Annotated in this window: 205 protein-coding genes and 5 tRNA genes (1 of these 210 only partly in view); 115 read left to right on the plus strand and 95 right to left on the minus strand. The window is 33.6% G+C overall.

Annotated features, from left to right (window positions below):
- A protein-coding gene (locus JI750_RS02750) for a deoxynucleoside kinase (RefSeq protein ID WP_111367772.1) crosses the window boundary here: on the plus strand, positions 1 to 69 show its end. 546 nt of this gene lie to the left of the window's left edge; 69 of the gene's 615 nt are visible here — the last part of the coding sequence; its start codon lies beyond the left edge, outside the window; its stop codon occupies positions 67 to 69.
- Positions 70 to 149: 80 nt separating this feature from the next.
- Here the strand turns inward: JI750_RS02750 and JI750_RS02755 are convergent, their stop codons facing one another.
- The 5 genes from JI750_RS02755 to JI750_RS02775 form a co-directional block, all read right to left on the minus strand.
- Complete coding sequence (locus JI750_RS02755) at positions 150 to 2,693, minus strand: sodium-translocating pyrophosphatase (RefSeq protein WP_201998820.1); 2,544 nt, start codon at positions 2,691 to 2,693, stop codon at positions 150 to 152.
- Positions 2,694 to 2,806: 113 nt separating this feature from the next.
- Positions 2,807 to 3,337, minus strand: coding sequence for an inorganic diphosphatase (locus tag JI750_RS02760; protein WP_111288276.1), 531 nt, complete (start codon positions 3,335 to 3,337; stop codon positions 2,807 to 2,809).
- Between the two features lie 111 nt (positions 3,338 to 3,448).
- Entirely contained in the window at positions 3,449 to 4,048 is a 600-nt protein-coding gene (locus JI750_RS02765; RefSeq protein ID WP_201998822.1) for a DNA-3-methyladenine glycosylase family protein, read from the minus strand.
- Between the two features lie 216 nt (positions 4,049 to 4,264).
- Positions 4,265 to 6,766 (minus strand): DUF5686 and carboxypeptidase-like regulatory domain-containing protein, encoded by a 2,502-nt coding sequence (locus JI750_RS02770; protein WP_201998823.1) that lies wholly within the window; start codon positions 6,764 to 6,766, stop codon positions 4,265 to 4,267.
- 69 nt (positions 6,767 to 6,835) lie between these two features.
- Positions 6,836 to 7,813 (minus strand): pyruvate dehydrogenase complex E1 component subunit beta, encoded by a 978-nt coding sequence (locus tag JI750_RS02775; RefSeq protein WP_008466560.1) that lies wholly within the window; start codon positions 7,811 to 7,813, stop codon positions 6,836 to 6,838.
- A 500-nt stretch (positions 7,814 to 8,313) separates the two neighbouring features.
- On the opposite strand from JI750_RS02775, the gene JI750_RS02780 reads away from it, so the two are divergent.
- The 4 genes from JI750_RS02780 to JI750_RS02795 all read left to right on the plus strand — a co-directional run bounded on the left by JI750_RS02780 (position 8,314) and on the right by JI750_RS02795 (position 11,860).
- Positions 8,314 to 9,060: an electron transfer flavoprotein subunit beta/FixA family protein gene (locus JI750_RS02780; protein WP_201998824.1), complete on the plus strand. Its 747-nt coding sequence runs from the start codon at positions 8,314 to 8,316 to the stop codon at positions 9,058 to 9,060.
- Between the two features lie 75 nt (positions 9,061 to 9,135).
- A complete protein-coding gene (locus JI750_RS02785; protein WP_201998825.1) occupies positions 9,136 to 10,104 on the plus strand; it encodes an electron transfer flavoprotein subunit alpha/FixB family protein in 969 nt (322 codons plus the stop codon).
- 165 nt (positions 10,105 to 10,269) lie between these two features.
- A complete protein-coding gene (locus JI750_RS02790) occupies positions 10,270 to 10,893 on the plus strand; it encodes a bifunctional nuclease family protein (protein WP_008466556.1) in 624 nt (207 codons plus the stop codon).
- 115 nt (positions 10,894 to 11,008) lie between these two features.
- Positions 11,009 to 11,860, plus strand: a complete 852-nt coding sequence (locus JI750_RS02795) for a thymidylate synthase (protein WP_129746153.1) — start codon at positions 11,009 to 11,011, stop codon at positions 11,858 to 11,860.
- A 32-nt stretch (positions 11,861 to 11,892) separates the two neighbouring features.
- On the opposite strand, the gene JI750_RS02800 is transcribed toward JI750_RS02795, so the two are convergent.
- Positions 11,893 to 12,189, minus strand: coding sequence for an isoamylase early set domain-containing protein (locus JI750_RS02800; protein ID WP_201998826.1), 297 nt, complete (start codon positions 12,187 to 12,189; stop codon positions 11,893 to 11,895).
- A 239-nt stretch (positions 12,190 to 12,428) separates the two neighbouring features.
- Here JI750_RS02800 and JI750_RS02805 point away from each other — a divergent pair, with 239 nt between their 5' ends.
- The 4 genes from JI750_RS02805 (at position 12,429) to porT (ending at position 15,289) form a co-directional block, all read left to right on the plus strand.
- Positions 12,429 to 12,773, plus strand: coding sequence for a 2TM domain-containing protein (locus tag JI750_RS02805; protein WP_111426087.1), 345 nt, complete (start codon positions 12,429 to 12,431; stop codon positions 12,771 to 12,773).
- Positions 12,774 to 12,784: 11 nt separating this feature from the next.
- Positions 12,785 to 13,267: a dihydrofolate reductase gene (locus JI750_RS02810; RefSeq protein ID WP_201998827.1), complete on the plus strand. Its 483-nt coding sequence runs from the start codon at positions 12,785 to 12,787 to the stop codon at positions 13,265 to 13,267.
- Positions 13,268 to 13,845: 578 nt separating this feature from the next.
- Positions 13,846 to 14,577, plus strand: a complete 732-nt coding sequence (gene ubiE / locus JI750_RS02815; protein ID WP_201998828.1) for a bifunctional demethylmenaquinone methyltransferase/2-methoxy-6-polyprenyl-1,4-benzoquinol methylase UbiE — start codon at positions 13,846 to 13,848, stop codon at positions 14,575 to 14,577.
- Between the two features lies 1 nt (position 14,578).
- Positions 14,579 to 15,289 (plus strand): type IX secretion/gliding motility protein PorT/SprT, encoded by a 711-nt coding sequence (gene porT / locus JI750_RS02820; protein ID WP_201998829.1) that lies wholly within the window; start codon positions 14,579 to 14,581, stop codon positions 15,287 to 15,289.
- 9 nt (positions 15,290 to 15,298) lie between these two features.
- On the opposite strand, the gene JI750_RS02825 is transcribed toward porT, so the two are convergent.
- The gene (locus JI750_RS02825) at positions 15,299 to 16,027 is read right to left on the minus strand and encodes an RNA methyltransferase (protein WP_201998830.1); all 729 of its coding nucleotides are present in this window, start codon (positions 16,025 to 16,027) and stop codon (positions 15,299 to 15,301) included.
- Positions 16,028 to 16,064: 37 nt separating this feature from the next.
- Between JI750_RS02825 and tamL the strand changes: the two genes are divergently transcribed.
- From tamL to JI750_RS02845, 4 genes are all read left to right on the plus strand, one after another.
- Complete coding sequence (gene tamL, locus JI750_RS02830; protein WP_201998832.1) at positions 16,065 to 18,620, plus strand: translocation and assembly module lipoprotein TamL; 2,556 nt, start codon at positions 16,065 to 16,067, stop codon at positions 18,618 to 18,620.
- Between the two features lie 60 nt (positions 18,621 to 18,680).
- Positions 18,681 to 19,748, plus strand: a complete 1,068-nt coding sequence (gene fbaA, locus JI750_RS02835) for a class II fructose-bisphosphate aldolase (protein ID WP_012023542.1) — start codon at positions 18,681 to 18,683, stop codon at positions 19,746 to 19,748.
- A 106-nt stretch (positions 19,749 to 19,854) separates the two neighbouring features.
- Complete coding sequence (gene accD, locus JI750_RS02840; RefSeq protein WP_111367748.1) at positions 19,855 to 20,709, plus strand: acetyl-CoA carboxylase, carboxyltransferase subunit beta; 855 nt, start codon at positions 19,855 to 19,857, stop codon at positions 20,707 to 20,709.
- 81 nt (positions 20,710 to 20,790) lie between these two features.
- Complete coding sequence (locus JI750_RS02845) at positions 20,791 to 21,408, plus strand: hypothetical protein (protein ID WP_201998834.1); 618 nt, start codon at positions 20,791 to 20,793, stop codon at positions 21,406 to 21,408.
- Position 21,409: 1 nt separating this feature from the next.
- Here the strand turns inward: JI750_RS02845 and JI750_RS02850 are convergent, their stop codons facing one another.
- Together JI750_RS02850 and JI750_RS02855 are read right to left on the minus strand one after the other, a co-directional pair.
- Positions 21,410 to 22,297 carry a cupin-like domain-containing protein gene (locus tag JI750_RS02850; protein ID WP_201998836.1) on the minus strand — a complete coding sequence of 296 codons (888 nt, stop codon included), beginning with the start codon at positions 22,295 to 22,297 and terminating at the stop codon, positions 21,410 to 21,412.
- Positions 22,298 to 22,386: 89 nt separating this feature from the next.
- On the minus strand, positions 22,387 to 23,634 hold the full coding sequence (locus JI750_RS02855; protein WP_201998838.1) for an ABC transporter permease: 1,248 nt from the start codon (positions 23,632 to 23,634) through the stop codon (positions 22,387 to 22,389).
- Positions 23,635 to 23,799: 165 nt separating this feature from the next.
- Between JI750_RS02855 and purH the strand changes: the two genes are divergently transcribed.
- From purH to rodA, 6 genes are all read left to right on the plus strand, one after another.
- Positions 23,800 to 25,326 (plus strand): bifunctional phosphoribosylaminoimidazolecarboxamide formyltransferase/IMP cyclohydrolase, encoded by a 1,527-nt coding sequence (gene purH / locus JI750_RS02860; protein WP_129746145.1) that lies wholly within the window; start codon positions 23,800 to 23,802, stop codon positions 25,324 to 25,326.
- A gap of 56 nt (positions 25,327 to 25,382) precedes the next feature.
- Complete coding sequence (locus tag JI750_RS02865; protein ID WP_008466528.1) at positions 25,383 to 26,411, plus strand: rod shape-determining protein; 1,029 nt, start codon at positions 25,383 to 25,385, stop codon at positions 26,409 to 26,411.
- A 111-nt stretch (positions 26,412 to 26,522) separates the two neighbouring features.
- On the plus strand, positions 26,523 to 27,353 hold the full coding sequence (mreC, locus tag JI750_RS02870) for a rod shape-determining protein MreC (protein ID WP_201998840.1): 831 nt from the start codon (positions 26,523 to 26,525) through the stop codon (positions 27,351 to 27,353).
- Positions 27,346 to 27,852 (plus strand): rod shape-determining protein MreD, encoded by a 507-nt coding sequence (locus tag JI750_RS21980; RefSeq protein ID WP_236672961.1) that lies wholly within the window; start codon positions 27,346 to 27,348, stop codon positions 27,850 to 27,852. The genes mreC and JI750_RS21980 overlap by 8 nt, the downstream gene beginning before the upstream one ends.
- Positions 27,849 to 29,822 (plus strand): penicillin-binding protein 2, encoded by a 1,974-nt coding sequence (gene mrdA, locus JI750_RS02875; RefSeq protein WP_201998842.1) that lies wholly within the window; start codon positions 27,849 to 27,851, stop codon positions 29,820 to 29,822. Before JI750_RS21980 ends, mrdA begins: the two co-directional genes overlap by 4 nt.
- Positions 29,823 to 29,839: 17 nt before the next feature.
- A complete protein-coding gene (rodA, locus tag JI750_RS02880; protein WP_201998844.1) occupies positions 29,840 to 31,075 on the plus strand; it encodes a rod shape-determining protein RodA in 1,236 nt (411 codons plus the stop codon).
- 261 nt (positions 31,076 to 31,336) lie between these two features.
- Here rodA and JI750_RS02885 read toward each other — a convergent pair whose 3' ends face one another.
- The 6 genes from JI750_RS02885 to xrtF form a co-directional block, all read right to left on the minus strand.
- Positions 31,337 to 32,017, minus strand: coding sequence for a DedA family protein (locus JI750_RS02885; protein WP_201998846.1), 681 nt, complete (start codon positions 32,015 to 32,017; stop codon positions 31,337 to 31,339).
- A 135-nt stretch (positions 32,018 to 32,152) separates the two neighbouring features.
- Positions 32,153 to 32,494 (minus strand): heavy-metal-associated domain-containing protein, encoded by a 342-nt coding sequence (locus tag JI750_RS02890; RefSeq protein WP_201998848.1) that lies wholly within the window; start codon positions 32,492 to 32,494, stop codon positions 32,153 to 32,155.
- Positions 32,495 to 32,523: 29 nt separating this feature from the next.
- Positions 32,524 to 34,530 carry a TonB-dependent receptor plug domain-containing protein gene (locus JI750_RS02895; RefSeq protein WP_201998850.1) on the minus strand — a complete coding sequence of 669 codons (2,007 nt, stop codon included), beginning with the start codon at positions 34,528 to 34,530 and terminating at the stop codon, positions 32,524 to 32,526.
- A gap of 119 nt (positions 34,531 to 34,649) precedes the next feature.
- Positions 34,650 to 35,048, minus strand: coding sequence for an HYC_CC_PP family protein (locus tag JI750_RS02900; protein ID WP_201998852.1), 399 nt, complete (start codon positions 35,046 to 35,048; stop codon positions 34,650 to 34,652).
- Between the two features lie 46 nt (positions 35,049 to 35,094).
- A complete protein-coding gene (locus tag JI750_RS02905) occupies positions 35,095 to 35,541 on the minus strand; it encodes an exosortase F system-associated membrane protein (protein ID WP_201998854.1) in 447 nt (148 codons plus the stop codon).
- The gene (gene xrtF, locus JI750_RS02910; RefSeq protein ID WP_201998856.1) at positions 35,531 to 36,067 is read right to left on the minus strand and encodes an exosortase family protein XrtF; all 537 of its coding nucleotides are present in this window, start codon (positions 36,065 to 36,067) and stop codon (positions 35,531 to 35,533) included. The genes JI750_RS02905 and xrtF overlap by 11 nt, the downstream gene beginning before the upstream one ends.
- A 70-nt stretch (positions 36,068 to 36,137) precedes the next feature.
- Here xrtF and JI750_RS02915 point away from each other — a divergent pair, with 70 nt between their 5' ends.
- The 10 genes from JI750_RS02915 to rpe all read left to right on the plus strand — a co-directional run bounded on the left by JI750_RS02915 (position 36,138) and on the right by rpe (position 49,118).
- Positions 36,138 to 36,593, plus strand: coding sequence for an XrtF-associated fRMsr-like GAF protein (locus JI750_RS02915; RefSeq protein WP_201998858.1), 456 nt, complete (start codon positions 36,138 to 36,140; stop codon positions 36,591 to 36,593).
- Between the two features lie 33 nt (positions 36,594 to 36,626).
- Positions 36,627 to 37,319: a toxin-antitoxin system YwqK family antitoxin gene (locus JI750_RS02920; RefSeq protein ID WP_201998860.1), complete on the plus strand. Its 693-nt coding sequence runs from the start codon at positions 36,627 to 36,629 to the stop codon at positions 37,317 to 37,319.
- A gap of 174 nt (positions 37,320 to 37,493) precedes the next feature.
- Positions 37,494 to 37,760 (plus strand): 30S ribosomal protein S15, encoded by a 267-nt coding sequence (gene rpsO, locus JI750_RS02925; RefSeq protein ID WP_008466503.1) that lies wholly within the window; start codon positions 37,494 to 37,496, stop codon positions 37,758 to 37,760.
- A gap of 179 nt (positions 37,761 to 37,939) precedes the next feature.
- Positions 37,940 to 40,084 (plus strand): polyribonucleotide nucleotidyltransferase, encoded by a 2,145-nt coding sequence (locus JI750_RS02930; RefSeq protein WP_201998862.1) that lies wholly within the window; start codon positions 37,940 to 37,942, stop codon positions 40,082 to 40,084.
- A gap of 313 nt (positions 40,085 to 40,397) precedes the next feature.
- On the plus strand, positions 40,398 to 41,141 hold the full coding sequence (locus tag JI750_RS02935; protein ID WP_201998864.1) for a hypothetical protein: 744 nt from the start codon (positions 40,398 to 40,400) through the stop codon (positions 41,139 to 41,141).
- Positions 41,142 to 43,922, plus strand: a complete 2,781-nt coding sequence (locus JI750_RS02940; protein WP_201998866.1) for a TonB-dependent receptor — start codon at positions 41,142 to 41,144, stop codon at positions 43,920 to 43,922.
- A 4-nt stretch (positions 43,923 to 43,926) separates the two neighbouring features.
- Positions 43,927 to 45,153, plus strand: a complete 1,227-nt coding sequence (locus tag JI750_RS02945) for a DUF4249 domain-containing protein (RefSeq protein ID WP_201998867.1) — start codon at positions 43,927 to 43,929, stop codon at positions 45,151 to 45,153.
- Between the two features lie 14 nt (positions 45,154 to 45,167).
- Positions 45,168 to 46,961, plus strand: coding sequence for a hypothetical protein (locus tag JI750_RS02950; protein WP_201998868.1), 1,794 nt, complete (start codon positions 45,168 to 45,170; stop codon positions 46,959 to 46,961).
- Between the two features lie 171 nt (positions 46,962 to 47,132).
- The gene (locus JI750_RS02955) at positions 47,133 to 47,996 is read left to right on the plus strand and encodes a sigma-70 family RNA polymerase sigma factor (RefSeq protein WP_007804760.1); all 864 of its coding nucleotides are present in this window, start codon (positions 47,133 to 47,135) and stop codon (positions 47,994 to 47,996) included.
- A 459-nt stretch (positions 47,997 to 48,455) separates the two neighbouring features.
- Positions 48,456 to 49,118: a ribulose-phosphate 3-epimerase gene (gene rpe / locus JI750_RS02960; RefSeq protein WP_201998869.1), complete on the plus strand. Its 663-nt coding sequence runs from the start codon at positions 48,456 to 48,458 to the stop codon at positions 49,116 to 49,118.
- Positions 49,119 to 49,180: 62 nt separating this feature from the next.
- Here rpe and glsA read toward each other — a convergent pair whose 3' ends face one another.
- The 3 genes from glsA to JI750_RS02975 all read right to left on the minus strand — a co-directional run bounded on the left by glsA (position 49,181) and on the right by JI750_RS02975 (position 53,311).
- Complete coding sequence (glsA, locus tag JI750_RS02965) at positions 49,181 to 50,206, minus strand: glutaminase A (RefSeq protein WP_201998870.1); 1,026 nt, start codon at positions 50,204 to 50,206, stop codon at positions 49,181 to 49,183.
- 44 nt (positions 50,207 to 50,250) lie between these two features.
- On the minus strand, positions 50,251 to 51,036 hold the full coding sequence (locus JI750_RS02970; RefSeq protein WP_201998871.1) for a DNA/RNA non-specific endonuclease: 786 nt from the start codon (positions 51,034 to 51,036) through the stop codon (positions 50,251 to 50,253).
- Between the two features lie 91 nt (positions 51,037 to 51,127).
- On the minus strand, positions 51,128 to 53,311 hold the full coding sequence (locus tag JI750_RS02975; protein ID WP_201998872.1) for a carboxy terminal-processing peptidase: 2,184 nt from the start codon (positions 53,309 to 53,311) through the stop codon (positions 51,128 to 51,130).
- A gap of 212 nt (positions 53,312 to 53,523) precedes the next feature.
- Between JI750_RS02975 and surE the strand changes: the two genes are divergently transcribed.
- The 5 genes from surE to JI750_RS03000 all read left to right on the plus strand — a co-directional run bounded on the left by surE (position 53,524) and on the right by JI750_RS03000 (position 58,320).
- Complete coding sequence (gene surE, locus JI750_RS02980) at positions 53,524 to 54,300, plus strand: 5'/3'-nucleotidase SurE (protein ID WP_201998874.1); 777 nt, start codon at positions 53,524 to 53,526, stop codon at positions 54,298 to 54,300.
- Positions 54,293 to 54,562 (plus strand): hypothetical protein, encoded by a 270-nt coding sequence (locus JI750_RS02985; protein ID WP_201998876.1) that lies wholly within the window; start codon positions 54,293 to 54,295, stop codon positions 54,560 to 54,562. The genes surE and JI750_RS02985 overlap by 8 nt, the downstream gene beginning before the upstream one ends.
- Before the next feature lie 61 nt (positions 54,563 to 54,623).
- Positions 54,624 to 55,742: a lipid-A-disaccharide synthase gene (lpxB, locus tag JI750_RS02990; protein WP_201998878.1), complete on the plus strand. Its 1,119-nt coding sequence runs from the start codon at positions 54,624 to 54,626 to the stop codon at positions 55,740 to 55,742.
- Positions 55,743 to 55,753: 11 nt separating this feature from the next.
- Entirely contained in the window at positions 55,754 to 56,239 is a 486-nt protein-coding gene (locus tag JI750_RS02995) for a C40 family peptidase (protein ID WP_201998880.1), read from the plus strand.
- Positions 56,240 to 56,289: 50 nt separating this feature from the next.
- Entirely contained in the window at positions 56,290 to 58,320 is a 2,031-nt protein-coding gene (locus JI750_RS03000; protein WP_201998882.1) for a ComEC/Rec2 family competence protein, read from the plus strand.
- Positions 58,321 to 58,323: 3 nt separating this feature from the next.
- Here the strand turns inward: JI750_RS03000 and JI750_RS03005 are convergent, their stop codons facing one another.
- The 6 genes from JI750_RS03005 to JI750_RS03030 form a co-directional block, all read right to left on the minus strand.
- On the minus strand, positions 58,324 to 58,773 hold the full coding sequence (locus tag JI750_RS03005) for a thioredoxin domain-containing protein (RefSeq protein ID WP_201998885.1): 450 nt from the start codon (positions 58,771 to 58,773) through the stop codon (positions 58,324 to 58,326).
- A gap of 259 nt (positions 58,774 to 59,032) precedes the next feature.
- A complete protein-coding gene (locus JI750_RS03010) occupies positions 59,033 to 59,485 on the minus strand; it encodes a thioredoxin domain-containing protein (protein WP_201998887.1) in 453 nt (150 codons plus the stop codon).
- 213 nt (positions 59,486 to 59,698) lie between these two features.
- The gene (locus tag JI750_RS03015) at positions 59,699 to 60,166 is read right to left on the minus strand and encodes a thioredoxin family protein (protein WP_201998889.1); all 468 of its coding nucleotides are present in this window, start codon (positions 60,164 to 60,166) and stop codon (positions 59,699 to 59,701) included.
- A 46-nt stretch (positions 60,167 to 60,212) separates the two neighbouring features.
- Positions 60,213 to 61,697, minus strand: a complete 1,485-nt coding sequence (locus JI750_RS03020; RefSeq protein WP_201998891.1) for a peptide MFS transporter — start codon at positions 61,695 to 61,697, stop codon at positions 60,213 to 60,215.
- Between the two features lies 1 nt (position 61,698).
- A complete protein-coding gene (locus JI750_RS03025; protein WP_201998893.1) occupies positions 61,699 to 63,375 on the minus strand; it encodes a peptide MFS transporter in 1,677 nt (558 codons plus the stop codon).
- A 28-nt stretch (positions 63,376 to 63,403) separates the two neighbouring features.
- On the minus strand, positions 63,404 to 65,575 hold the full coding sequence (locus JI750_RS03030) for a S9 family peptidase (RefSeq protein ID WP_201998895.1): 2,172 nt from the start codon (positions 65,573 to 65,575) through the stop codon (positions 63,404 to 63,406).
- A 180-nt stretch (positions 65,576 to 65,755) separates the two neighbouring features.
- Between JI750_RS03030 and JI750_RS03035 the strand changes: the two genes are divergently transcribed.
- Together JI750_RS03035 and JI750_RS03040 are read left to right on the plus strand one after the other, a co-directional pair.
- Entirely contained in the window at positions 65,756 to 67,069 is a 1,314-nt protein-coding gene (locus tag JI750_RS03035) for a hydroxymethylglutaryl-CoA reductase, degradative (RefSeq protein WP_201998896.1), read from the plus strand.
- Between the two features lie 95 nt (positions 67,070 to 67,164).
- On the plus strand, positions 67,165 to 68,073 hold the full coding sequence (locus JI750_RS03040) for a GYDIA family GHMP kinase (RefSeq protein ID WP_201998898.1): 909 nt from the start codon (positions 67,165 to 67,167) through the stop codon (positions 68,071 to 68,073).
- A 19-nt stretch (positions 68,074 to 68,092) separates the two neighbouring features.
- Here the strand turns inward: JI750_RS03040 and JI750_RS03045 are convergent, their stop codons facing one another.
- The 7 genes from JI750_RS03045 to JI750_RS03075 form a co-directional block, all read right to left on the minus strand.
- Positions 68,093 to 68,533, minus strand: a complete 441-nt coding sequence (locus JI750_RS03045; protein WP_201998900.1) for a hypothetical protein — start codon at positions 68,531 to 68,533, stop codon at positions 68,093 to 68,095.
- Positions 68,534 to 68,803: 270 nt separating this feature from the next.
- Positions 68,804 to 70,903 (minus strand): peptidylprolyl isomerase, encoded by a 2,100-nt coding sequence (locus JI750_RS03050; RefSeq protein ID WP_201998903.1) that lies wholly within the window; start codon positions 70,901 to 70,903, stop codon positions 68,804 to 68,806.
- Positions 70,904 to 71,010: 107 nt separating this feature from the next.
- Positions 71,011 to 72,267, minus strand: a complete 1,257-nt coding sequence (locus JI750_RS03055; RefSeq protein WP_201998906.1) for a hemolysin family protein — start codon at positions 72,265 to 72,267, stop codon at positions 71,011 to 71,013.
- A 2-nt stretch (positions 72,268 to 72,269) separates the two neighbouring features.
- A complete protein-coding gene (locus tag JI750_RS03060) occupies positions 72,270 to 72,464 on the minus strand; it encodes a hypothetical protein (RefSeq protein WP_111368053.1) in 195 nt (64 codons plus the stop codon).
- A gap of 4 nt (positions 72,465 to 72,468) precedes the next feature.
- On the minus strand, positions 72,469 to 73,026 hold the full coding sequence (gene lptC, locus JI750_RS03065; RefSeq protein ID WP_201998908.1) for an LPS export ABC transporter periplasmic protein LptC: 558 nt from the start codon (positions 73,024 to 73,026) through the stop codon (positions 72,469 to 72,471).
- 51 nt (positions 73,027 to 73,077) lie between these two features.
- Positions 73,078 to 74,307: a BamG family beta-barrel-assembly machinery protein gene (gene bamG / locus JI750_RS03070; protein WP_201998910.1), complete on the minus strand. Its 1,230-nt coding sequence runs from the start codon at positions 74,305 to 74,307 to the stop codon at positions 73,078 to 73,080.
- Positions 74,300 to 75,034: a type III pantothenate kinase gene (locus JI750_RS03075; RefSeq protein ID WP_201998912.1), complete on the minus strand. Its 735-nt coding sequence runs from the start codon at positions 75,032 to 75,034 to the stop codon at positions 74,300 to 74,302. Before JI750_RS03075 ends, bamG begins: the two co-directional genes overlap by 8 nt.
- A gap of 99 nt (positions 75,035 to 75,133) precedes the next feature.
- On the opposite strand from JI750_RS03075, the gene JI750_RS03080 reads away from it, so the two are divergent.
- A tRNA-Phe gene (locus JI750_RS03080) sits at positions 75,134 to 75,206 on the plus strand.
- 78 nt (positions 75,207 to 75,284) lie between these two features.
- Here the strand turns inward: JI750_RS03080 and JI750_RS03085 are convergent.
- Complete coding sequence (locus tag JI750_RS03085; RefSeq protein WP_162615506.1) at positions 75,285 to 75,461, minus strand: hypothetical protein; 177 nt, start codon at positions 75,459 to 75,461, stop codon at positions 75,285 to 75,287.
- A 108-nt stretch (positions 75,462 to 75,569) separates the two neighbouring features.
- On the opposite strand from JI750_RS03085, the gene JI750_RS03090 reads away from it, so the two are divergent.
- Positions 75,570 to 77,063, plus strand: coding sequence for an MFS transporter (locus JI750_RS03090; protein ID WP_201998913.1), 1,494 nt, complete (start codon positions 75,570 to 75,572; stop codon positions 77,061 to 77,063).
- Between the two features lie 13 nt (positions 77,064 to 77,076).
- On the plus strand, positions 77,077 to 77,310 hold the full coding sequence (locus tag JI750_RS03095; protein ID WP_201998914.1) for a DUF6814 family protein: 234 nt from the start codon (positions 77,077 to 77,079) through the stop codon (positions 77,308 to 77,310).
- A gap of 84 nt (positions 77,311 to 77,394) precedes the next feature.
- Here JI750_RS03095 and JI750_RS03100 read toward each other — a convergent pair whose 3' ends face one another.
- From JI750_RS03100 to JI750_RS03115, 4 genes are all read right to left on the minus strand, one after another.
- Complete coding sequence (locus JI750_RS03100) at positions 77,395 to 80,271, minus strand: alpha-amylase family glycosyl hydrolase (RefSeq protein WP_201998915.1); 2,877 nt, start codon at positions 80,269 to 80,271, stop codon at positions 77,395 to 77,397.
- A gap of 84 nt (positions 80,272 to 80,355) precedes the next feature.
- The gene (locus JI750_RS03105) at positions 80,356 to 81,171 is read right to left on the minus strand and encodes a SusE domain-containing protein (protein ID WP_201998916.1); all 816 of its coding nucleotides are present in this window, start codon (positions 81,169 to 81,171) and stop codon (positions 80,356 to 80,358) included.
- 25 nt (positions 81,172 to 81,196) lie between these two features.
- Positions 81,197 to 82,804, minus strand: a complete 1,608-nt coding sequence (locus JI750_RS03110) for a RagB/SusD family nutrient uptake outer membrane protein (protein ID WP_201998917.1) — start codon at positions 82,802 to 82,804, stop codon at positions 81,197 to 81,199.
- A gap of 36 nt (positions 82,805 to 82,840) precedes the next feature.
- On the minus strand, positions 82,841 to 85,822 hold the full coding sequence (locus tag JI750_RS03115) for a SusC/RagA family TonB-linked outer membrane protein (RefSeq protein WP_201998918.1): 2,982 nt from the start codon (positions 85,820 to 85,822) through the stop codon (positions 82,841 to 82,843).
- 236 nt (positions 85,823 to 86,058) lie between these two features.
- On the opposite strand from JI750_RS03115, the gene JI750_RS03120 reads away from it, so the two are divergent.
- From JI750_RS03120 to JI750_RS03185, 14 genes are all read left to right on the plus strand, one after another.
- A complete protein-coding gene (locus JI750_RS03120) occupies positions 86,059 to 87,090 on the plus strand; it encodes a LacI family DNA-binding transcriptional regulator (RefSeq protein ID WP_201998919.1) in 1,032 nt (343 codons plus the stop codon).
- Between the two features lie 175 nt (positions 87,091 to 87,265).
- Complete coding sequence (locus JI750_RS03125; protein ID WP_201998920.1) at positions 87,266 to 88,621, plus strand: MFS transporter; 1,356 nt, start codon at positions 87,266 to 87,268, stop codon at positions 88,619 to 88,621.
- 18 nt (positions 88,622 to 88,639) lie between these two features.
- Positions 88,640 to 89,293, plus strand: coding sequence for a beta-phosphoglucomutase (pgmB, locus tag JI750_RS03130; protein WP_201998921.1), 654 nt, complete (start codon positions 88,640 to 88,642; stop codon positions 89,291 to 89,293).
- 76 nt (positions 89,294 to 89,369) lie between these two features.
- On the plus strand, positions 89,370 to 91,673 hold the full coding sequence (locus tag JI750_RS03135) for a glycoside hydrolase family 65 protein (RefSeq protein WP_201998922.1): 2,304 nt from the start codon (positions 89,370 to 89,372) through the stop codon (positions 91,671 to 91,673).
- A gap of 28 nt (positions 91,674 to 91,701) precedes the next feature.
- A complete protein-coding gene (locus tag JI750_RS03140; RefSeq protein WP_201998923.1) occupies positions 91,702 to 93,816 on the plus strand; it encodes a glycoside hydrolase family 97 protein in 2,115 nt (704 codons plus the stop codon).
- A gap of 104 nt (positions 93,817 to 93,920) precedes the next feature.
- Positions 93,921 to 95,786, plus strand: coding sequence for a glycoside hydrolase family 13 protein (locus JI750_RS03145; protein WP_201998924.1), 1,866 nt, complete (start codon positions 93,921 to 93,923; stop codon positions 95,784 to 95,786).
- A gap of 107 nt (positions 95,787 to 95,893) precedes the next feature.
- Positions 95,894 to 97,561, plus strand: a complete 1,668-nt coding sequence (locus JI750_RS03150) for an alpha-amylase family glycosyl hydrolase (protein ID WP_201998925.1) — start codon at positions 95,894 to 95,896, stop codon at positions 97,559 to 97,561.
- 159 nt (positions 97,562 to 97,720) lie between these two features.
- On the plus strand, positions 97,721 to 98,398 hold the full coding sequence (locus JI750_RS03155) for a glycerophosphodiester phosphodiesterase (RefSeq protein ID WP_201998926.1): 678 nt from the start codon (positions 97,721 to 97,723) through the stop codon (positions 98,396 to 98,398).
- Positions 98,399 to 98,482: 84 nt separating this feature from the next.
- The gene (locus JI750_RS03160) at positions 98,483 to 99,691 is read left to right on the plus strand and encodes a BaiN/RdsA family NAD(P)/FAD-dependent oxidoreductase (protein WP_201998927.1); all 1,209 of its coding nucleotides are present in this window, start codon (positions 98,483 to 98,485) and stop codon (positions 99,689 to 99,691) included.
- Positions 99,692 to 99,697: 6 nt separating this feature from the next.
- Positions 99,698 to 100,345 carry an HAD family hydrolase gene (locus tag JI750_RS03165; RefSeq protein ID WP_201998928.1) on the plus strand — a complete coding sequence of 216 codons (648 nt, stop codon included), beginning with the start codon at positions 99,698 to 99,700 and terminating at the stop codon, positions 100,343 to 100,345.
- 4 nt (positions 100,346 to 100,349) lie between these two features.
- Entirely contained in the window at positions 100,350 to 100,922 is a 573-nt protein-coding gene (locus tag JI750_RS03170; protein ID WP_201998929.1) for a Crp/Fnr family transcriptional regulator, read from the plus strand.
- A gap of 61 nt (positions 100,923 to 100,983) precedes the next feature.
- Entirely contained in the window at positions 100,984 to 101,649 is a 666-nt protein-coding gene (locus JI750_RS03175; protein WP_201998930.1) for an MBL fold metallo-hydrolase, read from the plus strand.
- 86 nt (positions 101,650 to 101,735) lie between these two features.
- Positions 101,736 to 102,452, plus strand: coding sequence for a BamP family beta-assembly machinery protein (locus JI750_RS03180; protein WP_201998931.1), 717 nt, complete (start codon positions 101,736 to 101,738; stop codon positions 102,450 to 102,452).
- A gap of 10 nt (positions 102,453 to 102,462) precedes the next feature.
- The gene (locus JI750_RS03185) at positions 102,463 to 103,185 is read left to right on the plus strand and encodes a BamP family beta-assembly machinery protein (protein WP_201998932.1); all 723 of its coding nucleotides are present in this window, start codon (positions 102,463 to 102,465) and stop codon (positions 103,183 to 103,185) included.
- A 19-nt stretch (positions 103,186 to 103,204) separates the two neighbouring features.
- Here the strand turns inward: JI750_RS03185 and JI750_RS03190 are convergent, their stop codons facing one another.
- Positions 103,205 to 103,681 (minus strand): TspO/MBR family protein, encoded by a 477-nt coding sequence (locus tag JI750_RS03190; RefSeq protein WP_201998933.1) that lies wholly within the window; start codon positions 103,679 to 103,681, stop codon positions 103,205 to 103,207.
- Positions 103,682 to 103,791: 110 nt separating this feature from the next.
- On the opposite strand from JI750_RS03190, the gene JI750_RS03195 reads away from it, so the two are divergent.
- From JI750_RS03195 to JI750_RS03220, 6 genes are all read left to right on the plus strand, one after another.
- Positions 103,792 to 104,880, plus strand: a complete 1,089-nt coding sequence (locus JI750_RS03195; RefSeq protein WP_201998934.1) for a diphosphomevalonate decarboxylase — start codon at positions 103,792 to 103,794, stop codon at positions 104,878 to 104,880.
- 29 nt (positions 104,881 to 104,909) lie between these two features.
- Positions 104,910 to 105,260, plus strand: a complete 351-nt coding sequence (locus JI750_RS03200; protein ID WP_201998935.1) for a four helix bundle protein — start codon at positions 104,910 to 104,912, stop codon at positions 105,258 to 105,260.
- 30 nt (positions 105,261 to 105,290) lie between these two features.
- Entirely contained in the window at positions 105,291 to 106,229 is a 939-nt protein-coding gene (locus JI750_RS03205; RefSeq protein ID WP_201998936.1) for a mevalonate kinase family protein, read from the plus strand.
- 74 nt (positions 106,230 to 106,303) lie between these two features.
- Positions 106,304 to 106,894 carry a DUF502 domain-containing protein gene (locus JI750_RS03210; protein WP_201998937.1) on the plus strand — a complete coding sequence of 197 codons (591 nt, stop codon included), beginning with the start codon at positions 106,304 to 106,306 and terminating at the stop codon, positions 106,892 to 106,894.
- Positions 106,895 to 106,953: 59 nt separating this feature from the next.
- The gene (locus tag JI750_RS03215; RefSeq protein ID WP_201998938.1) at positions 106,954 to 107,910 is read left to right on the plus strand and encodes a geranylgeranylglycerol-phosphate geranylgeranyltransferase; all 957 of its coding nucleotides are present in this window, start codon (positions 106,954 to 106,956) and stop codon (positions 107,908 to 107,910) included.
- A gap of 323 nt (positions 107,911 to 108,233) precedes the next feature.
- Positions 108,234 to 109,142 carry a pseudouridine synthase gene (locus JI750_RS03220; RefSeq protein WP_201998939.1) on the plus strand — a complete coding sequence of 303 codons (909 nt, stop codon included), beginning with the start codon at positions 108,234 to 108,236 and terminating at the stop codon, positions 109,140 to 109,142.
- A gap of 64 nt (positions 109,143 to 109,206) precedes the next feature.
- Here the strand turns inward: JI750_RS03220 and JI750_RS03225 are convergent, their stop codons facing one another.
- Entirely contained in the window at positions 109,207 to 109,809 is a 603-nt protein-coding gene (locus JI750_RS03225) for a DUF937 domain-containing protein (RefSeq protein WP_201998940.1), read from the minus strand.
- 284 nt (positions 109,810 to 110,093) lie between these two features.
- Positions 110,094 to 110,594, minus strand: coding sequence for a DUF456 domain-containing protein (locus tag JI750_RS03230; RefSeq protein WP_201998941.1), 501 nt, complete (start codon positions 110,592 to 110,594; stop codon positions 110,094 to 110,096).
- 45 nt (positions 110,595 to 110,639) lie between these two features.
- On the opposite strand from JI750_RS03230, the gene JI750_RS03235 reads away from it, so the two are divergent.
- Positions 110,640 to 111,023: a hypothetical protein gene (locus JI750_RS03235; RefSeq protein ID WP_201998942.1), complete on the plus strand. Its 384-nt coding sequence runs from the start codon at positions 110,640 to 110,642 to the stop codon at positions 111,021 to 111,023.
- A 34-nt stretch (positions 111,024 to 111,057) separates the two neighbouring features.
- Positions 111,058 to 111,543: a hypothetical protein gene (locus tag JI750_RS03240; protein WP_201998943.1), complete on the plus strand. Its 486-nt coding sequence runs from the start codon at positions 111,058 to 111,060 to the stop codon at positions 111,541 to 111,543.
- Between the two features lie 13 nt (positions 111,544 to 111,556).
- Here the strand turns inward: JI750_RS03240 and JI750_RS03245 are convergent, their stop codons facing one another.
- Both JI750_RS03245 and JI750_RS03250 read right to left on the minus strand, forming a co-directional pair.
- Positions 111,557 to 112,660 (minus strand): glycosyltransferase family 2 protein, encoded by a 1,104-nt coding sequence (locus tag JI750_RS03245; RefSeq protein WP_201998944.1) that lies wholly within the window; start codon positions 112,658 to 112,660, stop codon positions 111,557 to 111,559.
- Positions 112,657 to 113,601, minus strand: coding sequence for a lysylphosphatidylglycerol synthase transmembrane domain-containing protein (locus JI750_RS03250; RefSeq protein WP_201998945.1), 945 nt, complete (start codon positions 113,599 to 113,601; stop codon positions 112,657 to 112,659). Before JI750_RS03250 ends, JI750_RS03245 begins: the two co-directional genes overlap by 4 nt.
- A 90-nt stretch (positions 113,602 to 113,691) precedes the next feature.
- On the opposite strand from JI750_RS03250, the gene ruvC reads away from it, so the two are divergent.
- The 7 genes from ruvC (at position 113,692) to JI750_RS03285 (ending at position 118,318) form a co-directional block, all read left to right on the plus strand.
- Positions 113,692 to 114,246, plus strand: coding sequence for a crossover junction endodeoxyribonuclease RuvC (gene ruvC / locus JI750_RS03255; protein ID WP_201998946.1), 555 nt, complete (start codon positions 113,692 to 113,694; stop codon positions 114,244 to 114,246).
- 96 nt (positions 114,247 to 114,342) lie between these two features.
- Entirely contained in the window at positions 114,343 to 115,479 is a 1,137-nt protein-coding gene (gene hemW, locus JI750_RS03260) for a radical SAM family heme chaperone HemW (RefSeq protein ID WP_201998947.1), read from the plus strand.
- Between the two features lie 78 nt (positions 115,480 to 115,557).
- Positions 115,558 to 116,343: a cyclase family protein gene (locus JI750_RS03265; RefSeq protein ID WP_201998948.1), complete on the plus strand. Its 786-nt coding sequence runs from the start codon at positions 115,558 to 115,560 to the stop codon at positions 116,341 to 116,343.
- Between the two features lie 62 nt (positions 116,344 to 116,405).
- Complete coding sequence (locus JI750_RS03270; RefSeq protein ID WP_201998949.1) at positions 116,406 to 116,807, plus strand: GNAT family N-acetyltransferase; 402 nt, start codon at positions 116,406 to 116,408, stop codon at positions 116,805 to 116,807.
- Positions 116,804 to 117,154 (plus strand): DUF4260 domain-containing protein, encoded by a 351-nt coding sequence (locus JI750_RS03275; protein WP_201998950.1) that lies wholly within the window; start codon positions 116,804 to 116,806, stop codon positions 117,152 to 117,154. The genes JI750_RS03270 and JI750_RS03275 overlap by 4 nt, the downstream gene beginning before the upstream one ends.
- Positions 117,155 to 117,160: 6 nt before the next feature.
- On the plus strand, positions 117,161 to 117,532 hold the full coding sequence (locus JI750_RS03280) for an MmcQ/YjbR family DNA-binding protein (protein ID WP_201998951.1): 372 nt from the start codon (positions 117,161 to 117,163) through the stop codon (positions 117,530 to 117,532).
- A 72-nt stretch (positions 117,533 to 117,604) separates the two neighbouring features.
- Positions 117,605 to 118,318, plus strand: coding sequence for a PH domain-containing protein (locus JI750_RS03285; protein ID WP_201998952.1), 714 nt, complete (start codon positions 117,605 to 117,607; stop codon positions 118,316 to 118,318).
- Positions 118,319 to 118,461: 143 nt separating this feature from the next.
- Here JI750_RS03285 and JI750_RS03290 read toward each other — a convergent pair whose 3' ends face one another.
- The gene (locus JI750_RS03290; RefSeq protein ID WP_201998953.1) at positions 118,462 to 119,562 is read right to left on the minus strand and encodes a DUF4407 domain-containing protein; all 1,101 of its coding nucleotides are present in this window, start codon (positions 119,560 to 119,562) and stop codon (positions 118,462 to 118,464) included.
- 235 nt (positions 119,563 to 119,797) lie between these two features.
- Here JI750_RS03290 and JI750_RS03295 point away from each other — a divergent pair, with 235 nt between their 5' ends.
- Positions 119,798 to 122,608, plus strand: coding sequence for a TonB-dependent receptor (locus JI750_RS03295; RefSeq protein ID WP_201998954.1), 2,811 nt, complete (start codon positions 119,798 to 119,800; stop codon positions 122,606 to 122,608).
- A 75-nt stretch (positions 122,609 to 122,683) separates the two neighbouring features.
- Positions 122,684 to 123,742 carry a phytase gene (locus JI750_RS03300; protein WP_201998955.1) on the plus strand — a complete coding sequence of 353 codons (1,059 nt, stop codon included), beginning with the start codon at positions 122,684 to 122,686 and terminating at the stop codon, positions 123,740 to 123,742.
- A gap of 124 nt (positions 123,743 to 123,866) precedes the next feature.
- Here JI750_RS03300 and pckA read toward each other — a convergent pair whose 3' ends face one another.
- A complete protein-coding gene (gene pckA / locus JI750_RS03305; RefSeq protein WP_201998956.1) occupies positions 123,867 to 125,471 on the minus strand; it encodes a phosphoenolpyruvate carboxykinase (ATP) in 1,605 nt (534 codons plus the stop codon).
- Between the two features lie 301 nt (positions 125,472 to 125,772).
- The gene (locus tag JI750_RS03310) at positions 125,773 to 126,159 is read right to left on the minus strand and encodes a DUF423 domain-containing protein (protein ID WP_201998957.1); all 387 of its coding nucleotides are present in this window, start codon (positions 126,157 to 126,159) and stop codon (positions 125,773 to 125,775) included.
- Between the two features lie 187 nt (positions 126,160 to 126,346).
- Between JI750_RS03310 and JI750_RS03315 the strand changes: the two genes are divergently transcribed.
- Entirely contained in the window at positions 126,347 to 127,711 is a 1,365-nt protein-coding gene (locus JI750_RS03315) for a saccharopine dehydrogenase family protein (RefSeq protein WP_201998958.1), read from the plus strand.
- Positions 127,712 to 127,847: 136 nt separating this feature from the next.
- Here the strand turns inward: JI750_RS03315 and JI750_RS03320 are convergent, their stop codons facing one another.
- The 6 genes from JI750_RS03320 to JI750_RS03345 all read right to left on the minus strand — a co-directional run bounded on the left by JI750_RS03320 (position 127,848) and on the right by JI750_RS03345 (position 133,637).
- Positions 127,848 to 129,062 (minus strand): M56 family metallopeptidase, encoded by a 1,215-nt coding sequence (locus tag JI750_RS03320; RefSeq protein ID WP_236672962.1) that lies wholly within the window; start codon positions 129,060 to 129,062, stop codon positions 127,848 to 127,850.
- Positions 129,059 to 129,433, minus strand: a complete 375-nt coding sequence (locus JI750_RS03325) for a BlaI/MecI/CopY family transcriptional regulator (protein ID WP_201998959.1) — start codon at positions 129,431 to 129,433, stop codon at positions 129,059 to 129,061. The genes JI750_RS03320 and JI750_RS03325 overlap by 4 nt, the downstream gene beginning before the upstream one ends.
- Positions 129,430 to 130,392 (minus strand): DUF6624 domain-containing protein, encoded by a 963-nt coding sequence (locus tag JI750_RS03330; protein ID WP_201998960.1) that lies wholly within the window; start codon positions 130,390 to 130,392, stop codon positions 129,430 to 129,432. The genes JI750_RS03325 and JI750_RS03330 overlap by 4 nt, the downstream gene beginning before the upstream one ends.
- Before the next feature lie 85 nt (positions 130,393 to 130,477).
- Positions 130,478 to 131,443, minus strand: a complete 966-nt coding sequence (locus JI750_RS03335) for a DUF6624 domain-containing protein (RefSeq protein WP_201998961.1) — start codon at positions 131,441 to 131,443, stop codon at positions 130,478 to 130,480.
- A 19-nt stretch (positions 131,444 to 131,462) separates the two neighbouring features.
- A complete protein-coding gene (locus tag JI750_RS03340; RefSeq protein WP_201998962.1) occupies positions 131,463 to 131,894 on the minus strand; it encodes a hypothetical protein in 432 nt (143 codons plus the stop codon).
- 354 nt (positions 131,895 to 132,248) lie between these two features.
- Complete coding sequence (locus tag JI750_RS03345; protein ID WP_095929770.1) at positions 132,249 to 133,637, minus strand: dipeptidase; 1,389 nt, start codon at positions 133,635 to 133,637, stop codon at positions 132,249 to 132,251.
- Positions 133,638 to 133,747: 110 nt separating this feature from the next.
- Between JI750_RS03345 and JI750_RS03350 the strand changes: the two genes are divergently transcribed.
- Both JI750_RS03350 and JI750_RS03355 read left to right on the plus strand, forming a co-directional pair.
- Positions 133,748 to 133,829, plus strand: a tRNA-Leu gene (locus tag JI750_RS03350).
- Positions 133,830 to 134,025: 196 nt separating this feature from the next.
- Positions 134,026 to 134,820 carry a hypothetical protein gene (locus tag JI750_RS03355; RefSeq protein ID WP_201998963.1) on the plus strand — a complete coding sequence of 265 codons (795 nt, stop codon included), beginning with the start codon at positions 134,026 to 134,028 and terminating at the stop codon, positions 134,818 to 134,820.
- A 314-nt stretch (positions 134,821 to 135,134) separates the two neighbouring features.
- Here JI750_RS03355 and JI750_RS03360 read toward each other — a convergent pair whose 3' ends face one another.
- Complete coding sequence (locus JI750_RS03360) at positions 135,135 to 135,368, minus strand: hypothetical protein (protein ID WP_201998964.1); 234 nt, start codon at positions 135,366 to 135,368, stop codon at positions 135,135 to 135,137.
- Positions 135,369 to 135,455: 87 nt separating this feature from the next.
- Here JI750_RS03360 and JI750_RS03365 point away from each other — a divergent pair, with 87 nt between their 5' ends.
- Together JI750_RS03365 and JI750_RS03370 are read left to right on the plus strand one after the other, a co-directional pair.
- On the plus strand, positions 135,456 to 135,686 hold the full coding sequence (locus JI750_RS03365; RefSeq protein ID WP_201998965.1) for a helix-turn-helix domain-containing protein: 231 nt from the start codon (positions 135,456 to 135,458) through the stop codon (positions 135,684 to 135,686).
- A gap of 378 nt (positions 135,687 to 136,064) precedes the next feature.
- On the plus strand, positions 136,065 to 136,856 hold the full coding sequence (locus JI750_RS03370) for a hypothetical protein (protein WP_201998966.1): 792 nt from the start codon (positions 136,065 to 136,067) through the stop codon (positions 136,854 to 136,856).
- Between the two features lie 102 nt (positions 136,857 to 136,958).
- Here JI750_RS03370 and JI750_RS03375 read toward each other — a convergent pair whose 3' ends face one another.
- From JI750_RS03375 to JI750_RS03425, 11 genes are all read right to left on the minus strand, one after another.
- Complete coding sequence (locus tag JI750_RS03375; protein ID WP_201998967.1) at positions 136,959 to 137,618, minus strand: HAD family hydrolase; 660 nt, start codon at positions 137,616 to 137,618, stop codon at positions 136,959 to 136,961.
- A gap of 108 nt (positions 137,619 to 137,726) precedes the next feature.
- Positions 137,727 to 138,719 (minus strand): NHL repeat-containing protein, encoded by a 993-nt coding sequence (locus JI750_RS03380; RefSeq protein WP_201998968.1) that lies wholly within the window; start codon positions 138,717 to 138,719, stop codon positions 137,727 to 137,729.
- A 106-nt stretch (positions 138,720 to 138,825) separates the two neighbouring features.
- A complete protein-coding gene (locus JI750_RS03385) occupies positions 138,826 to 140,409 on the minus strand; it encodes an MFS transporter (RefSeq protein WP_201998969.1) in 1,584 nt (527 codons plus the stop codon).
- A 1-nt stretch (position 140,410) separates the two neighbouring features.
- Entirely contained in the window at positions 140,411 to 141,463 is a 1,053-nt protein-coding gene (locus JI750_RS03390; RefSeq protein ID WP_201998970.1) for an HlyD family secretion protein, read from the minus strand.
- A gap of 118 nt (positions 141,464 to 141,581) precedes the next feature.
- Positions 141,582 to 142,874: a TolC family protein gene (locus JI750_RS03395; protein ID WP_236672963.1), complete on the minus strand. Its 1,293-nt coding sequence runs from the start codon at positions 142,872 to 142,874 to the stop codon at positions 141,582 to 141,584.
- A 440-nt stretch (positions 142,875 to 143,314) separates the two neighbouring features.
- Positions 143,315 to 144,136 carry an AraC family transcriptional regulator gene (locus JI750_RS03400; protein WP_201998972.1) on the minus strand — a complete coding sequence of 274 codons (822 nt, stop codon included), beginning with the start codon at positions 144,134 to 144,136 and terminating at the stop codon, positions 143,315 to 143,317.
- Between the two features lie 279 nt (positions 144,137 to 144,415).
- A complete protein-coding gene (locus tag JI750_RS03405) occupies positions 144,416 to 144,661 on the minus strand; it encodes a GIY-YIG nuclease family protein (protein WP_201998973.1) in 246 nt (81 codons plus the stop codon).
- 63 nt (positions 144,662 to 144,724) lie between these two features.
- Positions 144,725 to 144,798 (minus strand) — tRNA-Asp (locus tag JI750_RS03410).
- 569 nt (positions 144,799 to 145,367) lie between these two features.
- A tRNA-Asp gene (locus JI750_RS03415) sits at positions 145,368 to 145,441 on the minus strand.
- Positions 145,442 to 145,527: 86 nt separating this feature from the next.
- On the minus strand, positions 145,528 to 146,454 hold the full coding sequence (locus JI750_RS03420) for a DUF58 domain-containing protein (protein WP_201998974.1): 927 nt from the start codon (positions 146,452 to 146,454) through the stop codon (positions 145,528 to 145,530).
- Positions 146,451 to 149,018, minus strand: a complete 2,568-nt coding sequence (locus JI750_RS03425) for a M1 family aminopeptidase (RefSeq protein WP_201998975.1) — start codon at positions 149,016 to 149,018, stop codon at positions 146,451 to 146,453. The genes JI750_RS03420 and JI750_RS03425 overlap by 4 nt, the downstream gene beginning before the upstream one ends.
- A gap of 157 nt (positions 149,019 to 149,175) precedes the next feature.
- On the opposite strand from JI750_RS03425, the gene JI750_RS03430 reads away from it, so the two are divergent.
- The 5 genes from JI750_RS03430 (at position 149,176) to JI750_RS03450 (ending at position 154,374) form a co-directional block, all read left to right on the plus strand.
- A complete protein-coding gene (locus tag JI750_RS03430; protein ID WP_201998976.1) occupies positions 149,176 to 149,526 on the plus strand; it encodes a hypothetical protein in 351 nt (116 codons plus the stop codon).
- 457 nt (positions 149,527 to 149,983) lie between these two features.
- Positions 149,984 to 150,406 (plus strand): DUF4625 domain-containing protein, encoded by a 423-nt coding sequence (locus tag JI750_RS03435; protein WP_201998977.1) that lies wholly within the window; start codon positions 149,984 to 149,986, stop codon positions 150,404 to 150,406.
- 4 nt (positions 150,407 to 150,410) lie between these two features.
- Positions 150,411 to 150,881, plus strand: coding sequence for a DUF4625 domain-containing protein (locus JI750_RS03440; RefSeq protein ID WP_201998978.1), 471 nt, complete (start codon positions 150,411 to 150,413; stop codon positions 150,879 to 150,881).
- A 10-nt stretch (positions 150,882 to 150,891) separates the two neighbouring features.
- The gene (locus JI750_RS03445) at positions 150,892 to 153,099 is read left to right on the plus strand and encodes a TonB-dependent receptor (protein WP_236672966.1); all 2,208 of its coding nucleotides are present in this window, start codon (positions 150,892 to 150,894) and stop codon (positions 153,097 to 153,099) included.
- 51 nt (positions 153,100 to 153,150) lie between these two features.
- Complete coding sequence (locus JI750_RS03450; protein WP_201998979.1) at positions 153,151 to 154,374, plus strand: hypothetical protein; 1,224 nt, start codon at positions 153,151 to 153,153, stop codon at positions 154,372 to 154,374.
- Positions 154,375 to 154,538: 164 nt separating this feature from the next.
- On the opposite strand, the gene trxA is transcribed toward JI750_RS03450, so the two are convergent.
- Positions 154,539 to 154,856 carry a thioredoxin gene (trxA, locus tag JI750_RS03455; RefSeq protein ID WP_008466289.1) on the minus strand — a complete coding sequence of 106 codons (318 nt, stop codon included), beginning with the start codon at positions 154,854 to 154,856 and terminating at the stop codon, positions 154,539 to 154,541.
- Positions 154,857 to 155,087: 231 nt separating this feature from the next.
- Here trxA and JI750_RS03460 point away from each other — a divergent pair, with 231 nt between their 5' ends.
- The 3 genes from JI750_RS03460 to JI750_RS03470 all read left to right on the plus strand — a co-directional run bounded on the left by JI750_RS03460 (position 155,088) and on the right by JI750_RS03470 (position 159,092).
- Positions 155,088 to 157,559 carry an AsmA family protein gene (locus JI750_RS03460; protein WP_201998980.1) on the plus strand — a complete coding sequence of 824 codons (2,472 nt, stop codon included), beginning with the start codon at positions 155,088 to 155,090 and terminating at the stop codon, positions 157,557 to 157,559.
- Between the two features lie 101 nt (positions 157,560 to 157,660).
- Positions 157,661 to 158,128 (plus strand): hypothetical protein, encoded by a 468-nt coding sequence (locus tag JI750_RS03465; RefSeq protein WP_201998981.1) that lies wholly within the window; start codon positions 157,661 to 157,663, stop codon positions 158,126 to 158,128.
- Between the two features lie 190 nt (positions 158,129 to 158,318).
- On the plus strand, positions 158,319 to 159,092 hold the full coding sequence (locus tag JI750_RS03470) for an HNH endonuclease (RefSeq protein WP_201998982.1): 774 nt from the start codon (positions 158,319 to 158,321) through the stop codon (positions 159,090 to 159,092).
- 43 nt (positions 159,093 to 159,135) lie between these two features.
- On the opposite strand, the gene JI750_RS03475 is transcribed toward JI750_RS03470, so the two are convergent.
- Positions 159,136 to 159,369 carry a hypothetical protein gene (locus JI750_RS03475; RefSeq protein ID WP_066032999.1) on the minus strand — a complete coding sequence of 78 codons (234 nt, stop codon included), beginning with the start codon at positions 159,367 to 159,369 and terminating at the stop codon, positions 159,136 to 159,138.
- Positions 159,370 to 159,712: 343 nt separating this feature from the next.
- Between JI750_RS03475 and JI750_RS03480 the strand changes: the two genes are divergently transcribed.
- A complete protein-coding gene (locus JI750_RS03480; protein WP_111425972.1) occupies positions 159,713 to 160,027 on the plus strand; it encodes an HPF/RaiA family ribosome-associated protein in 315 nt (104 codons plus the stop codon).
- A 144-nt stretch (positions 160,028 to 160,171) separates the two neighbouring features.
- On the opposite strand, the gene JI750_RS03485 is transcribed toward JI750_RS03480, so the two are convergent.
- On the minus strand, positions 160,172 to 160,831 hold the full coding sequence (locus tag JI750_RS03485; protein WP_201998983.1) for a hypothetical protein: 660 nt from the start codon (positions 160,829 to 160,831) through the stop codon (positions 160,172 to 160,174).
- A gap of 235 nt (positions 160,832 to 161,066) precedes the next feature.
- Here JI750_RS03485 and JI750_RS03490 point away from each other — a divergent pair, with 235 nt between their 5' ends.
- From JI750_RS03490 to JI750_RS03510, 5 genes are all read left to right on the plus strand, one after another.
- The gene (locus JI750_RS03490; protein WP_201998984.1) at positions 161,067 to 161,555 is read left to right on the plus strand and encodes a nuclear transport factor 2 family protein; all 489 of its coding nucleotides are present in this window, start codon (positions 161,067 to 161,069) and stop codon (positions 161,553 to 161,555) included.
- Positions 161,556 to 161,818: 263 nt separating this feature from the next.
- On the plus strand, positions 161,819 to 163,201 hold the full coding sequence (locus JI750_RS03495) for an ammonium transporter (protein ID WP_201998985.1): 1,383 nt from the start codon (positions 161,819 to 161,821) through the stop codon (positions 163,199 to 163,201).
- Positions 163,202 to 163,336: 135 nt separating this feature from the next.
- Positions 163,337 to 164,014, plus strand: a complete 678-nt coding sequence (gene trmB / locus JI750_RS03500; protein ID WP_091490651.1) for a tRNA (guanosine(46)-N7)-methyltransferase TrmB — start codon at positions 163,337 to 163,339, stop codon at positions 164,012 to 164,014.
- A gap of 42 nt (positions 164,015 to 164,056) precedes the next feature.
- Entirely contained in the window at positions 164,057 to 164,695 is a 639-nt protein-coding gene (locus tag JI750_RS03505) for a lysine transporter LysE (protein WP_201998986.1), read from the plus strand.
- Positions 164,696 to 164,778: 83 nt separating this feature from the next.
- Entirely contained in the window at positions 164,779 to 165,105 is a 327-nt protein-coding gene (locus tag JI750_RS03510) for an MGMT family protein (protein WP_201998987.1), read from the plus strand.
- Between the two features lie 221 nt (positions 165,106 to 165,326).
- Here JI750_RS03510 and JI750_RS03515 read toward each other — a convergent pair whose 3' ends face one another.
- Together JI750_RS03515 and JI750_RS03520 are read right to left on the minus strand one after the other, a co-directional pair.
- Positions 165,327 to 166,652: a sensor histidine kinase gene (locus JI750_RS03515; protein WP_201998988.1), complete on the minus strand. Its 1,326-nt coding sequence runs from the start codon at positions 166,650 to 166,652 to the stop codon at positions 165,327 to 165,329.
- A gap of 145 nt (positions 166,653 to 166,797) precedes the next feature.
- Positions 166,798 to 168,150: a sigma-54-dependent transcriptional regulator gene (locus tag JI750_RS03520; RefSeq protein WP_201998989.1), complete on the minus strand. Its 1,353-nt coding sequence runs from the start codon at positions 168,148 to 168,150 to the stop codon at positions 166,798 to 166,800.
- Between the two features lie 160 nt (positions 168,151 to 168,310).
- On the opposite strand from JI750_RS03520, the gene JI750_RS03525 reads away from it, so the two are divergent.
- From JI750_RS03525 to JI750_RS03535, 3 genes are all read left to right on the plus strand, one after another.
- A complete protein-coding gene (locus tag JI750_RS03525) occupies positions 168,311 to 169,555 on the plus strand; it encodes an efflux RND transporter periplasmic adaptor subunit (RefSeq protein WP_111376032.1) in 1,245 nt (414 codons plus the stop codon).
- 144 nt (positions 169,556 to 169,699) lie between these two features.
- Positions 169,700 to 170,407 (plus strand): ABC transporter ATP-binding protein, encoded by a 708-nt coding sequence (locus tag JI750_RS03530; protein ID WP_111376033.1) that lies wholly within the window; start codon positions 169,700 to 169,702, stop codon positions 170,405 to 170,407.
- Positions 170,408 to 170,541: 134 nt separating this feature from the next.
- Positions 170,542 to 172,971, plus strand: coding sequence for an ABC transporter permease (locus JI750_RS03535; RefSeq protein WP_201998990.1), 2,430 nt, complete (start codon positions 170,542 to 170,544; stop codon positions 172,969 to 172,971).
- Positions 172,972 to 173,036: 65 nt separating this feature from the next.
- Here the strand turns inward: JI750_RS03535 and JI750_RS03540 are convergent, their stop codons facing one another.
- The gene (locus tag JI750_RS03540; RefSeq protein ID WP_201998991.1) at positions 173,037 to 174,638 is read right to left on the minus strand and encodes a L,D-transpeptidase family protein; all 1,602 of its coding nucleotides are present in this window, start codon (positions 174,636 to 174,638) and stop codon (positions 173,037 to 173,039) included.
- A gap of 385 nt (positions 174,639 to 175,023) precedes the next feature.
- Here JI750_RS03540 and JI750_RS03545 point away from each other — a divergent pair, with 385 nt between their 5' ends.
- The 4 genes from JI750_RS03545 to JI750_RS03560 all read left to right on the plus strand — a co-directional run bounded on the left by JI750_RS03545 (position 175,024) and on the right by JI750_RS03560 (position 177,543).
- Complete coding sequence (locus JI750_RS03545) at positions 175,024 to 176,151, plus strand: Mrp/NBP35 family ATP-binding protein (RefSeq protein ID WP_201998992.1); 1,128 nt, start codon at positions 175,024 to 175,026, stop codon at positions 176,149 to 176,151.
- Positions 176,152 to 176,234: 83 nt separating this feature from the next.
- Positions 176,235 to 176,474 (plus strand): NifU family protein, encoded by a 240-nt coding sequence (locus JI750_RS03550; RefSeq protein ID WP_095929732.1) that lies wholly within the window; start codon positions 176,235 to 176,237, stop codon positions 176,472 to 176,474.
- A 213-nt stretch (positions 176,475 to 176,687) separates the two neighbouring features.
- Positions 176,688 to 177,167 (plus strand): hypothetical protein, encoded by a 480-nt coding sequence (locus JI750_RS03555; protein WP_201998993.1) that lies wholly within the window; start codon positions 176,688 to 176,690, stop codon positions 177,165 to 177,167.
- Between the two features lie 58 nt (positions 177,168 to 177,225).
- The gene (locus tag JI750_RS03560) at positions 177,226 to 177,543 is read left to right on the plus strand and encodes a 2Fe-2S iron-sulfur cluster-binding family protein (protein ID WP_091490641.1); all 318 of its coding nucleotides are present in this window, start codon (positions 177,226 to 177,228) and stop codon (positions 177,541 to 177,543) included.
- Positions 177,544 to 177,589: 46 nt separating this feature from the next.
- On the opposite strand, the gene JI750_RS03565 is transcribed toward JI750_RS03560, so the two are convergent.
- The 5 genes from JI750_RS03565 to JI750_RS03585 form a co-directional block, all read right to left on the minus strand.
- Entirely contained in the window at positions 177,590 to 178,270 is a 681-nt protein-coding gene (locus JI750_RS03565; protein ID WP_201998994.1) for a DUF6058 family natural product biosynthesis protein, read from the minus strand.
- A gap of 1 nt (position 178,271) precedes the next feature.
- Positions 178,272 to 178,781, minus strand: coding sequence for an SMI1/KNR4 family protein (locus tag JI750_RS03570; RefSeq protein ID WP_201998995.1), 510 nt, complete (start codon positions 178,779 to 178,781; stop codon positions 178,272 to 178,274).
- 119 nt (positions 178,782 to 178,900) lie between these two features.
- Positions 178,901 to 179,890, minus strand: coding sequence for an aspartate-semialdehyde dehydrogenase (locus tag JI750_RS03575; protein WP_201998996.1), 990 nt, complete (start codon positions 179,888 to 179,890; stop codon positions 178,901 to 178,903).
- A 176-nt stretch (positions 179,891 to 180,066) separates the two neighbouring features.
- Positions 180,067 to 180,444: a large conductance mechanosensitive channel protein MscL gene (gene mscL, locus JI750_RS03580; RefSeq protein WP_201998997.1), complete on the minus strand. Its 378-nt coding sequence runs from the start codon at positions 180,442 to 180,444 to the stop codon at positions 180,067 to 180,069.
- A 68-nt stretch (positions 180,445 to 180,512) separates the two neighbouring features.
- Entirely contained in the window at positions 180,513 to 182,984 is a 2,472-nt protein-coding gene (locus JI750_RS03585) for a bifunctional UDP-N-acetylmuramoyl-tripeptide:D-alanyl-D-alanine ligase/alanine racemase (RefSeq protein WP_201998998.1), read from the minus strand.
- A 199-nt stretch (positions 182,985 to 183,183) separates the two neighbouring features.
- Between JI750_RS03585 and JI750_RS03590 the strand changes: the two genes are divergently transcribed.
- Positions 183,184 to 183,789 (plus strand): hypothetical protein, encoded by a 606-nt coding sequence (locus JI750_RS03590; protein ID WP_236672968.1) that lies wholly within the window; start codon positions 183,184 to 183,186, stop codon positions 183,787 to 183,789.
- On the opposite strand, the gene JI750_RS03595 is transcribed toward JI750_RS03590, so the two are convergent.
- Complete coding sequence (locus JI750_RS03595) at positions 183,784 to 184,488, minus strand: porin family protein (RefSeq protein ID WP_201999771.1); 705 nt, start codon at positions 184,486 to 184,488, stop codon at positions 183,784 to 183,786. The two genes, JI750_RS03590 and JI750_RS03595, sit on opposite strands and share 6 nt — an antisense overlap.
- A gap of 224 nt (positions 184,489 to 184,712) precedes the next feature.
- Here JI750_RS03595 and JI750_RS03600 point away from each other — a divergent pair, with 224 nt between their 5' ends.
- The 4 genes from JI750_RS03600 (at position 184,713) to JI750_RS03615 (ending at position 190,970) form a co-directional block, all read left to right on the plus strand.
- A complete protein-coding gene (locus JI750_RS03600) occupies positions 184,713 to 185,066 on the plus strand; it encodes a hypothetical protein (RefSeq protein WP_201998999.1) in 354 nt (117 codons plus the stop codon).
- A gap of 164 nt (positions 185,067 to 185,230) precedes the next feature.
- The gene (locus JI750_RS03605) at positions 185,231 to 187,438 is read left to right on the plus strand and encodes a TonB-dependent receptor (protein WP_201999000.1); all 2,208 of its coding nucleotides are present in this window, start codon (positions 185,231 to 185,233) and stop codon (positions 187,436 to 187,438) included.
- Positions 187,439 to 187,562: 124 nt separating this feature from the next.
- Positions 187,563 to 189,671: a prolyl oligopeptidase family serine peptidase gene (locus JI750_RS03610; protein WP_201999001.1), complete on the plus strand. Its 2,109-nt coding sequence runs from the start codon at positions 187,563 to 187,565 to the stop codon at positions 189,669 to 189,671.
- Between the two features lie 303 nt (positions 189,672 to 189,974).
- Positions 189,975 to 190,970, plus strand: a complete 996-nt coding sequence (locus tag JI750_RS03615; protein ID WP_201999002.1) for a Gfo/Idh/MocA family protein — start codon at positions 189,975 to 189,977, stop codon at positions 190,968 to 190,970.
- 187 nt (positions 190,971 to 191,157) lie between these two features.
- On the opposite strand, the gene JI750_RS03620 is transcribed toward JI750_RS03615, so the two are convergent.
- Positions 191,158 to 192,129, minus strand: coding sequence for an outer membrane beta-barrel protein (locus JI750_RS03620; RefSeq protein WP_201999003.1), 972 nt, complete (start codon positions 192,127 to 192,129; stop codon positions 191,158 to 191,160).
- A gap of 177 nt (positions 192,130 to 192,306) precedes the next feature.
- Entirely contained in the window at positions 192,307 to 196,839 is a 4,533-nt protein-coding gene (dnaE, locus tag JI750_RS03625; RefSeq protein ID WP_201999004.1) for a DNA polymerase III subunit alpha, read from the minus strand.
- 334 nt (positions 196,840 to 197,173) lie between these two features.
- Between dnaE and JI750_RS03630 the strand changes: the two genes are divergently transcribed.
- From JI750_RS03630 to leuB, 6 genes are all read left to right on the plus strand, one after another.
- Positions 197,174 to 197,977 (plus strand): SDR family oxidoreductase, encoded by an 804-nt coding sequence (locus JI750_RS03630; RefSeq protein WP_201999005.1) that lies wholly within the window; start codon positions 197,174 to 197,176, stop codon positions 197,975 to 197,977.
- A gap of 77 nt (positions 197,978 to 198,054) precedes the next feature.
- Complete coding sequence (locus tag JI750_RS03635; RefSeq protein WP_201999006.1) at positions 198,055 to 198,975, plus strand: helix-turn-helix domain-containing protein; 921 nt, start codon at positions 198,055 to 198,057, stop codon at positions 198,973 to 198,975.
- 518 nt (positions 198,976 to 199,493) lie between these two features.
- On the plus strand, positions 199,494 to 200,888 hold the full coding sequence (leuC, locus tag JI750_RS03640; RefSeq protein WP_201999007.1) for a 3-isopropylmalate dehydratase large subunit: 1,395 nt from the start codon (positions 199,494 to 199,496) through the stop codon (positions 200,886 to 200,888).
- A 111-nt stretch (positions 200,889 to 200,999) separates the two neighbouring features.
- Complete coding sequence (gene leuD, locus JI750_RS03645; protein ID WP_026727052.1) at positions 201,000 to 201,596, plus strand: 3-isopropylmalate dehydratase small subunit; 597 nt, start codon at positions 201,000 to 201,002, stop codon at positions 201,594 to 201,596.
- A gap of 115 nt (positions 201,597 to 201,711) precedes the next feature.
- Complete coding sequence (locus JI750_RS03650; protein ID WP_201999008.1) at positions 201,712 to 203,235, plus strand: hydroxymethylglutaryl-CoA lyase-like TIM-barrel protein; 1,524 nt, start codon at positions 201,712 to 201,714, stop codon at positions 203,233 to 203,235.
- A gap of 112 nt (positions 203,236 to 203,347) precedes the next feature.
- Positions 203,348 to 204,403 (plus strand): 3-isopropylmalate dehydrogenase, encoded by a 1,056-nt coding sequence (gene leuB / locus JI750_RS03655; RefSeq protein ID WP_135221466.1) that lies wholly within the window; start codon positions 203,348 to 203,350, stop codon positions 204,401 to 204,403.
- Between the two features lie 133 nt (positions 204,404 to 204,536).
- Here the strand turns inward: leuB and rbp are convergent, their stop codons facing one another.
- Positions 204,537 to 204,881 (minus strand): RNA-binding regulator, encoded by a 345-nt coding sequence (rbp, locus tag JI750_RS03660; RefSeq protein ID WP_012023384.1) that lies wholly within the window; start codon positions 204,879 to 204,881, stop codon positions 204,537 to 204,539.
- 109 nt (positions 204,882 to 204,990) lie between these two features.
- The gene (locus JI750_RS03665) at positions 204,991 to 205,485 is read right to left on the minus strand and encodes a DUF6252 domain-containing protein (RefSeq protein ID WP_201999009.1); all 495 of its coding nucleotides are present in this window, start codon (positions 205,483 to 205,485) and stop codon (positions 204,991 to 204,993) included.
- A gap of 192 nt (positions 205,486 to 205,677) precedes the next feature.
- Between JI750_RS03665 and JI750_RS03670 the strand changes: the two genes are divergently transcribed.
- From JI750_RS03670 to JI750_RS03685, 4 genes are all read left to right on the plus strand, one after another.
- Entirely contained in the window at positions 205,678 to 206,238 is a 561-nt protein-coding gene (locus JI750_RS03670; RefSeq protein ID WP_201999010.1) for a 30S ribosomal protein S16, read from the plus strand.
- A 15-nt stretch (positions 206,239 to 206,253) separates the two neighbouring features.
- Positions 206,254 to 206,778, plus strand: a complete 525-nt coding sequence (gene rimM, locus JI750_RS03675; protein WP_008466225.1) for a ribosome maturation factor RimM — start codon at positions 206,254 to 206,256, stop codon at positions 206,776 to 206,778.
- Between the two features lie 195 nt (positions 206,779 to 206,973).
- Positions 206,974 to 207,324 (plus strand): four helix bundle protein, encoded by a 351-nt coding sequence (locus tag JI750_RS03680; protein WP_201999011.1) that lies wholly within the window; start codon positions 206,974 to 206,976, stop codon positions 207,322 to 207,324.
- A gap of 88 nt (positions 207,325 to 207,412) precedes the next feature.
- Complete coding sequence (locus JI750_RS03685) at positions 207,413 to 208,120, plus strand: tRNA1(Val) (adenine(37)-N6)-methyltransferase (RefSeq protein WP_201999012.1); 708 nt, start codon at positions 207,413 to 207,415, stop codon at positions 208,118 to 208,120.
- Positions 208,121 to 208,171: 51 nt separating this feature from the next.
- On the opposite strand, the gene JI750_RS03690 is transcribed toward JI750_RS03685, so the two are convergent.
- From JI750_RS03690 to JI750_RS03710, 6 genes are all read right to left on the minus strand, one after another.
- On the minus strand, positions 208,172 to 209,818 hold the full coding sequence (locus tag JI750_RS03690) for a S41 family peptidase (protein ID WP_201999013.1): 1,647 nt from the start codon (positions 209,816 to 209,818) through the stop codon (positions 208,172 to 208,174).
- Positions 209,819 to 209,856: 38 nt separating this feature from the next.
- Complete coding sequence (locus JI750_RS03695) at positions 209,857 to 211,152, minus strand: HlyD family secretion protein (protein WP_201999014.1); 1,296 nt, start codon at positions 211,150 to 211,152, stop codon at positions 209,857 to 209,859.
- A gap of 2 nt (positions 211,153 to 211,154) precedes the next feature.
- Positions 211,155 to 213,347 carry a peptidase domain-containing ABC transporter gene (locus JI750_RS03700; RefSeq protein WP_201999015.1) on the minus strand — a complete coding sequence of 731 codons (2,193 nt, stop codon included), beginning with the start codon at positions 213,345 to 213,347 and terminating at the stop codon, positions 211,155 to 211,157.
- A 578-nt stretch (positions 213,348 to 213,925) separates the two neighbouring features.
- A complete protein-coding gene (locus JI750_RS22085) occupies positions 213,926 to 214,060 on the minus strand; it encodes a hypothetical protein (RefSeq protein WP_255566536.1) in 135 nt (44 codons plus the stop codon).
- A 68-nt stretch (positions 214,061 to 214,128) separates the two neighbouring features.
- Positions 214,129 to 214,311, minus strand: coding sequence for a hypothetical protein (locus JI750_RS03705; RefSeq protein WP_201999016.1), 183 nt, complete (start codon positions 214,309 to 214,311; stop codon positions 214,129 to 214,131).
- Between the two features lie 70 nt (positions 214,312 to 214,381).
- A complete protein-coding gene (locus JI750_RS03710) occupies positions 214,382 to 215,938 on the minus strand; it encodes a vitamin K epoxide reductase family protein (RefSeq protein WP_201999017.1) in 1,557 nt (518 codons plus the stop codon).
- A gap of 761 nt (positions 215,939 to 216,699) precedes the next feature.
- Here JI750_RS03710 and JI750_RS03715 point away from each other — a divergent pair.
- The gene (locus JI750_RS03715) at positions 216,700 to 216,843 is read left to right on the plus strand and encodes an rSAM-modified peptide (protein ID WP_201999018.1); all 144 of its coding nucleotides are present in this window, start codon (positions 216,700 to 216,702) and stop codon (positions 216,841 to 216,843) included.
- Between the two features lie 27 nt (positions 216,844 to 216,870).
- Here the strand turns inward: JI750_RS03715 and JI750_RS03720 are convergent, their stop codons facing one another.
- Positions 216,871 to 218,646: an AraC family transcriptional regulator gene (locus JI750_RS03720; protein WP_201999019.1), complete on the minus strand. Its 1,776-nt coding sequence runs from the start codon at positions 218,644 to 218,646 to the stop codon at positions 216,871 to 216,873.
- Positions 218,647 to 218,812: 166 nt separating this feature from the next.
- Here JI750_RS03720 and JI750_RS03725 point away from each other — a divergent pair, with 166 nt between their 5' ends.
- The gene (locus tag JI750_RS03725) at positions 218,813 to 219,991 is read left to right on the plus strand and encodes an acyl-CoA dehydrogenase family protein (RefSeq protein WP_201999020.1); all 1,179 of its coding nucleotides are present in this window, start codon (positions 218,813 to 218,815) and stop codon (positions 219,989 to 219,991) included.
- An 89-nt stretch (positions 219,992 to 220,080) separates the two neighbouring features.
- On the plus strand, positions 220,081 to 220,863 hold the full coding sequence (locus JI750_RS03730; RefSeq protein ID WP_201999021.1) for a DUF3050 domain-containing protein: 783 nt from the start codon (positions 220,081 to 220,083) through the stop codon (positions 220,861 to 220,863).
- A gap of 146 nt (positions 220,864 to 221,009) precedes the next feature.
- On the opposite strand, the gene JI750_RS03735 is transcribed toward JI750_RS03730, so the two are convergent.
- The 10 genes from JI750_RS03735 to JI750_RS03780 form a co-directional block, all read right to left on the minus strand.
- Positions 221,010 to 222,029, minus strand: coding sequence for a hypothetical protein (locus tag JI750_RS03735; RefSeq protein WP_201999022.1), 1,020 nt, complete (start codon positions 222,027 to 222,029; stop codon positions 221,010 to 221,012).
- Positions 222,007 to 223,635: a flavin monoamine oxidase family protein gene (locus tag JI750_RS03740; protein WP_201999023.1), complete on the minus strand. Its 1,629-nt coding sequence runs from the start codon at positions 223,633 to 223,635 to the stop codon at positions 222,007 to 222,009. The genes JI750_RS03735 and JI750_RS03740 overlap by 23 nt, the downstream gene beginning before the upstream one ends.
- A complete protein-coding gene (locus JI750_RS03745; RefSeq protein ID WP_201999024.1) occupies positions 223,610 to 225,130 on the minus strand; it encodes a polyamine aminopropyltransferase in 1,521 nt (506 codons plus the stop codon). The genes JI750_RS03740 and JI750_RS03745 overlap by 26 nt, the downstream gene beginning before the upstream one ends.
- On the minus strand, positions 225,123 to 225,338 hold the full coding sequence (locus JI750_RS03750) for a DUF350 domain-containing protein (RefSeq protein WP_201999025.1): 216 nt from the start codon (positions 225,336 to 225,338) through the stop codon (positions 225,123 to 225,125). The genes JI750_RS03745 and JI750_RS03750 overlap by 8 nt, the downstream gene beginning before the upstream one ends.
- Positions 225,339 to 225,350: 12 nt before the next feature.
- Positions 225,351 to 225,536 carry a hypothetical protein gene (locus JI750_RS03755; protein ID WP_201999026.1) on the minus strand — a complete coding sequence of 62 codons (186 nt, stop codon included), beginning with the start codon at positions 225,534 to 225,536 and terminating at the stop codon, positions 225,351 to 225,353.
- 7 nt (positions 225,537 to 225,543) lie between these two features.
- A complete protein-coding gene (locus JI750_RS03760; RefSeq protein ID WP_201999027.1) occupies positions 225,544 to 226,773 on the minus strand; it encodes a DUF4178 domain-containing protein in 1,230 nt (409 codons plus the stop codon).
- Between the two features lie 3 nt (positions 226,774 to 226,776).
- Positions 226,777 to 227,139: an S-adenosylmethionine decarboxylase family protein gene (locus tag JI750_RS03765; RefSeq protein WP_201999028.1), complete on the minus strand. Its 363-nt coding sequence runs from the start codon at positions 227,137 to 227,139 to the stop codon at positions 226,777 to 226,779.
- Between the two features lie 281 nt (positions 227,140 to 227,420).
- Entirely contained in the window at positions 227,421 to 227,987 is a 567-nt protein-coding gene (locus tag JI750_RS03770) for a transposase (RefSeq protein WP_201999029.1), read from the minus strand.
- Positions 227,988 to 228,210: 223 nt separating this feature from the next.
- A tRNA-Ser gene (locus JI750_RS03775) sits at positions 228,211 to 228,297 on the minus strand.
- Between the two features lie 48 nt (positions 228,298 to 228,345).
- Positions 228,346 to 229,227: a LysR substrate-binding domain-containing protein gene (locus JI750_RS03780; RefSeq protein ID WP_201999030.1), complete on the minus strand. Its 882-nt coding sequence runs from the start codon at positions 229,225 to 229,227 to the stop codon at positions 228,346 to 228,348.
- 90 nt (positions 229,228 to 229,317) lie between these two features.
- Here JI750_RS03780 and JI750_RS03785 point away from each other — a divergent pair, with 90 nt between their 5' ends.
- The gene (locus tag JI750_RS03785; protein ID WP_201999031.1) at positions 229,318 to 230,559 is read left to right on the plus strand and encodes an MFS transporter; all 1,242 of its coding nucleotides are present in this window, start codon (positions 229,318 to 229,320) and stop codon (positions 230,557 to 230,559) included.
- The last annotated feature ends 127 nt before the right edge of the window (positions 230,560 to 230,686 follow it).

The raw sequence follows: 230,686 nt of genomic DNA on the forward strand, positions 1-230,686 counted from the left end.
GTTGACAATCCTGAAGATTTAGGAGATATTATTAATAAAATTGATGCTGAACTGAACGGATTATTTTAAAACATAATCTACACAAATATAAAAATGCCTCTAAATAATTTTAGAGGCATTTTCTATTTTAATAAATTCTGTCAAAGTTATTATTTTGCAGCTTCAACTTTTGCTAAAACCTCTTCTTCGGTTCCTTCAAAAACTTCTGTAGTTGTTTTACCATTTTCAGTTTTAGTAACAGTTCCAGTGGTTTTACCGTTGATATTTTTAACCTCAACTCGAACCGATTGTTTCTCATATTTACTAGTATCAAAACAATCTGTTTTTTGGTATTTTCCAGTTTTGTCAAAGTGTGCTAAACATTTTGCCGTTTCTTCTTCAGAACAACCTTTTTCTTTGCACATTTTAATACATTCTTCTTTTGTCATTCCAGACATATCACCACATTTAGACATTCCTACATGCATTTCTGTTTTAGCACAGCAAGAAGCTTTTGCAGCAATATCTGACGGAGCGTGCCCTTCGCCCAAAATTGGCGCAATTACCAATCCGATCAAGCAAGTTAATTTGATTAAGATATTCATTGATGGCCCAGAAGTATCTTTAAATGGATCTCCAACTGTATCTCCTGTTACTGCTGCTTTGTGTGCATCAGAACCTTTATAAGTCATTTCTCCGTTGATCATAACTCCAGCCTCAAAAGATTTTTTAGCATTGTCCCAAGCACCTCCTGCATTGTTTTGAAAAACTGCCCAAAGAACTCCAGAAACCGTAACTCCAGCCATATACCCTCCTAACATTTCAGCGATTAATTGATTGTTATCTGAGTAAACTAATTTTCCTAAAAGCACAATCAAGATTGGAAAACCGATCGTTAAAATCCCTGGAAGCATCATTTCACGCAAAGCAGCTTTTGTAGAAATTTCAACACATTTTCCATATTCTGGTTTTCCTGTCCCTTCCATAATTCCAGCAATTTCTTTGAACTGGCGACGAACTTCATACACCATATCCATTGCCGCTTTTCCAACAGAATTCATCGCTAAAGCTGAGAAAACTACCGGAATCATTCCACCAACAAATAACATCGCTAAAACTGGTGCTTTAAAGATATTAATTCCGTCAATTCCTGTGAAGGTAACATATGCTGCAAACAAGGCCAATGAAGTTAAAGCAGCAGAGGCAATTGCAAACCCTTTTCCTGTTGCTGCGGTTGTATTTCCTACTGAGTCTAAAATATCGGTTCTAGTACGAACCTCTTTTGGCAATTCGCTCATTTCTGCAATACCTCCAGCATTATCAGAAATTGGCCCAAAAGCATCGATTGCCAATTGCATTGCCGTTGTAGCCATCATGGCTGAAGCTGCCAAAGCTACTCCGTAGAATCCTGCTAAAGCATACGAAATCCAAATTGCCACAGCAAACAATAATACAGTTGGGAAAGTCGAAATCATACCTGTTGCTAAACCTGCAATTACGTTTGTTCCTGCTCCTGTAGAAGATTTTTGAACAATGGCTAAAACTGGTTTTGTTCCTAATCCTGTATAATATTCTGTTACTGATGAAATAGCACCACCTACAACTAATCCTACCAATGTAGCGTAGAAAACACGCATTGATGAAATCGCTTTAGAACCTTCTCCAAAAAAAGTCATTTGCATTGTTTCAGGAAGCATGTGCTGTACTAAGAAGAAACAAGCCACAGCTGTTAAAACAATAGAAACCCAGTTCCCTATATTTAATGCTTTCTGTACTTGTGCTTCTTTAGCATTATCATCTGAGATCTTTACTAAAGTTGTTCCGATAATTGAAAATAAAATTCCGAAACCGGCAATAGCCATTGGAAGCAAAATTGGTCCAATTCCGCCAAAAGCATCATTGATACTTCCACCCATATCTTTTATCACATAGTTTCCAAGAACCATTGCAGCTAGAACAGTTGCCACATAAGAACCAAATAAATCGGCACCCATACCTGCAACGTCTCCCACGTTATCTCCCACGTTATCTGCAATTGTTGCTGGGTTACGAGGATCATCTTCTGGAATTCCAGCTTCAACTTTCCCAACTAAATCAGCTCCAACATCTGCTGCTTTTGTATAGATTCCACCGCCAACTCTAGCAAATAAAGCAATAGATTCAGCTCCTAATGAAAATCCTGCAAGAGTTTCTAAGACAACCGTCATTGTATCGGTATCTTTCCAAACTCCTCCAGAAAATAAATGAAAGAAAATGATAAAAAATGATGTCAAACCTAAAACAGCCAAACCTGCTACACCTAATCCCATTACGGTTCCACCACCAAAAGAAACTTTTAAAGCCTGTGGTAAGCTAGTACGTGCTGCCTGAGTGGTTCTAACGTTTGTTTTTGTTGCTATTTTCATTCCCATATTTCCCGCTAAAGCAGAGAAAAATGCACCAAAAATAAATGCAATTACGATTAATAAATGTGTTTTTACTCCTGGAATAAAAGTAATTCCTGCCAAAGCTAAACTGGCAATAATTACAAAGATGGTTAATAGTTTGTATTCAGCTTTTAGAAAGGCTAAGGCTCCTTCGTAGATGTAATCTGAAATCTCTTTCATCTTACCGTCTCCAGCATCTTGTTTTAAAACCCAAGTCCTTTTTATTCCCATGAAAAGTAATCCTAAAACTGCCATAATAATCGGCAGGTAAATCATAAATGCATTCATAATATTTTAATGGTTTTGGTTAATAGTCAACAATCTAACTAAAACGAATTTAAACAAAAAAGCAATACTCCTGACGGCAGTATTGCTTTTTTTATATTAGAATACGGTTAAAATTATTTAATGCTAAATAATCCTGCTGGTTTATTTTCAATATCATCAAAACGCTTTGTACACTCAGCGATAATATCGTAAGCTTCTTTAACATCTCCCCATCCTTCTACATCTACTTTTTTGTTTTCAAGATCTTTGTAAACTTGGAAAAAGTGCTCGATTTCTTTTACTAAGTGCGGATTGATATCAGAAAGGTCATTTAATGAATTCCAGATTGGATCTGAAACTGGTACACAAATAATTTTCTCGTCTGGTCCTTTGTCATCTGCCATGTGGAAAACACCGATTGGCTTAACCTCCATTACACATCCAGGGAAAGTTGGTTCGTTTACCAAAACTAATACGTCAAGAGGATCACCATCTAAAGCTAAAGTTTCTGGAATAAATCCGTAATCAGCTGGGTACATCATTGAAGAGAATAACATTCTGTCGAAACGCATTCTTTTAATTTCAAAATCGTACTCGTATTTATTTCTGCTTCCTCTTGGTATTTCGATCAATACATCGAAAGTCGTTAATTTGTCTGCGGTCATTTTTGTTTTTTATTGTTTCTATAATTTCGGTTGCAAAAATAACTAAAGAATCTAGTTTTACAATAAAAAACAAGGTTAAATTATCCTCATTAGAGTTTAAAAAACAAGCATTTAATAGCTAATTGTTCTATTTCTTTTTTTCAAGTAATAATGCCAGAGTAAATAGGTCGCATAAGAACGATACGGACTCCATTGTTCAGCATGAATTTCCATTTCTTGTTTATCATGAATATTCAACAATTCCTTGATTGTATTTATGACTGCTATATCTCCTAACGGGATTAAATCGGGTTCTTCAAGACAGAACATCAGATAAATATCTATTGTCCAATTGCCTATTCCTTTTAATTTAATTAGCTCTTCGCGAACTTGTTTTGCAGATTTTGAAGCTAAACTTTCGATATCTAATTCTTTGTTTAAAACCGCTTCCGCTAAAACTTTGATATATCTTGTTTTCTGACGGCTTACTCCAAGATTTCGAAATTCTTCATCAGACAAAACCGCCATGTTTTCAGGATTACAAGTTGTAAAAGCTTTAATTTTTAAGAATGTGGTTTTCGCCGAATCTATAGAAACCTGCTGCTCAAGAATTAATAAAACCAAAGTTTCAAAACCTGGAGGACGTCTAGGGATTGGTGGCAATCCATACTTTTCTATGATTTCTAGAAATATTGAATTTTTAGAGGAAAGGAAATCTATGGCTTCTTGCATGATTATAGTTTTCGAAAGTAAATCAAATTTAAGAAAAATGGAGTTAGTTCTCGCAAAGTCGCTAAGTCGCTAAGTTTTTTTTATCTCTCGCAGATTTTGCAGATTAAGCAGATAAAAATCTGATCTCGAATCTCAATGATTATTGAAAGCTAGAAACAAAAAAAAACGCAAAGATTTAAAACCTTTGCGACTTTGTAACTTTGAGCCTTTGCATCTTTAAAAATAAAATCCGAAAGATCCTTTTACTGCAAATTTATGAGCATCAGGCATATCTAAGTAATTTCCTCTCCAAGAAAAATCAATACGGAAGACTTTAAAAATGTTTCCAATACCAGCATGATATTCATAATACACTTTTTCAGGAGCATTATAAGGCAATCCAGAAGCATTTATGGCACGATTGGCATCAGAAATTGTTCCGTGGACAGCTCTAACTCCAATATATTCTCTCCAATTCAGTTTTCTCATGAAAGGAATTCTAGCGAACAATCTTCCTCCAAAATCATGATTCCATTGTAGGGTTGTATATTGATCCGTTACGAATTCGTAGAAATTCAGGTTACTGAATGTATTTTCAATTGTAAAATAAGTCTGGTTACCAGGAATTACACTCATCAAACCTAACGGAATTGTACCGAATGTTTTTCCTGTTTCAACTGTAATATTTGTTCTTCCTAAGGGACCAATAATAATTGGCTGTCTATAGAAAACTTGAATTTTTTCGTAAGCAAAATCGCTGTCAAAAACGCCTTTTAATCCATAACTGAAATTCACAAAGAAATGACTAAAAGGACTATCAACTAAATCTCTTTCTACGCCATAACCAATAGTTTTTCTGTTTGGCATAAACTCAAACTGAATGTTTGCCTCAGATTGTTTTACCATGCTTTCGACAACTCCAGCTGGATTTTCCGCGGTTGGTAAAGTTGTATAATAATCTAAACTAAATGTCTTAGAAGCCGATTCTAATGTTCGATATGAAAGTCCAGCTGAGACAATAAAATTCTTTTTAGGCTCCATTTCAACAGAAACATTACTTAAATTGATATTGGTCAATTTTCCGTTGCTTCCGGTCGTGAACAATGCCGAAGATGCAAAACTTCGCCCTAAAACATCATTTGTAGTGGTTAAACTTGCACCAATCTGCTCAATGTCGCGCCTATTTCCACCAGAAATAATAACTCGGTTTTTCTTGTCAACCATCCATTTTCCAGAAACACCATATTTGAATTTATTATCATCAAATCCATATGCTGTATAAGCCTGAATACGCCATGGATCGTTTGGTCCGAAATAAGTTCTTCCACCTACCCTTAACCTTATACCTTCAACTTCATTGTATCCGAAAGTTGAGAAAATTGGTCCGTAATCGAAGTTTTTAAATTCAATGTAACCGCTTCCTAAAATCGAGACGAGATTATACAGCTGCTTAAATCGCTTGACGGTTTGCAATGTATCGAGCATCTTATAAATTCCCTGCTCGTCTTTATTTAATTTTTCAAAACGATTTTCTTCCCAGAATTCAGGCGGTCGGTCGTAAACGGCATTGTCTATAAAATTGACTTCTTCTTTATAGAATTTCTCAGGTTTCTGAATGTTGAATTTATGATTTCGGTATAAAGTCGTTCTTTTTCCATAAACTCCTTTCGATTTTTCTTTCTTGTTTAAAGCAAAATCAGACATCATATAATCACGGGTCAAAAGGAAAACAGAATCGTTTTCAACCTCAAATTCCTGTTCGATATAAATATCTTTTACCCAGTTAATATTGGCACTTTTTGTAACACCCATATTAATTTTCTTGATGGCAAAAGTGGTGTCATTAACCCAAAAATCTCCTTTAAAAGTCAATTCGTTTTTACGTCTCGGATAGAAAACAATATTATAACACCATTTTTTATCGACAAATGCGCTGTCTTTTAGGACATAATTGTAAACATCGATTCCCGTTCTCGAAAGTGGACTCGTAAAACTTTTATCAAAAAATTTAAGATGATTGTCGTAAATATTATACTCAGAATAAAGATCTTTTACAAAAGATAAAATCTGCTGGTTTCCGTTAAAACCAGACATTTTATTTCCAGTTAGATTTTCTTTTACCTTTTTTAGTTTGTTGTCACCATAAACATCATAAACCGATTCGTTTATAAAAATTGGCAAATAAGTTTTCCCTGTAACATCTGAAGTATCAACGTGATTAAAGATAAACTCCATTCCTTTAAAAAGCTTATTCTTCATGAATGCACTATCAATAGTGTTCATGTCAAATTCTACTTTTTCGTACTTCTGCATTTGATATTGATTAAATAGGTATAATCCGTTTTTACGTTTTCTTTCCCAGATTTTTCTCAAAATATCCAATGCCGGATTATTCTTCTTAGAAGTTTTTCCAGTATAAATTACAACTTCGTTAAGCACTTGCTCTTCGAACAAAACAATTTTAAAATTATAATTAACTGCTTTATCTAAAGGAACTTCTTTATCCGAAAATCCTGCTGAAGTAACCAAAAGCGCAGTATAGGTATTTGGTGATTCTAAATAAAAACGACCATCTTCATTTGAAACAATCCCAATATTTGAACCTTTAAATACCACATTTGCAAAAGGTATCGGCTGATTGGTTTTGTCCAAAACAATTCCACTCACCTTAGTTTGTGCAGTAGCGACATTCGCAAAAGCAAATAAAAAATATAAGAGAAGTAGAGTTAATTTGTTCATTATAAAGTAAAAAAAAACTTCACCAATCCATGTTGTCTGATGAAGTTTTATGAGTATTTTGTATTTGTATTATTTGTATAATACTTTTTTAACTGCTTTTACTACATCACCTGCATTTGGCAACCAGTCTTTAAGCAATACTGGAGAATACGGTGCAGGAGTGTCTGCTGTTGTAATACGTTGAATTGGCGCATCAAGGAAGTCGAATGCTTGTTCTTGAACGATATAAGAGATTTCAGAAGAAAGGCTGGCAACTGGCCAAGCTTCTTCAAGAATTACTAAACGGTTTGTTTTTTTAACCGATTTTAAGATAGCATCTTTGTCCATTGGACGAACTGTTCTTAAATCGATAATCTCACAAGAAATACCTTCTTTTGCTAATTCATCAGCAGCGATAAAAGCTTCTTTGATGATTTTTCCGAATGAAACGATAGTTACATCTGTTCCTTCACGTTTAACATCAGCAACACCTAGAGGAATTGTGTATTCTCCGTCTGGCACTTCACCTTTGTCTCCATACATTTGCTCAGATTCCATGAAAATAACTGGATCGTTATCACGAATAGCTGATTTTAAAAGTCCTTTTGCATCATAAGGAGTTGAAGGAACTACAACTTTTAAACCTGGAGTATTAGCAAACCAGTTTTCTAAAGCTTGTGAGTGAGTAGCTCCTAATTGACCAGCAGAGGCTGTTGGTCCGCGGAAAACGATAGGCACATTAAACTGTCCTCCTGTCATTTGACGCATTTTAGCAGCGTTATTTATAATTTGATCAATACCAACTAAACAGAAGTTGAATGTCATATATTCTACAATAGGGCGGTTTCCGTTCATTGCAGAACCTACTGCAATTCCTGAAAATCCAAGCTCAGCAATTGGAGTATCGATTACTCTTTTTTCACCAAACTCAGCAAGCATTCCTTTAGAAGCTTTGTAAGCTCCATTGTATTCTGCAACCTCTTCTCCCATTAAATATATGGATTCATCGCGACGCATTTCTTCGCTCATCGCTTCACAAATGGCCTCTCTAAATTGTATTGTTCTCATATTTTATATTGTATGTTGAATTTTCTGAAGAGCAAAAATAAATATTTTAAATAACTTAAATGCAAAAATTGAATTTAAAATCGCATGAACTTCTATCTGTTCTCAGGTTTTAACTTTTTAAACTTTATTGTGATATTTACGAAATCGATATAATAACGTATAATTCACACTTAAACTTACTTAAAACATTTTCAGACAAACTTCTATCGATTTGTTTAATTCTTGTTTCTCCAAAATTCATTCATCTAAACGTAAAAAACAAAAAATTAGTATTTATCAGACAAAATTAATTTGCTTTCAGACTGATGGTTATTGCAAAATTCCTAACAATCAGACAAAATCAATGTTTTTTATTTTTTAGATTCCGATGAAATCCATTCAAAACTACAGAATCAGCGAAATCGTAATAGTTTTAAAAAATATTATGCATGCATAGTATAATTATTCCAAATTAAATTCTAAATTTGTAAAAGCATATTATAAATTCAAAATATATACTTATGAAAATACTAGTTTGCATCAGCCATGTGCCTGATACTACTTCAAAAATCAACTTTACCAATGGTGATTCAGAATTTGACACTAATGGTGTACAATATGTAATTAACCCTAACGACGAATTCGGTCTTACACGCGCTATATGGTTTCAAGAACAACAAGGAGCAAATGTAACGGTTGTAAACGTCGGAGGTCCTGATACTGAACCAACTTTACGTAAAGCTTTGGCAATTGGAGCAAACGAAGCAATTCGTGTAAACGCAAACCCAACTGATGGTTTCTTCGTTGCAAAACAATTAGCAGAAGTAATTAAAAACGGTGGTTATGATTTAGTAATTGCTGGTAAAGAATCTTTGGATTACAACGGAGGAATGGTTCCTGGAATGATTGCTGGAATCTTAGGACACAACTTCTTAAACTCTTGTACGGCTTTAACTGTTGACGGAAACAATGTAAAAGCTGTTCGTGAAATTGATGGTGGAAAAGAAACTGTAAGCACTACTCTTCCTTTAATCATTGGAGGTCAAAAAGGTCTTGTTGAGGAAAAAGATTTACGTATCCCGAACATGAGAGGAATTATGACTGCAAGAACAAAAGCGCTTACTATTCTTGAGCCAGTTGATGCAGCTGTAAATACAAAAGCGGTAAAATTTGAAAAACCAGCTCCAAAATCAGCAGTAAAATTAGTTTCTGCAGATAATTTAGATGAGTTAATCAATTTATTACACAACGAAGCGAAAGTAATCTAGTATTCAGTTATCAGTTTTTAGTGTTCAGTTTAAAACCTGAAACCTGAAACTAAATAACCTTTAAACAAAAACATTATGTCAATATTAATATACGCAGAATCTGCAGAAGGAAAATTTAAAAAAGTTGCTTTCGAATTAGCTTCTTACGCTAAAAAAGTAGCTGAATCATTAGGAACAACTGTTACTGCTTTAACAGTAAACATCAGTGATGTAAGCGAATTAGGCAAATACGGAGTTGATAAAGTTTTAAAAGTAAACAATGATAAATTAGCTGGTTTTAATGCAAAAGCTTACGCTGATGTTATTAAACAAGCAGCGGAGAAAGAAGGGACAAAAGTTGTATTGCTTTCTTCTACAACAGATAGTATTTATCTTTCACCGCTAGTTGCTGTGGCTTTAAATGCTGGTTTTGCTTCAAATGTAGTTGGATTGCCAGTTAGCACTTCTCCATTTCAAGTAAAAAGAAATGCTTTTTCAAACAAAGCTTTCAACATTACACAAATCGATACAGATGTAAAAGTTCTTGGTTTAGCTAAAAACTCTTACGGACTTTTTGAAAGCGCAGGAGCTGCGGCTGCAGAAGATTTCAATCCAAATGTTGGAGATAATGACTTTGGTGTAAAAGTAGAATCTGTAGAAAAAGTATCTGGAAAAGTTTCTATCGCCGATGCAGATATCGTAGTTTCTGGCGGACGCGGATTAAAAGGTCCAGAAAACTGGGGATTAGTAGAAGATCTTGCTGCTGTTCTTGGTGCTGCAACTGCTTGTTCTAAACCAGTTTCTGATTTAGGATGGAGACCTCATAGCGAGCACGTTGGACAAACAGGAAAACCAGTTGCAACAAACTTATACATTGCTATTGGTATCTCTGGAGCGATTCAGCACATTGCAGGAATCAACTCTTCTAAAGTAAAAGTAGTAATCAATAACGACCCTGAAGCTCCTTTCTTTAAAGTTGCTGACTATGGTGTAGTTGGAGATGCTTTTGAAATTGTACCTCAATTAACAGAGAAATTAAAAGCTTTTAAAGCTCAGCATTCTTAATACAAAGAATTCTCTTTAAAAATATTGCTGCCTAAAAACAAGATGTTGTATCTTTGTTTATAGGCAGCTTTTTTGTTCCATATTTTTTGATTAAAATTGCAGCTTTATTTTCCAAACCAAAATAGTATTAAAATAAGGCGCTAAGTGCCTTTTTTACAAACATATATGAGTCTAGTAAAATTATCCATAAAAGGAATTTCATACAGTCAAACTCAAAATGGTGCTTATGCCTTAATTTTGAATGAAGTCGACGGCGAGAGAAAATTACCTATTGTTATTGGCGCTTTTGAAGCCCAGTCAATCGCTATTGCTTTAGAAAAAGAAATAAAACCGCCACGCCCGTTAACACACGATTTATTCAAAAATTTCGCTGAAAGATTTGATATAGTGGTAAAACAAGTTATAATTCACAAATTGGTTGACGGTGTTTTTTATTCAAGCTTAATCTGCGAAAGAGACAAAATTGAAGAGATTATCGATGCAAGAACTTCTGACGCTATTGCCTTAGCATTACGCTTCAATGCTCCTATTTTTACTTATAAAAACATTTTAGACAAAGCTGGAATTTATTTAAAATCGAATACTGCTGAAACAGATTCTGGCGCTCAAGAAATTGATGATGTCCTTTCAAACCCTGAAACTTTCGGACACGAAGAAGAAAGCAACCAATCCGGAGACGTTTACGCAAAACATTCTTTGCAGGAATTAAACGAACTTTTAGACCAAGCCGTTTCTCAGGAAGATTACGAAAAAGCCGCAAAAATTAGAGACGAAATCTCTAGAAGATAATTTTAAGGCTGTAAGTCGTAAGCTTTAGGCTATAAGCTTAAAGCACAAATATAAAAAACAAACTTTAAGCATTAGGAAAAAGCCTAAAGCTTAAAGCCTAAAGCTTAAAGCAATCATGAAACAATACTTAGATTTAGTAAAACACGTTTTAGAAAATGGCAATCAAAAAGGAGACCGTACCGGAACAGGAACTAAAAGCGTTTTTGGCTACCAAATGCGCTTTGATTTAAGTGAAGGTTTCCCAATGGTTACAACCAAAAAACTACATTTAAAATCGATTATTTACGAACTGCTTTGGTTCTTAAAAGGAGATACAAATATAAAATACCTTCAGGAAAACGGAGTAAAAATCTGGGATGAATGGGCAGATTCTAATGGCGATTTAGGGCCAGTTTACGGGCATCAATGGCGTAACTGGAACAGCGAAGAAATCGACCAGATTTCGGAATTGATTACGGAGCTAAAAACAAATCCAAATAGCCGAAGAATGTTGGTTTCTGCATGGAACCCTTCTGTTCTGCCAGACACTAAAAAATCTTTTGAGGAAAATGTAGCCAATAACAAAGCAGCTTTACCTCCTTGTCACGCATTTTTTCAGTTTTATGTCGCAAGTCCAGATCCTGAAAAAGGAGAAACAAAAGGAAAACTTTCTTGCCAATTATATCAGCGAAGTGCAGATATTTTCTTGGGAGTTCCTTTTAACATTGCTTCTTATGCATTGCTAACTATGATGATTGCACAAGTATGTGATTTAGAGCCAGGTGAATTTATTCACACTTTTGGCGATGCACATATTTACAATAATCATTTTGAACAATTGGAACTGCAATTAACACGTGAACCAAAACCATTACCAAAAATGATTTTAAATCCAGAGATTAAAAACATTTTTGATTTTGATTATAATGATTTCACACTTGTAGATTACGATCCGCATCCTGCTATAAAAGGAAGTGTTGCAGTATAAAAAACAAAAATCCGCTTTAATAGCGGATTTTTTTATACAACTAAAACACTGTTTTCGCTTCCAGCGTAATCATTCCATTTATAAGAATCGGCTTCTGGGTCATTTACATAATTCCCGTCAATCAGATACTTAAATTCGTAAATAGCATCTTTAACCAAGTCGTAAGTTGCTTTAAAAGTACCATTTTTCAGTTTACTCAAAGCTCCTTCTTCGGCATTCCAATTATTGAAATCTCCAACAACAGCTGCTGAGTTTGCATCTTTCGCATCTATTGAAAACGTAACTTTACATACCGGCTTCGTTTTCACAAATTGTTTTTTCAAAGACATAACTATTTCATTTTTAGATTTATACATCTAAAATTAATTAAATTCGGCGAAACACTTACTACCGTAAGAAACGATTTATGATAATTCTAAAAACAGTATATTATTTTCGCTTTATTGGTAATTTAAAGCGGTTAAAATTTTGTTATTCAAATTATTGGAGCATCAAAAATTAAATATTCCACATTCAAAATATTGACTTTCGAAAATAAATTTTAACTTTATGATCTCATTTTTATCTTATGGAAAAAGAAGTGCACGAACAATACGAATACGCTAGACGCCGATTAAGACAAAAAAAGGTCTTATATTTTCATTTTGTTCTTTTCCTGCTAGGAAGTTTATTTTTATTTATTGCCAATAGATTTTTTGGCTTTGGAGAAGGCACAAGTCAAAATTGGTGTATCTGGGGTATTACAATCTGGCTTTTCCTTTTTATTCTTCATTTTATAAAAGTGTATATAACAGACCGTTTTATGAATAAAAAATGGGAAAGAGAACAAATTGACCGCTTAGTTGCTTTACAGCAAAAAAGAATCAGCCAGCTTGAATCTTCTATTAACGAAGAGAATGAAAATAAAATTTAGTTAAGCATACCATGATTATAATGATAGCGGCTGCAGCCGAAAATAATGCGCTTGGAAAAAACAACGAATTAGTATGGCATTTACCAAATGATTTTAAAAGATTTAAATCGCTTACCACTGGCCATCATATTATTATGGGAAGAAAAACTTTTGAAAGTTTCCCGAAACCCTTACCAGATCGCGTTCATATTGTAATTTCACGTCAAGAAAATTATAAACCAGAAGGATGCATTGTAGTAGATAGTATTGAAAAAGCAATTGCTCTATGTCCTGAAGATGATGACAGTTATATTATTGGCGGTGGCGAAATTTACAATCTCGCTCTTCCTTTTACTGATATTATTGAATTAACAAAAGTTCACCATTCTTTTGAAGCAGATGCTTTTTTTCCTAAAATCAATAAAAGCGAATGGATTTTGGTAGAATCTGAAGAAAACTATAAAGATGAAAAGCATCTTTATGATTATACTTATGAAACTTACATTAGAAAATAAATAAAAAACATCCTCTTTTTACGGAGGATGTTTTTAAATAATTGATTTTTGAAGCTTAACTCGCTCAAGAAGAATTTTGTTTAAAAAAAATCACAAATGTCGAGAAACATTTGTAAAACTGAATAACATTTAATGTTATTTGAGACCTTGGTCTCAAACGCCTTTAATAACAAATACCACTAAGATATTAAAGGCAGAAAATTAAAATTTCCAAAAACAAATTTAATCCTAAGAACGTACTTTGCGCTTAATATAGTATTTCCCCCCAAGAACAATACTTTCAAAACTCTTTCATGAACAAATGAATTACCAGCACAAAAAAAGTAACCATCTGTTTAAGTCATAGCGACATTATCAATCATTAAAACTTTAATCATTTTTACTTGAACAAAGTTGCTCATAATAGCGCTATTAGACAATACCAAGATTTAGGGATTTTGACAAAATACCTAGATTTAGGGATGGCAAAATGCCAGCTTAATCTGTTTTAAAATAAATCCTCTAAAACATTTATTTTACAAATTAAAAAACTCAATTACAGTTAAACTAGATTGTTTATATTTGTCCAAATTAAAAAAATGTCTGAAAAAGTAACTCCGTATAAAGACTCTTCTTTAGGTAAAAAAGAGCAAGTAACCCAAATGTTTGATACCATTTCTGGGAATTACGATAATTTGAATCGTGTAATTTCATTTGGTATCGATGTTAAATGGCGCAAAAAAGTATTAAAAATAGTATCAGACAAAAAACCAAAAGTTATTCTTGATATCGCAACAGGAACTGGCGATTTAGCTATTTTAATGTCGCAAACTAATGCCGAAAAAATTATTGGTCTAGATATTTCTGCAGGAATGCTAGAAGTGGGAAAAAAGAAAGTAGAAGAAAAAAAACTTTCAAATGTTATTGAACTAGTTTTAGGAGATTCTGAAAATATGCCGTTTGAAGACAATTATTTTGACGCTATCACAGTTGGCTTTGGCGTAAGAAATTTTGAAAACCTAGAGAAAGGCTTTTCAGAAATCTTACGAGTTTTAAAACCAAATGGCGTTTTTGTTATATTGGAAACTTCTGTTCCAGATAAATTTCCTTATAAACAAGGTTACAATTTCTACAGCAAAAATATACTTCCGTTAATCGGAAAATTATTTTCTAAAGATAATGACGCTTATGGCTATTTATCTGAATCTGCCGCCGCTTTTCCTTATGGAGAAGCCTTAAACAATATTTTAAGAAAAACTGGGTTTATAGATGTTGTGGCAATGCCTCAAACTTTTGGTGTCGCAACAATTTATTCTGCATCTAAAAAATAGTATGAAAAAAGCTGTAATCTTATTTTTATTAGTCTTAGCGACAAAAGGACATTCGCAATTTGCTAAAAATATGTTTAGCAAAGATCCTATTATTAATCTTGAAAACTGGCAAAAGCAACGTATTTACTTTGGCTACTATTTAGGTTTTAATAGTTTTGACTTCAAATTTGATTACAAAACGCCTGTACAGGAAGATATTCAAGTAAAAAAAACAACTGGTTTTAACGTGGGAGTCGTGGCCGATTTAAGGCTTCAAGAATATATTAACCTACGTTTTGAACCAGGTTTGTATTATACTAAACGTGATCTTTATTTTCCCGGTATCAGCAATAAAGAAAGCGATTATTTAAGAGAGGTAAATAGTACTTACATTCACTTTCCTTTATTACTGAAATTTTCTGCCTTGCGTACAGGAAACATTCGTCCATACTTAGTTGGCGGTATGTCTACCACTTTAAACTTATCGAGTAACTCAAAATCTAAAGACGATAATTTTGAGCAGAAATTTAGAGTAAAACAATGGACTGCTGCTTATGAATTAGGTTTAGGAATTGATATTTTTACAGAATACTTTATCTTTTCTCCTTCTGTTAGAGGAATGTTCGGCATAACAGATGAGCTTATTAGAGATAATACTCCAGACAGCCCATGGACAGGAAACATTGATTCAATGAAATCAAGAGCGCTTTTAATAAATTTCACTTTCCATTAAAACAAAATATCAACTATTTCGTTTAAATTCACTAAGAATAATTGCTGTTGCAGTAGCTACATTTAAACTTTCAGTTTTTTGAAGCTCTCCAAATCTAGGAATTGTGAGACGGCTGGTTACTATTTTTTCAATTTCTTCTGAAATACCGTTGGCTTCATTACCCATAATAATGATGCCACTCTGAGGTAATTGGGATTGATAAATATTTTCTCCATCCATAAAAGTTCCAAAAACTGGCAGTTTAGTTTGAGCAAGAAAAAGTTTTAAATCAATATAGTTTACATTTACTCTGGCAATAGACCCCATTGTAGCTTGTACCACTTTCGGATTATAAATATCTACTGTTTCTTTAGAACAAACAATCTGCTTAATACCAAACCAATCGCAAAGGCGCAAAATAGTTCCTAAATTTCCAGGGTCTCTAATATCGTCTAATGCTAAAATTAAACCCGAATCGATTATCTTCTTTTCGGCTGGAATTTTAAAAACTGCCAAACAAGAATTTGGAGTCGACAAAGCACTTATTTTTTTCAGTTCTTGCTCATTAATAAGAGTGCGTTTTGAAGCATGGACAGTTTCAAAATCATTTAATGTGGTGTATAAATGTTCTAATTCAAAATTGGATTGCAGCAATTCTTGAATTACTTTTACTCCTTCAGCAAAGAATAATTGATTAGCAAAACGTTGCTTTTTTTGATGTAAACTAGAGATAAGCTTTATTTGGTTTTTACTAACCATAAAATAATGTACTTTTGAATTAAATATTAAAAAACACTTGAAAAATAATTCCACAAAAATAATAGCATTTCTTCTAATTGCAATATTAATTTGCGCTTGTAATGCCGTAAAAAGAGTTCCCGATGGAAAAAACCTTCTTGTAAAAAATAATATTTTAGTAAACGGAAAAGCGACAAATGACGAAACAGCTTCCAACCAAATGTACCAAAAACCAAATGGTAAATTATTAGGTTATAAGCTTCGATTAAATTTATACAATTTAGCCAATTTAAACCCAGATTCTACTTATCAGGCAAAATTCAAGAACAATCCTGGAAAGTATGAGCGAATGTCTAAAATATTCTCTGCAAAACAAGTAGATCGTCTTGGACAATCTTTTTATTACAAAGGAATTCATGAGTTTCTAAAAAATACTGGAGAACCACCAGTAATAATAGATACTTCAAAAACTAAAAAATCACTATTACGTTTAAAATACTATTATTTCAACAATGGTTATTTTAACGTTCAAACGGATTATACAATTGATACTACTGGAGTAAAAAGAGCCGAAATTAACTATAACATTACTACAGGACCGGCTTATAAATTGGATACTATCAAAACCAAAATAATGACGCCTGCATTAGATTCATTATATAGAACCAACAACGATCCTTCTTTATTAAAATCTGGAAATCAATACAAAACTACAGATTTTGAGGAAGAAAAAAACCGCATTACAACATATTTTAGAAATCACGGCGCTTATTATTTTCAGCCTACGTATGTGACTTTTGACATTGATACAATTGGCAAAAAAGCTAAAGCAGATGTCACTTTAATTATCAACAACAACAATATTCAAGAAAGAGATTCTAGTCGTACAGAACCTTTTAAACTATACAAGATTAGCGATGTAAATATTTACACCGATTATTCTGCTACAAATGCCAAGAAAAAACCAACCGACAGTGTAACTTACAACAATTTTAACCTATACAGTTACAAAGGTTTAAAATACAGACCACGTGCTATTACCGATGCTATTTTCATTTCAAAAGGAAGCACTTTTGCAGATTTCAGAACCACTCTTTCTTCTCGCTCTTTAAATAATTTAAGAATTTTCAACTATCCATCTATTCAATACGAAGTAGACAAAAGAGATTCTACAGCTCAATCTCTTATTGCTAATGTTTATTTGACTCCGAGAAAAAAATACAGTTTTGGAGCTACTTTGGATGTAACACACTCTAATATTCAAGATTTTGGAATTGGAGCTAGTATTTCTGAAACGATTCGAAACGTATTTAACCGAGCGGAAACTCTCGAAATTTCGGCTCGTTTAAATGTTGGATCTTCTAGAGATATGGCTAACCCAAACAATAATTTCTTTAATGTTTCTGAATATGGTTTGGATATGAAGTTGAATTTCCCAAGAATTTTACTGCCTTTTGGAACCGAGAAAATCATTCCAAAAAGTATGATTCCGTATACCTCTATATCTTCTGGTTTTTCAAAACAGCGAAATATTGGTTTAGATAAAGAAAACTTTACAGGGGGTATTTCATACAACTGGACACCAAAACGTCACAATTCAGCAAAACTTGAATTGTTGAACGCGCAGTTTGTTCGCAACTTAAATCCAGACAATTACTTTAATGTTTACACCTCTTCTTATGATGATTTGAATGGAATTGCACAAAATTACAACCAACAAACTTCTAATGTTGATGAACACGGAAACTTAATTGTACCTACGGGAACAACAGGATTTACTAATGATGTATTAACAGGACAAACTGCTCTAACACCTACTGACTCTCAATATCAAGAAGTTGAAAGCATCGAAGAAAGAAGAGTTCGTTTGACTGAAAATGATTTCATCTTAGCGACAAGCTATTCTTTTACCAAAACAACTAAAAAAGATTTGGCTGATAATAATTTTTATCAATTTAGAACCAAAATCGAATCTGCAGGAACTCTATTATCAGCTGTTTCATCAATTGGGAATTTACCTAAAAATTCTAGAGGCAACTACGAGATTTTTAACTTAGAATATTCAGAATATATTAAAACCGAATTTGACTATATCAAACACTGGGACTTTGGAAAAGAAAAAGTTTTAGCAGTCAGAAGTTTCTTTGGAATTGCAATTCCGTTTGGAAATTCAAACTATATTCCGTTTTCACGAAGTTATTATGGTGGAGGTTCCAATGATAACCGTGCTTGGCAACCTTATGCTTTAGGACCTGGAAGCACCAATGCTGTAAATGACTTTAACGAGGCTAATATGAAAATCGCTGCAAGTGCTGAATTTCGTTTCAAAATTTTCGGTGATGTAAAAGGAGCTCTCTTTGCAGACGCCGGAAATATCTGGAATGTGCTCGATAATGTGATAGATCCGAAAGCAAAATTTGATAACTTAAACGATTTAGAAGAAATTGCATTAGGTACAGGATTTGGTTTAAGATACGATTTGAGTTTTTTTGTGATTCGTTTAGATTTAGGCTTTAAGACTTATAATCCGGCACATGAGAAGGGAGATCGATGGTTTAAAGAATACAATTTTGGACACTCGGTTTTAAATTTTGGTATAAATTATCCGTTCTAATGCTAATTAATTCTTATTTTTGCAACCTAAAAACTAAAAACAACTATAAAAAAAATTACAATGGCACACAACATTAAACCAGGAGTAGCTACAGGAGATCAAGTACAAGAGATCTTTAATTATGCTAAAGAGAAGGGTTTTGCTCTTCCAGCAGTAAACGTTACTGGATCAAGCACAATTAATGGAGTTCTTGAAACTGCAGCAAAACTAAACGCGCCAGTTATCATTCAATTTTCTAACGGAGGAGCACAATTCAACGCTGGAAAAGGATTATCAAATGCAGGTGAAAAAGCAGCAATCGCGGGAGGAATCGCGGGAGCAAAACATATTCATACTTTGGCAGAAGCTTACGGTGCAACTGTAATCTTACACACTGACCACTGTGCAAAAAAACTTTTACCTTGGATTGATGGTTTATTAGATGCTTCTGAAAAACACTTCGCAGAAACAGGAAAACCATTATTCAGTTCTCACATGATCGATTTGTCTGAGGAGCCAATCGAAGAAAACATCGAGATCTGTAAAGAATATTTAGCTAGAATGAGCAAAATGGGTATGACATTAGAAATCGAACTTGGTATTACAGGTGGTGAAGAAGATGGTGTTGATAACTCTGATGTTGACAGCTCAAAATTATATACTCAACCAGAAGAAGTAGCTTACGCTTACGAAGAATTATCTAAAGTAAGCCCTAAATTTACAATTGCTGCTGCTTTCGGAAACGTTCACGGTGTTTACAAACCAGGAAACGTAAAATTAACTCCAAAAATCTTAAAAAATTCTCAAGATTTCGTACAAAACAAATTCAACACAGGGCACAATCCGGTTGATTTCGTTTTCCACGGAGGTTCAGGTTCTACACTTGAAGAAATCAGAGAAGGTATTAGCTACGGAGTTATCAAAATGAATATTGATACCGATTTACAGTTTGCATACACTGAAGGAATCCGTGATTACATGGTTAAAAACCTTGACTATTTGAAATCTCAAATTGGAAATCCAGAAGGTCCAGATGCTCCAAACAAAAAATACTATGACCCAAGAAGATGGGTTCGTGAAAGTGAAGTGACATTCAATGCAAGACTTGAACAAGCTTTTGCTGATTTAAATAACGTAAATACGTTATAAAAAAAGTATTCAGTTTACAGTTTTAAGTATTTAGCAATCTGAATACTTAAAACTGAATACCACTGGACACTGAAATTTTATTACTGAACACTGAATACTAAAAGAAATGGCTTGGTTTAAAAGACAAGAAAAAGGGATTACGACCGCGACAGAAGACAAGATGGACGTTCCGAAAGGATTGTGGTACAAATCTCCTACTGGAAAAATTATTGATGCTGACGAATTGGCGAGAAATTTATTCGTAAGCCCTGAAGATGATTTTCACGTTCGAATTGGAAGCGCAACCTATTTTGAAATTTTATTCGACAACAACGAATTTGTTGAGTTAGATAAAAACATGACTTCTAAAGATCCTCTGCACTTTGTGGACACAAAGAAATATGCAGATAGATTAAAAGATGTAATGGAAAAAACTCATCTTAAAGATGCTGTACGTACGGGGGTAGGAAAATCTAAAGGAAGAGAACTTGTAATTTGCTGTATGGATTTTGCATTCATCGGTGGATCTATGGGAGCTGTAGTCGGTGAGAAAATCGCAAGAGGTATTGATCACGCTATTAAAAACAAACTTCCTTTTGTAATGATTTCTAAATCTGGTGGAGCTCGTATGATGGAAGCTGCTTATTCTTTAATGCAATTAGCAAAAACTTCTGTAAAACTAGCTCAATTAGCTGAAGCTAAATTGCCTTATATCTCTCTTTGTACAGACCCAACAACTGGAGGAACAACTGCATCTTACGCAATGTTAGGAGACATCAACATCTCTGAGCCAGGCGCTTTGATTGGTTTTGCTGGCCCTCGTGTTGTTCGCGATACTACAGGAAAAGATTTACCAGAAGGTTTCCAAACTGCCGAGTTCTTATTAGAGCACGGTTTCTTAGACTTTATCACGCCAAGAAAAGAATTGAAAGATAAGATCAACTTATATATCGATTTGATTCAAAATAATGATATTAGATAGTTTTAAAACTACTTAAAATAGAAATCCCAAGAAATTGCTTCTTGGGATTTTTTTATATCTTTATTTCAAATCTTATTCTTTATGGCTAGAATTTTTATTGGTTTTATGATTTGTTTTTTCTTTTTGAATTGTAGCAAAAAAGAAAATCAAGAAGAAAACATTCCATATATAATTTCTCAGGAAAATAAAGAAAAGATCATCGAAAATGATACGATCCCTCCTCCTCCTCCTATTCCTGGATATCTGTTTTATGGAACAAATACTTTTATAATAGACAAGAACTCAAAAGTATATTATTTTCAAAGAAACGAAATCGGTCATATTTGTGGGAATTGGAAAAAAAGCGATACAATTCCGTATTTTATAAATCTTCAGCCGAAAGATTTGATTGAAATATCATCTAATGCAATTTCTGATTTTATAAAATCAAACTATAAAGATAATTTTAGAAACATCACTTTTATAGCTTCTAAATTAGACACTTTACAATCGAAAAATTACTTCAATCTACTTGACGCTATTAAATCTTCACTAAAAAATTATGATTTATATTTCACAAGGAAAACCACTCAAGAAGAAGATACCGTTTTAAAATACAAGAAAAATAATGAGTATTATGACTCGGAAAACATTAATTGGGACAAAAACAGAATTACATTTCCTTTTATAAAACCAAAGCTAGAAAAGACAAAAAAATAAATTACCCCGCTTTTCTCAAATCCTTTTTCAATTCTTTTTCTGCAATTTTATAAGCAAGTTTTTCACGCCAAACTGCATAACGTTCTCTAAAAATCACTTTTATACCGCTGTCTACGGCTCCATGCATAAATAAGCTCCAAACGCTGGCTATTTTTCTAGACCAGGATGCATCCCATGCGCGAAGTGTGAGCGAAAAAGAACCATCAACGTAACGCATCCAATGCCACATTCCTGTTGGCATAAACAACGTATCGCCGTGTTCTAAGAAAACTTCATAACCCTCTACTCCTTTTAGAGCTGGAAATTTTTCAAAATCAGGATTGGCTACATCGTAATCTTCTAATGCATAAGTAGTATTCGGGATGCAATAGAGTCTTTTTTTCCATTTGTAGTCAAATAAAATAATATGTTTTCGACCTCCGAAATGAGTATGAAAAAGATGTGGCAAATCGATATCATAATGCAGAAAAGTAATCGCCTTAGAACCGCCAAAAAACATGGCAGGCATACTTTCTATAAAACCTCCCATTAATTCTTTTGGAACTTTTACATCGTCAATTAATTCGGGTCTGTGCTTGAAAAGATTAAAGAAGAAAATACGCAATTGTGTTGGTTCGCGTTTTATCAAATCCAGATATTCCCCAAATCTCATACTTGCTATAGAAGCGTTGATCACTTTTGTTGGATCTGCTTTTGAGTTATCTACAAGTTTAACCTCTATATCTCCCGCAATTTCCTTAAAATATTCTGTTGACCATTTTTCTCTTGCAGGCCAATCTTTTGTAAGCCCTTTTATGATTAAAGGCTTTTTTTTATCTAAATAATTTCTTTTGAAATCCTCTCTAGAAATAGACTCAACAACATCGACAGATTTAAGATTAAAGCTCATTGGTTTAATGGTTTAGGTTCTTGGTCTATCAAAAATATCTAATTATTTCGAGCCGTCAAAATTTACAGTAAAATAACACAAAAGTAATATTACATTCCTGTACGAATTGCTTCTACTGGATCTAGATTTGCCGCCGAAACTGCTGGAAGAATCCCAGAAATCAAACCAATAAGAGCTGCTAAACCGGTTCCTAAAAGAATATTTCCTAAACTTAAAACAAATTCAAAATCGAGGACCTTTGTCAAAATCATCGCAATTCCCCAAACCATAAGAAGACCAATGATTCCTCCAATAACTGATAAAATAACTGCTTCAAATAAAAATTGAAATAAGATAAATTTATTTTTTGCTCCTAATGATTTCTGAATTCCGATAAGATTTGTTCTTTCTTTAACCGAAACAAACATAATATTTGCAATTCCGAAACCACCAACCAAAAGAGAAAAACCACTGATAATCCAACCTACAAAATTCATCTGACCTAAAATTCCATCAATAAAATCAGTAAATCCAGAAAGCACATTAACAAAAAAATTATCCATTTCTCCCGCTTTCATTCCGCGAATTGCTCTAAGTTTTTGAGCAATTTCAGCTTTGTACGCATCCATATCAACACCTTTTTCAGGCTTTAAAACTATAACTGGAGTCATAGAATCACTGTCTCCATACATTCTTCTTAAGAAATTTGCCGGAAGATAGACCGAAGTATCATTACTATCTCCAAAGAATCCAGCGCCCTGTTTCGCCATTACACCAATAACAGTGAATCGCTGTCCATACAAACGGATGTTTTTCCCTATCGGATCGCTTGAACCAAAAAGCCCTTCAGCTATATCATATCCCAAAACAATAACAGCAGTTCCTGAGTTAGATTCTGATTCATTATAAAATCTACCTTTATCAAAACTTAATCCATCAATATCGACCATTTCGCTTGATGCCGGAATAATATTTACATCGCTAACTGTTTTAGAATCGTATTTTAAACTTTCTCTGTTTACAAAAAGCTGATATGCTACTTGGTCGGTGTTATTCATTGAATTTTTTAAACCGATATATTCGTCATATTTTACATTTGGAAACTGTTCTCTTTTCCATTGTGGAATTTCAGACGGTCCAAAACAATATTTCATTAAATAAATCGTATTTTTATCTAAGCTACTCAAATCTTTAGTGATTTTTTTATCTAAAGAGTCAACAGCAGCCAAAACAGCGATAATTGAAAAAATACCAATCGTTACGCCTAAAAGCGACAATAAAGTTCGCAATTTATTATTTCGCAAAGCATTGATAGCAAAACTCAAACTTTCTTTTAATAATCTTAGATAAACGATCATATTTTTGTATTTTTCAATAAAGTAAAATTCAATAATTTAAATTCAAAAACCTAATAAAAGTTAACTTACTCATCAGTAGATTTTTTTAGCATTTTGTTACACTAATTTTTTTTAATATAATATATAAAAAAACTACTTTTGCAGTCTCAAAATCATAACTACACAATGAGCACAACTAAAAAAATACAATCGGCATTAATTTCTGTTTTTTCTAAAGATGGATTGGAACCAATTGTTAGAAAATTACACGAACAAAATGTAACACTTTATTCAACTGGAGGAACTGAAGATTTCATCAAAAACCTTGGCATCCCAGTAGTTCCTGTTGAAGATATCACTTCATTCCCTGAAATTCTTGGCGGAAGAGTAAAAACTTTACACCCGAAAATTTTTGGTGGAATTTTAAATCGTCAAGACAACGAAAGTGATGTTCAGCAAATGAAGGAATTTGACATCCCTCAAATCGATTTAGTAATTGTTGATTTATATCCTTTTGAAAAAACAGTTGCTTCTGGAGCAAGCGAACAAGATATTATCGAAAAAATTGATATCGGAGGTATTTCATTAATTCGTGCTGGTGCAAAAAATTTCAAAGACACTGTAATTGTAGCTTCTGTTAACGAGTACAGCTTACTTTTAGATTTGATTACAGAGCAAGACGGAGCAACAACTTTAGAAAACAGAAGATTGTTTGCTACTAAAGCATTCCACGTTTCATCTCACTACGATGGAGCTATTTTTAATTATTTCAATACAGACGAGACTATTTACAAAGAAAGCATTGCAAACGGTCAAGTTTTAAGATATGGTGAAAACCCTCATCAAAAAGGATTCTTCTTTGGAGATTTTGACGCAATGTTCAAAAAACTTCACGGAAAAGAATTGTCATACAATAACTTATTAGATGTTGATGCTGCTGTTAATTTAATTGCTGAATTTAAAACTGACGGACCTACGTTCGCTATTTTAAAACACAACAACGCTTGTGGTTTGGCTTCAAGAAAAACAATCAGCGAAGCTTATTTAGCAGCTTTAGCTTGTGATCCTACTTCAGCTTTTGGAGGAGTGTTAATTTCTAATACAAAAATTGATTTAGAAACTGCACAGGAAATCAACAAGTTATTCTGCGAAGTTGTAATCGCTCCAGCTTATGATGATGAGGCAGTTACAGTTTTACAAGAGAAGAAAAACAGAATTATTTTAGTACAAAACGATGTTGAATTACCAGCTCGTCAAGTAAGAACTTGTCTTAACGGATTGTTAATTCAGGATAGAAATAATATTACGGATAATAAAGAGCATTTAAAAACCGTTACAATTACAGAACCTACTGCTCAAGAGATCGAAGATTTGATCTTTGCTTCTAAAATCTGCAAGAATACAAAATCAAACACTATTGTATTTGCTAAAAACGGAACATTGATTTCATCAGGTACAGGTCAGACTTCAAGAGTTGACGCTTTAATTCAAGCAGTTGACAAAGCAAAAGCTTTTGGATTTGATTTAAATGGAGCTTCGATGGCAAGTGATGCATTTTTCCCATTTCCGGATTGTGTAGAATTAGCTAAAAAAGCAGGAATAACTGCTGTAATTCAGCCAGGAGGTTCGATAAAAGACGAATTAAGTATAAATTATTGCAATGAAAATAATCTTGCAATGGTATTTACAGGAACTCGTCATTTTAAACATTAATTTGTTTAACTTTGTTCGATAAATAATTTATAACATTTTAAACCCCTAAAAAACTTATGGGATTTTTTGATTTCATGACCGAGGATATTGCGATAGACCTTGGAACCGCAAACACTTTAATCATTCATAATGATAAAGTTGTCATTGATAGTCCATCTATCGTTGCACGTGATAGAGTATCAGGCAAAATCATTGCTGTTGGTAAAGAAGCCAACATGATGCAAGGTAAAACACATGAAAACATCAAAACTATAAGGCCTTTGAAAGATGGTGTAATCGCTGATTTTGATGCTTCGGAAAAAATGATCAATATGTTCATTAAAAGTATTCCTGCATTGAAAAAAAGAATGTTTACTCCAGCTTTACGTATGGTTGTATGTATTCCTTCTGGTATTACTGAAGTGGAGATGAGAGCGGTGAAGGAATCTTGTGAGAGAGTAAACGGAAAAGAAGTTTACTTGATTCATGAGCCAATGGCGGCGGCAATTGGTATTGGTATTGATATTATGCAACCAAAAGGAAACATGATTGTCGATATCGGAGGTGGTACAACAGAAATTGCTGTAATCGCATTAGGCGGAATTGTTTGTGACAAGTCTGTTAAAATTGCGGGTGACGTTTTTACAAACGACATTGTGTATTACATGCGTACACAGCACAACCTTTTCGTAGGAGAAAGTACTGCTGAGAAAATTAAAATTCAAATCGGAGCGGCGATCGAAGATTTAGATGGACCGCCAGAAGACATGTCTGTTCAAGGTAGAGATTTACTTACTGGTAAACCAAAACAAGTAGATGTTTCTTACCGTGAAATTGCAAAAGCATTAGACAAATCTATTCAGCGTATTGAAGATGCGGTAATGGAAACATTATCTCAGACTCCTCCTGAATTAGCAGCAGATATCTACAACACTGGTATCTATTTAGCTGGTGGAGGATCTATGTTAAGAGGTCTTGACAAACGTATTTCTCAAAAAACAGATTTACCGGTTTACATTGCCGAAGATCCGTTAAGAGCAGTTGTACGCGGAACAGGAATGGCTCTTAAAAACATCGCTAAATTCAAAAGTATCTTAATCAAATAAGATTCAAAAATAACAATCAATATACTTTTATAAGGGTCAGATTTTAATATTTGACCTTTATAAAAACTGAAACCTTAAAGCATATCCTGAAACAAAATAACCAGACAAGAAATGCAGCAAATATTTAATTTCCTTATAAGAAACAGTAATCGATTGCTGTTTTTGCTGCTTTTAGGTATTTCGTTGACGCTCACAATTCAATCGCATTCCTACCACAGAAGCAGAGTAATCAGTTCGGCTAATTTTTTAAGCGGAGGTGTTTATGAAAGAATTAATCGTGTAAACGAATATTTGAATTTAAGAGCCGAAAACGATGAGCTTGTATTAGAGAATGCAAGGTTAAAAAGTCTTTTGTTTAACAAAGAAGACACTACCAAAGCACCATTGCCAGATAGTATTAAAGGTATAAAACCTGCTGATATCATTGTATCAAAAGTAATTCATAACACATACAATACACACGAAAACTATATCACTTTAAATTCCGGCAGCAAAGAAGGAGTCAAACAAGATATGGGAGTTATCAACAGCTTAGGTATTGTCGGAGTAGTAGACAATACTTCTGCAAATTACTCAACTGTTGTGAGTATCTTGAATATGAAGTCACATATTAATGCTAAAATCAAAAAATCCAATCACTTTGGTTCTTTAACTTGGGATGGAAAAAGCACAGGATTTGTTCAGTTAGAAGATGTACCAAGATTAGCATCAATTAGAAAAGGTGACACCATTGTTACTGGAGGACAATCTGTTATTTTCCCAGAAGGAATCAATATCGGAACAGTAGATGTTATATACAAAAAAGAAGGCACAAGTTTTTATGTTATAAAAGTTAAGTTATTTAACGATATGACAAACTTGGGTCATGTATATATTATCAAGAGCAAAGACAGAGAGGAACTTATTAACTTAGAAAACAAAAACAAGGAAAAAAATGAATAGCGCTCTGTTAGTCAATATTTTTCGATTTATTATGTTACTGGCAATTCAAATTGTTATCTTCAACAATATGAATTTCTTAGGATATATAAGTCCTTTTCCGTATATCTTGTATATTATTCTATACCCCGTAAACAGCAATAAAGCAGGCTTAATTGTTTCTAGTTTTTTACTTGGACTTACAATGGATATGTTCTGCAATTCTGGAGGTGTACATGCAACTGCTTGCGTTATTTTAGCCTATTACAGGCCTTACATTTTTAAATTTTCTTTTGGTTTAAGTTATGAATACCAAACTATTAAACTAAATGAATCTTTAACACCAGAGCGATTTTCATTTATACTAGTTTCGGTTTTAATGCATCATATTGTATTATTTGTTTTAGAAACATTTCAATTTAAATTTATCGGGGACATTTTACTCCGAACCTTATTTAGTTCTATCTTTACTATAATCACCTCAATAATAATAATTTATCTTATTAAGCCCAATAAACGATGAGAAAAGTCTTGCTGCCCACTATAATTATTATTGCAGCGTCTTTGCTAGTGATTAGGATTTTTTACCTGCAGATTATTGATGATTCTTTTAAACTGAAATCAGAAAATAATGCGATAAAAAAAGTATATGACTATCCTGAAAGAGGTTATATTTATGATCGTAACGGGAAACTTCTTGTTGCGAATCAGGCTTCTTATGATATCATGGTTATTCCAAGAGATATAAAAAAAGACCTAAATATTGCCGAGTTTTGTGCTCTTTTGAATATTACTGAAGAAGAATATCATAAGCGCATTGAAAAGGCAAAAGTCTATAGCCCAAGACTTCCTTCTGTATTTTTATCTCAGCTGAATAAAAATGAATTTGCCGCTTTTCAAGAAAAGATCAGAAAATATGATGGTTTCTATTTTCAAAAACGTTCTCTTCGTGATTATGAAGTTGATTACGGTGCCAACATATTTGGTTTTATTACTCAGGTAAATGAAAAACAAATTGAGCAGAATCCATATTACAACAGTGGAGATTTAATTGGAAAGCAAGGTGTAGAACAAAGCTACGAAGAGATTTTACGCGGAATAAAAGGTGTAAAATACATTCAAAAAGACAAATATAACAGAGAAATTGGTCCTTATAAAGAAGGGAAATACGATACTATCGCCGTAGCTGGAGAAGATATCAATTTAACTATTGATGCCGAACTTCAAAAATATGGTGAAGAATTGATGATTAATAAGCGAGGAGGAATTGTTGCCATTGAACCTAAATCTGGAGAAATTCTAGCATTGGTTACTGCTCCTTCTTATGATCCAGGTATTTTAGTAGGACGTCAGAGATCTAAAAATTATACGCTTTTATATCACGATTCTATTGCAAAACCTTTATATGACAGAGGACTTTTAGCAGAGTACCCTCCAGGTTCACCATTCAAAATCCTTACAGGTTTAGTTGCACTTCAAGAAGGTGTAGTAAATGAGCAGACTACTTTTATGTGTCATCACGGATTTAGTTATGGCGGAGGCCGATTCATGAAATGCCACGGTTTTGGTCCGCATCAATTACATAACGGAATTTACAATTCCTGTAACACTTATTTTGGACAAGCATACATGCTTACAATCAATAAGTACAAGGATCCTGGCCATGCTGTTGATGTATGGAGCGGTCATATAAAAAGTTTTGGCTTAGGACAATTTATGGGATACGATTTGCCTATTGGAAAACGAGGAAATATTCCAACTTCTAAAACATATAAAAGAATTTATCCTAATGGAGGATGGAGAAGCTCAACAATTGTATCTAATGCGATTGGACAAGGAGAGGTTTTAATGACCCCTATCCAATTAGCGAATATGATGGCAACTGTCGCAAATCAGGGTTATTATTACACTCCTCACATCATTAAAAAAATTGAAGGAGAAAAGATAGACGAAAAGTTCACCACAAAACACGTGACTACGATCGATCAAAAATATTTCCCGCCAGTTATCAGTGGACTATTTGATGTTTACAATAAAGGTACAGCTTACAGCCTTAGGGTAGAAGGAATCGATATTTGTGGAAAAACAGGTACGGCCGAGAACTTTGCCAAAATAAACGGTAAAAGAACACAGCTTAAAGACCACTCTATATTTGTTGCCTTTGCGCCAAAAGACAATCCGAAAATTGCGATTGCAGTTATGATTGAAAATGGAGGTTTTGGAGCAACAGTAGCAGGTCCGGTTGCGAGTTTAATGATTGAAAAATATCTAAGAAAGAAAATTACAAGAACCGACCTAGAAATAAGAGTATTAAATAAAAGTTTACTTTCAGAATATGCTAAAGTCGGCGGAATAAGCGATGCTCTTAAAATAGAGTCTGTACCAAAAGATTCTGTTTTACAAGCAAAAATTATAAAGCCAAAAGCGCCAGTTACAACGGCACCAAAAACCGAAGTCAAAAAAACAGCAGTAGACACAACTAAGAAAAACTAAGAAGAGGATTATTTCAAATGAAAAATCAAAGTGTAAAAAATAATATTGATTGGATAAGTGTCTTTATCTACATTGCACTGGTAACTTTAGGCTGGCTGAATATCTATTCGTCCTCTTTATTATCAACCGATGGAACGTATCAAAAACAGCTTATTTTCATCTGCTGTACTATTCCGTTGATATTTGTTGTGCTTTTTGTTGATGGTAAATTTTACGAAAAATATGCGAGCATCATCTTCGGAGTTTCCTTATTATCCCTTGCAGGATTATTTCTTTTTGGAAAAACCATAGCAGGACAGCGATGCTGGTACGCCATAGGAAGTTTTACTTTACAGCCTTCTGAGTTTGCAAAAGCTGCAACCTCTCTTGCATTGGCCAAATATTTGAGTGACACACAAATAAACTTAAAAGAAACTAATAGACAAATTCAGGCTTTAGCCATTATGCTATTGCCAGTAATATTGATTTTACCACAGCCAGATCCTGGGAGTGCTTTAATTTATAGTGCGTTCATCCTTGTTTTATATAGAGAAGGTTTGCCTTCTTGGTATGTATGGACAGCATTTATAACCATTGTTCTTTTCGTTCTTACTTTAGTTCTAGAACCATATGCCGTTATCGGAATGGCTTTTATAGTCTTAGCCATTATACATTTTAAAGGCAGAGTAGTTGACAGAAATATCATTTTAAGCGGAATTTTATTAATCCTAATCTCTGGATTTGTTTTTTCTGTTGATTATGTATTTGACAACGTTTTTAAACAGCACCACAGGGATCGTTTCAATATTTTACTAGGTAAAACTGTAGACATGAAAGGTATTGGATATAATACTAACCAGTCTGAAATTGCCATCGGATCTGGAGGATGGATCGGAAAAGGCTTTCTTGAAGGCACACAAACAAAAGGAGGATTTGTTCCTGAGCAACATACCGATTATATTTTTACAACTGTTGGTGAAGAATGGGGTTTTGCAGGTTCTTTTGTTGTTATTCTACTTTTTGTGAGTTTATTGCTTCGAGTAATTTACTTAGCCGAAAGACAGAAGACGAAGTTTAGCCGGGTTTATGGTTATTGTGTTGCCGCGATTCTCTTTATCCATTTCTTTGTAAACATCGCGATGGTAATTGGGATTTTCCCAACAATCGGGGTTCCTCTGCCGTTCTTTTCATACGGAGGTTCTGGACTCTGGGGATTCACTATTTTGCTGTTTATTTTCCTTAAAATGGATGCGAATAAAGTAAATGAATGGTAAAAGTTTTTAAACATTCAATTTTCAAATCCTAAATTCCAATTCAAAATATCTCTTATATTAAACTATAAATAAATTTCATATAAAAGCTGTAATTACGTTTTAAGAACTAATTACAGCTTTTTTAATTTTATATTTTGCTCTATTACTTTCTTTTTTAGATCCGAATAGAATAATCCATACAATAAGAAAACAGACTTTAAACAACAAGCATAAAAAAATCCGAAGTTTTAAGCTTCGGATTTTTTTTTATTTCTTATTAAATTATATCTCTTCGTGTGGTCTCTTTTTCAAAAGTTTCACTAAAACAGGGAATGTCGAAATAATGATGATTATAATAATGATATATTCAATGTGTTTCTTTAAATCTATTCCTTGTTTTAAGAAAACGCCATATAAATAATGTCCTGCGAAAATCAATATAAATGACCAAAGGAAAGAACTCAAAACATTATAAAACATAAATTTCTTTCTGTCCATTGAAACGATTCCAGCAACAATTGGAGCAAACGTTCTGAAAATTGGCAGGAAACGCGCATATATAATTGCTTTTCCTCCATATTTTTCAAAGAAGTCTTTTGATTGCAATAAGTACTTTTTCTTAAACCAGAAGGTATCTTCTTTTTTAAATAAATAATAACCGCTTTTTGCACCAAACCAATAACCAGTCATATTACCTAAAACCCCCATTATAGCAACTGCTGTAGCAAGCAAAAACACATTTAAAAAATCATTTGGAATGTAGGCAACATTTTCAATTAGATCGCGACTGTAAATACCTGCCAAAAAAAGTAAACTATCTCCAGGCAGAAAAAAGCCTGCAAAAAGTCCTGTTTCAGCAAAAACTATAAACAGAACGATAAACAACCCAATCTGAAAACCTCCAACGCTTAAAGTAATATAAAATTCAGGGTTTAGTAACTGGGTCCATTCAAAATTATTCATAAAAGGAAAATTGGTTATCTTATAAGTTCGTGAAAGTAACAATAATTTACCTTAACCACAATAAAATGCGGTATTTTAAACATAAATTAACTATTAAAAAAAGCCCAAACAATTTGTCTGGGCTTCTTTTTCAAATTATTCTCTCACGTACTTGCAGCAGCTATGCAAGTTGTCGTAATCTGCTACAGTCGCTTTAACTTCCTTAGTATCATGACCTGCTTTTGCAATTGCTTTATTCAAGTCAGAAGGAGAACATTTTTCTTCGTTTAAAATAACCGAAAGCTGATGCGAACTCACATCCCAGCTTGCTGTTTTTACTCCCGGAACACCATAAGCCGCTTTTTCAATTCGCTTCTTGCATTGTTCACAGTTTCCATTTACTTCTGTTGTATATTTTAAGTTCTTGTTTTTCTTAGTTTGAGCTTGAGCTGAAAAGCCTAAAAAAATCATCATTGCGATTAAAACTATTTTATTCATTGTATTTAATTTTATTGTTATTGAAATTGTTATTTAATTTTAAATCTAAGTCCTGCATAGTACATCTGTCCAAAAATTGGTGCATATGCAATTGACGCATCAAAATTAGATCCAAAAGGGTCATTTGCCCCTAAAATTGCTTTTTCTTGTCTATAATTCCCTATATTTTCTCCCCCAACATACACTTCAAAAACTGGAGAAAAAACTCGAGTTACTTGTGCATTCATTACAGCATAAGAAGGTGAAAAATCAGGAAACTGATCTTCTGAAGGGTTTGAAGCCGTATACGGCAATTGCTGTTTTCCTGACCAATTATATGTAAAATCAAACCTCCATTGCTTATCATTATTCATCGTTGTTTCATATTCTAAATTTCCCAAGAAACGATGTTTAGCCTGAAGCGGTCGTTGGAATGTTCCTCTCAAATAATCAGTCTGAATGTCATAATATTTATAAGCTGTTCTTAAGTTTAAATTATGAATCAATTCGTAATTGAACTCAACCTGAAGACTATTTGCAAAAGAACTTCCTTTCAAATCATAAAACAAGACCTGTTGCGGACTTTGCATCACGTCGACAACTGCCTGATTTTGAAAATCGGTTCTATAAAGATCAAAACCTGCATCGGCATTTCTGTTGAAAAGACGAAATTTCTGCGAAAAACTCACTCCATAATTCCATGCAATTTCTGGGTTTAAACCATATACTTTTCCACTAGAATCTAAAATTGTGAACGTTCTTGAACTAGCAAAAAGCTGTTGGTTTTCGGCAAAGATATTAGCCGAACGCTTTCCTCTTCCTGCAGAAAAACGAACTACTCCATTTTTCCAAGGATTATATCTCATGTGCAGTCTTGGCGTAACAAAAACTCCCAATCGGTTATGATTATCTACTCTTCCTCCTAGAATCAAACTGAAATTATCTGTATTATCATAAGTATATTCAAAGAAAGCACCAACTGAATTGTCAATTCTGCTTACATCTGTTAGGTTTACAAATTCCTGATATTGGTCATAAGTAAAATTCAAACCAGTTGAAAACTTATGCATCGTATTATTAATGATGGAATTGAAAATCAAGTTAGAATAAAAACTATTCTGTTTGATGTCATATTCATTTAAACCATAATAAGAATCTTGTTTATGGCTATTAAATGCGTTTTGAAATCCGATACTTTGATACGGCATATCCTTGAAAACATATCCAATTTTTGTTGAAACATCAAATCGTTCAGTATTAATTTCAGATCCCCAATAATTGGTTGTTCCGCGATCACGATCTTTATCAAAGTCCAATTCTCCAGTTTGTTTTTTATCATTCATATACCTGAAATTGATAAAACTCACCAAACCGCTTTCTGGATTGTAATATTGGTAACGATTTAAAACATTGATTTGTTTTCCTAACGGATTATCGAGAAAACCATCCTTGTTCATATCATTTTTTGCCACACGTGCATTTCCGTGCACAAATAAACTGGTTGCCCATTTATCTGATAGTTTTTTATTGAAATGAGTATTTAATTCAAAACGAGAATCTGTGGAACCATAAGCATTCAGAAAGAAAGGAATATCATTTAAAGGTTTTAAAAGTTCTGTATTAATCTGACCCGAAATACTTTCGTAACCATTTATAACACTCCCCGCTCCTTTAGTAATTTGAACGCTTTCAATCCAAGTTCCTGGCGTAAATGATAATCCATAAGCTTGAGATGCTCCTCGAACAGAAGGAATATTTTCTTCTGTAATCATTAAATAAGGACTAGTTAAACCAAGCATTTTAATTTGCTTAGTTCCTGTTAAAGCATCGGAAAAATTAACATCGATTGACGGATTAGTCTCAAAACTTTCGGCCAAATTACAACAAGCTGCTTTAAGCAGTTCTTTACTGGTAATTACAGATGTATTGGCTGTTACTGTAAAGGATTTTTTAATTCCTTTTTGCTTTTTAGTAATTTTTACTTCTTGCAGATCTTCCTGTGAAAAGGCACAAACAGAAAGCAAAAACGCCGCAAAAAGCATTATATTTTTTTGCATAAAAATTGATTTTAATGTTTAAATAGAATTACATTTTTGATGTTTTTTTCAAGAACAAAACAATCAAAATGTAAATGCGAAGCCTTAATCAAGACTTGCATTGCATCTTAACATTAAAATCAGGAATAGAAAATATACTGATGATATAATTTAAATAAGGGAGGTGCATTCGCATCAGCATAATACGAAAGAACTTCTTTCTTTTTAAAACTTGGAATTTCTAAAAAGACTAGAGGTTTGTAATCTTGTATAACTGCTGGGAAAGCAAATTGAAAAAAGAAAAATTTGATAGTAGCATTGTCTGATTTCTTTTCGAAATGAACAACTTTGTCTTTACAGCAAGAGTTTTCTTTCTCTTTAGAACCGCAACATTTCTTTTCAACAACAGGTTCTGCTGTAGTTTTTAAAGAAACCGAAGCAATTTCTCCGCCACAATAATGTACGTCAAAAGCAAACCCTATATTGGAAACCAATAAAAGGAACGCCAAAAACAGACCTGTACACTTTTTCAAATTCATACTGCAAAGCTATTTAAAAACTGCCGATAAAAAACCAAAACAAATGTTATTTTTTAATTTTTTGAAGCTGATAATAAAATCCTGGAACAAACAATAGCACCAAAATTGGCTGAATTATAAATCTTCTCACATAAAAAAGAAGCCAAGCGCAATCTGGAAAAAAGTTCAATATAATATAAAACGAACTTAAAAGCATAACCAAAAAGCAGGCATATACAAACAGGCTAAATTTAAAAATATCGCGATCTTGAAATAGGGCATAAATTAACCATAGAGATAGTGCAGAGTTTAGAAAATAACGAAGAAAAAGCGACCAGAAAAGCTTTAAAGTTTCTACTTCAGGATAAGGGCTCGAATGAAAATCAGCCTCAAAGTATTTTAGAAAAGGATCATAAAACAATTTTCTTTCAAATGTCCTAATCAACGCAAAACCAATTACAACAATAATTGCAACAAAGATTTTAGATTTATTTTCTTTTAAATTATTTAGCATATTTTGAAAATCTATTAATCCAGAAAATCCATAAAATAAAGACATACCCATAAATCACCAAAGGAAAAAAAGTACCATGCAGAAATCGAGTGTATTGAGGAAAATTATATACAAGGACTATCAAAAGTGAAATTCTAATGACGTTCAAAATATAAATAGATACAAGCCCTAAGATTATAAAGAGAAGTGTCTTTTTCAAGTTTCCGGAAAAAGCGGCAACAAACGACACAAAAAGTATCATCACGCTTACAGCATTGCACCCTTCTGTTATACGAGCTATAAATTTGCCATTTAAGATAATCTCCTGCCAAGGATTTTGAGAGCTTTTTTGAATTATTATATCGTAATTAAAAAGTTCTAGCAGCTGTTCTGAATTTTGTCCAGCTAGTGTTGTTACAGCATCAAGTTCTTCAGCTTGATAGCTGTTTAAAAACAACTTATAAAGCAGTGTAAGAACAATATATGTCAGAAAAAAGATGCTTACAAAAATCAGGAATGGCTTAAACCGGACTAAATATTTTTTCAAGAGATTTTTTTTTCAAATTTATGTATTTTTTGAGTTCAGCTTTAAATACTTTTGTATAAAATTTTACATTATGACATTTCAAGAATTACAACCAAAAATAAGCACAATTGTAGCTGGTAATGAAACAGATAGAGACGGTAAATTATTGGCAATATGCCAGCTTTTAAACGAAAACGTGGAATATTACAACTGGGTTGGATTTTATTTTGCTAATCACGACGCTAAAACTTTACATTTAGGACCTTATGTTGGTGCAGAAACTGACCATACTGTTATTCCGTTTGGAAAAGGAATTTGCGGACAAGTTGCCGAAAGCAATGCTAATTTTGTTGTACCTGACGTAAAAGCACAAGACAATTATATTGCCTGCAGTTTAACTGTGAAATCAGAAATTGTAGTCCCTCTATTTGTTAATGGGGTAAACATTGGTCAGATTGACATTGACAGCCACGTAATTGATCCGTTTACAGAAGCCGACGAAAGATTTTTAGAATTTGTGAATCAAGAAGTTGCTAAATTATTCTAGAAGAACTATTTTTAAGATAAAAAATAGCACTGAATGAGAAGACCTCTCCTCTTTTTCTTTCTGATAATTTCAGTTCATCTGTCTGCACAAATTAATATGGTTTCTAAAAAAATCTTTTTAGACTCCTTAAATCATGAATGCACTCCAGAAAACTATGCCTATACAAGAGTAATTACCAATTATTCTCAAAAAAGCACACGTTATGTAGTAACCGATTTTTATAAAAACGGCAGAAAGAGAATGACAGGTTCTACTCTAGATCGTGATGTTTTAAAAAAAGACGGAGAATTTATTTACTACTATAAAAATGGGGCAAAAGAAACCGTAGTCAATTATTCTGATGATCATAAAAACGGAAAAGAAATTAATTGGTACGAAAATCAAAGTAAAAAGTGTGAAAAACAGAATCTTTGGGATCCGAAAACGAAAAAAACACAAACTTTGATCCTTAATTGCTGGGACGAAAATAAAAGTCAGACTGTCGTTGATGGAAATGGAGATTATGAGGAAACTGATCAATTTGTAACGCAAAAAGGACCTCTAAAAGGCGGGTTGAAACAAGGTGTCTGGGAAGGAAATGATGCTGTTCGAAAAATTACTTTTGTAGACAATTACGATCGTGGGGTATTAATTTCGGGCGTAAGCACCGATGCAAACAATGTCAAATTCTCATATTCCTCTTTCAATGAAAAACAATCTGGAAAAAAAACTCAGAAATTAAAGTAGAAGGTTACCGAAACAAGTCAAAAAAGAGAATGTAAATCATTAAAAGCAAATTTATTACTCCTTATTTTTAGATTCTTCTATTTTTTTTTGATTTTTCTGTTTTTTTAATCTAATTTTGCACCCGTCTTACAAAAGTTGTATTGACATACATAAAAATCATTAAATAATATTGGAATGTATTTAACTAAAGAAAAGAAAGAAGAAATCTTCGCACAACACGGTGGTGCAACAAACACTGGAAGCGCAGAAGGTCAAATCGCGTTGTTCACTTACAGAATTTCTCACTTAACTGAACACTTGAAAAAAAATCGTCACGATTACAACACTGAGCGTTCTCTTGTACTATTAGTAGGTAAAAGAAGAGCTTTGTTGGACTACTTGAAAAAGAAAGATATCAACAGATATCGTGAGATTATCAAAGTATTGAATATCAGAAAATAATCAATATAGAAAAGAGGTGCGAGAGTGCCTCTTTTTGTTTTTACATTACAGCTATTTATAATAAGCATATTACAAGAAAAAAAGTTTGGTTTTTCATTGGGTTTTAGATAACAACAACTACACACAACAACAACTACAACACAACTAAAACCCATTGTATAATCAAAAAGGAAAAATTTATGATTCCACAAGTTTCACAAGAAATTATCGATTTAGGAGATGGAAGAAGCATCTCAATCGAAACTGGTAAATTAGCAAAACAAGCCGATGGTTCAGTTGTTGTACGTTTAGGAAATTGTATGCTTTTGGCAACTGCAGTTTCTGCAAGAACATCTAACCCAGGTGTTGACTTTTTACCATTAACGGTAGATTACCGCGAAAAATTTGCTGCTGCAGGACGTTTCCCAGGAGGATTTTTCAAAAGAGAAGCTAGACCTAGCGACAGCGAAGTATTAACAATGAGATTAGTTGACCGTGTATTGCGTCCGCTTTTCCCAGACGATTACCACGCTGAAACTCAGGTTATGATTCAATTAATGTCTCACGATGACAATGTTATGCCAGATGCATTAGCTGGTTTAGCAGCATCTGCAGCATTAGCTGTTTCTGACATTCCATTTTACAACTTAATTTCTGAAGTACGTGTTGCACGTATCGACGGAAAATTAGTAATCAACCCAAGTAGAGAAGAGTTAGAAAAGTCTGATATCGACATGATGATTGGAGCTTCTATGGATTCTGTTGCAATGGTTGAAGGTGAAATGAAAGAAATCTCAGAAGCCGAAATGGTTGAAGCAATTAAATTTGCTCACGAAGCTATTAAAGTTCAAATTGTTGCTCAACAAAAATTAAGAGCAAAATTAAGCTCTCAAGAATACAGAACTTACGAAGGAGAAATTGAAGACGAAGCTGTTTACGCAAAAGTAAAAGCTGCTGCTTACGATAAATGCTATGCAATTGCTCAAGAAGCTTCTGGAAAAGCTGAAAGAGGCGAAAAATTCGCAGCTGTAAAAGAAGAAGCAAAAGCTTTATTTACTGAAGAAGAATATGCTGAAAATGCAGATCTTGCAGGTTTAGTTGGAAAATACTTCTACAAAACAAACAAAGAAGCCGTTCGTAACGTAATTCTTGAAAAAGGAATTCGTCTAGACGGTAGAAAAACTACAGAAATCAGACCAATTTGGTGTGAGACTGACTATTTACCATCTGTACATGGATCTTCTTTATTTACACGTGGAGAAACTCAAGCTTTGGCTACAGTAACTTTAGGAACTTCTAAAGAAGCTAACCAAATCGATTCTCCATCTGAGCAAGGTGAAGAGAAATTCTACTTACACTATAACTTCCCTCCTTTCTCTACTGGTGAAGCAAAACCATTAAGAGGAACTTCAAGAAGAGAGGTTGGTCACGGTAACTTAGCTCAAAGAGCTTTAAAAAATATGATTCCTGCAGATTGCCCTTACACAATCCGTGTTGTTTCTGAGGTATTAGAATCTAATGGTTCTTCTTCTATGGCAACTGTTTGTGCTGGAACAATGGCTCTTATGGATGCTGGAGTTCAAATGACAAAACCAGTTTCTGGTATTGCTATGGGATTAATTACTGACGGTGAGAAATTTGCTGTATTGTCTGACATCTTAGGAGACGAAGATCACTTAGGAGATATGGACTTTAAAGTAACTGGAACTGCTGACGGTATTACTGCTTGTCAAATGGATATCAAAATCGAAGGATTGCGTTATGACATTATGGAACAAGCTTTAGCACAAGCTCGTGATGGACGTTTGCATATTTTAGGAAAATTAACTGAAACTATTGCTACACCAAGAGCAGAAGTAAAAGCTCATGCACCAAAAATCATTACTAGAACTATTCCTGGAAACTTTATTGGAGCATTAATCGGTCCTGGAGGAAAAGTAATTCAAGAATTACAAAAAGCTACAGGAACTACTATCGTAATCAACGAAGTAGACGAGCAAGGAGTAGTTGAAATCTTAGGAACTGATCCAGCTGGTATTAAAGCTGTATTAGCTAAAATTGATGCTTTAACTTTCAAACCTCAAGTCGGGGAAGCTTACGAAGTAAAAGTAATCAAAATGCTTGATTTTGGAGCTGTAGTTGAATATACTGCTGCACCAGGAAACGAAGTATTGCTTCACGTATCTGAATTGGCTTGGGAACGTACTGAAAACGTTGCTGACGTAGTTAAAATGGGAGATGTTTTCCAAGTGAAATACTTAGGTGTTGACCCTAAAACTAAAAAAGAAAAAGTGTCTAAAAAAGCACTTGTTCCAAGACCTCCACGTGAGGATAAAAAAGAGTAATCAGATCTTAGTTTACTAAAGGTTTATTTATAGAAAACCCCAATTCTTAATCGAATTGGGGTTTTTCAATTTAAAAAAGCTGCTCCCTATTTCTTTATTTAATGGTTAGAAAACTAAAAATTATCAGAATATACAACTTATCAAGTTACTCTATATTTTCAAGCTTTAAATATACTATAAATATAGTTTTTTCCTCTTTGAGGCGAATTCCATAGAATTTTTATTACATTTTAACACTGTGGCGTGATTTTTATAACATTTTTTTAATACTTTTGAACCCAATCAATCCAAAAACAAAAAAATCACATTTCCTTTGAAAAATTACAAAAAAAAAGCGATTTACCTGTCGTTATTTGCAAGCCTGTTAAACATATCGTATTTACATTCACAATCTGCTGAAAAATCTTCATTATACGATTACTTCGACCAAACAGTCGGAAAAGACAATTTAAATATTAACAACGGAATAGTTCATAGCGAACCTTTTCGCCCAATTGCTGGTAAAAACAGATATTATGCTGAAGAGTTTAATATTGGCGATATTAGTTTTGAAGGCCAAATTTATTCTAATGTTAATCTTAAATATGACATTTTAACTGACCAAGTTGTTTACAAACAAACTGGATCTTCAGAAAACTTACCGATTAATTTAATCAGCGAAAAGGTTGATTATTTTTTCATTAAAAACAAAAAGTTTGTCAACATAAAACCTGATTCAAATAAAGCTATTGCCATTACCAAAGGCTTTTATGAAGAAAGCTATGCGGGCGACAACGTTTCTCTTTATATTAAACATTATAAAGAAAAAGTAAAAGTTTTCCAGTCAGATGGGGTTTACTACAATTTCATCTATAAAATCAATTACTTCCTAAAGTACAACAGCCATTTCTACAAAGTAGAATCAGAAAAAGATTTCAAGAAAATTTTCCCTGACTACAAAAAAGATATCAGTAATTTTTATAATACTGATAAAAAATTAGAACGTTCCGATAAGATGAAATTCATGGAAAATCTAGCAAAACAAATCAATGGTCTTTTAAAAAAAAGTTCTAATTAAATGAAAAAAATTACTCTTATTCTATTTTTAATCGCCTTTCAACAAATAATTTATTCCCAAGTAATTAGCGACAAAATAACAGTTGAATTTAAAAATGCAAATATAAAAACTGCCATTCAAGACATCGAAAAAGTATCTTATTACAAATTCTATTTTGATGAAAAATGGCTAGAAAACGACAGTACTTCAATATCTAAACAATATAAAGAAGTTAGAATTGGTGAAGTTTTGGAAGATGTTTTTCAAAACACAAGTTTCAACTTTTATGTTTCAGAAAACAAAGTTATAGTTACAAACAACAGTATCATCTATAGTCAATTGCCAGATGATTATTTCGGAATTCCTCTTGAAAGAGACGAAAACGGAATGATCAGCCCAATTTTCTATCAGCAGTATGATTCGATCAAAAAAACCAATTCAAGAAACCCAAATAAAAATATTAGAGATATTGTTTTAATTGGTAAAGAAGTAAAAAATCAGAAAAAGAAAACCTACACCTTATCTGGTATTATTAGAGGCGGAAAAAACAATGCTGGAATTGCAAATGTTTTGGTAAAAATACCAAACACAGAATATTCTGCCACTACAGATAAAAAAGGACATTACAGCTTGCAAGTGCCTGGAGGTTTAAACGTTATAGAAACAGAAACTTTCTCTTATAATAAAGTGACTAAAAACATCATGGTTTACAATGATGGCTCATTAAACTTTTCGTTAACCGAAGATATAAATCAGCTCGATGAAGTTTTAATTAAAACAAACAAAAGCAAAACAGCAAAAGCTGCCATTACTGGCGTAACCACTATTGATGCTGAAGGAATTAAAAACGTTCCTCTAGTACTTGGTGAGCGTGACATTCTCAAAGTAGCCCTAACTATGCCTGGAATAAAAACTGCTGGAGAAGGTTCTTCTGGATATAATGTTAGAGGTGGTAAAGAAGATCAAAACTTATTTTTATTAGATCATGCTACTTTATATAACCCGTCGCATTTCTTTGGTTTTTTTACAGCTTTAAATCCTTATACGACTAAAAAAGTTGATATTTATAAAGGTAGCATTCCTGCTGAATTTGGAGGTAGGTTGTCTTCTGTTTTTGACATTACATCTAAAACTGGAAGTTTCGACGAGTTTCAAGGAGAAGGAGGTATCGGGCCAGTAACCAGTAATTTAATGCTTTCTACCCCTATTGTAAAAGGAAAATCTAGTTTAGTTGCAGGAGGAAGAGCAACTTATTCTGATTGGATTTTAAAAACCTTAGACGATGAAAATTTAAAAAATAGCCAAGCTTCATTTTATGATTTCATCCTTAAATACAATCATAAAATAAACGCTAAAAATGATATTGAATCTACACTTTACTATAGCCATGATAAATTTAGTGTATCATCAGATTCACTATATAAATACAGTAATAGATTAGCGACTTTAAAATGGAACCATACCTTCAATGAGAAAAACAAAGGTTCTTTGATTGTTACTAATAGTGAATACAAATTCAACATTGATTACCAATCTGAAGGCGTTAATAATTTTGATTTTGGCTATAAAATCAATGAGACTCAGGCAATGCTGAAAATGAATTATTTATATAACGAAAAACACAAATTCAGCTATGGTATATCGACAAAACTATATTCTGTTGACCCAGGATATTTAAATCCAACAAACCCTCAATCGACATTAGTTCCGATTGATGTTGAAACAGAAAAAGGATTAGAATCTGCAGCATATATTGGAGATAATTTTAAAATAAGTGACAAATTCTTACTTGACTTTGGTTTACGTTATTCAACTTTTGCTGCCTTAGGAAAATCTACTCAGCGAATTTACGAAGACAATGTTCCTATTAGCGATGCAACTGTAATTGACACCAAAACATATGGCAATAACGAAGTAATTAAAAGATACGGAGGTTTAGAACCTAGAATTGCCGCTAGATATTTCCTTGCAGACGATTTCTCTGTAAGAGCAAGTTATGATAAAACTTATCAGTATATTCATTTATTATCAAATAACACAACGCAGTCTCCGACAGATATCTGGAAACTTTCTGATTTAAATGTTAAACCAGAAAGTGCTCAGCAGGTTTCTCTAGGCTTTTACAAAAACCTAAAAGGTGGCGATATTGAATTTAGTTTAGAAGGATATTATAAGAGATCTAAAAATATCCTAGACTACAAAGTTGGTGCAGAATTATTGTTAAATGAAAATATTGAGACCGAACTTTTACAAGGAGAAGGAAAAGCTTATGGAGTCGAAGTATTAGTTAAAAAACAGGTTGGAAAATTAAACGGATGGCTTGGATATACATATTCAAGATCCTTAATAAAACTTGACAGTCAGTTTAATGAAGAAAAAGTAAATAACCGAAAGTACTTTGCTTCAAACTTTGACAAGCCTCATGATTTTAGCGCTGTTTTAAACTATAAAATTACAAAGCGTTATAGTTTTTCAAGTAACTTTACTTATCAAACTGGTAGACCAATTACGTATCCTATCGGACGATACGATTATGGCAACGAGCAATATACCGTTTATAGCGATCGTAACAAATACAGAATTCCTGATTACTTCAGACTTGACCTCGGTTTGAATATCGAAGGAAATCATAAAATCAAAAAGTTGGCTCATAGCTTTTGGAATATTTCAGTTTATAATGTGTTAGGGCGTAACAATCCTTATTCTGTGTTTTTTGTTACAGATAAAGGACAGATTAAAGCTTACAAAACATCTATTTTCTCTGTTCCAATTCCAAGCATTACTTATAATTTCAAGTTTTAAAATCATGAAAAAAATTACATATAAAATCTCTCTTTTCTTAATACTCGCATTTGCAATTAGCAGCTGTACAGAACAATATGTGTTTCAGAATACTGATTTTGAAAGCGCTCTAGTAGTTGAGGGAACCATTACAAACGAACTTAAAAATCAAACCATAAGACTTTCGCAAGTTTACCAACTTGAAGAAAGCGGTCCGAGATTTGAAAAAGGAGCAAGTGTGTTTGTTTTAGACGATAAAGGAAACGAATATCAGTTTACTGAAAAAGATACGGTTTACGAATCAATTACACCTTTTAAAGCTGAACCAGGAAGAAAGTATCAGCTAAAAATCAAAACGAGAGAAGGTAAAAATTACACTTCAGACGAACAGATCTTAACTACAGAAACTAAAATTGACAACCTTACCGCAACTGTTGAAAATGTTGGTGGAGAAAGAGGAGTACAAATAAATGTAAATAGTTTTGATCCTAATAATACTTCAAAATATTACAGATATGAATATACTGAAACTTACAAAATCATTGCCCCAATGTGGGACAGTAGAGAAGCAATTATAGTCGATATTCCCGCAGATCCAGGAAATCCAATTGAAGGAACCCCTCCATCACCTGCTTCAGAAGTTATTGTTGTAAGACCAAGAAATAAAGAAACTAAAACATGCTTTTCTTCTAAAAAATCAAATGAAATAATCTTGAACAACACCAATAGTCTTAGCGAAGACAGAGTACATTTTCCTGTACGTTTTATAAGTAATCAAAATTATATAATCACAAATCGCTATACTATTTTTGTAAAACAATATGTTCAAAGTTTAGCAGCATATACTTATTATAAAACACTAAAGGAATTATCATCTTCAGGCAGCGTCCTTTCTCCTAAACAGCCAGGTTTTTTCTATGGAAACATGAGGTCTGTAGAAAATCCAACTGAAAAAGTCATCGGCTTTTTTGAAGTATCTGCAGTTTCATCTGAAAGAATATTTTTTAATTATGCCGATTTATTCCCGAATGAACCTCTTCCTCCATATTATGAAACCGATTGTAATATACGTGATTTCGTTGACTGTATAGGAGATCCTCCTTGTGCAGGCGTGCAGCTACGTACTGTAATAAGAAGTCGTGAACTAGTACATTTTTCATCTAATTTATCTTCATACGGATTAGTAAAACCTGCTTGTGGAGATTGCACAACATTTTCATCTAATATTGTTCCTCCTTTTTGGATAGATTAATCTTTATAAAATTCATGAAACACTTTTCAATATATAATCAAACCAATATTCTAGGCAGAATAAAGCATTTGTTGATTTTAATGTTTTTATTAATTCAAAGCGGATTTATTTATGCTCAGAATTCACAAAACAGAAATGATATACCAACCATTTCAACGCAAGAAACTATTTTTCTTCATTCAAACACAACTAGCTTTTTGACTGGAGAAACATTGTATTTCAAACTGTATTGTTTAAACCCGTTAAACAATAAAACCAGCCAAATAAGCAAAATTGCTTATGTTGAATTAATTGACAGTGAGAAAAAATCACTTCAAAAAAATAAAATATATCTTGATAACGGAATTGGAACTGGAGAATACTTTATTCCAACGACTTTAAAAACTGGGAATTACAAAGTCATTGCTTATACAAAATGGATGCTGAATAATCCCAATTCGCAAAAATATGAAATAGATATTTTCATTATCAATCCGTTTCAAACTCAAGAGCCAAATGATAACATAACATTTGACCTAGTAAACCCGCAAAATACCGCAACAGCAATTCAAACTGTAAATTCAAATACAGGAAATGATAAAAGAATTGATTTTGAATTTGACAAAGAAGGCTATTACACTAGAGAAAAAATCAATTTAAAATTGAAGTCTTTAACTGGAACCGTTGAAAAAGGAAATTATTCTGTTTCTATTAGAAAAACAGATCAGATTCCAACTTTAAAACAGCTGACACCAGCAGAATTTGCTAAGAAATCTTCAGAAAGCTATGTTAATTTTACAACTGGTTCGTTTACTTATATTCCAGAAGTAAGATCTGAACTTATTACAGGTTATATCACATCTAGCAGTAATCAAAATATTGCTGACAAATCGATTGCTTTATCGTTACCTGGAAAAGAATATGTTTTAAAAATTGTAAAGACAAATGCTCAAGGAAAATTTGCGTTTTTATTAGATCAATTCCCTAATTTCCCTAATGCAATTTTACAGGTAATTGATGAAAAAAGAGCTGATTACACAATCGTTTTAGATGCTTTTCCAAAATTTGACCCTTCATCATTACAATTTACTTCAAAACTTAATTTGTCTCCAGAGCTTAAAAAAGACATTGAAGAAAGATCTACAGCAAGCCAAATTCAAAACGCTTACTATCAAATCAAAAAAGACAGCTTAGTTACGGAAGCTGTTATGTCGCCTTTCTTCAGCACAATCGAAAAAACTTATATTTTAGACGATTATACAAGGTTTCCAACTTTAAAAGAAAATATTGTAGAGGTTCTTGTTGAACTTTATTATAGAAAAAATAATGGAAAATATGAACTTCATATTAGAAACGATCAAAAAGACCTACAAATGTACGGTCCGCCAATGGTTCTAGTTGATGGATTATTAATTCAGGATCCAAGTGACCTTTTTGAATACAATATGGGGAACGTAAACAAAGTAAGCCTAATTTCTGAACCTTATGTTTATGGTCCGAATCTGTATGGAGGTTTAATTAGTTTTGAAACTAAAAACAATGAATTTTCGGAGAATTATGCGAAAAAGTATTTAAAAACTATGGAAATTCAACGTCCAAATCCTCAGAAAGTATACAACAATCCAGATTATGCAGCTGGAAATAAATTACAGAGAATTCCAGATTATAGATATCAATTGTTATGGAAACCAGATATTAAATTGGACTCCAAAGAAGAAAATTTATCATTTTATACTTCTGACATTAAAGGAAATTTTGAGGTTATTGTAGAAGGCTTTACCGAAAATGGACAGCCTGTATACGTTTCAAAAAATATTACTGTAAAATAATTACATAAAAAGCAGAAAACAAAAGCCTTGATTACACTGTAAATCAAGGCTTTTTCAATTTAATACAATTAAAGTTTTCAATTTATTAAAATAAAACATTCTTTTTTGTAACTTTTTCGATACTCCTTACGTATAACCATTTGTACACTTTAAAAATAGGGAGACAACAACATGAGACAACTTAAAATCACCAAGCAGGTAACTAATCGTGAAACTGCATCGTTAGATAAATATCTACAAGAAATTGGAAAAGTTGACCTAATTACCGCTGATGAAGAGGTAGAATTAGCACAAAGAATAAAGGCTGGTGATCAAAGAGCTTTAGAAAAACTAACAAAAGCCAACCTACGTTTCGTAGTATCTGTGGCTAAACAATATCAAAATCAAGGATTAACTCTTCCTGACTTAATTAATGAAGGAAACTTAGGTTTAATTAAAGCGGCTCAACGTTTTGATGAAACTCGTGGTTTTAAATTCATTTCTTACGCTGTATGGTGGATTCGTCAATCGATTCTTCAAGCTCTAGCTGAACAGTCTCGTATTGTACGTTTACCATTAAATAAAATTGGTTCTATCAATAAAATCAACAAAATGTATGCTTTATTAGAGCAATCTAACGAGCGCCCGCCTTCTGCTGAGGAAATTGCAAAAGAACTTGACATGACTGTTAACGACGTAAAAGAGTCTATGAAAAACTCTGGACGTCACCTATCTATGGATGCTCCTCTTGTTGAAGGAGAAGATTCTAACCTTTATGACGTATTACGTTCTGGCGAATCTCCAAATCCAGATAGAGAATTAATTCACGAATCTCTTCGTACTGAAATCGAACGTTCTTTAGAAACATTAACTCCAAGAGAAGCAGATGTTGTTCGTTTGTATTTTGGTCTTGGCGATCAGCACCCAATGACTCTTGAAGAAATTGGTGAAACTTTCGATCTAACTCGTGAGCGTGTTCGTCAGATTAAAGAAAAAGCAATCCGTCGATTGAAACACACTTCTAGAAGTAAAATCCTTAAAACATATTTAGGATAAAACAATATAAATTTCAATGTTTTTAAATCCCAGATTAGATTACAATTGGCTTGGAATTTGGTTATTTTAAAATTGGAATTTTACCGCAAACAACAGTTTGATTGACTGTTCGTTTTTTGATTGATGATTGAAACTCCGGCTGATTACCGGAGTTTTTTATTTTTTACTGAAAAGTTGTTACCGCAAAGACACAAAGGATAATGCAAAGTTCGCAAAGTTTTTATTTTAAAAGAATACAGAGAGCACAAAGCTTTGCGAACTTCCTATTCTTGAATAATCTTAGATAAAAAATTTTGCGAACTTTGCGAAAAATCTTATCGCTCTTTGCGTTTAAATAACTAAGTACAGTAAAAAAAACCTCGCGAACTTTGCGTAAATCTTAGCGTACTTTGCGGTTAAATTACCCCATTCATTATAAAAAAATTATCTTTGCAATAAAACAACACACAAACAAAAACAATGAAAAACACACTTATTGCTCCTTCAGTTCTTGCTGCCGATTTTGGCAATTTACAGCGCGATGCAGAAATGATTAATAACAGTCAGGCTGATTGGTTTCATATCGACATTATGGACGGAGTTTTTGTTCCGAATATTTCTTTCGGAATGCCAGTTTTAGAAGCTATTTCAAAACATGCAAAAAAATATATCGATGTTCATTTAATGATTATTGATCCAGATCGTTACATTAAAACTTTTGCCGATTTAGGTGCAAATGGACTTACTGTACATTACGAAGCCTGCTCACATTTACACAGAACACTTCAAGCAATTAAAGCTGAAGGAATGAAAGCAGGTGTAGCCATGAATCCACATACAAATGTTGATTTATTAGAAGATATCATTAATGATATTGACGTAGTTTGCATTATGAGCGTAAATCCAGGATTTGGCGGACAATCATTTATCGAAAACACTTACGATAAAGTAAAGAAACTAAAAGCGCTGATAACGCGCAAAAATGCTTCAACATTAATCGAAATTGACGGTGGTGTAACCAGCAAAAACGCAAAACAATTAGTCGAAGCTGGAGCAGATGTTTTAGTGGCTGGAAGTTTTGTTTTTAAAGCTGAAAATCCAACAGAAACAATTGCAGATTTAAAAAGCCTTACCACTTTTTAAAGTTCAAAAACAAAAAAGAAAAGTCCAAAAATAATTTTGGACTTTTCTTTTTTAAATAAAACCTACTTAGGTTCAATCCAATAAGGATTCACTTTAAGTTTTTCTACAACATATTGAATGACTTTCTGAGCTTTTAAACTATTTCCAGATTCATCTAATGGCGGCGAAATAACAGCAATTCCAAACTTACCAGGACATATTGCCAACATCCCTCCTCCAACACCACTCTTTGCTGGAAGTCCTGAATTAAACAGCCAAATCCCAGAATTATCATAAAGGCCTGCAGTTGCCATTACAGGCAAAGTGTACATTACTGTTGTCTGACTAACCACCTTATTCTTGGTAACAGGATTAACACCTCCATTTGCCAACGTAGCGGCCATTATAGCAAGATCCTTTACATTTACATTCAATGCACATTGTTTTGTATAAAGATCTGTTGCCTGTACTGGATCAAAATATATTCTGTTATAAGCCAATAACAAATGTGCGATGGCTTGATTTCGCAAATTATCACTAGCTTCACTTATATAAACAGGACGATTTATAGAAAGCTGCCTTCCCGCAAAATCACTCTGAATTTTCTGAATCTCTTTCCATTTTGCTATAGAATCATTACCACGAATAAGACTCGTGGTTGCAATCGCTCCAGGATTTACAAGAGGATTTATTTTATCACCTTTATGCATTTCTACCGCAACAATAGAATTAAATGGCAATCCAGTTGCGTTTACCCCTATTTTGTCTTGTAAAAATTGTGACCCTTCTTGTTCAATTACTTTTGCCATCGTAAATACTTTCGATATACTTTGAATTGAAACCATTGACGTTATATCTCCTTTTGTATATACAGCTCCGTCTGCAGTAACAAGCGCAATACCAAAAATATTGGGATCAACATTGGCTAGCTCTTTAATATAGTCGGCGTTTTTACCTTCTTTTAAATCTTTAAATTTATTAAAAGCGTCGTTAAGTGCATTTTCTATATTTTGTTTATTCAGTATTGTTTGGCTATAGCCGTGGTTTATGATAAAAGCAATCATTAAACCAGCAAAAATCAATTGCTTGTTCATTTTAAAAAAAGGCATTCTTATTTATATTCTAGATTAATTTATAGGTAAACAGTATTTAATTAAAAATCTTTACTACTTTTTAGATTTTTAAGATTGGGGAAGAAATCAATTCCAGTCATTTTTTCTAAAGTTTCGATTGAAACAACAAAATCATAAATAGATTTGTCACTCTTTTCGTTTGGGACTAAAAATGCAATTCCTTTGTGTTCTTTACCATTTTTAGCTAAAACAATTTTATAGAAATACTTAGGAACAGCAACTTTTTCGGTTCCTATTTTTTCGTCTGAATCTTTTGCAATTCCGCCAGTTACTACGTAAATATCATTGTATTTTCCTGCCCAATAACGAGTCTTCTGTTCTAATCTATTCCAAATTCCGGCATTAAATTCTTTTTTCTGCGGAGAAATATTCGAAGTATAAAAAGTATCATTATAAGCATCTTTACTAAACTCCATATCTCCTGCAGGACAAAGATGACCTTTATCATAACCTGATTTTTTATAATTTCTCCAATCGGCTGAGCCCGTTGTTACTTTTGGATCTTCTATAAAGTAAGGCCTTTTATAATCATTATTTTTCAAATATTCCTTCTTCAGTTCGTAAGCTACCCATTCGGCCTGCTCAAACTTTTCATTATAAGAAAGTGTGTAATATTGATGTTTTACAATCTGTTTTGTTGTCGAAGTCGGGAGATAAGCAATTGTATATAAAGAATCTTTGTGAGTAGAATTCCCTTTAAAAGAAACCACTTCATTACTATTTGTCTCTTCATTAATTTTTGCATTTTCTTTTTTACATGATAGTAATGCAAAACTCAGCAAAATGAAACCTAAAAAACCTTTCATATTTCTATTTTTAAAAGCGAACTTACAAAAAAACGCTCCATAAATTCAAAATTTATAGAGCGTTTTTAAACAAATTAAATTCTTTTCGAACTTAAGACTTTACAAGTTTATCCTTTTTCATTTTAGGATTAACTGTATTTTTCACCAAACTTTTTGTTTGTAAATCATCTAATACATTTAAAGCTTCTTCTACATAAACATCTTTTGATAAAGCTTGGTGCCATGCATCTCTTTTTTCTTTTAAAGAAGCGTCAGCTTTCATTTCATCTTCTTCATACGGAAGAGATTTAAAAATCAAGTTGTTTTTATAGTCAGAAATTGGCTTGTATTTTTTTCCTTCATTTTCAACTTGCTCCTGAGTTTCTTTAAAACTCTTAATATTTAAGCTGTATACGTTTTCTTTGTTTTTAACATCGATCCATTTCGCATTATCATCAATTAGTTTAAATTGAGGATTTTGGGCAATTCTATTTCTACTGTTATTAATTGCTTTAGTAAAGTTCTCATTAGAAGTCCATGTGCTGTAATCAGCTGGATCAATTTTATCCCAAGGCATTGCATTGTCAATATCTCTCTCGCCCATTTTTAAGTAAGCATAACGATCCGGCATCACAACATCACTATGAACACCTTCAAGCTGAGTAGAACCTCCATTTATTCTATAAAACTTCTGTCCTGTAATTTTCAATGCTCCAAGATCTCCATAATTTGCATTACGAACAAACTGATTTAAATCTAATACATTCTGAACAGTCCCTTTTCCATAAGTTTGTTTACTTCCGATAATTACACCACGTTTGTAATCCTGAATTGCAGCAGCTAAAATCTCAGATGCCGAAGCAGAAAAACTGTTTACCATGATAACCAATGGACCATCCCACTCGATTTTTTTATCTTTATCATATAAAACTTCTTTCTTTTTACCAGCAGATTTTACCTGAACAATTGGTCCTTCTTCGATAAATAAACCGGCAATATCAACAACTGTCGAAAGAGATCCTCCACCATCGTCACGAACGTCTAAAACAATACCATTAACGTTTTCTTGTTTCAATCTTTCTACTTCACGAGCAATATCTTTTCCTGCATCTCTACCGTCTTTATTTTCAAAGTCAATATAGAATTTAGGAAGATAGATTACTCCATATTTCAGACCATCTTTCTCAACAACACTAGATTTAGCATATGTTTCTTCAATTTCAACAACATCACGAATGATAGAAATTACTTTGATAGAACCATCTACTTTTTTAACTGTCAGTTTAACTTCAGTTCCTTTGTGACCTTTAATTTTTTTCACAACATCATCCAAACGCATTCCAACAACATCTACAGGCTCTTCGTTTCCTTGTGCCACTTTCAAGATTAAATCTCCAGCTTCAAGCTGTTTTCCTTTCCAAGCTGGACCTCCAGAAATTAATTCGTCAATCTGAGTAAAGTCGTTTTTCTTAGTCAAACGAGCTCCGATACCTTCAAGTTTTCCACTGATATTTACATCAAAACGATCTTTTTCTTCTGGTGCAAAATAGCTTGTGTGCGGATCAAAACGAGCCATAATAGAGTTCAAGTAAACTGAGAACCAGTACTCTCTATTCAAATCTTTAATTACACTAAAATTATCATCTAAAGATTTTAAAGAGCTTTCGCGAGTTTCTTTTTCTAAAGTTTCAAAAGATTTCTCTTTATAAGCTGGATCTTTTTTCTTCTTTTCTTCTTCAATTTTTTGTTTGGTAACTAAAGAAGAAAGAGTCGATAATTTGATTTGTTTTCTCCATCTTTCATTAATCTCTGTTAAGTTTTTTGCATACGGCATTTTCTCATAATCCGCATCAAAATTCTCATCTACATTATAGTTAAATGGCTGAGCTAAAATCGTTTTATAACGTTTTTTACTTTCCTCCATACGCTTCATCAACCTTGTATAAGTAAGGTTGAAGAAAGTAATATCTTTATTCAAAAACTGATCATCCAGCATTAATTCATACTGCTTGAACTCATCAATATCTGACTGAAGGAAAAATCTTTTTGAAGGATCTAAAGCATCAATATAATCTTTAAAAATACCTTTTGAAAACTCATCATTTATTTCTGCTGGACTATAATGTCCTTTTTCAATAACAAATGCTAGTAATTCTAAAAGTGTCTTGTCTCTATTCGGATCTGGGTCGATTGTCCTATCGGCATTCATCTTAAATGCGAATAATGTAAGCGATAAGCACAATACGGCTATGAGTATCTTATAATTTCTTTTCATAAACTTTATAATAGCATTCATCAATTTTTTTATCTAAGTTACGTTAAAAACTATGCCATGAGAGCTAACGCTTCGATAATTTTTTGTTAAAGATATAAAAATGTTTAATTCGTAAAAAAGTTCTTTACCTTAGTTGACAAATTTTGCACTATTTGTGACTTCTCGCAAATAATTGTGATTAATTTTGTTCTTAAAATCCTACAATTGTTAAAACTACACATAATTTTTATTAAATGAAAGCTGAGAAACCACTTATATTAGTAACCAACGATGATGGTATTTTGGCTCCCGGAATTAGAGCCCTTATTAGCGTTATGGAAACAATAGGCGATGTCATTGTTGTTGCTCCAGACAAACCCCAAAGCGCAATGGGACACGCGATCACGGTCAACAATACTTTATTTATAGATAAAATCTCTAAAGACGACACAATTGCAGAATATAGCTGTTCTGGAACTCCTGTAGATTGTGTAAAACTGGCAGTAAACGAAATCTTGAAACGTAAACCTGACTTGTGCGTTTCGGGAATCAATCACGGATCAAATTCTTCTATCAATGTTATTTATTCTGGAACCATGAGTGCGGCTGTTGAGGCTGGAATTGAAGGCATTCAGGCAATCGGATTTTCTCTTTTAGATTTTGATTGGAATGCTGATTTTGAGCCGATCAAGTCTTTCGTAAAGAAAATTGCTTTAGAAACCCTAGCTAATAAACTGCCTCCAGGAGTAGTTTTAAATGTAAACTTTCCGAAATTAAAAGAATCTGAAATTAAAGGAATAAAAGTTTGCCGTCAAGCGAAAGCGTATTACGCACAGAAATTTGACAAAAGACAAACTCCATTCGGGAAAGATTATTACTGGCTCGCCGGAAAATTTGTAAACGAAGATAAAGGCGAAGATACCGACGAATGGGCTTTGGCAAACGGATATATTTCGGTAGTTCCAGTACAGTTTGACTTGACTGCCCACCACTCTATTCAGCAACTTAACACTTGGAAATTAAATGACTAAAGAAATAGTAATCGGTTTTTTAATCGGAATTTTTACAGCTCTTTTAGGAAGCTATCTGTTTATCACTTTTTTCACCACATTTGACATTTCGCAAGGATTTCAAATGATTCGAGAATACGGATATCTTGGAAAAATAATTACTATAGGAACACTTTTAGATCTTGGCGTGTTTGCTATTCTTTTAAAAAGAAATAAAGAATATATGGCTCGAGGCGTAATTTTAGCCGTGATTGTACTGGCAATTTCGACATTAGTTATTTAAATCTTATCTTTGCTAAGTTCCCTTTAATGTTACAACTTTAGCACATTTACAAAAAAACAAAATGAAATATTACATAATTGCAGGAGAAGCCTCTGGAGATTTACATGGTTCAAACTTAATGAAGGCGTTATACGTTGAAGATCCAGAAGCAGAAATTAGATTTTGGGGCGGAGACTTAATGCAAAAAGCAGGTGGAACTCTGGTAAAACATTATCGCGACTTGGCTTTTATGGGCTTCATTGAAGTGGTTTTCAATTTAAAAACCATTTTAAACAATATTAAAATCTGTAAAAAAGACATCTCAGAGTTTAAACCAGATGTGATTATTTTTATTGATTATCCAGGTTTTAACATGCGAATTGCAAAATGGGCAAAAGAATTAGGCTATAAAACGCACTATTATATTTCTCCACAAATTTGGGCTTGGAAAGAAAACAGAATTAAAGCCATCAAACAAGATATCGATAAGATGTATGTTATTTTGCCTTTTGAGAAAAGTTTCTACGAAGACAAACATCATTTCCCTGTGGATTTTGTTGGACATCCGCTTATTGATGCGATTCAGAATCAGCCTGCTTTTGATGAGGCCTTGTTTAGAAAAGAAAACAATCTAGGCGAAAAACCAATCGTTGCTGTTCTACCTGGAAGCCGCAAACAGGAAATTACCAAAATGTTGAGCGTGATGCTAAGCGTTGTTGATGATTTTCAGGATTACGAATTTGTAATTGCTGGCGCTCCAAGTCAGGAATACGAATTTTATCAGCAATTCTTAAAAAATAAAAACATTGCATTTGTTTCCAATAAAACATACGATTTACTTCGTTCTTCGACAGCTGCATTAGTAACTTCTGGAACTGCAACTCTTGAAACAGCCCTTTTTAAAGTGCCCGAAGTGGTTTGCTATAAAGGAAGTGAAGTTTCGTACCAAATTGCGAAACGAATTATCACTTTAAAATACATTTCTCTTGTAAATTTAATTATGGATCAAGAAGTTGTGACTGAATTAATTCAGGGAGATTGCAACAAAAAACGAATCAAAGAAGAGCTTCAGAAATTATTAGAGCCTAGTCATCGCAATAAAGTGCTACAAAATTACGATATACTAGAACAAAAATTAGGCGGAGTTGGTGCAAGCAAAAACACCGCAAAACTCATTGTTGCCGATTTAAAACAAAACTAATAAATCTGATTTTGAAAAGAATACTCCTTTTTCTGCTTTTAGCAATCGCTTTTACTTCTTGTAAATCGACTTCTTCTGTTGTAAACAAAAACGAATCTAAAAAAGAAAACAGAGCTTTGGTTAATAATTTAATTGAAAAAGCAACCGATAACATTGGTGTTCGTTATAAAGCTGGAGGAACTACAAAAAGCGGATTTGATTGTTCTGGATTGGTTTACACTACTTTTGAAAGTGAAAGCATCAATCTTCCGAGGAGTTCTTATGAACAAGCAAAAATTGGAAAGGTAATTCCGTTGAATGATGCCAGAAAAGGCGATTTAATTTTCTTTAAAACCAACAAAAGCAAACAAATTAATCACGTTGGATTGATTACAGAAGTCAATTCTGATGAAGTAAAATTTGTTCATTCCTCAACTTCAAAAGGGGTAATAATTTCTTCTACAAAAGAACCTTATTATAAAAATTCTTTTGAGCAAGTAAACAGAGTTCTTCCGTAAAAGAATATTTTTTTATTATTTTTCTTACAAATAATTAATACTTTTATGCCATGAAAGTATTAGATTTTCCGTTAGTAAAAATTACAATTGCCTTTACGCTTGGTATAGTTGCCTCATATTATCTGCGTTTTTCTGTTTCGACAATTACTTTTTCGGTCTTATCATGCTTCATTGCATTTTGTATAGCTTTCTTTTGGCATTTAAAATACAATAAGAAATCTATATTACTTGGAGCCTTAAGTTACTTTTTATCTTTCTGTATCGGCGCTTTTACAATCATTAGCCATACCGAAAAACTTCAAAAAGACAATTACACCCATTTTAAATCTGCATTTGAAAAAAAACAATCTCTTACCTTAATTCTTAGAGAAAAACTAAAAAGCAACGATTATAGCGATCGATATATTGGCCTTATAAAAACAATTTCAGCGAAAGCATATTCAGGTAAAGTAATTGTAAATGTTCAGAAAGACAGCACTCAAAATCGTTTAATAATAGGGAATAGTATTAAACTTGAAACTGTACTTCAACAAAATAAGCCAAATAAAAATCCGAATCAGTTTGATTACAGCAGGTATTTGGCAGACAAACAAATCTATGCGCAGATTTATTGTCAGAAGAAAGAAATTCTGGTTAGCAAAACAATTCAAAAAGACATTTGGTACTATTGTGCAAAATTGCATTCGAGAATAATTTCCAATCTCGAAAAATCAAAATTCAACAAAGCTGAAATGAATGTTGCTTTAGCATTAATTCTAGGCCAGCAGCAAGAGATTTCACAAGACATTATTCAAGATTATCAATACTCTGGAGCTACGCACATTTTATCTGTTTCAGGACTCCATGTGGGTTTTATAATGCTTTTCATCACTTTCATTCTCAAGCCAATTCCAAACACCAGAAAAGGTTCTTTTTTTAAATTGGCGTCAATCTTGATTTCATTGGCTGGTTTTGCTATAATTTCTGGCTTATCTCCTTCAGTTTTAAGATCTGTAGTGATGTTCTCATTTGTTGCAATTGGGAGTCATTTACGACGAAATGGTAATATCTATCACACATTATTAGTTTCAATTTTATTGATATTGCTTTTTGAACCGTATTTTTTATTTGATGTTGGTTTTCAATTAAGTTACATCGCATTGTTTTTTATTCTTTGGCTACATCCTATTCTAAAAAACATATACAAACCAAAGAACAAGTTGATAGTTTATATCTGGGAAGCTTTGACTGTTTCATTTGCAGCACAAATTGGTACTTTGCCTTTATGCCTTTATTATTTCCATCAATTTCCGGGTCTGTTTTTTGTCACAAACATCATTATTCTACCTGTTTTATCTTTTATCATGATTGCAGGAATTGTCGTTATGATTATCGCCATTTTTACAAGCCCGCCTTTATTCATGACAATAATTTTTGAGAAAAGCATTTATCTTCTAAATCTTATGATTCACGCTGTAGCTTCTGCTGATTCATTTGTCATTAGAGACATAAGTTTCAACTTCTATAATTTATGGGCATTCTCACTCTTTATAATTGGCACCATAATCTGGATTAAAAAACCGAGCTTTAACAAACTGATATTGGCGCTTGCTTCAATTATTTTAATCCAAATTTCTTTTATTTTGACTAAAGCAGAAACCGAAAACAAAGAAGAATTGATTATTTACAATGAAAAAAGCAACACAATTATTTCTGAGCGCTTAGGAAGAAACATCACACTTTATACTAGAGATACAATTCAAAAGAACGTTAATAAAAGAAACATAAATTCTTATCTCGTTGGAAATTCAATCAGCTTAAACAAAATCGAAGAAATTAAAAATGTGCTTTATTTTAAAAACACCAAAATTCTAATAATTGACAGCACTAAAACTTTCTCAGAAAAAATTCAGCCAGATATTTTAATCCTTACTCAAACCTCAAAAATAAATCTGGATCGAGTGCTGGAAAATATTCACCCAAAAGTTGTTATTGCAGATGGTTCAAATTCAAATTCAATTCAGAAATACTGGGAAAAAAGCTGTCTTCAAAAAAATATCCCTTTTCATTCAACAAAAGAAAAGGGATATTATCAATTATAATTTTTATTCTGGGTTTAAAATCAAACTCGATTCAGAAATCCATGATTTAACACCAGAAGCTTTATAGCCTATAAGTCCTAATTTATTAAAATTGGTTTTTCCTTTTCTGCTAGTTACTTCAGAAAAACACACTTGCGGAATTTCTTCAATTCCAAAAGCATTTTTTAATCGCAAATTTTGTTCTCTAGTTGCATCAGAAATAGAAGGATCAGAGAGATCAAGCTTAACCAAAATAACATTTTTACGTGACCATTCTTCAAAATCTCGAGTAGAAAAAATTTCATTCTGAAGTTGAGGATTTACACCTTGGCTCGTAAAAAAAATCAGTAATGGCTTTCTCTTTTCTGCACTAGCAGTTACAGCATCATTGATATCTGTTTTCCATATTATATTTTGGGAATTCATATAAAATGGGCTTAAAAACAATAGTAGGATAAGTAGATTTTTTGGCATATAATTTTGGTTTTGGTTATGTTAATAAAACTAAAATAATACAAAAACAGAATCCAATAAAGATTTTAAGCAATTATAAATCAAGTTATAAGAATTAAAATCAAATTGATAATATACGAGCTGTTTTTTAATAAATGTAAAATAAACACTATATAAAATAATCAAATTCTCGATTTCTTTTAAGAACAAAAAAATCCCCTCCTGCAAAACAGAAAGGGGACTAAAAAAAATTAAAATAAAAGTCGAATGAAATCGTTTACTATTCTGATGGATGTAGAATTGCATTTGATTCTGCAATCCAAGCTTTCGCTCCTCCAGGTTTATAGGCAATTTTTCCTAAAGCACTAAATGTAGTTTTGTTTTTCCTTACTGATGCCATTGCAAAGCATACTTCTGGAAGATCTTGAACTCCAAATGCATTTTTCAATTTTACATTTTGCTCACGATCACTATCTGAAGCATTCATGTCAGATAAATCTAATTTTACTAAGACCACGTTGTCTCGTGACCACACGGCAAAATCGGGTGTTTTAAAGATTTCATTTTGAAGATTTTCGGGTACACCTGAGGCAGTGAATAAAATCAACATTGGTTTTTTCTGGTCATTACTTATAGCAATAGCATCTGTCATGTTTGTTCTCCATGCTAAGTTTTGTGCTTGCATCATAAATGAACCTAAAAAAAACAGTAGGATAAGTAATTTTTTAGTCATATAAATTGGTTTTGGTTAGATTAGCAAGACGAAATTAACATTATATTTTAGTTATCCAAATTTTATTAGAACAAAAAATACATTATATGTTTTTTTATATATAATAAAATATAAAATACTCAATTTAAAAGATCTTCCTAAAGAGTTTTTCCTACTAAACAAAAAAAAGCCTCTTACACAGTAAGAGGCTTTTCAATATTTTAAAATCTAAATTTATATTTTTTTAGGATGCACTATTCCTTCCGCAACAGTCAACCAAGCTGATGGCCCACCTGCAACATATCCTGTTTTACCAAGACCTTTAAAGTTTACCCTTCCATCTTTTGTTTCTGCACTAGTAAAGAAAACCGTCGGAAAACCTTGAATTCCGAAAGCCTGTTGCAATTCGTTATTCTGACTTTTAAGTTCTGGTGTCTGAGGAACAGATCTAGGATAATCCAATTCAACTAAAACCACATTATCTGTTGCCCACTTTTTAAATTCAGCAGTCTTTAAAACTTCATTTTGCAAGCGAATACACCAACCACACCAATCACTGCCCGTAAAAAACATCAGCATAGGCTTTTGTTCCTTATTACTTACAGTAATTGCTTCTCTAACATCTGTATACCATTTTAATTCTTGTGCTTGAAGATTAGCAGCACCAATTAAAAACAAAGCAATAAGTACTATTTTTTTCATAATGGAAATTTTATACAAATTTATGCAAAAAGTGATTACAATTTAATTATTTAACTTCTTGCATTAATCTTCTGATTAACGGAGTTAGAACAATAAATGCAATACCTGCAACAAGAGCATATACGGCTAATTGATAATATCCATCCGTGTAAGCAATAAGTTTAGACATTAATGTAGTTCCAGTATTGGCATTAGACATTTCAGCTCCCAACTTACCTGCAGCAAACTGTCCGAATGCACTAGACAAGAACCATAATCCCATCATCATTCCGAACAATCTTTTTGGAGATAATTTAGTTATTACCGACATCCCGATTGGACCAATACATAATTCCCCAAGTGTATACAAAAGATATCCTAAAGCAAAAACATCAAGAGAACTTAATCCGTCTGCATTTACAAAGAATCTTGCACTGTAAAAGATAAAGAAACCTGCCGCCAATAAAATAAACGACAAACCAAATTTAACAACTGTATTAGGCTCTATTTTACGGTTAAACATATAGATCCACAAAATCCCAACAAGCGGGCTAAAAATAATAACATAAAGAGAGTTTATACTATTATTAACCACATTAGGATCAATACTGAAGAACAACAATTTATTCGTTAAATTATCTTTCGCAAATAATGACAAAGAACCTCCAGATTGTTCTGAAATTGCCATAAACATAAAATACGCAAAAATAAAGATAAAGGCAGCCAAAAACTTAAGTTGCTGCTTTCTCTCTTTTATCATTATCAGTTCATATAAAAAATATCCCAATGCCAAAATTCCGATTGTATACATAAAATACTCCGTAAAATCAGAATTAATAACCATTATATAAACCAATGGAATTACAGCAAAAGAACCTAAATAAACTGCTATTTCGTAAAGATTACGTTTTTTAGGTGCCTGATTTTGTAATGGAGAATTTCCAATTGGCGCCAAATGTTTTTTAGTCAAAAGGAAAGTTATAACTCCTATTATCATAACAATCGCTGCAGAAAGAAAACAAAGGCTCCAAGAATAATTCTTTCCTAAATAAATTGGTATTGCACCTCCAAGCATTCCACCAATATTAATTCCAGCATAAAACAATCCGTAACCTGCATCACGACGACCATCATTTTCATGATATAGCTCCCCTACCATCGAAGAAACATTTGGTTTAAAAAAACCAGTTCCGATAATAGAAAGTGTTATTCCATAATAAAAGAAATCATGCGGATTTGCTGCAATAAGCAAATTCCCCAGAATCATCACAATTCCACCAAAAAGAAGCGACTTTTTAAACCCTAAAATTTTATCGGCAAAAATTCCACCAATAAAAGTAAATGCATAAACAAACGCTTGAATTGCACCATATTGAAGACTTGCTTGCCCATCAAGCAGACCTAATTGATCCACCATGAAAACTGCCAAAACCCCTCTCATTCCGTAGAAACAAAAACGCTCCCACATTTCAACCAAAAACAAATACCACAATTGCTTTGGGTACTTGCCTTTAAAATTTTGAATTCCTTCTAAAGTAATATTGTTTTCCATTCTATCTAACACCGTGCATTAATTTTTTTAATAGTGGCGTTAAAGCAAATAATAAAATTGCAGCAATACCTGTCAGTACAACAAATACCATAAAAAATTCATATAAATTATGGATTTCAAATCCTGCAAAAATTGGATTTTGTGCACTAATCTGATGATGATCCAACAAAGCCAACTGGTCTGCTGAAAGCGTTATTTTTTTATCTAAAACTGCTTGAAGATCGATTCCTAATTCTTTTGCTTTTGCAAATTTATCACCAGTTGCTGGTAAGATAGAACCTAAAGTCCCTCCTAATGCATATCCTGAAGCATTTGACAAAAAGAATACTCCGTATAATAATGACGCGAAACGTTTTGGAGATAATTTACCAACCAATGACAAACCAATTGGAGACAAACATAGTTCAGCACATGTATTTAAGAAATATAATAAGATCAACCATTTGACTAATAAAAGCCCTGAAGTTCCGATATAAGAAACCTGAGTCGCAATCATAAAGAAACTCACAGAAATGATTACCAAACCAGCTGCTAATTTTACAGGAGAAATTGGTTCTTTTCCTTTAGCTCTTAAAGTATCCCAAAGAATACTGAAAGGAACTGCTAAAAGCACAACAAACATTCCGTTAAAAATTTGAACCATTGATGGTGGCATTGCCCAACCAAAGAAATGTCTGTCTGTTTGATTATCTGCAATAAAAGTTAAAGATGAACCAGCTTGTTCAAATGCTGCCCAAAAGAAAATAATAAAAAACGATACGATGTAGATTACATAAATTCTATCTCTTTCAACTTTAGTCAAAGACGTGTCTGAAATAATTAATCCTGCTAATGCCAAACCACTTGAATAAATCAAAGTATAAATCAAGTTCTGACCAACCACATAGTGGAAAAAGAATCCTAAAGCAACAAAAGCAATTCCTGCACCAATAAGGGCTTTAGTAGAAAAATTTGCTTGCTGTGCTTCTCCTTCTTCAAAGTCTGAAGCGTCATTTTTAGAAGGAAGTCCTCCTAATGGTTTTCCTTCTGGAGAAACTACATATTTATTTTTCAAGAAGTAGAAAAGAACGGTCCCTAATAACATTGCAGTAGAAGCAGCCAAGAATCCCCATCTGAAAGCGTGAATATCTCTAATTCCGCCTGCATCTTTAACATCTCCCAATAAAGGACAGATAGACTGACCTAAAAATGCTCCGATATTAATACCCATATAGAAAATAGTAAAAGCACTATCTAATTTTGTTTTTTCTTGTTTTGGATACAAACTTCCAACCATACTAGAAATGTTTGGCTTGAAGAATCCGTTACCAAAAACAATTACTCCTAAAGCAGAGTACATGATGATTTTTGCTAAACCTAAGTTAGATCCAAAAACACTTCCGCTCGTAAACAAAAGCAATTGTCCAATCGCCATTAACAACCCTCCTAAAAGAATACAGTTTCTGTTTCCTAAATAACGGTCAGCAACAAAACCACCTAACATTGGTGTTAAATAACAAAGTCCAAGAAAACCTCCATAAATTAATGACGCTTCTTCTTCCTTCATCAACAATGAATTCACAAGAAATAAAGTCAATAAAGCTCGCATTCCATAAAAATTGAACCGCTCCCACATCTCCGTTCCAAATAATACCCAAAGTCCTTTTGGATGCGCTGTTTTTACTTGAGTTTCTCCCATATTATTCGTTTATTTAATTATTTTTAGATTATAAATTTTCTTTGATAAAGTTTGTCATTTTAGTATAAAGCTGAACTCTCGTTTTTCCGCCATAAATACCATGATCTTTATCTGGATAAATTTGAGAATCAAATTGTTTATTTGCCTGAATTAAAGCTTCCATCATCTGCATCGTGTTTTGAACATGAACGTTATCATCTGCAGAACCGTGAATCAATAAAAACTTACCTTTTAATTTATCCACATGGTTTATAGGTGAGTTTTGGTCATATCCGCTTGCATTTTCTTGCGGAGTCTGCATGTATCTTTCTGTGTAAACACTGTCATAAAATCTCCAGTTTGTAACCGGAGCAACTGCGATTGCCATTTTAAACACATCGTTTCCTTGGAAAATACAGTTAGATGCCATAAATCCACCATAGCTCCATCCGAAGATTCCAATTCTTGAGGCATCAACATAAGGATAATTACCAATTACTTTTGCTGCATCAATCTGGTCTTCAACTTCGTATTTTCCTAATTCTTTCTGAGTTACTTTTTTGAAATCAGCCCCTTTATAACCCGTACCTCTTCCATCAACACAAGCCACGATATAACCTTGTTGTGTTAATGAAGCGAACCAGTAATCATTAGAATTATTCCATTGATTTGCTACCTGCTGAGATCCTGGACCTGAATATTGGAACATAAAAACAGGATATTTTTTTGAAGGATCGAAATCTTTTGGTTTCATAATCCACGCATTTAATTCGTTTCCTTTTGCTGTTTTTAAAACAAAGAACTCTTTTGAAGGAAGATCATACGATTTCAATTTATCAGTAAGAGCCTGATTATTCTCTATAACCTGAATTTCTTTTCCTGTTTTAGCCTCGTTTAAAGTATAAATCGTTGGCTGAGTAGTACTAGAGAAAGTATTTATAAAAAATTGAAAATTTGGACTAAAAGTAGCTTTATTAGTCCCTTCTTTTGAAGACAAACGCACTTTATTTTTTCCATCTAAACCAATTCTGTAAAGATCTCTGTTGATAGAACCATTTTCTGTAGATTGATAGAAAATAGTTTTTGTTTTTTCGTCAAAACCGTAGTATGAAACCACTTCCCAGTTTCCTTTTGTAACTTGATTTTTAAGTTTTCCGTTTTTATCATACACATAAATATGATTAAAACCGTCTTTTTCGCTAGTCCAAATAAAACTGTTGTCTTTTAAGAAAGTTAAATTATCAGTAATATCTACATAAGCTTTGTCTTTTTCATTTAAAACCACTTTAGAACTAGCAGTTGTACCATCAATAAACAGTATATCTAAATTATCTTGATGGCGATTTAAAATCTGTGCAGAAAGTACATTTGCATCATTTGTCCATTGCATTCTCGCAATGTAGAAATCATTATATTTTCCTAAATCTACTTTTTTGGTTGTTGCTGCAGCTACATCATAGATATGCAATGAAACTTCTGAGTTCTTTTCTCCTGCTTTAGGATATTTAAAAGTTTCAATTTTAGGATACAAATCTTTATGGAAGATTGACATTGAAAACTCAGGAACCTCGCTTTCGTCAAAACGAATATAAGCTACTTTTTTACTGTCTTTACTCCAGTCAAAAGCACGTACAAATGCAAATTCTTCTTCGTAAACCCAGTCAGTAATACCGTTTATAACCGCATTTTTCTTTCCGTCTGTTGTAATAGCCGTAGATTTTTTTGAAGCTACGTCATATACATATAAGTTATTTTCTTTTGCATAAGCGATTTTTGTTCCGTCAGGTGAGAATGTTGGTTCTTGGATTTGAAAATCAACAAGTTTAGTCAGAGATTTTGTTGCGATATCATAAAGAAAATAATCAGCAGTAAATGAGTGACGGAATATTTTAGAAGAATTACAAGCAATTAAGATCTTTTTTTCAGAAGCATCAAAAGTGTAGCTGTTAATTCCGCTGGCAAGTTCTTTGTAGTTTTTAGTATCAATAAGATTTGATACTTTTTTCAGTGTCGCAAAATCGTATAAATCAATCTGCATACTTCTGCTCGCCTGATCAACATTTAAAACAGTATATTGATTTGTATTTTTTAGCGATTGCAGTTCATCCATTCCTTTAGCCCGGAAAGTACCACTAAAAACATTTTCGACAGTTATCTTCTGCTGTCCAAAAACAACTGCAGTTAAGAATAAAAGTACTGCAGTAAATTTGCTTGTATTCATTAGAATTATTTTAAATATAAAAAGAGCCCAATTTTAGTAAAAAAAATAAACATAATACACATTTTAAGTGTTAAATGTTAAAAAAAATAACGATTGCGTACTTTCATGTCTGAAATAGATTGCAATCAAAACTCTTAAAATAGTATCTTTGCCACAACATTATTATTTAATACATTGAGAATGAACAACGCTGTTGCCGGATTTTCTAAATTATCCAAAAAAGAAAAAATCAACTGGATTGCAAATGAGTATTTTTCAAATCCTGAAGAGGCGCAAAATATTATAAGAAATTACTGGAATTCAGACGAAAAGCTTCAGCAGCTTCATGACGAATTTATAGAAAACACCATTACAAACCTTTATATCCCCCTTGGAGTTGCTCCTAACTTTTTGATCAACGGAAAATACAAAACAATTCCGATGGCCATCGAAGAAAGTTCTGTCGTTGCTGCAGCTTCAAAAGCAGCAAAATACTGGTCGACAAGAGGCGGATTTAAAGCTACAATTATAGATACCGAAAAAATTGGCCAAGTTCATTTCACTTATAGCGGAGATGCCGAAAAGTTAGCTGAGTTTTTTGACCAAATCAAAGCAAAATTCTTTTCAGAAACGCAAAGTATTACCAAAAATATGCAACAGCGTGGAGGCGGTATTCTAGATATTAAATTAAAAGACAAAAGAAGTTTACTAGAAAATTACTATCAGCTTCATGCCACTTTTGAAACCAAAGACAGCATGGGAGCCAATTTTATAAATTCTTGCTTAGAGCAATTTGCCACTACTTTAAAAGAAGAAGCTCAAAATTCTGACTTATGCCAAAATGGTGAAAAGCTAGAAGTTGTAATGAGCATTCTTTCTAACTATGTGCCTCATTGCCTTGTTAGAGCCGAAGTTTCTTGTCCAATAGAAGATTTAGCGGAAAAACACATTACAAATCCTCAAGAATTTGCTGAACGTTTTCTTCAGGCAGTTCAAATTGCAGAAGTTGAACCTTTTAGAGCAGTTACACATAACAAAGGCATCATGAACGGCGTAGATGCTGTAATTCTAGCAACAGGGAACGATTTTAGAGCTGTAGAAGCTGGCGTACATGCTTATGCTTCAAGAAATGGTCAGTACGCAAGTTTATCACACGCCAAAATTGAGAACGGAATTTTTACTTTTTGGCTTGAAATTCCTTTGGCTGTTGGCACTGTTGGCGGCTTAACCTCTTTACATCCTTTAGTAAAATTGTGTCTCGAAATTTTAGAAAAACCTTCAGCTCCAGAATTAATGGAAATTGTAGCTGTTGCTGGTTTGGCACAAAACTTTGCTGCATTGCGTTCCTTAACTACAACAGGAATTCAGGAAGGACACATGAAAATGCACCTTAACAACATCATAAATCAATTTGAAGCTACCGATGAAGAACGTCATTTAATTAAATCCCACTTCAAAAAAACAGCCGTTTCTCATAGTGCTGTGGTAGAATTTATTGAAAACTTAAGAAAATAACCTAGTTAAAAAATCCAATATTTTAAATTCCAAATTCCAATGTTAGTTCTTGGAATTTGGAGTTTCAGATTTGGAATTTATAATATAAAATAAGTATGTCAACAACCTTTTACAGTAACGGAAAACTATTTATCGCTGGTGAATATCTCGTTTTAGACGGAGCAGATGCATTTGCGCTACCAACAAAATTTGGTCAGGATTTAGTAATTGAAGCCTCAGGAGACAAACAAATCGAATGGAAAAGTTACGATTATGATAAACATTTATGGTTTGAAGAAACCATTTCGTTTGACGAAGTTGTAAAAGGTTCGGATTCTCACATTGACACTGTAAAATCAACTTTAGTCAACATTTTACACGAAGCTTATATTTTAAATCCAAAATTTATTGATAATGCTAACGGATATAAAGTTAGTACACATTTGAGTTTTCCAAAAAACTGGGGACTAGGAACTTCTTCTACTCTTATCAATAATATTGCACAATGGACAGAAATTAATGCTTTTACTCTACTAAAAAACAGTTTCGGAGGAAGCGGTTATGATATTGCATGCGCACAAAACAACACTCCAGTTTTATATCGAATAGAAGATAATTTTGTACAGCAAGTTGAATTTAATCCTGACTTCAAAGAACATCTTTATTTTGTTTACCTGAATAAAAAGCAAAATAGTAAATCTGCTATATATTCATACAACAACCACAAAGGCAATCATCTAGCAGCTAGCGTTGCAGAAAACAATAAAATCACTAATGAAATACTTCACGCCAAAACATTAAAAGAATTTGCTTCTGCAATTCAGAAACACGAAATTCATTTGAGTAATGTTTTAGAAATGCAGACTATAAAAGAGGCTATTTTTCCTGATTTTAATGGTGTAATAAAAAGTTTAGGAGCTTGGGGAGGCGACTTTATCCTAGTGGTTTCAAAAGAAAATCCGAAAGAATATTTCTTTAATAAAGGATACGAGACTATTCTGACTTATGAAGAAATGATCTTATAAATCATTTCAAAAAAGTTATTTAGTTTACTTTTTTACTGTTTTTAACCTCTTTTGTCTCTAAACGGCGAACAGATTTGTCTTGCTCATTTGACTCTATAAGTCTATTATGCAAGCGTTCTGCCATTTTTTCGATGCTGTTGGTGATTGAATCGTAAACCACTTCCATTCGACGATGTTTCTCTTCTTTTACTGCTCTTAAAACATCCTCTACAAAGATTTTATCATATTTTTCAGCAACAGAATCGTGCGTATTGGTTAATCTAATCACGTTATCGTTGCTCAAAATAGTAACTTTAAAATGCTGTTCTTCGTTACTCAAATAATACTTCCCACCCAATTCATCAACATTGATGTCGGTGCTGCCTACTTTTAAAAGCTCGATAATAATACCATAAATATGACTTTCTATTTTGGTATATACTCTCTGCTTTCTTCTAAAAAATTTAAAAGTAAAAAACATTAAATGATTGGTTATTAAAGCTTTTGTTTTTTAAAATATTTATCTTCTATATTTTATTGTGTGGCAAAAGCCAAAAATATGTTAAAGTTAAAAATCGAGCAAATTAACTGTAATAATTTGAAAATCACAAGTTTTTTAAATTAAATTTCGATAATCCCTATATACTTTAAGAAAATTAACACAAAGTAAATTTTCTTATTTTACAAAAAAAAAAGAAACCCGAAACATTAATATGTTTCGGGTTTCTTTTTATGATCAGCTACTTTTTAATTAGTAGTTAAATTGCAGTCTGTTATCTTCAATTTTAGCATTGTTTTTCAACGCTGGTAATACTCTGCTTGCATCAGATGCACTTTGAGCTTTTACTTTCTCTACATAAGCAGCGTGATTAGCAATTGCAGGAGCTTTTACCGTTTTGATGTTTTTTACAACATACACTCCAGTATTTCCTTCAATTGGAGCAGAGATTTTGTTTGCAGTTAAAGCAAATGCATTACCTACAACTCTCGGCTCTTGTCCAACTCCACCAGGTAAAACTGGATTATCAAGAGTTACATCAGCTGCTTGCTGAACAGCAACCCCTGCAGCTTTAGCGATAGCTTCAAGGCTTGAACCTTGCATTTTAGCTTTTAGCAATTCTGCTTTTTTCTTGTTTTTTAAGATTGGCTCTACATAAGGTCTTGCCATATCAACAGAAACTAAACCAGATTTGTTTTCACCTTTATATTGTGCAATAACGTGTCCGATGTTTGCAATTTCAAAACGTTTTACATCTCCTTTGCTTGTTTCTTTATCAAAAGCCCATCTTACAATGTTACGTTGGTTTCCTAATGGTCCAAACGCTTCATCCATAGCTTTTGCATTAACTGGCTGAGCAACTTTTAAACCTAATTCTTTAGCTGCAGCGTTGAAATCTTTATCAGCAGCATCCATTTCGAATTTAGTTGCTAATGTAAATACTTTATCAGAAGTAGCTTCAGAAGGCTCAATTTTTTGAGCGATTGTAGCTAAACGAATTCCGTCTTGTTTGTCTGTAATTTTGATAATGTGAAATCCGAAAGGAGTTTCTACTAAACCAACTTTACCAATTCCGTTGCTGAATACAAAATCATTGAAAGGTTTTACCATTTGGTTTGGCCCAAAATATCCTAAATCACCTCCTTGCTGTGCAGATGAATCATCAGAACTTGTAAAAGCCAACATCATAAAACTATCTGGATTAGCTTGAACTTGCGCTAAAATTTCTTCAGCTTTAGCTTTAGCTTCTTCTTTAGTTCTTTTCTCTTTTGGATTTGGAGTTTGAGACCCTTCGTAACCAATTAAAATATGGCTAGCTTTTGCATTAACTCCAGCTTTAAATCCTTGAGATTTAGAAATTGCATAATATCTTCCGTAAACGTATGGTCCGTAGATTGCTCCAGCAGGCAAGCTGAATAATTTATCAGCATCAACAGCTGGCAATGCATTTTTAGGAACATAAGTAGAATCGTAAGGAACATCAGAATTTGCATTTACAAATTCAGCAAGGTTTGTAGCGTTTCTAAATCCTGGCAATGTATCGTTTTTACCAGTTTTTGCATTGTAAACAACACTTCCTGATAATAACGCAGTTAATTTAGTTTTAATTTCAGCCTCATCTTCTTTAGAAGCTTTATCTTCAACTAAAACGTACTGAATTTCTCGAGTTGCATCTGCTTTGAATTTTTTCTCGTTTTTCTTCATGTAAGCTACGATCTCATCATCAGAGATTTTTACTTCACTATCTTTAATAGAAGAATATGGAGCAGCTGCAAAAGCAAAACTTACTTTATTAGTTTCCATTTCATACTTTAATTTTCCTTCACTAGCAGTTGTGTAAAGTCCTGATTTGATTAAAGTATTATAGATTTGAAATTTCGCATTCAATTCAGCATCTTTCTCTTTTTGAGAGATGTATTGCGCTGCTTCTGGGTTTGATTTAAAATAATCTTTAAACTTAACAACATCAAAAATTCCTGCTGCGTTTAAGAACATTGGGTTTTTACCAATATTTGGATCAGATTTTAAAACCTCTAAAATGTGTTTTTCACCAACTCTCAATCCTAATTTATCAAATTGTGATGACAATAAAGCTATTGAAACTTCTTGATCCCAAACTCTGTTTGCAGCTTCAGTGGAAGTTATGCCTTGCCCACTTTTTTCAACATTACTAACTTTAACTCTAAAGTCTTCAAATGAAATATCTTTTCCATCGATGCTTCCTACATCTTTTGAACTTTGACCAAATGTTCCTCTTGTGAATAGATCTTGTATTATAAATGCAAATAATGCAAGTGCAATAACTCCTATCAATAAAGCGGAACGCTGTCTAATTTTTGCTAAAACTGCCATTTTATTATCGTTAATTTTATATTCAGTTTGCGAAAATACAATTATCTAGTTAATAACAATACAACTAGCGTTTTATTTTCAACATTTTTTTTCATTAATTTAAAAAATCAGTCTTTAATTGTCAATTTGACTAGTTCTATTTTCTTATTTGAGGCCTCTTCAATAAAAAAATGAAACTTATCTATTACAATTTTATCTCCTTTTTGTGGGATTTCTTTTGTGTGATACACGATAAAACCTCCTAATGTACCATAAGAATCCTCTTCTGGAATCATTAATTTATACACCTCATTCAAATACTCGACATCTAATCGAGTTGAAAACAAATACTTGCCCTCTCCTATTTCTTCTTCGATCAATTCCTCATCCAAATCATGTTCGTCTTCAATTTCGCCGAAAAGCTCTTCTACAATATCTTCAATTGTAACAATTCCCGAAGTTCCTCCATATTCATCTAAAACAACGGCAACATTTTTTCGTTTTTTGATTAATAAATTCAGTACATCTTTTATTAAAATCGTCTCTGGAACAAATTCAACCGTCATTAAAACTGACTTTATTGTAGATGGTTTTTTAAACAAATCAAAAGAATGAACATAACCAACAATATCATCCAATGAATTCTGGCTTACGATAATTTTAGAATATCCTGTTTCTATAAACAATGCTTTAAGATCATCTACAGTATCAAACAAATCTATATCTACAATTTCTGTTCGAGGCGTCATAATATCACGCGCCTTAACAGCCGAGAATTCTAATGCATTTTGAAAAATCTGAATTTCAGAATCCACTTCTTCATCTTCTTCAACTGTACTCATTTGTTCTGTAATATAATTTCCGAGTTCAATTCGGCTAAACAAATGAATTTGACTTCCTTCTGTTTTGAAAAATTTACTCAGTACAAAATCTGCAATCCAAATAAAAAAAGTCGAAATGTAATAAAATAATCTGTAGAATAAATAAGCCGGAAGCGCCAGAATCTTGATTAAAGAATTGGCATAAATTTGAAAAAAAACTTTCGGAAAAAATTCTGAAGTCAGCAATACGATGAATGCCGCAAGAAGTGTCTGAATTAGAATATTCCACCAATCAGAAAAGACAAAACCAAAATAAGCCATCCAATTTAAAATGAGATCGCCCATAAAAAAACCATAAATCACCAAAGCAACATTATTGCCAATAAGCATGGCAGCAATAAACTTGGAAGGATTTTCGGTTAGTTTTGTTAAGATTCGAGACAGAAAATCGTCTTGTTTCTTTTCTATCTCGAGATAAATTTTGTTAGCGGATGTAAAAGCAATTTCCATCCCAGAGAAAAAGGCTGCTAGTATTAAACATATTATTATAATACTAATTTCCATTTTTATTGATTTTTGTTTCGATCGTTATGCCTATTAAGAAATCTTCTCCTAAAGAAAAACATAAAAATAGCCATTCCCGCAATTACAAAATAAAAAGGATAGCTCTCATCTCCTTCATTTAGTTTTACTATACCATCGTAAGTAAAGAAAACTGCAAAAAGAATGTAAACGTATTGTGTATATTTTAAATAACCCATAATATTATAATTCTTCGTCTGATTCAATTTCGCCACTTATTCGCTGCGAATTAATCACTTTAAAATCTTTGCTAAAATCTATTCCTTGACCATAGGAAACCCCTTTAATATCGGTTAATTTGAACTTTCGTTCTGTATAAAACCACTCGTTTTTCTGATCGAAATACAATTGTTCTGTTTCTAAAACCTGTCCTGCTTCAGAAGTAATTTTCACTTTTCCGATCAAATCAATGATTCCTGTATTTTTATACGAAACCGCATAATTTCCTTTAATAAAGGTACGTTTTTGCTTTTTATCATATAATGTAACATCGATTCCTTTCGGGAATTCTGTAAAAGGAAAATCAAGATTTGAATAATCTAACATTTTTGGACTTATCAAAACTCCTGTAATGCGTCCAGAATCTGTGTATTTAATATTTACAGTATCAGCGTCACTAGCAGGAACAAATTCTGAGAAGTTAATTTTCTGAACTTCTTTAAAATTACTTTCGCATCCAAAAAACATTGTCACAGCAAAAACTGTGACAACTATCAGACTATATCTTTTTGGTAAATTCATTTGCCAAATGTAGTAAATTGTAATGAGCTTCTAAAAGATAAAATATTTTGTTTATTGGAATTTACTCTTCACAAACCATTTGTCATTGAAAGAGAAACTCAAGCTGAAATTAACATAATTCTCTTGCACTAAATCTGCAGAAGTTGTACCACGCTTACCAAATTCAATTCCAAAATTCACATTTGAGAAAGACCCTGGAATCGGAATTCCCGCTCCTAACGTCATTCCGACATCTTTAATTGACTCATTATTCACGATCAGACCAATTTTCTCGTATTTTAAACCAGCTCTATAAGTAATCCTGCTCATGTAACTAGTAAAAGAATTATAATTTGGAAGATAATATCCTCCTAACGCATATTTAGAATAGCTCTCATATCTCACATTACTTGCAGCATTATAATAATTTGCTAATTGTCCGTCTCCTTGAAAGGTCATATTTGCCCCTACAAGCCATTTTCTAGATTCACCAATACCCACACCAATACTTAACTTGTTTGGAAGTTTTAGTTTAGTTGCTTCAGCTGGAACCACAATAGGTTCTGGATCTCCTTGAACAGAAATAACTCTTGTATTATCCGAATTCAGATTACTTGCAAAAGAATAGCTCAAACTAGAAAATATACTCGTTTTATTATAGATTTTTTTCTGGTACATTGTTCCAAAACTGAATGCCATACCTGAAAGCTCTGAGGTATTAACTTCTGCTGTTCCGTTTTGAACTCCAGTAATAGCTTCTACGCTCGTAGTTGTTATTTTTCCAAAATTATATTGTGCATCTACTCCAATATTCCAGTTTTGCATTATTTTATATGATAAACCGAAATACACTTTATTTACACCACCTTTTCCATCAAGCTGAGAACTTACTGCTCCTTCTGTAGCTGAATTATCCTCGCGGATTTTGTATCCTACTGAAGTTACAGGAATCAAACCAAATGAAGCACCGAATTTTCCCATTGGAATTCCTAATGCCAAATAATCAAAAGTAGAACGCTGCGCTTTTTCTGAAGTAGAAGTTGTTTTTAAATTTGAAGTTGCAAATGTTCCCCCAACTGTAAATGTTGTTTGGATTAAGCTGGCATAACTTGCCGGATTTTCTAAATTTAAGTGAATCGTATCTTGTTCTACCGCAACTCCTGCCATAGATCTGTTTTCAAGTGTTCCCTTGAATCTCACATCTCCTATTCCGAAAAAAGAATAAGGCGAAGCAGTACCTTGTTGAGCGAATGAAACGAACGATATAAGCAAACAAGCGCTTAGTATTACTTTTTTAATCATTGTCGATTTTATATTGATATGTTTGGCTCAAACTCTCCAAAAGGAAATTTGAATTGGCAAATATGGTATTTTTTAATCGTTTAGCCAAAAAATCTGCATCACCTCCCGTTAAAATTATGATAAAATTTGAAAACTCTTTTCGATATTCATCGATAAAACCGTCAATCTCATAGACGAAACCATTGACAACACCAGAATGTATCGCTTGTGCCGTAGAGTTTCCTACATAAGAATCGGGCTCTTCTAAGGTTAGTAACGGCAGTCTGGCCGTAAAATTATGCAGTGATTCATATCGCAAACGGAGACCTGGAGAAATAGCTCCTCCTAAATAATTGTCATTTTCGTCGATAAAATCGTAGGTAATGCAAGTTCCAGCATCTATGACCAAACGGTTTTGTTTAGGAAATTGTAGTGTTGCTCCTGCTGCCAAAATCATTCTGTCTATTCCCAAAGTTTTTGGTGTTGCATATTTATTATGGAAAGGAAAAACATCTTCTTGGGTAAAAAAATGAACTTTAAGTCTATTTTCGAAAGTTAAAAAGGATTGTTTTTCGATATTTCCTACCGAAGCAACAACCAAGTCGGAGCATTTTGGATATTTCTCTAAAATTTTTTCAATTTTTTTTTCAAGTTCATTTTTTTCAAAAACAAAACTTTCGAGAGTAGTATTACCCTCAAAGACAGATGCTTTAATTCTGGTATTTCCAACATCGACCGTTAAAATCATATTTCCTTTTTTGCTTTTGCGAAGATACGAATTGATTTTTTCTAAAAAATGTTTTGCACAAACCAAAAATGATTATATATTTGCACCCGCAACAAGCACGGTACCTTAGCTCAGATGGTAGAGCAATGGACTGAAAATCCATGTGTCCCTGGTTCGATCCCTGGAGGTACCACAAAACCCGAATAGAAATATTCGGGTTTTTTGTTTTTTTATACTTTTCGGTTTTTTTAACCGCAAAGAGCGCTAGGATTTACGCAAAGGTTCGCAAAGTTTTAACAATTAAACTTTGCGAACCTTTGCGCTTTTTCTTTGTGCCCTTTGCAGTTAAATCCTTTTCAAATTTTCTTTTGTGAGCCAATTCAAAAAAACCTTGCGAACCTTTGCGCTTTTTCTTTGCGTCTTTGCGGTTAAATTCAAAAGTCAACAAATAAATAGTTTTTGTTAAAAAAGTATTGACTGAATAAAAAAATATCTTCTATATTCGTAAAACTGTATTTTTCTTTTTCATTCATTAACAAGATCTCAAAGCGGTTTTATGAGCAAAACTTCTACTAAAGGCATTTGGAAAGTAATTTCAGCCTCCTCTATGGGCACCATGATTGAATGGTACGATTTTTACATTTTTGGCAGTTTGGCTGTCGTAATTTCAACAAAATTTTTCCCTAGCGACAATCCAACGGCAGCATTTTTATCTACTTTAGCCACATTCGCCGCAGGATTTGTAGTTCGTCCATTTGGAGCTTTGTTCTTTGGAAGGCTTGGCGATATTATTGGGCGCAAATACACTTTTATGGCTACCTTATTATTAATGGGCGGTTCAACCTTTTTAATTGGCTGTATTCCGAGTTATGAAACGATTGGCTTTCTAGCTCCTTTATTAGTTTTGATTTTACGTTTAATGCAAGGCCTTGCTCTTGGAGGAGAATATGGCGGAGCCGCAACTTATGTAGCTGAACACGCTCAAGCTGGAGAAAAAGGTTATTGGACTTCTTGGATTCAGACTACTGCTACTGTTGGTTTATTTATTTCCCTGATGGTTATTCTGGCAACAAAAAGTGTGCTTTCTGCCGAAGCCTTTGATTTATGGGGATGGCGCGTTCCTTTTTGGGTTTCAATTGCCATGGTTGGAGTTTCCTATTTAATTAGAAAAAACATGGATGAATCTCCTGTTTTCGCAAAAGCCAAAAAAGAGGGAACAACAAGTGCGAACCCACTAAAAGAAAGTTTTGGAAATAGATATAATTTAAAATTTGTTCTTTTGGCTTTGTTTGGAGCTACAATGGGGCAAGGTGTTGTCTGGTATACGGGACAATTTTATGCAATGAGTTTCATGAAAACCGTTATGAATGTAGATTCCTCACAAGTTGATGAATTATTAGGAATTGCGCTTTTATTTGGAACTCCATTTTTTATTGTTTTCGGATGGTTGAGCGATAAAATCGGTCGCAAATACATTATGATGTTCGGTATGCTGATTGCCATACTTTCCTATAGACCTATTTACAAGATTATGTACGATACGACTGATGTGAACAAGAAAACAGAGATTCTTGAAAATCCAAAAGTTACAACTGAAAACAAGGCTGACGGGAGTTCGATTACTATTACAGAAAAAAAATATACAGACGGCACATCCGTGGTGGAGAAAAAAACGTATCTGAACAAAAAAGATGCTCAAACTAGTGTATCAATACTAATTAATTCAAGCGATAAACGGACATTAACCTTATTAGTTTTTATTCAAGTATTATTTGTAACAATGGTTTACGGTCCGATTGCAGCATTTTTAGTCGAAATGTTTCCAACTAAAATTAGATACACTTCTATGTCATTGCCTTACCATGTTGGAAATGGAATTTTTGGCGGATTGCTTCCTGCCATTTCAACTTACTTTGTATCACACGCCAAAACAGCAGGCAAAGCTGATTTTTATCTGGATGGATTATGGTATCCTATAATCATTGCCGGAATCTGCTTTGTTATTGGAATGATTTATATTGACAACAAAAACAAAATTACTCACCTTTAAAATTTACAAAAAAATGAATGCGATTAAACAAGTTTTAGGGGCGTTATGGATTGCTTTGGCCGCAGCAGCTGCCTATTTTTGCGTGTTTGAATTTGGTTTACCCAAACTACTTTCAGATCAACAGGACGATTTAGTATTTGGTGTAATTATTCTATTTATACTAACCCCTCTTATTGTTATGGGATTAGGAACATTTGGGTATTATTCTTTAATTGGAGAATATAACGACCCTAAAAGGAAAAAATAAACAATACCTTATATACCACAAAAAACCACTTAAACAAAAAAGGCTGTCCATTTCTAGACAGCCCTTTTTCATTACTAACCAAACCTAATTTTTAATAAACTTCACAACACGAACTTTATTATTCTCGTCAAACGTCTTTACGAGATACAATCCAGAAGTTAAACCACTTACTGAGAATTGATAATCTGCATTTCCATTTGTATTAAATGTCTTTACTAATTGTCCTGTAATAGAATAGATATCTACTTTTGAGGTTTTAAAACCTAAAGTAAAATAATCGGCGACAGGATTTGGATATAAGCTTACCTGATTTCCATTTTCAAAATCTTCTATTGCTAAATTTGCAACTTTGTTTCCGTAAATTCTATATTCTCCTGCTGGAAGATTTACTGGAACATTAACATCTGTTACTGTGATAGTGGTATTATCCATTAAATTATACCAAGTTCCTACATACGGAAAACCAGTTGCAAGGTTTTGAGCCGTAGTATCAAAATTTGCTAAGATCAAAACATCTTTTAGCTGTGCAGAAGTCAAAGTGCTGTTTGTAATTTTGATATTTACTGTCAAAGAAGCCGCATTGTTCATTGTTGCTGTTCCTAAAAATACTGGCTCCATTTTTTTAAGCGTAATCATCTTAGCCCAATCGTTGTAAATTTTATTTCGATTAGAATCACCCAACCAATTTTCTGTCCATTGCGGCTGTGGTTTTGTATCTAATTTACAATCACCTGGAGTTGAAGACGATTCATCATTTACAGTTCCATTATTACAGCTAAAAATAGAATCATCCATTCCTAGTTCTCCAAAATGCCAGATCATTTTTGGTCCTGGAATTAATAAAGAAACCGCACCAATAGCAGACATTCTTGATAGTGCTGTATTTAATGTCTTTACATTATAACTTCCGTTTGAAGCTCCGTATTGTACATTTTTATACATCAGACGTTCTTCGTCATGGCTTTCAGCATAACCCATTAAACGATTGGCAACAAAACCACGATTTGCACTATTCATTCTATAAATATTGCTTTCAGAAGCATATCCCATTGACAATTGATTGTACTCTTTTGTCATTTTACCCCACATCATAACACCTTTACTTGGTGTTTCTGTAACTCTGTAATTTGCCCATTGCTGTTCTTCAGCATCAGACCCTAAGTGCTCAAAAATAGTATAATGTGTTGGATCTATTGCCCAAGAAAAATCAGCGTATTTTTTCAGAATATCTACACGATCTTGTTGGTATGAATCGGTACAAACATTATCGCTTGACGTGCATAATTGTGTAAATCCTTTGGTTAAATCCCAACGGAAACCATCTATTTTATATTCTTCAATCCAATGTTTGATAACTCGATTTACATAATATTGCGTTTTTAATGATTGATGATTAAAGTCTTCACCTACACTATAACTGTGTTTTGCTACAGTATTAAAATAAGGATTCTCTGCAGTTGGCGATCCAAAACCGTCTCCATCAGGATCATTCATCCACATTCTCACCATTGGATTTCTTCCAAAAGCGTGATTTAACGCAACGTCAAGAATTACAGCAATTCCGTTTTGGTGGCATAAATCAATAAACTCTTTTAATTTATCTGAAGTTCCGTAAAACTTATCCAAAGCCATATGAAATGAAGTATTGTAACCCCAGCTTTCATTGCCCTCAAATTCCATTACAGGCATTAATTCGATCGCATTGATTTTAAGATTTTTAAAATAATCTATTCGATCAATTAAACTTTGATAACTTCTTGATGCATCAAAATCACGAACTAAAACTTCATAAACAACTAATTTTTCCTTTTGTGGTTTTTCAAAATTAGTTACCTGCCAATTATATGGGCCCTGTCCTGTTTTTAAAACTGTAACCTCAAAATTTTGTCCTGTTGGATAAACAGGCATATTTGGATATTTTGAAGCAGGAATTGAAGAATCGTCATAAGGAGATAATACTAAAGTTGAATATGGATCTGCAATTTTTACCATTGATGGCGAATTTACAAGTGGCGTTGCATCGACAACCCAATACTGATATGTATTGTTTTCACCTGAAACTAAACCTGTAATTTCTAACCAAAACTTCCCAGAAGACGGGTCTTTTTTCATGGCATAAGCCGATGTTGGCTGCCAATTATTAAAACTTCCCGCTACATATACAAAATCTTTTAGAGGTGCATCTAACACCAAAGTTGCCTTTGTAAAATCGGCAGAATTATAATTAATTCCATCAACCATACCTGCTGGCATAGCTTCAGAAACTGTATTCGGATTTATAACTACTGCAAATTTCTTTGAAACTACGGTTGCTCCTTGAGTAGCAATCAATTCATAATTTTGATTCGCAGTAATATTAGTATGTGTATAAGAATAACTTGAAGTACTGGTATTTGAATTGATTGTCGTTCCGTTAGCTTTTAAAGTATAACTCCCCGCACCTCCAGTATTTGTTGCCATAATATTAAAACTTGAACCAGAATTAATGATTGTGGTACTATTTTCGGCTGGAGAAGTCAAAGTAACTTGAAAAGATCCTACATTAAGAAAAAAATCAGAACATGATGGCGCCAATTTCATCGTCTGACTTCCATTCGCGCTTCTAAATACAATTCCCATTTTTGTCGCAGCAGTTTGCTGAACCGATGTTAATCCAAAATAGACGCTAGGAGTAATTGTAATGCTCCATGTTCCATTTGCGTTTTTAGTCATTAATCCAACACCATCATCTGCTCCCCAATTTCCTTTAGCAGTTTGCCAAGGACTTGCATCTGTGCCTATTCCAGAATGCATATAAACTTTTGTTGGATTTGTTCCCATTGTATTGCAGGTACTAGATGCAAAAGAAGCCGTAATCGTAATAGGCTCATTGACCTGAAACACTGCTGGTGAAACCGATATTTGTTGAGCATGAATAGCAAGTGTCAGTAAAAAGAAAATAAAAAGTATTGTTTTTTTCATAATCTCGTGGTTTGTGTGGTTAGTTAGTTTGATTAAAAAAGGGCTATCTGGAGATAGCCCTTTTTTTTGTAAATTACATTAAAACTAGTCTAACGTGATTTTTTTCGCACCATTGTCAATAGTTAAAACTCTTTCTCCAGTTGGTCCAGTATATTTAAAGTTACTATCACCATCACCAGCGTTTACTAATTCATCATCGATAGTGTAACCTAATCCTGAATAGTAAGTATAATTATGACTTGCATCCCAGTTACCATTACTTGTAAAGTTATTTCCTAAAAATTCTCTAAATGCTTCTCCGCTTTTAAGAACAACTTTTACTTGATAAACATCTGTTTTACCAACTACTAATGGGAATTCTGTTTCAGCATCACCATCCCAAGACCATCCTCCTGGAGTAGCAGCACCAACTAACCAGTGAGAAGTTGCTAGTGGAGTGTGATAAGGAGTTGCTTTAAAAGTATAGAAATTAGAATATTGCGCTTCTGCTCCAGTACCAACTGTCGCTTTGATACGAATATCAACATTGTTTTCTTCTTTCTCAATAAAACCACCGTTAATTAAAGCTGAATTTAATTCTGCAACAGTTAAAGCTCTGTAACGTTCTGTTGTTGTAGTAACTGCAACAGGTGCAGCAAATTTTGTTCCTGCTTTTGCAATTTCAATTGTATAATTAATAACAGTTGCTGTACCATCGTATTTTGCATAATCCCAAATTACTGTAGTCGCAATCTCTTTTTCATTTTCCTTTGTTAGGACAATATTAAAATCGTTTTGTGGGCTAAGCAAAACCGGTGCTGATTCTGGTGTAATTACCGGTCTGTCTTCTACATCATCAGCATTACATGACACTGCTAATACACCAATGAATGCGATTAAAATTTTATATATATTTTTCATTTTATTTACTTTTTATAAGGGTTAGTTAGTATCCTGGATTTTGTTTTAAAGTTGGGTTTGCTTGAATAGTTCGTGACGGAATAGGCATCAAGTCTCTGAATGAGTCTGTACCACTACCATTTTTTACGCCACCTTTCCATTGCCAGATTTTAGACGATCCTGTGAATTTGCCAAAACGAATTAAATCTGTTCTTCTATGACATTCCCAAAACAATTCACGTCCTCTCTCATCTAAAAGAAAATCTAATGTTAATTCAGAATTTGTAATAACACCTGCACCAGCTCTTGCTCTAATTTTATTTACATATTCTAAAGCTAATGCAACATTACCAGACGATGCACCTCTTAGTGTAGCTTCAGCGTACATTAAATACACATCTGACAATCTGTACATTGGAAAGTCTGTGTCTGGCATATCTGGTCTTTGCGCTTTAGAACCATCAGAATTTATATTTGTAAATTTTGTCACCGCATAACCGTTAGTAAATACTCCATAATCAGCTATATCCAAAGTTTGTCCATCAGTAAAAAATGTCCCTCTCTTATCAGAAGCTGCATTTACATCAGGAAATAATTGAACAAATTCTGGTCTTGTTCTGATACCAGACCAACCTCCATCCATTCCTTGATCGGCACTAACCATTTTTCCTCCTATAGATGCGTGCAAAATAAAACTCATACCTCCACCTATTGCTCTAATTGCATTTCCATCTCCAACAATTGGGAAAATAACTTCAGTTTGCGCTCCATTTCTATTATTATCAGCAGAAAATAAGTAACGGTAAGGTACATTTGCAAAAGTATAAGCAGAACCCGTTACAATTTCGTTACATATTGTAGCTGCTTCATTATATCTTTCCGTTCCTGTATATACTTTGGAGTTTAAATAAATTTGTGCTAATAAAAATTTAGCAGCTGTTTTATCAACTCTACCATACTCATTTGATCCAGATGGAGCCAAAGTAGCATCCATATCTTTTAATTCTGACTCTACAAAAGCAAAAACTTCTGCTCTTGTTTTCTGTTCTGGATAGAAAAATCCAACAGGATCATTTTCAGTAGTAATTGGTACATTTCCAAACAAGTCCATTAAGTTAACATAAGAGAATGCTCTTAAAAAACGTGCTTCTGCTCTTAAAGTACTCACTTCTGCTTTTAAATTAGCATCAACACCTCTCGCAGATAACTTCTCATCTGTTGTTTGTCTTAAAAACTCATTAGCCACACTGATTTCATAAAAAGCTCGTGAAAAAATTCCGTACAAGAACTGATTACTTGGGCTCCATTTTTGTCCATTTATAGCTGGCAAACCATCATCACTCCAAGCAACAATAGCTTCATCCGTTGGAAACTCCTGAGTAACAAACATCAATCTAAGGTAACTACTGAAATCTCCTCCAAGTCCAGAAATATCAGCTTGTCCGTCACCATCATTACCCCCTACATACAAACCTGCATATAATTTTGCCATTACTTGCTTGTACGATGCTGGATCTTGAAAAAAGTCATCAGAAAGAAACTCATCATCATCTGTTGGCTTCACATCTAAGTCACTCGTACATGAAGTAAGTGTCATACTTAATCCTAATATAAATAGGAGAAAATAAGATATATATTTAAATGATATTTTCATTTTGTTTATTTTTTAAATTTAATTTTCAATGTACTATTAGAAATTCGCGTTTACTCCAAACAAGAATGTTCTCGCTCTCGGATAAACATTATTATCTATTCCGTTGAATTTTTCAGGATCTAAACCATCGTATTTTGTAAGTACGAAGACGTTTTGAACTCCAGCTGTAAATCTTAATGAAGCCGCTTTTAATAATGTTTTATCAAATGTATATCCTAATACAATGTTGTCTAACTTAATAAAAGAAGCATCTTTTACGTAATAATTAGAATAATTACGTTGTGTTCCGTTAGAGTTACTTTCAGTTGTAAAACCTGTATTGTAATAATCTTTTGTAATATTTGCTAGATCTGAATCTCTTCTTAAACCTGCTTGCAAATATCCTTTATCAGAACTTACGTTATCGAAAATATAGTTTCCTAAACTAGCTCTCCAGTTCATTACAAAATCGAATTTTTTGTAATTCAAAGTAGAATATAACCCGAAAGTATAATCTGCTGTTGGTTTATGATATTTATAACGGTCAGCATCTGTAATTACACCATCACCATTTCTATCAGCATAAGCACCTTGAATAGGTCTTTTGTTTGCATCATATAATTGCTCAAATACAAAGAATGAATTTGGCGCGTACCCTTCTGAGTGAATTAACACCTGATTTCCTGTACCACCAGCAATTACATCACCAGTAATATACCCTTGGAATCCAGGAACCTGAACTCCTAAATCAGAAATTTTCTGATCAATGTACGTTACGTTAGCAGCAAGATTCCATGTTAATTTATCATTTTTGATAATATCAGATTGAAGACTAAACTCAACCCCTTTTGTTCTTACGCTACCAATATTACTATATCCTTGATTTCTAATATTTGCTCCATCTGGAACTGGAATCTCAGCCAAAAGATCATTAGATTTTTTATCAAAATAGTTAACAGAACCCGTCAATCTTTCTTGAAAGAATCCAAAATCAACCCCAAGGTTCATTTCAGCTAAGTCTTCCCATTTGATATCTTTGTTATATCCTTCTGGCCTTGCTGCTCTATAAATAACACCATCAAAAACATATTGTGTATTTAGCGTTCCCAATGTTACACGCTGCAAATAATCGTATGCACGCGGAATATCTTGTTGCCCAGTGGTTCCGTATCCAACTCTTAATTTTAAACTAGATAAAGTTTCATTGTCCTTTAAGAATGCTTCTTCTGCTAAGTTCCATGCAAAAGCACCTCCTGCAAAATTACCCCATCTATTTTCTTTAGAGAAACGTGAAGTTCCGTCTCTTCTATAGTTCACAGTTAATAAATATCTACTGTCATATCCTAAATTCAAACGTCCAAAATACGACTGTAAGTTAACGTCTGCATCTGTTGTAACATCCGCAGGCGGATTAGGCTGTTTAATATCTCCTGAGTTAAATCCTTCTCTCTGGAATAGCTGATAGTTGTAACCAGCTGTAGCATCAATTTTAAACTTACCAATATCTTTAGTATAATTAAAGTATGTATTTAAGTTTTTGTTCTGACGAGTATCTGTATAATGAGTATATCCTCCTAAATTAACCCAGTTACCTTTATCAAATGTGTTAGGCTGGTATCCTAAAATACTTTCAGTACTGATTGCATTGTAACCATCACTATCAAATTTATCGATACCTGCTTCGGCAACGATTCTTAAATCTTCAAAGAAATGAAATTTATAATCTAATCTAATATTACCCCATTTTCTTGTAGATGTTGCTCTTCTGTCTTCTTGATTTAATCTTGCTACAGGGTTTCTCGCTGGCAACAATGGTACATTTCCATTTGCTTCTAACCATTCAAAGTATCCTCCATATCTAGAACCTTCTTGATAAACTGACTGTGTTGGATCAAATATAATAGCACTACTAATTGCTGCTCCTTCATTTTGAAACTGATTTTTTCCAAAAGCTAAATTTCCTGTAATATCGATTTTTAAATGATTATCAAATAAAACTGGATTTAACGATAACGATGTCGTAGTTCTCTCAAAAGAAGTATTCATTAATATTCCAGGATTATCAACATTACCTACAGATAAACGCACAGGAAGTTTATTAAATAATGAACCACTTACCGATATGTTATTATTTGTTGTAAGGGCCGTGTGAAAAATTTCATCCTGCCAATTAGTATTTGCTGTACCAAGTAAAGCTTTTTGAGCTGGAGTACCGTTTGCATTTACAATTGCACGATATTCATCAGCATTCATAACATCAACAGTATTAGCAACTGTATTTATACCAACTTGTGAACTGAAATTTACTTTCACACCACCTTTAGTTCCTTTTTTAGTTGTAATTACAATTACTCCATTTGCAGCACGAGAACCATAAATTGCTGCTGCAGAGGCATCTTTAAGAACAGTGAAAGATTCAATATCATTAGGGTCAATTGTAGATAAAACACTAGTTGCCCCATCAGGAACTGAATTACTCATTGGAAGTCCATCGATAACAATTAACGGCTCATTAGAAGCACTTAAAGAAGACCCTCCACGAATTCTAATATCTGCCTTCGCTCCCGGAGCTCCTCCTCCAACAACATTAACACCAGCAATACGTCCGCTGATTAATGTCTCAGGAGTTACGTTAATCCCTTTATTAAAGTCTTTTGCAGCAATTTGAGAAACAGATCCTGTTGCATCTTTTTTCTTCACAGTTCCGTAACCAACTTGCACCACAACTTCTTTAAGCTGATTGGTGTCTTCTTCTAAAGTAACGTTAAGTGTTTTTTGACCTGTGTACTCAATTGTTTCTGTTTTGTAACCAATAAAAGAAACAACAATTTTGTTACCATTTTTAACATTTGATAGCTGGTAATTTCCATCAAATCCAGTTGATGCACCATTTGGAGCACCTTGTACATTTACATTTACCCCCGGTATTGGCTGACCTGTCGTTTTATCAACAACAGTCCCTTTTAAAGTGTTCTGAGCCAACACTGTAAAAGGCAACAATAGGAATAAAAATAACAACTTTTTGTAAATTGTTTTCATACTTTTTGTTTAAATTAGTTTTGAGTTTTTGAACGTTAGTTAAGTTTTTAATTTTACTTCGAATTTCAAAATTATGAATTTATTAACATGCTCGACAGCAGGCACTTTTTATTGCTTTACGAAAACGTGGTAGTGTTGAAAACTTTCTATTTTTTGTAATCTTTCAGTGTTAAAATTGCAAATACCAAAAATATTATACACCTTTATTATTAATTAGATTTTTTTCGATTAACTCCATGAAACGTAAAATAACACTCAAACAGATTGCAAAGGAACTCGACGTATCCATTTCAACTGTCTCAAAATCACTCAGAAACAGTCTTGAAATTGGAGAAGAAACACGCCTAAAAGTTCAGGCTTTTGCAAAGTTTTACAACTATAAACCGAACAATATTGCCCTTAGTTTAAAAAACCGAAAAACGAAGAGTATCGGTATTATTATTCCCGAAATTGTACACTACTTTTTCTCTACTGTAATCAACGGAATTGAACAGGTTGCGAACGAATATGGCTACAGTGTTGTCATCTGTGTATCTGATGATTCTTTTGATAAAGAGGTTCTAAATATGGAGATGTTAGCCAACGGCAGTATTGATGGTTTTATCATGTCTCTTTCTAAAGAAACGCAGTATAAAGGCGACTTTCATCACATTACAGAAGTGATCAATCAAGGAATGCCCGTAGTCATGTTTGACCGCGTTACCAACGACATTTTATGCGATAAAGTAATTATTGATGATAAATCTGCAGCGTATGAAGCCGTTCAGAGTTTAATCGACAGCGGACGTAAAAAAATCGCACTCGTAACAACAGTTGATTATGTAAGCGTTGGAAAATTAAGAACTGACGGTTACGAAAAAGCTTTATTAGATAACGGATTACCTTTTAATGAAGATTTAATCATAAAAATTGAAGATGTCGATACTTGCGAAATAACCATTTCTGAGCTTCTGCACGCCAGAGCTTTCGATGCTGTTTTTGCTGTAAATGAACTTTTTGCAGTAACAATTATTAAAACCGCAAATAAAATGGGATTGAAAGTTCCCGAAGATATAGCCGTAATTGCTTTTACTGATGGGATTATTTCTAAATATTCGACTCCAACCATTACTACCGTAAGTCAGAGTGGCGAAAAAATGGGGAACAAAGCGGCTAAAATGCTTATAGAAAGAATAGAAGCCGAAGAAGATGACGACGAAGAACACAACGAAAATTATATTACAGAAGTCATAGAAACTCATCTTATAAAACGAGAATCTACTGACTAATTTTCTAAAAATCAATACTTTCTAAAGCCATAAAAAATATTTATGGCTTTTTTATTAGCATATATAAAAAAATAATTTATAATTTTACGCCCGTCAAGGCTTTTAGTTTTACTTCGAAAGAAACAAAGTTTTGATAAGCAAAGCGCTTATCGTATAATTTTCACAAATTACGATAATGGAAAAGCGTAAATTAAGTTTCTGGGAAATCTGGAATATGAGTTTCGGTTTCTTAGGAATCCAAATGGGGTTTGCACTACAAAATGCAAATGCCAGCAGAATTCTTCAAATTTTTGGTGCCGACGTACATGAACTTTCGTGGTTCTGGATTATTGCTCCCCTTATGGGATTAATAGTGCAACCCATTATTGGTCATTACAGCGACAAAACCTGGGGAAAATTCGGCAGACGAAAACCTTTCTTTTTAGTAGGAGCCGTTTTAGCTTCGGTGGGATTAATTTTAATGCCACAGGCTAATATTTTCATTTCTGTTTTACCTGCCTTATGGGTTGGAGCGGGAATGTTAATGATTATGGACGCTTCTTTCAATATTGCAATGGAACCTTTCAGAGCACTTGTTGGAGACAATTTAAGAACAGATCAGCGTACTGCAGGATTTAGCATTCAAACTTCTTTAATAGGTTTTGGAGCCGTAATCGGTTCTGCATTGCCATACATTCTTACGAAATACTTTGGCGTACCAAATAGCACAGTTCCGGGAAGTGTTCCGTTAAACTTGACGTTATCATTCATCATTGGCGCAGCAGTTTTAATCGGTTCAATCTTAGTTACATTATTCACAACTAAAGAATATTCGCCAGAAGAATTGGCAAAATTTGAAGACCCGCAAAATGATGCGATTTCAGATTCTGAGGAAAAATCAAAAATCACAGACATCTTTACCGATTTTGCAAAAATGCCAACTACAATGCGTCAGTTAAGCTGGGTACAGTTTTTCTCTTGGTTCGGATTGTTCGGCATGTGGGTTTTTACCACTCCAGCAATCGCACACCACATTTATGGTTTACCTTTAGAAGATACATCAAGCCAGCAATATCAAGACGCTGGTGACTGGGTCGGAATCCTGTTTGGTGTTTACAACTTAGTTTCTGCCATTGTCGCTTTGTTTTTCTTGCCCTATATCGCTAAAAAAATTGGAAGAAAAGCAACACATTCTCTTTCATTAGTTATTGGAGGAATTGGATTAATCTCCATTTATTTCATGCCAAATGAAGATTGGGTTGTACTTCCAATGATCTTAATCGGAATTGCTTGGGCGAGTATCCTAGCAATGCCTTACGCTATTCTCGCGGGTTCAATTACACCGAAAAAAATGGGAGTTTACATGGGAATCTTCAACTTCTTTGTTGTTATTCCACAAATTGTAAACGCTCTAATTGGTGGTCCAATTGTAAAATACCTTTACAATGGAGACGCAATTTATGCCTTAGTTACTAGCGGTGTTAGTTTCTTAATCGCCGCAGCTTTAGTATCTAAAGTAAAAGACGTAGACGACTTTACTCAAAAATCATAATAAAGAATTTTCCACACAATGAGCAAAAAAGCATTCATATTCGATCTTGATGGAGTGATCGTTGATACCGCTAAATACCACTTTTTGGCTTGGCAAAAAATTGCCAAATCGTTAAATATCAATTTTGCGCACGAAGATAACGAACTTCTAAAAGGTGTTAGCCGTGTTCGTTCGCTAGACATTATACTTGGGTTAGGAAATGTTCAGGCTACTCAAGAACAAAAAGATCAATGGTTAATTCAAAAAAATGAAGATTACCTATCTTATTTAGTTGACATGGATGAAAGTGAGGTTCTTCCAGGAGTTTTAAAAATTCTAAAACTATTAAAAGATAAAAACCAAGGAATTGCATTAGGTTCTGCCAGTAAAAATGCAAGACCAATTTTAGAAAAAACAGGCGTTCTGTCTTACTTTAATGTTATTGTTGACGGAAATGACGTTACCAATGCAAAACCAGACCCTGAAGTATTCTTAAAAGCGGCTCAATTATTAAATATTGATCCAAAAGATTCAATCGTATTTGAAGATTCGGTTGCCGGAATTCAGGCGGCAAACATAGGAGAAATGGTAAGTGTGGGAATTGGTGAGGAAACAATTTTACATGAAGCTGACTATATTTTTAAAGATTTTACCCAAATCACAGCAGACTTTATAGAAAAATTAATCAATTAGAAAATGTGCCAATTAGATAATTTCTGAATCGTACAGTTATCTCATTTTCTAATTAACTCATTATCAAATTAAACAAATGAATCAAGATTATATAAAACCAGACAATTGGTCAATTATCGAAGAAGGATTTGACGCAGAACGCGTAAAATCGTCTGAAAGTCTTTTTAGTATCGGAAACGGTGCTATGGGACAACGTGCCAATTTTGAAGAAACATATTCAGCAGAGACTTTCCAGGGAAGTTACATCGCTGGGATTTACTATCCAGATAAAACAAAAGTGGGCTGGTGGAAAAACGGTTATCCAAAGTATTTCGCTAAAGTTCTTAACGCTCCAAACTGGATTGGAATTGACATTGAAATCAATGAAGAAAATCTTGATTTGAACACGTGTACAGAGGTTAGAAACTTCCGCAGAGAATTGAATATGAAAGAAGGATGGTATAATCGTTCTTTTGAAGCAGTTCTTAAAAACGGAACTGAAATCGCGGTAAATGTTCGTCGTTTTCTTTCGTTAGATTTAGACGAAGCCGGAATCATTAAATACGATATTACACCTTTAAACAAAGATGCAAAAATCGTTTACAAACCGTATATCGATGCTGGTGTAACGAATGAAGATGCTAACTGGGAAGAAAAATTCTGGGAACCGCTTGAAGTTAAAAAAGGTACAAACGAAGCTTTTGTAACGGCTCAAACGTTTAAAACGCATTTTAAGGTTACGACTTTCATGCACAATACAATTTTGGCAAACGGAGAAAACATCAATGTTTCGCCATCAACAATCGATTCAACGGTAGATAAAGTTCAATATACTTACGGAACTATAATTGCAAAAGGACAAACCTCAACAATTCAAAAAATTGGAGGTTATACGGTTTCTTTAAACCATGAAAATACTTTGGCCGGAGCCGAAAAAGTAATCAAATCTGCTGTTGCTTTAGGTTACGAAACCTTACTTCAAAACCAAATCGATGCTTGGGCAAAAGTTTGGGAAATGTCAGATATTACAATTGAAGGTGATGTAAAAGCACAACAAGGAATTCGTTTCAACATCTTCCAATTAAACCAAACCTATTCAGGAAAAGATTCTCGTTTAAATATCGGTCCAAAAGGATTCACGGGAGAAAAATACGGTGGATCTACTTATTGGGATACTGAGGCTTATTGTATTCCATTTTACATGGCGACAAAAGACCAACAGGTTGCAAGAAATCTGTTGACTTATCGTTACAATCAATTGGGCAAAGCGATTGAAAACGCTAAAGATAATTTAGGTTTCAAAAACGGAGCTGCATTGTATCCGATGGTTACCATGAATGGTGAAGAATGTCACAACGAATGGGAAATCACGCACGAAGAAATTCACAGAAATGGGGCGATTGCTTTTGCGATTTACAACTACAACCGTTACACTGGCGATTACTCTTATATTCCAGAAAAAGGATTAGAAGTTTTAATCGGAATTGCGCGTTTCTGGCACCAAAGAGCTTCTTTCTCAAAAGATAAAAATCAGTATGTAATTCTGGGAGTTACAGGACCAAACGAATACGAAAACAACATCAACAATAATTTCTACACCAATTATATTGCAAAATGGTGTATTGATTTTGCTGCTGAACAAATTGAAAAAGTAGCTTCAGAATATCCTGCAGATCACAAACGCATTTTAGACAAAGTTAGCCTTTCGGCGAATGAAATTCAGGAATGGAAGAAAGTAGCAGATGATATGTACTTTCCAATTTCTCAAGAACTTGGAATCTATTTACAGCAAGACGGATTCTTAGACAAAGATTTAGTTCCTGTAAAAGATTTAGATAAATCACAGCGTCCAATTAACCAAAAATGGTCTTGGGATCGCGTTTTACGTTCGCCTTACATCAAACAAGCCGACGTTTTACAAGGTTTTTATTTCTTCGAAGATCATTTTTCTAAAGAAGAATTAAAACGCAATTTTGAGTTTTATGAATCATTTACGGTTCATGAGAGTTCACTTTCTCCTTGCGTTCACTCTATTCAAGCTGCAGTTTTAGATAAAATGGACATGGCATATACATTTTATTTAAGAACTTCTCGTTTAGATTTGGACGACTATAATAAAGAAGTGGAAGAAGGTTGTCATATTACATCAATGGCCGGTACATGGATGAGTATCGTGGAAGGCTTTGGAGGAATGCGTGTTAAAAATGACCAATTGCACTTCTCTCCAAAAATCCCAAAAGAATGGAACGGTTACTCTTTTAAAATTAATTTCAGAAACCAAATTCTTAAAGTAGCTGTAAATCACAACGAAACAACTTTTACTGTAGACGGCGATCAAGATTTAACAATTATCGTTAACGGAAAACCTGAAATTGCAAGTAAATTTGTACAAATAAATTAAATTACAATACACTAAAAATCTAAAAAACATGAAAAACTTATTTTTCGCAAGTTTAATCTTGTTGGCATTCAGCTCTATTGCAGAAGCACAACAATTAAAATCACCCGAAGGAAAGTTCGTAATGGAATTTTCTCTTCAAAACGACGGAACTCCAACGTACAATTTAAAATACAAAAACAAAGAAGTTGTAAAAACCAGTAAATTAGGTCTTGAACTTAAAGATGACAAAAAATCTTTATTGAACGACTTTACAATCGCTGACACTAAAACTTCAACTTTTGATGAAACTTGGAAACCAGTTTGGGGAGAAGTAGATCACATTAGAAATCATTATAATGAATTGGCGGTTACTTTAAACCAAAAAAGTACAGACAGACAAATCGTAATCCGTTTCCGTTTATTCGACGACGGTTTAGGATTCAGATATGAATTTCCGGCACAAAAGAATCTTACTTATTTTGTAATTAAAGAAGAAAGATCTCAATTTGCTATGACTGGAGATCATACAGCTTTCTGGATTCCAGGAGATTATGACACTCAGGAATACGATTATACAAAATCGAAATTATCAGAAATTAGAGGTTTATCTCAAAAAGCATATACTGCAAACGTTTCGCAAAAATCTTTTTCACCAACAGGAGTTCAGACTTCTTTGATGTTAAAAACGGCTGACGGAATCTACATCAACTTACACGAAGCAGCTTTGATTGACTATTCTTGTATGCACTTGAATTTAGACGATAAAAACTTAGTTTTCGAATCTTGGTTAACGCCAGATGCAAAAGGAGATAAAGGTCATATGCAGGCGCCAAATCATTCGCCTTGGAGAACGATTATCGTAAGCGATGATGCTAGAGAAATCTTAGCTTCAAAAATGACTTATAACTTAAACGATCCATCAAAAATTGACAATACTTCTTGGATTAAACCAGTAAAATACGTTGGTGTTTGGTGGGAAATGATTACAGGAAAAAGCTCTTGGTCATACACAAACGATTACCCAACAGTTCAATTGGGTGTTACTGATTTCGCGAAAGCAAAACCGAACGGAACGCACGGAGCAAATAATGCTAACGTAAAAAAATACATTGATTTCGCTGCTGCAAATGGTTTTGACGCTGTTTTAGTTGAAGGATGGAACGAAGGCTGGGAAGACTGGTTTGGACATTCTAAAGATTATGTTTTTGATTTCTTGACTCCTTACCCAGATTTTGATGTAAAAGGTTTGCACGAATATGCTAAATCTAAAGGTGTAAAAATCATCATGCACCACGAAACTTCAGGATCTGTTCGTAACTACGAGCGTCACATGGATGCTGCTTACAAATTCATGAACGATAACGGATACGATGCTGTAAAAAGCGGTTACGTAGGTGACATTTTACCAAGAGGTGAAAACCACTACAGCCAATGGATTGTAAATCACTATCAATACGCTATAGAAAAAGCAGCTGATTATAAAATTATGGTGAACGCTCACGAAGCAGTTCGTCCAACAGGAATCGCGAGAACGTATCCTAACTTAATTGGAAACGAAGCGGCAAGAGGAACAGAGTACCAAGCGTTTGGAGGTTCTAAACCAAATCACGTAACGGTATTGCCATTTACACGTTTAATTGGTGGTCCAATGGATTATACTCCGGGTATCTTTGAAATGGATATCAGCAAAATGAATCCTGATAACAAATCGCATGTAAACAGTACAATCTGTAACCAATTAGCTTTATACGTTACGATGTACAGCCCGTTACAAATGGCTGCTGATACTCCGGAAAACTACAACCGTTTTCCAGATGCATTCCAATTCATCAAAGACGTTGCTGTAGATTGGTCAGAAAGTAAATATATTGAAGCTGAACCTGGAGATTTTATCACGGTTGCGCGTAAAGCAAAAGGAACAAACAACTGGTTCGTAGGAAACGTAAACGGAGAAACTCCTCGTACGTCAAACATCGATTTCAGTTTCCTTGAAAAAGGCAAAAAATACACGGCAACAATTTATGCTGATGCAAAAGATGCGCATTACAAAACGAATCCGCAAGCTTACGTTATCAAGAAAATTGCTGTAACCAATAAATCAAAATTATCTCAGTTTTCTGCTCCGGGAGGAGGTTATGCGATAAGCATTATCGAAAACAAATAATTTAAATTAACCATATAAGAAATGTAAGTCCATTTAAATAGAAATCCCCCAGTTTTGTCTTAAATGTTCTTACATTTCTTATATGGTTTAAATTCATCTTTACTATGAAGAACCTAAAAACAAACCACACATTCTATAAAATAGTTTTAATGGTTTTGCTGTTTTCCGCTTCCACGAAAGCGCAAATCCAAAAAGTAGAACCACCATTTTGGTACGCAGGAATGAAAAATTCGGAACTGCAGATTATGTTCTACGGAAAAAATATTGCACAATATGAAGCTTCGGTTTCAAACAATGTTGCAATCAAAAACGTAGAAAAAACAGAAAATCCAAACTACCTTTTCGTAACCATCGACACAAAAGATGTAAAAGCTTCTGAATTAGTTTTCTCTTTCAAAAACAATAATAAAGTTGCCTTTAAACAAAAATATGTTCTTAAGGAAAGAAGAGCAAATTCGGCAGACAGAAAAAGCTACGATGCCTCTGATTTAATTTACCTAATCATGCCAGATCGTTTTGCTAACGGAAATACTAAAAATGACAGCGACGCTTCTTTAACAGAAAAAGGAAACCGTCAAGATCCAAGCGGACGTCACGGCGGAGATATAGAAGGAATTATCAAAAACCTAGATTATATTTCGTCTCTTGGCGCAACTACAATTTGGAGCACGCCTTTATGCGAAGACAACGATAAACAGCATTCGTATCACACTTACGGTCAATCGGATGTTTACAAAATCGATCCGCGTTACGGAACAAATGACGACTATGCACGCCTTTCTGCAGAAATGCATAAAAAGAACATGAAACTGGTTATGGATTACGTAACGAATCATTGGGGAATTACGCATTGGATGATGAGCGATATTCCAACCAAAACATGGTTCAATCAGTTTGAAACTTTCACTCAAACACACCACAGACGTGAAGTAATTACAGATATTCACGCTTCAAAAATCGATCAGGAAGTTTGTGTTGATGGCTGGTTCGTTCCTTCAATGCCAGATTTGAATCTTAGAAATCCTCTTGTTGCCAAATATTTAACTCAAAATGCCATTTGGTGGATTGAATTCGCCAATCTTGACGGATTTAGAGTAGATACTTATAATTATTCAGATAAAACGGCAATGGCAAATTGGGCAAAATCAATTACAGACGAATATCCGAATTTTAATATTGTGGGTGAAATCTGGATGCACAATCAGGCGAATTTAGCTTTTTGGCAGAAAGACAGTAAAATTGGTGCGATTGAAAACTACAATTCAAACCTTCCATCTGTAATGGATTTTACGCTTCAGAGTCAAATCACTTCTGCTTTCAGTGAAGATGAACCAAACTGGGACAGCGGATTGATTAAATTCTACAACAATTTTGCAATGGATTTTTTATATCCAAATACCAATAACATTTTGGTTTTTTCCGAAAATCACGATACAGATCGTATGAACGAAAAGTTCAAATATGATTTGCCGAAATATAAATTGGCTATGACTTTGTTAGCAACAGTTCGCGGAATTCCACAAATCTATTACGGTTCAGAAATCGGAATGGGCGGTGATAAAGGTAAAGGTGGTGATGCCGATATTCGTCAGGATTTTCCAGGCGGATGGGCTGGCGATAAAAACAATGCTTTCACCAAAGAAGGAAGAACTGCAGAACAAGCAGCTTACTTTGATTTCAGTGCAAAATTATTCAACTGGAGAAAAACAAACGAAGCCGTTCATTTCGGAAAAATGATGCATTATATTCCTGAAAACAATACATATGTATATTTCAGATATACAGATGCTAAAACGGTAATGGTAGTTTTCAATAACAATGCAAAAGAACAGGCTGTAAAAACAAACCGTTTTAAAGAAAGCATCAAAAACTACAAATCAGGAAAAGATGTTATCACAGGAAAAATATTCGATTTAGCTTCTGAAATTACTTTAGAACCAAAATCAGCTCTGGTTTTAGAACTAGAATAAAAACGAAATACGTTTAATTTTTTTCGCCACGAATTCACGAATTTTTTATTCTCAAAGATTGTCAAAAAATAATTCGTGAATTCGTGGCGGAAATTTATAGATATGTTATGAAAAAATACACTTTCCTTTTTTTATCTTTAGTATTCATAATTACGGGTTGTTCTGGCTCAAAATCAGTTACAATGAATAACGAAAATACTTCAAAGACACCTTTCGTCTGGGAAGGAGCAAATGTTTATTTTTTACTTACAGATCGTTTTTACAACGGAGACACTTCAAACGACGTCAATTTTAACCGAACCAAAACTCCGGGAAAATTACGTGGATTTGAAGGCGGTGACATCATCGGAATCACAAAAAAAATCGAATCAGGATATTTTGAAAAATTAGGAATCAATGCCATTTGGCTTACGCCGATTGTCGAGCAAATTCATGATGGCGTTGACGAAGGAACCGGACTGAGTTACGGTTTTCACGGCTATTGGACAAAAGATTGGACAGCTCTAGATCCAAATTTCGGAACAAAAGAGGATTTAGCTAATCTGGTAAAAAAGGCACACGAAAAAGGCATCAGAATCATTCTTGATGGAGTTATCAATCATACCGGACCAGTAACTCCAGAAGATCCCGTTTGGCCTTCTGATTGGGTTAGAACTGGCGTTGTCTGCGATTACAAATCGTTCGAAAATACAACCATGTGTACGTTGGTCGATAATCTTCCAGACATAAGAACAGAAAGCATTCAGGAAGTTGAACTGCCTCCTTTCTTAATTGAAAAATGGAAAAAAGAAGGTCGTTACGAAAAAGAAATTGCTTCTCTTGAAGAATTTTTCAAAAGAACAGGTTATCCAAGAAGTCCAAAGTATTACATTATAAAATGGCTTACCGATTATATCGTAGAATTCGGAATTGATGGCTACAGAGGAGATACTGTAAAACATACAGATGAAAATGTTTGGGCAGACTTTAAAAAAGAATGTGAATACGCCTTTGAAACTTGGAAAAAACATCATCCTTTACAAGTTCTGGATCAAAATCCGTTTTATACCATCGCCGAAATTTACGGTTACGGAATCAGCGGAGGGCAAGATTATGATTTTGGAGATCGAAAAGTAAATTACTTCCAAAATGGTTTCAACAGCATGATCAATTTTGAATTTAAATGGAATGCTGCTCAAAGCGATTATGAAGGTTTATTTTCTAAATATTCAAACGCTTTAAATAATGAATTAAAAGGCTATTCTGTCCTTAATTATATGTCTTCGCACGACGATGGCCAGCCTTTTGATGCCAATAGAACCAAAAGCATCGAAACTGCCAATAAACTATTATTATCTCCAGGAATGTCTCAGGTTTATTATGGAGACGAATCAGCTAGATCTTTAGTTATCGAAGACACTCAGGGCGATGCAACTTTACGCTCTAATATGAATTGGGACGATATTCAGAATAATCCTGAAACTCAAAAAACACTTTTGCATTGGCAGAAATTAGGTCAGTTTAGACGAAATCATCCTGCGGTTGGAGCTGGTGTTCATAAACTGATTAATCCGTATCCTTATACTTTTTCGAGAACGTTTACACAAGGCACTTTTACAGATAAAGTTGTTATGGGAGTAGATTTACCAAAAGGTAGAAAAGAACTTCCTGTTGGCGATATCTTCCCAAACGGAACAAAACTAAAAGACACATATTCAAATCAGGAAGTAGAAGTTATTGATGGAAAAGTGATTATCGACAATGATTTTGACATCGTTTTACTGGAACTGATTTAACCGCAAAGAGCACAAAGTTTTTTAGCCACGAATTCACGAATTATTTTTACAATCTTTGAGAATAAAAATTCGTGAATTCGTGGCTATTTAATTTTCACAAATCATTGTGTGCTTTGCGTAAAACTTTGCGACCTTTGCGGTTAGAAAAAACACTGCAAAATGCTAAAAATTGCACATCGAGGCGCCAAAGCCTACGAACCTGAAAATACTTTACAAGCTTTTCAAAAAGCCCTAAATCTAAATTCAGACGGAATTGAACTTGATGTTCATCTAAGTTCCGACGAACATATAATCGTAATTCACGACGAAACCATCGACAGAACTACAAACGGAAAAGGACTTGTAAATGATTTTACTTTAGTAGAATTAAAATCATTTTTGATTGATGGAAAATATCAAATCCCAACTTTAATCGAAGTTTTTGATTTGGTTGACAAAAAATGCCTAATCAATATCGAATTAAAAGGTTTAGGAACTGCTTCTAAAATTGTTGCGTTAATTGAGAAATATATTTCAGAAAAAAACTGGAAATACGAGGATTTTATCATTTCAAGTTTCGAATGGAATATGTTGGAGGAAACAGCAAACCTAAATTCAAATATTCCGATTGGTGTTTTAACAGAAGAAGATATAAATACTGCTTTAGCTTTCGCCGAAAAAATAAAAGCAAAAGCAATTCATCCTGATTTTAATTTATTGAATATTGAAAATGTTCAACAAATGCAGGAAAAAGGATTTCTGGTTTTACCTTGGACAGTAAACACAGAAGAAGACATTCAAAAAGTAAAAAGTTATAACGTAAACGGAATTATCTCTGATAATCCAGACAAAATATAAAAGTAAAATAGCCACGAATTCACGAATTATTTTTTTACAATCTTTGAGAATAAAAATTCGTGAATTCGTGGCTAACAAAAAAATATGATCAAAAATTTCGACATAATCATCGTTGGCGGAGGCGCTGCAGGTTTTTTTACCGCAATTAATATTGCAGAGAAAAATCCGAAACTGAAAATTGCCATTTTAGAAAGAGGAAAAGAAGTGCTTTCTAAAGTCCGCGTTTCCGGAGGTGGACGATGCAACGTAACACACGCTTGTTTTGAACCCAATGAATTAGTAAAATTTTATCCCCGAGGCGAAAAAGAACTTCGCGGGCCTTTTCATCAATTTTGTTCTGGAGATACTATCGAATGGTTTGAAAAACACGGCGTAGAATTAAAAATTGAAGAAGACGGAAGAATGTTTCCTGTTTCCAATTCATCCCAAACTATTATTGACTGTTTCCTTAAAGCAACAGAAAAACTAGGCATAAAAGTGCTGACAGGTCAAAGTGTTCAATCTATTTTCAAAAAAGAAAATCACTGGAAAATAGATACTCAAACGGATAATTACGCTGCCGAAAAATTAGTAATGGCAACGGGAAGCAACCCAAAAATTTGGGAAATGCTTCAGGAACACGGACACGCTGTTGTAAGCCCTGTTCCTTCCCTATTTACTTTCAATATCAAAGATTCTAGAATTAAAGAATTACCAGGCGTTGCGGCACAAGTTACTGTAAACGTAAAAGATACCAAATTAGAATCGACAGGACCTTTATTAATTACCCATTGGGGAATGAGCGGACCGGCAATATTGAAACTTTCGGCTTGGGGCGCAAGAATTCTGCACGATAAAAATTATCAGTTTACAATTTTGGTAAATTGGTTAAATGATGTTGATTTTGAAGATGCTGAAAAGATCCTAAAAGACTTAAAACAGGAACACGCTAAAAAAGCAGTTTCTAAAAAATCGCCTTTTGATTTCCCAAACCGATTGTGGGAAAGTTTGGTTCTGGCTTCGGGAATTGATTCTGAAACGAAATGGGCAGATTTATCTAAAATTCAATTGCAAAATCTAACTTCACAACTGACAAAAGCTGAATTTAAAGTAAACGGAAAAAGTACTTTTAAAGAAGAATTTGTAACGGCGGGCGGAATCGATTTAAAGGAAATCAACTTCAAAACCATGGAAAGCAAAATTCACGAAAACCTTTATTTTGCTGGCGAAATTGTAAACATCGACGCTATTACAGGCGGATTTAATTTTCAGAATGCCTGGACAAGCGGGTTTATTCTGGCTCAAAATATTTAATACAAAATGAAATTTAAAGGAATTATTTTTGATTTAGACGGCACGCTAGTAGATTCATTACACGATATCTCAGATGCGATGAATAAAGTACTTACCGCTCTAAGTTACCCAACACATAATTACGATACTTACCAGTATTTTATCGGAAGCGGTTTACGAAATTTGGTAAGCAAAGCTTTGCCTGCTTCAAACAGTTCTGATGATGAAATAGAAAGCTGTTTTGAATGCATGGTTGATGAATACTCAAAAATCTGCACATTGAAAACAAAACCTTATGACGGAATTGTTGAATTGCTTGAAAAACTGACTTCGCAAAACATTAAAATGGCAGTTTTCTCCAACAAAGCCGACGAATTAACGAAGAAAATAGCATCAGAAATATTTCCAAATCACTTTGACACAGCGGTTGGTTTGAGCACAGAAGAACTTAAAAAACCAAATCCGTTTGAGGCGATTGAGATTAGTAAAAAATGGAATTTAAAACCAGAAGAAATCCTTTTTGTAGGCGATTCTGATATTGATATGAAAACTGCTTTAAATGCTAATATGTTTCCTGTTGGCGTAACTTGGGGTTACAGAACAGAACAAGAATTGAAAAACAGCGGTGCAAAAACAGTTATTAATAAAGCTTCGGAACTGATTGCTATTTTATAAAATCATGAATCCTTCTTTACAAAAACAAATACTATCAATCGCTTCGTTTTCTGAAAATGAAATTGAGACAATTGATTCTTGTTTTGAATATGAAAAGTGTACGACGAAAGAATTTCTTTCTTCAATGGGAAAAATCAGCAACAAGATTTTCTTTATTGTCGAAGGTCTTGCTCGTGTTTATTATTTAAAAGACGGAAAAGAAATCACCACTTATTTAAGCTGTGATGACGGTTTTATTACTTCGTATTCTAGTTTTATAAATCAATCTGTTTCTTTTGAAAATATTCAGTGTATTGAAGATTGTGAAATGCTTTCGATCACTTTCGAAAAAATGCAGTTTTTATATAATGAAATTCCGAATTGGGAACGTGTCGGGAGAATTCTTGCTGAACAGAATTACCTCTGTATGGCAGATCGTGTTTTAAAACTCCAAATGATTCCGGCAAAAGAAAAATACCAGACTTTCTTGGCTTCAGCTCCAGCCAAAATAATCCAGCGAACACCTTTAATTTACATCGCTTCTTTTCTCGGAATTACGCCAGAATCTTTAAGCAGAATCCGTCAAGATATTTCTTAACATTTATCAAGTGGATTAAAAAACGGAATTCAAATCTTTGTCAAAATAAAATTTGAAAAAGATGAAGAATATTACCAAAGACGTTTACCAAATTCCCTTATTTCCAAGAAATGCTATCAATTGTTATTTGATTGAAGATGTTTTAATTGATGCAGGAATTCGAAGCTCTGCAAATACAATTTTAAAAGCTTTAAAAGACAAAACGGTAACCAAACATATCTTAACGCACGCTCACGCCGATCATCAAGGAAGCAGCAAAATTATCTGCGAAACACTGAATATTCCTCTTTTATGCAGTGAACCCGAAAAAGAATTTGCCGAAAACGGAAATGTAATAACAGAATACCCAAACCCGAATCATATCATTTCGAAATTTCAGAAAAACTTCTGGGCAGGAAAAGGACATGAGGTTTCTCAAACTTTAAAAGAAGGTGACCAAATTGGCGGATTTACCGTAATTGAAACACCTGGACATTCAAGCGGACATATCTCTTTTTTCAGAGAAAAAGACGGCGTTTTAATTGTAGGCGATGTAATGACCAACATGAACCTTTTAACAACAAAAGTTGGTTTACACGAACCTCCTTATTTATTTACAAAAGACAAGGAAACCAATAGAAATTCAATTCTAAAATTGGCTTCGCTAAAACCAAAAATACTATGTTTTGGTCACGGACCTGTTTTGTTTAATAATGGAGAACTGGAAAAATTTGTTCAAAATATATGATAGTTTTTATTAACAAGAATTTACATATTCCGTAAGTTTTCGTTAAGACTATTCTAATAATTTTACTATCAACTAAATACCACTAGATGAAAGTAAAATTACTCACCACAATTTCTTTTTTCACTTATCAGCTCAGCGTTTCTCAGACAGAAAAACTATTAAGCGGAAAAGTACTTTCGCAAAATATTCCACTTAATAAAGTGGAAGTAATTAATAAAACTGCAAAAACGAGTACGACGACAAATGAATTAGGTGAATTTTCGATTCTCGTTCGTTCAAAAGATAGTTTGCTTTTTTTCTCTAAAGATTACTTTTTTAAAAGATTAAAAGTTTCCCAAGAAAATATTGATCAAAATAATATTGTGGTCAGTATGATTTTGAAACCTGAAGAGTTGGATGAGGTTGTAATAACGAACATAAAGTTTCCCAAAGTTGGATCAGCTGACGAAAATTCAACTATTGTACCAATGGGACTAATATCTACAGGTGTTTACAACGGAACGATCCCAAATGGAATGGATTTAGTCGCTATTTTCAATTTGTTTAGAGGAAAAAGAAAAAAAGAGCAATTTAAATTCAAGGAATTGGATTTCAAAAAATTAGCCGAAGCGACTGTCCCATTAGATTTCTTTACAAATAATTTGAAAATAAAACCGGAAGAAAAAGAACTGTTTTTACAATTTTGTGATGCTGATCCACAGGCTAAAGTTCTTGTACAGCAGAAAAATTTACTATATACAATGGATTTTCTGCATACTAAAAACAAAGAGTTTCAAAAATTAAATTCAGTAATTAAAAACTAAAAGTCATTACATGAAGGTAAAATTACTAACCACAATTTCTTTTTTCACTTATCAACTTTCTATTTCTCAAACCGAAAAATTACTTCATGGAAAAGTTCTTTCTCAAAATAACATTCTATCGAATGTTGAAGTTATAAATAAAACTGCCAAAACCAGCACTCGAACAAATGAATTTGGAGAATTTTCAATTTTAGTTAAAGAGCAGGATAGTGTATTATTTTTTTCAAAGGATTACTTATTTACGCGATTGAAAATAACTTTGAAAGATCTAGAAAAAAGATATCTCATTATTGAAATGACTCCAAAAGCTGAAGAATTGGAGAATGTTATAGTTTCAAGATCTATTTTTAATAAAACTGATATTAAAAAAATCGCCAATAACAAGGAAGAAATAAATGAGATTAAAAATCGTAAACAGTTTGATGAGGTAACTTCAAAAGTGACAGTTTATGACGGAAGGATCAAAAATGGATTAAATTTCGGCTACCCTATTTTTGATAAACCAAAGAAAAAAATTGAGCCTCGTGACGATCGTTTTAAGAAACTTGTCATTGCTTCTTGCTCTCCTGATTTCTTCATCAAAAATTTGAAAATAAAACCCGAAGAGAAAGAAATTTTCTTAAAATTTTGTATTGCCGATCCAAAATCTAACACACTTTTAGAAAAATCAAATGATTTGGAATTGATAGACTTTCTATATACAAAAAATGAAGAGTTTAAAAAGTTGAAATAGTTTAACTTGAAACTAAATTTTACTTATTCAACCACCAAATGCTAGCATTCAAAATAGTAGCAAATCCAACCCAAGCTAAATACGGAATCAGTAAATAGCCTGCAGTTTTATTGATTTTGATGAATTTCAAATAGGTTTCATAAATCATCAACCATAAAAGAACAATTTCGATTAAAGCTAACATCGGATTTTTTAGTCCGAAGAATAAATAAGACCATATTGAATTCAAAATTAATTGAATGATAAAGAAAAGCAATGCTTTTTTAACTTCTTCTGTATTTTCTTTTATTCTGTCCCAAACCAACGCAGCTGCAATTGCCATTAAAATATAGATCACAGTCCAAACTGGCATAAAAATCCAGTTCGGCGGATTAAAAACTGGTTTTTCCAGCATTACATACCAAGTTTCAATATTTGGTTTTGTAACCACTCCGGCAGAATAACCTACTGTTAAACAAATTACTAAAGCTATAGCGATTTTTACGAACTTATTCATGAATTCTAATTTTGAATTCAAAAATAGTCAAAAGAAAAGTTTAAACCATTATGGATAAAAAATTATCCCTTTATGGCGAAAAAACTATCTTTGCCAAAATTTTATAATTCATGTTAACAGCAGCTGATTTTATACCAAATCCATATACTTCAACAATCGAAAACGGAAACTTTGAATGGAGCGCTCCAAGCAACATTGCCTTAGTGAAATACTGGGGGAAAAAAGAAAACCAGATTCCAGCAAATCCTTCTGTTAGTTTTACGTTAAACAATTGTAAAACAATTACAAAATTGGCTTTTGAAAGAAGAGCAAACCAAAATGCTTTTTCTTTTGATTTACTTTTTGAAGGAAAACCAAAAGAAGATTTTAAACCAAAAATTCAGAAGTTTTTAGAAAGAGTTGAGATTTATCTGCCGTTTTTAAAGGATTATCATTTTACGATTGATACTCAGAATACATTTCCTCACAGTTCGGGAATTGCATCATCGGCTTCTGGAATGGCAGCATTGGCAATGAATTTTATGAGTTTGGAAAAATTGCTAAATCCTGAAATGACCGATGATTACTTCTATCAAAAAGCCTCATTTTTAGCACGTTTAGGTTCTGGAAGTGCTTGCCGAAGCGTAAAAGGAAATGTAGTAGTTTGGGGAAATCAGGCCAATATTGAAGGAAGCACCGACTTGTTTGGAGTTGAATTTCCATATACTATCCATGAAAATTTCAAGAATTATCAAGATACTATTTTATTGGTTGACAAAGGCGAGAAACAAGTTTCGAGCACAGTTGGGCACGATTTAATGCACAATCACCCGTATGCAGAGAGACGTTTTGCACAAGCGCACGAAAATCTCGATAAATTAATCTCCATTTTCGAAAGCGGAGATTTGGAAGAATTTATTAAAGTGGTAGAAAGTGAAGCACTGACTTTACATGCCATGATGATGACTTCGATGCCATATTACATTTTGATGAAACCAAACACATTGCAAATTATAAATGCAATTTGGAAATTCAGAAATGAAACCCAGATTCCAGTATGTTTTACACTTGATGCTGGTGCAAATGTACATGTCTTATATCCTGAAAACGTTAGCGAAAAAGTACTTCAATTTATTCAAGACGAATTAGTTGTATTTTGTCAGAATAGTCAATACATTTGCGACAAAATTGGAAGCGGTGCATTATTAATTGATAATTGACAATTGTTAATTAATAATTGATTAAATTTATGGAGAGAAAAAACATCATTAAAGAAAAATCATTTGCTTTTGCAATTGAAGTGGTTAATCTTTATAAAGTTTTAGCTGAGAAGAAAGAATTTGTTTTATCTAGACAAATGTTGCGATCGGGAACATCGATTGGCGCCAACATTAGAGAAGCTGAGCATGCTCAAAGCAGAGCCGATTTTATTCATAAATTATCTATTTCATTAAAAGAAGCAAACGAAACTGAATATTGGTTAGATTTGCTACATGAAACGAAATATCTGTCTGAGATAGAATTTCTAAGTATTAAACCTAAAATAACAGAGTTGTTACGTTTGTTGACAAGCATCGTAAAAACCACAAAAAGCATATAATTATCAATTGTTAATTATCCATTTTCAATTATGAAAGGACCACTATTTTACTCAAAAATATTACTCTTTGGAGAATACGGTATTATCCGCGACTCTAAAGGACTTTCTATTCCTTATAATTTTTATAACGGCGCTTTAAAAAAAAGCGAAGAACCTACAGAAGAAGCAATTTCATCAAATAGAAGTTTAAGAAGTTTTGCTTCTTATCTTGAAGTCCTACATACACAGCAACCAGAATTGGTTACTTTCGATTTAGAAACTTTAAAAAATGATGTTGAAACTGGAATGTATTTCGATTCTAGTATTCCACAAGGATATGGCGTCGGAAGTAGCGGTGCGCTTGTTGCAGCTATTTATGACAAATACGCTACAAACAAAATCACTGTTCTAGAGAATCTGACTCGCGAAAAATTATTACACCTAAAAAATATATTTTCTCAAATGGAAAGCTTTTTCCACGGAAAAAGTTCTGGTTTAGATCCTCTAAACAGCTATTTGAGTATTCCAATCCTGATTAATTCAAAAGACAATATTGAGGCAACTGGAATCCCGACTCAAAGCTTTGACGGAAAAGGTGCTGTATTTTTGTTAGACTCAGGAATTGTCGGAGAAACAGCTCCAATGGTGAGCATTTTTATGGAAAACCTAAAGGATAAAGGTTTCCGTGCAATGCTTAAAAATCAGTTTGTGAAATATACAGATGCCTGCGTAGAGAACTTCCTGCATGGCGATATGAAGTCTTTGTTTACCAATACCAAAAAGCTTTCTAAAGTTGTTTTAAATCACTTTAAACCAATGATTCCAGAACAATTTCACGGAATTTGGCAGCACGGAATTGACTCTAACGATTATTATCTAAAACTTTGCGGTTCTGGAGGAGGCGGTTACATTCTTGGTTTTACTGAAGACTTAGAACGTGCAAAAGCAGCTTTAAAAGATTATAAGCTAGAAGTCGTTTATCAATTTTAAATATAATCTCCTAAAAAACAGATAATTATTTGAATACGCTTTCCTAATATTTAATCCTAAAAAAGTTACTGAATATGAAAAGTATTTTAAAAATTATCAAAGCAACTTTTTTAGGAGGACTTGTGTTTTTAGTCCCGTTAGTCGTTTTACTGATTGTTCTAGAAAAAGGATATGGCATTATTCAAAAAACGACACTTCCGCTTGTAAGCAACTTACCAAAAATTAGCGTTTTAGGACTTGCAATTCAAGAGTTTATTGGAATATTAATCATAATTCTAATATGTTTGGTGGCTGGATTATTAGCAAAGACTGCCAATGCAAAAAAACTCGTTGAAAGATTAGAAGATGGCGTTTTGAGCTTTGTCCCAGGGTATTCATTTATGAAAAACATGAATGAAAATATATTGGGTTTAGAATCTAAAGACGATTTAAAAGTAATTTTAGTTCCTACAGATGCAGGTTTACAATTTGCTTTTTTAATAGAGCAAGTCAGTGATGAGAAATTCACGGTTTTTATACCAGATGCCCCAAATCCGTGGAGCGGATCGGTTGTTTTTGTCGATAAAAAAGATATTACAGAAATCGATATTACACAAAAACAAGCTTTGGCTTGTATTAGAAAACTGGGCTATGGTTCTAAAGAATTGTTAAAAAATAAACTCTAAATTTTTGAATTAAAAAATATCTTTTAACTTCCCTCATCTAATCCAACAAACCACACTTTATGTTAAGCAGACAGCAAAAACTTTTAATAATGAAAATTGTTAGTTTGTTCTCTGTGGTTAGAGGTTATAACATTCCAATTATTGTTTTAGCTCAGTACTTATCAGCCATTTTTATATTGGCGCCCGAAATTAGAGCATTAGATATCTTACTTGATTTTCATTTATTTTTAATTGTTTTTGCTTCGGCTATTACAATTGCTTCTGGATATATTATCAATAATTTTTACGACAGTCAGAAGGATTTAATTAATCGTCCGAATAAATCGATGCTCGATCGTTTGGTTAGTCAGAAAACTAAATTGAACGTTTATTTCAGTTTGAATTTTCTTGCCGTGTTAATGGCTTTTATAGTTTCCTGGAGAGCTTTCTTGTTCTTTTCAGGTTATATTTTTATGATTTGGTTTTATTCGCATAAAATTAAAAAGTATCCAATTATTGGGAACTTAATGTCCGCATTACTTGCTGTAACTCCATTTTTTGCTATTTTACTTTATTTCTACAATAAGATTTCGTTTGAAGAAATTGAGAATCACATGAGTCATTTTGTAGTAATTTCTGCCCACGCGGTTTTCTTGTTTCTACTTTTATTGATTCGCGAAATGATAAAAGATTTAGAAAATCTAAAAGGCGATTTAGTAACAGATTATAGAACAATTCCTGTTTTGTATGGTGAAAAAATATCTAAGCAAATTATTACGGTTTTGACTTTGTCTACCATTTTGCCTGTTTACGTTTTGGTTAATATTTATGACGTTGGCTATATGGACATTTATTTTTATGTGTGTTTTGGGGTTCTTCTTTTCTTTTTGATTTATTTATGGAAATCTGACTCCAAAGAACAATATCTAAGACTTCATAATGTTCTTAAGTTCCTGATTGTATCTGGCGTTTGCTGTATTGTTCTTATTAATCCAAGCGTCTTATGGCATGGTCGTGAATTGATCTCTAATTACTAAAGCTTTTTAAGCTCCTACAGATCTGGCAGATTTAGCAGATTTTTTTCTTTATGTGGCTCTGTGCAAACTTTATGAATCTCTGTGAAATAACAATCTTTAAAAGAAGCCAATTGATTGTTTTTTTAGCCCCGATTGAAGTGGAAATCTTTTTATTTTTTTCTTTAAAAAATAAAATATTGAAACGGAAAGCGGGAAACCATGCCTCAAAAAAAGCCAATTGCATTGCTCCTGACCATCTTAAAATAAAGCGCTATTAATCTAAGAACATTGAACTTAAGATTTATTAGCAGGAAAAAACTATCTTTGCACAAATTAATGATTCTATGAACAACAAGGAAGGCAACAATAAAAGAGGCGGATCGAGACCAAACAGCTCACGATCAAACTCTAACAAGCCAAAACCTCCTATGGCTAAGCGCGCGCAAGGGCCTAAAAAAGTAAAACCTGAAGTTAAAGCTGCTCAGGAAGCTGCTGCTGAAAAATTGAGAAAGCAAAATCAGCCAGCAAAGAGACAAAAGGCTTCTGATGAAATTCGTCTGAACAAATACATCTCTAATTCTGGTGTTTGTTCTCGTCGTGACGCCGACATTTATATTCAGTCTGGAAACGTTAAAGTTAACGGTACTGTAGTTACAGAAATGGGTTATTTGGTAAAACTAAATGATGTTGTAAACTTTGACGGTGTTACATTAACTCCTGAAAAGAAAGAATATATTTTATTGAATAAACCTAAAAACTTTACAACTGCCTTTGATGAAGGCCAAGAATATCGTAACGTTCTAGAACTTGTTCGTGGCGCTACAAATGCAAAAATTGCTGCTGTCGGAAGAATGGACAAGAATACGACAGGTTTATTATTGTTTACTAACGACACCGATATGATTCGTAAATTTACATTGCCGAATCAGAAATCGTCTAAAATCTATCAGGTTTCTTTAGACAAAAACTTGAAATTTGAAGATTTAGAAAAAATCAGCAAAGGTCTTGTTCTTGACGGACACCGCGTTTTTGTTGAAGAAGTAAGCTATATTGATAATGAACCAAAAAGCGAAGTTGGTCTTAAATTGCGTACGGCTAACGTAAAAGTGGTGCGTTCTATTTTTGAATCTTTTGAATATAATGTTTTAAGGATTGACCGTGTTTCGTTTGCTGGATTGACCAAAAAGAACCTGCCTCGCGGAAACTGGCGCTTTTTGACCGATCAAGAAATCATCAATTTGAAAAACACATAAGCATTTTTCAAATTTAAGTCATAATCAAATCCTGTTTTCTTCTTGAAAATGGGATTTTTTATTTTTAAAAACTAAAGAAATTATGTCCGAAAAGGGTAAAAATAGATCTTCCGATAGATTGGTTTTTATCTTCTACTGTTTCGTAATTTGAAAAACCTAGGATGATTTTAATTCCGGGAGGAATGCTGTTTAAAATATCTCTTTTTTGATCTTCTAAAAGGAGTTTTAAACTTTCTATTAATTGAAGATTGTATCTTAAGTAAGACATTACAAGTAATGCTGAAAAGTTAAGTATTTCTCTGGCTGTTTCGCTTTTAATGCCAACTTCGTTAGAAACCATTTCTGAAATTCTGCCTTTTTTATTAGAAAACAATTCTTTCAGCAAAATATTTCCTTCCAAACGGTAACAGTCGTCGACTGATAAAATTCTGCCTGCATTAAAATCTACTTCTTGGTAAAAAGTGGAATCTTCTTGGATTAAAGAAACAATTTCAGAGTAAAAATCAGATTCTTCAGCTTTGTTGTAGAGTCCCATTAAAATTGTGCCGATCGAGACGTCTATTCCCTTGATTAAAAGTGCATCATTCTCAAAATAAAACTTGTTTAACTTGGAGACAACATTAGAAGAAATAAAGCGTCTAAGTTCAATTTGTAGGTTTGGGGTCATACTCATAACTTAAAAAATGATTATTTATACTTATTTAAAATAACCGACAAAGTGAGGCTTTTCATCGATTATCGTGATAAAAATATAAAATATTTTAACATTTCCAAAAATTAAGTTAAAAATTTAGGTGGTGTATTTTCAAGCATTTAGCCCTAAAAATTAACAAAATGAGTAAATATAAAGCTTAACGTAACTTATAAGATACAAAAATTATTTTTAAAATTTTAAGAGTTTTTTTCAAAAAATCAAAAATATAAGAAAAAGCTTAAGGTCAAAATTACCATTTAGAAAATAAGTTGCCTATTTTGCCAAAGGATAGTCAGAAAAATCCCGAGATAAATTACAGAAAAAAAGAAGTTCACAAAACTCGATGCCAAGAATCCAAGAACAGAACCTGTAGCCGCTTTTAAAGCCCGTTTATGGTTTTGAGAATCATATAATAATTCGCCAACGAGCGCCCCAACAAATGGTCCTATAATAATTCCAAACGGAATAGGCGCCAGAATTCCAACAATCAAACCAATATTGGTTCCCCAAACTCCATACGAACTTCCTCCAAACTTTTTAGTTCCTTTTGATGGAATTACATAATCCAAAATGGTAATCGTTACCATCAAAACAAAAGTGATTCCTAGAACCCAGTAATTATTTTCTACTGCCTTTGTAAGATATAGCAACAAAAGTCCAATCCAACAGCTTGATAATCCAGGCAAAACAGGTAAAAAACTCCCAAAAACGCCTACAACTACACATATAAAACCCAACAGTACTAAAAGTAAATCCATAATATTTTTGTAAATTTGCCCTTACAATTTAAGCAATTATAAGATATGCGAATTTTTGTTAAAATAGCCTTCTCTTTATTCTTTGTATTTTCTATTCCCGAAAATACTTTAGCTCAAGCTAAGAAACTTTCTGCAAATGACCAAATATTGCAGGATAGCCTTTATAATAGCAACAAGAAAAAAGTAATAAATTTTTCGATGAAAGATTTTGATAAACTTTTTTTTGAATATTTCAATAAGAAAAGTGATGCTGATAATATTTTAACAAAAACCGAATTTTATAATTATACCACTCAGATTGCAGCTTTTTCTGATAGACTTGTCAAATTATATCCTAATCAAAAAGAAGTTGCAGAAAAAAACAAAGAAAACTGGCTATCTGAAAACTATGAAGATTATCTAGAATACAAAGCTTCGCAAAAAAAATAATCGTATTTTTGTTTATACATTCAATTCTAAAACTTTGAAGCAGTTTTTCCCTTTTTTTATTTGTATCCTTTTCAGTTCTTGTCAATATTTTGAGAAGCAGGTTCCGTCTGAAAAAGAGTTACTTCAAAAAGAGCTAAAATCGATCAATTGGAAAGAAGTTGACGAATATCCTTCTGTTCCTAATTGCGATAAAATTGCCGATAAAAAGCAGCGCCAGCAATGTTTTTTTGAAGTTATGTCAAACCTTATACAGGAAAAACTAAACGTTGACACTCTGTCTATACTATATCCAGAATTGGATACTATTGAAGTAAAAGTTACTGTTTTCCCAAATTCAACCATGAAGTTCGAACCTCAGTTCCCGAAAGATTCTGTAGCGTATGACACCATAAAAATAGATAGTATTCTGCATGCTCGCCTAGTCGATTTCCCGAAAGTAAATCCTGCTATAAAACGAGGTATTCCGGTAAAAACACAATTTATTCTGCCTGTAATTATAAAAGCAAAAGACGAGAAATAGTTTTACTAAGAAGTTATTTTTTAAACTGACGATCTTTCCATTCATAAGAGCCAAACAGACTATATAAAGCAACTGTAGAGCTAAAAAACGGATATAGCAAACTACTCAACAAAAGGCTTTTTATTCTCATTTTAGTCAAAAATTGATTCGTTATTGAAAGCAAAACATAATCAATTACAAACTTAAAAAAAGCAAAAAGCACAAAAATTGGATAAGACCAGATTCCGAAAATCATAAAGAAAAAGCCAATTACAAAACTCAGATTTCCAAAGAAAACAATTAAACCTAATAATTTCCCTAAAGAACTTCTATACGAACTAGTTTTAGCCGCCCAACGCACTCTTTGATGAAATAACGCTTTCCAATTTTCAGTTGGTTTTGTAATCACAATTGCTTCTTGAGCTTTTAAATAATGAACTTCATTGGGAAACTTTTCGATTGCTTTCTGCAATAAAAAAACATCATCTCCGCTAGCTATTTTGTCGTTTCCATTAAAGCCATTCAGTTTATCAAACAATGATTTTGTATACGCAAAATTAGCTCCATTGCACATAAAACCTTTATGAATTCCGAAACTTCCAATGGTTGCGCCTTGTAAACTTGTTAAATCTAATTGCTGAAAATGATCTAAAAATAAGTTTTCACATTGATACGTTACAGCGCCAGCTAACATCGAAACTTTATTCTGCTGAATATAATTATCAAAAGTTAATAGCCAGTTTTTAGGAACAATACAATCGGCATCTGTTGTAATAACCCAATCTGTTTTTACATGTTCCATTGCCGTTGTAATCGCATCTTTTTTTGGAGAATTTGAAACCCGAATATTGTCTATTTGTGAAATGTGAAATGTGAAATGTGAACCTTTAAACTTTTCATTTGAGTTATCGTCTACCAGAATTACTTCAAATAAATCTGTCGGGTAATTTAAATTCGAAAAACTCTCCAAAAGTACAGGCAAATTTTCTTTTTCATTTCGAAACGGAACTATAATGGTAAAACTGGTCTTCGGTTCTAAATCTGTTTTTCGATATTTTTTCACTTTCAAAAAACCATAAATCAGCAAAGAAATGCTCAGAATATAAATTGCCAATATGCTGAATAATACCGAAATCATTCTGCTGTTTTGGTTTTAAAATTCAGCACAAAATAACTTCCTAAAACTACTGGCAACACTACATTCAAAAACCACATTAAAGTGCTAATGAAAATTACAATCCATTCGTTTACTCCCAAAATTCCGAAGAAATAAATCGCAACACTTCCTTTTACTGCAAAGTCTAAAAACTGAAAAGTTGGTAAAGACGAAGCCAAAAAGTAAACTGATGTAATCGCGGCCATTAAAGTTAAGTAAGGCAAATCGACATCAAAACCTAAAAACAAAAAGTAATACTGATGCGAAAAAACCAAATAACGGCAGATTCCTAAAAAGATGTTTTTTTGATGAACGGATTTTGGAATTTCATTGATTTTATGAATCAATTTTTCAATTGAATAGCCTTTTACTTTTATCTTTTTAATGGAGAATAATAAAATCAAAATCAGTACAAATCCACCAAAAAGAATGAGAACTGTTTTGGTCGTAATTACATTAAATTCAGCATTAAAATACAATAATCCGAAAATTCCAAAAATGATCGTTAGAATCATCTGAATTCCGTTGCAAATTAAGTTTAAAAAAACAACTTTTTTAGCTTCAGATTTTGGGTAATACAACGCTTTTCCAGCGTACTCTCCTACTCCATTTGGCGTAAAAATTCCCGCCGTTAAAGCGGCTAAAACCTGTTTTGTAGCTTCATAAACCGATATTTTATGAATAACCTGCGCAAGATTCTGCCATTTCAAAATCTCAAAATAACGATTCAAAACACTCAAAAGTAAGATAAACGAAATTCCTAAAACCGACTGGTTTTTCTTGAACAAAACAATAAATTTCTGCCAGTCTAATTTGTCGTTGTTAGCCAGCTGATTATAAATAAAATAAAATGCGCCGCCAACAATTAAAAGTTTGGCCAGAAGAACTAGGAATTGCTTAGCTTTGTGAGGAATTGAAATCATGCCGCAAAAGTAATCAAATGTGGCAATTAGGAAGTGAGAAAATGAGTCAATTTTCTAAACTTGAAACCTTAAACTTGAAACCACAATCTCTTGACACAAGAACGCATCATATTAGGCATTGACCCTGGAACCACAATTATGGGTTTCGGATTGATTAAAGTAATCAATAAAAAAATGGAATTTCTGCAACTGAACGAATTGCAACTTTCCAAATACGACAATCATTACCAAAAACTAAGAATCATTTTCGAGCGAACTATTGAACTAATCGAAACGCATTGTCCTGACGAAATCGCGATTGAAGCGCCTTTCTTTGGCAAAAACGTTCAATCGATGTTGAAATTAGGTCGTGCTCAAGGCGTTGCGATGGCTGCGGGACTTTCAAGAGGAATTCCGATTACTGAATATGAACCTAAAAAGATAAAAATGGCGATTACCGGAAACGGAAATGCCAGCAAAGAACAAGTTGCCAAAATGTTGCAACAGCTTTTAGGTTTAAAAGAGTTACCCAAAAACCTAGATTCAACAGACGGTTTGGCAGCTGCAGTTTGTCATCATTTCAATTCAGGTAAAGTCATAGCTGGAAAGAGTTATTCGGGCTGGGATGCTTTTGTGAAACAAAACGAGGATCGGGTTAAGAAATGAGTCAATGTGTCAATGTGTCAATTTGATAATTAGATAATTCTTTAAACAACGAATAAATTATCTAATTGACTAATTATCCAAATTATCTAATTAAAAATGTCCGGCATCTACATACATATTCCTTTTTGCAAGCAGGCTTGTCACTACTGCGACTTTCATTTTTCAACTTCAATGAAAAAGAAAGACGAGATGGTGTTGGCATTAGCCAAAGAAATCATTGTACGTAAAAATGAATCCGAAAATGAGATTGTAGAGACTATTTACTTTGGAGGTGGAACTCCTTCGGTTTTGTCAAATGATGAAATCAACTTTTTAATTTCAGAAGTTTATAAGAATTACAAAGTTGTAGAAAATCCTGAAATTACGCTAGAAGCGAATCCAGATGATTTGTGTGCGGAACGAATTTTTGAATTATCCAAAAGTCCGATAAATCGTTTAAGCATCGGAATCCAGTCTTTTTATGAAGATGATTTGAAAATGATGAATCGAGCTCATAATTCGGAAGAAGCCAAAAAATGCTTGGAAGAAGCAACAAAATATTTTGATAATATTTCATTGGATTTAATTTACGGAATTCCAGGAATGAGTGACGAAATGTGGAGACAGAATATCCAAACAGCTTTAGATTTTGGCATTCCGCATATTTCGAGTTATGCTTTGACGGTTGAACCAAAAACAGCTTTAAGCAAATTAATTCAAACAGGAAAAATTGCTGAACCTCAAGATGAAGTGGCTTCCAATCATTTTATGATTTTAGTTGAAATGCTTCAGAAAAATGGTTTTATTCATTACGAATTATCCAATTTTGGAAAAGAGAATTATTTTTCTAAAAACAATTCGGCTTATTGGCTGGGTAAAAAATATATCGGAATTGGTCCTTCTGCACATAGTTATGACGGCGAAAAAAGAGGCTGGAATATTGCAAATAATTCATTGTATCTAAAAGCAATTCAAAACGATGAACTTCCTATTGAAACAGAAATCTTAACTATTTCTGATCGTTATAATGAATATATTATGACGGGGTTACGAACAATTTGGGGAGTTTCTTTAGAAAAAATTGAAAAGGAATTTGGATTGGAATATTTGAATTATCTGAAAAAACAATCTCAAAAGTTCTTAAATGACGATTTGCTATCGATCGAAAACAGCATTCTTAAACCAACTCCAAAAGGAAAGTTTTTAACAGATGGAATTGCTTCAGATTTATTTTATCTAAATTTGGATGAATAAAAATTAGCCACGAAGGCACAAAGGCTCAAATTATTAAACTTTGTGATTTAGCGTCTTTGCGGCATAAAAACCAAATTTGTGTTAGCAAAAATCAACAACTTAGAAATCGACTTATCAAAACCCATTGATATTTCTATTCCTTTAACCAATACAGATGAAAATCCGATTGCTTGGTATATTGAAAAGCCAGTCATTGAACCGGTAGTTTTTGGGGATTGGATTGGGAAAGTTTCGGAGGGAAAATCATCAACGAATTTCAATAATATTTTCTTCAATCCGCATGGGCATGGAACGCATACGGAATGTCTGGGGCATATTACAAATGATTTTTATAGCATCAATCAGTCGTTAAAACAGTTTTTCTTTTTTTCTAAATTGATTACTGTTGAACCTGAAAAAATTGGAGAAGATTTCGTGATTACGAAAGAACAAGTTCAAAAAGCTTTGAGCGCTTCGACTCCGCTCAGCGTGACAAAATCGGAAGCGATTATCATTCGAACGCTTCCAAATCAAAAGGAAAAAAAATCAAGAAAATATTCCAATACCAATCCGCCGTATTTGTCTGAAGATGCCGCGATTTTCATCCGCGAAAGCGAAATTCAGCATTTACTGATTGATCTTCCAAGCGTAGATAAAGAACATGATGAAGGAAAATTATTAGCGCACAAAGCATTTTGGAATGTAAAAGACACGCATAATCTAAATTCTGACGCAAGATTTAATGCCACAATCACCGAAATGATTTATGTTTCAGACGAAATTGAAGATGGAGATTACATACTAAATCTTCAAATCACTTCGTTTGAAAATGACGCAAGTCCATCAAAACCGGTTCTATATAAAATTGCAGATTTTAGATTGTAGATTTGCTAAAAACTGAGACTGAGACTTAACCTGAACACTCAAAAACTGAACACTGAATACTAATGATAACCGTTTCAACAGATAAAACAAAACTCGATGTTCCGTTTATACAGAACTTTTTAAAAGATATTTATTGGGCTGCGGGGCGAACTATGGAGGAAGTTCAACGAACCATTGATGCTTCAGTTTGTTTCGGAATTTATTTGGATGACAAGCAAATTGGTTTTGCACGCGTCATAACCGATTATGTGGTTTTCGCTTATTTAATGGATGTTTTTATTGATGAAGAACATCGCGGAAAAGGCTATTCGTCTATTTTAATTGAAACGATGATGAAAGAACCCCAACTCCAAGAAGTAAAAATCTGGCGCCTAGCAACAACTGACGCTCACTTTTTATATGAGAAATTCGGATTTACAAAACTGAATCATCCTGAAAAGATGATGGAAAAAATAGTCAAATGAAAACAGTCCTAAAACTAGAAGAAATAGCTTTATTCATTCTGGGAATATTTCTCTTTAATCGTTTAAATTATGAATGGTGGTGGTTTCTTGTTTTAATTCTGGCTCCAGATTTATCGATGATTGGTTATGTATTTGGAAACAAAGTTGGAGCGTTACTTTATAATATCTTTCATCACAAAGGAATTGCGCTTTTAATTTATGCTGTCGGACTTTATTTAAGTATCGAAGTTGTGCAATTAGCTGGAATTATTTTATTTTCACACTCGGCAATGGATCGTATTTTTGGTTACGGTCTTAAATATGAAAAAGGTTTTAAATACACTCATTTGGGTGAAATTGGTAAATAAACTGCTATGAATCTAGAAACGTTTTATGAATATTGCCTTTCAAAAAAAGGCGTCAGCGAGCATTTCCCTTTTGATGAAGATACTTTGGTTTTTAAAGTGGGCGGAAAGATGTTTGCTTTATCTTCTCTTTCACAATGGGAAAAAAACGAGCAATCTGTCAATTTAAAATGCGATCCAGACCGCGCACAAGAACTCAGAGCAGAATATGACGAAATTCAGCCAGGTTATCATATGAGCAAAGTCCATTGGAATACGATTTCTTTAAACGGAAATCTTCCAGACAAATTCGTCAAAGAATTGATAGACCATTCGTATGAATTGGTTTTCAAAAGTTTGACAAAGAAAATTCAGAACGAAATTACTGAATTAGAAAATTAGGCATTACATTTGCAGGGTGAGATCAAAACTTAACAACCCCAATCAGTTTGCAAATTAGCATTTTATAGCATCATGAAAGAACAATTTAAAAAATTTCTAAACGAAGAACAAGATCCAAAAGCGATTGAAAAAATCACTTCGAAACTTAACGATTTATTGATGAAAGGCGAAGAAGTTGGATACATCGCAGTGCAAAAAAAGCCTGCAATTACTGTTTTTCCTGATAGTATTGTATTAACAAACAAACGTATCATTATCTGCAAGCCTAAAAATTTAGGTCTTTCTATGGATTTTACAGATTATACTTGGGATGATATTGCTAGTACTTTTGTAAAAGAAAACATCTTAGGTTCAGAATTCTCATTTGGAACAAAAACAGATTTAGCTATTTCTATTGATTATATTCCGAAAATTCAGGCTAGAAAAATTTACACTTATGCTAAAGAGCAATTAGATTTATTGAAAAATCCTGTTCAAACAGCAACTCCAGTTCAAGAATCTGCTGAACCTGTTTTTGAAGAAGAAATTGAAGATGAAATTGAAGAAGTAGAAACAGAAGAAGTAACAAGCTTTGCAGAAATTTTACCAGCTGCACCAGTTGTTACAGAAACTTTTGAACCTCTTCCAACTCAACCAACTCAACCTGTTGGAGACCGTAAATTAAGCGACTTATCTAAAGAAGAACTTTTTGATAAATTACAGAATTACAAAAAACTTCTTGATAATGGTTTGATCATGCAAGGAGAATACGATGCATATAAAAAAGAGATTTTAAGTTACATGTAGGTTAGTCTTAAAGTCAAAAGTCGAAAGTCTTAAAGTTTTTGACTTTGTCTAAAATAAAAAGTCCTAAATAGAAATTCTATTTAGGACTTTCTTTTTTAAGTCTGCATTTCGACTTTATGACTTTAGACTTTCAAACTTTCGACTTATAAAGTCGCCTTCTGTTTTTCTACGAATTTATGTGATTGCAGTTCGAGTAACTCTTTTGCGTTTTTTCTTTGTAGATCAAATAAGCCTTTATCTTCTGCGATATCTGCGTAGACTTTATCATGCATTTCAGCGCTTGTTTTAACCAATAAATCGCGTTGATATTTGTTTTGCGCCAAAGTGGCTTTCATAGCGGTTTCGGCTTCTTCTTGTTTGAAATCAAACTCCCCTTTTGGCGCTAATAATTTGGCAATAATTGGAGATGTTTCGATTGCCAGAAACAAAAGCATAATGAAAAATGACGGCAGCCAAGGCAATTTGTTCAATGCATTGATACGTGCCATTAGTCCGTCGAAACCTTCTATGATTGGCTGGGTCTGCGAAACTTTTTTGTCTAAATCGGACTGAAGCTGTACGCCTGCTTTTTCTTTTTCGGCAATTTTAGCTTCGTTGGTCTTTTTAAGCGTTTCGAATTCTTTTAAAGCTGCATCGTGTTTTTCACGTTTTTCTTTGTAAACTGGACCTTTTCCTAGTTTTTTAGTTCCGGCCGTTCCTTCGGCTTCAGTAATATAAACCGAATATAAATCGTTTACTTCTTTCTCTTTCTTTACAATATCAGCTTTTAATGCCGCGATTTCTGCCTTATTCTTATCTAAATCTGTTTTGAAATAAGTCCCGATTTGTTTTTTGTTGGCCAATTCCATTTCGTTTTTCTCTTTCAATAAAACGGTATTGATTTCTTTTTCGAAAATTTTAATTTCTAAAGGTTTCGAAATCACAATAGCAATAATAATAGCCAAAGCAATACGCGGAGTTGCCTGCAGAAATTCGTCTAAGAAACGATCTCTTTTTTTAATCGTAGAAACTATAAATCGGTCCAGATTGAAAATCAACAAACTCCATACAAATCCAAAAATCAAGGCAGGATAAATAGAATCGAAAACGGTAAAAAGTGCATAAGCACTGGCTAAGAAAGCCATAACTGCTGTAAAGAATACTGTGGCACCAATACCAACATATTTGGTTTGTTCGCCTTCTGAACAGTCTTTCAAGAGGTCTCTATCGACTCCTGAACATAGGATAAAAAATTGTTTTAACATGATTGATGATTTTTGATTAAGATGATAAGGCAAATTTAAAGCCAAATTTTCAAATACAGTCAAAATATCAATTTCTTTTTAGTTGTGAATCAAACGTTTGAAACTTTAATGTTAGTTAAACATTAATAATTATAAGCAATAACTGACTAATCATAACACTATGTTAATTTTTTTTCAAGGCTTTAGTAATACACGGGTCTTAGTTTCGCAACCGAAATCAAACTAAACACACACAATGAAAAAATTTTATCTATTAACAGCATTCTTTTTATTCGCCTTTGCAGGTTTTGCTCAGAAAGCTATTATATCTGGAAAGATATTAGACGCCGATGACAAACTGCCTCTTCCTGGAGCTATGGTTCAAATTGTAGGCGAGAAAAAATATACCGTTTCTGATTATAACGGTCGTTTTGAGTTACTAAATATTAATGAAGGAACTTATAAAATTGAAGTAAAATATATTGGATATACTACTTTAACTCAAGAAATAAAAGTTGAACAAGGTCGAAACAATGTAATCGACTTTGCTCTTAAAGCTTCTGAAAATGAACTGAAAGAAGTTGTTGTTGGAGACATTTTAAAAGGTCAAGCAAAAGCACTGAATCAGCAGAAAAACAATAAAAATATCGGAAACGTAATCTCTTCTGACCAAATGGGGCGTTTCCCAGATGCTAATGTGGGAGATGCTTTAAAACGTGTTCCAGGTATCACAATGCAGAATGATCAAGGTGAAGCTCGTAACATTATTATTAGAGGTTTGGCTCCGTCTTTGAACTCTGTTACTTTAAATGGCGATAGAATTCCATCTGCAGAAGGAGATAACAGAAACGTACAAATGGACTTAATTCCGTCTGATATGATTTCTACTATAGAAGTAAACAAAACGCTTACTTCAGACATGGATGCAGATGCGATTGGAGGTTCTGTAAACTTAATTACAAGAGCAACTCCAAACGGAGAGAGAATCTCTGCAACTCTTGCTGGAGGATATTTGCCAATTCGTGACCACGCTTCTTATACGGCTGGTTTTGTTTACGGTAATCGTTTCATTGACAACAAATTAGGAGTGGTTTTCAGCGGTTCTTACAACAATGTCGATTACGGTTCTGATAACATCGAAAACGAATGGGTAAAAGATGATTTTGGAAATGAATATTTGCAAGCATCTGAAATTAGAAAATATGATGTACAACGTATTCGTCGAAGCGGATCTGTTGCTTTAGATTATAAATTCAACGACAATAACACGATTTTTGCTAATGCAATCTACAACTGGAGAGATGATAGAGAAAACCGTTTTAGAACTACTTACGATGATATTGAGCCACTTTATAATGGTGAAGAAATTGTTGGTTTTGAAGGTCGTGTAAAACGCCAAACAAAAGGTGGTTTAGACAATAGTAGAAACAAAAATAGAAGGTTAGAAGACCAAAGAGTTCAGAATTATTCTATTCGCGGAGAACACTTAATCAATTCTACTTTAGATTTAGACTGGTCTGCTAACTATGCAAAAGCAAGAGAATATCGTCCAGGAGAGCGTTATATCGAATACCGTCAGAAAGGTTTAGAAATGTTCGAAGATTTATCAGATATCAGATTTCCTTTGATGACAACTGTTGGCGAATCTGTTGACGAATTTAAATTTGATTCTGTTACTGAAAACACAGATGAAACAAGCGAAAGCGAATTTGGTGCAAAAGTAAATATCCGTTTCCCATTCTCTGTTATTGCTGGAGAAAAAGGAAGATTGAGAACTGGTCTTAGACTTCGTTTAAAAGAAAAAGAAAGAAACAATATGTTCTATTCTTATGAGCCAATTAATGATGATATGGAATTATTATCTCAAGTTCCAACAAGCTATTTTGATGGAAAAGATTTTAATCCAGGTAGTAAATATGTACCAGGAACTTTTGCTTCTGCAGCTTTCTTAGGAAGCTTAGATTTAAACAATCCTGCTTTATTTGATAAAGAAGCAGATCCAGCAGAATATTTAGCGGTAAACTATAATGCGAAAGAAAGAATTACTGCTGCATATGTAAGATGGGATCAAGACTTTAACGATAAACTTTCTATGGTTTTAGGTTTCCGCGTGGAAAATACTCATATCGATTATACAGGAAACCGTGTATTGGATGAAGAAGAATTAGAGAGCAAAATCAACAATACCAACTCTTACACTAATTTATTGCCAAGTATTTCATTCCAATACAATGCAACAAAAGATTTAGTATTAAGAGCTGCCGCTACAACTGCATTAGCTAGGCCAAACTACTATGCACTAGCTCCTTATGTAAATAATATTGCTGCAGATAAAGAAATTACAGCCGGAAATCCAGATCTTAAAGCTACTTATTCATACAATTATGACTTCATGGCAGAGAACTATTTCAAATCTGTTGGTTTAATTTCTGGAGGTGTTTTCTACAAAAGATTAAATGATTTTATTTACAACTACAGCGACAATCAATATACTGATGCGAAATTTGCTGCAGATTTCCCTAATCAGGCAAACCCAATTCCAGCGGGAGAAAACTGGTCATTTTTACAATCAAGAAACGGAGAAAATGTTGATGTTTATGGGTTTGAAGTTGCTTTTCAGCGTCAGTTAGATTTCCTTCCTGGTAAATTCTTGAAAGGATTTGGTATCTATTTAAATTATACGTACACGAAATCTAAAGCAAGCGGAATTGCTGACGAAGACGGAAACGAAAGAAATGACATTAGTCTTCCTGGAACAACACCTCACATGTTTAACGGATCTTTATCTTGGGAAAACAAACGTTTCTCTGCAAGAATCTCAACCAACTTTACCTCTGATTATTTAGATGAATTAGGTTCTGAGTCTTACAAAGATAGTTACTATGACAAGCAATTTTTCTTAGATGCCAATGCTTCTTATAAAATCACTAAACAATTACGTGTTTTTGCTGAAGCAAATAACTTAACAAACCAACCTTTACGTTATTACCAAGGAGTTGCTGCTCATACAAAACAAGCAGAATATTACCAGCCGCGTTACAATTTCGGACTGAAATTAGACTTGTAATCTGCACTTTTTTAAAATTCTTAAATTAGACAGAGTTTATCGCTCTGTCTAATTGCATTAAAATATATAATACAAATGAAAAATAAATCTTTAGTTGCTTTTTTACTTTTAAGCTTATCATTTACAGCTTGTAAAGACGATAAATTAGCGCCAATTCAGCCAAATGCCGTTAAACCAACAGCAGTTACAGAGGCTCTCCCTCACGATACAGACGATCCTTCAATCTGGATCAATCCAACTGATGCTTCAAAAAGCATAATTTTTGGAACAGATAAAGACACAGACGGCGGTTTATATGCTTTTGATTTGAATGGAAAAATCCTTAAAAAATCAATTCCGTTAAAACGTCCAAACAATGTTGATATCGCTTACGGATTGATCATTGACGGAAAAAAAGTAGACGTTGCCGTTACTACAGAACGTGAAGAAAACAAAATTAGAATTTTTAGTTTACCTGATTTAGAGCCAATTGACAATGGCGGAATTCCAGTTTTTGACGGAGAAGCAGAGCGCGATCCAATGGGAGTTTCATTATACACTCGTCCAAGCGACGGAAAGATTTTTGCTATTGTGGGAAGAAAAACGGGCCCATCTGGAAGTTATTTATGGCAATATGAACTTTCTGGAAACGGAAAATTTGCAGCTGCAAAAGTGGTTCGCAAATTCGGAACTTACAGCGGTAAAAAAGAAATCGAAGCCATTGCTGTCGATAACGAATTAGGTTTTGTTTACTATTGCGACGAACAGGCTGGAATTAGAAAATACAAAGCAGATCCGGCTTTAAATGATAATAAAGAATTGGCTTTCTTTGGTCAGAAAGATTTCAAAGCAGACCATGAAGGAATTGCTATTTACAAAAAAACAGATTCTACAGGATATATTCTGGTATCCAATCAGCAAGCAAATTCATTTATGGTTTATCCAAGAGAAGGCGCAAACGGAAATCCAAACAATCATACTTTATTGGCAGAAGTTCCGACTTCTACAATCGAATGTGATGGTGCAGATGTTACGAGCGTAAACTTAGGGCCAAAATATAAAAACGGACTTTTTGTAGCGATGAGCAACGGAATGACTTTCCATTATTACGCTTGGGATTTAATTCAGAAACGCATAGACGAAGCTAAGAAATAAAGATTCAAGGTTTTCAGTCGCAGTTTCGTGTTCAGTGTCTATTTTTTTTACTGCGATTGGAAACCAACTAAAAAAAGCTGTTCATTTCTGAACAGCTTTTTTATTTTGAATTAAATAATTCCTTTTATTCTGTAATTGGTGCTCCTGCTAAGATTTCAGCATTTGCAAACTCTTCAAATTTCGCAAAATTAGCTTTGAATTTATGTGCTAATTCCAACGCTTTTTTATCGTATAAATCTTTGTCTTCCCAAGTATTTCTAGGATTTAAAATTTGCACTGGAACATTTGGACAATCTTGAGGAATTTCAATTCCAAATACTTCATGATTTTTAAACTCTACATCATTCAATTCTCCTTTTAATGCTGCAGTAATCATAGCACGAGTATATTTAAGCTTCATACGACTTCCTGTTCCGTAAGCTCCTCCAGTCCATCCTGTGTTAATTAACCAAACTTTTACTCCTGCATCTTTCATTTTTTTGCTCAACATTTCAGCATAACGGGTTGGGTGCAAAGGCATAAATGGTGCTCCAAAACAAGCAGAGAAATTAGGCTGAGGCTCAGTTACACCAGCTTCTGTACCAGCAACTTTTGCTGTATACCCAGAAATAAAGTGGTAAGCCGCCTGACCTGGAGTTAATCTTGAGATTGGAGGCAAGATTCCGAAAGAATCAGCCGTTAAGAAAAATATATTTTTAGGATTGTGTCCAACCAAACCTGGCTGTACATTATCAATATGTGTAATTGGGTAACTTACACGAGTATTTTGTGTGATAGAAACGTCATCAAAATCTACTACGTTTGTTCCTGCTTTGAAAACCACATTCTCTAAAAGCGCTCCTTTTTTGATTGCTCTAAAAATGTCTGGTTCATTTTCTTCTGTTAAATTGATAACTTTTGCATAGCATCCGCCTTCAAAATTGAAAACAGTGTTTTCATTTGTCCAGCCGTGCTCATCGTCTCCGATTAATTTACGCTCTGGATCTGCAGATAAAGTTGTTTTTCCTGTACCAGACAATCCGAAGAAGATTGCTGTATCTCCAGCTTCACCAACATTGGCGCTACAGTGCATTGGAAGTGTATTTTTGAAAACTGGAAGAATAAAGTTCAACGCAGAGAAAATTCCTTTTTTCATTTCTCCTGTATAACCTGTTCCGCCAATTAAAGCAATTTTTTTAGTAAAATCTAAAATAGCAAAATTAGACTGGCGTGTTCCGTCTACAGCAGGATCTGCCATAAAACTTGGAGCACAAACTACTGTCCATTCTGGAGTAAAATTAGCCAGCTCTGAAACTTCTGGGCGTAAGAACATATTGTAGCAAAACAAGTTTGACCAAGCAGTTTCTGTTACAACACGAACATTCAATCTATAATTTGGGTCAGAACACACATAAGAATCACGAACAAAAACTTCTTTGTTTGATAAAAATGCTGTTACCTTATTATAAAGCTTTTCAAAAGCTTGGGGCTCAAATGGGATATTTACATTTCCCCACCAAACTTGATCCTTAGTAATATCATCTTTTACGATAAAACGATCTTGCGGAGAACGACCTGTAAATTCACCTGTATTAATTGCTAACGCTCCGGTAGAATTCTCAACACCTTGACCTGACTGCAAAGTAATCGCATGTAATTCATCTGCAGATAGTTGATAACGAACTTTTGCATTTTCAATTCCTAACTCTTTTAACGAAATCGATTGCGCGAAAACTGTATTAGTGTCCATAAATTTTTAAGTTGTGTGTGATTTTTTGTTTAGAGCAAAATTACAGATTAATTTTAATTTCTTTTAAAATAATTAAATTTCACTTTGATTTCTATCAAAAAAGAAAAATTTCACTTTTAAAATTGCAAAAAGAAAAAAATAATCGCTCTTAATTTGTTTATTTACAACCTTATGCGCGAATTTGTTATATTATTTTTGTTTGACAACAGAAAATACAAAAAAGTCACACAAATAAAGTTATATGTTATTTATGTGACAAAATTAAAGATTAATTCTTAGACAGAATTTTTTTTTCGGGATTTTATGATTTTCTCTTCAAAATCGTAAAGAATAATAGCGCCCAAGCAATAATTAATAAGAAACCACCAAAAGGTGTTGCGAATACGATAATTTTAGATTCGAACAAAGTGTAGTCTTTTGTAGCCAATAAATAAATCGAACCGCTAAAAAGAAGAACACCCGCAACAACCAAATTATAGATTGCTTTTAAGGTTTTTTCTGCGATGTCTTTTTGTGTAGATAAAAATAGAAGAAATAGAGCGTGATACATTTGGTAACGAACACCAACTTCAAAAGTATTTAATTGGTCAACCGAAAGATATTTTTTTAATAAATGAGCACCAAAAGCACCCAAAATAATAGCTAACATACCAATAAAAGCTCCAGTTAAAATGATTCTTCTTTTCATAATATATCTCTTTTGAAATTTCAAACAAAAATACTTCAAACGAACTGAAAAACCTCCTTTGTTTCTGGATTATTTAGAACAAAATCAAATTATTTTTTGGGTTTTGCGAAAAAAATAATTTAATTTTCTTTAATTTGAATTGTTATATTTATAACAATTAAATATATTTGTGTTAAATATTTAAGACATGAGAAACATTTTAATATTTGGAGCAGGAAGATCTGCATCTTCTTTGATTCGATATTTATTATCAAAATCTAATGAAGAAAAGCTGCATTTAACAGTAGCTGACCTTTCATTAAATCTTGCGAAAGCAAAAACACAAGATCACCCAAATGCTACTCCGCTTGCCTTAGATATTTTTAATGCCGACGAAAGAAGAAAAGCTATCGAAAATGCGTCAATCGTAATTTCAATGCTTCCCGCACATCTGCACATCGAAATCGCAAAGGACTGCGTCGAATTCAAAAAAAATCTTGTTACAGCATCTTATATTAGTGATGCCATGCAGGCTTTAAACGAAGAAGTCATTAAAAACAATCTGATTTTTATGAACGAAATTGGTCTAGATCCAGGAATCGACCACATGAGTGCCATGAAAGTCATTGACGAAATTAGATCTAAAGGAGGTAAAATGCTTTTGTTTGAATCTTTCTGCGGTGGACTTGTTGCTCCTGAATCTGACAATAATTTATGGAACTACAAATTTACTTGGGCTCCACGAAATGTTGTTTTGGCCGGACAAGGCGGCGCTGCCAAATTTATTCAAGAAGGAACTTATAAATATATTCCGTACAGCGCTTTGTTTAGAAGAACCGAATTCCTTGAAGTAGAAGGCTACGGAAAATTTGAAGCGTATTCTAATCGTGATTCTCTTAAATATCGTTCGGTTTACGGCTTAGATGATATTCTTACCTTATATAGAGGAACCATAAGAAGAGTTGGCTTTTCGAGAGCTTGGAATATGTTTGTACAGCTCGGAATGACTGATGATAGTTATATTTTAGAGGGGTCAGAAAATATGAGCTATCGTCAGTTCATCAACTCTTTTCTTCCATATCATCCAACAGATTCTGCCGAAATTAAAACCCGATTGATTTTAAAAATCGATCAGGATGATATTATGTGGGACAAACTTTTGGAATTGGATTTATTTAACCCAAACAAAAAAGTAAATCTGCCAAATGCAACTCCCGCACAAATTTTAGAAAAAATCTTAACCGACAGCTGGGCTCTTGAACCAGAGGATAAAGATATGATTGTGATGTATCATAAATTTGGTTATGAATTGAATGGAGAAAAGAAACAAATCGATTCTAAAATGGTTTGCATTGGCGAAGACCAGACTTATACTGCAATGGCAAAAACCGTTGGTTTGCCAGTTGCAATTGCGACATTATTGATTTTAAACGGGAAAATTACAACTCCAGGCGTTCAGCTTCCTATTAAGAAGGAAGTTTACGAACCTATCTTGAAAGAATTAGAAGAATATGGGGTCATTTTTAACGAACAAAATGTACCTTATTTTGGATACAATCCAGACTTATTTTAGTCTGGGTCTGCATTGTTTATTTTTAGAATTTTTTTTTTAATTAGTTTTTTGATTTTATCCGCTTCCTCCATCAGAAGCGGATTTTTTTCTTTTAAGAAACAAAGAGACGAAGGTTTTATGCTTTGCACAAAAAAAACTATTCTGCTGATTGAATGGTAATTGGTAAAGAATATAACACTCTAACTGGTTTTCCGTTTTCACTACCTGGAATCCAGTTTGGCGAAAGTTTTAAAACACGAGTTGCCTCCTCTCCTAGTCCGTATCCTGCATCTTTTACAATCGTAATTTCAGATAAGCTTCCATCTTTTTCAACCATAAACTGCATGTATATTTTGGTGTTTATATTATTTTTTGAAAACTCTGCCGAAATTTTAAAACGTTGTCCCACAAACTTATAGAACTCCAGCATTCCTCCTGGAAATTCAGGTTGTTTGATTTCAGAATCGCCGGCCTTATACACCTTATTGTTTATAAAATTAACGTCTCGAGCGACAGCTTCAGAACTAAAAGCAAATAATAATACAATACAAACGGCAACAACCGCCAGTACTTTAAATACAGCCTTTGCAACAGATTCTTTTTTAGTCATCATTATCAAACGTTTTTTGGTTATTTGATAATTGATATTACTTGCCAAAGCAACAGTATGTTTACTTGAAGCAAATTGTAATAATAAGTTCTGATAGCTTTTAACTTCATCAAATTGTTTGTTTACGGCTTCATCGGCTAAAAATTCATGATTGAGTTTTATTGCTTTTTCAAACAAAACAAACATCGGATTAAACCAAAATACGATTTGCAAAACCTCAACAAAAAGAATATCCAAAGTATGTTTTTGCTGCAAATGCGCTTTTTCATGAGCGATTAATTCTGATGGAATTTTTCCATCTTTAAAATCTTCTTTACTGATAAAAATAGCATTCCAGAAAGAATGTGGCAAAATCGATTCTTTCATCAAAACAAGCTTCTGATCGTCTATAAATTCTACCGAATTCTTTTTCATTTTCAAGAAAAAAGAAGACACATTTACAGCAAATCGAATCAGTAAAATTGCTGCAATAAGAACATAAATTGCACCTAAAAAGAAATATATGATTTCATTGTATGAAACTTCGTTTAAGATTGATTTATTTGACACAATCATTATTTCATCTAGCTGAATTGTTTTAATTTTTGACTGAAAAAATGATGCAATCGAAAACAATTGCAACGGAATAACTAAGCTGAAAATCAAACTTCCGAGAAGATATGCGCGGTTGAATCGAAACATTCTTTCGTTTTCTAACAACAATTTATACACCGCATAAAAAACAGCAAGCAGTAAACCCGATTTTAAAAGATACGTTATCATTTTTTCTTTTTTTGAATTTCTGAATCGATTATTTTTTTAAGATCTTCCAATTCCGAAGATGATAAATTGGTTTCGGTTGTAAAAAACGAAGCAAACTGTGAAGCCGAATTATTAAAGAAATTGCTAATCAGCCCTTTTACATGTCTCGCAAAATAGTCTGTTTTCTTTACCAGCGGATAATATTCTCGAGAATTTCCAAATTCGTTATACGCCACAAACTTCTTATCGATCATCCTTTTCAGTAAAGTTGCAACCGTAGTTGTTGCCGGTTTTGGTTCCGGATACGCTTCGAGCAAATCTTTCATAAAAGCCTTTTCAAGCTTCCATAAATGCTCCATTAACTGTTCTTCTGCATTTGATAATTGTATCATGGTTTGATATTTTCAAGTTTTTCTATTTCTGGCAATTCTTTTTTATACTCTTCTAAATTCCAATCAATGTTTAATTTTACTGCATAGTCCGCCATTGTACCAAGTCCCACCTCGGCACGTCTTTTATCTACATTATCTGGATCTATCATTGGCGATATATACATTTTATTGGTCTTTTTATTCTTTGCGGCCTGACTTCCATAAATTTGTGGCCTTCCTTCTCTCAAAGCTACTCGATCTTCTAAATACGCTAGATTTGCAGGATTTGCATTGCCATTTTTAACGGCCTCTCTCATCATAGGCAGATATTTTTGCTGATATTGTAAATCGGAATGCTGAATTACCAAAAACAAAGTCTGATTCCCTTGTGTTCCTACCACATTTTTTCCTAACCAGCCCCTTTCGTCCAGTATTTTCATCACCTTAACGAGGTTAATACTGTCTTTTCTTTCCATAATCTTTCCAATGCTGTCAATTTTCTTTTTATCAGGTTTTGAGGCTCTGTAAACATTCATAAATTCTCCTCGAATTTCCTGATCTTCGGTATAAATCTCAGCAAGTTGTTTTTCTAACGCCTTATCAAAATTTGCTCCAAGAATATCCAATTTCTTCTGCAGCTTATCAATTGTTTTATTCCATTCTTTTTCTGAATGCAAAGGCTTTAAATCATTATCAATTTTTATATGCGCCATATTCTCGTAACCGTTATCTATAGAAAGATTCAGCCATTTAAATGCTTTTTTATGCTGCCTTGCCATAGAAGCAGAACAACCGGCGTTGTATAAATCTGTCGATGATTTTTGCTCTATTTTAAAAGCTTTTTCATAATACGAAACAGACAATTCATAGTTTTTTGCCGTATAAGAAGAATCTGCTCTACGAACCCAGTCTTTGTAAGTTTGAGCGTTTAAAAAGCCTAAGTTGATTACAAGTAAAATAAAAACAATCGATTTTTTCATAGGCTAAATTTAGTCTTTTATTAAATTATACGCTCTCAGATTGAGTTTCTTTTGTCATGAACTTATTTTTAATAATCACTCTTACTTAACTTTTCTTTTGGCGAATGATTTCCTCCAATTCTGGCAGTTCTTTTTTATAAGCTTCAACATCCCAAGTTCCATTCCAATATTTAAGATAATCCGATAAAGTTCCCAGTCCTACGGACGCTCTTCTTTTATCTACATTATCAGGATCTTCAAGCGGAGAAACAAAAGGTTTCTTCGTTATAGGATGATTCATTACCTGACTTCCATAAATTTGTTTTCCTCCTTCACGTAAAGCTACTCTATCTTCTAATAAAGCCAAAGAACTCGCTTTTGCATTTCCTTTTTTAACCGCATCTCTCATCATAGGCAAATACTTTTGCTGATATTTCAAATCGGCATGTTGAATTACCAAAAACAAGGCCTTATTAGCCTGAGATCCAACAACGTCTTTTCCGACCCAACCCTTTTCATCTAATATTTTGATAACCCTAATTAAAGTTATACTGTCTTTATAATTCATGATTTCACCAATACTATCCAAAGCTTTGCTTCCCGGACCAGCTGTTCTATAAATTTTCATGGCTACACCGCGAATATCTTGATCTTCTGCATAAATATCCAAGAGTTCTTTTTGCAGAGCTTTATCGTAGTTAACTTCAATAATATCTCTTTTCTTTTGAAATTTATCGATCATTTTTTTCCAGCCTTTGTCTGCATGCAAAGATTCTAAATCTCCATCTTTTTTCATATGAGCAATATCTTCATATCCATTATCAATTGCTAAATTCAGCCAATTCAATGCTTTTTTATTTTCCTGAGCCAAAGCTGCAGAACATCCTGCACTGTAAAAATCACCAGAATCTTTGTTTTCTACTTTAAAGGCTTTTTCGAAAAAATCAACAGACAATTTATAGTTTTGTGCTCGGTAGCAAGAATCTGCTTTTTGAGTCCATTCTTTATAAGTTTGGGCTTGCAAGAAAAAGCAGTTCATTAAAAGAAAAGAAAGCGTGGTTATTTTTTTCATGGTTTAGAGATTAGTTAGTTTATTTAATATTTTGTTCCGAAATCAATTCTCCTTTATCGTAATTCTTGATATTTTTTAATTTTCTGTTGTCCGAATAAAACTTCCATTCTCCAAAATAAAACCAATGCGACTGAACCGAATCAGTCTCAAATTTAGTTTTCCCTTTCGATTCCAATTTTCCGTTTTCGTAATAACTTTTCACGACACAGACTCCGTTTTTATATTTCTCTGTTTTATAGATTTTTCCGTTAATGTAAGATTTCCACTTTTTAACCGGAAGATCATTTTTATAATACTCATAGGATTTATAATTTGTTCCGTCTTGCGAATAACTATCAATCCAAACACCTTCTTTTTTCCTGTCAATTTTCTGATTGATCGGTTTGCTTTTACAGCTCAAAAGCGTTAATCCGCAAAACAATAGTAAAAAAAGCTTTTTCAAATTATTCATTGCTCTACAATTATAGATTTGTTTCTACAAATGTAGAGTTAAATTTTAAATATGCAAGAAAAAGAGTTCTTTTTTTTAAGGTGCAAAGGCTCAGAGATGCAAAGTGACAAAGGTTTTTCTTTTGAATCTTAAAAAATTCAAAATATTGGAAACAAAAAAATCCGCTCATTTCTGAACGGATTCTATTTTTAAAAATACTGCTGAAAATTTTAACCGCAAAGAACGCAAGGATTTTATTTAAGGTTACGCTTATAAACGCAAAGTTCGCAAAGCTATATAGATAAAGCTTTGCGAACTTTTATAAATCTTACTTAATACTTTGCGTAATCCTTAGCGTTCTTTGCGGTTAAAAAACTACTTAGATAGCTCCACAAAATACTTGTAAAACAACGGAATAGTCTCAATACCTTTCAAGTAATTAAAGATTCCGAAATGCTCATTTGGCGAGTGAATTGCATCAGAATCCAAACCAAATCCCATTAAGATTGTTTTACTCTTTAATTCTTTTTCGAATAAAGCCACAATCGGAATACTTCCTCCAGAACGAACCGGAATTGCAGGAACTCCAAACGTTTCTGTATACGCTTTGTTTGCTGCCTGATAACCAATGCTGTCAATTGGTGTAACATAACCTTGACCACCGTGATGAGGCGTAACTTTTACGGTAACTCCAGCTGGAGCAATGCTTGTAAAATGTTTTGTGAAAAGTTCTGTAATTTCTTCCCATTCCTGATTTGGAACCAAACGCATCGAGATTTTAGCAAAAGCTTTACTCGCAATAACCGTTTTAGCACCTTCGCCAGTATAACCGCCCCAGATTCCGTTTACGTCTAATGTCGGACGGATTGAGTTTCTTTCGTTCGTTACATAACCTTTTTCGCCATATACATCGGCAATGTTTAAAGCATTTTTATATTTTTCTAAGCTAAAAGGCGCTTTTGCCATTTCTGCTCTTTCTTCTGCAGATAATTCTTCTACTTTATCGTAGAAACCTGGAATTGTAATATGATTATTTTCGTCGTGAAGCGAAGCAATCATTTTTGCCAGAATATTAATTGGGTTTGCCACAGCTCCACCGTATAAACCTGAATGCAAATCGCGGTTTGGTCCTGTAACTTCTACCTCAACATAGCTCAAACCTCTTAAACCTGTCGTGATAGACGGCTGTTGGTTAGAGATCATTCCTGTATCTGAAATCAAGATTACGTCGTTTTTCAGTTTTTCTTGATTGCGCTCTACGAACCAAGCCAAACTTGCAGAACCTACTTCCTCCTCGCCTTCGATCATGAATTTTACGTTACAAGGCAACGTATTGCTTTGCACCATTAATTCAAGCGCTTTTACGTGCATGTACATCTGACCTTTGTCGTCACATGCTCCACGCGCGAAGATGGCTCCTTCTGGGTGAATATCTGTAGTTTTAATAACAGGCTCGAAAGGTGGCGAAGTCCATAATTCTAATGGATCTGGCGGTTGTACGTCGTAGTGGCCGTAAACTAAAACCGTTGGAAGATTTGGATCTATTATTTTCTCTCCGTAGATAATTGGGTAACCTGGAGTGTCGCAAGTTTCGACATAATCGCACCCTGCTTTTGATAAACTTTCTTTTACAGCCTCTGCTGTGTCAATAACATCTTGAGAATATGCAGTGTCGGCAGAAACCGACGGAATCTTTAATAATTCGATCAATTCGTTGATAAACCGATCTTTATGTTGTTGAACGTAGGACTTAATATTTTCCATTTAAATTATTTTTATAGAAACCCAAAAGTACAAAAAAGAGAATTAAAAAAAATTTTCAAAAAATGCTTTGATAATTCAAAAGTATGCCTATCTTTGCACCCACAATTACCGCGGATATGGCGAAATTGGTAGACGTGCCAGACTTAGGATCTGGTGCCGCAAGGCGTGTAGGTTCGAGTCCTATTATCCGCACAAAAAAAAGCTTCTGAATAGATTTTCAGAAGCTTTTTTGTTTTTACTACATTCTACTTTTTGTTATTAAAGTTGTTGATAAGCAGTTTACTACATTATTATATTTCCATTTTCAATTTTTATTTTTGGGAAAACTCATTTACTAAAATTAAATAGTTCGAAAAGTCCCGAAATGAAAATATTTAAAAATCGAAAAATGATTACATTAATCTGCCTTATTGGAGTAAGTATTTTAACAATTGTAGTTGCTGTTTTTGATTTTAAAGAAAAACAAAAAGAGAGTAAAGAAGCTTTAGAAAATGAAATAAAAAGATCTAAAGAGACTCAAGAACAGCTGAATAAAAGCAATTCAATTATAGAAGAGAATAAAAAAATAATGGAAAGTCAACAAAAAGTATTTACAAATACAATGACTGTTATTGAACTACAAAATGAGTTAAATAAAAAAAATACAGAAATTCACGAACTTCAAAAAAACGTTTTAAATAATCTAATAGGAAACAAAAATCTTCCTCTTATTGTTATAGGAAAAGGAAAGAGTTTGAAAACAGACGAAACAATTGATTATTATCTTTTTTCTTTTCAAATAACAAATAGAGGAAATACACCTATTAGAGGAGCCAAAGCTTTTATATGGGATCAATATCATTCATGTTTAAACGAGAGTGTCACTTATGAAAATTCAAATAATGATTCTTTTACGTGCTTAACAAAACCCTATGCCGATACTGAAGGTGCTAATCGCAATATATCAATAGGTAATTTACCTGCACAAAATGGGTATACTGAATTCTATAAAACAGAATTACCTCAAAAAATAAAAAACTTTCGATATCATGTAAAGATTGAATGGGACAATGGATGGGTCTATTTTGGAATAAAAGGATCCAATGATATATTAGATAAGAATAATATCCCAATATCAACCATTGAGGGCTATCAAGATTATCTTGGTAATACTGAGAATAAATGTGTTAGTTTAATTCCGTAATCACTTTCAAATAAAAATACGTCCACAGTTTTGCTATTCCAAGAACGAGAAATCTCCACAAAAAACTCGACAAAGATTGGCTTTCCGTTGCGGAGTTACTTGCGAAGATTTCTCCTTACGTCGAAATGACAAACTACGCGGTACTTCATCTTTATCAATTCATCTCTATCAATTCATCTTGACGAAAGGAGCTTTTGAGCATAACCAACGGTTTGTACGCTTTGAAAAAAATTGTGGGAATCACTTTGGATTTTTTTGTCGGCCTGCTTTTTATTTCTCCTTTCGTCGAGATGAACGATGCTCAATTATCTTACTTAGTCAACATCTAAATAAGGATCTAAAACTTCTGCCAATCTGTTGAGCCAGTAAAAATTATCATCGACATGACACAATTCAGAATCCAAAGTTTCGCAACCTCGCATCGAACTTAACGAAAGAGCATAATTAACCTGTCGTATCATTTTCGCCATATCTTTTACATCTACAACATCACTAAAAAAATCTTTTAGTCTAGTTTCTACTTCTTTAGAAAAACACTCTGTAGTCATTATCTTATTTTTTAAACGTGGCAAATATAATATTTTTGAACACATAAATGTAACCAAGGCAAAAATAAATCTTAAGAATTTTGAAATATGGATATTTCAGAAGAAACCTTTATTGCAAATCTTGGGACTCACATAAGACAATTGCGTGAAAAAAAAGGCTTATCACAACAAGCTTTGGCTGATGATTGTGATATAAAAAAAAATCAGATAGGCAGAATAGAAAGAGCTGAAATAAATACCACTGTAAAAACCCTTGTAAAAATTGCCAATGCTTTGGATATTGAACCTAAAGAATTGTTTAATTTTCCTTTGAAGTAATAATTCGGCTAAAGCCTTTTCCCTTTCAATCATAAAAACCTCCAGCTAAAGCAGGAGGCAATTCATATAATTTTCTTATTCCATAAAGCATATCCGTCTAGTTTGTCATTTCGACGTAAGGAGAAATCTTCGCGAGAAACTCGACATAGATTGGCTTTTCGTTGCGGAGTTTCTAGTGTGATTCCTCGTTCCTCGGAATGACAAAAAAAGAGCGAAAATCCTTTTAATCTTAATAATCTGTGGCAAAACAAAAAACAATTCAGAAATTTCTTTAATTATTTTGCTCTTTAGTATTTAAATATTCTTACTTTTAAAAAACCAAAAACCTATTTCTCAAAATTTCGCTTGTTTTTAAAGTCCAAAAAACAATTAGAACACATGAGAAAATACAGATTACTAGTCATTTTTTTAGCAATTATTGCTGTCTTTTATTTTGCGAGAACAATTCGAAGCTTTACCGTTCAGCACGAAACCAAAACTCTTAAATCGGAACATTTTATTGTTTCCTATAACGGAATTTATAAAAGCGAGGCCGAAAAAGTCAGCAAACATCTCGAGGAAAATTATTCTAAAATAAGAGAAAATCTAAAAGATATAGAACATGACCCGATAAAGGTTTTTGTTTACGGTTCGCAATTCAAATTTAATGAAGCGACAGGTTTAACAGAAAATACAAAAGGCACAAGTCGTGGTCCAAACGAATTTCATTTTGTATGGACGAATTGGTTTAATTCTATTTTTCCAGACGATCCGCTAAAAACGGCTTTGCATGAGTTTACGCATTGCGTTCAGCTGAACATATTAATCTATAAAGCAAAAGACACCATCATCACCCAAGACCGACTGACTTTTGAAAAGGAATTTGATAAAAAGTTTAAAGCCGAATATCCGCGCTGGCTTTGGGAATCGATTAGTATGTTTGAAGCAAAAGAAGTAAATACATTAAGCGTGAAATACGCCAAAAGCAAAAACTTGACTTTAGAAGATTTAAATCACGGCAATCAGATTTACAATATTGGCTACACCATAATCGAATATATGACCCAAAAATGGGGAAAAGATATTCTACCAAAATTGATTTCATCTTTCGGCAACATCGAAAAAACATTGAACGTAACGCCAGAAGAATTTGAAAAAGGATGGATGGCTTTTTTGGAAGATAATTATTAAAAAAACTTTGCGACTCTGCGTCTTTGTGAGAGATTCTTAAGTTTAATACTTTAAAAATTAATCTCGCAAAGACGCAGAGTCGCAAAGTTTAGAATTTGGAATTTATTTACCCAATATTTCAATAATCTTATCCACATTGATTTCACTATAGTCATTTATATAAAAATCACATGGTGGAAGCTGTTCTTTTGTATGCGTGCTCAAAACGCCTACGACTTTCATTCCGGCATTTAATCCTGCTGTAATACCCGAAAAAGAATCTTCGAAAACCACACAGTCAGAAGGAGAAACTCCAACTCTTTCTGCCGATTTTAAATAGACTTCTGGATTTGGTTTATGAAATGTAACATCTTCTGACGACATCATCGAATCCATTTTTTCGTCTAGTTTCAGGAAATTGGCAATTAAATCCAAGTTTGCACGAGGCGCAGATGTTGCAACAGCTGTTTTGAAACCACGAGATTTTAATTCGTTTAAAAAATCTATATAATGCGGAATCGTTTCGACTTTGTCTTTGTAGATCTCACGGAACATTCCTTCTTTTTCGTCTTCAAGCTTAATCAATTCTTCTCCCGCAATCGGACGTTTGAAGAAATGCGTCATGATATAACTATTGTGTTTTCCGTACATATGCTCTTCAAATTCTTCCTGCGTGTACGGAACATTATATTTATCGAAAAACTTTTCAAAAGCGATTACATGATGCGGATTTGTGTGTGAAATCACACCGTCCATATCAAAAATTACACATTGCTGGCTCATAATTTTTTATTGTTTTAAAGCTCGCAAGATACTGATAAGTGTTGTGTACCGCAAAGTTTAATTGGCCTCTTCAGATAACTATCAGAAGAAAATGTTTTTCTACACTTATTATTTTCGAGATATTTTACGAATGTTAATGCCATTTGCCCTATTTTCTATAAATACAAGGTCTTCATTTTTATCAAATTCTATTCTGCCAATTCCATTAATTAAAGCATCCTTAATAGGACCATCTTTATAACCTCTTTCATTCCCAAACATAGAAGTTGCTTTTCCGTCTGGTGTAATTTGCAAAATATTATTTTCTTCAGTTGACACATAAATATTGTCTTTTTTATCAATAGCAATACCTTGTGCATCTTCTAAATTGGTATAAATTTCATCTACCCCATCTTTTTTAACAGTAACGATAAGTGTTGTCACTACTCCATCGGGCGTTACTTTTCGAATTCCTTTGGCTCCCATATTTTCTTTCACATACAAAATACCTTTACTATCCATAGCCATAAATGCTGCAGAACTGAATCGAGCTTCTTTTCCTTTACCATCACGCGCGCCTGAAGCATCAATAGGATCACCTGCTAAAAGGGTTAGCTCTCCTGCAGGGGTACGTTTTAATATTCCTGGTCCGGTAGAAAGGTACATGTTGTCATTTTTATCTATAAAAATTCCCATCGTGCCAGAACCAATGTCAGATTTTTTTAAAAATGTACTCACAACACCATTTGGAGTTATTTTTCGAACAGCCTCATCATTACTCCCCAAAACATAAACATTTCCCTGAGAATCTGTTGAAAGGGCAGAAATTGTTGTAAAAGAAGCTGTTTCGCCTACACCATCTGAATCTTCATATTTACCAGAACCAGCAAAAGTTGTTACTACACCGTTTTTATCTGTTTTTTTAATGATTCTAGATTCAAAACTCGCAACATAAATATTACCGTTTGCATCCATAGTTAATGCCGATGGAAACTGCATGGTAGCAAAAACATTGGTTGCAATTGTGCTGACTGTTTGGTATGTAGTATAATTATTTCCTTCTGAGTCACTCGAACAGGAAACACCTGCAACAGCCAATAAAAGTAAGATGATTTTTTTCATAGGTTCTTAAGATTTTGGATTTGATTTTGAATTAGTTAAAACAAAACTAATAGAATAATCTTTCAAAAAACATTATTTCCAATAAAAAAAACACAATTTAACTTTCTTACCCAATCCAAATTTTACTTTTAACCAAAGTCATGGTTTGTCTCAAATGCTGATTGCAAGCAATAAGAATAATCAAAACCACTAAACCATAACCAACAATCGTATAAATTTCCATATCAGCCAATAAAGTTGATTGTTTGGCAACCGTTCCGAAAACTTTCTTTAAGGCTAAAGCATTCGCATTATCTGCAGAATACCCTTTGGCAATAAAACTCTGTGTTGTGCTTGCAATGGTTTGTTGCGCTTCGGGATTTTCTCCTGTTACAAATTGGCTTAATTTCAAGAAGTGCTTTTTATTTAAGAAAACAACGGCATTCTGCATAACGCAAAATCCAATGGTACTTCCCCAAAAACGCCCTGAAACACCCACAATTCCTGAAGAAACTGCCATATTTGCTGGAACCGATGATGTGGTAAATAAGATTAGCGGAACAAATAAAAACCCTACACCGATTCCTTGCAAAATATATGGAATGATAATATCGCTCAACGCTACATCTGGCACAAAAAGAAACGTAAACCAGAAATGAAATATCGCTATAAGCGTAAATCCAATCATGAAAATGATTTTAGTTGAAACAGATTTCATCAAGAAAAAAGCAGCTAAAATTAATCCGATTACGTTTCCTAATCCGTTTATGTACTGAACGCCAGCCACACGCGAAGGATCCCAATTCCAGATGGAAAACATCGCCGAATGGCAAAGACTCAACGTTGCCCTGCTGATATAGAAAAGGAAAAACAATAAAAATCCTATTCGCAGATTAGCGTATTTTATCACTTCAAAATCAAAACTTGGTCTTTTTACCAAACGTTCTTTAAAGATGAATAATCCGCCTGTAATTAGTGAAATCATCAAAATCAAAACCATTTCTGAAGACTGCAACCAATATTTCTTTTCTGCATAAACAAAAAAGTAGGCACCGCAAAGAATCGAAATTAAAACCAAAAAATAACTCATCCAGTCGATTTGATACAACGGAATCTTCTTTGTAATTCGGTGCCCTCTGAAAGTAACTAAGATTAAAAAGACGTTTAAAACTTGTAGTCCGCCCGAAACATACAACATGTATTTCCAGTCGTAATGATCGAGAAACCACACGGCGATATTCATAATAAAAGGCGTAGACAACAACAGCGCCCCATAGTAAAATGAAAACCCAATAATAATGGCATTTTTAGTATTGAACTGTTCAATAAGCAATTGTCTAATCGTAATAACAGGAAGTGCCATCAGGATTCCTTCGGCAACTCTCATCAATAAAAAAACCGGAAAATTGGTAATATACGCCGATGAAACAATCGTAATTCCGATTAAGGAATAAACTGCCATCAGGTAATTTTTTGCAGGAAAAAAACTTGAAAATCGACCCTCTATTAAAATGGTTGCCAGTAGAGTTCCGTACGTAACGCACATCGCAAACTGCAAATCTTCGGGCTCAATGTCCAGAAAACTCGCCGCATACGTTACGTTTGACGTATAAACTCCCAATAAAATCATAGAATGCAACAAACAAACGAACAAAATAATAATGATCGCCCATTTTGGAACCCATGATTTAAATATACTTTTATCTTCCATTTTATTTGTGCTCAGCAACAACCGTAATGTTCATTCCTGCTCTTAAAAAATCGGTTTGTTTGTCTTGTTCTTTTAACTGAATTCTTACCGGAATTCTTTGTTCGATTTTTACGAAGTTTCCAGTCGCATTGTCTGGAGGAAGCAACGAGAATCTCGCACCACTCGCAGGCGATAACGAAGCAATTGTTCCCACAAAAACTTTGTCGTTTATAGCATCAGCTTTGATTTCTACTTCTTGCCCAACCGTTAAATATTGCAATTGCGTTTCTTTAAAATTGGCCGTAATCCATTTTTCTTTACTTACAATAGAAAGCAAAGACTGCCCTTCTTTTACCATTTGTCCTGGCTGTAAAGTTCTTTTTCCAACCCATCCGTCATAAGGCGCTGTGATTACAGTGTACGAAAGAAACAATGCTGCATTATCTGCAACAGCTTGTTTTGAAGCAATATTTGTCTGCGTTGTCGGAACATTCGCTTCAGCAACAGAAGTGCTTAAAGTAGCCGAATGGATTCTGTTTCTCATTTCCGAAAAATGCGCTTGCGCCGACTCGTAATCTGCTTTAACTTTTTCTAATTGTTGAGAAGTTGCAGCTTCTTCACTCACCAAAGCTTTATATCTTTCGTATTCTAATTTTGTTTTCCAAAGGTTTGCTTTGGCAGCTTCTAATTGTGCTTCGTTAATTGCTGTGGTACTCGCCGTATTAATAGCATTTTTTTGAGCCACAACACTATTTTGCTGCGCATTTTGAACATCGGCAAGAGCCACATTCAATTTCGATTTATATTCTCTATTATCGATCACCACCAAAGTATCTCCTTTGTGCACAAACTGATTTTCGTCAAAACGAACTTCCTGCACATAACCTGTAATTCTCGACATAATTGGCGTAACGTACTGCTCCACCTGCGCATCATTGGTTTCCTCGTGATTTCTGTTAAACACATAAAACCAAATTCCCAAAATAACCCCGCTTATAACCAGCGTACACGCAATAATTGTTATTAGTATATGAAACGTTTTATTTCTTTTAGTTTCATTTTTTATCTTAACCATCTTTTTTATCTCTTTATCTTAGTTCTTTCTTTAAGTCTTTTCTCTTGCTTCTTGCCTCTTCCAAGTCTTTCCTCTTGCTTCTTGTCTCTAAGGCTTTAGCCTACTCTTTCACCAGCATCTAACTCTGAGGCATAATTCCAGCCGTGTGCATCATTTCATAATGCTTCAAAACAGCATCCAATCGGGTAGAGATTTTGTTGTATTTTGCCTGAAGCAACGCATTATCCGCATCGACCATTTCGGTAATTAAAACCAATTGGTTTAAATATTTCAGTTTTACGATTCGGTAGTTTTCTTCGGCTAAATCCAAAGCTTTGTCAACTACGACAAATTTTTCAAGGATTTCCTCATACTGCGTATGCTCTTTGTACAACTGATCTTGAATTTCTTCTTTTATAATTTCAGTTTGCATTTTCTGCATATCAATTTTAGTACTCGCTTTAGCCACTTTTGTTTTGTTTTTATACAAAGCCGAAAGATCAAAACGCGCCTCGATTCCCACCTGTCCTAAAGTGTACAAGTACGGATTTGGCGGAAAAAATTTGTAGTTTGGATAATAAAAACCATAATTTCCGAAGAAGTTTACGCTTGGCAAATAATTACCTTTTACCAATTGCAATTCTGTTTTACTAATGTTTAATTCTTGGCTTGCAATTCGCATTTCTTCATTCTGCATTGCCTTGCTCAGATAAAAATCATACGGATCTACTCCGTTCATTTCGTCCAAACTTGTAGTAGTATCAATCGCAATTTCTTCGTTTTCCGGAATCTGGATCAGCGTTTTCAGATCGTGAAGTGCGATTTTAATGTTTTTGGAGTTAGTTAACGCATTCAATTCGCGATCTGAAAGCTGTAATTCGGCACGAATAACTTCGTTTTTCGTAACCGTTCCGTGTTTTTGAAGCGATTGCACTTCTTTTAATCGGCTTTTTTCTTCTTTGATGTTTTCCTCAAATATTTTTTGAAGTTCCATCATTTTATAAATCGCCAGATAGTTTGCAACAACTTCCAGTTCAATATCATTTTCTGTTTTTTCCGATTTTATTTTTGCAATTTCGTTTTCCTGATTCGCAATTTTAATCGCGTTATTAATCTTGTTTCCAACGTAAATTGGCATTTTAAAAGTTGAATTTACCTCGTAGATTTCAGGAATTGCAGGCGTAACTTCTTTATCTTTTAAGAAACCACTTCCTTTAAATTCTGTAATGTTGGTAATTCTAGAGTACATCCCGTTTAGTTGTACATCTGGTAATCTAAGTTCTTTTCTTTCTTTGATGTTTTGCTCGGCGAGCGTAATCTCCAGTTGAGACTTAAGGACTTTTTTGTTGTTTTCCTTCGCCAGTTTCATCGCTTCTTGTAAAGAAACCGTATGAACTTCCTGAGCATGTAAACTATTGAATACTAAAACCATTAGTAAAATCAATAGGCTTCTGGGAAAACAATCTTCTTTAGAGTTTGTTTTTGTAAGGAACATGAATATTTGAATAATTTATGCTGCAAAGTTCCTTCATTTTTTAATTGGCTGATGATTCTAAAAAGTCAATAACATATTCATTTCGGACAAATGTTAAAATTGTATTTCCCGAAAACGCTATATTAAAACACTGAAAAACAATTTATTACAAAATAGGTTTGAATTGTGATATTTCACGCAGATTTTAATAGTTTTGAGCAGAAGGCGCAGATTTTTATTTTTTGTTCTCGCAGATTTGGCAGATTGTGCAGATTATAAAGCATTTAAAAAAGTCTCTCAAATCTGCGGAATCTGCGAGAGATTTTTTTTTACGCATGGAACAAAAAGAATCTTCAAAATCAGCTAAAATCTATTAAAATCTGCGTGAAACAAAATTTTTACTTTCGTCCTAAAATCTCTTCTCTGTTTAAGTAATCAGAAGGTCTTTGGCCTAAAATCTTGAAAAAAGTGTTACTAAAGGTCGGAACACTATTATACCCAACTTCTAGAGCTACCTCTTTTACCGAAAGTTTTCTTTCTAATAAAAGTTCAATCGCTTTAAGAATTCTTCGAATAGTGTAATATTGAATAAAAGACATCTTGAGATCTTTTTGAAATAAGCGATACAAAGAGCGTTCGCTAAAGCCAAATTCATGAGCCACATCAGCAAAGAGAATAGTTTCTCCGAGGTTATTTTCAATATGTCGAAGAATTTTTCCTAATCGTTTATCTTTGGGCTGAGGGAGTTCTAAGGGTAAATTCGTATGACATATTTGAGGAAGAATTGCCTTTATAGCTTTTGCAATGACAAAACTCGGACTTCCCTTTTTCAAATCTCCGTTCCATTGATTAGTAAACATCATCATTTGAAGCAATAAATTGTTTACTGGGTAAATGCCTTCACTTTTGTAGAAATCATCTTCATCCTTTTCAACCGGGAAATATAAATTTCGCATCATTACGTGTTCCGACTTCGGCTCAATACTATGCTCTAATCCAGCAGGAATCCAAATAAAATGTCTTGCAGGCAAAAAATATGATTTGGTTTCAGTTGTCACAAAAACTACATCACCCTCCGCATATAACATTTGCGCCTTGTTGTGTTTATGTGTTGGAACCAGCAATTCTCCCATTATATCATGATGACAGTAAATGCTTTTTTTATCAGCATCTACTTTCTTGATATAATATTTATCTATTTTGAATGTTGATTGTTCCATAGTATAAAGATAGGAGAATTTTAACCGCAAAGCACGCAAAGATTTTTTCTTAAGATTACGCTTATAAACGCAAAGTTCGCAAAGCTATACGAATAAAACTTTGCGAACTTTGCGTAAATCTTAGCGCTCTTTGCTGTTAAATTTCATAAACTGTATAAAAGCAAAAAAGCTTCTCATTAAGAGAAGCTTTCTACAAACTTAGGCGGTCTGGACGGGACTCGAACCCGTCTCGTCTCTAGACGAGATGCCAGACATGTATTCTAACCTGCTTAACCTTTCTTATTTTTGGCCGTAAATTAAAGCTTCAAGAGATTTTCTATTTAGCTTTTTTAACCTCAATTCTTCAACCAAAGCTTCTTTTTTAGTTTCAAATGCTTTCGAATAAACCAATTTCCATGGTCCTTTATTAGCCGTATATCTACTTCTATTTTCATTATGATAAAGCAACCTTTGAGAAATATCTTCACTAAAACCTTTATAATAAACATCAAAAGTTTTAGAATAAATTATATAAACGTAAAACATAAATTAAAACTTAATAGTAAAAAAAAATGCCTCTCATAATGAGAGGCATTTTACAAACTTAGGCGGTCTGGACGGGACTCGAACCCGCGACCCCATGCGTGACAGGCATGTATTCTAACCAACTGAACTACCAAACCCTGCGTTATTGCGAGTGCAAAAATACAACAGATTTTCGTTTCTGCAAGCGTTTTTTCAAATAAAATTTAGACATTTTTTTAATTGGTTAAATTCCAATATTTTAAAAATTCAGGTTTTAATTAAAAAGTAGGAACTTTCTTTTACTTAACCGCAAAAAGCGCAAGGCTAAAAGCAGAATCCCAATAACTATTGGAGCAAAGCTTTATTAAATTATAGCTTTGTGGACTTTGCATCCTCAAAAATACCTTTGCGAACTTTGCGTATTCTTTGCGCTCTTTGCGGTTAAATCTTTCTGGAATTACGTGTGTGATTTCTCTTTTCGGTCGAAATGACAAACTGTACGATAAAATTGGAATTTGGAATTTTTCTCGAAGTTTCGGGTTTGGAATTTACCTTTACAAAAGGTCTTAAATCAAAAAAGCCATCCACAAAAGTGGAAAGCTTTTCATTGGTCTAACTACTAAACCAGCTACGAGTTACAAAGTCGTAGCAAAACAACACAACTAATCTTAGATACCGTTTTTGGGCAAAAAAGCCTTTCTTAATAGAAAGGCTTCTCCCAATATTGCGGTCTGGACGGGACTCGAACCCGCGACCCCATGCGTGACAGGCATGTATTCTAACCAACTGAACTACCAAACCTCTGCGTTATTGCGGTTGCAAAGATATAACAGAATTTCGTTTCTGCAAGTGTTTTTATAAAAAAAATGAAATTATTTTTTAAAATATCACCCAAAGTTTTGTTTTTCAACCAAATATGTAGTCAATATTTTTTCAAAATTATCGCCAACATTTACCGGAACGTACTTAATTTGGTTCTTTGCGCAGGTTAAAGCCAAGTTTTTAAAATAAGTCTCTACCCTTTTTTCGTACTCTTCTTTTACATTATCCGCAAAAATAGACACCTCATCTCCCGATTCTAAGTCAATGAATTTTCTTGGCGTATTATCAAAATCAAACTTCAATTCCGTTTCATTATCAACTACATGAAACAAAACTACTTTGTGTTTGTTGTGTTTTAAATGCTGTAATGCGTTGAATAGTTTCTCATCATCTTCGGTCTGAAACATATCGGTAAACAAAATAATCATCGAACGGCGATGCATTTTCTCTGCTATTTGATGCAGATACGTAATCGTATCAGTCGTTTTTTTGACTTTTGGTTGAACCAATAATTCTTCCAATTTGTTCAAAAGCATTCTATGATGGCGATCACTTCCTTTCTCGGGAGCGTAATATTCGTATTTATCTGAGAAAACGCTTAAACCAACTGCATCACGCTGTTTCTTTAAAATATTCATCAAAACCGCCGAAGCCAAAACCGCAAAACCAATCTTCTTTTCATAAAAAGGCTGATTCGATTTTAGTTCAGGATAATGCATCGATGACGAATTGTCTACAATCAAATGACAACGCAAATTCGTTTCTTCCTCAAAACGTTTCGTGTACAAACGATCGGTTTTGGCAAACAATTTCCAGTCGATATGTTTGGTGCTTTCGCCTGCATTATAGACTTTATGTTCGGCAAATTCGGCCGAAAATCCATGAAACGGACTCTTGTGCATTCCCGATATAAAACCTTCCACAACCTGATTCGCCAGCATTTCGAGATGCTGAAAACTGGAGACTTTTTCTATTTCCGATTCGATTTTCATTCGGTTTCCTTTTTAATATTTTGTGCTTTATAAAGCAAATCTGTCGCCTGAAACAATTTGCGTTTCAAGATCGGACTAAAATTAGGGTTTTCTTTTAAGAATCGCTGTACTTCATCAAAAGCAAATTTTGACGAATATTTCCCAACGGTATTATCCAGCCAGTCTTTTGGAAAGAAAATATCTCCTGTACGCTGAATTTCATCAACCAAATCTAGTGAAAATCTAATATACTTTTGTGCACTTTCCTGACGAAGTGGATGATTTACATTTGCCAAACCAACAGAAACCCAAGATTCTTTTTCACGGTTTGCATCGTCTTTCAAAGATTCCATAAAAGCATTTCGAACCGATTCATCTTTCGATAATGACGGAAGCAAAAACTCAAAACGCTTTTGTTTGTCCGGATTTGTAAACGAAGTTCTGGTTTTTTCCAAGATTTCATCGGCTTTTGAATGGTTGAAAATCGCCAGATTCATCGCCATATTGGTGTAATCGTCTTCGTTTAATTTCAAATTCGGAATAGAAATTTCTCTGTTCCAAACCTTATATAAACTGGCTTTCGCCGAATTAGAATACGCAATCGAACTGAATAATCCGAATAATGTCTTTTTGATATTAGATGATAAATTAGCCTGCAAACGCTCGTATAAAACGCCTTCAAGTTTTTTCTGCAATTTGTTCTGCTGTTTTTCGGTAAAAAATCTCCAATAAATCGTATTTAAACTTCCCGAAACAATTCTCAAAACCAATTCGTTTTGTTCTGTTTGAATTCCCTTTAAAAAACAATCAAAAGCCTTTTCTGGCGAAACATTTCCAATCAAAGTATTTTCATAAAGATTACTATAACTGGAAGCTCTAGCCATTTCATCTTTCAAATCAGCAATATAATTTAAATTATTCCCGTCAAGCGGAAAAACACCGTACCCAAAACCATTATAATTGTAAACAATCGCAAGCGGTTTTTCAATTCCTATAGCTTCTTTTACAACAGTATTTTTGTCATTAATATTGATTGATAAAACTTTTACCTCTTTAGCATAAACTAAACCTATCTGAAAAACCTGAGGCCATATATTCTCTGATTTATCTTCTGCTTTTTGCTGAATTTCAAAACTTTTGATTCGGTTTTTAGTATCATATTCTATTTGATCCATAAAAATGGCTCTTCCCGATTTATTTACCCAGACATCGCTCCATTTTTTCATATCAAGCGGAGTTTCAGCATCGAGAAGTTCTACCAGATTATTCCAATCAGCATTGTCGTTGGCGTATTTCTGAATGTATTTTTGAATTCCTTTCTGGAACGCTTCCTTGCCCATCGAAGCCTCTAACTGACGCATCATAATTGGCGCTTTGTTGTAAATAATCGCACCATACAACGAACCCGCATCTTTCAAATTTGCCAAATGCTGCTTGATCGGATGTGTTCCTAAAGATCGATCTTCCGCGAAAGCGCTAGGATAATGCGCCGTAAAAAATTGCAGATTATGATTGACTTTCGGAAAAATCGGATTCATGATTTTATCGGCCATGAAGTTGGCAAAAACCTCTTTCATCCAAACATCATCAAACCATTTCATGGTTACCAAATCGCCAAACCACATATGTGAGGTTTCGTGTGCGATGAGTTTTGCTCGGTTTAGTTTTTCGGTGTCGGTTGCGCTGTTGTCCAGAAACAAAGTTGATTCTCTGTATTGAATTGCGCCGACATGCTCCATTCCACCATATTGAAAAACAGGAATTGAAGCGAAATCTAACTTCTGAAACGGAAATTTATAATTGGTATATTTTTCTAAAAAGTCTAACGATTGCTGATGCAAATTGAAAATAGTATCAGCGCTTACGCGAAATTTCTCTGGGCTATTTTCACGATACAACATCGTCATTTCTAAACCTGGCTTTTGTGTCGCGCTTTTGAATTTTCCTGCAACAAAAGAAAACAAATACGTACTCATTTTGTCCGATTCTCCAAAAGTGTAAGATGTAAAATCTCCCTTCTCGAGTTTCTCCACGACATCGGCTCCAGCCAAAACCGACCAATCTTTTGGCACAGAAAGTCTGAGTTTGTAAGTCGCTTTCAAATCTGGCTGATCAAAACAAGGAAATAAAGTACTGGCACGGTCTGGAACTAATAAAGTGTATAGGAAATCATCGTTTCTATTTAATGACAAATTACCTGCAATAAATGAAATCGAAACCGTATTTTTTCCTGAAACCAAAGTCGAAATCGGAATTATAATATGACCATTTTCATGAACAATAGAAAGCTTTTTTCCGTTTGCTTCAACCGTTTTTATATTGGAAGTTTTCTCTTTAAAATCTAAAATCAAAGGCTGACTTAAATCTGACAAACTCAAATTTACAATCAAATTAGAGTTTATATTTTCTGCTTTCTGATTCGGAATTTCAAAAAACAAAGTGTATTGAAGATCTGAAATCTGTTTTTTACGAAAATGTGCCAACTGTTCAGAAACGCCGTTTTCAAATAATTCATTTGCTTTTGACTGAGAAAAACTATTGAAAATCAAAATAAAAAAACAAAGAAGGCTGTAGAAAATTTTCATTTTTAAGGAATATAAGATTTGCTAAAATTAACAAATGCATTGATTTTTCGCAAACAATTACTGCAACAACATTGCATTTAAGAATAAGATTTCTATATTTGCAACACTATTGCATTAAACAGCGTAAAAAACCTCATCTAGAAGTTAATCTTCACGAATGAAAAAGAAACTTAAATTTATAAATCTCTTGATGCCTTTGATTGTATTGTTCGCAATACTTTTTCCGGCTGTCCATTCGTATGAGCATATTTTAGACACTCATAATTGCAAAGAGAAATTAGAGTTTTCTATTTCCGAAAAACCACAATTTAAAGCCAAACTGCATTCGTTTCATAAATGCTCGATTTGCGATTTTAAATTCAGTGCAGTTGGCACATTTGAAATCAATGCTTTTCAGTTTTTCAAGAATAATCCTGTTGTAAAACACATTAGCTTTTACAGCAAACCGCATTTTGCATTTTTTAAGGGCGCTCTTTTCTCACTTCGAGCCCCGCCTTTTACACTTTAATATTTTTTTGTGCTCTGTTTTGCTTTGGCAATTCGGCTATTTACTTGTTTTAATGATTTCAAAATCTTGAATCATTAAATAGCGATTTCATTCATTTAAGCAATTAAACAAGTATTGTCATTGATATTGTCATTGATATTATTATTGTTTTCCGCTTTTTCCGCACAAGAAAACCTCAACTTTTTATCGATTAACAAATTCGAACTAGATCCCAATTCCGGTTTTAGTTACGGCTGTACCGTTTTAAGCATTTGTTTGTTCTCGCAAAGTCGCGAAGACGCAGAGTTTAGGACAATTTTCTTTGCGTCTTCGCGACTTTGCGAGAGCTAAATCAAAGAAAACCTTAAAGAAAAAATCTTAACCTAATGTCTTTAGCTAAAAAAGCTTAAAAGTATTTATAACCTCTTTTACAACCCAAATACCCTTTATAAAATGATCAAAATCAAATTAGAAAAAAATGAAAACAACTAAACTCATTCTGACCTCGCTTTTTGCGGCAATTGCTTTTACAAGCTGCAGTAACGACAATTCAGAACAAAAACAAGCGATTCCTAAAATTAATAAAATTGAACTGGGTCTTAGCAACAGCGAAACAGCAACTATTGGTGTAGATTTCCATTTTAATGCAGAAGTAACTGCTGCTGACAAAATCGAAAATGTGCAAGTAAAAATTGTGCAGAGAAGCACCGAAACATACTCAAAAGTCTGGTCGCACGAAATTACGTGGACGCAATATGCGGGCGCAAAAAATGCCAATGTACATAAGCATTTTGATATCCCAGAAGATGCTGTAGCAGGGAAATACGACTTCATCATTATAGTAAACGATCAAAACGGAAGCAAGTTAGAAGTGAAGAAAAACTTAACTATTATAAATTAAAAACATGAAACAATTAAAGCTTTTAATGGCCATTTTGGCTCTTACTTTTATTTCATCCTGCTCCAGCGACAAAGCCGAAATTGACACCGAATATCCTGTAATTGACATCACTGGGACGAATGCTTTTCCGATTCAATGCAACACGATCGAACGCGGAAAAACTTTCACTTTCAAAGCCACTTTTAATGACAATGTCGCTTTGGGTTCTTACAGCCTTGACATTCATCACAATTTCGATCATCATACACACAGTACAGAAGTGACAACTTGTGAAATGGAAGCTGTAAAAAGTCCTGTAAAACCAATGCTTTTCATCAACAATTATACTATTCCAAACGGAGTAAAAACTTACGAAGCAACAGCACAAATCACCGTTCCTGCGGATGTTGATCCCGGAGATTATCATTTTATGATTCGCTTGACGGATAAAGAAGGCTGGCAGACGCTGAAAGGTTTAAGTATTAAAATTTTATAAGATCAGATTAATGAAGAATGCCCTATCCATATATTGGAAATATTGTTTTTTACTCATCAGTTTATTAATTACGACGGAAGCCGTTTCTCAGAATAAGCCTTCAGAAAAGAAACCAGAAATCAAGGAACTTGACGAAGTTTTAATCAGCAATAATGCTGTTCAAAAAAACAAAAAAGAAGAATCGCTGAATGTTGAAACGGTAAACAACAGTTTTATTCAGCGTAATCTTGGCGGGAGTTTGATGCAGTCTTTGCAAAAATTACCTGGCGTTAAAACTATTTCGATTGGTTCTGGAGGTTCAAAACCGCTTATTCGTGGCTTGAGTTTCAATCAGGTTATTGTGGTGGAGAATGGTTTGAAACACGAAGGCCAACAATGGGGCGCTGATCACGGATTAGAAATCGATCAATATGCTGTAAATCGGGTAGAAATTATAAAAGGTCCTTCTTCATTTATCTACGGATCTGATGCTGTGGGCGGCGCGATAAACATTAAACCTTTGCCTCTTCCGTTGCAAAACACTTTTGGCGGAAGTGTTGATCTTACCGGAAAAAGCAACAATGCACAATTGGGAAGTTCTATTAATTTATTTGGAAGAAACAAAAATTGGTTCTTTGATTCTCGAGTTACCACAATGGATTATGGCGATTATCGCGTTCCGACCGATGTGGTTCATGTATATAGCTATGCCGTTCCGTTATACAAAAATCATTTGCGAAATACGGCTGGAAAAGAACTCGATTTTCATTTGAGCACAGGTTATTCTGGAGAACATTTAAAATCTGTTTTCTATTTCAGTAATGTGCATACTAAAAGCGGATTTTTCGCGAATGCGCATGGACTCGAACCTAGAAATGTAGATCTAGAATTACACGACAAATCGAGCCGTGATATTTTGATGCCTTATCAGCAGGTTAACCATTTAAAGGTTAGCAATACGACTTCTTTTCGGTTGGGAAATCATGCTTTTGAGACGCAGATTGGTTTTCAGAATAATTTTAGAAGAGAATATAGCCATTATGTCAATCACGGCTATATGCCTCCAATTTATCCTGAAGACATGTACGCTCCGCAAGATTTGGAACGTCAATATGATAAAGATGTTTGGTCGTTTTCTGCTAAAGATGAATTCAGAATTCAAAATCATCAAATTACGGTTGGTTCGAATGTAGTTTTTCAGCAAAATGAAATTGGCGGATGGAGCTTTTTAATTCCGTCTTTCACACAATTCAACGCGGGTTTATTTGCTTACGATAAAATTGAACTGAACGAAAAGTGGTTTTTAAACGGCGCTGTTCGTTACGATTACGGAAAAATAAAAATGAAATCGTATTACGATTGGTTTCAAAGTCCGGTTTCCGAAAACAATCAAACGGAATTGGAATATTTACAGCGTTCTCAAGATTTGACCAAAACTTTTGACAGTTTTACATGGTCGATTGGTGCAAATTACAATCCTGGAAAACTTTCGCTGAAAGCCAATTTGGGTTCTAGTTTTAGAATGCCAATTGCCAAAGAACTGGCTTCAAACGGCGTAAATTATCATTATTTCCGATTCGAAAAAGGAAATCCGAATTTAGATGCCGAACGTTCGTATCAATTGGATTTAGGTATGGAATGGAAAGCGCAAAACTTCTCTTTTCAACTGACTCCGTTTGTAAACTATTTTCCAAATTTCATTTATCTCAATCCAACCTCGGCTCATGATATTTATTACGGCGCAGGAAATCAGGTTTTTGAATATGAACAAAGCAAAGTCTTTCGCTATGGCGCAGAATTTCAGACGAGATATTATTTCCTAAAATCTTTAAGTGCAGAAATCGGTGCCGAATATCTTTATTCGGAACAAAAATCAGGCAGTAAAAAAGGTTATACACTTCCTTTTTCTCCACCGCCTTCTGTTTTGTTTGGATTGAATTATGAACCTCAAATCCCATTTTTAAAAGAACCTTATTTTTCTGTTGATTATCGTTTTACGGCACAGCAAAACAATATCGTTCCGCCTGAGAAAAAAACGGCTGAAAGTCATGTTTTTAATGTGGCTTTTGGCTCAAAAGTTAAGACCGGAAAACAGGATATCAGCATCAATATTCAGATCCAGAATTTATTTAATACAAGATATTTAAATCATACCAGCTTTTACCGACTTATCGAACTTCCAGAAGCGGGACGAAACATTATTGTTTCTATGAAAATTCCGTTTTCGGTTTCGCGATAAGTTCAACCATTCAAAACTCAATTATTTACAAATTTTAAACCCTTTATTACAATGAAAAACAAGTTTTACAAACTACTATTTTTATTTGCTTTATCGCTTTTTGCGGTTTCATGTAGCAACGACGATGACAACCACGACGATCATGATCATGATCACGACACTTCGGAAGAACATACATTTGTTAGAGTTTTACTTTCTGACGAAAAAACTACAGAGCTAACGCTTTTTGATCCGCATGAAGATAAAATCAGTTCTTTTACGGCAAAATTTGCTAAAGCCTCTTTATACACAACAGAATCTGGACGTTATGCAGGACTTGTTCACAGAGACAATAATTTTGTAGAAACTTTCGACAGCGGATTGGAATTACACGGCGATCATATTGATGTAGATGATGTTCCGAAATTTGGAGTTTTAGCGACAAGCGCATTAAAACCAACGCATTTTAAAAGTAAAATTGGAGAAATCCTAACTTTTAACGACGGAGACGGAACGCTTTCTGTTGGTAAAGAAGCCGATGTGAACAAAGCTGGTTCAACGTTCAAAACGATAAATGCAGGCTTATTGGCGCATCACGGTGCAATGGCGACTTTTACAAACGGAACTTATGCGATTACAGTAAAAGATAATTCAGTAACAGGAACGCTTCCTGAAAAAGTAAAAATCATTGATAACACAGGAAAAACACTTTTTGATGCTAAAATTGCGACAAAAGGAATTCACGGAAACGCTTCAGACGGTGTTTATGCTGTTTTTGGTTCGTCAAGCGGAATTTTGGTTGTAGAAAGCAACGGAAACCAAAAACTAATTGATCATCCAACAGATTTTGGAACAGCTTGGTTTGGAAGTATTTTAGAAACGGCTTCGACAGGAAAATTCATTGGTTACACTGCCACAAAAGGCGCTTATTTAATTGATGTAGTGGCTAATACCGTAAAACCAATTATTGCGAATACAACCATTATGCAATGCAAAACGAGTTACGATCGTAAAAAACTAGCTGTTTTATTGCATTCTGGAGAGTTTAGACTTTATGATATCAACAGTTTACAAGCTATAAAAGAAACTAAAGCGATTGCAGAAACAGCTACAGATGCCACATTAAAACCTCAAATGGCAGTTACAGATCGTTTTGCTTATATTACTTCGCCAACAACTGGAGAATTAGTACAGGTAAACCTTTCTACATTGGCAATCAAAAAGACTAAGGTTTCTAGCACGCCTTATATGATTACGGTTTTAGGTTATGAAAACAGTGAAACTCACAGCCATTAATAAAAGGTTCGATGCCACGAATTTCACAAATTTCCACAAATTTAATTAGTGTTAATTCGTGAAATTGCTTCGCCTGTTCGCTATCGGTCGGGTCGTGGCAAAAAAATAAAATAAAAAAGGTTTGACTTTCGTCAAACCTTTTTTATATAAATTGCAATCTAAGATTACAATAAAGCGTCTAAACTATCTGCGTAGGCTTGTTTCGGAGCTACTCCTACTTGTTTTCCTACTACTTCACCATTTTGAAACACCAAAACGGTTGGTATGTTACGCACACCATATTTTGCAGCAAATTCTTGGTTAGCATCTACATCTACTTTACCAACAACTACTTTACCAGCGTACTCTTCGCTTAATTGGTCAATGATTGGACCAACCATTCTACAAGGACCACACCATGCTGCCCAAAAATCTACCATTACTGGTTTATCTGATTTTAAAACTACTTCATCAAAAGTAGCATCTGTTATTGCTAATGCCATAATATATTAAGATTAAAATTAGGTCTGAAATATTAACTTTCAAACTACAGTACAAATTTAAAAATTTAAAATAAATCAAACACCATTACTAAATTAGTTTTCGTTATAAATGTATTATCATTAATTATAAGCTATTTAACTTTAAAATTACAATTTATTTACTTGAAAATCAAACCAATAAAAAGTTAATGTTTTTTGTAGTATCTTTAATACATTCAAAATTCGGCTACTATGAAAGAAGCTTTATCCAAAACAAAATCCTTTCTGCAATCTGATTCTTTTAAAAAATACGCCAAACGTTTTGGATATTTTATCTTGGGTTTAATTGCCATTCTTTTGCTTGCCTGCGGAGGTTTGTCTATATACTTCAATCGAAATAAAGCCGAAATTATTGCTAAAGTCAATACCAAGATCAACGAAAACATAAATGGTAAATTTCATATTAGAGATTTTCATTATAAGTTTCTTACTGGTTTCCCAAACTTTACATTGGCGCTTAATGATGTCGAAATAAAAGACAATCAATGGCAGAGTCATAAACACACTTTGCTGAGAGCAAAAGAAATTGAAGCGCGTTTGAATATTTTGAGTTTGTTGCAACACGAAATCAACATTCATAAAATCTTAATCAACGACGCCGATATTTATATTTATAAAGCCGAAAACGGTTATTCTAATGCCAATATTTTTAAAGCCAAAAAGAAGAAACCAAAAACCGATAAAGAGAAACCCGAAACTACTATTGACGAAGTAAACCTCAACAAAGTTCATGTTATTATTGATAATCATTTGGGACATAAATTGTTTGATTTTGATGTGGCGAGTTTAGAATCTAAAGTAAATTATGGCGACAACAACTGGCAGACCAATCTATATTTGAAAACCAAAATTAATAGTCTCGCCTTTAATACCGTTCACGGAAGCTTTGCTAAGGAGAAAGTTCTTGAAGGCAATTTTGATATTTCGTATGCTGAAACCAATCAGAAAATAGACATTAAAACCAAAGGACTTAAAATTGGTTCTGACGTTTTTGATATTATTGCTTTCTTTAATATCGGGAAAAACAATTCGCTGTTTGGAATCAATATCGGGACGGATATTTTATGGCGAAATGCTTCCAATTTATTATCGGCAAATATTAGTTCGAAACTTAACCAATTTGACATCAAAAAACCGATTAAGGTAAACTGCGATATAAAAGGCGATCTGAATGTAGAAGGCGATCCGAAAATTGTGGTTCAGGCAGATATCCGTGATAACGAATTAACAATTCCTGATGGTTTGTTTACGAATTGCAGTTTTAAAGGAATTTTTACTAACACTTTTAAACCCGAAAAGGAATCCAGCGATCCAAACTCCGCCATTATTCTCACCCATTTTAAAGCCGAATACGAAAGCATTCCGTTAAAAATTGCGCAAGCCGTAATTAATAATCTTGAAAAACCAATTGCTACTGGGGTGGTAAATGCCGATTTTGACATTTCGAAACTCAACGGAATGACGAATGAAAAAATTCTTCATTTTGAAAGCGGTCATGCCAAAGCCAATTTGAAATTTCAGTTTGATATCGTCGATCTGTACATCAATAAACCCAAATTTACGGGCGATGTAGATATTGCTGATGCCACATTCGATTATATTCCGAAAAAAATTCACGCCGAAAAAACGGCTGTACAATTGTCTTTTACGCAAGAAGCGCTTTACATTAAAAAAATTGCCTACAAACACAAAAAGAACATTATCCGCATTGATGGAAAAATTGATAATTTCTTGAATCTCTATTACGATGCACCCGAAAAAATGGTCGTAAACTGGAATATTTACTGTCCAAATATTGATGTGAAACAGTTTATAGGCGTTTTAGAAAATTCTCCGAAACAAAAAGTGGCAGAGAAAAAACCAGTCAAAAAGAATGTCAATTTTACAAATCAGTTACGATCTGTAATAGAAAAATGTGCCGCTGTAATTAATCTCAAAGCCGATAAAATCACTTATGGATCACTTACGGCAACCAATACTCTAGCCACAATCCAGATGCTAGATTCGAAGATTTTGCTTAAAAACGGAACACTGCAAACTTCTGGCGGAAGCATAACGTTTAGCGGTTCTGTACAGCCAAGTGGCAACCAATATGTTTTTACTTCAAATGCGCAGGTAAACCGAGTTGATATTGCGAGCTTTTTAAGGTCTTTTAATAATTTCGGAATCAAATCTTTCAGTCCAAAAAATATTCGCGGACGATTAAGCAGCAATGCCAATGTTGCGGGTTTAATGAGCAGCACGGGAGATCTGATTGTCAATTCGATGAAAGGAAAACTGGATTTTAATGTCAATCAAGGTGCATTACTCAATTTTGAACCGATTATGAAAGTTGGAAAATTTGCTTTTCCGTTTCGCGATGTAGAGAATATTACTTTTAGCGATTTATCGGGTTCGCTTAATCTGCGCGGAGAACAAGTCGATGTCAATAAACTTACTATAAGTTCTAGCGTCTTAAACTTTGACGTTGTCGGAATTTACTCTTTTGGTCGAGGCACCAATCTCGCCCTAACCATTCCGCTAAGAAATTCTAAAAACGATGCCAAACTCGCCACCAAAGAAGAACGAAAAGCCGTTCGCGAACGCGGTATTGTCCTGCATTTGATTGCTTATGATAATGAAGGGAAAATGAAGGTTAAGTGGGGGAAGAAGGATAAGGGGTGATTTTCGTTTTTAAAAAAGTTAAAAACATTTTGCTACAACAAAAAAACACTTTAAATCTCATATTTTTACGTAAGATATTTAATACAATAAATAATTGAGAAATGAGATATTCAGTAGAAATAATTTTTGGAAAAGATCAAATTAGAAAATACAATAACAACGAAGCATTTAATGACTTTGAAAAAACAGTCAATTTTAAAAAATACACATTTGAAACTCAAGTACAAAGAAATTCTTTCTATAAAGGAATGTCTGAAACTATTGGCTGGATGGAATTTGAAGTTGTAAAAGAATTTGAGGAGAATGACCAAATCGGAATAGAGAAAAAAGAGGAAGATCGATTTGACTATTGGAGTTTTATACAAAAATTTTATCCTAAATATCATCAATGCAACAGTGTTTTGCTTAGTGAAATTTTAACAAAAAAACTTGATGGCGAAGAGATTTCCCAAGAAGATGAGGAATATATAAGAGATTGGGATGTTAGGAACGAATTATTAGAAATTGACAAGGAATTACTATGCAAAGCTTTTGAAAATTATTTTACCATCATGTATCCCGAAAAATAATTAATAAAGTATAATCATATAATAAGGTATATAAAATTGACTCTTACATTCTATTAAACTTTTACTTATGAATTTCTCTTAATTTATCCACCAAAAAAAATAGTTTTATATTTTTTTGCTCTAAGGTTTTATGACAAATTAGACTTTAGTATTTATTAGCTATATTTACTAAAGACAAATTTATCCAAAAATGCCACCAAAAAACCTCTGGACACGAGAAGAATTAATCGTTGCCTTTAACCTGTATCTTACAATTGAGTTTGGAAAGAGCCATTCTAGAAATCCTGATGTAAAAAGATTGGCCGAAATTATAGGAAGAACTCCTGGCGCAATATCAAGAAGACTAGGGAATTTTGCAAGTATAGACCCTTTTCATCAACAAAGAGGTGTAAAAGGTTTAGATCACGGAAAGAGACAAGTTCAACCGATTTGGGATGAATTTTTCGAAAATAAAGAAGAATTATTATTTCAAAGCGAAGAAATCTTAGCTCAAAAAGAAAATACTCCTCTTCAAAGCAAATACAAAGATATTCTTGAAGATTTAAAAGATTTAAAGGGAGAAACTGTTCTTCGCGAAGTAAAAACAAGAATAAATCAATGTGTTTTTAGAAAAATAGTTTTAACTAATTACTCGTATAAATGTGCAATTACAGGTATTGATATTCCTGAATTATTGCATGCCAGCCATATAATTCCTTGGTCAACAAGTGAAGAACATCGTTTAAGCCCTGAAAATGGAATTTGTTTTTCAGCACTTTATGACAAAGCTTTTGATAAGGGATTAATTGGAATTAATACAGATCTCAAAATCATATTTTCAGAAACTTTAAAAAAGAAAAAGAAAACAGAATACTTTCAAAAATATTTTGCATCAATAGAAAATCAAGAAATACTTAAAGCAAAAAAATATTTACCAAAGAAAGAATTTTTAGAACATCATTTAGATACAATTTTCAACAAATAAGATTCATAAAAAAGCCACTTTCCCAAGTGGCTTTTCTCATTTCTTACTCAATCCCCAAATAAGGATCAAGAATTTCGGCTAATTCATTTAACCAAAAGAAACCATCTTCAATATTTACGGTTTCGGTTTTCATAAATCCATCTTCTCGTATTGCATTTAACGCAATAAGGAAATTGACTTGCCTAATGGTTTTTGCCATGCTTTTAGAATCAATTGAATTGTTGAAGAATTCTGTTAACCTCAATTCGGTTTCTTTGGAAAGGGTGTTGGTACTCATAATCTTGAATTTTAGGAATAAAAAACCCATGTGGCTTAGCTGTCCTGCGCATTCAAGAACGCGCTACGGTTGTTTCCAATAACGTCAGCATACCACATGGGCAAGAATTTTTTTGTGTTCATAATCTTGAATTTTAGGAACTCCAAATATATGAAAAACAAAAACAAATTGTAGGTTTTTTCTTTGTTTTAAAAATGAAATACTCTAAGTATATTTTCTCCAAATCGAAATTACAAAATTGAAAAATAAATCAATTTAAAATTTCATAATATTTCCTTAACCTACTTGTCTTTTATCTTTAAAATCGATAAGTTTGAGAATGAATCATTAAATTTTATTTGTTATGAAAGTACAAATCAACACCGACAAAAACATTGAAGGAAGTGCAAGATTAGAAAGTTATTTTTCTGGAGAGGTAGAAAAAAGCTTAGACCGTTTTCAAGATAAAATTACTCGCGTAGAAATTCATTTTGGAGATGAAAATGGAGAAAAATTCAGCTTGCATGACAAAAAATGTGTGATTGAAGTTCGTCCTGTAAAACTACAGCCCATTACGGTTACAGAACACGCAGACACTCTAGAAAAAGCTTTTAGCGGTGCATTGGCAAAAGCTAAAAAAACATTGACGAGCACTTTCGAGAAGATAAAAGAACATTAATTTTTTTTAAACCATATAAGTGATATAAGTTCATTTTAAGTTTACTGAAAAACTTTATATCACAAAAAAAGCGAAGCACTTTTAGTACTTCGCTTTTTTTGTGTGAAAATCTTAAATTCTCTTATATCACTTATATGGTTTACTTTATTTAGGTAACGGTGCGCCTACTGCAATATCGCAACGGTGGCCTGGTTTTCCGTGTGGCGGATTCATTCCGTCTGCTACTGTAGCTTCAGTGCCTTCCGTACTTAACAAAGCTGGAACTGGGTTTGATGCTGGCGGAGTAACCGTAAAGTTTTGAGTAACTGTTCCGCTTTGAGTTGTATTTGCTGTCGTTGTATTTTTAGCAGGAGCAGAATTTAATGGCGCTCCAACCGCAATATCACATCTGTGTCCAGGCTGTCCGTGTGGCGGATTCATTCCTTTTGCCACTTTTACTGGCGTAGCAGTTGTAGTCGTTACCATTTTCTGCTGCTGAGTCGGATTTACTTGCACCGTTTGTCCTTGAGTTGCCTGCACTTGCTGTGTCGGCGCAGAATTTAAAGGCGCTCCAACCGCAATATCGCAACGGTGGCCTGGCTGTCCGTGAGCAGGATTGATTCCTTTAGTATCGCTTAAAACTGTATTTGGGTTTGCTGCAGGGTTTTGCACCACTGGCGTAGCTGGTTTAGTTGTATCTTTTGCAAGTCCTAACCTTACTAATTCTGAAGTTGCTGTACTTTCTTGCGGTTCTAATTCCTTTTTACAGGAAACGAACAATAGAGAAGTTACAGCGAGTGAACTTATAAGTAATTTTGCCTTCATGACTGGGGTATTTTTATTGATGAATCAAATATAGTGGTTTTTGAGATATTACACCATATAAGTAATGTAAGATAATTTAAGCTTTACTTACACTTGCCACAAAGGCACCAAGGCGCAAAGTTTTATTTTAAAGATTCTTAGTGCCTTTGCGGCAATAATTCGTTTTCTTTAGTTTTCTTATATCACTTATATGGTTCAAAAAAAATTATACCTTTAAACTCAAATACTATATCTCATGAAAAAAACACTTTTACTCCTTTTGTTTGTTGCTTCTTTTGCCAATGCACAAACAGACAAAAACAAAATCAATCAGACTCTCGACACGTGGCATAAAGCTGCGGGCGAAGTAAAATATGATGCTTACTTCAGTACATTGGCAGACGATGCCATTTATATTGGAACTGATGCTACAGAAAATTGGACTAAAAAAGAATTTGCCGTTTGGGCAAAACCATTTTTTGATAAAGGAACAACATGGAATTTTAAAGCCTTAGAACGTCATATCTTTTTTGATAAAAGCGGAAAAATAGCTTGGTTTGATGAATTATTAGACACACAAATGAAAATCTGTCGCGGTTCTGGAGTTTTAATAAAAGTGGGGAACGAATGGAAAATTCAGCATTATGTTCTATCGATGACTGTTCCAAATGACGAAGTTGATGCCGTAACCAAAATAAAAGCACCAATTGAAAACGCTTTGATTGCAAAACTTCAGAAAAAATAAAACATTTTACGGTTTTCTTATTATAAACGTAACTTTTTGAGCACATAAGAAGCGCTGTTAGCAGATTAATTTTAATTAATTCAGCAAAAACAGTGCTTTTTTGTAACTTTAGAATAAGATACTGTCAAAAAAACATGCCGTATTTTACAAAATCGATCAAAATAAAAGCCACACCTCTATTTTAACAGCCTTCAAAACAAGAATATTTATTTTTTTCTAACTTTGACCCTAAAAAAAATAGGGTTAAACAAAGTATTTTAAAAATGAAAATAGAAAAACGCTGGATTATATCCTTTATTATGATCAGTGTCGTGTGTACGATAGGTGCATTTTGGCCAACAGTTACAGAAAATAATTATGTTTTATCAGAATTCGGAACTACAGATAATATCGTTCCTGCTGATGTTGCCTGGATGCTTACTTCGAGCTGTCTGGTTTTAATCATGACCCCAGGATTGTCTTTCTTTTATGGCGGAATGGTAGGCAAGAAAAACGTTATTTCTACTATGCTTCAAAGTTTTATTTGTTTAGGTGTCGTTACGCTTTTATGGGTTGTAGTGGCATTTAGTTTGGCTTTTGGAGAACCAGTTGGTTTTGGTTCTGGAGATCATTTTTACAGCTTTTTCGGAAATCCGACCACTTTTGCTTTTATGGATTATGTTGGTGTTCTGCCACATAAACAATTGGCCAATACGATTCCGTTTATGCTTTTTGCTTTGTTTCAAATGAAATTTGCCATCATTTGTCCTGCTATTATTACCGGTTCATTTGCAGAACGCGTTCGCTTTATTTCTTATTTAGTTTTCATTAGTTTATTCACGATATTTATTTATGCTCCTTTATGCCACGCCGTTTGGTATCCAACAGGTGTTTTAGGAAGCTATTTTGGCGTTAAAGATTTTGCTGGAGGAACTGTAGTACACATGAGCTCTGGTTTTGCAGCTTTGGCTGGAGTTATTGTTTTAGGAAAAAGAAAAAACAGCCAGCATATTCCAACCAATATCCCGTTTGTGTTATTAGGAACAGGAATGCTTTGGTTCGGTTGGTTCGGATTCAACGCTGGGTCTGCTCTGGCTGCCAACGGAACTGCTGCTATGGCTTTTGCAACCACTACAACTTCATCGGCTGCAGCTATGTTAACTTGGATTTTCTTTGACAGAATGAACGGAAGAAAAGTTTCTGCTCTAGGAGCTTGTATTGGAGCTGTTGTAGGTTTAGTTGCTATTACACCTGCCGCAGGATTTGTTTCGGTTCCAGAAAGTATGTTCTTCGGTTTCATTACGGCTTTGGTTTCTAACACGGCTGTAAACTGTAAATATTCTAAAAAATTCGATGATACGCTTGATGTTTTTGCTTGTCATGGTGTCGGCGGAATTATGGGAATGATTCTAACTGCTATTTTCGCTCACGGCGAAGATGCAAGTTTACTTCACGGCGGATGGAATGTTTTTGGACATCACATGATGGCATTGGTTTTGGTATCAATTTTTACTTTCTTCGGAGCTTATTTCTTATTTAAAGTAACCAATTTCATTATTCCGCTAAGAGTTTCAGAAGAATCAGAACACATCGGATTGGATTTATCTCAGCACGATGAATCTCTTGACCCAAAAGCACAGCCAATTACTGAGCCTCATTACGGTTAAGATTTTTTTTCGCCACGAATTCACGAATTATTTTTAAAATAAAATTCGTGAATTCGTGGCGGAAAACTTTTTAAACCTAATTACGCTATTTTCATTCGTTTATATTCCTTAATTTTGCCGAAAATTTTTGTAAAAGTGGGAAGTAAAAATAAACTAAAAAGATTCAGAGAAAACGAAACATTTCAAAACGTTTTTCAACCAACCAGAGAAGAAGTTGTAGGCGATTTAATGCCGTTAAAAGGAAAATGGAATTCTGATTTCTTTAAAAATGATAATCCATTAGTTTTAGAATTAGGATGCGGAAAGGGAGAATATTCTGTTGGATTAGCTGAAAAATACCCAGACAAAAATTTTATCGGAATCGACATTAAAGGTGCGCGTTTCTGGAGAGGTGCTAAAACTGCTGTAGAAAACGGACTTCATAATGTAGCTTTTGTTCGTACTCAAATCGAATTGATCAATCATATTTTTGCTGAAGGCGAAGTTGACGAAATCTGGATTACTTTCCCAGATCCGCAAATCAAATATAAAAGAACTAAACATAGAATGACCAATTCTGAGTTCTTGAAATTATATAAAAAAATCCTGAAAAAAGACGGTGTTGTAAACCTTAAAACCGACAGCGAATTCATGCATGGATATACTTTAGGATTGCTTCACGGTGAAGGTCACGAAGTTTTGTATGCAAATCATAACGTATATAAAAACGAAGGAAGTCCTGAAGTTGTAACTTCTATCCAGACTTTCTACGAAAAACAATATTTAGAAATTAATAAGGCAATTACGTATATTCGTTTCAAAATTAAAGACTAACTTTAATTTTGAAACCTTTATCTAACCCATTTTAATAACTAAATGACCTACCTTACTCCTTTAATTTCAGGTTTTATTGCCGCTGCCATTGGAACTATTCCGCCTGGATTGCTCAATATGACGGCTGCCAAAATAAAAATGAAAGAAGGGAAAAAGAATGCGCTGTCATTTGTAATTGGTGCGGTTTTAATTATTTTTTTTCAGGCTTATGTTGCCGTTTTATTTGCGCGCGTCATAGACAATCGTCCAGATGTTGTCATATTATTACGTGAAGCTGGTTTTATCATTTTTTCTATCTTAACCGTTTATTTTTTCTTTTTTGCAAAAGATCCGATAGCTAAGAAAAAAACCAAACTAAAGAAAACCAGCAAAAAAAGCAGTTTCTTTCTCGGAATGCTTCTTTCTGGTTTAAACTTTTTTCCTATTCCTTATTATGTTGTAATAAGCGTAACGCTTGCTTCGTATCATCTTTTTGTATTCGAAAACACAATTATTTTAACCTTTGTATTAGGCTCAGTTCTTGGAGCTTTTGCAATTTTATATAGTTATATTGCTTTCTTCGGAAGAATAGAAAAGAAAACCGATTACTTCATGCGAAACATGAACACTATTATCGGAACCATAACAGGATTAGTTGCTCTTGCAACACTTTTTAATATTCTGAATTACTACTTCGGATAAATAAAACTAACCAATAAGAGATTAAGAAAAATTAAGTTTTTATCTTTATTAACTTCATATCTTAATGGTAAAAATATTTTAAAATGGCAGAAGAGAATTTTTTCGAAAGAGTTTATGTAATCGCCAGACAAATTCCGTTTGGAAAAGTTACTTCGTATGGCGCTATCGCGAAAGCATTAGGTACAACTCGTTCTGCAAGAATGGTAGGTTGGGCAATGAATGCCTGTCATAATATGGATGATGTTCCTGCGCATAGAGTGGTAAACCAAAAAGGACTTCTAACAGGAAAACATCATTTTGATGGAACCAATTTAATGCAGCAGCTTTTAGAAAATGAAGGAATCAAAGTGGTCAACAATCAGATTGTAGATTTTGAAAAGCATTTCTGGAAACCTGAAGTTGAATCGTAAAAATCATTTTAACCATATAAGTGATATAAGTTCATTTAAACATTGTGTTTATATCTCTCGCAAAGACGCGAAGTCGCAAAGAAAATTTAAAATAAGCTTTGCGACTTCGCGTCTTTGCGAGATTAAAAACCATGCTCGATATTTATTCTCTTTGAGCAGACGCAGAGCATTGCGTCTCTACGAAAAAATCTTTGCGTCTTAGCGCCTTTGTGGCAAAAACACTAAATCAAGCAAATCACAAAACTCGTTTTATCTTCATCAGTTTGATAACTTAGATAACCTCCATGTGCTTCGATAATATTTTTAGAAAGCGTCAAACCAATTCCTGCTCCATCTTTTCTGGTAGTGAAAAATGGCAAGAAAACTTTATCTCTAATTTCGGTATCTACTCCTTTTCCATTGTCTGAAATCACAATAAAAAAGCGATTATTTTCTGTATAACTAGAGACAATAAGTTTCTTTTCTTCTTTTTCTTTTAAAGCATGAATACTATTGGTAATCAAATTGATAATTACCTGCTCCATCTGATTTTTATCAATCATAATAGAACGGGAACTATGAATTTCATTTATCAACTCGATTCTTTCTTCCTTCAAAATTGGATTCATAATTCGAAGACAATCTTCAAACAAGGCATTTATTGGTGTCATTTGTTTGTTTGGAGTTGGTAGCATTGCCAGTTTACGATAATTCTCAACAAAAAACTGCAAATGATCACTTCTATTTATGATTGTCGAAATACTGCTTTTGATGTCTTCAAAATCATCTTCTTCCAATTCTTCTTGATCTACAATATGAAGCAGATTCTGCGAAAGCGCACGAATCGGCGTTAGCGAATTCATTAATTCATGCGAAATAATCTTCATTAAATTAATCCACGCTTCTTTTTCTTTCTTCTCAATCACACGCTGAATACTGTCCAATAAAATAATAAAGTACTCTTTATTATAAGTTTGCGTATGCGAAGTCTGAAGCATAAAAGTCTGCAAGTCTTGATCTTCAATTTTGATAGAAATAGCTTTTTTAAGTTCAGTAAAACCAACCTTTTCAATCTCACTGCATAAACTTGGAAGATAATTTTTAAGATATTGCCAATGATTTACTTTTGGCACTTTGAACAGTCTTGAAAAACAGTCATTCATTATAAAAATCGACCAATCCTCATTTTCTTTTTCTAAGATCAAAGCCGCAGTATCAATACTGTTCAAAATCGAACGATAGATTAATTCTTTGGAAGTCTGCTCTTGTTTCTGAACCTTTAAAGTGTCATATAAAAGGTATAAACTATTAAAGCTGTCCTTTTTATGCTCTTCTGGAAAATGGGCAGAAAAGTCATCATGCAGAATAGAGTTTATCGTTTTATCATAAAACATCAATTGGCTTTTGACAAAAAAATACATTTCGAAAAGGAAAATCAAAACGAAAACCCCAGCCAAAATGCCATTGAATCGAAATCCATTATAAAACAATAACGCACTGCAAAGAAAGAGCCCCATGACAAACACAACTCTCACAAACAACGCATTATAAAACTTCCAGTTCTTCATTATTTTTTGAATTGCCTCCAGCTTTAGCTGGAGAGATATATTATTTATAGAAATAGGCTTTAGCCAAAATACTTATGTTTGGCTAAAGCCTAAAACCTCATCTCAATATTGACATCCAGCTAAAGCCGGACGCTACGCATTTTCTTTAATTTTTCAAATCGTATTTTTCTATTCTTCTGTATAAAGCAGCGCGAGACAAACCAAGTTCTTCAGCGGTTTTACTGATGTTTCCATTGTATTTAAAAAGTGCTTTTTCGATGGCGCCTTTTTCCATTTCAGATAGCGGATTCTCATCATTTTCCTGAATTTCTTCAAAATCTAAAATATCCAAATCTATTACCGAAATCGTATTGTTTTCAGCCAAAATCAAAGCGCGTTCAATCTTGTTTTCCATTTCTCGGACATTTCCTTTCCACGGATATTTTTCCAGATAAGATGCAGCATTTTCTTCAAAACGCCAGTTTTCCTGATTGTATTTTTCGGCAATCTGTTCCAGAATAAAATTGGCCATTGGCACAATATCGTCTTTTCTTTCACGCAAAGACGGAAGATTTATTTCCATTGTATTAATTCGGTACAGCAAATCTTCACGGAACGTTTTATTTTTTACTTCGGTTTTAATATCGCTATTTGTAGCGGCAATAACACGAACATTTAATGGTCTTGGCTTGCTTTCGCCTAAACGCGTTACGGTTTTCGTTTGCAAAACATGCAATAATTTAGCTTGAAGATGAAGCGGAATATTCCCGATTTCATCTAAAAAAATAGTACCGTTTAAGGCATTTTCAAAACGTCCTGGAGTATCGATTTTAGCATCAGTAAAAGCTCCTTTGGCGTAACCAAAAAGTTCGCTTTCAAACAGATTATCACTTAGAGAACCTAAATCGACATGTATAAAAGGCTGATTTTTTCTTTCTGAATGCTGGTGAATAAATTCCGCAAAAACATACTTTCCTGTTCCGTTTTCACCCAAAATCAAAACATTGGCATCTGTTCTAGCTACTTTTTCAGCCATAGAATATGCTTGTTTTATTTTTGCTGAAGTGCCCACAAAATATTTCTTTTCAGCTTTCTCTGCTTTTTCTAATGCTGTTTTTTTGCTATTTTTTCTGCTTTCAATAAGCGCTTTATCAATAACTTCTAACAATTTTTCGTTGTTCCAAGGCTTTAGAACATAATCAAAAGCTCCAATTTTAATACCTTCTACAGCGGTTTCAATTTTACCAAAAGCGGTCATTAAAATAACGACTGTCTGCGGAGAAAGCGTTTTAATTTCTTTCAGCCAATGAATTCCCTCGCGCCCATCTTCAAAACCAATTCGGTAATTCATGTCCAGCAACACGACATTTATGTCATTTTCGTTTAAGATTGAAATGATTTTTTTAGGACTATTAGTTGTAAAAATGGTTTCAAAATGCTTTTTAAGAATCATTTTTGCAGAAAAAAGTATTTCTTCCTGATCGTCGACAACTAATATTTGGGCTAGTTTTTTTCTCATTTGGTCTTTTTTCTGTCCGCTTCCGAACGGTCAACTGTTCATTATCGGACACTGCTTTTTTGAAGTGTTTCCTAAAGCCTCTTTAAATTCAACACTTTACAAATAATAAATTTTATGGCACAGTATTTACCTATTGATTATCAGTAAAATAAATTATAAAATGGACACGGTAATTCCTCGTAAAAATAAAAAATTTAGATATCTCGCAATAGCAATTGCTGTTTTTTTAGTTTTGCTTACCATCTCAGTTTTTGCTTTTAACACCAAAAGAACTTTAAATGTAAAAGCAGACGAATTGGTAATTCAAAAAGCAGAAAAAGCCTTTTTTGAAGATTTTGTCGTTTTTCAGGCAAAAGTAGAACCTTTGAATGTAATGCTGGTAAACGTTACCGAAGGCGGTTCTGTAAAAGAGATTTTTGTAGAAAATGGCGCGATGGTTACCAAAGGGCAATCGCTGGCTCGTTTGTACAATCCGAATACAGAATTAAATTATCTTACTCAAGAGACTGCTATTATTGAGCAAATCAACAATTTAAATACTGGAAAATTAAACATTAGAAATCAAGAATTAAACTTAAACAAAGATTTAGTTTTGATTGAACACGATTACAACGATGCAAAAAGATTGTACGACATGAATGCAAAGCTGTATGAGAAAGATGTGATTTCTAAAAATGACTGGAATACTTTTAAGGAAAGCCTTCGTTTTCAGGAAGAGCGCAAAAGAACAATTCAGCAGAGTATTCAAAAAGAGAAACAAAGCAATCAAGTTCAGATCTCTCAAATAAACCGTTCGATCCAGACTATGGAAAAGAGTTTGGATATTCTTAGAAATAACAAAAAGAACTTTTTAATCACAGCACCAGAAACAGGACGATTGACTTCTTTTGAACCTGTTTTAGGAAAAACTTTTCAAGCAGGCGCAAGCATTGGAAAAATTGATTCTAATAAAGGATACAAATTGACTGCCGAAGTTGACGAATTTTATTTGGAAAAACTTAGAGAAGGATTAAAAGGACAAGTAGAATTTAAAGGCAAAAATCTTGAAGTTATCGTGACTAAAGTAATTCCCGAAGTTAAAGGCGGACGTTTTACTGTAGAATTAGCTTTTGCTTCTAAAGAAAATATTGTACTTCAAGACGGACTTAGCTTTGGCGTAAAATTGATTTTATCTGAAAAGAACAAAACTTTAGTTATTCCGAGAGGCGCTTTTAATCAGGAAGCAGCAGGAAAATGGATTTTTGTAGTAAACGGAAACAAAGCCGTAAGAAGAAATATCAAATTAGGACGCGAAAATCCTTCTTATTATGAGGTTCTAGAAGGTTTAAAAGAAGGCGAATCTGTAGTTACTTCTTCTTATACCGATTATAAAGATATTGAAGAACTTTCTCTAAATAAAGAATAGTTTGTTTTGTTTCAAGCTTCAGGTTTCAAGTTAACGCAACGAAAAGAACATGAAACTTGAAACCTGAAACAAACAAAAACGCAATCATCATTTCAATCATCAATCAAAAAACGTATTTAATAACATTTCAAAACCTTAAAAATTATGATCACAATTCAGAATTTAACCAAAGTTTTTAGAACAGAAGAAATAGAAACTGCTGCTTTGAGCGGTATCAACGTAGAAATAAAAAAAGGAGATTTTTTAACCATCATGGGACCTTCGGGCTGTGGAAAATCAACTTTATTAAATATAATCGGGCTTTTGGACAGCGCAGATGGCGGAAGCTATAAATTATTAGATCAGGAAATGATTGGTCTGAAAGAAAAAGGAAGAGCGCAAGTGCGTAAAGAAAACATTGGTTTTATTTTTCAAAACTTCAACTTAATCGATGAGCTTTCTGTTTACGATAATATCGAACTGCCATTGCTTTACAACAATGTAAAAGCTTCTGAAAGAAAACAGAAAATTGAGGCTATTGCTGAAAAATTAAATATCTCTCATCGTCTGAAACATTTTCCGCAACAGCTTTCGGGAGGACAGCAACAGAGAGTTGCGGTTGCAAGAGCTTTGGTAAATGACCCTAAAATTATTTTGGCCGATGAGCCAACAGGAAACCTAGACAGTAAAAACGGTAATGAGGTAATGGAACTTTTAACCGATTTGCATGCTAAAGGCGCTACCATTTTGATGGTTACCCACTCTGATTATGATGCTTCTTTTTCGCAAAGAACCATTCATATGAAAGACGGAGTTATATTTTCTGAGAAATTAAATCAACGAAATGTTGATGTTTTTATGGACGCTAAATAATAAAGTGATGATTAAAATTATTGTTACTGCATTTGTAGTTCTGGTAGAATTAGTGTGCAAAATATTTACTATGATTTAAAACCCGAAAGGTTTACCAAAAACAACCATATCAACTATAAAAAATATACTTCAAAATGATTTTTAACTGGTTTAAAATATTTATATATCATTTAAAGCAAAGCAAACTGTTTTCGTTTTTAAATGTTTTAGGACTAAGCATCGGAATTGCGGGCGTAATCTTTGCCATTTTGTATTGGAACAATGAGCATTCTTATGATCAATGGAATCCTGAAAAAGAGAATACCTACATGGTCCTTAACAGACTTAGCAATGGAGACACATGGGGTTCCAATTCTATTCCGTTTGGCGAGACTTGTAAAGCTTCTATTCCTGAAATAGAAAATGTGTGCTTCTTTCATACTTGGTACGATGAAGACATAATCAAATATCAGGATCAAAAACTGATGACAAAAGACATCCTCTCTAGCGATGAAAATTTCTTTGATTTTTTTCCATTTGAAATTATTAAAGGCGCTAAAAGCAATATTCTAAAAGAAAAAAATAGTGTTGCAATTTCTGAAGAACAGGCATTATTAATGTTTAAAAATGAAGATCCTATTGGAAAATCTATTTCTTATGGAAATAAAAACTATACCATAAAATCGGTATACCGCATTAGTAAACCATCATCTATAGAACCTTCTTTTGTTTTTAGTGATGTGAAAAGAGAAGGTGACCTTGATGCATGGGGAAATTTTAATTATGGTTTACTAATTAAAACTAAGAAAAATGCAGATGTTTCTACTGTTTTAAAGAAAATGCAAAATGTTTATTTTGTAAATAGAACCGTAAAAGATGCCAAAGAAAGCGGCATGACCGTTGAACAATATGTTAAAGAAAACGGTGAAATAAAAGTCATTTTAGATCAATTGAAAACGTCTCGCCTTTACGGAACCAAAAGTTCTGCTGGTCAAAACTATCCTGAAGGTGTAGGAAATTTAAAATTGCTTTATATCATGGCGGGCTTGTCTGTTTTGATTTTAGTTTTATCATTGGTAAACTACATCAACCTAGCAACAGCATCGGCTATAAAACGCGCAAAAGAAGTTGGGGTACGCAAAATTGTAGGCGCTTCAAAAAATCAGATTATTATTCAGTTTATTTTCGAAACTGCAATAATTGTAACATTAGCTATTTTGTTTGCCTTAGCAATTGTAGAACTTTCATTGCCATATTACAACAATTTTTTAAACAAAACACTGACTATGAATGGCAGTGAATTCTACCTGCAGCTCATTTTCATTTTTGGATTAGTTATCGTTCTTGCGGGTATTTTCCCTGCCATTTATATCTCAAATTTTGAAACTCTAAAAGTTTTAAAAGGTAATTTCTCTCGTAGCAAAGGAGGCATTTGGATTCGGAATTCGATGCTTATTTTTCAGTTCGGAATTGCGGCTTTCTTTATCATTGGAGCGCTAATTGTCAATTCTCAAGTAAAATATATGATGGAGAAAGATTTAGGCTTTAGTGGTGATCAGGTCATTTCTATTCCTTATAATACCGTGGACAGACTCAAAAGAACTGATGATTATTTAGTTTCAAAACAAGAAATTAAAAAAATACCGGGAGTTGTTGATGTTACTACATTTGCTGGAGCTTTTGGAGGCAATTCAGGTTCAAGTTCAGGATTTAAGCACAATGGGATTTTTGTACAGCCAAAAAACATTGAAATGGATTTTGGTTTCCTAGATATGATGAAAATAAAAATAGTTAAAGGCCGCGATTTATCTCCTCAATACGCTTCAGATACTATAAGCGGCATGCTTATGAATGAAACATTGGTTAAAATGTTAAACCTGAAAGATCCAATTAATACCGTTATAACTTCGGGATGGAGCATCAACAATGGAGACAATTTAAAGTTTAAAATTGTTGGAGTTGTAAAAGATTTCAATTTAACCGGATTACAAAATGAAGTTCCTCCAATGGTTTTTATAAATCTTAAAACTTTAAAATGGAATAACTTTAGTAATGTTCTTGTCAAGGTTTCGCCAAATAATTTAACAGAAACGTTAGATAAATTGAAATTATATTGGGAGAAGAATGTAAACCCAGACTATCCATTTGACTACGAATTTGTTAACAAAGGATTTGCGAGAACTTATGCAGAGCAAGTGAAACAAAAAAACCTGTTTTTTATTCTAAATTTGGTTGTAATTATAATTGCTATCTTTGGATTGTTTGCTTTGGCATCATTTTCGATGGAGAGAAGATTGAAAGAAATCGCCATTAGAAAAACTTTAGGAGCTGAAACAGATATACTCCTAAAAGAATTATCGAAACAATATATTGTTTTCTGTTTTATAGGATTTGCAATCGGAATTGTTCCTGCTTATATATTATTACAGAAATGGCTTGAAGATTTCGCTTTTAGAATTGGAATATCGACCATTCCATTTGTAATTGCCCTGATTTCTCTTTTGATTTTAACTTTAATAATTGTTTTAACAAAAGCATTTCAGGTTACTAGAATAGACGTTTTAAAATATCTAAAATACGAATAAGCTTGTAGACCATTTTTTTTAAAGAAGCCCGACAGATTTCAGTAAAATCCGTCGGGCTTTTGTTTTTAATCTTTCATGGTTACAGAATCATTGTAGATCAGCTTATCCAGACTTTGGTCACGATCGTATACATCTGGAAAAAAATTAACTTCTCCATTATCCTGAACCCAGCATGTAAAATAACCTATATAAACAGGAATTTTACGTTTAAGCATACAAGTAGTTTCTTTTCCGCCATTCATAGCACTTTCTATTTTATCCGCTGGCCAGTCTGGATCATCTTTTAAAATATGTAATGCAAGCTGTTTGGCTTCTTTCACATTTATACAGCCGTGGCTAAAAGTACGTTTTTCAAATTCGAATAAACTTTTTGCAGGCGTGTCGTGCATATAAATATCGTTTGGATTCGGAAACATGAATTTTACTAATCCCAGAGAATTTTTAGGTCCTGGTTTTTGCCTTACTTTACCTCCGTTCCATTCCATATTATGTTCTTCTAAATAGTTTTTATCACTTGCAATCTGGAGTTTCAACTCGTTTTGAATAATACTTGTCGGCACATACCAATACGGACTAAAAACGATTCGATCCATACTTCCGCTAAAGATTACCGTTTCGCTTAGCCTATTACCAACAAAAATGTCCGAAACTAGATCATACTTTCCATTCTTCACATAAAACAGTCTAAATGAAGGAATATTTACCATAACATACTCATCCGCTTTAGCCAATTTGGTCGGAATCCATCTGCATCTTTCCATATTCAGCATAATGGTTCTAATTCTCTTGCTAATCGGCTCATTCATCTGATTGATAATATCTCTGGTGAGAGCATAATTTATTTTTAGGTTATATCTTTTTTTATAGTTTAAAACTCCTGCCATTAATTCTTCGTCATAAATATCACTTCCAGAATCTTGTTTTAAATCTCCAACTACAAACAGACGGTTTCTAATTTGCTTTATCGCAATTGCAGTATCGTCTGGTCTTAAATCTTTAAAAGTAGCACTGTCAATCGCAATTTTCTGCCATAGATTATCGGTTTCTATTTTACGGTATTTTTTAAGCGCATCTTTCAATCTGTAGTATTGACTAAATAAAAGATTATCATCTTTATCCAATCGATCAGAATCAACCATTAAAGAATCTAGAATATGAGTGTACGAAATAGATTTTGCAGGCAAATACCATCCTATTTTTTTCAGTGTAGCAGGATCAACTCCAGAATATACATTACTGGCATAGAATACATACATACTGGTTAGCAGTAATTCGGTATCAAGCTGCGATGGTTTGTTTGAAGAACTTTCGTTAAAAGCCTCATCAATTTGTTCTTTATAGGGCATTTTTTCTTCAATTCCCTGATCTTTCAAAACATTTACTTTCTGATATAATAAAGATCCAAATTCGGTTATACTTTTATCATCATACCAAATAGATTTGTACGCTTTGGCTTTATAAATCCCCTCAACATCTTTCTGATATTTTTTAAGCTTAGGATATTTTTTAAAAAAGGCATTAATCGAAGCCGCGTCAATGGTAATGACTGCGACAGCTTTTCGATTTGTTACATCAGTCTTGCTTGTAGCATTGTTGGAAAATGAATTGAATGAAAATGCAAAAAAACTGACTGTAACAATAATTAAAGAAGAAGTAAAATTTCGCATATTTTTAAAGTTTTAAATTGGTAGAAATAACTTTAAAAAAAATACCGAAAACCCAATAAATTACTCAAAAAAACCTTAGTTTTCACATATTTTTTTCATATCTGGCAATCATCGATTTGGGCTATCAAATATAACGAAGTTTTGTGAGAATTTTAATTTAATTAGAAGAAAACTTTTATAAAAATCATTCCTAATAAACAGATTCTTAAATTCAGTTTTCTACAAAAAGTTATGTTGAATAATTTTGAATAATCTCAATATCAATAATTACAATTCAAAAACGCTTAATTTCCGAACTTAATCTGTTATCTTTGCACCCTAAAATCAGTTTAAATAAATATAATCTTATAAGACTGGTTGGAGAATAAAAAAATAGCCCATTACAATGAAACTAGATAGAAAAGAAATTCTAAAAGCCTTAGAGACAATCACTATTGCTGGAGAAGGAAAAAATATGGTTGAAAGCGGTGCTGTAACCAATGTTATTACATTTGGAGATGAAGCTGTTGTAGACCTTGTATTGCATACACCTGCTATGCACATCAAAAAAAGAGCTGAAGATGATATTAAAAAAACCATCCATGATTTAATATCGCCAGATGCGAAAGTAAAAGTAAACATTAAAGTAGAAGCTCCAGAAAAACCGGAAATTAAAGGCCGTGCAATTCCTGGAATCAAAAATATTATCGCAGTTGCTTCTGGTAAAGGAGGAGTAGGAAAATCTACTGTAACTGCAAACTTGGCTGTTACACTTGCCAAAATGGGCTTTAAAGTTGGTGTCTTGGATGCTGATATCTACGGTCCTTCGATGCCAATTATGTTTGACGTTGAGAATGAAAAACCAGTTTCTGTAACAGTTGACGGAAAATCAAAAATGAAACCAATTGAAAGCTACGAAATCAAAATGCTTTCAATCGGATTTTTTACAGCGCCAAGCCAAGCTGTAATCTGGAGAGGACCAATGGCTGCAAAAGCATTAAATCAAATGATTTTTGACGCAGATTGGGGAGAATTAGATTTCATGCTTCTTGACTTGCCTCCTGGAACTGGAGATATCCACCTTTCTATCATGCAGTCGCTTCCAATTACTGGAGCTGTTGTAGTAAGTACTCCGCAAGCAGTAGCACTTGCAGATGCTAAAAAAGGTGTGGCAATGTTTATGCAGGACAACATCAATGTTCCTGTTTTAGGAATTATTGAGAATATGGCTTACTTTACACCAGAAGAATTGCCAGAAAACAAATACTATATTTTTGGACAAGAAGGCGCTAAAAACCTTGCTAAGGATTTAGGTGTACCATTTTTAGGAGAAGTACCAATTGTACAATCTATTCGTGAAGCAGGAGATTACGGTCGTCCAGCAGCATTGCAAACTGGTTCTCCAATAGAAACTGTTTTTGAAGAAATTACTAGAAATGTTGTTCAAGAAACAGTAAACAGAAACGAAAGCCTACCTGCAACAGAAGCTATCAAGATTACAACAATGGCTGGTTGCTCGGCAGTAAAAAAATAATTAGATAATTGAGATCATGTGACAATTAGATCATTTTAAAGAATTTTCTAATTGACACATTTTCTAATTGACACATTCATATTATGACAACAGAAGAATTAACAAGCAATGTTTTATTGGCCTTAGACGAGATAAGACCATTCTTAAAATCTGACGGTGGAGATATTTCATTAATTTCTATTGAAGATGACAAACATGTAAAAGTTCGTTTGGAAGGAGCTTGCATTAGCTGCAGCGTGAATCAAATGACACTAAAAGCAGGTGTTGAAACAACTATAAAAAAATATGCGCCACAAATTGAAACTGTGGTAAATGTGATGTAACAAAAATCAGTATTTTTTTCAAAATTAAACCTTCAGAGTTTAACAAGAATAATAAGTGATTTATCGTTTGATTAATAAAATGATAAAATAATAGCCAAAAAAAGATGTTTTTTGTCACATTCACAAAAAACAACGCAAAGATTTAAGAGTTTCTGTTAAGGAATTGTTACATTTTTAACTTAAATTTGTCACATAACCCTAAATCATTAAACTATGAGAAACTTTTACGCTCTTTTTTTATTATTTTTCGTAAGCGCTGTAAATGCACAACAGGGCCAAACACTTTTTGCTGAAAAAGCTTGGGTAAATGAATCTGAAGAATGGTCAGATTTTCAATATTCGGGACAAATTATTTTTTCTACGAATGGAAAAACTGAAGAAGGCGCTTTACGAATTGGCAATTATGATTTTTTATATGACCTTTGCGAAGGAAAAGCAAAGTTCTCAAGTAAAACAACTTATAGTTCTGCCGATTTCTCGCATCCAAGAAAACTTAGTGCACAAACAGACAAACAAGGAATTTTAAATTCTACTTACGAAGGAACTTTAGTTTTCCAGTCTGATAAAGATTATTATTCTGTTATCTCCCTTGTAACAATATTAGAAAAAGGAGGCAATATTATTGGTGTTAAAATGCGCCTTAAAGAAGGCAATCGAAAAGAATATGCTTTTAGCTTAAAAGAAAAAAGTTAAAATTAATAGAGAATTTGAACACGTTTTCAAATTCTACAATAAAATTCCCATAATTAAAATGGATGTATTAATAAAAATTAAAGATCGTGAGGGAGTTATACACGAGTTACAAGCTCCAACCGATATGGCAATGAATATAATGGAGTTATGCAAAGCATACGAACTTCCTGTTGAAGGAACCTGTGGCGGAATGGCCATGTGTGCTTCTTGCCAGTGTTATGTTCTAAATGATGTTGCACTACCAGAAATGGGTGATGATGAAGAAGCTATGCTTTCAGAAGCATTTTACGTGAAATCTAATAGCCGTTTAGGTTGTCAGATTCCAATTACTGAAGACTTAGAAGGTTTAGAACTGGAATTAGCTCCTGAATACTAAAAATAGAAAAAGCGAGAATAAAATGGTTCTCGCTTTTTTGTTTTTTTTAATACTTTTTTATCAAATCATCCAAAGAAAACTCCTTTAACAATTTGTCCAAATATTTACCTCTACTGCTCAATTCTCGCTGGTAAGGAGCAAACAAACTGGTCGATTTATTCAGTTCGTCATTCAGTTCTTTCAGGTAATTTTCTTCTTCTATTGTCTGCGATGACGACTTATTAGCGATAAAATCTAAAATTCGTTTGATAGCGATTTCTTTTTCGATAATAGCATTTTCGTCATTATTCAAAGTACAGATTCCGTAAACACCTTTACAGTAATAATTCCATTCTTCTTCTAAAGCATTTTCTACTTTTTCAGGATTTATTTCTCCATTTTCATCAAAAACATTTCCATACGCAAATGCTTTATTCTGATGATTGTTTAAATTCAAAAGCAACTTCTCTTTAAATTCCTTTTTCAATTCTTCATAAGATTCCGTCCTATTCTTCTTAATCAGATCTACAATATTTTGAGCAAAGTATCTTAGGGATATCGTCAATGTATGCTGATCATTTAAAGGTGAACTAATCGTTATTTCTGAATTAATTACATAAGAAGGTGACGGAATTAACTTTTTTTCAATAAGCTTATTTAATTCATCATCCGATAATCTTGTAAGTCTTTTGACTTCTTCAAATTCCAGATAATTGTCTACGATATAAGCAAGATTTTCATCTCTCATCTTAATTATTGTTTAAAAAAATTGATGGATCAAAAGGCTCAAATTCTCTTTCAGAAAAAGCTTCGGTCAAAACACCAGACGAACACAACCAAGTAATGGTTTCTTCCAACCTATTTCCTGCTTTATAAATCATTTCGCTATATCTTGGCAGAACATAATATTGATTGTTTAAGAGAATAATTTCATCACCATCGAAAGTATCTCCAACTCTAATAGAGTTTAGCACTTCTTCTTTAGTTAAAACTTCTTTTCCTTCATCCCAAAACCAATATTCAGTAATACGGTTTTTCCATTCTTCTAGAGTTAAAACAATAGTTTCAGGAAGATAAACCCTTACATAAGTTCCTCCAAGAATTCCGCTTCCGTATGTTTGAACATATTCTTTATAATCTTCATCAAAAGTTATATTGAGCGTCTTTTCGCAAGCCAATATATCTTCTTCATCAGCGGTAAAAAGATCTGTTTTATTGGTGTTGTAATTAGGAATTATTTTATAGTTATCGAAATTCATAAGGTTTAAATTTTAATCGCTAAGTTACTATTTATTAAAACCATTTCTCACAAAAAAACCGTAATTACATTACTGTAATTACGGTTTTCTCTTTATAACAATTTTATTTAATCTCTCGATTATACCAAACCTGCTTTAATTAAATATTCAGCAATTTGGATTGTGTTTGTCGCAGCTCCTTTTCTTAAGTTATCAGCAACAATCCACATGTTTAATGTATTTGGCTGGCTTTCATCACGACGGATTCTTCCAACAAAAACATCATTTTTACCTTCTGCATATAATGGCATTGGATAAGTAAAGGTATCTAAATTATCTTGAACTACTACTCCATCAGTATTGTGTAAGATTTCGCGAACTTCATTTACATCAAAATCATTTGTAAACTCAACGTTTACAGCCTCACTGTGTCCTCCAACAACTGGAACACGAACAGCAGTTGCAGTAACTCTGATAGTGTTATCACCTAAGATTTTTTGAGTTTCGCGAACTAATTTCATTTCTTCTTTAGTGTATCCGTTTTCTTCAAAACTATCGCAGTGTGGAATCGCATTTCTGTGAATTGGATATTTGTAAGCCATATCGCCTTGAACTCCAGCGTACTCGTTTTCTAATTGTTTCACCGCTTTTACACCAGTTCCTGTGATAGATTGGTATGTAGAAACAATGATTCTTTTAATGTTGTATTTTTTGTGCAAAGGCGCCAAAGTCATTACCATTTGAATAGTAGAACAGTTTGGGTTTGCAATAATTTTATCTTCTTTAGTTAAAACATCAGCATTGATTTCTGGAACTACCAATTTTTTAGTTGGATCCATTCTCCATGCAGAAGAGTTGTCGATAACAGTTGTTCCTGCAGCAGCAAATTTTGGAGCCCACTCTAATGAGGTATCTCCACCTGCAGAGAAAACAGCAATATCAGCTTTCATGTCAACAGCTGTTTGTAATCCTACTACTTTATATTTGGTTCCTTTGTATTCAATTTCTTTTCCAACTGATCTTTCTGATGCAACAGGAATTAATTCTGTAACAGGAAAATTTCTTTCTGCTAATACTTTAAGCATTACTTCGCCTACCATTCCAGTAGCGCCTACAACTGCAATTCTCATTTTTATATTTTTAAATAATCAATTAATCTAATTTTGTAACGCAAAAGTAAGTATAATAAAAGTCTCTGCAAGGCGATTCACAAAAAATAACAAATTGTTACAAAATAAACATTTTGTAAAAAAACCGCCTCTTTAAAAGGCGGTTAAATTAGACTTAGTGTAGCGGTATTATATTTTTATTTATTTTTCAATAAATCTCTAATCTGTATCAATAATTCTTCTTGAGTTGGTCCAGCTGGAGGCGGCGGTGCAACATCTTTCTTTTTAGCGTGATTAATTCCTTTTATTATCAGGAACAAAACAAAAGCCACAATTACAAAGTTAATTACTGCCGATATAAACACTCCATACTTTACACCTCCAAAAGCAGTTAATTGTTCAATAGTCGATAAATGCGCAGCATCTAGAGCTGGTTTCAACAGCAATGGCGTAATTACATCTTCAATAAATGAGCTGACAATTTTACCAAAAGCAGCTCCAATGATCACCCCGACAGCCAGGTCAACCACGTTGCCTTTCATTGCAAATTCCTTAAATTCTGAAAAAAATCCCATATCGTATCTGTTTATATTTATAATTAAGCAATATCGAAAATACGCAATTTTATTGGAAATTCTTAATATTATCTAAAAAATACCCTCTTAACACGCTGCGAAATACTCGTCATTATCTCATACGGAATTGTTTTTAAGGCTACAGCCATCTCTATCACAGTCGGGCTTTCGCCAAAAATAATTACCGAATCGCCTTCTTTGCAATCGATATGGCTAACATTAACCATCAGCATATCCATGCAGACGCTGCCCACGATTTTTGCTTTCTGATTTTTAATGGTTACATATCCTACTTCATTACCCCATAATCTCGAAATTCCATCTGCGTAACCAATCGGGATTGTGGCAATCCTGGTTTCTCTATCGGCCATAAAACGACGTCCGTAGCCTACGCTGTCGCCTGCAGGAATTGTTCTAATTTGAGAAATTATTGATTTTAATGTCCCAACATTTTCTAAATATTTCTGTTCTGCAGAATCATTTGAAACTCCGTATAATCCAATTCCTAAACGAACCATATTATATTGCGAATCGTGAAAATTACTAATTCCTGAAGTATTCAAAGTATGTCGTATTGGATTAATGTTTAATGCTGCCATTAATTTTGAAGACAGTTTTTCGAACAAAGCAATCTGCTGTCTCACAAAATCAAAATGTTTTGGATCATCGCTTGTTGCCAAATGCGACAGAATACTTTGCACGCGAACAGTTGAATTTCCTTTTAAAGTCGCAATTAGTTCATCGATTGTATTGTTTTCAAAACCTAAACGATGCATTCCCGTATCCATTTTGATATGAATTGGATAATCTTTTAAGTTTTTTTCTCGTGCAATTTTCAAAAAGGCATTTAATCCTTTTAAGCTATATATTTCAGGTTCCAACTGATATTGAATCATAGATGGAAAACTAGTCGATTCTGGATTCAAGACCATAATTGGCGCTTTTATTCCACCGTTTTTTAGCGATATTCCTTCATCGGCAAAAGCCACACCCAAATAATCTACTTTATGGTGTTCTAAAAGTTTAGCAATTTCTAAACCTCCGTTTCCATATCCAAATGCTTTTACCATAACCATCATCTTGACACCTGGTGCCAGCTTTGATTTATAGTAATTAAAATTATGACTGATCGCATCAAGATTAATTTCAAGAACTGTTTCGTGTGTTTTCTCTTCAAGAAACGAAACAATCTCTTCAAACTGAAAAGACCTAGCTCCTTTTATTAGAATCGTTTCATTATTGAATTTCAGATTATCGATGTCAGCTATAAAATTGGCTGTATTTTTAAACATTGTACTGTTTGGAAATTTAGCTGCAAAGGAAGAAATCGTTGCGCCAATACCAAGTACGCGGTTTATTTTATTGTCTGAAATTAACTGGGCAACTTTAGAATACAATTCTTCATTTGTAAACCCACTTTGGAAAATATCTGATAAAATAACCGTTTTAGAAGCACCTTTTTTCTTCTGGCTCTCTAAGAAATCTAAAGCAATTTTAAGTGACTGAAAATCGGAACTGTAACTATCATCAATAATACTGCAATTGTTAATTCCGTTTTTTACCTCCAAACGCATTCGAACAGGATACAGCATTTCAATTCTATTCTGAATCGTTTCCTGATCGTAATTAAAATGCAATAAAACTAACAAACAAGAAATTGCATTTTCTACTGACGCAGAATCGTTAAATGGAATTTCTAAACTAAAAACCTCTTTCTTGTATTGGTATTGAATAAAAGTATGATCGCCTTTATGTTCTCTTTTTTCGATAAAAACATCAGCAGTTTGATCTGTAAAACTCCAAGAAAACAATTTTCTTGGATGGAGCATATATTCAGCAGCAAATTGAGATAAACAAGAATCTACCACTTCATTTTTTTGATAAATAATGATTGGGCAATCTTTAAACAAAAGCAATTTTTCATCAATTTTCTGCACTAAGTTTAAAAAACCTTCGTCGTGCGCAGAACCTATGCTCGTTAAAATCCCAATATTCGGTTTAATGATCTTTTCAAGTTTGATCATTTCATTTACTGTCGAAATCCCAGCTTCGAAAATTCCTAAATTATGTTTTTCATTAATGGCAATTACCGAAAGCGGAACCCCAACTTGAGAATTATAACTCTTAGGGCTTCTAATAATATTATAATCTGGGCTCAATAAGAAATTAAGCCATTCTTTTACAATCGTTTTACCGTTGCTTCCTGTTAATCCGATAATTGGAAAATGAAAACGGTTTCTGTAATAGGCAGCAAATTCCTGAAGCGTCTGAAGCGTATTTTCCACAACCAAAAAATTAGCTTTATCTGCATAACCTTCTGGAATATATTGCACAACAAAATTCTGAACGTTGTTTTCTATTAAATCGGGAATAAACGAATGAGCATCATTATTAACACCAGCCAGAGCAAAAAATAATGTTTTAGATCCGTTTTGAAGCGAACGGCTATCAATTGAAATATGATCGATAAAAACATCAGCATTTGAACCAGTCCATTTGGCGTTTAATACTGAAAGCAGGCTTTTTATATTTATGCTCATTTAGAAATTTCTTTTTTTCAAATTTAAAAAAAGGTTTGCCACTAATTTCCCAAATTTTCACTAATTATTTTATTTGCCGCATTCCTTAAATTGTTGCCACAACTTAAAGGATTTTATAAATGAATTGCGAAAATTATTGTAATTCGTGGCAGAAAACATTTATTGAGTATATTTGTTTTTACACACAAATTTCCAAGTTTTGAAAAAGATACTTCCACTCTTCTCCTATATATTGCATCCGATTTTTATATCGCTGTACGCGACTTTGTTTTACTTATTTTACAAAGACGATGTTTTCAGCACTCAAGAAAAATATTTCGTTTTAATTCAGATATTAGTAATTAATATAATTGTACCTGTCTTATTTTATTTACTTCTAAAATCAACAGGACATGTAAAATCGATAATGCTGAGCCAGACTTCAGAACGAACAATTCCGCTTATTCTGCAATGCTTTTTGTATATTTTATTGGTAAAAAGAAGTATTGTAATTACACGTTATCCTGAACTTCATTTCTTTTTTCTTGCTGCTTTATTCAGCACTATTTTGGCATTAGTATGTGTCCTTTTTAAAACAAAAGCAAGCTTGCATATGGTCGCAATCTCAGGTTTAACGATTTTTGTTATCGGATTAAACATTCATCTTCAGCTACATAATCCATATTGGCCAGCTTTACTTATTTTATTATCAGGAATAGTGGCTTCATCCCGCTTAGAAATGAATGCACATACTTCTAGAGAAATATTAATTGGGCTGTTTGTTGGGATAATGCCACAGCTTTTATTTTTATACTTGTGGCTATAAAATATAAAAGATCAATCCTGCGTTTAAGGTTTTCATATTGATCTTTTCGCCATTCAAAGTTGTTGCTGACTTAAACAAAGGGCTTAAACCATAATACACATAGACATTCCAAGTATTGTATCCTGCGGCAAGATATGGGCCGTACTGGAATTTATTAATATCAGCGTTATTCTTGATTTTATATGTTTTTTCACCATCATCAAGAGTAGAAGCATTTGAAAAAACATAACTTAATTTTACTCCCCCATAAATACGCCAGAACTTTGTGCTTTCGTAAGTCGAATTACGCCATCTGAATTCAATAGGAAGATCTACCGAATATTGTCTGTAACGATTGGAAACAAATTGCCCATAATCGTTTACTCCATATATTGTTTTTCCTGATCCGTCTTCAGAAATGGTAAGATTCTGATAATAATTCTGATAACTCAACCCTAATCCAGCAGCAATAGCAACAGTTCTCGATTTATTTACTGGCATATCGCGCAAGAAACCTCCAGAAAGTCCAAGAGAAAACTTATTCTGTTTAAAATCAACTGGAATATCGGTAAACATATTATAAGTAACCGAAAAATAAAACTGATCTTCTCGATACAGAGAATCTATTTTTACAACTGGTTTTATCTCAGGCTTAACGTCTTCTTGCGCAAAAGAGTTAAAAAAAGTGAGTAAAAGTAAACAGCTAAAAATAATTCGCATATCGTGGTTTGGTTTTAGAGAGATGATTATAAACAAACGCTTCTCTACGCTCATTTATTTCACATACAAATATAATATAATGCTTTCTGTAGTAAAGATAAGAAGTAAAAATATTCTCATTTTGCCTGCGAATAAAATTAATTGCTGCATTTCTTTCAATAAATCAATTCGTTGAAACAAAAAATTAATCAATTTTCTTTTTATCTTTTATACCTTTGCAAAGCATGAAAAGAAAGCAGCTCATATTAAGTTTGTCTTTTGCTGTCACAATATTATTCTCGATATTGTTTCAGTCAATACATAGCTATGAGCATATTGTAAAACAGCTTTCAGAAAAACAATGTCATCATAATTACAATGATCCGAGTGGCGAAATAACACACCAGCATCATGATTATGACGTTTGTTTTGTTTGTCATTTTGCTTTTGAATCTTTTATTCTTCCGCAAAATTTCTCTTTTGAATTTCATTCATTTAATAGAGAAACGCCTTATTTCTTCCCTTTTTCAGAGAAGATTTTTTCTATTTCAAACACTTCGTATTTCTTACGAGGACCGCCCTTAGTTATAGTTGCTTAAAATTTCGATTATTCGAAAAACATCATATTTCTTTTTAATTAAAATTCAAAACAACATTGAGTTTCCTAATCCTATTTTTATCAATTAGGATCAGAATGCTTTATTGTTAATTTTTGGTTTTCATTCAAAGAAAAAAATCCATTTAACTATAGCATCATTTTCAAATGAAAAAATTTATAATTGCCCTTATTTTAGGGTTTTCGGGCATGCTTACTGCTCAAAACTCGGTTTCTGGAACGATAACCGACAATCAAAACAATCCATTACCTGGAGTTTCTGTTTATGCTCCTGAATTACATAAAGGAACAACGACAGATGCAAACGGAAAATACGAATTGAATAATCTTCCAAACGGAAGCCTTCGCATTGCTTTTACATATGTTGGATATGCTAATCAAAATAAAACTATCTCAAAATTGCTTAAGCAAAATACGTTAGACATTACTCTTGAAGAATCTATTTTAGAAATGGATGAAGTAGTGGTTTCAACGCCTTTCAACAAACTGCAATCGCAAAACGTAATGAAGATTGAGCACGAAAGCATCAAAACATTACAGCAAAAAGGAACCTCAACTTTAATTGAAGGTTTGGCAACAATTCCGGGAGTTTCTCAGATTTCTACAGGAACTTCTATTGGTAAACCTGTAATTCGCGGACTTAGCGGAAATCGTGTTTTGGTTTATTCTCAAGGTGTTCGTATCGAAAACCAACAGTTTGGAGACGAGCATGGTTTGGGTTTAAATGATGCCGGAATTGAAAGCGTTGAAGTTATTAAAGGTCCTGCATCTTTATTATACGGTTCTGATGCTTTGGGAGGTGTTTTATATTTCAATCCAGAAAAATTTGCAGATGCAGGAGATTTTAAAGCTAATTTCAGCCAAAAATATTTTACCAATACACAAGGAAGCAATTCTTCTATTGGATTGAAAACTTCTACTGAAAACTGGAAATTTTTAGCTCGTGGAAGTTACAATACGCATTCTGATTACAAAATTGCTGACGGAGACCGCGTAACAAATTCTCGTTATAACGAAACTGATTTTAAAACTGGTATTGGTTATAGCAATTCGACTTTTTCAAGTGTTTTAAGATACAACTACAACAAACTGGATATTGGAATTCCAGAAGATGGAATTGCAGAACAATCTTCAAGTAAAGACACTCAATTTCCGAGACAGGGAATTTTTAATCATTTATTGAGTTTAAACAACGTTATATTTTTTGAAAACTCAAAATTGGATGTTGATTTAGGATATATTGCTAACGATAGAAGTGAATTTGAAGACAGCAATGAAGCGTCTCTTCACATGAAATTGAATACTTTCAATTATAACGCTAAATATCATTTTCCAAAATTCGGAAAAATAGAAACTATTTTGGGAGTTCAAGGAATGCATCAAACCAATAAAAATTCTGGAGAAGAATATTTAATTCCGGATGCCACAACCAATGATTTTGGTGTTTTTGGAACTGCAAATTACGAATGGGACAATAGCGTTATTCAAGCTGGATTGCGTTTCGACAACCGTAATATTACTTCGATCGCTCACGGAACTGAAGGCGAAGAAGGTTATTTTCAAGCTTTAGACCGATCTTTTGATAGCTTTAACGCTTCTTTAGGTTATAAAACAAAACTAGCAGAACCATTGACACTTCGTTTAAATGTTGCCACAGGATTTAGAGCTCCGAATTTAGCAGAATTAACTTCAAACGGTGTTCACGAAGGAACAAATCGTTATGAAATTGGAAATGCTAATTTGAAAACAGAGCAAAACGTTCAGACCGATTTGAACTTGGAATACAAAAATACGCACTTTGAATTTTTTGTAAACGGATTTTACAATCATGTAAACAATTATATCTATACTTCGCCAACTGGAGAAGTTCTGGATGATAATGATGTTTTTGCTTATGTTCAAGATAATGCACAATTGTATGGTGGAGAAGTTGGTTTGCATTTTCACCCGCACCCGTTAGACTGGTTACATTTTGAAACTAGTTTTGAAACAGTTACAGGTAAAAAAGAAAACAAAGATTATTTGCCTTTGATTCCTGCAAACAATTGGAATAATACACTTCGAACTGAATTTAATATCAAAAACTGGCTTAGTGAAGGTTTTGCATCTTTGAATGTTTCTTCTACTTTCAATCAAGATAATGTAAGCGGTTTCGAAACGGCTTCTAAAGGTTATACTTTGGTAAATTTAGGTTTTGGAGGAACTGTCAAATTAGGAAAAACGGCTTTCGATATTAACTTAAATGGAAACAATTTATTTGATAAAAAATATATTGCACACCTTTCTAGATTAAAAACAGACGGTATTCCAAACATTGGAAGAAATATCGTTTTGGGAGTTAACTTTAATCTGTAACAATTTTTAACCATATAAGACATATAAGCAATTAAGCCATGCTTATGTCTTATATGGTTTAATTTTTCATTTCAATTTTCACAACAAAAAACACTATTTTTGTTATAACAGATAAAAACTAACTATGAAAAAAACATTTTTATTAATGGCAATTACAACCGCAGGAGTTTCGTTTGGACAAGGCAAAATGCAATACCCGCAAACTAAAAAAGGAGAAACTGTTGATGTTTATTTCGACACCAAAGTAAGCGATCCGTATCGTTGGTTAGAAGACGACAAATCTGCTGAAACGGGTGCTTGGGTAAAAGCTGAAAACGACGTTACCTATGATTATTTAAATAAAATTCCGTTTCGTGAAGAACTAAAAAAACGAATGGAAACACTTTGGAATTACGAAAAAATCGGAGCTCCATCTAAAGAAGGAAAATTTACTTATTATTCAAAAAACAACGGACTTCAAAATCAATCAGTAGTTTATAGAAAAGATGAAAACGGGAAAGAAGAGGTTTTCTTAGATCCTAATACTTTTTCTAAAGACGGTACAACTTCGCTTGGCGGACTTGATTTTTCTGAAGATGGAAACAAAGCGGCTTATGCAATTTCTGAAGGAGGAAGCGACTGGAGAAAAGTAATTATCATTGATGTGCTTTCTAAGAAAGTTTTAGAAGATACTTTGGTTGATGTAAAATTCAGCGGTGTCTCTTGGCACGGAAATGAAGGCTTCTACTACTCTAGCTATGACAAACCGAAAGGAAGCGAATTATCTGCTAAAACTGATCAGCACAAATTATATTTCCACAAACTGGGAACTTCTCAAAAAGACGATAAAGTAATTTTTGGAGCAGACAAAAAAAGAAGATATGTTGGCGGGTATGTTACTGAAGACAATCGTTATTTAGTAATTACAGCTGCTAATTCTACTTACGGAAATGAACTTTATATTAAAGATTTGACTAAAGCCAACAGTCCTATTATTACAATCGTTGATAACTTTGATAGCGACAATAGCATCATTGCCAACCAAGACAACAAATTGTTTATTGAAACAGATTTTAATGCTCCAAACAAACGCATTGTAACGGTTGATGTAGCAAATCCGAAACCTGTGAATTGGAAAGATTTTATTAAAGAAACCAAAGATATTTTATCGCCTTCAACTGGTGCAGGCTATATCTTTGCCAATTATACCAAAGATGCTGTTTCATTTGTACAGCAATATGATTACAACGGAAAATTAGTTCGCGAAATTAAACTTCCTGCAGTTGGAACTGCGGGCGGATTTAGCGGTAAAAAAGATGATAAAATTTTATACTACAGCTTTACCAATTACACAACTCCTGGAAGCATTTATTCTTTAGAGCCAAAATCTGGTAAATCTGAAGTTTATCAAAAACCAAAAGTAGATTTCAAAAGCGAAGATTACGAGTCTAAACAAGTTTTTTACACTTCAAAAGACGGTACAAAAGTTCCAATGATTATTACGTATAAAAAAGGAACAAAACTCGATGGTAAAAACCCAACAATCCTTTATGGATATGGCGGATTCAATATTAGCTTAACTCCAAGTTTTAGCATTGCTAATGCTGTTTGGATGGAAAACGGAGGTGTTTACGCAGTTGCCAACTTAAGAGGTGGTGGTGAGTATGGAAAAAAATGGCATGACGCAGGAACAAAGCTTCAAAAGCAAAATGTTTTTGACGATTTTATTGCAGCAGCAGAATATTTAATTGCACAAAAATACACTTCATCTGATTATTTAGCTATTCGCGGAGGATCTAACGGAGGTTTATTAGTTGGTGCAACGATGACTCAGCGTCCAGATTTAATGAAAGTGGCTTTACCAGCCGTTGGAGTTATGGATATGCTTCGTTACAATGCTTTTACAGCAGGTGCTGGATGGGCTTTTGATTACGGAACTGCTCAAGATAGCAAAGAAATGTTTGAATACTTAAAAGGATATTCTCCAGTTCATAATGTAAAGCAAGGAACTCATTATCCTGCAACAATGGTAACTACTGGTGATCATGATGATCGTGTAGTTCCTGCACATAGTTTTAAATTTGCTTCTGAATTACAGGAAAAACAAACAGGAGAAAACCCGGTTTTGATTAGAATTGATGTAAAAGCTGGACACGGTGCAGGAAAATCTGTTGCCGCTACAATTCAAGAGAATGTAGATATCCAAGCTTTCACGCTTTACAATATGGGTTTTAAAGCATTACCAAAGAAGTAATACTTTAAGCTGAAATTTTTTAAGCCACGAATTCACGAATTTATTTCTGAATATCGTGGCTTTTTCTTTGTCTTAAATTACACAAAATTTCTTTTTCTTTTCTCTCGTAGATTTTGCAGATTGAGCAGAGTAAAATAATAATCTATTTTAATCTGCATACATCTTTTCAAATCTGCGTGAAATAAATTCGTGCAATCGATACAGATTTTTTAAACATAGAGATTAAAATAAATTCGTGAATTCGTGGCTAACTTTTTTAAATAAACCATTTACACTAAATTTGAAAAACTTAAAACTTACACAATGGAAATTATAAAATGGGGAATTATTGGCTGCGGAAATGTAACCGAAGTAAAAAGCGGACCAGCTTTTCAGAAGGCTCCAAATTCTGCTTTAGTTGCGGTTATGCGCAGAGATGCGGCTCTTGCTGAAGATTATGCAAAACGCCACAACGTTCCAAAATGGTATTCTAACGCTGAGGATTTAATAAATGATCCAGAAGTTGATGCTATTTATATTGCTACTCCTCCATCTTCTCATAAAGAATATACTATTTTATGTGCCAGAGCCGGAAAACCAGTTTATGTAGAAAAGCCAATGGCTTTGACGTTTGAGGAATGCAACGAAATGATCAATGCTTGCAAAGAACATAATGTTCCCTTATTTGTTGCTTATTACAGGAGGGCTTTACCTCGTTTTTTGAAAATAAAAGAAATTATTGATCAGGGAAAATTAGGAACTATCAGACATGTAAACTGTGTTTTATATCATCCTTTTGAAGCACGTTATGATGATGAAATCAATCTTCCGTGGACCGTTTTGCCACATATTTCTGGTGGCGGAATCTTTGTCGATTTAGCTTGTCATACTTTAGATTTCCTTGATTTTGTTTTAGGTCCGATAAAATCAGTTCGTGGACATGCTACTTCTCAGCTAATGGCTTATCCTGCCGAGGATGCAGTTTCGATGTCATTCTTATTCGAAAACGGAATTCACGGATCTGGTATTTGGAATTTTGGAAGTTTTGAACGTTATGATAATACTGAAATTGTAGGTGATAAAGGGAAAATTTCATTCTCTACTTTTGGAAACGATCCGCTTCATATTCAATATGCAAATGGAGAAAAAGAAACTATTACGATAGAAAATCCATTACATATTCAGCAACCGTTTATTGAAACTATTATTGCTGAATTATTAGGAAAAGAAGGCGCTTCTCCATCTAAAGGAACTTCTGGTGCAAGAACTACCTGGGTTATTGATCAGGTTTTGAAGGAGTTTAGAGAAACTTCCAAATAATATTTTACAAAGTCATTGCGAGGAACGAAGCAATCACACGCGGGAGTCGACAAAGATTAAGTATATACTTTGCAAAGCATCTAGTGAGATTGCTTCGTTCCTCGCAATGACAAGCAAAAAAAACAAAAAAAAGGATATTCTCTCGAATATCCTTTTCTTCAAAAAACTATAAAACTTCTATAAAAAATTATAGGCTGTATTTTACACCTAATGTTAATCCTAAACCAGAAATACCAACATAAGAGCTTAACTCATCCATTTTATCATTTGGTCTAGTTGTATCTGCCGTATCTGATGTAGCAGTATTTGGATTGAATAATGGATTATTAGAATTTACATCCAATTTCTTGTGATAGTTTGTATATCTCTGTGATGTAGTTCTAGTTGCTAACGCATCTTGTCCATTTACAGTATATTCTGTAGTTTCTTTAGTCTTACCATGAACAGTAAAGTTACGGTATTCTAACTCTGCGAAAGCAGAAATGTGTTTTCCTAATTTATAAGATGTACCTAATGCAGCCATAAATCCAATTGTTGGATTTGGTTTCACTACATCTTTAGAATAGATATTATTTTTAGCTACTTGATTAGCACCTACATAAGTCAAAAGCTCTCTATCTGTTTTAATATCTAATGTACCATGAATTGGCACAATAACTCCAACTTTAGTATATGGTTCAAAACCATGTGCATCACCTAAAAACATTACAATAGAAGGCGCTAAATCGAATGCTTTGATTTGCCCTTCAGCTGTAAAACTAATGTATGTAGCAGCAGTAGTAGCTGGATCGTATCCATAAAGTCTATCTGTTGTTTGAGCCATAGTCTTGCTATTACTGATATAATAGTTTGCAGACATTTCAACTCCTAAACGAGTAGAAAAACGGTAACCAGCAGTAATACCACTTCTGAAACCTTGTCCAAAAGAACCTGTTATACTTTCTCTTGAAACTAATTTATTGCTAGTTAAAGTACCTGAGTAGACATCTCTGTTTGGTGCCTGGCCTCCAACTTCTGGAAACTCAGTTGAAGCAGTTTGGTTGAAATATGATCCTCCTAATTTAAAATACCAGCTTTCTGGTTTTTCTGCTTTTTCTGTCTGCGCCATTGTGGCCATAGAGCAAACTAATAATCCTAATAAAAATAGGTTCTTTTTCATAATTTTGATTTATTGATTAGTACAAACATAGAATATTTTAACATATTCTTACGGTTTGCAAAGTTAGACTTGGAACGAAAACGTTGTAATTTTGGGCAATATTACTAAAAAAGTATTATGCACGCATATTTTTAACATAAAAAATTAACATCTGCTCAAATTTTAACTGTTAAATTTTTAGTTGAGTTTAAAATTAATCTGCATTTTCTCCAATTCCTGCAATAATTCTGCTGAAATTTTAACTTTCAGACGGCGGCTAGGCATCGTTAATTTAGTTACCACTTTTATTTCTTCAACCTCATTTACTTCTTGAATCTTTGCATTTCCTTCTCCTTCTTCATTTTCATTTTCATCTTCAAAAACAGCATCATCAGCTTCAAAATCTGTTGGGGTTTCTACCTCAACCAAGCGCTTTATCTTTTCTAATTCCATGATTTCAAAAGTCACAGAATTCTCTCCTTTGTTTTCAGCAAACAAATGACTTAGTTTATGAATAAACTCTGGGTGAAGATCTTTAATATTCAACAGTACAATCAATTTTTTAGCGAAAGCTTCCAGAATATCCTGCAATTGTCGAATCTCAACAAACTGCATCCTAGGATCCGATTTTTTCCCTGTATCATGATTGACCCATCCATCTTTTATCATAATTTTCAAGAAAGCAAAATTGTTCTGAATTAAGAAATGGCGGAATTTCAAATATTCTTCTCCAAAAATCTTAAACTCATAACTTTCGTCATAACCTTCTAAATTGAAAGCCGCCCAACCTTTTCCGTTTTTAGCCACACGATGCTGCACGTTATTAATAATTCCAGCAAACATTAGGTTTTTTCCAACATACTCGTTCATGCTTTTCAACGATTCTAAACGAGAATTACAGAAGTATTTCATTTCAAATCTAAAATCATCAAGCGGATGTCCAGAAATATAAATTCCGACAACTTCTTTTTCTTTCGCTAATTTCTCCATTGTACTCCAGTCTTCGCATGGCGGCACAACTGGTTCAGCAATCTGGACTTCACTGCTTTCTCCAAATAAACTTACTTGAGAAGAATTTTCATTTTCCTGAAACTTCGATCCGTAACGCATTGCTTTTTCGTAGAATGTAATTCCGTCGCCATCATCGTGGAAATATTGTGCTCTGGTTGTTCCTTCAAAAGAATCGAAACCTCCAGCCAATGCTAAATTTTCGATTGCTTTTTTGTTAGCAGCACGCAAATCAATTCGTTTCGCTAAATCAAAAATCGATTTATATCTTCCGTCTTTTCTGTTTTCTACAATTGTTTCAACCGCTCCAGAACCTACTCCTTTAATCGCTCCCATTCCGAAACGAACGGCATAATCATCGTTTACGGTAAATTTATAGTATGATTCGTTTACGTCTGGACCCAAAACCTGCAATCCCATTCGTTTACATTCTTCCATAAAGAACGAAACTTGTTTGATATCGTTCATGTTATTCGAAAGTACCGCTGCCATATATTCCGCAGGATAATGCGCTTTCAAATAAGCCGTTTGATATGCAATCCAAGCATAACAAGTCGAGTGCGATTTGTTGAAAGCATAACTCGCAAAGGCTTCCCAGTCTTTCCAGATTTTCTCCAGAACTTTGGCGTCGTGACCTTTTGCTGCCGCTTGTTCAACAAACTTCGGCTTCATTTTATCTAGTACGTCTTTTTGTTTTTTACCCATCGCTTTACGCAAGACGTCGGCCTCACCCTTTGTAAATCCTGCCAAAGACTGAGACAAAAGCATTACCTGCTCTTGGTAAACTGTAATTCCATAGGTTTCAGAAAGATATTCAGCACAAGCATCTAAATCGTATTTGATTTCTTCGTCACCATTTTTTCTTCGAACGAAAGACGGAATATACTCCAAAGGTCCCGGACGATACAATGCATTCATGGCAATTAAATCTCCAAAAACCGTTGGTTTCAGATCTTTCATGTATTTCTGCATCCCAGGTGACTCGTATTGGAAGATTCCAACAGTTTCACCTCTTTGGAAAAGCGCATACGTTTCTTCGTCATCGATTGGGAAAGTATCAGGATCTAGTTCGATTCCTGTTCTGTATTTTACCAGTTTTACGGTATCTTTTATCAGCGTAAGGGTCTTCAGACCCAAGAAGTCCATTTTCAGCAATCCGGCGCTTTCTGCAACCGAGTTATCAAACTGTGTTACATATAAATCCGAATCTTTTGCTGTCGTTACTGGAACGTAATTCGTAATATCCGATGGTGTAATGATTACCCCGCAGGCGTGAATTCCCGTGTTACGCATCGATCCTTCCAGAATTTTTGCCTGCTGAATGGTTTCTCCTGCCAAATCATCTTCATTGGCAATCGCGATCAATTCTTTTACATTATCAAATTCGTCCGAACGAAGGGCTTTTTTGACTTCTTCTTCACTCTCCGAAATAAAACGCGCCAGATTCCATTTTGACGGCATCATTCCTGGAATCAGTTTTGCGATTCTATCGGCTTCAAATAAAGGTAAATCCAATACACGCGCCGTATCACGAATCGCCGATTTGGTCGCCATTTTACCATAAGTGATAATCTGGGCCACCTGTTTTTGACCGTATTTGTTGATTACGTAATCCATTACACGTCCACGACCCTCATCATCAAAGTCGATATCAATATCGGGCATCGATACACGGTCAGGATTTAGGAAACGCTCAAAAAGCAAGTCGTATTTAATTGGGTCAATGTTGGTAATTCCGAGACAGTATGCAACGGCCGAACCCGCTGCAGAACCACGACCCGGACCAACCGAAACGTCCATTTTTCTAGCTTCGGCAATGAAATCCTGTACAATCAAAAAGTAACCTGGATAACCCGAGTTTGAAATCGTCATTAACTCAAAATCCAAACGCTCTTGAATCGATTCGGTTATTTCGCCATAACGTCTTTTGGCACCTTCCATAGTAAGGTGTCTCAAGTATTTATTTTCCCCTCTTACACCACCATCTTCTTCATCTTCGGGTACCATAAATTCTTCTGGAATATCAAATTTTGGAAGCAAGACATCACGATAAAGTGAATATATTTCGACCTTATCTATAATTTCCTGAATATTGATAATCGCTTCGGGCAAATCGGCGAAGAGTTTTTTCATCTCGTCTTGCGACTTGAAATAGTATTCCTGATTTGGAAGTCCGTAGCGATAACCACGTCCGCGTCCAATAGGCGTTGCCTGCTTTTCACCGTCTTTTACACAAAGTAAAATATCGTGCGCATTGGCATCTTCCTTATTTAAGTAATACGTATTATTAGTCGCAATTAACTTAACATCATGTTTTTTTGAAAACTCAATCAGGGTTTTATTGACACGATTTTCATCTTCCTGATTGTGCCGCATTACTTCTAGATAGAAATCTTCGCCAAATTGTTCTTTCCACCAAATCAGAGCTTCTTCGGCTTGGTTCTCACCAATATTCAGAATTTTACTCGGAATCTCTCCGTATAAATTTCCAGACAAAACCATGATATCTCCCTTATATTGCTCCACAATCGCGCGGTCAATCCTAGGAACATAGTAAAATCCGTTTGTATAAGCAATCGAAGCCATTTTAGCCAAGTTGTGGTAACCTGCTTTATTTTTAGCCATCAACACAACCTGATAACCGTTGTCTTTTTTACTTTTATCTAAATGGTTTTCACAGATATTAAACTCACAGCCAACAATTGGTTTTACTTCGGTTTCTGTTGGTTCTTCTCCAGCTTCAACCAAAGCTTTATTTTTTCCAGAAGCTGCTTTGTTATGGTTCATCACGGCGCTCACAAAGTGGAAAGCTCCCATCATGTTTCCTGTATCTGTCATGGCAACAGCTGGCATTCCGTTTTTAGCTGCAGCGGCCACTATATTTCCAACTCCGATAGTAGATTGAAGTACCGAAAACTGTGTATGATTGTGCAAATGTGCAAATTTTGCAGCTTTAAAATCGGCTTTATCTTCTTCTGAAACAACATTTTGTGTATCTTCTCCTGCTAAAGCTTTAAGCTGTTCTCTGATTTTATCAGAAGCCGCTTTTAAATTGATGTGTTTTAAACCAATAAGTTTAAACGGCTCTGGATTTCTTTCCTGAAAGTCTTTAAAATATTCTTTAGGAACGTCTAATTCTTCTTTTGTAAAAACTTCTCTTCTAACCAATTCCAAGAAGCAACGAGTAGTTGCCTCAACGTCGGCAGTTGCGTTATGCGCTTCCGCGAAAGGCTGATCGAAAAGATAGCTGTGTAATTCGGTCAAAGTTGGAAGTTTGAATTTTCCTCCACGACCTCCAGGAAGCTGTAATAACGAAGCAGTTACTTCGGTACAAGTATCCAAAACAGGCATTGAAGCCATTTGAGACTCCACTCCCATTCTATGGAATTCGGCTCCCATAATATTAACGTCGAATCCTAAATTCTGACCGACAATATATTTCGTTTTGCTTAAAGCAATGTTGAATTTCTCCAAAACTTCGGCCAACGTGATTCCATCGGCTTCAGCCAATTCAGTTGAGATTCCGTGAATACGTTCAGCATCATACGGAATGTTAAATCCTTCTGGTTTTACCAAATAATCCTGATGCTCAATAAGCTGTCCCATTTCATCATGAAGCTGCCACGCAATCTGTATACAGCGAGGCCAGTTATCAGAATCGGTTATCGGGGCATCCCAGCGTTTTGGTAATCCGGTTGTTTCGGTATCGAATATTAAATACATAGAGTTGTAAAAGTCAAATTTTAATGTCCAAAATTCCAAATCTTACATATTGCAAAACATTGACAACATGAAACATAACAAAATGTGAAATAAAAAATCGGAGGAATTCAAATTTACGCTTTTTTTACAGAAATAAAGAAGTGAAAGTTGTTAACAAAAGCATTTTTAACATGATTACGAAAGAGCCACAAAAACCTTAAAAAATCATTTATTTTCTCTTAAAAACTTCAATTATTCATTTTGGATACTCATTGTACCAAAATGAACACTTTTAAGCTGTAGTGTATCCTGAACTTTGCTTCATCAAATTATAACAATTAAAAAAACAATAATCATGAAAACAATTTTTATCACAGGCGCATCATCAGGTTTAGGAAAAGCAACAGCAAAATTATTCCACGAACAAGGCTGGAATGTAATCGCAACCATGAGAAATCCGGAAAAAGAAACTGAACTTTCTCAATTAAAAAACGTAACACTTTTACCTTTAGACGTTACCGATTATGATCAAATTCAAAACACAGTTAAAAAAGCACTTAAAATTAGTGATATTGATATCGTCTTTAATAATGCTGGCTATGGCTTAATTGGTCCATTAGAAAGTCTCTCTGATGATCAGATCACGAAACAATTGGACACTAATTTATTGGGAGTAATTCGCGTTACGAATGCATTTATTCCATATTTCAGAGAAAGAAAAAATGGTTCATTTATTTCAACAACATCTATCGGCGGATTGATCGCTTTCCCTTTAGGATCAATCTATCACGCAACTAAATGGGGATTAGAAGGCTGGAGCGAAAGTATGGCTTACGAACTAAATCCTTTTGGCATAAACATTAAAACCGTTTCTCCTGGAGCAATCAGAACAGAATTTTTGCATGGTTCTCTTGACACAAGCACTCTTCCAGAATACGAAACAATGACCAACAAAATGTTTGGAAGTGTTGACACCATGTTTGAAATGGCATCGACTCCAGAACAAATTGCCGATGTTGTTTACGAAGCTGCTACGGATGGGAAAAACCAATTAAGATACGTTGCCGGTGAAGATGCAAAAGCACTTTACAAACAAAGACTAGAAGTTGGGGACGAAGTTTTTCGTTCTGAATTTGGCAAACAATTTTTTGGGGAATAATTCATTTCAAACTAATACCGTTCAGGTTTCAAGAAGCCGAACGGTATTAGTCTTTTAAATTTTCATACTTTTATATCATGGAAAAGAAAAACAATATTCCGGCAAAAATCTCTTCTATATCGCAGTTTCATGACTTGCTTCGACTCCCAAAACCCCTTCATCCGATGGTGAGTTTGGTAGATAATACGCAGTTGGTCATCAATGAAGATTTAGCTAATCATGCCTTTTTGCTTGATTTTTATAAGATCTCTTATAAGTTTTCTACCAAAGGAAAAATGGGCTACGGTCAAGGCTATTATGATTTCAACGAAGGCGGACTCATGTTTGCTTCTCCAACTCAATTAATTTTTACTGAAAATGAAGAAGGCGTTGAATATGGTGGCTATACACTTTTATTTCATCCTGATTTTATTCGAAATTATCCTTTAGGAAAAAGCATCAAAAAATATGGCTTCTTTTCTTATGACACCAATGAAGCACTGCATCTTTCAGACGGTGAGAAAACAATTATTATAGGATTATTACAAAGCATCGACAATGAACTCAATACGGCAATTGACGAAATGAGTCAGGATGTAATTGTTTCTTATATCGATGTTCTGCTGAATTACAGCAATCGTTTTTACAAACGACAATTTATTACCAGAAAAACCATCAGTAACGATTTATTATTAAAAGTCGAAGAAACTCTGGATAACTATATTAGCAATGCAGAAACCTTAAAAAGAGGATTGCCAACAGTAGAATTTCTGGCATCTCAGATTAATGTTTCAAGTCATTATCTCAGCGATATGCTTCGTAATTTAACTGGATTAAATGCGCAACAGCATATCCATTCGAAATTAATAGAAAAATCAAAAGATTTCTTGATTACGACCAATCTTTCAGTAGCAGAAATTGCTTATCAATTAGGTTTTGAGTATCCTCAGTCATTTAGTAAATTATTCAAAAAGAAAACCAGTCTTACTCCATTAGAATTTAAAAATTCATTGAATTAATCTTTAAAAATACTGCTCTCAAAAAATCAATTTCTGCTTCAAAAAATCATAAAATTTCATAAAAATACACTTCTTGGATGTCGTAGTATTTTGATGTTTTATTAAATCTAAATAACGTCCAAAAAACTCCTTTCAAAGCTTTAAAAAACTCAAAAAGCATTCTTTTTGCAGAGATTTCAAAACTAACAATTATTACTATTTTTATACATTTTGTTAGATTTTTTTAATCAAATCCTTATATTTTGTATTGATTTTGAGATAAATTTGCAAACTATTAAAACAAAAAACAAACAAGGAAAATTTAAGCCGAAAAAGAAAAAGCAAATCAGTTTCTTAATCATTTTTCTTTCAAATTTTGGTCTGTAAAAGCCGTTTGGCAATTTGTAAATTAGTTTGGGTATCGTATATAATGAAATATCGAAATTGACGCTTTTTTATCTTTTTTTACTTTTGTTTTGCTATTATAATGAACAGGAAATTGCTGTGGTTACAGAAATTACAATTAAAAAAAATAAAAAATGAGTAAGACATTATTTGACAAAGTATGGGATTCACATGTTGTGCGTAAAATTGAAGATGGGCCAGATGTGTTTTTTATTGACCGCCATTTCATTCATGAAGTTACGAGTCCTGTTGCTTTTTTAGGATTAAAATCAAGAGGCGTTAACGTATTATATCCGGAACGTACTTTTGCAACTGCTGACCACAATACACCAACCATAAACCAACATTTACCAGTTCAGGATCCGCTTTCTGCTAACCAGCTTAAAGCTCTTGAAGACAATGCAACCGAATACGGAATTTCGCACTGGGGATTAGGTCACCAAAAAAATGGAATTGTACACGTAGTTGGTCCTGAAAACGGAATTACTTTGCCAGGTGCTACTATTGTATGTGGTGATTCGCATACGTCTACTCACGGTGCTTTTGGAGCGATTGCTTTTGGTATCGGAACATCTGAGGTTGAAATGGTGCTTTCTACTCAATGTATTATGCAACCTAAACCAAAGAAAATGCGTATTAACGTAAACGGTAAATTAAGCAAAGGTGTTGGTCCAAAAGACGTTGCACTTTATATTATTGCTCAATTAACTACTTCTGGAGGTACAGGTTATTTTGTTGAATATGCTGGTGATGTTTTCGAAAACATGACTATGGAAGGCCGTATGACAGTTTGTAACTTAAGTATCGAAATGGGTGCTCGTGGAGGTATGATTGCTCCTGACCAAACTACTTTCGATTTCTTAGAAGGAAGACTTTACGCTCCTAAAGGAGAAGCTTGGACTAAAGCTGTTGAATACTGGAAAACACTAAAAACTGATGCTGATGCCGTGTTTGATGCTGAGTTAAACATCAAAGCAGAAGATATCGAACCAATGATTACTTATGGTACAAACCCTGGAATGGGAATTGGCATCACAAAACATATCCCGAATGCAAAAGAAGTTGAAGGTGGTGAGGAAACTTACAAAAAGTCTTTAGCTTATATGGGCTTCAACGAAGACGACGTAATGATCGGAAAACAAATCGATTATGTTTTCTTAGGAAGTTGCACAAACGGACGTATTGAAGATTTTAGAGCTTTTGCCGAAATTGTAAAAGGAAGAAAAAAAGCAGATAATGTTACAGCTTGGTTAGTTCCAGGTTCTCACGTTGTTGAAGCGCAGATTAAAGAAGAAGGAATTTTAGATATTTTGACTGAAGCTGGTTTCGTATTACGTCAGCCGGGATGTTCTGCTTGTTTAGCAATGAACGATGATAAGGTTCCTGCTGGAAAATATGCAGTAAGTACTTCAAATAGAAACTTTGAAGGTCGTCAAGGTCCTGGCTCAAGAACGCTTTTAGCTTCTCCAATTATGGCGGCAGCGGCGGCAGTTACTGGAAAACTAACAGACCCAAGGGAATTATTTTAATTCTCGCTGTAAGCTTTAAGCAATAGGCTTTAAGCTAAAAATTCAATACAAAAACAATGCTGTAGAAAAAAGCCTAAAGCTTACAGCCTACAGCCTAAAGCAAAAAAAACAATGGCATACGATAAATTTAATATACTTACAAGCAGCGGAGTTCCGTTGCCAATTGAGAACGTAGATACAGATCAAATCATTCCAGCTCGTTTCTTAAAAGCTACAAAACGTGAAGGTTTTGGAGACAACCTTTTTAGAGACTGGAGATACAACGGAGATGATACTCCAAAAGCAGATTTCGTTTTAAACAACCCAACTTACAGCGGAAAAATTCTTGTTGGAGGAAAAAACTTTGGTTCAGGATCTTCTAGAGAGCACGCTGCTTGGGCAGTTTACGATTACGGATTCCGTGCTGTAGTTTCTAGTTTCTTTGCAGATATCTTCAAAGGAAACTGTTTAAATATTGGTGTTTTGCCAGTTCAAATCAGCCCAGAATTTTTAGCAAATATTTTCAAAGCTATAGAAGCTGATCCAAATACAGAATTAGAAATCAATCTTCCAAACCAAACAATTACTTTATTGTCAACTGGGGAGCAAGAATCATTCGCTATTAACGGTTACAAAAAGAACAATTTAATTAATGGTTTTGACGACATTGATTACTTACAGGATATGAAGGAAGATATTAAGGCTTTCGCCGATAAACTTCCGTACTAATAGAAATATCATTCAGTCTATTAGACCCGACAGGCTTCAAAACCTCTCGGGTCTTTCTAAATTAATAATACAAACCCACTATCATTTCGAATTTAAAGAAATATAGAATATCAATATGGAAAAAAGAAAAATTGAAATAATGGATACGACGCTTCGTGATGGTGAACAAACATCTGGAGTATCATTTTCTGCTGCAGAAAAACTGACCATTGCGCAATTGTTGCTGGAGGAATTAAATATTGATAGAATTGAAATTGCTTCTGCCCGCGTAAGCGAAGGAGAATTTCAGGCCGTAAAAGGCATTACTTCGTGGGCTGAAGAAAAAGGATACATCAAAAGAATTGAAGTTCTTACATTTGTTGACGGAGGCGTTTCAATTGACTGGATGAAAAAAGCCGGTGCCAAAGTGCAAAATTTATTGACCAAAGGTTCAATGAATCACTTAACGCATCAATTAAAAAAAACTCCGGAACAGCATTTTTCTGAAATCGCTCAAATTATTTCTTTAGCAAAAGAAAATAATATTGAAACCAATGTTTATCTGGAAGACTGGAGCAACGGAATGCGAAATTCTCCTGATTATGTATTTCAATTTTTGGATTTCTTAGCAACACAACCAATCAAAAGAGTTTTACTTCCAGATACTTTAGGTGTTTTAATTCCTTCTCTGACTTTTGAATTTATTTCGAAAATTAGAGCAAAATATCCAGACATTCATTTTGATTTCCACGCACATAACGATTACGATTTAAGCGTTGCCAATGTTATGGAAGCGATAAAAGCTGGAATAAACGGACTTCACGTAACCGTAAACGGAATGGGAGAACGTGCTGGAAATGCACCGCTTGAAAGTACTGTTGCCGTAATCAATGATTATATGCCAGAAGTAAATATCGGCATTAAAGAAACTTCGTTGTATTCTGTAAGTAAACTGGTTGAAACTTTTACAGGTTATAGAATTCCTGCAAACAAACCAATTGTAGGTGACAATGTTTTTACTCAAACTGCCGGAATTCACGCCGACGGAGACAACAAAAACAATCTTTATTTTAATGATTTGCTTCCGGAACGTTTTGGAAGAAAAAGAAAATACGCTCTTGGAAAAACTTCAGGGAAAGCCAATATCGAAAAAAATCTTCAGGAGCTAGGTTTAAAATTAAACAACGAAGATTTGAAATTGGTTACCCAAAGAATTATCGAATTGGGCGACAAAAAAGAAACCGTAACCAAAGAAGATCTTCCATACATTATTTCTGATGTTTTGGATAGTCATACTTATGAGGAAAAGATCACAATAAACTCTTATATGCTGGTTCATTCTAAAGGAATGCGCCCATCTACGACTTTATCTTTAAATTTAAACGGAGAAATAATCGAAGAAAATGCACAAGGAGACGGTCAGTTTGATGCTTTTATGAATGCTTTATCTAAGATCTACAAAAGCAAAAAACTAACGCTTCCAAAATTGATTGATTATGCCGTGAGAATCCCGCCGGGAAGTAGTTCTGATGCATTGTGCGAAACCATTATTACATGGGTTAACAACGGAAAAGAATTCAAAACCCGCGGATTAGATTCAGATCAAACTGTTGCAGCGATTATTGCAACACAGAAAATGTTAAACGTGATTACCGATTAGAGGTACAAAGGTTCAAAGGCGCAAAGGAACAGAGTTTTTTTAATCTTGTTTCTAAACCTTTGAACCTTTGCTCCTTTGCCACTATGAACCTTAAAATAATAAATATTTAAAAATGAAATTAAACATAGCCCTTTTAGCCGGAGACGGAATCGGACCAGAAGTAATAAATGAAGCTGTAAAAGTATCTGATGCTGTTGCAAAAAAATTCGGACATGAAATCACTTGGAAACCAGCTTTAACTGGAGCAGCAGCGATTGATGCAGTGGGAGAACCTTATCCAGATGCAACGCACGAAGTTTGTAAAAATGCTGACGCTGTTCTTTTTGGAGCAATCGGCCACCCTAAATATGACAACGATCCTTCTGCACCAGTACGTCCAGAGCAAGGTTTGTTGAAAATGCGTAAAGCATTAGGTTTGTTTGCTAACGTAAGACCAACTTTTACATTTCCATCTTTATTAGATAAATCTCCATTAAAAAGAGAAAGAATCGAAGGAACTGATTTAGTTTTCTTAAGAGAATTAACAGGCGGAATTTATTTCGGTGAAAAAGGAAGAAAAGATAACGGAGACACAGCTTACGACAACTGCGTATACACAAGAGCCGAAGTACAGCGTTTAGCTAAAAAAGGTTTCGAATTGGCCATGACTCGTTCTAAAAAATTATGTTGCGTTGATAAAGCAAACGTTTTGGAGACTTCACGTTTATGGAGAGAAACGGTTCAGGCAATGGAAAAAGATTACCCAGAAGTTGAAGTTAGCTACGAATTTGTTGATGCTGTAGCAATGCGTTTGGTACAATGGCCAAACTCTTATGACGTATTAATTACTGAAAACTTATTTGGAGATATCTTAACAGATGAAGCTTCTGTAATTTCAGGTTCAATGGGATTAATGCCTTCTGCATCTATGGGAGCTGAAGTATCTTTATTTGAACCTATTCACGGTTCTTATCCACAAGCTACAGGATTAAATATTGCAAATCCAATGGCTACTATTTTATCTGCTGCGATGATGTTCGAAAACTTCGGATTAATGGAAGAAGGAAAAGCGATGAGAGATGCTGTAAACAAAGCTTTAGAAGCTGGAGTAGTTACTGAAGATTTAGCTAACGGAGGTAAAGCATACGGCACTAAAGAAGTTGGTGACTGGTTAGCTGCGAATGTATAATTAAAGAAATCGTAGAGACGCGCCGCAGTGCGTCTTCTCGTTATATTAGACGCACTGCGGTGCGTCTCTACAAAAAACAACAAAAAAAGGGATCAACTTTCGTTGATCCCTTTTATATTTTAGAAAAAAAACATTAATATTCTCTTCTGTTTCCGCGATCTCCGCCACGGTTGTTTCCGTAACCACCACGATCGTTTCCTCCGCGGTTGTTATTAAAACTTCTTCTTTCGCCCTCTGGTTTTGGCTCAGATTTATTTACAACGATTGTACGACCTGAAACAACAGCACCGTTCAATTCGTCGATAGCTTTCTGAGCTTCGCTATCATTTGGCATTTCAACAAAACCAAAGCCTTTACTTCTTCCAGTAAATTTATCAGTAATAATTTTAACAGAGTCAACTGTTCCATAAGCCTCAAAAGACTCTCTTAAATCTGCTTCCTCAATACTGAATGGAAGGCTTCCAACGAAAATATTCATAGATATTTATTTATAATAAAAAACAAATGTAGTCTTATTTATATCTAATCCACCATATTATCAATTAATTTAAGTTTTTATTCTGATTTGATGAGGCCAAATCTAGAAATTAATTGTTCACAGGAACAAAGTTTGCCCCCTGTTCTACTGGAATTTTATAAAAAACCCCCTCCGAAAAATGCATTGTTTGCTTTTCGGCATCAGAACTAGTATTAACTGCTGTAAATTTAAAAGTTCCAGAAATGGTATTATCAACTGTATTATACTCTGTAACAACAATTTCTCCATTTCCTATATCTGTACCAGTGCTAAATTCTGCTTCCTGTCCTTTATATGTGTTTTTATAAATGGCTTTTATATTATCATTTACACCCAAAACATACGTTTTCTCAGCCGGTTCAGGAATCTGAAATTTGATTTTCTCATAACCTAAAGAACCTTCAATAGTAAAAAACCCATTCGTTTCGGTTCCAGCGTTATAAACTTGAGCTCTCCAAAAAGCATTGTCTTTTAAAGTTTGAAAAGCTGGATTATTAAATCTTACATCCTCTGTACAAGACACAAGGAGCAGTAAAAGTGATAAAAAGTAAAAGTATTTTTTCATATTTAAAATGAATAATTGATACAAAAGTATCGCATTAAGAGCTAAATACTTAATTTAAAAAGTCAAAAAAATGCTAAAAAAACAACTCACATGTATTTAATCTCTTTTAAAACGTGTTTTTCATAAAAAAATTATATCTTTGCGCCCTTAATTAACAGAGGTCGAGTACCTCAAAATTTAATCAATAAGATTATGTCAGTAAAAATTAGATTACAAAGACACGGTAAAAAAGGAAAACCTTTTTACTGGGTAGTAGCTGCAGATGCACGCTCAAAAAGAGATGGTAAATACTTAGAGAAAATCGGTACTTACAATCCAAACACTAACCCAGCAACTGTTGAGTTAAACCTTGACAGCGCAGTTAAATGGTTACACAATGGTGCTCAACCAACTGATACTGCTAGAGCTATCCTTTCTTACAAAGGTGCTTTATTGAAACACCACCTTGATGGAGGAGTTCGTAAAGGTGCTTTAACACAAGAGCAAGCTGATGCTAAATTAACTGCTTGGTTAGAAGCAAAAGCTGGTAAAGTTGATGCTAAAAAAGATGGTTTATCTAAAGCAAAAGCTGATGCTAAAGCTACAGCATTAAAAGCAGAGAAAGAAGTTAACGCTAAGCGTATAGCTGACGCTGCTGCTGCACAAGCTGAAGCTGCTGCCGCTGCACAAGCTACTGAGGCTACTGAAGAAGTTGCTGAAGCTACTGAAGAAGCTCCTGCTGCTGAAGAGAATAACGAAACAACTGAAGCATAATTTTACTTAGCGATAATGCGTAAAGAAGATTGTTTTTATTTAGGTAAAATCGCTAAAAAATTTAGTTTCAAGGGTGAAGTCTTAGTCTATTTAGACACAGATGAACCTGAGTTATACGAAAATCTGGAATCAGTGTTTGTTGAAAGCAACAAACACTTGGTTCCTTTTTTTATTGAAACAAGCTCATTACACAAAAACGACTTTTTAAGAGTTCGTTTTGAAGATGTAAATACTGAAGAAGATGCAGATGCTCTTGTTGGCAGTCCTATTTATCTTCCTTTAACTATGTTGCCAAAACTTACAGGCAACAAATTTTACTTCCATGAAGTTATTGGTTTTGAAATTGAAGACAAACGTTTAGGCGTTTTCGGAAAAATAACTTCTATTAATGATTCAACTGCACAGCCTCTTTTTGAAGTTTTAAATGGTGAAGTTGAAATCTTAGTTCCTATGATTGATCAATTTCTAGTAAAAATCGATCGTGAGAACAAAAAAGTAATCATGGATCTTCCTGAAGGTCTTATTGAGATGTATCTATAATTTAGAAATTCCAATTTTTTAAATTCCAAATTCCAAGCTTTAGTGGAGTTGATTTTCAATTTTTTAAATTCCAAATTCTTTAAATAGGAATGTTTTATTCTTTTGAAAGAAAAAACTTATTTTTCGGTAGTTTCTTTATATATTCACACTTTAAAAAATTGGAATTTGGAATTTTTAATATTGGAATTTAACTAAATGAAGCCATACAATTTAGAAGAGAAAACTTTTTTGTTTGCCAAAGAATGTCGACTTTATATAAGATCGTTACCCAAAAACACTTCGAACATCGAAGATGGAAAACAACTTATAAGATCCTCTGGTTCAATTGGTGCTAATTATATTGAAGCAAATGAAAAATTAGGCGACAAAGATTTAATTTTCAGACTTAAAATAGCTCGAAAAGAAGCTAAAGAATTGAAATTTTGGTTGCAATTATTAAATGATCTGAATCCTGATCAAAACACACTTTCAGAATCTTTATTATTTGAAATTGAAGAGTTACGAAAAATTCTCTCTGCCATAATTACCAAAACTTCTAAGCAGTAAATTAATATTTAATCTTACTTTTGCCACTCAACTAAATTGTCCACTTCATTGGAATTTGGAATTTTTTAAAAATTGGAATTTTATATTTATGTTTAAGTTTAAACAATTTTCTATTAAGCAAGATAAAACCGCTATGAAAGTTGGTACCGATGGCGTTTTATTGGGTTCTTGGGCTCCTATTTCTCATAACCCTTTTAGTATTTTAGATATTGGCGCTGGAACTGGAATTATTGCTTTAATGCTTGCTCAACGATCTAATGCTGAACAAATTGATGCTCTTGAAATTGATGAAGATGCTTATGAACAGGCTGTAGAAAATTTTGAAGCTTCCCCATGGAGCGATCGCTTATTTTGCTTTCATGCTGGTTTAGATGAATTTGTAGATGAACCAGAAGATGAATACGATTTAATTGTATCCAATCCTCCTTTTTATGCAGAAGATTATAAAACAGAGAACGAACAACGTGATTTAGCTCGTTTTCAAGATGCAATGCCTTTTGAAGAATTAGTTGAAGCTGCCGATTTATTACTTTCAGAAAACGGAATATTTGCTTTAATTATTCCTTTCAAAGAAGAAGAAAAATTTATCGCCCTAGCAAAAGAATCAGAACTTTATCCAATAAAAATCACAAGAGTGAAGGGAACTCCAAAATCGGAAATTAAACGCAGTTTATTGGCTTTTAGCCGAAATGAAGTTCCTGAGATTGAAATCGATGAACTTGTTATTGAAATCGATCGCCATGTTTATACACCAGAATATATTGAATTAACTAAAGAATTTTATTTGAAGATGTAAAACATCTTTGTCAAAGTTTTAAAACTCTGACAAAGATTATATTTAGATTTTCTATTTCCCATTTTTAGCAAAAAGAACAGCTCTTTCCAAAACTTCATCTCTTCCTTGCTGAATTCCTAAAATAGTAGGCTTAACTTCAATATCAGGAACAATTCCGATTCGTTGGGTTTCTTTTTTGTTTGGATAAAAAACACCATAGCAAGTAAATGATGAACCAAATCCTTTAATGATTTGAAATCTGTAATTTGCTCCATCAGCTCCTCCAGTTTGACTTCCAATAACTACAGAATTAGGAGCCGTTTGTAAACTCATTACGGTAAACTCAGCATGACTTACAGCTTTTTCATTTGTTATAACAATTACTTTTCCTTTGTAATGATCTGGATTGTTTTTTCCGCACTTCTGAATTCCTTCTCTCCAATAATAACGTCCAGGATAATTTACATCTGGATCAAGAAATCTGGCAAATTCTTTCTCTTCAGGATTAAGCCAATCTACAATTGGATACATAACCTCGTGTGGTCGATTTCTATTGTCGAAAATTATTGCATTTGTATTATTTAAGGCTAAAATTAAGGCTGGAACATCTGCCGGATCAAGTTCATCAAAATCAACATAACCAATATTGCCTTCTAAAATTTTCCATTTTTCTTTATTTGGAAATTGAATTTTTAAATCTTCATACACATATCTATTAATAGACTTTACTGTAGTTTTCCCATCTCGAATAAACTCGATTTCAAATGAAGGTGTTTTTCCATTAAAAATTGCCCAATATGCATTCTTTAAAACAGATGGTTCGTTAGATCCTTCTACATATTTTCGGTTTTCTTTCAAAATTTCTGCAATAGTCTTCCCTTCTACTTTTGTAATTACATCTCCAATTTTAATATCATTAACTTTTGCCAGAGAATCATTTTTCAATGCAACAACAATTGCTTTTTCATCAATTATATTAACATCTACAGGAATAAATTTATCACCAAAATAGTCAAACAATTGAGCCATACTAGTCGCAGCGTGAGTATCATTTAGCTTTACAGAAATCTCGCGCATTGCTAAATTAAAATCTTTTTCAGACTCTGATGTATAATATCTTGGTAGCATTTCATTTAATACTTTATCCCAATTTTCATCCATTTGATATTTATATGGAAAGAAATATTCGATGTAATTCCAATATCTAAAAAGGGCCAAAAGACGTAAATTTTTATCAGTCCATTTAAAATCAGCATATTTTACCTCGTTATTAAACTTAAGAGGCACATCCCCTGTATGAAGCTCGTAATTGACATAGTATTGTTTACCTTGAATTCTGTTTTCTTCAATAAACTTTAATTTTTTAGAAAGAGATTTCGAAAACAAGTCATTTTTATTGAACCAAGACAAGTCAAAGTTTTTATCAAAATATTCTTTTTTTGACTTTACCACTTCTGCTTTTTTAATTTCACCTAAAGAAACAATCCAATTTTCTATTACTAAAGAAAATGCTTCCGAAGTCTTCGCTTCTTCAACTTTTGGCAGAATTTGAAATAGTTGTTCATCCCAGTTTTTACTGCCGTTTGCAACATTTGGATGATAATATTTTAAAAATCCCCAAACTTTGCAAGTTGCTGCGAGTTTTTGAGTTTCTGTTATTGGTTTTGAAAAAGAGAATTGAAACAATAGTAAAAATGCAATAAGTACTGTTTTTTTCATTTAAAGATTTAGGGGTTTAGGGTTAGTTAAAGTTAATTTTAAACTTGTTCAAAAATATTTTTAAACTGATACAGAATTCTTTCGATTAAATGCAGATCTTCGGTTACAATTTCTGCGCTTCCTTTCATTTCCTGCTGAAAGGCAATCTGTTTATTGTATGATGTTTTTAGTCCGTCTGGAAGGGCTACGTCTATAAGCAAGTTTCCATCTTTGTCGGGAACCAGCGAAATGTTTTTGATTTCGCCCTTTAAAACCCCAAACTCTCTGTCAGGGAAATTGGCTAGACGAATATTGACCCGTTGCCCCACTTTGATTTTTCCTGAATTTAAAGCCGGTGCTTTTACTTTTCCTATAAAACTGTTTTTAGCATCGGGAATTATTGAAAACACATTATCTCCAACGTTTATGGTCTGGTTTTCATTCCAAACTTGCAGAAAAGTGACTTTACCGCTAATAGAAGATTTTAGCGCATAGGCCAATTCCCAGTCTTTTATCACTTTTTTAAGCTGATAAAACGACTGCGATACGCTACGCCCAAGATTTACTTCTTCTCTAGTGCTATTTATCTGCAAATTCTGACTTGATTTTGTGTTGTCAATCAAAGAAGACCTTAATTGAGAAATCGACGATAATAAACCTCTATAATTTTTTTGCGCCTGAAGAAAACTTAATTTTTTAGCTTCCATTTCCTGAGCAGAAATAATTCCTTTATTGAACAAGGTTTCAAAACGCGCAACTTCATTTTTCTGAAGTTCCAATTCCCGTTCATTAATTATTTTCTGTTGCTGCAGAATTTCTATTCTTTCGGTTATCTGAATTTTTTCAGACTGTTGCGCCCTGCTTTCCACTTGAAAAGGATGCAAGTCTTTATTTAATTCCTGCGCCTGATAATCTTTTTGGAATACTGCAAAGGCACTTTCTATCTCTCCTAACTGTTTATTTTGCAATAATGCGAAAGGAAATTCTTTTTTGGAATTATTTATATCATAACCATCAACAATATTTTTAAGCACAAAAACATCTTTGTAATTAGCTGTGTTTTCAATAATAGCCAGTGTACTATTTTTAGAAACAAAGGTTTTATTTTTAACCAAAATTGCTTCAATGCGTCCAGAAGATTTTGAAACTATTTTCTCCGGCGGAATATTAGTGGTAATTACAATTTCGGTTTTTACAACATCTGGATATTTGACAAACCAGGAAACAAAAAACAGCATGATAATGATGGCAAATATCAGAACGGTTCCCCATCGTATCATCCAATGTGGCACTTTGGTTAGGATATCTTGAACCTCTTCGCTTCTTAACTCAAATGTATCGTTGTTTTCTGCCATAATTAATTTCCTAACTGCAATTGGTTTCTAACCAATTCAAAATAATTTCCTTTCTGTTCCACCAATGCCGAATGATTTCCGATTTCGATAATTTTCCCTTTATCCAAAACCACAATCTGATCCGCATTCATAACCGTACTCAATCTATGTGCTATTACCACAACTGTTTTATCTTTGAAAAAGATGTCTAGTTTTTTCATAATCTCCTTTTCATTATTCGCGTCTAATGCTGAAGTCGCTTCATCAAAAAACAGAATTTCAGGATTTTTATAAACCGCTCTGGCAATCAGAAGACGCTGTTTCTGTCCGGTACTCATTCCTAATCCTTCTGCACCGATTTTGGTATTATAGCCCAATGGCAGTTCACTTATATATTGCTGTATATTGGCTACATCTGCTGCGTAAATCAATCGCTGTTTATCAATTTTTTCTGCTCCAAAGGCAATATTGTTCGCAATGGTGTTGCTGAAAATAAAACCTTCCTGCATTACGGCTCCGATATTAGATCTCCATGCATGCTGAGATATATTTTTAAGCTGTGTATTCCCAATCAAAACTTCTCCTTTTTCAGGTTCGTAGAACTTTAAAAGCAGTTTCATTAAAGTTGTTTTTCCGCTTCCGCTAACTCCTACTATCGCTGTAACTTTATTAGACGGAATTATTAGGCTTAAATTATCTAAAACAGGAACATCTGATCCTAAATAACGAAAAGTAAGGTTTTTAATTTCGATATCTGCATTTTGCGGCACATCGCTTGTTTGATGGATTTCCTGTTGCAATTCATCTTCTTTCTGATGAATCTCTGATAATCTGGCAAGCGAAATTTTAGCATCCTGCCATTCTCTCACAAATTCGATCAATTGGGTAATTGGGCCATTTAAGCTTCCTACAATTGCACTTATGGCAAGCATCATCCCAAGTGTTATAGAACCGTCTATTACCAGTTTGGCTGATAGAAAAATGATAAATATGTTTTTTAATTCATTAATGACCGAAGATCCTATTGCCTGTGTCTGTTCTAAAGCCAGTCCTTTTATCGAAATCCTGAAAAGTCTTGCCTGAACATACTCCCAACCCCAACGGTTTTGTTTTTCGGCATTATGAAGCTTAATTTCCTGCATCCCGTTTATGAGTTCCATTACTTTATTCTGTTCGTTGGAAACCTCTGCAAATCGTTTATAATCCAAAGCTTCCCTTCTTTTCAAAAACAGAACGATCCAGCCGAAGTAAAGTAAGCTTCCTGCAAAAAAGACTAAAAAAATCTTGAGATTGAAATAGGCCAAAACAGCCCCCATAACAAACATATTAATTACAGAAAAAAGAACATTAAGAGAGGATGTCGTCAATATCTTTTCGATTCGGCGATGATCGTTTATTCGCTGCATAATATCTCCTGTCATTCTTACATCGAAAAAAGAAATTGGCAGATTCATTAATTTGATGAAAAAATCTGAAATAAGAGAAATATTGATTCTGGTAGATAAATGCAGTAAAATCCAGCTTCTGACAAGTTCCAAGCATGTTCTTCCTGCAAAAACAAAAAGCATAGCAAAGAGAATCAGATAGATAAAATGGATATTCTGGTTCTGAATTCCAACATCGACAATACTCTGAGTTAAGAAAGGAAAAATTAAATTGAGCAAACTGCTCGCAAAAAGTCCAATAGCAAGCTGAACAAGAAATGATTTGTATTGAAATAAATATTGGGTAAGAAATCTAAATCCTAATCCTGAATTTTCCTCTTTATCAAAATCAGATTGAAAAAAATTTGGCGTTGGTTCGATCAATAATGCAATTCCTTCTTTTGTTTCATCATGGGCATTATTTCCAATCCAGAACTTTACAAATTCTTCTTTATCGTATTTTAAAAGACCAAAACCTGGATCTGAGATATAATATTTCCCTTTTTTTATTTTATAAAGTACTACATAATGATCTTTATTCCAATGCAGAATACATGGCAGCGGAGCTTCTTCAATTCTTTTTACAGAGAGTTTTACTCCTAAAGTTCTAAATCCTATTTTTTCGGCAGCATCACTCAAAAAAAGCAAATTACTCCCTTCACGAGTTGTTTCGCTAAAATTCCTCAACTCCTGAATATTGATTGTTTTACCGTAATATTTAGCAATGATTTTTAAACATGTCGGTCCGCAATCTTTATTATCTGCCTGTCTATAATGAGCGAATTTTTTCAATTTATTTTGATTTATCCTCGACCAATTTAAGAAAAAAATTTCTTGTTAATCCAAATCCATAAAAAAAACAGAGAAGACCTAAATCTTCTCTGTTTCAGTATTTAAAAACAAATTTTTAGCAACACAATTTCTTTAGGACATGGCCGCGGTTACCCTAACCAAATAAATTAACACAGCGACCAACTCCTAAGAATCTCAGTACCAATCATCAATACTGAGAATATGCTCAATGTTCCACGATCGAGCGCCTATACATTCAAAAAAAACATGACTAAATTCTAAATAAGGCTATATCGGTTACTTTTAAAAAAGTTAAAAATCAACAACAAAGACGACTTGAATCACAAATACCCGATGATGTATTTAGCGGACAAGTTTCGCCTAATGGTATTAAAATGCATCCTGCTTGTAGGGCATAAACCCAGCATTCTGGAATTCCTCCTTTTATAGTTTTCTGCTCATTTCTATTAATGTGCTGAGCACCTTCAAGGCTTAAAATTTTCTTTAACATATTTAATACCGTATTTCTTAGATAGTAAAAGAGAAAATACTCTCTGTTACTATTTAAAGATTAAAAATTAGCAAGCATAATATTTTTCGACACCAGCATCATTACAATTCAGTTCTTGTGAATACTCACTAGCCAAAATGCTTTTTTGCTCTTTTTTAGTAAGCTTTCTTGTTTCTTTGCTCTTTAAAATTTTTTCTAACATAACTAGTTATTTACGTTTTTTTGGTTTAAGCCTCAAATCTGTAATAACTTGATGCTTAAAAAAATCTTCTAACAGCTTCCAACATAATTATTTGGTATGCAGTTCCAGTATGCCGTCACAGTTCCAAATTCTGTACATCGTTTAGCTTTAAATCCGTCTTCACAAATTGGAGCATGATCTCCATTTATTGTTTTCAGTTCATTTGCAGTCAATTCTACTACGCCTTTCAATTTCAAAATGTTCTTTAACATGTCCGCAGGTTTTAAAATTTGGGTTAATCATTTCTATTTTTAACAGTCGAAACTTCTGTTTTTATACCTCCTATGCTATTTTTTCCAAAACTTGAACTTCCTCTACAAAATCATTTAAGAAATACTTCAATTCATTCAATTCATATTCATTTGGAAATAGCCTTTCATTTACAATTTTAATTGGTGTATAATTAAAATTGTTCATAGAGCACCAATCGTATTGTTTCTGAATTTCCTGATTTATCATCATGCTTACAGAATCAACATTCCATTTTTTAAGCCATTTTTTGTATATCATTCTCTTGATGTACCAATCTGAAATTGCCTCAACCGTTTTTCCAGGTGTTGTTCTGTTAATGGCCAAAAGTCTTTCTACAACTGCTTTATAAGGATTATCGTTATTTTCTGGATTAATATTAAAAAGAACATTCAAAAATATTTTGTCTGGAAATTTTAATACTAAATCAAAAGCCTCTTGAAAAGTCTTATAACAATGTCCGCAACTTGGACTAAGAATTATAGAAAGTCTAACTCCTGCATTTTTATTGCCAAATGTCAAGCCTCTTAAATCTTCAAATCCTTTTGTATATTTTACTTTTTTAGACAAAAAATTTAATAAAGAGTAATTTCTTTTAAATTTCTTAAGTTCCTTTAAAGAGTTTTCATTATCAAGCATTTTTCTAATCATTACTTTAACTGTTGCCCAGATTGGTATTAAAAGCAATAAAGAAAATACATATGGGAAAATTTCATTAAAACTAAAGTTCAATTTAAAAAGGTCTGACGAAAACCAAATAATACTCTGAACTAATATTAAAAATGATATTGCTAGACACATAACACACCATTTTTGGATCTCGAATTTTTGAATCCAAATCGAACACACTATTATTGGAATAGCTAACAAACTCAAAAATCCAACAAAAACAGCTGAGCCTAAAGGCTGAACCAATATTGCAACAATACTTGAGCTAAAGAAAAGCAAAGGCAAATCTGAAAAACTCAACCATTTATTTGCAATATCATCATTAAAACTTATCACAGAGTGACAAGAAGAATTTGTACTTAAATTGCAGAATTTTGAAATTACTGTATTTTTAACTCCCCATCTTTCTTGTACAATAAATATACTTACAACTAAACCAAGAACTGATGTTACCAAAAAAGAAGCGCTAAAGAGATCAAAACGATTATAGAAAAAAGACAATCCTCCTACAAGTACAAGTGGCATAAAATATTTTAACCAATTATATTCCACTTTAAGATTATCCCTTGCTACTACATTGTTTGGCTCAATGGCAACAATTACACCATTCCAGTCTAAAAGGAATTTATCATAAGATAATTTTTGAGTTCCTTTTTTTGTGGTTGTGATTCTAACACCGCTTTTAATCTTTTCGACTAATATTAATTCATCTTTAAAATACGCCAAAAAGTTTGAAGGCAAATCTTCAATCTGCTCTTTCGAAACTCTTACTGCTGCATTCTCTACAGAAAGCAAATCAAACGAATCTGTAATGGCAAACAAACTCGGATAATTTGGATGAGACAAAAACAGGTCTTTGAACTCATTCTTTATGTCTGAGTAGCGATTGATTTGCAGAAATTTTTGGACCAGTTTTAACATCGTTTTTGATCGTTTTTAAATCATAATTACACTGCAAAGATTGGGGTTTTTATTGATAAAAATCACATAAACACATACATTTTATTAATTATACCACATACAATTTATAAATTATACCAAGTATAGTGCTTGTTTTAAGTTATTGATTTGCAATATTTTACATGTTTGTTTTTTCAATAAAAAGCTCAGAAAACCCATTTTCGATTAACGGTTTTGCTTTTTATCTAGTTTTGGATAGGCAATAATATAAACATTAAAAAACATGAAAATCAGACGCATAAAAACAGTTGATTTTTGAATAAAAAAATCACAAACCAAGTTTACCAAAATGACTTGAACTAGTCAAAATTGAAACCTAAAGATTATAAAAAATACTCCCAAAAACGAACCTAAGCAGTACCTTTTTTTAGAAAAATTAACTTACAAAACAAAGCCTATTTCTTACTGCTTTTAAGTCTAAAAAATCTTATATAAACCATTTTTAGTGCTGTTTTTAGCATTTAATAAAATTGCACAAAAAACATTTATGAAAGATTTATAGTATTAATTTTTTAATTCAAATAATTATTAAATCATGAAAAAAATAACAAATTAACATTCGAAGATTTTGAACTAGAAACAATTTCTAAAAAAGAAAAAGACAAATTAAAGGTGGTCACACGAAGATCCAATAGAACATAGTAACTCCGAAAAGTCTGCTGCTGGAAACAATTAAGCAGAATTTGAAAACATTTAAAAATAAATCCAAAAAAAATCAAGTCATGAAAAATAACAAATTAACATTCGAAGATTTTCAACTAGAAACAATTTCTAGAAAAGAACAAAAAACAATTAAGGGAGGAGAAGGAGAACCGCTTCCTGATCCAAATCCGGGAAAAGGGGATGGTGGTAACGGAAGTACATAAAAAATAAAAATTACAATTTATTAAAAACTAAATATTATTCGCAAACTGAGCTGGAGACACTCCAGTTCTTTTGCGAAATGATTTTGCAAAAGAAACCGCATTCTTAAAACCTACACTTTCTGCAATTGCCTGTGTAGAATATTTACGGTATAAATGATTTGTAATCATTTGGTTAATAACATAATTAATCTTCAATTCATTAGAATATTCACTAAAAGATTTTCCAAATCTTTTGTTCACTACATAAGAGAGATAGGTAGTATTGGTTTTTATTTTTTTTGCGGCATAAGAAAGCGTAAAATCAGCATTTAAATATTCGAGCTTTTCTTCTAATGCTAACAGTTTTTCAACTATCTTATTTTCTTTAGCCTCATCAATGCTCAAGTTCGCATTTTCCTTTTTTATAGCAACATCTTCATTTTCAAGAACCTCCATTGCTGCTTTTTCATCAGGTGCCTCTTCTATTTCTGTTTTTTCAAGTTCTTTTTTCTCTAGATTAGATTTAAACTCTTCAATTAAAGCATTCATTTTCTTTTGAGCTCTATTTTTATCCCTGATATTTTTAATAAGGAAAAATACAATTCCGATTACTAGAATTACATAAAATATTTTCAGTGCTTTATTCCAAAATACTTCATATTTATACTTCTCCTGAACGCTAAGCATCTCGTCACTAAGATCTGCTGTTCCCAGTTTATAGTTAACCTCTAATGTCTCTTCTCTAAGATTTCCTTCATATTTTTCGTAAGAGTCTAAGTATATCTTAGAGTGCTTATAAGCCAGTTCAGGTTCATTTTTAATACTATAAATTTTAGCTTGTATATAATTAGACTTAAAATAACTATTACCCATAGTTTTATTCTTTTGGCTAATAGAATCTACCTTTTTTAAAAATATAAGAGCTTTATCGTATTTCTTAGTAGAATAATAAAGATCTCCTAAATTATAATTGGCAATTTGATACAATTTTTCATTATCAGTCTGTTTTGCATAAAAAGAGATATCGTAATAAATTTTTTCAGCATTTGTATAATCCTTTTTAAACAGATAAATATTTCCTAAACTAAGTTTAGAAATAGTCTGATTGTCAATAAATTTATCAGAATATGATATACCTTTTTTATAATAATACTCTGCAGAATCTAATAGATATGCTTTCTCTCGATTCTTGTAGTAATATCCTTCATAAGCGTTTCCGAGATTTGTATATGTATTGCTTTTGGAATTCTGAAACTGATCTTTTTCATACAAACTCTCATTCTTATCTAGAAATGCATTATTCTGTCTTAAGATTTTTATAGACAACTGATAATTCCCAACGCCTTCATTTAATAAAGCAATATTGGCTTTAAATTTTACAATTTGAACAACATCATTTATTTTGGAAGAAAGTTTCACCCCTTCCTGATAACTGCTGAGAGCTTTACCATAATTTGATCTTTTCCAATAAGTAAGACCTCTGTAGTTGCATAAATATGCATGCAGCTTTATTTTATTATTAGACTCTGGAATTTTAGCTAAATGCTTTAGCGCTTCTGCATACATTTTATCAGATTGATCAGCATTACCTTTTAGTTGATACAGGTAAGAACCAGCACCATACGCAAATGCTTGATGAAGCTCATTTTTAGACTTAAGTATCTGATTCACAAAAACTAAACCTTCATCATAATTTCCATTAATACTAAAACGGATTTTATCCTGTAATTCTAAGTACTTTTGTTCTGTGAGCTCCCCTGTAGTTTGAGCAGCCCCACTGGAAAATATTAGTAGTAAAAAGAAAAAAGAGATGATTAGCCTCATTAAGTTTGTTTTTGGAATTCAAAAATAGTCTATAAATTATCAATAAACTACAATTAATTTGCCAAATTCCTATTAATTTTATTTTTACCATATATAAATATAACAATTTTAGCTCTATTTGTTATATTTATATTATGTAAATTTGCTTTGCTAAAAATTAAACAACATGAAACCAGACTTATTTCAATCTCCAGATTACTACAACTTAGACGAATTGCTAACAGACGAGCATAAATTAGTTCGTGAATCAGCACGTGCTTGGGTTAAAAGAGAAGTCTCTCCTATTATAGAAGAATACGCTCAAAAGGCAGAATTTCCTAAACAAATTATAAAAGGTCTTGGCGAAATTGGCGGTTTTGGCCCTTATATCCCTGTAGAATATGGAGGAGCAGGATTAGATCAAATCTCTTACGGATTAATTATGCAGGAAATTGAAAGAGGTGATTCTGGTGTAAGATCGACCTCATCTGTACAATCTTCTTTGGTAATGTATCCTATTTGGAAATACGGAAACGAAGAACAGCGCATGAAGTACTTACCAAAGCTTGCCACTGGTGAATATATTGGCTGTTTTGGTTTGACAGAACCGGATCATGGTTCAGATCCTGGAAGCATGATTACCAATTTTAAAGATATGGGTGATCATTATCTTTTAAATGGTGCTAAAATGTGGATTTCGAATGCGCCCTTTGCTGATATTGCTATTGTTTGGGCTAAAAATGAAGAAGGCAGAATTCATGGTTTAATCGTTGAGCGTGGAATGGAAGGATTTTCAACTCCAGAAACTCATAATAAATGGTCGCTTCGTGCATCTGCAACAGGCGAACTGATTTTTGACAATGTAAAAGTGCCAAAAGAAAACCTATTGCCAAACAAATCAGGTTTAGGTGCTCCGCTTGGCTGTTTAGATTCTGCTCGTTATGGAATTGCTTGGGGAGCGATCGGTGCAGCAATGGACTGCTACGATACTGCTTTAAGATATGCAAAAGAGAGAATTCAGTTCGGAAAACCAATTGGCGGAACTCAATTACAGCAGAAAAAATTGGCTGAAATGATTACCGAAATTACAAAAGCGCAATTATTAACTTGGCGTTTGGGTGTTTTAAGAAACGAAGGAAAAGCTACAACAGCACAGATTTCTATGGCAAAACGTAATAACGTCAACATGGCAATTACCATCGCTCGAGAAGCAAGACAAATGCTGGGAGGTATGGGAATCACTGGCGAATACTCAATTATGCGCCACATGATGAACCTAGAAAGTGTTATTACTTATGAAGGAACACATGATATTCATTTATTGATAACTGGAATGGATGTAACTGGAATTCCCGCATTTAAATAATTGGTAATTATTAAAATATACACAAAATCAATCTAAAAAGCTTCTTCTTGACGGAGAAGCTTTTTATCTTTGCATCAAAATTTTTTAAAATGAATATCGAAACGATAAACAAAAGCATACAATCACAAAAAGACCAACTACTAAACCACTCTTTATACAATAAGATTCAAAACATAGATGACTTACACAGCTTTCTAGAAACTCACGTTTATGCTGTTTGGGATTTTATGTCACTTTTAAAAGCCTTGCAAGCTAAACTTACCTGCACCACAACACCTTGGTTTGCAACCAAAAACCCAGAAACTCGTTATTTAATTAATGAAATTGTTCTTGCAGAAGAAACCGATTTGACAATTGATGGAAGAAGGCAAAGCCATTACGAAATGTATCTAGAAGCTATGGAAGCGTGTGGAGCAAATACAACTGGAGTTTTAAGCTTTTTATCAGAAGTGCATTCGCTTCACAATATATTTGTTGCCATCAAACAAAGTTCGCTGCACCCAAATGTAAAATCGTTTTTGGACTTTACTTTTAGAGTTATCGAAGAAGGAAAACCACACGAGATTGCAGCAGCATTTACTTTTGGGAGAGAAGATTTGATTCCGAGCATGTTTACTCAAATTTTAAAGAATTTCCAGAAAAACCTTCCAGATACAGATCTAACAAAATTGCTTTATTATTTTGAAAGACATATTGAATTGGATGCCGACGAACATGGACCAATGGCCATGCAGATGATTACAGAATTATGCGAAGACGATGCCCAAAAATGGAAAGAAGTCGAAGAAGTTTCAGTTCTTGCATTAGAAAGACGTATCGCACTTTGGAACGCCATTGAAGAAGAAATCGTTATGAAAACCGAAATGGTTTAGTTTTTTTAGAAGCAGAACCACTCATTTTCAAAACATCTTTAGTCCCGCTATTCACTATATCTTTTGTTCTGAACCCCAGAACAAAAGGATATCGTTTCTATCGGGGCTAGATTAGATCGTATCATTTTCAAAAGAAACAGAGAACCCTACTTCTTCGATTTCCAAATAAACCCATCCAACAAATAATGCGTAAACTGAGGAACCGTCAGCAAAGGAACTAACAAAATCTGCCAACTCGAAAAATCAAGATTAGTAACGCTAATATTCTCATTCCAAACAAAAAGTTCCCAAAGAAATTCTTCCGAAAAGGCAATTAAAAACAAAATTCCAATATAAATTAAAAGTCCTCTGTATTGTTTCAAAAAAGACAATCGTCCTAATTCTTCATCAGATTTTCCATCAATTTCTTTAAAATAAACTAAAGCCATGTACGGAATTCCATGCGAAACGACATTCAATAAAGTAAAAATCAAATCATCATTAAAATAGACGATTCCGAAGTACCAAGAAAGCGCAGTTCCTAGAATAATGCTGTTTTTCGGAATATTAAAAAAACGGCTTTGAATAGATTTTACAGCGGTATAGACGACATACAGAATCAAAATTGCAATGTAAATCCAAAACAGGATTTCTAGAATTCTTTGGTTTTCAAATCTAAAAAACTCATTTTCTACAAACCAGTTAAACTTTCGCTTTGACGAAAAAAACCAATACAGCATTGGGTATCCCGTTGAAGCATAAATCGTCAGATTATCAATCCAAACCGAAATTTTGGTCTTCATTTCTTTTCTGGCGTATAATCTCATAAAGCCATATTGCTGTCTAATGAAATGAAAAACAGCCACATAAGCCAGAAACGACCAAAAAACTAAACTCCCAAAGGAGAAAAGTACAATTCCGGTTACGAAACAAAAAAGTGGCAAAAGAATCAATCTTCGTTTTTGTTTCTGAAACTCATCAGCAACAAAATAAGTTTTGAATAATGTTGCATAAACGTGCGCCACATCTATAAAAACAATCAAAAAAAGCCAAGTGTAAAAAGAATAATTTTCTTCAATCTGAGCGATATAATCCTGAAAAATAAAAATGATCGCCAATACAAAAAATGACGGACCAATTATAAAAGCCAAATCGGTTTTGGGTTTATGAATCCAAGGTTGTTCCATCTACAATTTCATTTACAACATTAATTCCTTGATGAAAAGCTTCTTCAAAAATCGAAATTCCTGATAAATCGCTGTGCGCGAAATAGATCTTATTTTCAATATTCTGTTTAGCCTGCTTTTTTGATTCTCCAAAAATAAAACCTGGCGCAGGCGAAATCATTCCGTGACCTAATAAAAACACTTCAATATCTTCTGCACATTCTTCAATATCAGGATGCGCGACTTTTAAATCATTCAAAACAAAATGTTTCCAGTATTCTTTGTCTTTTTTATAAAGCTCTTTTCTAGTTTTCTTCAAATCAGCCGAAGAAAAACTATAATAGTATGTAATCACTTTTTTATCCTGAATCTGATTTACAGTCTGATGCTGATCGTAAACATATCCCAAACCTTTTGCATCATAAATGACATTATCCCAAGAAAGCGGAAAACTAAAATTATCCGATAAATCGTTTACAATCAGCGTTGCCAAAAGCCAAGGCGTGTAATGAAAATCTTTGGTAAACACTTTTCTGTCTTCAATCAAATATTGGTTTACAAACTGCGGAGAAGCCATTATCACTTTATCGGCAATAATTTCAACCGAGGTTTTCTTTACATCATCAAAAGCTTTTACATTAACCTTATTATTCTCTATTTTAACTTCATAAACCAAATGATTTTTCAACGATTTGTCTTTCGTATATTTTTTCAAATGATTAGCCAAACGTGCATTTCCTTCGGACCACGTTAAAACGCTGTCGTGCTTTTCGGGGGTAGAATCTTGTTTTCTTCCTGCAAAATAATGAATTCCTGCCCAAGCCGAAACGTATTCGATTCCTAATCCAAAATCGTCTTTGCAGCAATAATCGATATAATTAAACAAAGGTTCAGACGTAAAATGATTGTCTTTAAACCATTGTTTCATGGTGATTTTATCCAAGGCTCTCGTCTTTTCGTCTTTAGAAGAAAGATAAAGCGGAATATCAAACAAATACTTCTGATCTTCTCCTTTGGCAGTTCTAAACGCATCCATTTTTTTGAAGAATTTATCAAACTCTAAATCATCAGAAATCAAATTTCCTTCTTTAGGAACAACACCTTCCTGCCAATTATTTTTATAGAACAAACGTTCGTCAGGCGCGAAAGTCAATTGTAATTCATCAAAAACAGGAAAGCCTTTTTCATCATAACCTTGAATTATCTTTTCTTCTTCCAGAAAATGAAGCAGTTCTTTATCCTGAAAATTCGGCAATGGCAAATAATGCGCGCCCAAAGGATATTTAGAATATTTATTTTCTCCGTTGGAAGAATTTCCACCTAAATGATTTTCCAATTCTACGACCAAAAAATCTGAAATTCCTTTTTTATGGAATTGACGCGCCGCGCTTAAACCCGAAATTCCACCGCCAACAATCAAATATGGAATTTCAATTTTCTTAGTTGGTTTAGGAAAATCTTTAATCCATAAACGATGCCCAAGCAAGTGCTTAGTGCCCGATAAACGAATCATCAGTACGGCAATTTTATCAGAACAAAATTGCAGAAACGGAACCGCAATTAACGCCGCACCAACTACTTTTATAAAACCCCTTCTGGATTTATTGCAGTTTTCCCCACTCTTCATCAAAATAGCGTACTAAAATCTGGTTGTCTAAACGATTGATTTCTATTTGGTTCGAAATCATATCATTCGTAAAATAATTAAATCGGTCGAATTGATAATTATAGAATTTCAATCCGTCTGCTTTTCGGTTTACAGAATTAAAAGTCGTACCAAAACCGTTTATCGCAATCGTATAACCCCATTCGCCAAACGAAGGTACATAAGCATGATATGCATCAACTTGCGGAAAAACCTGCATTACCGTTTTATTAATGCACCAAAATGATTTAGGCGCAAAATAAGGCGATGTGGTTTGTATAACAACCGCTGCATCTGGCTGTAAAATGGTTTTTATAGTTTGATAAAAATTAAGCGAATACAATTTCCCTAAACTATAATTGGACGGATCCGGAAAATCGATTATCGCAATATCGTATTTCTCTTTGTTATTTTTCGCCCAAATATAAGCGTCAGTATTGATTACTGTAACTTTAGTGTTATTCAACGAATTCTGATTGAAATTCGTCAATACCGTATTGGTTTTGAACAGCTTTGTCATTCCTTCATCCAAATCTACCAAAGTCACTTTCTGAACGTCTTTGTATTTCAGGATTTCACGAACCGCGAGACCGTCGCCTCCGCCTAAAACCAAAACATTTTTAACGCTTTTAGCCATCGACATTACAGGATGCACAAGAGCCTCGTGGTAACGATATTCGTCTGCAGAACTGAATTGTAGGTTATTATTCAAATAAAGCCTGTAATCGCTCTTATTATGCGTTAAAACGATACGCTGATAAGGTGTCGAATTCGTATAAATGATATTCTCTCCATACAATTTCCCTTCTGAATAGGCTAGAATATCATTCGAGAAAATAAAAACAGCCAGTAATAATACAAAAGAGAAAATGGCCTTTGCTTTCAAAAAATAAACGCTTTTTAGTTCTCTCTTTAACAAAAAACAAAGAACAATAGCGATACTTACATTAATCATTCCGAAGAAAAGAGAAGTTCCCATGATTCCTAATTTCGGAACTAAAACTAACGGGAATAAAATTGATGCCAGCAAAGCACCGATGTAATCAAATGTAAAAACATTTGAAACTAGATCTTTAAACTCTACTCTGTCTTTTAAAATATTCATTAAAAGTGGAATCTCCAATCCGACTAAAAATCCCGTTACGAAAACAAATAAATATAAAATGAACTGGAAAGAGCCCACATTTTCAAAAAGCAGAAACAAAACCACAGAACTCAGACCTCCAATAAGTCCGACCAAGATTTCGATTTCTACAAAAGTGTTGAGCAGATTCTTATGAAAAAACTTTGAAAAAAAAGAGCCTATACCCATCGAAAACAGGTACACGCCAATAATAAATGAAAACTGCTTTACAGAATCGCCTAGTAAATAACTCGCCAAAGTTCCCGCAACCAATTCATAAATTAGTCCGCAAGTGGCAATTATAAATACAGCAAAAAGTAAAAGAAATTCAAACCTAAGAAACTTTTTACCCATGAATTGCGGCACTAATAATCATGGAAATTCCGATGATAAATGCTGCCAAAACAATGGCAACAGCAATATTATTTTTTTCTACAACTTCTTTCCAAGTATTCTCTGGAGTCAGTTTTTCGATAATATAATAACCGATTAGCAAAATAACTATTCCTAAAAAAGAATAAAGAATTGAGTTTACTATTGGCTGTGCGTGAAATAATTCCATATTTGATAGTTTTTATTTGTGGTAAAAATGATTGTATGATGAACGGCTTCCGCTCGTTGTTGATTTATAATTTTCTGTCGATTCACAATCGCAGATTCTATTTCCAGCAATAGTAAAATACAGGTAGACACCAAAGCAAGCAAACCCAATAAGTAAGGATGTGATATTGTTGCGTATAAAATCGAAAATTCTTTTCATAATTTGTTTAATCTTGGTAGCGAGAATACGAGCTGTCAGCCCATCTATCTCTTTCAAAACTCAATTTAAAAAATCGTATTATAAAATAAATGGCAATCATACCAATAATAACCAGCCAAACATTTCTGCTAGAAGATTGGTTCCAGATCACATTTACACGCATTTCAGTATTAGTAGCATCTTCCGGAGCCTTCATTGGCGTGATTAAAAGATGATATTTACCCGCTTTTACGCCACAAATATTAAACTTCTCAGACTGGCTTCCTTCTATCCAGGACTCTCCTTCCGAATAACCATGATAATATTCTATGTCTTTACTTGCATAAATTTCATCACCGTTATCTTCGTTTACCAAAGCAATATTAAGATTCGCCCACGAATTATCAACATCTGAAGAAACCTTGATTGTCATTGGAGCCGAACCTCCATTTAAAACAAAAGCTTCGCTAGTTATTTCTTTATTATTAAATTCACTAAATCTTATTGATTTCGAAAAAACATTTTGTTCAGGCTGGTCTCTATAAATTAACCAATTTGAAATAATAATTAATAAAGCGATAAAACAGAAAATTATTGCCGTATTTCTAAGATCAAACATCGAAGGCTGAATAATGTTTACGCCAAACTTATATGGCAGAAAAACTTTCTTAAATGCTTTCCTAATATCTTCTTTTTTAATGTACTCACCATAAAATGCTGTATCGACCTTATGCAAAGATTCAATAGAAATCATATAAGGAGGCCTTATATACTCAACGACATGAATTATGGTATTCTGCGGAAGTTCGAAATCAAAAAAACCTTCTGCATTAATGATTTGGGTATTCGAATAATCATAAATATCATAATCCTCCCCATCATGCTCTAAAACCAAAGGATGCGACTTAACATTAAAAGTCTCTTCCATTTCAGTTAATAAAATCCAATGGCCTTGCGAAAGCGAGAGATAAAGGAACTCCTTTTTATCGTTTTGAAGAATAAATTCGGTCCATTTATAACTTTGAACACTTTTAAACAAGATTCCAGTTACCTTATAATTGCTTCCTTTTAAAAATCCGATATCACCAATTGCCAAAGGAGCGTCAGTCCCTTCAGATTTATACTTGTTTTTTCTTCTAAACTTTCCCTCATCATCTCGAGCATATAAACTATGGCACTTTGGACAAACAAAATTGATAACTTCAAAACCAACCTCTAACTCGGTTTCTGTATTACAATCGTAACAAGGAATCTTCATATCTTATCGGTTAATTTCAAAATCTTTAATAATTTCCGCTTCAAAATAGGCAACATAATCAGCCATAACGGCACGCACTTTATGTGCATTATCCTGAAGATAGTTGCACAAATAAACATCCAAAGTCAACTGATTATATTCTGGCCAAGTGTGTATACAAATATGTGATTCTTTTAGGCAATAGGAAATCGTGAAACTATCATTCTCAAAATCATGAACAACTGCCCCAACCTTCTCAAGTTCATATTTTTCTAAAATAGAATTGGTAACTGCAACAAAACCTTTGCTACTAGTAAGCTTCAAAGTTTGATCGACATGTAGAGTAACCAGTTTATGCAATCCTGGCGAATAAGGAGGTAAATCCATTAAGTTATTTATATTACACAGGAGCCAAATATATAATATTTCCCGAACAAAATAATGTGGAAAACCGTATTTTGAAAATAACTTTTTAGGACTATGTTTTTGTGATTTTTTCTTATTTTAGATTTTTTGCAAGATCTGATGAATCAAGATTTTTTGATTTATAATCATCAAACTCTTTTTGTTCTAAATCAATATCTTCAAAACTGATTCTATTTTAATCGAATAATCTCTCTAAAAAATAGAGACGCGATTAATCGCGTCTCTACGGATTGTTTTTTGTTCTATTTTCCATAAAATTTGTCTTTATCCCAATTCAACGGATTGTTTTCTATATAATTTTGTATGGTTTCAAAAGATTTTTCATTTCTAATGATATGATCATGAAAACGCGGTTGCCAACCAAAATCTGCATGTATTTTTTTCATCTCAAAAGAACATCTTCCTTTATACCATCTTATAATTCTCGAAATATTATCGTGCAACATGGGGTTTTTATTCCCAGCAAAACCACCTGTTTTATATATTGTTTCGGGTAGAGACGCGATTAATCGCGTCTCTACGGAAACCGATGCGTTTTTATCGATAATTAAAATCCCATGAACGTGATTTGGCATAATCACAAAATTACCCAATTCGACATACGGAAAATGTTCTGGAATATCTAACCAATATTTTTCTGCCAATATTCCTAATTCCGATGCCTCCAATTTAGAATCAATAATATCTCCAAAATAAAATTCCCTATTTTTAGTACAAATAGTTATAAAATAAGCACCATTTGCACCATAATCCCAATTTTGCAATCGCGAAGATGGAATTCGATATTTATTTTTAAATTTTTGAGACATTGTTCAACAGATTTTTCGAAAGGTGTTCGTAATATATAATCCTGAAATTGATTGTCGCTGATTTTCCCATGCAAATATTGTAAAATCGAAACTGCCCAAAGTTTTTGTTCAATAAGTTTTTTGGGCGTTGATATTGTAGTTTATAATTTGGCAATAGAGACAATTAATAAAAAAACCTCGAAATATACATTTCGAGGTTTGGTATTATTTTAATTAAAATTTGCAGAAAGGAAGGGATTCGAACCCTCGATACAGTTACCCATATACTAGCTTTCCAGGCTAGCTCCTTAAACCACTCGGACACCTTTCTATTTTGGTCTGCAAATAACACAAAAAAAATTGAGTTTAAAAAGTAAAATTAAGATTCGTTTATACTTTTTCGAAATTCTTCCATAAACAATTTAACTGCCTTTTTTTGGTAACTGCCAATTGTCAGCATAAACGAATCTCGCTTGGTTACGACTCCTGTAATCTGAATGGCTTTTAGGCTATGCTCCCAGCCTTTCAATGCTTTTTCGGCTACAATGGTTGCCCAATCGCTGTTTTCTACCATTTGCAATAACGCATGAATCGAGTTTAATTCTATCGAAATTTTTGGGTTCATGTTGTGTTTTGCAAATAGCAATTCAACATATTCTCTTGAATTGGAACCTTTTCCCGGAAGAATCAACGGTACTTCATCTAATTTCTTAAATGGTATTTTTTCTAATTCAGCTAAAGAGTTCGATTTTGAAACCGCCATAACCATGTTTGAAGTAAACAAAGGCACTTTCTGGATTGGTGGACCAATTTCGTGTGATGAAATGACCAGAACCAAATCCAATTCATTATTAATCAGTTTTTGTTCTAAAGCTTCTGTTGTACCATATTCTACAATTATTCTTAAATTCAGATATCTTTTGGCAAAGGCGTTTACAACGGGCAAAATTAATAATCCGAAAATATAGGTTACACCAATTCGGAGTTCTCCACCAATCATTTCGTTTAAATCTTCAATGGCCTGTTTTCCGTTTTCTACATTTTCGACCACTTTTTTGGCATGAATCAGAAAAACAGCTCCCGCTTCTGTCAATTGAACTTTCTTGCCAATTCGCTTAAACAATGGCATTCCGAGTTCTTCTTCGAGTTTTTTTATTTGCTGTGAAAGTCCCGATTGCGTTACAAAACATAATTCTGCGGCTTTGGTAAAGTGCAAAATCTCAGCCGTTTTAATAAAATATTGCAGTTGATAAATTTCCATATTGATAAGTTTTACTACTTATTATCAGTAAAATTATTAATTTTTCTAATGAAATCATAATTCCGACCTTTGTATCAAATAATAAAGATTATGTTTAAAGCCTTAAAATCAAGAAATTTCAAGTTATTCTTTTACGGACAATCTGTTTCAGTTATCGGAACTTGGATGCAGAAAACTGCCGTAAGCTGGATGGTTTACAGTATAACAGGATCAGTATTTTTATTGGGGTTGGCGACTTTTTTAAGCATGATTCCGTCTTTGTTTCTAGCACCTCTTGCAGGAAGTATTATTGGACGTTACGACAGACATAAAACTATTTTGTTTTTACAATCTCTTGCTATGCTTCAGGCAGGAACTTTAGCTTTACTGATTTATCTCAAAATTTATAATATCAATTTTATTCTGGCTTTGAGTTTAATTCAAGGAATCATCAATGCTTTTGATATGACTTGCCGCCAAACCATGATGATTGATATTGTCGACAATAAAGAAGATCTTCCAAACGCAGTTGCGCTTAACTCGACTATGAACAACTTTGCCAGAATCGCGGGTCCTGCGCTTGCGGGAATTATTCTGCATCAATATGGAGAAGATATCTGTTTTATCGGAAACTTTGTGAGTTATGTTCCTGTTTTGATTTCGCTAATGATGATGAAAATCACACCGCATATCAAAGCCGAAAATAAACTTAAAATGCTCGACGATCTTATAGAAGGACTTGATTATGTGAAAAAAGAAACCGAAATGGCAAGAATGCTCTTGATGCTAACTTGCAGTAGTTTATTCGTAATTTCTTTTAATACATTAATGCCCGTTTTTGCAAAAGATATTTTTAGCGGAAATGCCGAAACTTTCAGCTGGTTCGAAAGCGCTGCCGGAATTGGTTCTGTTATATCTGCAATCTATTTAGCCAATTTAAAATCGGCTGAGAATATGGGAAAACTAATGATTGCTGCCAGCTTATTGTTAGGATTTAGCATTATTATTCTAGCGATTTCAAGCAGTATTACAATTGCATTGATTTGTATGACTTTGAGCGGAATCGGAATGATGGGACAAACTTCTTCTATCAATATTTACATTCAAACGCATAGTATTGTGAGCATGCGTTCTAGAAGTATTAGTTATTATATGATGGCATATCAGGGAATGATTCCTGTGGGAAGTTTAATTATTGGTTATGTTTCTCACTTTATAGGTGTAAGAGCTACTGTTGCGCTTCAAGGCGTTATCTGTATTCTTTCTGTGATAGTGTACTTGTATTACAAGAAACACAAAGCTTCTGATGAATTGGAAACTTGTCCTGTGGAATATAGAAATTCCAAGTTTTAAAAAATTCCAAATTCCAATTACCCGCAATCTTGTCATTTCGACGTAAGGAGAAATCTTCGCTAGGAACTCCGTTCCTAATGGCGCCAATTTTTGTCGAATTTCTTGTGTGATCCTTCCTTCGTCAGGA

Source organism: Flavobacterium tagetis, from assembly GCF_016735615.1.
GTDB lineage: Bacteria > Bacteroidota > Bacteroidia > Flavobacteriales > Flavobacteriaceae > Flavobacterium > Flavobacterium tagetis.

Excerpts from the sequence above, each read along its gene's own strand:
- JI750_RS02755 (WP_201998820.1), bottom strand. The coding sequence starts at position 2,693 with ATGAATGCATTTATGATTTACCTGCCGATTATTATGGCAGTTTTAGGA.
- JI750_RS02760 (WP_111288276.1), bottom strand. The coding sequence starts at position 3,337 with ATGACCGCAGACAAATTAACGACTTTCGATGTATTGATCGAAATACCA.
- JI750_RS02765 (WP_201998822.1), bottom strand. The coding sequence starts at position 4,048 with ATGCAAGAAGCCATAGATTTCCTTTCCTCTAAAAATTCAATATTTCTA.
- JI750_RS02770 (WP_201998823.1), bottom strand. The coding sequence starts at position 6,766 with ATGAACAAATTAACTCTACTTCTCTTATATTTTTTATTTGCTTTTGCG.
- JI750_RS02775 (WP_008466560.1), bottom strand. The coding sequence starts at position 7,813 with ATGAGAACAATACAATTTAGAGAGGCCATTTGTGAAGCGATGAGCGAA.
- JI750_RS02780 (WP_201998824.1), top strand. The coding sequence starts at position 8,314 with ATGAAAATACTAGTTTGCATCAGCCATGTGCCTGATACTACTTCAAAA.
- JI750_RS02785 (WP_201998825.1), top strand. The coding sequence starts at position 9,136 with ATGTCAATATTAATATACGCAGAATCTGCAGAAGGAAAATTTAAAAAA.
- JI750_RS02790 (WP_008466556.1), top strand. The coding sequence starts at position 10,270 with ATGAGTCTAGTAAAATTATCCATAAAAGGAATTTCATACAGTCAAACT.
- JI750_RS02795 (WP_129746153.1), top strand. The coding sequence starts at position 11,009 with ATGAAACAATACTTAGATTTAGTAAAACACGTTTTAGAAAATGGCAAT.
- JI750_RS02800 (WP_201998826.1), bottom strand. The coding sequence starts at position 12,189 with ATGTCTTTGAAAAAACAATTTGTGAAAACGAAGCCGGTATGTAAAGTT.
- JI750_RS02805 (WP_111426087.1), top strand. The coding sequence starts at position 12,429 with ATGGAAAAAGAAGTGCACGAACAATACGAATACGCTAGACGCCGATTA.
- JI750_RS02810 (WP_201998827.1), top strand. The coding sequence starts at position 12,785 with ATGATTATAATGATAGCGGCTGCAGCCGAAAATAATGCGCTTGGAAAA.
- ubiE (WP_201998828.1), top strand. The coding sequence starts at position 13,846 with ATGTCTGAAAAAGTAACTCCGTATAAAGACTCTTCTTTAGGTAAAAAA.
- porT (WP_201998829.1), top strand. The coding sequence starts at position 14,579 with ATGAAAAAAGCTGTAATCTTATTTTTATTAGTCTTAGCGACAAAAGGA.
- JI750_RS02825 (WP_201998830.1), bottom strand. The coding sequence starts at position 16,027 with ATGGTTAGTAAAAACCAAATAAAGCTTATCTCTAGTTTACATCAAAAA.
- fbaA (WP_012023542.1), top strand. The coding sequence starts at position 18,681 with ATGGCACACAACATTAAACCAGGAGTAGCTACAGGAGATCAAGTACAA.
- accD (WP_111367748.1), top strand. The coding sequence starts at position 19,855 with ATGGCTTGGTTTAAAAGACAAGAAAAAGGGATTACGACCGCGACAGAA.
- JI750_RS02845 (WP_201998834.1), top strand. The coding sequence starts at position 20,791 with ATGGCTAGAATTTTTATTGGTTTTATGATTTGTTTTTTCTTTTTGAAT.
- JI750_RS02850 (WP_201998836.1), bottom strand. The coding sequence starts at position 22,297 with ATGAGCTTTAATCTTAAATCTGTCGATGTTGTTGAGTCTATTTCTAGA.
- JI750_RS02855 (WP_201998838.1), bottom strand. The coding sequence starts at position 23,634 with ATGATCGTTTATCTAAGATTATTAAAAGAAAGTTTGAGTTTTGCTATC.
- purH (WP_129746145.1), top strand. The coding sequence starts at position 23,800 with ATGAGCACAACTAAAAAAATACAATCGGCATTAATTTCTGTTTTTTCT.
- JI750_RS02865 (WP_008466528.1), top strand. The coding sequence starts at position 25,383 with ATGGGATTTTTTGATTTCATGACCGAGGATATTGCGATAGACCTTGGA.
- mreC (WP_201998840.1), top strand. The coding sequence starts at position 26,523 with ATGCAGCAAATATTTAATTTCCTTATAAGAAACAGTAATCGATTGCTG.
- JI750_RS21980 (WP_236672961.1), top strand. The coding sequence starts at position 27,346 with ATGAATAGCGCTCTGTTAGTCAATATTTTTCGATTTATTATGTTACTG.
- mrdA (WP_201998842.1), top strand. The coding sequence starts at position 27,849 with ATGAGAAAAGTCTTGCTGCCCACTATAATTATTATTGCAGCGTCTTTG.
- rodA (WP_201998844.1), top strand. The coding sequence starts at position 29,840 with ATGAAAAATCAAAGTGTAAAAAATAATATTGATTGGATAAGTGTCTTT.
- JI750_RS02885 (WP_201998846.1), bottom strand. The coding sequence starts at position 32,017 with ATGAATAATTTTGAATGGACCCAGTTACTAAACCCTGAATTTTATATT.
- JI750_RS02890 (WP_201998848.1), bottom strand. The coding sequence starts at position 32,494 with ATGAATAAAATAGTTTTAATCGCAATGATGATTTTTTTAGGCTTTTCA.
- JI750_RS02895 (WP_201998850.1), bottom strand. The coding sequence starts at position 34,530 with ATGCAAAAAAATATAATGCTTTTTGCGGCGTTTTTGCTTTCTGTTTGT.
- JI750_RS02900 (WP_201998852.1), bottom strand. The coding sequence starts at position 35,048 with ATGAATTTGAAAAAGTGTACAGGTCTGTTTTTGGCGTTCCTTTTATTG.
- JI750_RS02905 (WP_201998854.1), bottom strand. The coding sequence starts at position 35,541 with ATGCTAAATAATTTAAAAGAAAATAAATCTAAAATCTTTGTTGCAATT.
- JI750_RS02915 (WP_201998858.1), top strand. The coding sequence starts at position 36,138 with ATGACATTTCAAGAATTACAACCAAAAATAAGCACAATTGTAGCTGGT.
- JI750_RS02920 (WP_201998860.1), top strand. The coding sequence starts at position 36,627 with ATGAGAAGACCTCTCCTCTTTTTCTTTCTGATAATTTCAGTTCATCTG.
- rpsO (WP_008466503.1), top strand. The coding sequence starts at position 37,494 with ATGTATTTAACTAAAGAAAAGAAAGAAGAAATCTTCGCACAACACGGT.
- JI750_RS02930 (WP_201998862.1), top strand. The coding sequence starts at position 37,940 with ATGATTCCACAAGTTTCACAAGAAATTATCGATTTAGGAGATGGAAGA.
- JI750_RS02940 (WP_201998866.1), top strand. The coding sequence starts at position 41,142 with ATGAAAAAAATTACTCTTATTCTATTTTTAATCGCCTTTCAACAAATA.
- JI750_RS02945 (WP_201998867.1), top strand. The coding sequence starts at position 43,927 with ATGAAAAAAATTACATATAAAATCTCTCTTTTCTTAATACTCGCATTT.
- JI750_RS02950 (WP_201998868.1), top strand. The coding sequence starts at position 45,168 with ATGAAACACTTTTCAATATATAATCAAACCAATATTCTAGGCAGAATA.
- JI750_RS02955 (WP_007804760.1), top strand. The coding sequence starts at position 47,133 with ATGAGACAACTTAAAATCACCAAGCAGGTAACTAATCGTGAAACTGCA.
- rpe (WP_201998869.1), top strand. The coding sequence starts at position 48,456 with ATGAAAAACACACTTATTGCTCCTTCAGTTCTTGCTGCCGATTTTGGC.
- glsA (WP_201998870.1), bottom strand. The coding sequence starts at position 50,206 with ATGCCTTTTTTTAAAATGAACAAGCAATTGATTTTTGCTGGTTTAATG.
- JI750_RS02970 (WP_201998871.1), bottom strand. The coding sequence starts at position 51,036 with ATGAAAGGTTTTTTAGGTTTCATTTTGCTGAGTTTTGCATTACTATCA.
- JI750_RS02975 (WP_201998872.1), bottom strand. The coding sequence starts at position 53,311 with ATGAATGCTATTATAAAGTTTATGAAAAGAAATTATAAGATACTCATA.
- surE (WP_201998874.1), top strand. The coding sequence starts at position 53,524 with ATGAAAGCTGAGAAACCACTTATATTAGTAACCAACGATGATGGTATT.
- JI750_RS02985 (WP_201998876.1), top strand. The coding sequence starts at position 54,293 with ATGACTAAAGAAATAGTAATCGGTTTTTTAATCGGAATTTTTACAGCT.
- lpxB (WP_201998878.1), top strand. The coding sequence starts at position 54,624 with ATGAAATATTACATAATTGCAGGAGAAGCCTCTGGAGATTTACATGGT.
- JI750_RS03000 (WP_201998882.1), top strand. The coding sequence starts at position 56,290 with ATGAAAGTATTAGATTTTCCGTTAGTAAAAATTACAATTGCCTTTACG.
- JI750_RS03005 (WP_201998885.1), bottom strand. The coding sequence starts at position 58,773 with ATGCCAAAAAATCTACTTATCCTACTATTGTTTTTAAGCCCATTTTAT.
- JI750_RS03010 (WP_201998887.1), bottom strand. The coding sequence starts at position 59,485 with ATGACTAAAAAATTACTTATCCTACTGTTTTTTTTAGGTTCATTTATG.
- JI750_RS03015 (WP_201998889.1), bottom strand. The coding sequence starts at position 60,166 with ATGAAAAAAATAGTACTTATTGCTTTGTTTTTAATTGGTGCTGCTAAT.
- JI750_RS03020 (WP_201998891.1), bottom strand. The coding sequence starts at position 61,697 with ATGGAAAACAATATTACTTTAGAAGGAATTCAAAATTTTAAAGGCAAG.
- JI750_RS03025 (WP_201998893.1), bottom strand. The coding sequence starts at position 63,375 with ATGGGAGAAACTCAAGTAAAAACAGCGCATCCAAAAGGACTTTGGGTA.
- JI750_RS03030 (WP_201998895.1), bottom strand. The coding sequence starts at position 65,575 with ATGAATACAAGCAAATTTACTGCAGTACTTTTATTCTTAACTGCAGTT.
- JI750_RS03035 (WP_201998896.1), top strand. The coding sequence starts at position 65,756 with ATGAACAACGCTGTTGCCGGATTTTCTAAATTATCCAAAAAAGAAAAA.
- JI750_RS03040 (WP_201998898.1), top strand. The coding sequence starts at position 67,165 with ATGTCAACAACCTTTTACAGTAACGGAAAACTATTTATCGCTGGTGAA.
- JI750_RS03045 (WP_201998900.1), bottom strand. The coding sequence starts at position 68,533 with ATGTTTTTTACTTTTAAATTTTTTAGAAGAAAGCAGAGAGTATATACC.
- JI750_RS03050 (WP_201998903.1), bottom strand. The coding sequence starts at position 70,903 with ATGGCAGTTTTAGCAAAAATTAGACAGCGTTCCGCTTTATTGATAGGA.
- JI750_RS03055 (WP_201998906.1), bottom strand. The coding sequence starts at position 72,267 with ATGGAAATTAGTATTATAATAATATGTTTAATACTAGCAGCCTTTTTC.
- JI750_RS03060 (WP_111368053.1), bottom strand. The coding sequence starts at position 72,464 with ATGGGTTATTTAAAATATACACAATACGTTTACATTCTTTTTGCAGTT.
- lptC (WP_201998908.1), bottom strand. The coding sequence starts at position 73,026 with ATGAATTTACCAAAAAGATATAGTCTGATAGTTGTCACAGTTTTTGCT.
- bamG (WP_201998910.1), bottom strand. The coding sequence starts at position 74,307 with ATGATTAAAAAAGTAATACTAAGCGCTTGTTTGCTTATATCGTTCGTT.
- JI750_RS03075 (WP_201998912.1), bottom strand. The coding sequence starts at position 75,034 with ATGATTTTAACGGTCGATGTTGGAAATACCAGAATTAAAGCATCTGTC.
- JI750_RS03090 (WP_201998913.1), top strand. The coding sequence starts at position 75,570 with ATGAGCAAAACTTCTACTAAAGGCATTTGGAAAGTAATTTCAGCCTCC.
- JI750_RS03095 (WP_201998914.1), top strand. The coding sequence starts at position 77,077 with ATGAATGCGATTAAACAAGTTTTAGGGGCGTTATGGATTGCTTTGGCC.
- JI750_RS03100 (WP_201998915.1), bottom strand. The coding sequence starts at position 80,271 with ATGAAAAAAACAATACTTTTTATTTTCTTTTTACTGACACTTGCTATT.
- JI750_RS03105 (WP_201998916.1), bottom strand. The coding sequence starts at position 81,171 with ATGAAAAATATATATAAAATTTTAATCGCATTCATTGGTGTATTAGCA.
- JI750_RS03110 (WP_201998917.1), bottom strand. The coding sequence starts at position 82,804 with ATGAAAATATCATTTAAATATATATCTTATTTTCTCCTATTTATATTA.
- JI750_RS03115 (WP_201998918.1), bottom strand. The coding sequence starts at position 85,822 with ATGAAAACAATTTACAAAAAGTTGTTATTTTTATTCCTATTGTTGCCT.
- JI750_RS03120 (WP_201998919.1), top strand. The coding sequence starts at position 86,059 with ATGAAACGTAAAATAACACTCAAACAGATTGCAAAGGAACTCGACGTA.
- JI750_RS03125 (WP_201998920.1), top strand. The coding sequence starts at position 87,266 with ATGGAAAAGCGTAAATTAAGTTTCTGGGAAATCTGGAATATGAGTTTC.
- pgmB (WP_201998921.1), top strand. The coding sequence starts at position 88,640 with ATGAGCAAAAAAGCATTCATATTCGATCTTGATGGAGTGATCGTTGAT.
- JI750_RS03135 (WP_201998922.1), top strand. The coding sequence starts at position 89,370 with ATGAATCAAGATTATATAAAACCAGACAATTGGTCAATTATCGAAGAA.
- JI750_RS03140 (WP_201998923.1), top strand. The coding sequence starts at position 91,702 with ATGAAAAACTTATTTTTCGCAAGTTTAATCTTGTTGGCATTCAGCTCT.
- JI750_RS03145 (WP_201998924.1), top strand. The coding sequence starts at position 93,921 with ATGAAGAACCTAAAAACAAACCACACATTCTATAAAATAGTTTTAATG.
- JI750_RS03150 (WP_201998925.1), top strand. The coding sequence starts at position 95,894 with ATGAAAAAATACACTTTCCTTTTTTTATCTTTAGTATTCATAATTACG.
- JI750_RS03155 (WP_201998926.1), top strand. The coding sequence starts at position 97,721 with ATGCTAAAAATTGCACATCGAGGCGCCAAAGCCTACGAACCTGAAAAT.
- JI750_RS03160 (WP_201998927.1), top strand. The coding sequence starts at position 98,483 with ATGATCAAAAATTTCGACATAATCATCGTTGGCGGAGGCGCTGCAGGT.
- JI750_RS03165 (WP_201998928.1), top strand. The coding sequence starts at position 99,698 with ATGAAATTTAAAGGAATTATTTTTGATTTAGACGGCACGCTAGTAGAT.
- JI750_RS03170 (WP_201998929.1), top strand. The coding sequence starts at position 100,350 with ATGAATCCTTCTTTACAAAAACAAATACTATCAATCGCTTCGTTTTCT.
- JI750_RS03175 (WP_201998930.1), top strand. The coding sequence starts at position 100,984 with ATGAAGAATATTACCAAAGACGTTTACCAAATTCCCTTATTTCCAAGA.
- JI750_RS03180 (WP_201998931.1), top strand. The coding sequence starts at position 101,736 with ATGAAAGTAAAATTACTCACCACAATTTCTTTTTTCACTTATCAGCTC.
- JI750_RS03185 (WP_201998932.1), top strand. The coding sequence starts at position 102,463 with ATGAAGGTAAAATTACTAACCACAATTTCTTTTTTCACTTATCAACTT.
- JI750_RS03190 (WP_201998933.1), bottom strand. The coding sequence starts at position 103,681 with ATGAATAAGTTCGTAAAAATCGCTATAGCTTTAGTAATTTGTTTAACA.
- JI750_RS03195 (WP_201998934.1), top strand. The coding sequence starts at position 103,792 with ATGTTAACAGCAGCTGATTTTATACCAAATCCATATACTTCAACAATC.
- JI750_RS03200 (WP_201998935.1), top strand. The coding sequence starts at position 104,910 with ATGGAGAGAAAAAACATCATTAAAGAAAAATCATTTGCTTTTGCAATT.
- JI750_RS03205 (WP_201998936.1), top strand. The coding sequence starts at position 105,291 with ATGAAAGGACCACTATTTTACTCAAAAATATTACTCTTTGGAGAATAC.
- JI750_RS03210 (WP_201998937.1), top strand. The coding sequence starts at position 106,304 with ATGAAAAGTATTTTAAAAATTATCAAAGCAACTTTTTTAGGAGGACTT.
- JI750_RS03215 (WP_201998938.1), top strand. The coding sequence starts at position 106,954 with ATGTTAAGCAGACAGCAAAAACTTTTAATAATGAAAATTGTTAGTTTG.
- JI750_RS03220 (WP_201998939.1), top strand. The coding sequence starts at position 108,234 with ATGAACAACAAGGAAGGCAACAATAAAAGAGGCGGATCGAGACCAAAC.
- JI750_RS03225 (WP_201998940.1), bottom strand. The coding sequence starts at position 109,809 with ATGACCCCAAACCTACAAATTGAACTTAGACGCTTTATTTCTTCTAAT.
- JI750_RS03230 (WP_201998941.1), bottom strand. The coding sequence starts at position 110,594 with ATGGATTTACTTTTAGTACTGTTGGGTTTTATATGTGTAGTTGTAGGC.
- JI750_RS03235 (WP_201998942.1), top strand. The coding sequence starts at position 110,640 with ATGCGAATTTTTGTTAAAATAGCCTTCTCTTTATTCTTTGTATTTTCT.
- JI750_RS03245 (WP_201998944.1), bottom strand. The coding sequence starts at position 112,660 with ATGATTTCGGTATTATTCAGCATATTGGCAATTTATATTCTGAGCATT.
- JI750_RS03250 (WP_201998945.1), bottom strand. The coding sequence starts at position 113,601 with ATGATTTCAATTCCTCACAAAGCTAAGCAATTCCTAGTTCTTCTGGCC.
- hemW (WP_201998947.1), top strand. The coding sequence starts at position 114,343 with ATGTCCGGCATCTACATACATATTCCTTTTTGCAAGCAGGCTTGTCAC.
- JI750_RS03270 (WP_201998949.1), top strand. The coding sequence starts at position 116,406 with ATGATAACCGTTTCAACAGATAAAACAAAACTCGATGTTCCGTTTATA.
- JI750_RS03275 (WP_201998950.1), top strand. The coding sequence starts at position 116,804 with ATGAAAACAGTCCTAAAACTAGAAGAAATAGCTTTATTCATTCTGGGA.
- JI750_RS03280 (WP_201998951.1), top strand. The coding sequence starts at position 117,161 with ATGAATCTAGAAACGTTTTATGAATATTGCCTTTCAAAAAAAGGCGTC.
- JI750_RS03285 (WP_201998952.1), top strand. The coding sequence starts at position 117,605 with ATGAAAGAACAATTTAAAAAATTTCTAAACGAAGAACAAGATCCAAAA.
- JI750_RS03290 (WP_201998953.1), bottom strand. The coding sequence starts at position 119,562 with ATGTTAAAACAATTTTTTATCCTATGTTCAGGAGTCGATAGAGACCTC.
- JI750_RS03295 (WP_201998954.1), top strand. The coding sequence starts at position 119,798 with ATGAAAAAATTTTATCTATTAACAGCATTCTTTTTATTCGCCTTTGCA.
- JI750_RS03300 (WP_201998955.1), top strand. The coding sequence starts at position 122,684 with ATGAAAAATAAATCTTTAGTTGCTTTTTTACTTTTAAGCTTATCATTT.
- pckA (WP_201998956.1), bottom strand. The coding sequence starts at position 125,471 with ATGGACACTAATACAGTTTTCGCGCAATCGATTTCGTTAAAAGAGTTA.
- JI750_RS03310 (WP_201998957.1), bottom strand. The coding sequence starts at position 126,159 with ATGAAAAGAAGAATCATTTTAACTGGAGCTTTTATTGGTATGTTAGCT.
- JI750_RS03315 (WP_201998958.1), top strand. The coding sequence starts at position 126,347 with ATGAGAAACATTTTAATATTTGGAGCAGGAAGATCTGCATCTTCTTTG.
- JI750_RS03320 (WP_236672962.1), bottom strand. The coding sequence starts at position 129,062 with ATGATAACGTATCTTTTAAAATCGGGTTTACTGCTTGCTGTTTTTTAT.
- JI750_RS03325 (WP_201998959.1), bottom strand. The coding sequence starts at position 129,433 with ATGATACAATTATCAAATGCAGAAGAACAGTTAATGGAGCATTTATGG.
- JI750_RS03330 (WP_201998960.1), bottom strand. The coding sequence starts at position 130,392 with ATGAAAAAATCGATTGTTTTTATTTTACTTGTAATCAACTTAGGCTTT.
- JI750_RS03335 (WP_201998961.1), bottom strand. The coding sequence starts at position 131,443 with ATGAAAAAAATAACCACGCTTTCTTTTCTTTTAATGAACTGCTTTTTC.
- JI750_RS03340 (WP_201998962.1), bottom strand. The coding sequence starts at position 131,894 with ATGAATAATTTGAAAAAGCTTTTTTTACTATTGTTTTGCGGATTAACG.
- JI750_RS03345 (WP_095929770.1), bottom strand. The coding sequence starts at position 133,637 with ATGGAAAATATTAAGTCCTACGTTCAACAACATAAAGATCGGTTTATC.
- JI750_RS03355 (WP_201998963.1), top strand. The coding sequence starts at position 134,026 with ATGATTACATTAATCTGCCTTATTGGAGTAAGTATTTTAACAATTGTA.
- JI750_RS03360 (WP_201998964.1), bottom strand. The coding sequence starts at position 135,368 with ATGACTACAGAGTGTTTTTCTAAAGAAGTAGAAACTAGACTAAAAGAT.
- JI750_RS03365 (WP_201998965.1), top strand. The coding sequence starts at position 135,456 with ATGGATATTTCAGAAGAAACCTTTATTGCAAATCTTGGGACTCACATA.
- JI750_RS03370 (WP_201998966.1), top strand. The coding sequence starts at position 136,065 with ATGAGAAAATACAGATTACTAGTCATTTTTTTAGCAATTATTGCTGTC.
- JI750_RS03375 (WP_201998967.1), bottom strand. The coding sequence starts at position 137,618 with ATGAGCCAGCAATGTGTAATTTTTGATATGGACGGTGTGATTTCACAC.
- JI750_RS03380 (WP_201998968.1), bottom strand. The coding sequence starts at position 138,719 with ATGAAAAAAATCATCTTACTTTTATTGGCTGTTGCAGGTGTTTCCTGT.
- JI750_RS03385 (WP_201998969.1), bottom strand. The coding sequence starts at position 140,409 with ATGGAAGATAAAAGTATATTTAAATCATGGGTTCCAAAATGGGCGATC.
- JI750_RS03390 (WP_201998970.1), bottom strand. The coding sequence starts at position 141,463 with ATGGTTAAGATAAAAAATGAAACTAAAAGAAATAAAACGTTTCATATA.
- JI750_RS03395 (WP_236672963.1), bottom strand. The coding sequence starts at position 142,874 with ATGGTTTTAGTATTCAATAGTTTACATGCTCAGGAAGTTCATACGGTT.
- JI750_RS03400 (WP_201998972.1), bottom strand. The coding sequence starts at position 144,136 with ATGGAACAATCAACATTCAAAATAGATAAATATTATATCAAGAAAGTA.
- JI750_RS03405 (WP_201998973.1), bottom strand. The coding sequence starts at position 144,661 with ATGTTTTACGTTTATATAATTTATTCTAAAACTTTTGATGTTTATTAT.
- JI750_RS03420 (WP_201998974.1), bottom strand. The coding sequence starts at position 146,454 with ATGAAAATCGAATCGGAAATAGAAAAAGTCTCCAGTTTTCAGCATCTC.
- JI750_RS03425 (WP_201998975.1), bottom strand. The coding sequence starts at position 149,018 with ATGAAAATTTTCTACAGCCTTCTTTGTTTTTTTATTTTGATTTTCAAT.
- JI750_RS03430 (WP_201998976.1), top strand. The coding sequence starts at position 149,176 with ATGAAAAAGAAACTTAAATTTATAAATCTCTTGATGCCTTTGATTGTA.
- JI750_RS03435 (WP_201998977.1), top strand. The coding sequence starts at position 149,984 with ATGAAAACAACTAAACTCATTCTGACCTCGCTTTTTGCGGCAATTGCT.
- JI750_RS03440 (WP_201998978.1), top strand. The coding sequence starts at position 150,411 with ATGAAACAATTAAAGCTTTTAATGGCCATTTTGGCTCTTACTTTTATT.
- JI750_RS03445 (WP_236672966.1), top strand. The coding sequence starts at position 150,892 with ATGAAGAATGCCCTATCCATATATTGGAAATATTGTTTTTTACTCATC.
- JI750_RS03450 (WP_201998979.1), top strand. The coding sequence starts at position 153,151 with ATGAAAAACAAGTTTTACAAACTACTATTTTTATTTGCTTTATCGCTT.
- trxA (WP_008466289.1), bottom strand. The coding sequence starts at position 154,856 with ATGGCATTAGCAATAACAGATGCTACTTTTGATGAAGTAGTTTTAAAA.
- JI750_RS03460 (WP_201998980.1), top strand. The coding sequence starts at position 155,088 with ATGAAAGAAGCTTTATCCAAAACAAAATCCTTTCTGCAATCTGATTCT.
- JI750_RS03465 (WP_201998981.1), top strand. The coding sequence starts at position 157,661 with ATGAGATATTCAGTAGAAATAATTTTTGGAAAAGATCAAATTAGAAAA.
- JI750_RS03470 (WP_201998982.1), top strand. The coding sequence starts at position 158,319 with ATGCCACCAAAAAACCTCTGGACACGAGAAGAATTAATCGTTGCCTTT.
- JI750_RS03475 (WP_066032999.1), bottom strand. The coding sequence starts at position 159,369 with ATGAGTACCAACACCCTTTCCAAAGAAACCGAATTGAGGTTAACAGAA.
- JI750_RS03480 (WP_111425972.1), top strand. The coding sequence starts at position 159,713 with ATGAAAGTACAAATCAACACCGACAAAAACATTGAAGGAAGTGCAAGA.
- JI750_RS03485 (WP_201998983.1), bottom strand. The coding sequence starts at position 160,831 with ATGAAGGCAAAATTACTTATAAGTTCACTCGCTGTAACTTCTCTATTG.
- JI750_RS03490 (WP_201998984.1), top strand. The coding sequence starts at position 161,067 with ATGAAAAAAACACTTTTACTCCTTTTGTTTGTTGCTTCTTTTGCCAAT.
- JI750_RS03495 (WP_201998985.1), top strand. The coding sequence starts at position 161,819 with ATGAAAATAGAAAAACGCTGGATTATATCCTTTATTATGATCAGTGTC.
- JI750_RS03505 (WP_201998986.1), top strand. The coding sequence starts at position 164,057 with ATGACCTACCTTACTCCTTTAATTTCAGGTTTTATTGCCGCTGCCATT.
- JI750_RS03510 (WP_201998987.1), top strand. The coding sequence starts at position 164,779 with ATGGCAGAAGAGAATTTTTTCGAAAGAGTTTATGTAATCGCCAGACAA.
- JI750_RS03515 (WP_201998988.1), bottom strand. The coding sequence starts at position 166,652 with ATGAAGAACTGGAAGTTTTATAATGCGTTGTTTGTGAGAGTTGTGTTT.
- JI750_RS03520 (WP_201998989.1), bottom strand. The coding sequence starts at position 168,150 with ATGAGAAAAAAACTAGCCCAAATATTAGTTGTCGACGATCAGGAAGAA.
- JI750_RS03525 (WP_111376032.1), top strand. The coding sequence starts at position 168,311 with ATGGACACGGTAATTCCTCGTAAAAATAAAAAATTTAGATATCTCGCA.
- JI750_RS03530 (WP_111376033.1), top strand. The coding sequence starts at position 169,700 with ATGATCACAATTCAGAATTTAACCAAAGTTTTTAGAACAGAAGAAATA.
- JI750_RS03535 (WP_201998990.1), top strand. The coding sequence starts at position 170,542 with ATGATTTTTAACTGGTTTAAAATATTTATATATCATTTAAAGCAAAGC.
- JI750_RS03540 (WP_201998991.1), bottom strand. The coding sequence starts at position 174,638 with ATGCGAAATTTTACTTCTTCTTTAATTATTGTTACAGTCAGTTTTTTT.
- JI750_RS03545 (WP_201998992.1), top strand. The coding sequence starts at position 175,024 with ATGAAACTAGATAGAAAAGAAATTCTAAAAGCCTTAGAGACAATCACT.
- JI750_RS03550 (WP_095929732.1), top strand. The coding sequence starts at position 176,235 with ATGACAACAGAAGAATTAACAAGCAATGTTTTATTGGCCTTAGACGAG.
- JI750_RS03555 (WP_201998993.1), top strand. The coding sequence starts at position 176,688 with ATGAGAAACTTTTACGCTCTTTTTTTATTATTTTTCGTAAGCGCTGTA.
- JI750_RS03560 (WP_091490641.1), top strand. The coding sequence starts at position 177,226 with ATGGATGTATTAATAAAAATTAAAGATCGTGAGGGAGTTATACACGAG.
- JI750_RS03565 (WP_201998994.1), bottom strand. The coding sequence starts at position 178,270 with ATGAGAGATGAAAATCTTGCTTATATCGTAGACAATTATCTGGAATTT.
- JI750_RS03570 (WP_201998995.1), bottom strand. The coding sequence starts at position 178,781 with ATGAATTTCGATAACTATAAAATAATTCCTAATTACAACACCAATAAA.
- JI750_RS03575 (WP_201998996.1), bottom strand. The coding sequence starts at position 179,890 with ATGAGAATTGCAGTTGTAGGCGCTACTGGAATGGTAGGCGAAGTAATG.
- mscL (WP_201998997.1), bottom strand. The coding sequence starts at position 180,444 with ATGGGATTTTTTTCAGAATTTAAGGAATTTGCAATGAAAGGCAACGTG.
- JI750_RS03585 (WP_201998998.1), bottom strand. The coding sequence starts at position 182,984 with ATGAGCATAAATATAAAAAGCCTGCTTTCAGTATTAAACGCCAAATGG.
- JI750_RS03595 (WP_201999771.1), bottom strand. The coding sequence starts at position 184,488 with ATGCGAATTATTTTTAGCTGTTTACTTTTACTCACTTTTTTTAACTCT.
- JI750_RS03600 (WP_201998999.1), top strand. The coding sequence starts at position 184,713 with ATGAAAAGAAAGCAGCTCATATTAAGTTTGTCTTTTGCTGTCACAATA.
- JI750_RS03605 (WP_201999000.1), top strand. The coding sequence starts at position 185,231 with ATGAAAAAATTTATAATTGCCCTTATTTTAGGGTTTTCGGGCATGCTT.
- JI750_RS03610 (WP_201999001.1), top strand. The coding sequence starts at position 187,563 with ATGAAAAAAACATTTTTATTAATGGCAATTACAACCGCAGGAGTTTCG.
- JI750_RS03615 (WP_201999002.1), top strand. The coding sequence starts at position 189,975 with ATGGAAATTATAAAATGGGGAATTATTGGCTGCGGAAATGTAACCGAA.
- JI750_RS03620 (WP_201999003.1), bottom strand. The coding sequence starts at position 192,129 with ATGAAAAAGAACCTATTTTTATTAGGATTATTAGTTTGCTCTATGGCC.
- dnaE (WP_201999004.1), bottom strand. The coding sequence starts at position 196,839 with ATGTATTTAATATTCGATACCGAAACAACCGGATTACCAAAACGCTGG.
- JI750_RS03630 (WP_201999005.1), top strand. The coding sequence starts at position 197,174 with ATGAAAACAATTTTTATCACAGGCGCATCATCAGGTTTAGGAAAAGCA.
- JI750_RS03635 (WP_201999006.1), top strand. The coding sequence starts at position 198,055 with ATGGAAAAGAAAAACAATATTCCGGCAAAAATCTCTTCTATATCGCAG.
- leuC (WP_201999007.1), top strand. The coding sequence starts at position 199,494 with ATGAGTAAGACATTATTTGACAAAGTATGGGATTCACATGTTGTGCGT.
- leuD (WP_026727052.1), top strand. The coding sequence starts at position 201,000 with ATGGCATACGATAAATTTAATATACTTACAAGCAGCGGAGTTCCGTTG.
- JI750_RS03650 (WP_201999008.1), top strand. The coding sequence starts at position 201,712 with ATGGAAAAAAGAAAAATTGAAATAATGGATACGACGCTTCGTGATGGT.
- leuB (WP_135221466.1), top strand. The coding sequence starts at position 203,348 with ATGAAATTAAACATAGCCCTTTTAGCCGGAGACGGAATCGGACCAGAA.
- rbp (WP_012023384.1), bottom strand. The coding sequence starts at position 204,881 with ATGAATATTTTCGTTGGAAGCCTTCCATTCAGTATTGAGGAAGCAGAT.
- JI750_RS03665 (WP_201999009.1), bottom strand. The coding sequence starts at position 205,485 with ATGAAAAAATACTTTTACTTTTTATCACTTTTACTGCTCCTTGTGTCT.
- JI750_RS03670 (WP_201999010.1), top strand. The coding sequence starts at position 205,678 with ATGTCAGTAAAAATTAGATTACAAAGACACGGTAAAAAAGGAAAACCT.
- rimM (WP_008466225.1), top strand. The coding sequence starts at position 206,254 with ATGCGTAAAGAAGATTGTTTTTATTTAGGTAAAATCGCTAAAAAATTT.
- JI750_RS03680 (WP_201999011.1), top strand. The coding sequence starts at position 206,974 with ATGAAGCCATACAATTTAGAAGAGAAAACTTTTTTGTTTGCCAAAGAA.
- JI750_RS03685 (WP_201999012.1), top strand. The coding sequence starts at position 207,413 with ATGTTTAAGTTTAAACAATTTTCTATTAAGCAAGATAAAACCGCTATG.
- JI750_RS03690 (WP_201999013.1), bottom strand. The coding sequence starts at position 209,818 with ATGAAAAAAACAGTACTTATTGCATTTTTACTATTGTTTCAATTCTCT.
- JI750_RS03695 (WP_201999014.1), bottom strand. The coding sequence starts at position 211,152 with ATGGCAGAAAACAACGATACATTTGAGTTAAGAAGCGAAGAGGTTCAA.
- JI750_RS22085 (WP_255566536.1), bottom strand. The coding sequence starts at position 214,060 with ATGTTAGAAAAAATTTTAAAGAGCAAAGAAACAAGAAAGCTTACTAAA.
- JI750_RS03705 (WP_201999016.1), bottom strand. The coding sequence starts at position 214,311 with ATGTTAAAGAACATTTTGAAATTGAAAGGCGTAGTAGAATTGACTGCA.
- JI750_RS03710 (WP_201999017.1), bottom strand. The coding sequence starts at position 215,938 with ATGTTAAAACTGGTCCAAAAATTTCTGCAAATCAATCGCTACTCAGAC.
- JI750_RS03715 (WP_201999018.1), top strand. The coding sequence starts at position 216,700 with ATGAAAAATAACAAATTAACATTCGAAGATTTTCAACTAGAAACAATT.
- JI750_RS03720 (WP_201999019.1), bottom strand. The coding sequence starts at position 218,646 with ATGAGGCTAATCATCTCTTTTTTCTTTTTACTACTAATATTTTCCAGT.
- JI750_RS03725 (WP_201999020.1), top strand. The coding sequence starts at position 218,813 with ATGAAACCAGACTTATTTCAATCTCCAGATTACTACAACTTAGACGAA.
- JI750_RS03730 (WP_201999021.1), top strand. The coding sequence starts at position 220,081 with ATGAATATCGAAACGATAAACAAAAGCATACAATCACAAAAAGACCAA.
- JI750_RS03735 (WP_201999022.1), bottom strand. The coding sequence starts at position 222,029 with ATGGAACAACCTTGGATTCATAAACCCAAAACCGATTTGGCTTTTATA.
- JI750_RS03740 (WP_201999023.1), bottom strand. The coding sequence starts at position 223,635 with ATGAAGAGTGGGGAAAACTGCAATAAATCCAGAAGGGGTTTTATAAAA.
- JI750_RS03745 (WP_201999024.1), bottom strand. The coding sequence starts at position 225,130 with ATGGGTAAAAAGTTTCTTAGGTTTGAATTTCTTTTACTTTTTGCTGTA.
- JI750_RS03750 (WP_201999025.1), bottom strand. The coding sequence starts at position 225,338 with ATGGAATTATTTCACGCACAGCCAATAGTAAACTCAATTCTTTATTCT.
- JI750_RS03755 (WP_201999026.1), bottom strand. The coding sequence starts at position 225,536 with ATGAAAAGAATTTTCGATTTTATACGCAACAATATCACATCCTTACTT.
- JI750_RS03760 (WP_201999027.1), bottom strand. The coding sequence starts at position 226,773 with ATGAAGATTCCTTGTTACGATTGTAATACAGAAACCGAGTTAGAGGTT.
- JI750_RS03765 (WP_201999028.1), bottom strand. The coding sequence starts at position 227,139 with ATGGATTTACCTCCTTATTCGCCAGGATTGCATAAACTGGTTACTCTA.
- JI750_RS03770 (WP_201999029.1), bottom strand. The coding sequence starts at position 227,987 with ATGTCTCAAAAATTTAAAAATAAATATCGAATTCCATCTTCGCGATTG.
- JI750_RS03780 (WP_201999030.1), bottom strand. The coding sequence starts at position 229,227 with ATGGAAATTTATCAACTGCAATATTTTATTAAAACGGCTGAGATTTTG.
- JI750_RS03785 (WP_201999031.1), top strand. The coding sequence starts at position 229,318 with ATGTTTAAAGCCTTAAAATCAAGAAATTTCAAGTTATTCTTTTACGGA.